The organism is Marinobacter sp. MDS2, assembly GCF_030718085.1.
GTDB lineage: Bacteria > Pseudomonadota > Gammaproteobacteria > Pseudomonadales > Oleiphilaceae > Marinobacter.
Genome location: NZ_JAVAJF010000001.1, coordinates 453,263 through 683,948 on the forward strand (window position 1 = coordinate 453,263; position 230,686 = coordinate 683,948).

Below are 230,686 nucleotides of genomic sequence, written 5' to 3' on the forward strand. Positions count from 1 at the left end.
CGGTGCCCTGCATCTTTCCTTCCAGGCTGTACCCCGCTATGTGTGGCGTCGCCAGCCACACTTTATCGACCAATTCGGAATCAATGGCTGGCTCGTTCTCCCAAACATCCAGTACAACAACCGGTGCATCGGGCAGCTCAAGCCTGCGCATCAAAGCCGCACCGTCAACAACCTCACCACGGCCAGCATTAATGAGTAGCTGATCAGAGTTCAATTCTGAAAGCTGTTGATCAGATACCATATGGTGAGTCGGGTATTCGCCGGTGCGGGTCAACGGGGTGTGGAAGGTCACCACATCGCAGGCCAGTGCTTCTGACAAGTTCACAAAGTTATCGGCGTTCTCCGGTTCGGCATCTTGCCGGGGCGGGTCACACAGCTTCACGTCGAAATCGAGACGCTCTAACATTCTGGCCAGCTCGCTTCCGACGTTTCCCGCCCCGACAATCCCCACACTCAGAGTCGACCAATCACACAGATCCCGCTGATCAGCAAACAGCGAAATCACCGCCAGAACATACTCGGCGACACTTCTCGCATTGCACCCCGGAGCAGCCGAAAATCCGATGCCTTGTTCCGTAAGCCATTCAACGTCCACGTGATCAGTACCGATCGTTGCGGTACCTACAAACCGCACGCGGGTGCCTTCCAGCAGCTCCCGGTCCACCCGGGTAACCGAGCGAACCAGCAAAATATCCGCGTCTTGTACTTCGCTCCGCGTCAGCCCCCGGCCCTTTACCCGGCGGATCTCGCCAATATCTCCGAAAAACGACTCCAATAACGGAATGTTCTCATCAGCAACGATCAACATGCATCAACTCCTTTTAGCGCCAATCAATTGCGACGGGGGCGCTGCGGGCCACGCCCTCCGGCATTGCGCCCGCCACCAGGGCGATTACCTTGAGGCCGTCGTCCGCCTCGCTTACGGGTAATTGGAGGATTTTCCATCGCAACCAGAAGATCCTCTTCAGGCACCGCAGTTTTCAGTTTCTGGCTAATATAGGTTTCGATCGATGGCAACGCGTAGGAATCGTCTTCTCCGGCGAAACTGATGGAAACACCGGTCTGCCCGGCACGGCCCGTCCGGCCGATGCGGTGCACGTAATCTTCCGCGTTTTCCGGCAAGTTATAGTTGAACACATGGGTCACGCCGTTTACGTGAATACCCCGGCCAGCCACATCGGTTGCAACCAACACCTGAATCTCACCCTTCTTGAACTGATCCAGCGTTTTCAGACGTTTGTTCTGGGCAATCTCGCCCGACATCAGCGACACTTTCACGCCCTGATTCTTAAGATCCTCTTCCAGATCCCGACATTGATCACGGCGGTTGGCAAAGACAATGGCCTTTTCCACTTCCGGGCGCTTGAGATAGTTCACCAACACCGGAAGTTTGTCTTCATCGGAAATCAGGTAAACGGTCTGCTCAACCCGCTCGGCGGTTTTTTGCTCAGGCTCGATTTCGACAAATTCGGCGTTTTGGGTCCACATAGAAGCCAGATTCAGCACGTCCTGATTGAAGGTGGCGCTGAACAGTAACGTTTGACGCTCTTCTTTAGGCGTGCACTTACGGATAATGCGCTTAACATCCGGAATGAACCCCATATCCAGCATCCGATCGGCTTCGTCCAGAATCAGGATATCCAGCTGGTCCAGGAACACATCCTGAGAGCCCAGGAAATCGATCAGGCGGCCCGGTGTCGCAACCAGGATATCCACCACTTCATTTTGCAATTGCTCACGCTGCTTGTCGTAGTTCATGCCGCCCACGACGGTGACGACATTGTGGCCGGTGTACTGGCACAGATGCTCGGCGTCTTTGGCAATTTGCATCGCCAATTCACGGGTCGGCGCCAACGCCAGAACCCGTGGTTCAGAAGCAAAACGGTCCGTTTCTTTTACCGGCGTCTCCAGCAGCGTCTGAATGGCCGTGATCAGAAACGCGGCCGTTTTTCCGGTGCCGGTTTGCGCCTGGCCAATCAGATCTTCACAGGCCAATGTCCATGGCAATGTTTCCGCCTGTATTGGAGTGCAGTATTCGAAGCCGATTTTGCTGATGGCATCGAGCAGTTTCTGATCCAGGTTTAAATCACTGAAGCGCAATTTGCTGGTGTCTTTTGTATCAATCGTCATAAAATTTCAGAAGTCCTTGTTTGATCGTATTCCACGCCCGCAGGTGCGATGCGAACCCGGTCCAGGTTCCAGCTCTCGACAAAACGGGCTGAAGTCTTGTAGAAATCTCGGAGTGTTTCGAAGAAAGCTTGCGCCCGCTCAGGTAAACCGTGCTCGAGATAGTGGCTCGCCTGTCTAAGCACATTGGCGCGAAAGGCCTGCTCGTTAGCAGCCCCGTCACCAGCCAGATTATCCACGCTGATGTGGAAGCGTGAGCCAGCGGCCAGAGATAACAGCCATTCCACCGCCTGAGGTTTTATTTCAACGCTCTCGAACGCTTGCTGTTGCTCGGGTGTTCGCCCATCGGGGCAATACCAGTAACCGTAATCGTGTAACGTACGGCGGTGCTCACCGGCCAGGCACCAGTGCGCAATTTCGTGCAGGGCGCTGGCAAAAAAACCATGGGCAAAAACCACCCTGGCGAGCCCATAGGGTTCGCTGGCTGGCAGGTATTCTGGTTCGTCACTGCCCTTGACCAATATGGTCCGGTGTTTCTCCCGGAACAGGTCATTAAACAGCATGATAAGATCGTCTGGATTGTGATTCATTGGTTCGCTATTGTGCGACTTTAAAGCAGCCAATGCCAGCGGGAACTTCTGACAGTCCACTCGGTCAATGCCCCCGACGCAACCTCTACACGCACTGACGACACAGGATATTCAAATAGCCATGACAGGGTCCCCACGATTTTGGCACCTTATGCAACTCAAGGTGCTGACTGCTGTTGCCGCTTTCGCACTATTAAGTCTGTTTGTTAGCCCTGTAGCCCACGCTGCGGGAAGCTCGTTCTTTAACACCTCAAACAGCGACTTTCTGCCGGTAGAGCAAGCACTTCCATTTAATTTCACCTCTGACGCGGGCGACCTAGTGTTGTCGTGGGACATCGCCCCGGAACACTATTTATACAGAAGCCGCATCCAGGTGACCCCGCTAACCACCGGGGTGGACGTGGGTGCACCACAATTTTCATCGCCGGGCACACTCACGAATGACGAATTCTTCGGTGAGATGACCGTTTTCTTCGAGCCCGTCGAAGTTCGCTATCCGATAACCTTGCCGGATGGCGTGACCGAAGCGAATCTGCAGGTGTCGTTCCAAGGCTGCGCTGAGGCCGGCTTATGTTACCCACCTCAAACCCACGAGGTTCTTTATTACCCGGGCTCCGGAAACTCTCCAGCTTCCGCCACCACTCCGTCATCCACTATCTCTGTAGCGCCAGACGCAACGGCAGACACCAGTAGCGCCAGTGGGCTCGCAGGATTCCTGTCCAGCCAATCCATCTGGATGATCGCGGGTCTGTTTTTCCTGCTTGGTTTAGGGCTGACCTTTACCCCTTGCGTACTCCCGATGGTGCCCATCATCTCCAGCATGGTGTCCGGCCAGAACACCCGCACCACAGCACACGCACTTTTGTTGTCCGGCAGCTACGTTCTCGGCATGGCGATCACCTATGCGGCTGCGGGGGTTATCACCGGGCTACTGGGCGCCAGCTTTAATCTTCAGGCGCAACTTCAGTCCCCTTGGGTACTTGGGGTTTTTGCTACGTTGTTTGTCCTGTTCGCACTTTCCATGTTCGACCTGTTCGAGATTCAGCTGCCGCGCTTCATCCGGGAACCGCTCAACGATGCCAGCCAGCGGCTGACCGGCGGCCGAGTGCTGGGGATTTTCGGGATCGGCGCGCTCTCTGCCTTGGTGGTTTCACCGTGTGTCTCCGCACCGCTAGCGGGAAGCTTGCTGTACATTTCCACCACTCAGGACGCCGTTATCGGGGGAGTCGCCCTGCTGTCGCTCGGGCTGGGTATGGGAGTGCCTCTGATTCTGGTCGCCGTTGGTGGTCGCAAACTGCTACCCAGCTCCGGCCGCTGGATGACGACCGTGAAACACTTTTACGGCGTGATGTTGCTGGCAGTTGCAATCTGGCTGGTCGAACGACTGATTCCTGCGTGGACAGGCTTAACCTTATGGGGCCTGCTAATCACCGTTACCGCGGTTCAACTGGGCGCATTTGATGCAGCAAAACCGGGGTGGGGACGAACCCGCAAGGGCATCGGCTTAGTGATGTTTGCCTACGGTTTGGCGCTATTGGCCGGCGCTGTCAGTGGCGCCACAGACCCTCTTCGCCCGCTGGCGCCTTTCACGGAAACAGCCGGGGCTTACCAGGGCATAGCACAAGCCCATGCCAACTTTGAACGCATAGAAGACCCCGAACAGATTCGTTCTTTGATGGCCCAGGCCAGCGCGTCCGGCCAGCCCGTGATGCTGGATTTCTACGCCGACTGGTGCATCTCATGCAAAGTGATGGAGCGCAACGTGTTCAATCAGCCTGACGTGATTCAGGCGTTACAGCATTTTACCTTGCTGCAAATCGACATGACGGACAATACACCCGCCCAACAAGCATTTCTTGACGAACTCGGCCTGTTCGGGCCACCGTCCATTCTGTTCTTCAACAGCTCAGGGCAAGAATTCCCCCAAGCGCGAATTCTGGGTGAAATGGACAAGCAGGAATTCCTCACCCACCTGAACAAGCTACCCTCTGCTACGCAAGGTTAGTCGCCACTACCTGATCAGGCGTCGCAACGCTTGATCAGGTAAACAAACTCCCCGCCCTGCTCGCCATGTTCAAGCAACTCGTGGCCCAAAAACTGGCAAAAGCGCGGGATATCCCGAGTGGTCGAGGGATCGGTTGCAATCACTTTCAATACCTGACCTACCTCAACATCGGTGATGCGCGTGTGCAACATCATCACCGGTTCCGGGCAAAACAAGCCACGTGTATCCAATTCCGCGTGAAAATTCTGGTCCACCAAGGGTGACATCCTCTGGTTCTCGTGATTTTAAGAATTCGGTGCTAAATTATTGTTTATAGCAACGAAAAAACGGGAGACTTACATGATTCGGGTTTTGATTGAACGCCACATTGCCGAGACGCTTGAAGCCGCTTACGAAGATCGTGCCCGAAAGGTGCTCCAACATGCGGTCAGTGCTCCCGGCTTTATCTCAGGCGAAACTCTGGTCGACAGCAAGGACCCTAACCACCGCATTACTCTGGCCAACTGGCGCTCCGAGCTTGACTGGGATCGCTGGTACAGCTCTGAAGAACGCAAAGATCTGATGTCGGAGTTGGTGCCCATGATGGATCAGGATGAGCACATCACCGTCTTGTACCAAAGCCCCATGCCTTGAGAACTCTATTCGAGCCGCTCAATAAAGCAAGTGATCTCTTCGCGATCATGATACAGGTGGCGGGCCTTGAACGTGCAGTTGAGGCCCGCATCCTCTAATCCGCGAATGATAATATCCCGGCAGACAAGCCATTCCTCGTAACGTTTTTTCATCGGCAGCTTGAGGTTGAACACAGTGTAACGGCAAAGCCTGTTTCCCACCCAATCGACCGCCAGCCGGGCCGTGCGCTGAGGTTTGTCGATGATGTCACAGACCATCCAGTCTACGGCACGCTTCGGTTGCCAGCTGTAACCGTCGGCCACCACGTGCTCAACGTGCCCGCTAGCCATCAACTCAGGGTTCATCGGGCCGTTATCAACTGCCGACACCAGCATCCCCTGCTGAACCAACTGCCAGGTCCAACCGCCCGGAGCGGCTCCGAGATCAACCGCCTTTTTGCCACCCCCGAGATAATCCAGCCAGCGCGCCTTCGGCAGAAACACCTTCCAGGCTTCTTCCAGTTTTAAAGCGGAACGGCTCGGCGCCGAGGCCGGCAAGCGCAATCGAAGGATACCGTCAGGGAAAGGCGAACGATTGTCTTCCAAACTGAATCCGACAACAGCCGTTTCAAAATCACCGAGCAGCACTTCGAGCCGAGCTTTCGCCGGCGCTTTCGCATCGGCCATTAACAGGCCCGCCTCGCGCAGCCCCCGTGACAAGGGCGCAACCCATTTGCGCGCAAAGTTGCCCAGGTCCCTATCGTCGTTATTCTCGGGCAAGCGCACTTCTACGCGCGCACAATCCTCACCCGACCATTCGTATTCCCTCAGAAAATGAACGATCGCCCCGACCCGATCCGTGACCGGCAGCTCACACTCGCCTATCAGGGCGAACCAGTCGCGGGTGAACACCAGCCCGTGCAAGGGGAGCCGGGCCATCAGATCCCGGGCGGTTTCGCTGCCTGCAATCGTAAAACGGACCTGTCCGGAATTCCGTTCGGGCTGGAAGTAACCAAAAATACCCTTCTCTGCGGCTTGATCCATCAGCTCCTGACCGGCTTCCGCCTCAAAACCGGGCCGGCATATCAACATAATCTGCTGCATTAATTACCTATGTACTCGTTTTACGCCGGATTTCTGACGCACCGACAGGGGCGAAATTCAACCTGATTAACACCAATGCGTCACGACTCTCGCTATAATTGCGCTTCATTTTAAACAGATAATGCCTACGATGCTCGGCACACGGTTCTGGAGTTTCACTACTCTCCTCGTTCTGGCGAATCTATTCGTGGTCTCAAACGTCCTCGCTCAGACCCAATGCCCAACATTGGCGGTGAACGATGAGCACGCCCGTCAATCGATCAATCATTATCTCTGCTATGCGGTTACGAACCCCGGCGAGCCCGCACATTCTGCGTTGTCTCCCCAGCAGCTTCCCAAGTCCCTTGAATGGCGCTCTTCGGCAGGTAACGATCTGGTTTTTAGCCATACCAAAGCAACCTACTGGATAAAACTCAGGCTAAACAATCCCAGCGACACGCAAGGCCTTTGGTATCTCAAGCTGAACTACCCGCCACTCGACGAGATAACTTTCTGGCAAAAGCCGGACACGCAAAGCCTGACAAATGCGCCTCGCCCCGTGAAAACCGGGGATCACCTCCCTTTCAAAAGCCGCGGCATTGATTACCGGTATTACCTGCTCCCCATCACACTGGCAGAGAACCAATCAGTAACCGTCTATATTCGAGTTCACAGCAGCGGTGCTCTCAATGTGCCATTGAGCCTGGCAACGCCCGCAGAAGCCATTGAACAAAGTAACCATCTCACATTAATCCACGGCCTGTTTTACGGAGCCCTGGTCATACTCGCGGTATTCAACCTGCTTTTGTATGCCAGCTCCGGCACCCGCTATTACTTCCTCAATGCTTTCTACACAGCGTCTATGGCGATGTTCCTGTTCGCCATGGGCGGGTTTGCGAATCAATATTTCTGGCCCGACAACTTCCGCCTGGCCAACGTGTCAATCCCTTTTCTGCTCGCGGTCATTGCGCTGGCCATGATTCTGTTTGGCTGGTCGTTCCTGGAAGTCCCTCGACGCACACTGTCCGGCAAAATATTGCATGTGCTGGCATGGTGTGCGACAGGCCTGCTTGCTCTGACCCTGGTCATGCCTTACACGCACTCCATACAAATCAACACACTTTTCGTGTTAGCCGTCGTCGTGCTTCTGTCGGTAATTGCAACCATTCGCTGGCGCGGCGGTTACCAGCCTGCATTCTGGTACCTGGCCGCATGGATGGTGATGGTTGCCGGCACCCTTGTATATGCAGCAGCTGCATTCGGCTATATGGGGGATTATCAGGCAAGAGAAGTGATGATGCAGGCCGTGGTCGGTGCTCAAGTCGTGCTTTTGAACTACGCGCTGGTGCAACGCTGGCGCCTATTGAACGAAAAGTTACTCGGTATCGAACATCAGGCCCGCAATGAACTCGAAGTGAAAGTTCACGAGCGGACCTCCCAGTTACGCACCGCTATGCATCGGCTGGAACAAGCGAATCGCAAGCTTGAAGCGCTGAGCCTGAACGATGCGCTCACTGGCTTACATAATAGAAGGCACATGGACAACTTGCTGCCCGAACTGTGCCTTGAGGCGCAGAGGACTGGCAAGCCATTGACCCTGGCCTTGCTTGATGCTGACCACTTCAAACGCATCAACGACACTTGGGGGCACGACTTCGGCGACGTCTGCTTGCGTATGATGGCCGGAATACTGACCGATCACGTGAAGCGCCCCCGTGACGTCGCGGTACGGTTCGGTGGAGAAGAGTTTGCGCTTCTGCTGCCTGATACAGACATCGAGGGTGCTGCCCGCCTGTGTAACGACATTCTCGAAACCATCCGCACTACGAGCGTTGCCGCGCCCGATGGTGAGCGCGTTTCCCTCACCATGAGCGCCGGGCTCGCGGAGCTGACCATCGACACAAACGCTCAGGAACTTTTTCAGAGCGCCGATGAAGCACTCTATGCGTCGAAGCACCGGGGCCGGGACACCCTCACTTGCGCGGACAGTACGCCTCACATCATCGCGTGATCCGCCAAAAACTGGCGGGTCAGCTGAGCCGCTTCGCGAATCAGATCAGACTGGTCAGACGGATGCTTAATCAAGGTAGCAAAATCGTGGTTGCCGCCATCGAGCCAGCAAAGCCGTGTTATACCTTCTATAACGCCCCGGGCACTTAGCTCTTCTGGCTTACCGAAAGGATCTCTTGTCCCCTGCAACACCAGAAGCGGACAAGTCACGCCGGGCAGATGGTCAATACGCCAGCGGTCAAGCTTTCCCCGTGGATGAAAGGGGTAACCAAAACAAACCACGGCATCGACATTGTCTTCGCTGGCGACCAGGGAGGCCATCCGCCCGCCCATCGATTTGCCGCCAATGGCCACCCGACAACCTGCACCCACCTCGGTACGCACCTGCCGAATCTGTTCCCGAAACGCCTCCAGCAACACGGGCGCTCTGTCAGGAGGCCTTTTCTTTCCGTCTTCCCGACGTTTTTGCATGTAAGGGAACTCAAACCGGACACACGCGATTCCCTGCTGCTCCAGCGCTTCGGCCAACTGCTCCATAAAAGGCGAGTCGGCGGGCGCGCCTGCTCCATGAGCAAGAATCAAGACGGTTTGCACGCCCTGCGGATAGCTTTTACTGGTAAATCTGACCACAACATTCACCTTCATGTTATCTGGCGGTATCATTAGCGCCTTGAGAAAAACCTGCAAGACCCTTTTAAGAAACAGGAATCTACGCCAACCCACTGGCAACGCTGCCGATTATGGCAAATTTGACGAATGTCAGTAGTTGACTTGAGTCATTGCAAAGGGGTCATGGTTTCTCCATACTTGCGACCGCATAATTTCCCCATCCTGAACCCATTGGTAAGGCTATGAGCACAGTAAACGCAAACCTGACATACAACTACACGGTGGTGAGACAGTTCGCCATCATGACTGTAGTGTGGGGTATCGTTGGCATGTCTCTGGGTGTGTTGATTGCAGCACAGCTGGTTTGGCCAACTCTCAACCTCGATCTACCCTTCACGCATTTCGGCCGTCTGAGGCCGCTGCACACCAACGCCGTTATTTTCGGTTTTGGTGGTAGTGCCCTGTTCGCAACATCGTACTACGTTGTTCAGCGAACATGTCAGGCACGTTTGATTTCTGATGGCCTCGCCGCGTTTACCTTCTGGGGCTGGCAAGCCATTCTGATTGCAGCCGTCATCACCTTGCCGATGGGGCTGACATCTACCAAAGAGTACGCTGAACTCGAATGGCCGATCGACATCGCCATAACCATTGTTTGGGTGACTTACGCACTGGTATTTTTTGGTACCATCACTAAGCGCAGCACGCCTCACATCTACGTAGCCAACTGGTTCTACGGCGGCTTCATCCTGACCGTTGCCATGCTGCACATTTTCAATAACATGGCGCTACCTGCAACAGCGTTCAAATCCTACTCTGCCTATGCTGGCGTCACAGACGCGATGATGCAGTGGTGGTACGGCCACAACGCCGTAGGTTTCTACCTGACCGCCGGCTTCCTCGGAATGATGTACTACTTCGTTCCCAAGCAGGCTGATCGTCCTGTCTACTCATACCGTCTATCCATCGTTCACTTCTGGGCGCTGATCGCTACCTACGTTTGGGCCGGTGGCCACCACCTGCACTACTCTGCACTCCCGGACTGGGCTCAGACTGCCGGCATGGTTATGTCCCTGATTCTTCTGGCACCTTCCTGGGGCGGTATGATCAACGGCATGATGACTCTGTCAGGCGCATGGCACAAATTGCGTACTGATCCAATTCTGCGTTTCCTGGTGGTTTCTCTGTCCTTCTACGGTATGTCTACCTTTGAAGGCCCAATGATGGCTATCAAGACCGTAAACGCTTTGTCACACAACACCGACTGGACCATCGGCCACGTACACTCCGGCGCGCTCGGTTGGGTTGCCATGATCAGTATTGGTTCAATCTACCACCTGATCCCGAAACTCTGGGGCGTTAAGGCAATGTACAGCACCGCGCTGATCAACGTTCACTTCTGGCTGGCCACTGTCGGTACCGTACTGTACATCGCCGCTATGTGGGTTAACGGCATCATGCAAGGCCTGATGTGGCGCGCGGTTAACGAAGACGGCACGCTGACATACAGCTTTGTAGAGGCTCTGGAAGCCTCTTACCCGGGCTACCTGGTTCGCTTCATCGGCGGCGCCACCTTCCTGACCGGTATGCTGATCATGGCGTACAACGTTTACATGACCGTGCGTCAGAAAGAAGCGGTTGCTGAAAGCAATGCAGCAACTCAGGCGGCCTAAGGGGAGATTGATCAGATGAATCACGAAACTATCGAGAAAAACCTTGGCCTGATGATTGTGCTGATTATTCTCACAATCAGCGGTGGCTTCCTGGCTGAAGTTGTTCCCCTGTTCTTCCACAAAGAAGTGAACCAGCCGATTGAAGGCCTTGAGCCTCTGTCTGCGCTGGAACTGGAAGGCCGGGACATCTACATCCGCGAAGGCTGCCACGTGTGCCATACCCAGCAGATCCGTCCTTTCCGTGCGGAAACCGAGCGCTATGGCCACTACTCCGTTGCGGGCGAATTCGTATACGATCGTCCGTTCCTGTGGGGCTCCAAGCGCACAGGGCCTGATCTGGCCCGTGTTGGCGGCCGTTACTCAGATGCCTGGCAGCGCCAGCATTTGTTTGACCCACGTAGCGTGGTGCCCGAGTCCAACATGCCGGCGTTTCCATGGCTGTTCGAGAACCGTGCAGACCACGGTTCTATCGAGGCTCGCATGAGAACCTTGCAGACGCTTGGCGTTCCCTATACCGACGAGCAAATTGCCAACGCCGCCGATGAGCTGAAAGGCAAATTTGAAATCGAAGCATTGGTCGCGTACCTGCAGCAGTTAGGCACCGTGCTTTCAGAGAAACGGTGATCCCATGGATATCAATGAGTTACGCGGAATTCACTCTCTATTGGTAATGGCAGCGTTCTTCGGCATCATCTGGTGGGCGTACAGCGCCCACCGCAAGAAAGCCAATGAAGAGGCGGCACATCTGCCCTTCGATGATGACGAAGTGGATCAGCGTACGCTCGAACAGGAAAAAACGGAGAAAAAACAATGAGTACCTTTTGGAGCGTCTGGGTCATCGTGATCGTGCTCGGTACCATATTCGGCTGTGCTTGGCTGCTGTTGGCCACCCGCAAAGGGCAGACAAACGACACCGAAACCGAAAACACCACTGGCCACTCGTACGATGGCATCGAAGAATATGACAACCCGCTACCCAAGTGGTGGTTCTATCTGTACCTGGGCACCTGTGTATTCGCGCTGGGTTACCTGGCCCTTTACCCGGGTCTGGGCAACTATGAAGGCCTGTTGGGGTGGACATCCACCAACCAATGGGAAGCGGAAGTACAGGAAGCTGAAGAAAAGTATGGCCCGATCTACGCGCAGTTTGGCGAAACAGCCATTCCTGAGCTCGCCCAAAACGAAGACGCCATGAAAATCGGTCAGCGCCTGTTTGCGAACAACTGCTCCGTATGTCATGGCACTGCAGCTCGCGGCCAGGTTGGCTTCCCTAACCTGACCGATGATGACTGGTTGTGGGGCGGTGAACCCGAGCAAATTCTGCACTCGATTGCGAATGGTCGCCAGGGCAACATGACCCCCAAGGGCGTGATGCCTAATATGACCAATGAACAGGTTGACCAGGTGGTTAACTACGTTCTGAGCTTCAGTGGTCGTGAACAGGATGCCGAAGCAGCCGAAGCTGGCGCCGCTGTGTTCGCACAAGCTTGTACCGCCTGTCACGGTGCTGACGGCACCGGCATGCAGGCAGTAGGCGCACCCAACCTCACTGACAACATTTGGCTCTACGGCTCTACCTACGAGTGGATCAAAGAGACAGTTGTCAACGGTCGCCAGAACCAGATGCCTGCACAAAAAGGCCGTCTGACTGATGACCAGATTCATATCTTGGCAGCTTACGTCTACAGCTTGTCGAATTGAATCAAGCCCGGCCGGGGGTGACTAATCCCCGGCTTGGTCTTTTCAACCCTGTATCTGCCCTGCGGGTACAGGCTTGAAAAGATCCGCAGACCCTCCGAGGCCCGCTCCCAGCACGTTTATTTACCGGGAGGTATCCATGAGCAAGCAGATTCCTGTAAAGCAGGTCGATCCCACCCCTTCCGACAATAATAAAAACCCCGGAACCTACGACCTTTACGAAAGTCGAGAAAAGATCTACGTCAAAGAAGTCAAAGGACTGTTCCAGAGAATCCGGAATGTCAGCCTTGTCGCCCTCATGGGCATGTACTTTGTTTTTGCCTGGTTGACGCTGGACGGTCAACCGCTGATTCATTTCGATCTCCCGGCCCGGGAATTCCACCTCTACGGAACCACCTTCTATCCTAAAGATTTCTTTTTGCTGTCCGCCATGCTGATCATCTCGGCATTTGGTCTGTTTTTCATAACCACCCTGTTCGGCCGTGTTTGGTGCGGTTATACCTGCCCACAAACCGTATGGACCTTTATCTTCATGTGGATTGAGGAGAAGGTCGAAGGTAACCGAAACAAGCGGATCAAGCTCGACAAGAGCCCGAACTCTGCCGAGAAGATCACCAAGAAAACAATCAAGCATGCGCTTTGGCTTGTCGTTGCACTGGCGACCGGCATCACGTTTATTGGTTACTTCTACCCCATCCGCGAGCTGATCGTGGATATGTTCACGCTACAAGCGAACGGCTGGGCGTATTTCTGGGTCGGTTTTTTCACTGTCGCAACTTACCTGAACGCAGGCTGGATGCGTGAGCAGGTGTGCCTGTATATGTGCCCTTACGCGCGATTCCAATCGGTCATGTTCGATGAGAACACCCGGATTGTATCTTACGATCCGAATCGCGGTGAGCCTCGAGGCAAACGTAAGAAAGGCGTAGATCCCGAGGAAGTAGGCCTGGGTGACTGCATCGACTGCGAGCAGTGTGTGCAGGTTTGCCCTACCGGCATCGATATCCGGGACGGCCTGCAATACGAATGTATTGGCTGCGCTCTGTGCATCGATGCTTGCGACGAGATCATGGAGAAAATGGATTATCCGAAAGGCCTGATCCGCTACACCACGGAAAACGAACTCGAAGGAAAAACCTCGAAACTGCTTCGCCCCCGCACCTTTGGCTACGGCCTTTTGTTGGCCGTCATGATTGGCGCGGTTGGGTACATTATCGCCACTCGCGTACCCGCTAAACTTGAGGTCATCCGGGATCGCGGCGCTCTCTTTAAATTTAATGGCGAAGGTCGTGTCGAAAACTCGTTCACGTTGAAACTACAGAATATGACAGAGATCCCACAAACGTTTGAGCTGTCGGTCGATGGCATGGAAGGGATCCGTATTCTCACCCAGACCAGCGTAAAGATTAAAAGCGGTGAAAACCTGTCGCTGCCCACCGTTGTTGATGTGGTTCCGGAATCGATTGAGCAAACCAACAACACCATCAGCTTCCGGGCAGAGTCGAAAACCGACCCATCGCTGCAACTTGAAACTGAAAGCCGATTTGTGGGTCCAAGACCGCGTTAATAACGGGCGCACTGCACTAAACCTTATTTGAGACGACCGAAATTATGACTGACAATACCCCCGTAGCCCCATGGTACCGCCAGCCCTGGTTCTGGTTTCTGACCATTTTCCCGCTCGCGTCTATCACGTTTGGGCTCACCATGCTCGTGGTGTCCGTGAATCTGGACACCGCCATGGTCACGGACGATTACTCGAAAGAAGGGCGTGGCATCAATATGGCCATCGCCCGGGATCAGAAAGCGTCTGAAATGCAGGTATCTGGGAAATTGCAGCTGGCTAACCGCAAGGCCACGCTTACCCTAGACACAAAAGATGGCCCCGCAGATTTTCCGTATCTCGTCCTAAATCTTTACCACCCTACCCTTGAAGATAAGGACCGGGTGATTCAGTTCAACCGTTTGGCTGACGGAGAATATTCCGGACGCGTACTGGAAGATCTCGACGGCCGCTGGTATTTCGACTTGCAAGGCCCCGACAACGATTGGCGGGTCAAAGGGGAACTCTGGTTACCCGCCGAGCACCCTATCACCATTCAAGCAAAGGCTAACGTTCAAGAGTGACCCCCACCAGTTGCTTCCATTGTGGCGAGCTTGCCGAGGGTAATCCGGCGATTACCCTGAAACTTGACGATCAAGAGCGGCATTTTTGTTGCCAGGGCTGCAAAGCGGTGTGCCAGACCATCCACCAGGAGGGCCTGACAAACTTCTACGACATCCGCACCGAACCTGCCAGCACCCCGAGAGAGCTTAGCGAATCCGAACTTCTGCGCCTGCGTGAGCTGGACCACCCGCTGGTGCAGCAATCGTTTGTTGCCCCGGTGACAGCCGGGCAGGAAGCACAGCTCCTGATCGGAGAAATCACCTGCGCTGCGTGTATCTGGCTGCTCGAAAATCACATGAAGCACCAAACCGGCGTTCAGAGCTTTACGGTGAACCACACCACTCAGCGAGCCAGACTGGTCTGGTCGCCCGAGCAAGCTCATTTAAGCGACCTGCTTATCGCCATCTATGAACTGGGTTACACCGCCCGGCCTTACCAAGCAGACGCGGCCGAACAAGCCCTTAAAGCTGAAAACCGTTCCATGCTGATTCGGCTCGCGGTCGCCGGTATCGCCACCATGCAAAGCATGATGCTGGCATTCCCACTGTATTTCGAGATTGTCAGCGAGCTTTCACCTGAATTTATCAATATGTTCAGATGGTTCGGCTTTCTCGTGGCAACACCGGTTGTGTTCTACAGTGCCCGGCCGTTCTTCCGGAATGCCCGACGAGATCTCGCCTCACGACACCTGACCATGGATGTACCGGTCGCCATCGCCATTGGCCTCGCCTACGCCGCAAGTGCCTGGGTAACGGTATTCGGTGGTCAGGAAGTCTACTTTGAGTCGGTGTGCATGTTCGCGTTTTTCTTGCTGCTGGGCCGCTACATCGAAGTGCAGGCGCGCTATCGGGCCGGCCTAAGTGGTAACGCGCTGGCCGGCTTCCAGCCGGCGGTCGCCGCACTCGTCACTAACGGCGAAGCGGAGATTGTTCCTGCCCACCAAATTCAGCCTGACGATGTCATTCGGGTTCGGCCCGGGGAAACACTACCGGCTGACGGAGTCATCCTTTCCGGCCAGTCCACAATCAACGAAGCAGCACTGACCGGTGAATATTTGCCTGAAACGCGTTCCGTCGGTGAAGCGGTTCACGCCGGGACAGTCAACGGAGAAAACCCGCTGGACATCCGAGTCACCCGTGCGGGCGCTCAGACACGCCTGTCTGGCATTCTCCGGGTGTTGGACAGGGTTCAATCCGAAAAGCCACCTGTTGCCAGAATGGCCGACCGCATTGCCGGCAAGTTTGTCGGCCGGGTACTCATACTTGCTCCGGTAGTCTGGGTTGGATGGTGGCTAGCCGGCGCGGACAATGCTTTTGATATAACCCTGTCCGTCTTGGTTGCCACCTGCCCCTGTGCACTGTCACTGGCAACACCTACCGCCATTACCTCAGCCACGGTCCGGTTGCGAAAACTCGGTTTTCTGCCGACGCGCGGCCACACACTGGAATCGATGAACGCGATCGATACGGTCGTATTCGATAAAACCGGCACCCTCACCCGTGGCGAACTCACTCTCACCGACCATGCCGTGTTCGGTCCGGTTGATGAAGCCACCTGCCTTAGAATTGCCGCGGGTCTGGAAAAGCAGTCCGAACACCCAATCGCCAAAGTCTTTCACAACATGCCCTCGGTTCCGGTGACCAACGTCACCAACCACCTGGGCGGAGGCTTGTCCGGAGAATTCGATGGCGACGCGGTGTTTATCGGCCATAAAGCCTTTGTCGCCAGTCACACCAGCGCGCCCGAACCCCAAACTGTCAGTGCCAGTGGCATGGAAATTTGGCTGGCAACCTCCACACATTGGCTGGCAAGCTTCCAGTTGGACGACCAAATCCGAGACGATGCAGCCAAGGCAATCGATACATTGCAAAGCATGGGCATCCAAACCATCCTCCTGAGCGGCGATCGGTCCGGTCATGTCCAGCATGTCGCATCGGAACTCGGGATTTCACGCGCCATCGGTGAAGCCTCGCCAGAACAAAAACTGGACGTGTTGGACAAACTCAATCAGGAAGGCCACCGTGTTATGATGGTGGGTGATGGTTTGAATGACCTGCCTTCAATGGCCGGCGCCGGCATTTCAGTCGCGATGGGCACCGCCGCCGATCTGACACAACTAAAAGCCGATGCGGTTTTGTTGAACGGTCAGCTGTATCAACTCGTTGAGGCCATTCATACTAGCCAGAAAACCCGCCATATCATTCGCCAAAACATGATCTGGGCGTTCGGCTACAACGTGTCTGCTCTGCCCCTGGCTGCTGCGGGCCTTGTGCCACCATGGCTTGCCGCGATTGGCATGTCCCTCAGTTCACTGATCGTTGTCCTCAATGCTCTGCGCCTGAGCAGAGCCCGACGCGAGACATAGGAGTTCACAATGAACATTGTCATGCTTCTGATTCCCCTGATGTTGATGCTGGTAGCGCTCGGTATCTTTCTCTTTTCCTGGGCGGTCAAAAGCGGCCAGTATGATGATCTGGATGGGCCCGCACACAGGATCCTGCACGACGACGACAAAGACATGATCCCCACAGAAGCCCGGCCTTCAGAATCGCCCTCGAAAGGCCGTCAAGGCAAAAGCGATTCGAATAAAACAACCGGGCGGTCTGACTAACCACATTCATGCAACCAGAACTCTACCTTAGCTATTCGAGCGCATTTGCCATTGGACTGCTCGGCAGCACCCATTGTCTGGGCATGTGCGGAGGCATAAGCGCCTCGCTTTCAATGGCGCTGCCTGTGGGCCGTGGTTTCCGGTTTCGCCAGACATTGCTTCTCTTGGCTTTCAACTTTGGCCGAATCGGTAGCTATTCCCTGATTGCGGCTGGCATCGCTTTGCTCAGCACCCAGGCTGCAGGCCAATGGGCTTGGGCCGGACTTCTGCTTATGACATTGGCGGGCGTACTGCTGATATTTATGGGGCTATCAATGGGGCAATGGTGGCAGGGTATCCGCTATATCGAACGGGCAGGCGCACCCGTATGGCGAACCTTATCACCGCTCACCAAACGATTCCTTCCGGTCAATAATGCCGGGCAAGCATTGGCGCTGGGCTCTTTGTGGGGCTGGCTGCCCTGCGGATTAGTGTACAGCACGCTTGGCTGGGCCGCTCTGCAGCCTACTGTACCCAGTGCGGCGTTAACCATGTTCTTTTTCGGTTTGGGAACCCTGCCCTCAATGCTGGCAACCGGATACGCAGCGCAATGGATCCGCGGCATCAAGAGCCATCAAGGCGTGCGCAAGATCAGCGGCATCCTGCTGATACTGTTTGGATTATGGACATTGCCTATCCAGGCCTTATCGAATCTCTAACGACTAGAGATTCAAGACATCGAGGCGACCAAAATCTTCCTCGGGCTCAGCATTCTGCACCACTGCCTGGCGCTTACCCCCCAGACGTTTACCTTCTTTGAAGTCATACAGGTTCGGGTCGGCCAGATGAGAGGGCTCAACATTACACATCGCGCGGAACATGGTTTCCAGCCGGCCGGGATGCTGCTTATCCCAAGTCTGGAACATATCCTTGATAACCTGCCGCTGCAGATTTTCCTGAGAGCCGCACAGATTACAGGGGATAATAGGATATCCGCGAAGTTCCGCGTACCGGGCAATGTCTTTTTCCCGGCTAAACGCCAGCGGCCTGATCACGGTATTGCGGCCATCATCGCTATGAAGAACCGGCGGCATAGACTTTAACTTGCCGCCGTAGAACATATTCAGAAACAGGGTTTCCAGCATATCGTCCCGGTGGTGACCAAGGGCAATTTTGGTCACCCCATGCTCTTCGGCAAAGTTATAAAGAATTCCTCGGCGCAAGCGCGAACACAAACCGCAAGTGGTCTTCCCTTCAGGGACTTTTTCCTTAACAATGCTGTAGGTGTCTTTCTCAATGATGTGGTACTCGACCCCGAGCGCATCCAGATAGGACGGGAGCACGTCTTCAGGAAAACCTGGCTGCTTTTGGTCGAGGTTAACGGCAATGATCTCGAAGCGTACCGGTGCGCTCTTTTGAAGATTGAGCAGTATATCCAGCATCGCGTAAGAGTCTTTGCCGCCAGACAAGCAACACATGACCTTGTCGCCCGCCTCAATCATCGAGTACTCAGCAATGGCCTGCCCGACCTCTCGGCGCAAGCGCTTCTGGAGTTTGTTCTGCTCCACCTTGAGGAGGCGCTCCTGCTCAGAAACGGGTTGGGATTCAGATTTGACAGACATTGCTTCAGACATCGGTTATCCGCTCACGAGGTAAGTGAGCCCGGAATTATACGCACCACAAACATTCAGGGACAGGACAGCAACATGGATATGTTGAATTTGAAGCCGGAAACTACGGGTAAACGCGCACTCAACCGGCAGCGAAACCGTCGAGCTATTCTGGATGCGGCCAGAGACTGTTTTCAGGAGCACGGATACGACAACAGCTCCATTCGCGATATCGTGCGCAGAACCGACCTGGCCGCCGGAACCTTCTACAATTACTTTTCTAGCAAACAGGATATTTTTGCCGCGTTGCTGACCGATTTTCTCACCTCGCTCAACGACGATATGAGCACCCGCAGAAATTCAGCGACCTCCACCAGAGAGCTGATTTATTCCACTTACCATGCACTTTATTGCGCAACGGCAAAAGATCCGGCGATTTACGAGCTGGCCCATCAAAACCAGCGGGCGCTACGAAACCTGTTTGGCTCTGACATACTCGGCCTGACACTCCTGTCACTGGAACAAGATGTTCGTACCGCAATGGAGCGAGGACTTCTGCCGAAAACCGACCCGGACTATCTGTGCGCTACTTTTTTCGGCGTTGCTTATGATATGAGCCTGCTGGTAGCCCGCAAGGCACGAACCTGTCCTGATAGCGTTCATGACGAAGCGGAACGTGCCGCCAGGTTTTCAACCGACCTGTTTCTCGGTGGGCTGCCAGCGTTGGGGCCCCTTCCAAGCCAAGGCTGACTGGCCTAACATGCACGCATGACAACCGACCAAAAGACCCGCCCGACCAACAGCAACGCCAGCCACGAATTGAACTGGTTAACGCAACAGGTTGAACACCTTTTGCTGGCCGTTGAACACGAGTTGAGAGTGGCAGGCCCATCCGGTCTCAGTGAACTGGCCCTGATCAAAGCGCTTCAAAGCGACTGCTGGCAGTTAATCGGCCCCGTAGATTTTGCGCGCCCCGAGCAACTTTACCCCGTTCACTTTTTACTGTTTCACACGCTATATCGCCTCAGCGACGAACTATTATCCAGCGGGGAAACTATTCAGCTGTCCCCCATGTGCATTCGTCTGTTTCCGGTACATTCAGAGACTGGCACATCCCTTCCGGGGCCAAAAGATGCGCTCAGGGAGTTTTACCTCGATCTGAAGCAATACTACCTGTCTAACACCGATATCAGTGACATGATGGATCGCTTTTGGGCAGGTACAATACAGCACAAACCCGATAGCGAATCCGCTACCGCCGCGGCTGAATTACTCGGATTTGAGTCAGTTCCGGCAACGTTCGACACCGTAAAACGCCGATTCAGAAAGCTGGTGATGCAATTACACCCTGACCGCGGCGGCAGCACGGAAGAAGTGCAGCACCTGAACGAAGCTATCGCGGTTCTCAAAGCACACTATGCATAACGTACAGCCCAGCGTCCATTGGAACACCATGCTCATGATCAATTTCAGAAAACTGATATTCCTACCCGCTCTGTCCTTGATGATGGCCCTTTCATACACAGCTAGCGCCGACTTAGTGGTTCTTCAGTATCACCACGTTGACGACAGCACGCCACCGGCCACCAGCACATCACGGTCGCTGTTCAAAGCTCAGTTACAGATGATTACCGATTTGGGGCTGGACGTCGTTCCATTGGAAACAGCTACGCGTCAGACGCTCTCGGGTGACGCCCCGGCAACAAATCAAATCGCTATTACGTTTGATGATGCCTATGAATCGGTTTACAGCGTTGCCGCCCCTATCCTGGACAAACAGAAGACGCCCTACACCATCTTCGTAAACACCAATTCGGTGGGCGCTAAGGGCTATATGGGTTGGGCGGAGTTAAAAGAACTGAGCGGCAAAGAATGGGTCACGATTGCCAACCATAGCGCGGATCATGCTCACCTGGCGCGAAAACCCGGTGAACCGGAAGCAGCCTGGCATACTCGAACCAACCGCAGTCTGGACCTTGCTCAAACTGCGTTAGAAAAGCACCTGGGAACCGCTGAGCCCCTATTCGCCTACCCCTACGGGGAATACGACGAAGCACTCGAACAGAAGGTGAATGACAGAGGTTGGCTAGGATTTGGCCAGCAATCGGGTTCCATAGGGCGCTATTCACACAACACACGCCTTCCCCGTTTCCCGATGGCCAATGCCTACGGGCAACTCAGCAGCCTTAAAGACAAACTGCTTAGCAAAGCCTTTCCGATGGATGCCAGCAGCCTGCCGGATGGCGTTATATCCAACAACCCACCGTCATTGACCCTGAAGCTGGAAGCCCCGCTGTCGGCTTCCCGTCTTACCTGTTTTGCATCAGGTCTTGGTCGAATCGATTTCAGCGTCACCGGTGACACGGTCACCGTACAGGCGCCAAAAGCACTGGATGCTCGCCGCTTTCGTTACAACTGCACCCACCCGGCAGGTGACGGTAGCTATTACTGGTTATCACAGCAGTGGCTGAATCTGGACGCGCCTGAAGACTAATCTGCACTCAGGGCTCAAACGTTGCGATCCCAAGCTCACCGGTGTCGGCATGCGCAATGGCTTTTGGCCCTGCATCGGTGGTGATAACAGTCTGCCCTTCCGAATCCCGGGATCGGGTATAGAGCACCAGCCACCGCTCACCCTGGCCGGGTAGAGCGGGCACCCAAGCTTCAAGATACCCCCGGCGGTGCCAGTTCTCAGGGGTGTAGTCCATCACCAAATCCGTAACGACTCTGACGACCCTGAAATCCCGATCAAGAAACGCCAGGCTCGGCACAAAAACGCCGTGGTGATCATAAGCACGTAGCCGCATCACGAACCCGGACTTTGCTGCAGACAATGGCAGGGCAATGAGCTGGTACGGGGATTCACCGGAATTGAAGAGATGGCGGGGAGTGTCGGAATCCATCTGCACGCCAAACTCGCTCCCCTCTACCCAGGTTTGATAATCCTTGTTTGCAAGTTCCGCACAGCAATACTCAACAAAATCGTCAAACTCACTGGCCGGCTGTTGCTCGATGCCTAATACCGCGAAAGCGTTCGGGTCGTAACCTTCGACGGGGTCGATTTCGCCAACAGATTGCGATGGCAGGTGGACAGAGGCAGGGGTCAGATTAACCGGGCTGGCGTGCCCCTTTTGCCGGCCATTGAAATCGGGCGTGTAATAGCTGACCCGCACATTGCCTTGGGCATCAAGCCAGGTGAAATAGGGCTGCCTCTGGCCATCACGAACAAAACCTTTGTCCGCCAGCGCATCACCATCGGGATAATTTTCGGCGGTGTAATCGGCGTCATTTGGAGGCGTATTGGCCAAAAACGGATCTTGGGTTTGGTCACCCCCGGTGTCGTTGTCTTGAGCTCTCTCTACAGACGCATCCGATTCAGGAATTCGGGTATAACGAACCCGGCCCTGCTCGTCCACCCAGGTAAAATAACCTTCGCGTTCCGCCACGCTTGAGCTGCCGCCGCCCAACTGGCAGCCCGCCATAAGAGTGGCAGTAAGACACAAAATCGATAAGCCTTTAACGGGGGCCAGTTTCATTGGCAAACTCCGCAGCCAAATCAGAACTTGGTTCTGAAACTTAATCCGGCCATAACTACCCGCAACGAGGTTTTGATATCCAGGCCAGCGTAAGGGTTGTAAATAATGTTGGTGATATTGTCACAGTTTACGTTACAACTGGAATCCGCCGGAATCGTTTCTATCGACTGCAGATAAGACAAGTTCATGTCGATTTCGGTGTCTTTATCCCAGCGATACCCCATGCCGATGCTGTATAGGTTCGCACCACCGAAGGGAGCCATAATTGAGCGTTGGTCATCCGGAATCACAGAATCCCGAATTTCCACGCCTGCTCGCAGATCCAATCGAGACGATGCATGGAATTCCATCCCGAATGCCCAGTTCCATTGACTTTTAAAGCCAAGTGGTAGCTTCAACGTGTTGGGTGTCGCGTTGTCAGGCGATAGAATTCTCGCCGCATTCAGAAATTCAAGATCCCGGTCGAACCGTAAATTAAAAGCATCCCACTGGGCGAAGTCGGTCCAGCCAATATCAGCATTCAAGGTTAACTTGGGATGAACATCCACGCTGATCCCGGTTTGAAAATGCTGCGGATACACAAGGTCCATCGACACGTTACCGGCCTCGCGAGGCGCACCGGACGGCAGGCTTAGGATGGCGGAGGTGATCGCCCCCAGGACCGAACCATTCAAGCCTTGCCAGAACCCCGCCCAGTCATCGGTGTACTGAATCTCGAACTGGCCTTTCAGATTCATATCTGCTTCGGACGTGTAGCTTGCGCCCCAACGGAACCAGTCGGTGGGCTCCCACATGACGCCAAGAGCATAGGTCGGCGAAATGCTTTCCTGCATGTTCAGGCTCAAGGCACCAATATCATCAAACGGCCCTATATTACCGCCACACAGCGCCAGCCATGGCTGCAGCGGTTCGTCGCCGCTTTCGCAATTGAAGGCGTCCTGAAGCACTTCGGCCACACCCAACAACATGTTTGGGGCACGCATATACTGATCAGCGGCTAAACCAAAGTGGGACAGGTGAATACCAGCACCTACAGACCACTCGTCATTAATTTCGTAACCCACAGTTGGCGATAAATAGGTGGTGCGTTGAAGCGCCGTTGCTTGTGGCTGGTATCGTCCGGGATCGTCTTTGTCCCGGTAAAAACCCGCGGCCATCGGCATAAAGAACGCGTTAGCAAACGTCAGCTTCGACCCCGGTGAGTTGATACTGATCCCGGCTGATGGCGCAACCGCAGGCCCCGGCGGCAGTCGAAGAACGCCGTACCCCGGTACGTAAAGGGCCACATTATTGGTGTGACTGTGGCTGTTGGCGACTGGGTCGCGCTGCTTTCCAGTTAAAGGATCGGTTTCCAACCCTTTAATACCGAAAATCTCGTACTGTTCATCAGCAATGAAATCCGCATCAATATCCAGGTAGATGCTGAGGATATTCACTTCCAGCTGGCGGTCGTCCAATTTCGTCAGACCGGCCGGGTTGTAGTGAATCGACATGATCCCCGGAGGATCCGCCGTCACGGCGTTGCCAAGTGCCAGCGCCTTCGGATGGATCGTCAGGTTCTGCGTCATCTGCGCCTGCGCACCACACGAAAGACCAGCCGCTATCAGCGTCGCCAGAACATGCTGTTTGTAGCTAGGTTGTCCCATGAAATTCATCCCCTTCCCTTTGAATATCTACAGCATCAATCACTCTTTGAGGCCGGAGAAATTAATGGGCAGGGATACACCCAGGGAGAAGTCCGGAGCGTCTTCGGTCAAGCCAATACCCAGGCTGGTGTTCACGATCGTCATGTCGCTGACTCGGGTACCGAGCGACATACTGAGGAACCCGGTCATCTGGTCTTGTGCTGCGGCTTGATCGCCGTTCGAGAAAGTCAGAATCGTTTCATCGCTGTAGCTGACCTGGGCCGACACACTCAAGGAAATGTCATAGGACAACGAATAGGCAAAACCGGCCGACCCGGAAAGCCCGAAGCCGGGTTCAACTTCAACCAGCAGACGGCCACCCCGGACTTGCTCCAAATCATCAGCAGTGATGTTGTAAGTCGCACTCAGAGAGCCGAACACAACCACCGGGTCCAACACCTTGGACATACTCAGGCCACCGCCAACCGAGTAATAACCGCTGCCCGTAGACAACTGTTCCTTGATGTCAATTTCGTAGGGGCTGACGCCGGTTTTGGTGCTTAATGTGCCAAAAAAGGTGGTCGACATTTTTCCTGGCACATACGCAAACGGTTGCCAGCGGCCGGTGAAGGAAATGTCCCCCATGTCGTATACGTTCAATTCGTCTTCCGTGTCGTACTTGACCACCAGCGGAAGCCGGGCTCCAACCGTCAAATTGTCCAAGAGCCCATAGTCGTAGGAAAACGAATTAGTGAAACTGTGTGTGGCCGAGGGCACCACATCCAGATTACGCACAGACCCGTTGGTAATCGCGAGATCCAGACGCTGATCGCCGGTATACGAGTAATCAAAGGAGTAGTTCAGGGAATGGGTACCCTTCTTCTGCAACGAGTAATTTTTCTCCGCCGCCTGGAACACCTCCTCCAACTGACGGCTGGAATCCTCATCACCGTCCTGACGCGACAGCGCTTCCCGTGCCTGATCCACACTTCCGTCTTGTGCCAGCGCCATACCCGGAAGCAGACCCGCCGTGGAAACAAGGAAAAAGCCTCGCACTAACCAACGATTCATCCTGACTCCCTACTCTTATTGATTTTATTCCTGTCCCGGGGGTTAACCCGAAAATTAGTTACGACGGTAGTGAAGTTGTTTGCGTGTGTTCTCCACACTGCCGTCGGGATTATTTTTTTGACGTTCCAACAGGTTCTGCAGCCGACGCTCCGTGGCCTCATGAAATGCCGGAATTTCATGCTGCGCGAGCAGCGTCATGGTCTGGTCATCCACGAACCGGAGGTCTTCCTCTTTCAGCTCCAGGTTGTCCAGTGGCTTGTCACTTCCCGGGAAAACGATGAACAACACGTTGTCGTCCCACTTTTCTTCGAACTGAGCCAAGGTAAACGAGATGTTGCCCACGGCCGGGTCCGCGAGATATACCCGGCCATCGCGAATGGTTCGAAGAACAACAAAGTGTTTGAAGCCTGCGTGCTGGATGGGAACGATGGCAGGGTGATCAAGTTCCATCAGGTCATCGATGCCGGCGCGAAAACCACCTGACGGGTAACCAAGCGCGGTCACCAGTTTTTTCATATCCAGCATGGAGAATGCGCGGCGCTCGACAATGCGCTCGCTTTCGCCGTAGTGAAGCAGCCCTTCCATCACCTGGCGCTCTGACAGTGTTCGCCCCAGATAATTGTTCAATACGGTGGTGAGCGCTGCGCTGCCGCAACTGTAGTCGTAGGCTTGCCGCACTATGTTTCGGAAGGTTTGTTCCACCAATGGTTCAACGCGAACATCGGTGCGATGCTCAACGGGGCTGGCGTCCACTTTGTGCTCGAGCACAATGGTACCCCGATCAAACGGTTCTACTTCGGTAGCTTCCTGCACCATTGCGAACGTCATGATAGACCCGGCCAACACCAGCAGCATTATGGAAAGTCCCTGTTTTTATTAGATATGCAACTTAGTGGTTACATCATGTAACGGTACGATACCGAAATCGGAAAAGGCTTAAAGATAACTGTGCCTCAAATCTATCGCTGCAGCGCAGGCCAGCCCGGGGGGAGTGAGAACTGGTTCAAGAGCCGTTGATTCAATTCGATTCCATTGTCGACTAAGAGCTAAACGACTCACGCACGAAGGTAAGGGATAATACGTACTGTCATACCAGCGTCATCAGACGCCGGCGACGATAAGAAAAACATCCTCTAAAGAAGATACCTTACAAAATGGAGTTGTACTTGATGAACACGGATCTACTCAAAAAAGCCTCTAGCCTTAACGAAACACTGATCAACCAGTTTGGCAAAGCCGCCGAAATGCAAATGGAAGCTCTACGCCGTTATACAGACGTTGCCATGGATCAGGCACAACAAGCAGCCGAAGTACGTAATCTGGATGACTTGAAAACATTGACCGCCCACCAAGCGGAAACGCTCAAATCACTGAACGACCAACTCACCAACGACTGGAAAGCCTGGCAGAATTATTTCAGTGAGACCCGCGAGCGCGTTCAGCGCGTTTTCGAGACAGAAACAAGCGAGCCGTCAACCGAAACAAAAACATCCGCAAAGACATCTAGCGGCAACAAAACCGCGGCCTGATTCCGTCTAATACAGTTGAATGCCGGAATGGTGTTGTTCATTCCGGCTGTTTTTATCAAGCGAAAGGAGGCTCCAATGCTTGGTATGGATTTTTTCGGTAAGACGGCAAGCCAGTTTTTAAAATCATTCGATCCGCGAATTCGTGACAGCCAGCAGCAACTAGAAACGTTACTGGGTGACGCTGGATTGCTGGACTACGCCAAACTATCTACCCTGTCCGAAATGTCAGATGCGTATCGCGCAATGGCTGAGGACATTCTGCTCCACCCTCTTCGACTCGCCAGTGCCGAGATGGATCTTGCGAAAAAACATCTTGGACTTGCCCGTTATACGTTCAGTCGTGTCCGAGGCAAACAGGAAGATCCTGTCATCGAACCCGACCCGGACGATCGACGCTTTCTGGCCGAGGACTGGCACAAACATCTGCCCTTCGATGTGATACAACAAGCCTACCTGATCAATTCAAAAGCCTTTCTGGACTGGGTAGAGAACATTGAAGGACTGCCGGCGCCCAGCCGGGATCAACTGATGTTTTATGCCCGACAACTAACCAGCGCCCTCTCTCCGGCAAACTACCCGATCAGCAACCCCGAAGTGTTGCGTATTACGTGGGAACGGAAAGGCATGAATCTGGTCGATGGTGCCCGCAATCTGCTAGAGGACATCCGTCAAAATCCGGCATTGTTCAACGTGGGGATGACCGATCGCACGGCGTTCGAGATAGGCAAAAACCTGGCAGCAACGCCGGGAAAAGTAGTCTATCAAAATGAACTCATGCAGCTGATTCAGTACACCCCAAGCACAGAAACCGTTGCAAAGCGCCCGATCCTCATCGTTCCGCCATGGATCAACAAATTCTATATTCTCGATATGTCCGAGCAGAATTCTTTTATTCGCTGGCTCGTCGGTCAAGGGCAAACCGTGTTTGTTATTTCGTGGCGAAACCCGGGGCCGGAGCATAAAAACCTGGGATGGGACGACTATGTAGAATCAGGCCCGTTAGCTGCCGTTGAGGCAGTAAAGCAGGCCACCGGCGAGGACAAACTGAACGCGATCGGCTACTGCATCGGAGGCACGCTCCTGGGCACCACCATGGCTGTTCTGGCGAAAAAGAAGCTCAAACCGATTGTCAGCACCACCTACCTGACAACTCTGATGGACTTCTCCGATCCGGGCGGCATAGGTGTGTTCATCAGCGACCACTCCCTGCGCGGTATCGAGCGTGCCATGGAGAAGAAAGGCTACCTTGACGGCCGGGCCATCGCTTTCACCTTCAACTTGCTGCGCGAGAATGACCTGTTCTGGTCTTACTGGACCAACAACTACCTGAAGGGCATAAAGCCGAAAGCGTTCGACTTGCTGTATTGGAACCAGGATGGCACCAATCTGCCCTACCGCATGCACAGCTACTACCTGCGTGAAATGTATCTGCACAACCGCCTGGTCGAACCTGACGCAATGACCATTTGCGGTGAAAAAATCAATCTCGGCGAAATCAAGGTTCCCTCGTTCTTCCTGTCGGCACGCCAGGACCATATCGCCAAATGGAAAGGCACCTACGAAGGTGCGAAAGTCTACGGAGGCGATGTCCGTTTTGTGGTTTCAGGCTCCGGCCATATCGCAGGGGTTATCAATCCGCCCTACAAAGAGAAGTACGGCTACTGGACCAATAACGCTCTGCCGGATAACCCCGATGACTGGTTTGACACCGCCGAAGCTCACAAAGGCTCGTGGTGGCCACACTGGCGCGAGTGGGTTAAGAAATACGAAGGTACTCAGGTGCCCGCCCGTATACCCGGAGACGGGGAATTAAAGACCATCGAAGACGCTCCCGGTAGCTACGTCAAAGTCAAAGCAGGAGATGTGGTCTAACCGAGAATCTCGGCGACTCGTTCCTGCAGCCGCGGCAGCACCTCGTCCTCAAACCAGGGATTCCTTCGAAACCATAAATTGTTTCGGGGGCTGGGATGAGGGGTTGGTAGCAGCCGCGGCCAATACTCCTCCCACGCTTTCACGTTTTCAGTAACCGAACGCCGGCTCTCTGGCAAGTGCCAGGCATGCGCGTACTGACCAATCACCAATGTCAATTCAACCTTCTTCAGCCGCGCCAGCAATGCGTCACGCCAGGTATCTGCACATTCCGGGATGGGTGGCAAATCCCCGGCTTTCCCCGAACCGGGAAAGCAAAAGCCCATAGGAAGAATAGCAATTCGACTCGCATCGTAAAACGTCTGCCTGTCTATCCCCATCCAGCGCCGAAGCCTGTCTCCGCTAGGATCATTAAACGGTATACCGGTTTCGTGGACCTTTCTGCCCGGTGCCTGCCCCACTATTAAAATACGGGATGACTCAGAAAGCTGAACGACCGGCCTGGGCTCATGGGGAAGTTTTTCACGGCACAGAGTGCACGCTCTGACCCGCCGTACCAAGTGCTCAAAACTGAGGCTAGCGAGCTCGTGATTTTTCGATGCCACAATCAGTCCTCCAGAGCTGTCCCCATAAAATTTTCTACCCCTTTTCTTCCTGTGCCCAAAACACGCTGGCGCCCTGCTCCGGATGACTCACCCCCTGCCGCATCCAGCCAAACAGTTCACGACCGTAGTCTTGATGTTGTCGGGTAAGATCCCTGCTGGCCGCTTCCCTGGCCTTCAAAGTGGCATCGTCCAATAACACGGACAACTGACCGTTAACGGCATCCAAACGGATCACATCACCGTTTCGAATTTTAGCCAAGGGCCCACCTTCCAGAGCTTCGGGATAAACGTGGATGGCCGCCGGCACCTTGCCAGAAGCCCCCGACATACGGCCATCCGTCACCAGTCCAACCTGAAAACCGCGATCCTGGAGAACGCCCAGGTAAGGCGTCAACTTGTGAAGCTCCGGCATACCATTAGCCCGGGGCCCTTGAAAACGCACTACCACAATGCAGTCCCGATCAAGATCGCCGGCCTCAAAAGCCGCCTTCAGGTCGTTCTGATCCTCGAACACAACCGCCGGCGCCTCCACCTTGTGATGCTCCGCTGCAACCGCCGACACTTTGATAATGCCCCGGCCAAGATTCCCCTCGAGGACTTTCAGCCCCCCGTCCGGAGCAAACGGCTGCTCGGCAGAGCTGAGCACGTCTGGCTTCAAACTCTTGCTAACCGCCGGCTGCCATCGCAACCCTTGTTCGCTCATTTCCGGCATCCGCGCATACTGGGCCAACCCCGGCCCCATGACAGTGTTGACGTCTTCGTGAAGAAGCCCTGCACTCAATAACTCCTGAATCAGGTAAGGCGTGCCACCCGCCTCATGGAAGGCATTGATATCTTCCTGGCCGTTCGGGTAAATACGAGTCATAGAGGGAACGGTGGAGGAAAGCTCGGCGTAGTCGTTCCAATCGATCAGAACACCAGCCGCTCGGGCTATCGCGACCCAATGGATGGAGTGATTAGTAGAACCACCAGTAACCAGCAAGGCCACCAGAGCGTTCACTAATGCCTTTTCATCCACCATATCGGCCAACCCCAACTTACCGCCCTGAGGTTGAGACAAACGGATCACCTGCTCCGTGGCTGCGCGGGTTAAAGCATCTCGCAACGGCGTGTTCGGATGAACAAAAGCTGCACCGGGCAAGTGCAGGCCCATCACCTCCACCAATAGCTGGTTGCTGTTCGCGGTTCCGTAGAACGTGCAGGTGCCCGGGCTATGGTAAGACTGGCTCTCGGCTTCAAGCAGTTCGTCCTGCCCTATTTTCCCTTCCGCGAACAACTGCCGAACCCGCTGTTTCTCTTTATTTGGCAACCCAGAGGGCATCGGCCCCGCCGGTATCAAGACGGCAGGCAGATGGCCAAAGCTCAATGCACCAATAAGCAGGCCTGGCACAATTTTGTCACATATACCCAGTAAGGTGATGGCATCGAACATGTTGTGGCTTAAAGCCACAGCCGTACTCATGGCAATGGTGTCACGGGAAAACAGGCTCAGATCCATACCGGGTTGCCCTTGGGTAACACCGTCACACATCGCAGGTGTGCCACCGGCAAACTGGGCCACAGACCCCATGCCATGAGCCGCTTCGCGAATAACTTCCGGGAAACGATGATAAGGTTGATGCGCAGAAAGCATATCGTTGTACGCCGAGACGATCGCCACATTGGCTCGGTTCATCAGTTTGAGCTGGTCCTTGTCGCCCGGCTGGCACGCCGCAAAGCCGTGAGCCAGATTACTGCACGACAAAGTTCCTCGTTGTGGCCCCTGCTCCCGGAGCGCCCGCATTCTGGCCAAATACGCCTGCCGCGTTGCCCGGCTTCGCTCGATAATCCGGTCAGTAACCCTGGAAACAACAGGCTGCATGGCATGACTCCCAAATTGATAAACACACGACGTAAGTGTACTTCCTTAAAGACTCGCGTTCCGATTCAATTAACCATACTCAATACACTCCCTGTTTTCGACACATCAAAAGGACAAGCCTTATGCTCCGGCGCACAAAAATCGTAGCCACCCTTGGCCCCGCCACCGACAGCAAAGAAGCGCTGGCTGGCATTATTGCGGCCGGCGTGGACGTTACTCGCCTGAACTTTTCTCACGGCAGCGCGCAGGAACACATCGAGCGGGCCAAGCATGTCCGGGAAACCGCAGCCGCACAAGGACGCTTCGTTGCTTTGCTGGCTGATCTGCAGGGCCCGAAGCTGAGAATTGCCCGGTTCAGCAACAACAAAGTGACTCTCACACCGGGCCAAACGTTTGTTCTTGATGCCGCCATGGACAAAGATGCCGGCACCGAAGCCTCCGTCGGTATTGATTACGAAGAGCTGATCAACGACGTCACCCCCGGCGACATTCTGGTTCTGGACGATGGCCGCATCGAAATGGAAGTCACGGCCGTAAATGACCACAGCATCACCTCGACTGTACTGATCGGCGGCCCGCTATCCAACAACAAAGGCCTGAACAAGCGTGGCGGTGGGCTTTCTGCTGACGCGCTCACCGAAAAAGACAAACAGGACATCGTTACCGCCGCAAATCTGGGAGCCGACTACGTTGCGGTTTCTTTCGTTCGCACGGCCGAAGATATGCACGTCGCCCGCCGATTGCTGAAGGAAGCGGGCTCTGATGCTGGATTGGTCGCGAAAATCGAACGGGCAGAGCTGGCTCACGACACGGAAGCACTGGATGCGGTGATCAAAGCTTCGGATGCCGTGATGGTGGCTCGGGGCGATTTGGCCGTCGAGATCGGTGATGCGGAATTGGTCGCCGTTCAGAAGCACATCATTGCCCGAGCCCGGGTACTCGACCGGGTGGTTATCACCGCCACCCAGATGATGGAATCCATGATCACCAATCCGATGCCAACCCGGGCCGAAGTCTCTGACGTGGCCAACGCGGTTATGGACTACACCGATGCGGTGATGTTGTCGGCAGAAACAGCGGTCGGAGACTACCCGACCGAGGCCGTCGAAGCCATGGTGCGCATCTGTAAAGGTGCCGAACGTCACCCCTCGATGCGCCAGTCAAAACACCGTATCAATGAAAGTATGGAAGCCGTTGACGAAGCCATTGCGCTCTCCGCGATGTACGCGGCGAACCACCTGCAAGGCGTAACGGCTATTATCTGCCTGACAGAAACCGGCTCGACACCTCGGCTGATGTCGCGCATCAAATCGGCCTTGCCTATCTTCGCGTTCTCCCGCCATCATTCGACTCAGCATAAAGTCGCCCTGTACCGGGGGGTTCAAACGGTACCGTTCGATTCCGCCAATCACGAAAAAGAGCAGGTCAAGAATCTGGCACTGGAAGAACTGGTCAAGCGCGAATACGTCAAACAGGGCGACCTGGTGGTTATCACCAATGGCGATTTCGTGAATGCTCAAGGCGGCACCAACACCATGAAAATCGTTCAGGTAGGTACCGACATCGGCTAACCCGCCTGTCAGGATTGCTTTCTGGCATCCACAAGACTGGTGCGCGCGATATCGGAAATCGCCGCCCAGTCTTTCGCCGCGACTTTATCGGCCGGTGTTAACCAACTACCGCCGACCGCAGCGACATTCTCCAACTCCAGATAGTCTGCCGCCGTGTCCCGCCGAATGCCTCCCGTCGGGCAAAACTTTACCCCCGGGAACGGCCCCGCCAGTGCTTTCAGAGCCGCTACACCACCAGACACTTCAGCGGGGAAGAATTTGAAATGCCGGTAGCCGTGAATGTGGCCCATCATCAGCTCTGAAGCTGTCGAAATACCCGGCAGCAAAGGTGCTTCAGACGTTACCCCGAATTCCAGCACTGCTTCGGTAACGCCGGGCGTGATCACAAACTGGGCTCCGGCCAGCTCTACCTCGCGATATTGGCCAATACTGGTTACCGAACCGGCACCTACCAACGCATCCGGCAGCGCTTTACGAACCTCGCGAATTGCAGCCACCCCGCACTCGGTACGCAGAGTAATTTCGAGAACACCAAGTCCTCCTTCATACAGCGCCTTGCACAAAGGCACTGCATCCGACAAACGATGGATGGTGATCACCGGTATGATCGGTGACTGGGTCAGTACCCTCTCAATTTCCAGCTTATGTTCGTTCGAGAGTTGTGGCATCACGGGCTCCAGTAAACATGTAATCCGGCTTGCAGGAAAGCCCGAATCGGCATGGCTGACCAATCGGCCGGAGCTTCCGCGGCTCGAGCCAACGTGGCAATTTTATCTTGTCCTTTCAGGTGTAGCACTTTAAAACGAGCTTGCATCAGCACCGGCAAGGTCAGAGTGACTCGCCGGTGAGCCTGTGACAGTGGTGTCATCACCATGACCCGCTGCTGCCCACGCCGGTCCATGGCCCGGTTTAACTCGGGTGCATCAGGAAACAGCGAGGCCGTATGCCCGTCATTGCCCATGCCGAGCACCAGCACATCCACCGGATCGGTTAGTTCTGCTGCTGCGGCCTCAAGCTTCGGCAACGCCTCAACCGCTTCTTCGTCGGAATAGCGAAACAACACAAACCGGGCTTGAGCCGCTTCCGCTTGCAGCAGCTCTTTTTTCACCAAGGCGGCATTGCTGGCCGCGTCAGTTTCTGGCACCCAGCGTTCGTCGGCCAAAGCGATCAGAACCCTACCCCACTCCAACGTTTTTTTCCGCAAGGCCCGAAAAAAAGGCAGCGGCGTTGAGCCTCCGGAAACCACCAGCGTTGCCGCCGGAGCCTCAGCAAGGCGAAGACGCAGACATTCCGCGACATGGTCCGCGAGAGTTTCGGCAAGAGTCTCTGGTGACTGAGCCGAATGTACATTAACGCCCTCTGGCAATTGCAATTCAGGCATCTTCATACCAACTCCTGCCATCTCTGGTGATCAGCGCAATGGATGCAACCGGTCCCCAGGTGCCCGCGGCATAGCGTTTGGGTGGCTCGCCCAGATTCCGCCAGTTCTGAATAATATGGTCCACCCAACGCCACGCATGCTCAACTTCATCGCGCCGCACAAAGAGATACTGGCTGCCTCGCATTACTTCCCACAACAAACGTTCATAAGCATCCGGGATGCGTTCGGCACCAAAGGTTTCCGAAAACGTCAGCTCAAGCGGCCCCTGCCTCAACCGCATCCCCTTGTCTAAACCATGGTCTTTGGTGAGAATTTTCAAAGCCATGCCTTCGTCCGGTTGGAGCCGAATGATCAGTTTGTTATTGGCCAGATGCTTCTGGTCAGGGTCAAAAATGTAATGGGGAGCCGGTTTGAAGTGAATAATGATCTGGGCCATTTTCTCGGGCATGCGTTTGCCGGTTCGGATGTAAAACGGCACGCCCGACCAACGCCAATTGTCGATCTCCACTTTTAGGGCTACGAACGTTTCCGTCAGGCTGGACTTGTCGGCGCCCTCTTCTTCCAGATAACCCGGCACCACCTTGCCATGACTGGCACCGGCGGCATACTGGCCACGCACCACGTATTGCTCCATCATCTCGGGGGATATACGTTTGAGTGCTTTCAGAATTTTCACCTTTTCGTCGCGAATACTGTCGGCCGACAAATCCGCAGGCGGGTCCATCGCAATCAAACACAGCAACTGCAGCAAATGGTTCTGGATCATATCCCGAACCTGTCCCGCTTTATCAAAATAACCCCAGCGCCCGTCGATGCCCGTGCTCTCAGCCACGGTAATCTCAACGTGGGAAATATGGTTCTGATCCCACTGGGACGCAAACAGGTTGTTGGCAAATCGCAGGGCAATCAGGTTCTGGACCGTTTCTTTACCCAAATAGTGATCGATGCGGAAAAGCTGGCTCTCGTCATACACCTCTGCCAATGCGTCATTGATTACCTTGGATGACGCCAGATCGTGCCCGATCGGTTTTTCCACCACGACCCGAGTACGTTCCGTGCAACAACTCTGGTCTTTCAGATTCCGTGCGATCACACCATACATAGCCGGAGGCGTCGCCATGTAAACAATCAGCTGATTGTCAGCGTTACGCCAGCTGTTCAACTCGGCAAACGCTGCAGCGTCGGAAAAGTCGAGCCGCTGGTAGTCCACCCTCCCGGCAAAACGCTGCGCCAATTCCTGATCGAATTCCTCATCGACAAGCGCACCTCTGAGATTCGAGACCAACTCTGTTCTCACCGCGTCAATGCTTAAGTCGCGCCGGGCAATGGCCAGAATACGGCTGTTTGCCGCTAGCAAGCCGGCCCGTTCCAATTGATAGAGGGCGGGGAACAGCTTTTTGCGGGCCAGATTCCCCATGGCTCCGAAAAGCATGAGATCGCAAGAGACTGGCAATGGCTCAGACATTCAACTCCCCATCCTGGTGGCAGGTTCTTGTCGTAACTTTAACTAAATAATGACATTGCCGATCAAGGAATCCAAGGAACTGCGCGACCCATGACGTTTTTACTACTCAGATTTTCTTTCAAGGCAGGTATAATGACGACTCAACCATCATTTTGCGTACAGGCAGGGAGCATTCCGTATGGCAGTCAGTGCGGTCCGTAGAGAAGAGAATTTACTGGAAGAAATCCAGAACCGCCTGGAAACTCTCAACAAATCCGAGCGCAAGGTAGCCGGTGCCATTCTCCGTGACCCTAGCGCTGCAACCCGATACAGCATTGCGGCTTTGGCTCGGGCGGCTGACGTCAGTGAACCCACGGTTAACCGCTTTTGCCGCGGCTTTTCGGCCACTGGCTTCCCTGACTTCAAGATTCGACTGGCACAGAGCATCGCCACAGGTACCCCCTACGTGGGCGAGAATATCAAGCCCGACGACACGGCCGCTGAATATGCGGACAAGATCATGCTCAGTACCATCGCCAGCCTCGACAAAGCCCGACAAGCGCTGGACCCGGAGTCTATAGCCACGGTGGTGGATTACCTGATCCAGGCGAAACAGATCATCTTTTTCGGTATGGGTGGCTCCGCCTCGGTTGCCATGGACGCCCAGCATAAATTTTTCCGATTTAACACACCGGTGTCCGCCTACGAAGACGCTTTGATGCAGAGAATGGTCGCAGCGGGCGCTGGCGTCGGAGATACCATCGTCGTTATCTCTTACACCGGTCGCACCCGAGAATCCGTGGAGTCGGCCGAACTGGCTAGGGGCAATGGTGCCACGGTGATCGGAATCACCAATCCGGATTCGCCTCTGGCTGAGGTGTGCACCACCGTTCTCGGGGTTACGTCCCCGGAAGATACGGAAGTTTATATGCCCATGTCTTCCCGCATCATCCACCTGACGGTGATTGACATACTGGCTACCGGCGTCACTTTAAAACGGGGCCCTGATTTCCTCAACCACCTCAAAAAAGTGAAAGAGAGCCTTAAAGCCACGCGCTTCCCTCTTAATCCCAAGGCATAAAAAAAGGGTGCCGAAGCACCCTTTCTATTTGGAGCAGCGGATCAATTACGCTCCACCTCCGCGGTTTCTCTCAAAAATTGCTGATAAACAGCGTATTCACGTTGACCTTGAAGTTGGGTCAGGAACTGCTGAACCTGCTGGAACTCAGCGTTCTCACGATCCACTTCCCCTTCGTTAACCGCCTCAAGCACAACAATATGAGCTTCCGCCAAACCAACAACAGCGTCTACTGTCGATTCCTCGCCACTTGGGCGCGGCATGGTGAAGGCTTTTCTCAGTACCAGCTGGCTTAGATTATCGGCCGCACCGCGCTCTTGAGCTTCAAACTGCTTCCAGTCACCTTGCTCGACGCTGTCGCCGGATTCAATGTCTGCCACCAACTCGTTCGCCTTCGCTTGCAGAGCCTCTCTCGCGGCCATGACTTCAAGCGTTGCCTTGATGTCATCGCGAACATCCGCCAACTCAAGCTGACGGGCTTCATGATGAGTTTTGACTCGTGCCACAATAGAGACATTGTCGCCCACGTCGATCAGCTCGGTGTTGTAGCCATCTTCCAGCACATCCGCAGAGAACAACTGGCGCACCAGCCCGGCATGATCAAACGGTGCGGCACCGCCATCACGGGTAACACCCTGCACTTCCCGTAATTCCAGCCCCAATTCGTTGGCCGGCCCCGCCAGGTCATCAGCCGCATAGGCAGCGTCTGCCAAATCGGCACGCACTTCAACGTAACGCTCTTCCGCTTTGGCGCGAGCCAACTCGTTGCGCAGCTGCGCTTCCAGCTCTTCGAACGCCGGTACGTCAGAACGACGAACGTCGTCCAGGCGAATCAGGTGGATACCAAAGCTGGTTTCTACCGGTTCAGAGATTTCGCCCTCTTCCATTGCAAACAACGCTTCTTCAAAGGCTTCGTCGTAAACACCACGGCCAGCGTATCCCAAGTCACCACCATCACGGCCTGACACGGTATCAACCGAGAACTCCTTGGCAAGCTCGGCGAAGGACTCACCGGCATCCAGTCGGGACTGAATCGTCGAAACGGTTTCTTCCGCTTCGGCACCCGCCTCGATCAGGATATGGGCCGCTTTGCGTTCCTCTCGGGCGAACTGCTCGGCCCGTGATTCATACTCAGCCCGCACCTCGTCTTCGCTCACCTCAACCGCTTCCGCCAAGGTGGCCTGAGACAGCGTCAGGTAAACCGCATCCACCTTTTCCGGCTCCTGGAACTGAGCCTTGTTCTCTTCGTAATAAGTGGCAATCTCGTCATCAGTCACCACAACCTGGTCAGCCACTTGATCTTTCGACAACGAAAGCACACGGAAATCCCGCGTCTGATTCTGTATCGCCAGCAACTGGGCGGCACTTTCTGGTGTCGCCAGTGCGGTTTGAGCGATCGCAGCCCGTATCTGGTTGGTTACGTAGCTCTTGTGCATGCTGGCGCGGAATTCGGCAACGCCCATGCCCAGATTGCGAACGGTCGCCGCGAACCTTTCGGGACTGTACTTGCCATCTACCTGGAACTGGGGCATTTGCGTAATCAGGGCATCAATATCCGCATCCGACAGCTCAAGCCCTTGGCTTTGCGCATCCTGAGTCAGCACGGCCTCTTGAATAAGGGCTTCCAGCACATCGGTACGCAATTGGTCTTCGTCCACCAGAGAAGGGTCTGGATTTTCCATCTGCATCAGGCGCTGCTGGGTTTCCAGCTGAACGGTGCGGAGAAACTCCCGTTCGGTGATGTCGGTTCCGTTCACCGTAGCCACTTCGGGCTCACCGGTAAAACCGCCAATAATGGCATCCATTCCCCAGATGGAAAGGGAAACAATCAAAAGGCCAACGATGACTTTGGCGATGGTACTCTGGGCGTTATCCCGAATATCTTGAAGCATGTTAGTTCTGAATCCCTGTTCAAGGTCGTGCTGGTGATTATTGTGTGAGCTGTAGCCCCGGCTGCCTTTAACGTAAAAAGGCGCACCCTGATCGGAATGCGCCTTGAATTCTTATGGCAACTCCCGCCAGCGGAGGAAGCTGCCAGAGAAAGAGCTATTACTTAACAGCGTCTTTCAGGGCCTTGCCTGCTTTGAATCCAGGCACTTTAGAGGCCGGAATCTTGATCTCAGCGCCAGTCTGCGGGTTACGGCCAGTACGAGCGGCACGCTCTTTCACAGAGAAGGTACCGAAGCCGATCAGAGTAACCTGATCGTCGTTCTTCAGAGCACCAGTGATGGTGTTCGTCATAGCATCCAGCGCACGGCCAGCTGCAGCTTTGGAAATATCTGCGGATTCTGCAATTGCATCAATCAGTTCGGACTTGTTCACACTAAACCCCTTCGATGTCAGGTTGAAGATGTTATAGGTTGGTTTGTATTTTCGCGGACGCTCACGACTATCGCATAAGCGGTCGGAGAATTCCATTCTTCACTATTATTATTCCTTGCGGCGATTAACCGATGTTTGGAATAGGCACATACTGCGCGGGAGCCCTTGGTATTGGCTGCTTCACGGCGAAACAGTTATACCAATGGGCTCTCCGGCATGTCAACAACTCATCCGGTGTTTAATGTGTATTTATGCGCTCTACAGCATCATTGGAGTCGTCATTTCCTTTAGACGAAGCCGCTTTGTCGTCATCCTTTTCCGCTCGTGGTTCGGGTGGATAAGCCAGCGCAATGTCGAGCACTTCATCAATCCACTTAACCGGTTTAATCTCGAGAGATTCCTTTATATTCTCCGGTATCTCTTTGAGATCACGAACATTTTCGTCAGGAATCAACACCGTTTTTATACCGCCGCGATGAGCCGCCAGAAGCTTCTCTTTCAGCCCGCCAATCGGCAGCACACGACCTCGCAGAGTGATCTCACCCGTCATCGCAACGTCCGCACGGACGGGGATTTTAGTCAGTGAAGAAACGAGAGCTGTGCACATCCCGATACCCGCACTCGGACCGTCTTTTGGCGTTGCACCTTCCGGAACGTGCACGTGTAAGTCGTGCTTTTCATGGAAATCGTCGGCTACACCAAGCCCGGTTGCCCGGCTTCTGACCACTGTCAAAGCCGTTTGAATCGACTCTTGCATGACATCACCCAGAGAACCGGTCTTCACAACCCGACCCTTACCCGGCGTTAACGCACACTCAATCGTCAGCAATTCGCCGCCAACCTGTGTCCAGGCCAAGCCCGTCACCTGACCAATCTGATTATTCTCTTCAGCAAGACCGTACTTGAACTTTTTAACGCCCGAATAGTCTTCCAGCATCTCCGGCGTAATCGTTACTGACGCCTTGTCGCTGCTCTCTACGTGTTCACGCACAACCTTACGGCAGATTTTGGCGATTTCACGCTCCAACCCACGCACACCTGCTTCCCGGGTGTAATAGCGAATCAGATCCCGCAAGGTTTCTTCCGGTATTTGCAATTCGTTCTTGCGCAGGCCGTTTGCAACAATTTGCTTGGGCAACAGATATCTAAGCGCGATGTTGACCTTCTCATCCTCGGTATACCCCGGGATCCGAATGATTTCCATTCGGTCCAGTAAAGCGGGAGGTATATCCATAGAGTTCGACGTGCACACGAACATCACATCGGAGAGGTCGTAATCCACCTCGAGGTAATGGTCGTTAAAGGTGTGGTTCTGCTCCGGATCCAGTACCTCCAACAGAGCGGAAGCAGGATCACCGCGGTGGTCCATACCCATCTTGTCGATTTCATCGAACAGGAACAGCGGGTTTTTAACGCCAACCTTCGACAATTTCTGCAGCAACTTGCCCGGCAACGCCCCGATATAGGTTTTACGGTGACCGCGAATTTCAGCTTCGTCGCGAACGCCGCCCAACGCCATACGGGTGTATTTGCGGTTGGTGGCCTTGGCAATTGATTGACCAAGAGAAGTCTTACCCACCCCGGGAGGCCCAACCAGGCAAAGCACTGGCCCCTTCACCTTCTTCACGCGGCTCTGAACCGCCAAATACTCGAGAATCCGCTTTTTGACCTCGTCCAGACCGTAATGATCCTTGTCCAGTATTTCACGCGCCTTTTCGAGATCGTGGCGTACCCGGCTACGTTTTTTCCAGGGTACCGCCAGCATCCAGTCGATGTAACCGCGCACAACCGTTGCTTCGGCAGACATGGGCGACATCATCTTCAATTTATTGAGCTCGGCTTCGGTCTTCTTGCGGGCTTCTTCGGGCAGTCCGGCTTCTTCCAGTTTTTGCTCTAGCTCCTCGAAGTCGTTGTTCCCCTCACCGAGCTGGCCCATCTCTTTCTGGATAGCCTTCATTTGCTCGTTCAGGTAATACTCACGCTGGCTACGCTCCATCTGCTTTTTGACGCGGCCACGGATACGTTTTTCAACTTCGATCAAATCCGTTTCGCTATCGAGCTTACCCAGCAGCAGATCCACCCGCTTGCGCACATCCAGTGCTTCAAGAAGCTCCTGCTTTTCCGGAATTTGCATATCAAGATGGGCCGCCATGGTATCCACCAAGCGATCGATCTCGTTAATGCCGGTAAGGGAATTAGAGACTTCCGACGGAACCTTTTTGGAGAGTTTTACATACTTTTCAAACTCTTCCTGAAGGGTTTTGATCAATACGCCCTGCTCACGCTCTGGCAACTGATCTTCGTCCATCAACACGGCGCCGGCAGTGAGATAGTCACCTTCTTCAATACCGGAAATACTGGCACGGGCATTACCTTCTACCAGTACCTTTACGGTGCCGTCTGGCAACCTCAGCATCTGCAACACGGTAGCCAAAGTACCCATATCAAACACATCGGCGGCGCCTGGCTCGTCTGTGGCTGCATCTTTCTGCGCAACCAGCAAAATCTCTTTGCTACCCTCCATCGCGGCTTCGAGTGCCTGAATGGACTTCTCGCGTCCTACAAACAGTGGCACCACCATGTGCGGAAACACCACCACATCGCGAAGCGGAAGCAGCGGGTATTCTTGCACGGTTTCTTCGGATATAAGGGTCATAGAGAATCCTCTGAAAACATTTTATTCAGCATACCACCCATCATTGGGGCGCAGACTAAAATTGCAATCTTTTTACGGGGCAAAATTCTTGGCGGGTACTTTATCAGCAGCCATGAAAAAGGGGCGTTGAACGCCCCTTTTTCAGGTAACCGATCTCTCGTTAGCCGAGACGATCAGTCTTCTGATGCTGCCTTTGCATGATCGCTGTTCGCGTAGATCTTGAACGGCTCTGATTCACCGTTGATCACACTCTCATCGACCACCACTTTGGACACATCGGTTTCAGACGGAATCTGATACATGGTATCCAGCAAGGTCGCTTCCATGATGGAACGCAGGCCTCGGGCACCGGTTTTCCGGGACATAGCCTGGCGAGCGACTGCACGTAGCGCATCTTCACGGAAGTCCAGCTCAACGCCCTCAAGATCAAACAGCTTCTGATACTGCTTGGTCAGGGCGTTCTTCGGCTCGGTCAGAATCTGCACCAGCGCATCTTCGTCCAGCTCGGTCAGCGTTGCCACAACCGGCAAACGACCTACAAACTCGGGAATCAGGCCGAACTTGACCAGATCTTCGGTCTCTACATCCTGAATGATATCGCCAGCACTCTTGCTGTCATCCTGACTCTTTACCGTTGCCGAGAAACCGATAGAGCTCCGCTCTGAACGCTCCTGGATGACCTTTTCCAATCCGGCAAAAGCACCCCCACAGATGAACAGAATGTTTCCGGTGTCCACCTGCAGAAACTCCTGCTGAGGATGCTTTCGGCCACCCTGAGGAGGCACAGAAGCAACCGTACCTTCGATCAGTTTCAGCAGAGCCTGCTGCACGCCCTCACCCGATACATCGCGAGTGATCGACGGATTGTCCGACTTGCGCGAAATCTTGTCGATTTCATCGATATAGACAATACCGCGCTGGGCCTTCTCTACATCGTAGTCGCACTTTTGCAACAGTTTCTGAATGATGTTCTCAACATCCTCACCCACGTAACCGGCTTCAGTCAGCGTGGTTGCGTCCGCAATAGTGAAAGGCACGTTCAACGTGCGAGCCAAAGTTTCAGCCAACAAGGTTTTACCGCTACCGGTCGGACCAATCAGCAGAATGTTACTTTTACCCAGCTCAACATCGCTCTTGCCTTCACCGTAGCGCAAGCGCTTGTAGTGGTTGTAGACGGCAACAGCCAGCACAATCTTGGCGCGATCCTGGCCGATCACATACTCATTGAGAGTGTCACGAATTTCTGCCGGAACCGGAAGGCGATCACTCGCTTCTTCCTGGGCATTCTCCTGAATCTCTTCACGAATAATGTCGTTGCACAGATCAACGCACTCGTCGCAGATGAAAACCGAGGGCCCTGCGATGAGCTTACGGACTTCATGCTGGCTCTTTCCGCAAAACGAGCAGTACAGCAACTTGCCGTTATCGTCGCCTCTGCCGTTTCTTTCATCTGCCATTTAAATACCTCTGTTCTTCGTTGGCCTGCCCAAACGTTTTATACGCAGGCCAAGTGTGATGCGATGACTTTCAGTATTAGTTATTCGGTACGCGCTTATCAAGTACTGTATCGATTAGCCCGTACTCTTTCGCCTGGTCAGGATCCATAAAGTTGTCACGATCAGTATCGCGAGCGATGGTTTCGAGATCCTGCCCGGTGTGATGCGCCAGAATTGTATTCAGGGTATTACGGATCTTCAGAATCTCACGGGTGTGGATTTCAATGTCCGTAGCCTGGCCCTGATAACCACCGAGTGGCTGGTGAATCATAACGCGGGAATTAGGTAGGCATGCACGCTTGCCTTCAGCACCGCCGGCGAGGAGGAATGCACCCATACTGGCTGCCTGGCCAATACACAAGGTAGCCACATCCGGCTTGATAAACTGCATGGTGTCGTAGATCGACATACCCGCAGTGACCGAACCACCCGGGCTGTTGATGTACAGGTGAATATCCTTATCCGGGTTTTCGGACTCCAGGAACAACAACTGAGCAACGACCAGGTTAGCCATGTGGTCTTCAACCTGACCGACAAGAAAAATTACCCGCTCTTTCAGAAGGCGCGAATAAATGTCGAAGGACCGCTCTCCACGTGCCGTCTGCTCGATTACCATCGGCACCAGACCGGCGCTCGTTATCATTGTTGGGCCATCAAACGGTTTTTGCGTCATGTGTGCCTGAACTCCTTAAAGACATTGGGCATGGACTCCTGCTGCAGGATGTCCGGAATATAAAGCCTGGAAACCCCTATACTTTGCCAGCAGTGAGCCCAGATGAAAACAGCCGGATACACCGGCTGTTTCCAGAAAGCGACTCAGGGCTATGCCCGAGCTATCAACGCTGGGCTTGGCCAGCCTTGACGGCTTCCTCGTACTTCATCTTCTTTTCTTTCACTTTGGCCTGACCCAGAACCAGATCAACAACCGCTTCCTCAAGAACCACAGACTCAACCTGAGTCTTCTGCTCCTGGCTGCTGTTGAAGTGGGCTACCACTTCTTCCGGCTGCTCGTAAGTAGACGCGATTTCCTGAATCTTTTCATCTACTTTCGCGGCATCGGCCTTCAGGTCGTTGGCCTTAACCACTTCCTGGAACAACAAACCGGTCTTAACGCGACGCTGAGCCTGCTCTTCGAAGATTTCCTTCGGCAGCTGCTGGAAGTCTACCTGGCCACCGAAGCGTTGAACGGCTTCTTGACGCAGACGATCGATTTCCTGATCAACCAAAGAGGACGGAACGTCCAGCTCGGTTGTTTCCAGCAGACCTTCAACAACGTCATTCTTGACCTTGTTAGACACTGCCTGCTTCAGCTCGCGCTCCATGTTCTTCTTAACTTCTTCACGGAATCCGGCTTCGTCTTCCGCTTCGATACCAAACTTCTGGAAGAATTCGGCGTTCAGCTCTGGCAACTGAGGCTCTTCTACTTTATGAACCTTGATTGCAAAGGTAGCCGGCTTACCCGCCAGATCTTCGTTGTGGTAATCCTCGGGGAAGGTAACTTCGATATCGAACTCTTCGCCAGTCTTACCACCAACGATCGCCTTCTCGAAACCCGGAATCATCTGACCAGAACCCAGAGTCAGACGATGACCCTCAGCCGCGCCGCCTTCAAACTCTTCACCGTCGATGGTGCCTTTGAAGTCGATGGTCACAACATCCTTGTTCTTGGACTTGCGCTTAACTTCCTTCATAGGCGCCTGCTGACGACGCAGGTTATCGATCATGGTATCGATATCTTTGTCGGTTACTTCGGCGGCTGGCTTTTCAACTTTAATCTTGCTCAGGTCACCCAGTTCGATTTCTGGCAGCACTTCGAACACAGCCACGAACTCGAGGTCTTTACCCTCTTCCATGGTCTTTGGCTCAAACTGGGGCCAGCCCGCTGGATTGATATCCTGCTCCTGCAGCGCCTTGATGTAGTTGTCGCGCATAACTTCGCCAACGATTTCTTGACGAATGCTGTCACCGAAACGACGCTTAACCACGCTCATGGGCACCTTGCCTGGGCGAAAGCCGTTCAAGCGAACAGTGCGAGCGGTTTCCTGTAGGCGTTTCTGAACCGCCTGATCAATTTCCTGGGCGGGCACACCAATCGTCATGCGACGTTCGATGTTAGAGGTCGTTTCAACAGACACTTGCATGGAAGATCCTCGAATTACAGATTCTGTATGTGAATGAAAATTAAAACAAAATCCCGTTAAGAGCGAAACTCTCTAGCGGGACGCAAAATTAAAAGCCGGTAGTTTATCACGGTTTACCCTGCCGAGAGAATCACTGCACCAAACGGAATGACGGTTTAAGAGCATGATCACAGCATGGAAACGTAAAATATGAGGATAAAAACAGGAAAATAAAGAAGGATGGTGCGAGAGGAGAGACTTGAACTCTCACAGGTTGCCCCGCTGGAACCTAAATCCAGTGCGTCTACCAATTCCGCCACTCTCGCATGCCCGATTAAAATCTGAGGACTTCAGAAAACCGGAAACGACCAAACAGAGAAAAGTGGGGTGGACGAAGGGGTTCGAACCCTCGACCGCAGGAGTCACAATCCTGAGCTCTACCAACTGAGCTACGTCCACCACATTAAAAAAGTGCCCTATGGCACTTTGATCTGTCTAGCCTCAACTTTGCTGGTTTGACGAGCCCGGTGCAGACCGAACTTAGAGCCTAATGGCGCGCCCGGCAGGACTCGAACCTGCGACCATCCGCTTAGAAGGCGGATGCTCTATCCAGCTGAGCTACGGGCGCTTGACCTTTCGCCCACCTGAATATTCAGAAAAATGGTCGGGGTAGAGAGATTCGAACTCCCGACATCCTGCTCCCAAAGCAGGCGCGCTACCAGACTGCGCTATACCCCGATAAGACTGAACAACAAGTGCTTCAGCAAAGTTGGCGCGCATATTACCTTCGAGTTTCGCATCCGTCAACAAAGAATTTGAAAATCATTCAGATAATTACGAAATCGCCTTCTCACAGCTCTCCAGAGAGATGCATTTCCGCCCTCTACTTACATTGGCGAGAATGCTGAACCATGAGACAATGCCTCACCTTCGTTATTAGACCATTATTCATGCCCAACCTACAAGACGGAAACATGAGCGCCACACTGATTAAAGGAAAAGAAATTGCCGCACAGGTTCGACAGCAGGTTGCTGTCGGCGTCGAAGCCCGCAAACAGAAGGGGCTCAGAGCCCCCGGATTGGCGGTTATTTTGGTCGGCAGCGACCCCGCCTCACAGGTTTATGTGGGCAACAAACGCAAAGCCTGCGAGCAGGCAGGCATCATGTCATTGTCTTACGACCTGCCGGAAGACACATCGCAAGACGCACTGGAGGCGTTGGTAGACGAACTGAACGAGAACCCGGCCATCGACGGCATTCTTGTTCAACTCCCCCTGCCCTCGCACCTGGACGCAGATCCGATTCTGGTAAAGATCCGCCCGGATAAAGACGTAGACGGCTTCCACCCTTTTAATATCGGCCGCCTGATGCAACGCAAGCCCACTCTGCGCCCTTGCACACCGGCAGGCGTCATTACCCTGCTCGACTCCATTAACACCCCTTACAAAGGCCAGCACGCGGTTATTGTGGGTGCATCCAACATCGTTGGACGACCAATGAGCATGGAACTCCTGCTCAAAGGCGCAACGGCGACCGTCTGTCACCGCTTTACAGACAACCTGGAAAAGTTTGTCAGCGAAGCCGACATCTTGATTGCGGCGGTAGGCAAACCGGGCATCATCAAAGGGGAATGGGTAAAACCGGGCGCAACGGTTATTGATGTTGGCATCAACCGGATGGAAAACGGCTCTTTGTGCGGCGACGTAGACTTCGAGGCAGCCTCAGAACGGGCCGCCTACATCACCCCCGTTCCCGGCGGCGTAGGCCCCATGACAATCGCCAAGCTACTGGAGAACACCCTGTACGCCGCCGACGTACTACACGCTGACTAACACCGACCTAAACAACCGCAAAAAAACAAGCAGCCACAAAAAACCCCGCATCAGCGGGGTTTTTCATTTCTACAGCCTGATTACTGGCTGGCTTTCGCCTTCAGACGGTAAGCGTGCAGAAGCGGCTCGGTATAGCCATTCGGCTGCTCACGCCCCTTCAGCACCAGATCCATTGCAGCCTGGAAGGCAATGCCGTCGAAGCCAGGCGCCATGTTGCGGTAGGATGGATCGTTGGCGTTCTGGCGGTCAACAACAGCGGCCATACGCTTCATGGTTTCCAGAATCTGCTCTTCCGTGCAGATACCATGGTACAACCAGTTGGTCAGCAACTGAGAGGAGATACGCAGAGTCGCGCGGTCTTCCATCAGGCCTACGTCATTGATGTCGGGCACTTTGGAGCAACCAACACCACTGTCGATCCAGCGAACAACGTAACCCAGGATACCCTGCGCGTTGTTGTCCAGTTCCTGCTGAATGTCTTCAGCGGTCAGCGAAGACGGATCTTCCATAACCGGTACGGTCAGAATGTCTTCGAGGGCTGCGCGCTGACGGCTAGCCAACTCTTTCTGAACATCAAACACATTGACCTGATGGTAATGGGTCGCGTGCAGAGTGGCGGCAGTCGGAGACGGAACCCACGCAGTATTCGCACCAGACTTCGGATGACCGATCTTCTGCTCCAGCATGCCAGCCATCAGATCCGGCATAGCCCACATACCCTTACCGATCTGTGCAACACCGGAAAGGCCCGCTTCAAGACCGATATCAACGTTCCACTGCTCGTAGGCGTTAATCCAGGCAGCCTGCTTCATCTGACCTTTGCGGATGAACGGACCCAACTCCATGGAGGTGTGCATTTCATCACCGGTACGATCCAGGAAGCCTGTGTTAATGAATACCGTGCGCTCTTTAGCTGCGTGGATACAGGCCTTCAGGTTAACGGTGGTGCGACGCTCTTCGTCCATAATACCCACCTTCAAAGTGAAGCGCGGCAGACCCAGAGCATCTTCTACACGACCAAAGAATTCGTTGGTGAACGCAACCTCTTCAGGACCGTGCATCTTCGGCTTAACAATGTACACAGAACCTTTGGTGCTGTTCTGGAACTTGCCAGTACCCTTCAGATCGTGAATCGCGATCAAGGAAGTGACAAAACCGTCCATCAGACCTTCAGGCACTTCACTACCGTCATTCAGCAGAATGGCCGGGTTAGTCATCAAGTGACCCACGTTACGCACAAACATCATGCTGCGACCCTTCAGGGTCAAGTCGCTGCCATCGGCTGCGGTATAGGCACGGTCCGGGTTCATGCGACGAGTAACCTGCTTACCGCCCTTTTCGAACGATTCTTCCAGATCGCCCTTCATCAGACCCAGCCAGTTTTTGTAGGCAACAACTTTGTCTTCTGCATCAACCGCGGCAACAGAATCTTCACAGTCCATGATGGTGGTCAGCGCTGACTCCATCAGAACATCTTTCACGTGTGCACCGTCGTCTTTTCCGATCGGATGAGTTGCATCGATCTGGATTTCAAAGTGCATGCCGTTCTTGACCAGCAGCAGGCCGGTCGGCTCATCAGCCGCTCCGGTGTAACCCGCAAAACCCGACTCGTCTTTCAGGCCAGTTACGTCACCGTTTTGCAGCTTAACTGCCAGCTTGCCGCCATCAACATAGTATTTGGCCGCATCTTTGTGGCTGCCCGCTGCCAGAGGCGCAGAGCTGTCCAGCAGGTTACGAGCCCACTCGATGACTTTGGCACCACGTACCGGGTTGTAGCCACGACCTTTCTCAGCGCCATCTTCTTCTGACAGTGCATCGGTGCCGTAAAGCGCATCGTACAAACTACCCCAGCGTGCGTTAGCGGCGTTCAGGGCGAAACGTGCATTCATTACCGGCACAACCAGCTGTGGGCCAGCCATGGTGGCAATTTCCGGATCTACGTTCGAGGTAGAGATTTTGAATTCTTCCGGCTCATCCACCAGATAACCGATTTCCTTCAGGAATGACTTGTACTCAGCCATATCCAGCTTCTGGCCTTTGTGGTCACGGTTCCAGGTGTCGAGCTTTTCCTGAATGGCATCACGCTTGGCGAGCAATTCACGGTTGCGCGGTGCCAGCTCGTTCACAATCTTGTCGAACTCGGCCCAGAATTTGTCGGCATCAATACCGGTGCCCGGGATGGCTTCGTTGTTCACGAAGTCATACAGATTCTTTGCGACCTGAATGCCGCCAACTTGAACGCGTTCTGTCATCGTTACCTGCCTCAATGGGTTGTATTTCCCGACTCCCCGATTGCTTTGAGCTCTCAGGGGCATGAATATTTGAGCGCCGTATTGTACGTGAAATTCCCTACAAGGTCATTCCCGAAAATCACAATACGGCTTTTGTCGAAACTCCAGGCATCAAGCCCGTCGCCAAGTTGTTCCCTCGCGACTGTCATCCAGAACGATCCCCTTCTCGAGCAACTCATCCCGAATCCGATCGCTTTCTGCGAAATCCTTGGCTTTGCGGGCCGCAGCACGAGCCTCGATCATGGCCTCGATCTCTTCCCCGCTCAATTCACTACCGGTATCGGCCTGGAAGAAAGCTTCCGGATCTTGCTGCAACAGCCCAAGCACCCCACCCAAACGCACCAGAACAGCGGCACTGTGCGCCGCCCTTTCATCATTGCCATCACGGCGGTGCTGGTTGATGTCATTCGCCACAGCATGCAACACCGCAATAGCACCTGCGGTGTTGAAATCATCATCCATCACGTCCTTGAACCGGCGATCATGCTCGGTTTCCTCAACCTCATCGCCCGGCGCTGGCGTGATGCCGCGCAAGGCATGATAAAGCTTGGTCAGTGTGCGACTGGCTTCGGCCAGACTGTCAGCCGAATAATCCACCTGACTACGGTAATGGCTGGACACCAGAAAATAGCGAACGACCTCTGCCGGATAGGTTTCCAGAATCTCGCGAATGGTAAAAAAGTTGCCCAACGACTTGGACATCTTTTCTTTATTGACCCGGATGGCTCCGGCGTGCATCCAGGTATGAACGAATTTGTGGCCCGTGGCGCATTCAGACTGGGCGATTTCGTTTTCATGGTGCGGAAACAGGAGATCTGGCCCGCCACCATGAATATCAAAGGTATCGCCCAGGCATTTGGTGGACATGGCAGAACACTCAATGTGCCAGCCGGGACGACCGTCGCCCCACGGCGAAGGCCAGCTCACTTCACCTGCCTTTGCCGCTTTCCACAACGCGAAGTCCGCCGGGCTGCGCTTGGCTTCCTGGACACCGACTCGAGCTCCAGCCACCAAATCCTCAAGCTTTTTCTTGCTCAGCTTGCCGTAATCCGGGAAAGACTCTACCGAGAAATACACATCGCCGTTGTCGGCTGCGTAGGCGTGACCGCCATCGATCAGTGTTTCGATCATGGAAATGATTTCGCTGATAAACGCCGTTGCCCGCGGCTCTTCGTTCGGAGATTGAACCCCCAAGCGCGCCTCGTCTTCGTGCATTGCGTCAATCATGCGCTCGGTCAGAGCGGTGTACACCTCACCATTTTCATCGGCACGACGCAGAATCTTGTCGTCGATGTCCGTGACATTGCGAACGTAATGCACATCATAGCCGCGGTGACGCAGGTAGCGACTGATCACGTCGAACGCCACCAACACACGACCGTGCCCAAGATGGCAGTAATCGTAAACGGTCATGCCGCACACATACATGCGCACCTTACCCGGCTCGATCGGCTTGAACTCTTCCTTTTGTTGCGTGAGCGTGTTGTAGATACGCATTATTTACCTCCCTTGCCCCAGGAATCCCGCAAGGTCACGGTGCGGTTGAACACAGGCTTCCCAACACTTGCGGTCAGCTCCTGATCGCAGAAAAAGTAGCCTTCCCGCTCAAACTGATAAGGCAAGTCTCTACGCGGTGAAGCCAGACTCTTCTCAACTCGCGCCCCCTCGAGCACCACCAGAGAATCCGGATTGATGTGATCCATCATGTCGCCGTCTTTATCGCTGTCTGGCGCTTCATGATTGAACAACCGGTCGTATTGATTAATACGCACTTCAACGCTGTCCGCAGCCGACACCCAGTGAATAACACCGTTCGGTTTGTAGCCTTCAGGGTTCACACCCAGCGTCTTCGGATCGTATTCGCACTTGAGCTCGACGATTTCACCGCTGTCATCGCGAATCACTTCTTTGCACGTCATTACGTAACCACCGCGCAGGCGAACCGCCTGATCCGGGGCCAAACGCTTCCATTTACGCGGCGGCTCAAGTGCAAAGTCTTCACGATCAATGTACAGAACCTGACTCCAGGTAACGTCACGCTCACCCATGTCCGGGTTCTGCGGGTGAACCGGCAGTGACAGTGTTTCAGTCTGGCTTTCGGGGTAGTTGGTCAGAGTTACCTTGATCGGGCGCATCACGCACATGGCTCGTGGCGCACGAGTGTTCAAATCTTCGCGGATCGCATGTTCCAGCATGCCGACATCCACCGTTCCACCCGCTTTGTTGACACCGATCATGTCGCAGAAGGTGCGGATGGACTCCGGGGTAAACCCACGGCGACGCATGCCAGAAATCGTCGGCATACGAGGGTCATCCCAGCCATCAACCACATTATCGTCAACCAACCGCTTAAGCTTACGCTTACTGGTGACGGTGTAGTTCAGGTTGAGACGGGCAAATTCAATCTGCCGTGGATGACAAGGAATGGTGATGTTGTCCAGCACCCAGTCGTACAGCGGGCGGTGATCTTCGAACTCCAGGGTACACAGGGAATGCGTAATACCTTCAAGTGCGTCCGAAATCGGGTGCGTGAAGTCATACATCGGGTAGATGCACCACTTGTCGCCCGTCTGATGGTGGTCCGCATAGCGAATGCGGTACAGAATCGGATCACGCAAGTTGATATTCGGTGACGCCATATCGATCTTGGCGCGCAACACCAGCTCGCCGTTCTGGAACTTGCCATCACGCATATCGCGGAACAGCTGCAGGCTTTCTTCAGCCGGGCGATCACGGTAAGGGCTATTCTTACCCGGCTCTTTCAAAGAGCCACGGTATTCAGCCATTTCGTCGGCCGTCAGCGCACAGACATAGGCTTTGCCCTTTTCGATCAGCTCTTCAGCAAACGCATAAAGCTGATCAAAGTAATCTGAGGCGTAACGCACTTCATCCGCCCACTCAAAGCCGAGCCATTCCACATCACGCTTGATGGCGTTGATGTATTCCAGGCTTTCCTTCTCCGGGTTGGTATCATCGAAGCGGAGGTTGCATTCGCCTTCAAACGTCTCAGCAATGCCGAAGTTCAGGCAGATAGATTTGGCATGACCAACATGCAGATAACCATTGGGCTCAGGCGGAAACCGGGTAACGACTTTGCCCGTGTGCTCGCCCTTGGCGACGGCATCTTCGATCAGGCTCTGAATAAAGTTGTGGGCTTTCTTCGACTCGGCGCTCATACAATCTCTGTCAACAGGGAATGAATTGTGGGAGCTATTCAGAGGCTCCGTTAAACCGCCTATTATACTCACAATTCCTTGCAGTACTCATGCACAGGACGAAACTCTTCAGTACAATGCTTACTTTGAACCTTTACACACCCATTACAGGAAGCCCTAATGATTCTGCTGCAAACCAATCTCGGTGATATCAAACTGGAACTCGACTACGAAAACGCCCCGGAAACCGCCAAGAATTTCGAACAGTATGTTCGCGACGGTTTCTACGACGGCCTCATTTTTCACCGGGTGATCAGCAACTTTATGGTTCAAGGCGGCGGCTTCGAACCTGGCATGAAACCGCGCCAGACCCGTGATCCTATCCAGAATGAAGCAGACAACGGCCTGAGCAACATGATCGGCACCGTCGCCATGGCGCGCACCATGGATCCACATTCAGCAACGGCCCAGTTCTTCATCAACGTTGAGAACAACGGCTTCCTGGACCACACTGGCAAGAATGCGGAAGGCTGGGGCTACTGTGTATTTGGCAAAGTAGCTGAAGGCATGGAAACCGTGAACAAGATCCGCGCCACTCGCACTACCATGCGTTCCGGCCATCAAGACGTGCCGGCTGAAGACATTGTGATTATCAAGGCTGAGGTCGTGGAGGCCGCGTGAGCACACTGTTCATCTCGGATTTACACCTTGAAGAATCGCGCCCGGACATTACGGGCGCTTTTCTAGGCTTCCTGCAAAATGAGGCCATGGGCGTTGAACGCCTTTACATTCTGGGCGATTTTTTCGAAGCCTGGATTGGGGACGACGAACGCACCCCGCTGCAAGAACAGGTTGCAGCTGCACTGCGAGAAGTCCGCGATTCGGGCACGGCCATCTACCTGATGCACGGAAACCGGGACTTTCTGATTGGCGAGGACTTTTGCGCAAGAGCAGGCGCTACCCTGTTGGATGACCCGACCGTGATTGACCTCTATGGCACCCCCGCCCTGCTGATGCACGGCGACAGCCTGTGCGTTGACGACGTGGAGTACCAGAAATTCCGCGCCAACATGCGCAACCCCAAAACCGTGGCAATGCTGTTGGCACGGCCACTGAAAGACCGCCAACTGATGGCTCGCCAACTGCGGGAAATCTCCATGGCGAAGAATCAGGGCAAGGCCGAATCGATCATGGATGTGAACCTCGACGAAGTGGTGAAGGAGTTCGAGCGCCACGATGTTCAACTGATGATTCACGGCCACACACACCGCCCGGCCGTCCACGAACTCGAAGCGAACAACAGCCCTGCCCGCCGCATCGTGTTGGGCGATTGGGACGAAAACGTTTGGTGGCTGGTCGCCCAGCCCGGCAAACCGCTCGAGCTCAAGAAGACCCCGCTGGATAGCGCGTAACCCTTCCCCTTTGTGAGCAGAACTATGAGAAAGCCCACGTTACACCGGACGATGTCGATAAAACGGTTAATGGGGTTACTCATGTTCTGTCTTGCAGTCGGGACCGCATCCGCGCAGACCTCACCCGAACAAGATACACCAGCGCCGGAAGAAGCCCTGCCCGCCGTCCAGCCCGAGCTACAGCAAAGCCTGAACACGCCACCCCAAACCGAACTTCCGGATTCCGTTAATGCGGACATCCGTGAACAAATTCAGACGCTGCGAAAATCGCTCAATCAACGGCGTGCCGCTCTGACCGAAAGCCGGGAACGTCTGGACTACGCCGAGTCTATCCTGTCCCGTTTAGAAGGCGAGTACCAAAGTTTTGAACTGCGACTGGAAAACGCCGGCCTGAACCTGACCGCCGATTATGCCGAACTCCTAAAACAACGACTCGAAAGACTTCAGGAACAAAGCGTTGCCAGCGATTTCATAACAGGCATTGAAGACAAACTGGCCACAGCGCGGGAAGAGCAACTCCGGCTGGAAGAGTTTGAAGCCATCACAGACCCGGGCGAAGACGCCCGAAGCCAACTGCGCAGCCTTCGCTCCAAGCTGTTACGGGAATTGCACAAAGCCGTCACCGAGCACATCAACGTGCTCAACGAATACTTTAATACGGTGACCGCCCTTCAAGACCAGGTAGAAAAATACCAAACTCTGTTGCAGCAGCGGCTGTTCTGGCTCCCAAGCGCCAAGGTTATCAGCACCGACACCGCCGAACAGCTGATTGAATCGACCCGCTGGCTGATGTCACAACTTCGTTTTGACGAACTCAGAACCGCAATTTCCCGATCCGCCAAAGAGCGAGGCGGGCGCATTGCGATGATTGCTTCCCTGTTCTTGATCCTGCTGATCAAACGCAGAACGATCAAAGCCAACCTTCATGCCAATCAGCAGTACATCGGCCACGTTGGCATGGACCGCACCGCGTTTACCTTACTTGCTCTGGTAAACAGTGTTTTACTGGCTCTGCCCGGCGTTTTGATATTGTCGCTCTCTTCTCTGCTGTTGATGGAAGGCAACGCTTTTTTTGAAGCACTCTCAAAAGGCTTTACTGCGGCCGCCTTCATCATGTTTTTACTGGCGCTGATTCGCAATGTGGCTTTACCGGACGGGTTGGGCGAAAAGCACTTCCACTGGAACCCGGGTTCGTTGCGCGCGATCCGGCGGGAACTGCTTCTGCTCATGGCTTGCGTCATACCGGTCACGATCATCATGACGGCCATCAGCGAAACCCCGGACGGTGCCAAATTCGATGACAGCCTTGGTCGCTTGCTGTTCATCTTTGTTTCCGGCGCGCTCGCGGTCTTTGCCCAACGGATCATGTCGGCTGTTCGGGACGAGAAACCGCGCCACCGCCTTTTCATCTTTTTGCACGTGTTCGCGGTAGCGTCCCCCGTTTTGCTCGCCCTCGCGTCCACGATTGGCTACCACTACACAGCACTGCAGCTCGAACGTAACCTGTTCATTTCCATTTGCTGGCTGGCCTTCGCGTCACTGCTGTATTTCACCGGCCTGAGAGCGCTTTCCGTACGTGAACGCCGCCTCACCCTCAAACGGCTGATCGAACAGCGGGCAGTAGAACGCAAACAGGCAGAAGCCAGAGAAGCGTCTGACACCTCCGGTGAAGGTGCGCTTATCACCCCGGAAATGCCGGAAATGAATCTCAAAGACATCAGCGAGCAAAGCTCCTCCTTGCTGCGGATTCTGGTTTCCGCGATCGCAATCGCCGGCCTGCTACTTCTGTGGACCGATGTGATTCCCGCTTTACAACTGTTCGATGATATTACCTTATGGACCATCGCAACCGACCTTGAAGGCGGAGATCCCCTGCCGATAACACTGGGGGATGCCCTGCTGTCCTTACTGGTAGCGGCTGGAACCGTCATGGCGGTCAAAAACCTGCCCGGCACGCTGGAGGTGACCCTGCTGAGCCGAATGAACCTGCAGCCCGGCTCGGGCTATGCCATCACGACCATTACCACCTACCTTCTTGTGTTCTTCGGAGTGGTGGTCTGCCTGGGGGTCATCGGTGTGCAATGGTCGAAGCTGCAATGGTTGATCGCTGCACTGGGTGTGGGGCTGGGCTTCGGCTTACAGGAAATCGTGGCTAATTTTGTATCCGGCATCATTCTGTTATTTGAACGCCCGATACGCGTGGGCGATACCGTAACCATTGGCGGCATCACAGGCAAAGTTTCGCGCATCCGCATACGCGCCACCACGCTGGTTGACTGGGACCGCAAAGAACAAATCGTTCCGAATAAAACCTTCGTTACACAAGACCTGACCAACTGGACCTTGTCTGATGCCACCATTCGACTCAAAATTTTTGTGGGCGTTGCCTACGGCTCCGACGTGGACGAGGTGCAAAAACTGCTTTCCGACGTTGCCCTGAACAACGATCGAGTGATGGAAGACCCGGCCCCGGCTGTCTTCTGTGTCGGGCTTGGTGAAAGCAGCATCGACTTTGAGGTGTGGGTGTTTGTCAAAGACCTGCCCGATATGATGCCGCTCTACCACGAACTGTATTCGGCCATTACGCGCACGCTGACCGACGCAGGCGTGACGATTCCCTTCCCGCAAAGGGACATCCGCATTCACTCGCTGTCGGAAACCTCACCGGGAACACAATCCGAGCCGCCCTCGCAAGATGCCCCCTCGTGAACCGAATCGCGATCTTCGACCGGTTCGTTGTAGGTTCGCAAACGCTTGAGCCAACCCGGCAGCCAGCGTTCCCGCTCAATGGGGTTAGCGGCATTGCGGGCGCGTTGCGTTAAAACCTCCGCGGCAGCCTCACGAAATGCCACCAATGGCCGCGCGGGCGCTTCCGGCATCTTGAGCAAAACCTGCAGCAACCCCCAACCTTGGCCCTGATACCGTTCGGTTTGCGATACCCCCTCACCTTTGAAGTTCACGTAATCCATCACCGCGTAAACGCCTCCCGGGGTCTGCATGAGGCCCTCCAGCTTTTTGCGAACGGCCTGCTTTTGTTCATCCGGCGCAGCGGTTACCACCTTTTCCAGAGAAACCCGCGCTCGCTGCTGAATAAACCGAACCTGCAGGCCGCGAGTGTCGTACAGGAAGGCCCGAAGAGCCTGAACACGATCAGATTGCGCGGCCGCTTCGTAAAACGTGCGTCTGTCGGGCCAGGGTGCGCCTTTGGCATCACCGACCCAAGCGGGAATATCCGCGCCTTCCTGTTGCATAAAGTCGAGCAATGCAGGAAAGCTCTCGGTAAACCGGCCGCTCACGCCGTCGGGATACCAGATAAAATGCCCAATACCTAGCGAGGGAAAGGCTTCCCCCTTATTCCAGTGCACCAGGCATTCACGCCGCCCCGCGCATTCGTTTTTAAATATCCGCTCCCCCACCCACGCCAGTTCTTCGGGGCTTAACCCTAACTGCCGCCGCTGGTCTACCGTCGCAGCGGCTGCCGGACATGCCAGCACAAGCACGGCTACCGCAGTAGCTACCGCCCAAAACAACGAACGCACTTTTCGATCGATTACGATATGGACACTTTGTTTGGACACACAAGCTCCTGACAAAAAATTTCTTTTAAAAACAGCTCCATACAAACCAGCATAACGAACAACGAACGGATATCCCTTAGTCCGGAACGGTTGAAGCATTCGAACGGCTGCCCATACTGTACCTTTGACCACTCAAAACAGACATTACGTATGATCAAACCCCAGCAGCTAACCGGCCATGCCCTCACGCGTACTTTCCTGCTGTCCTTCGGCTGGCTTTTGTTGGTTAGGGGCTTGTTGGTTTTACAAAGTGGCGTAATTCCCAGTATGCCGGGCATGCTCGGGGGCGACATTGCCGGCGCAATTCTGCTGACACTTATTCTGCTCGGAAGCCGGGGCGTATTGCGCGGGTTGGTAATTACAGCGCTGGGCTGTGCCCTTTACGTTGCCGGCATGCATCTGACTGCCCATGGCACTCTGTTTCAATTGGCGTTTGCCGGCAAAGGCATGGACAGCACATTCATCGCAGGGAGCCTGCTGAATGTGTACTTGATCACCCTGCCCGTTTACCTCGCGTTGGCGTGGCTCTTACATCATTTACACCGGCGCTGGGTTCCCCTTTTCCGGCCTAAAGCCCTGCCGTTTACCGGCGCTGCAGCGGCGACGTTGATCATCTACTCCCTGTCATTTCCCAGTTTGACCACCCCGGCTAACAACTTGGTGGTCAGCACTTTGGCCCAAATTCCGGGCGCACTGATCAATCCAGTTGGCACGGCGATTGGCAACAACGAGGTAGAGGTCAGCTCCAGCCTGGAAAACCGGACCCATTTTTTTCACCAGCAAGTCAGTGGCCGTAATATCTCACCACCGCCCAACGTCCTCGTGATCATGATCGAGGGCATGTCCGGCGGCTACCTGCCGTCGGTTAGCCGCTTTCACGAGCTTTCACCCGTGGTCTCGTTGCCCAATCTGGAGCAGACCTTCAACGATTTCGGCTTCCGCATCTACAAGAATGTTCTTAGCATGGAACGGCAGACAGACCGAGGAACCTTTACGCTTACCTGCGGCCGTTACCCGGACTTAAGAAGAGCTTCGGAAAAAGTACGTTTGGTGGCCGGCAAACACGCGGCCCCGGACTGCCTCCCTGAAAAGCTGAAAGCCAAAGGCTATCACACGGCCTATTGGCAGGCCGCGCCGATCGAATATATGAACAAAGACGAGTTTATGCCTCAGGCCGGCTACATGGACGTTACCGGCGCTGAAGTGTTTGCCGGCCCGAACGAAGCCGAGGGTTGGGGGCCACCCGACCCGGTTTTCTTCGACGATATCGCCGCCAGACTGCGTTCGCTGAACCGCCAGCACCAGCCTTGGTTTGTAACTACGCTGAACGTAGGCACACACCACCCTTTCAACATCGGCGAAAAGACAGAGAAACGGCTCGCCTCGGAAAAAGCCGAGGACGATAACGAAACCATTCTGCCGATCCCTTCCCCGCAAGCCGCGCGCATCAACGCCATGAAAGTGATGGCCGAAACCCTCGACAGCTTTTTACGACAGCTTGAGCAGGAGGGCATTTTAGAAAACACCCTGGTGATCGTCACGTCCGACGAAGCCGGCGGATTTATTCGCGAAGACCACGAAACTCTTCCGCTGAACAGCAACGTTGGTATGTTAGCGGTGAAGCCGGCGGCGCACGACAGCCTGTCATACTACGCCCCGGAAAATGCGCTAATTTCACAGCTGGACATCGGCATTTCCATCCTGGATGCCAGCGGCCATGGATCAACGGCGGGGGGAATGATCGGCACCAGCTTGCTAGCCATGAACTCCAACCCAACTCGCGATCTTCTGTTGGCAGATACGTATACCGGCATGAAATACTTCTTGCGGAATGAAGGAAAGTTATTGGCCTGCACAGAATTAATGACCCGCTGTCAGACCTGGTCATTCGACCCGAAGCGAATTTTCGGCACCTTAGCCGAAACCGACGAAGAACCCTTTCTTACGTTAGAAGAACGGCTGGCACTGGTAGAAAACGCAAACCGGTTGACCGCCATCGACAACTGACATGCTCAAGCTTACCTCTCGAACCCTGGCACTCTTACGCCAGCACAGCCGCCCACTTCTTGCCTTGCACCTGACCATCACCGGGGTATCGGTTGCGCTACTGCCCTCGCTGGTGGCGGCCGCTTTGGCAGCCATTCGCCCACTCACCGGCGAAGCCGCTATTACCACGGCGGGGTTGATCCGGTTTTTAACCTCGACGGGCGGGATTACCTGGGCAGGTTTCACGATGTTTATTACGGTCGCCATTATCGTTTACCAGCAGGCAGGGATCGCGCTGGTCGTTGCCCAGAATGACCAGCACCCCATGAAAAGTATCGCCCGTGCTTTGTTCGGTGTGGTGCGCCGAATTACTGGCCTGACAACCCTGGCCTTACTACTGACCCTCGCCCATTTTCTGACAGCGTTGCCGTTTCTCGCAGCCATTATCGGCGCCTCGAAACTTTTACTTCATCACTACGCCCCCTATCTACTCAATCTTGAGCGCCCACCGGTACTCTGGTGGTATGGCGCTTTCTGTCTTGCCATGGTGGCGGGACTTGTCGCCTGCAACGGTACCTTGATTGTGCGCGGGAGCCTGGCCACCCCCCGGCTCATGCTTACCGGCGCCAAGCCTGTGGATGCTCTGCGTTCCAGTTACCACCTCACCCGAAAGCGCTCGAGAGATGCCGCAACAACGCTGGCATTGGGCGCAGCCCTTACGGTTGCCATACCGCCATTCATCACGCTGATCTTCAATGCGCTTGCAACTGGCATATTCCAGGTTCTGCCAGACAACAAAGTCTATCTGTTCCCCGCTGTTATCACGCTCGTAGGGAGCTATGTGTTAATTGGGCTGGCCGTCACCTTTCTGGCCACTTCCGCTTTCGGCACTCTGGTCATGGCCTACTACGAAGAACGTTCAGGCTACCCACTTATAAGACCAGCACCTTCGGCCCCTAAACACGCTGCGGTCCTGATACGCCGGGCCTGGGTTTTGGAAGCAATTGTGGTGGCTGTGGTATTGGCACAAAGTTATCCGATCATCAGATCGCTCAACCAAAGCAACGAGGTCGGGATTACCGCGCACCGAGGCAATGCCTCTCTTGCCCCGGAAAATACCGTCAGCGCCATTCAGCAAGCAATTAATGATGGCTCGGATTATATCGAGATCGACGTTCAACTGACGGCCGACGGTGTACCGGTACTTTGGCACGACACCGATATGCAACGCATCTTTGGCTTACCAGAACGAATAAACGACCTGCCGTTCAAGCAACTGCGCACGCTGGATGCCGGATCCTGGTTTGATGCAATCTTTGCGGACGAACGAATCGCCACTCTGGCCGAAGCCATTGAAGCAACCCGAGGCAAGGCAAACCTCTTGGTTGATCTTAAACCGAACCGAAATGAAGACGCGTTAGTCAATGCGGTCGTGAAGGTGTTGCAAGAGAATGATGCAGTTGAAGGCACAGTGATTGCGGCCGCCGACTGGCCTATTCTGGAGCGGGCGAAAACGCTGGAACCAAATCTCAGAACAGCCCTGCTCGCCCAGTTCGTGATCGGTCCTCTGTGGCAGGATCGCTACGACATTCTGGGCATCCGCTCCAACCGCGCCAGCCCCGCCATGGTGGCCCGGGCGCACGAAGCAGGCAACGAGCTGTTCGTATGGACCGTTAACTCGCCGGAGGCAATGGCACGTTTTATCGATATGGGCGTCGATAACATCATTACCGATCGCCCGGACGTGCTTTCTCAACTTCTCGAAAAACAGTCCGAGATGACCGATGGTGAGCGGCTGGCGAACCGGTTACGCAACTGGTTGCGGTAACACGCCAGATGGGTCCACGTCAGCCGTGCTCCTGAAGCCATTGGGATATTTGCTTCTGATACCGCAACGCTGAGCGTTTCTGCGTATCGGTGGTGGTGGCTACCAAACTGTAGCGACCAGAATCATCATGTTCAATTTCGAACCGTCGAATTGCACCAAACGGGCGCTTGTCGGAGCCATAAATACAGATCACATGATATTCCATGGCCTTAAGCTCAACCTCGGGCTCTGTCAGTTGCCCGTCTTTAATGGGCGCGCCGGCTAAGCGCCCTGCTCGTTCCAGCATGTCGCTGAAGGAACACAACTGCATACAAGACCCGGATGCCAGCGGCCCCTGGTGAGTCCGAGTGTTTAGATCAACCGAATCGCGCTCTGCCGAAGCGTGCCCACAGTCCGTTGCCGGTACAAAAAACTCTCCGTCGGTTGTCTCAACGCGCACCATCACGAAATACACGTAAACCGACTCACTGCTCATGTTGCACACTAAGCAAGGTGAATCGACTCCTTCGTCACCGACCGCCCGGTTAATCAGAATACGCGCCCGCGTTTGGCGAGCATAACTGCTGTATAGAAGCTGCGCGTAGAAAATCCATATCATCATCGTACCGATACTGGTGACCGGCGAGATCCATTGCGCATTCGCGCCAAACCACTCCGTGACGCCCATTTTCTATCGACCTCCCTCCTATCCATGCAGATAACCCGTGAGTATAGACATTAGACAACCGGAGCCGATCGCGATGAACAGATGGTAAGAGTACAAACCATTCACTCGGCCAAAACGAAAAAGCCTCCCCGGCGCCGGGGAGGCTTTACGTTAACAAACACACTACACAGGCGACGACTACTGCTCTACAAACGCCCGCTCAATAACATAGTGCCCCATGTCACCGCCACGCGCTTCCTTGAAGCCCTTGTTATCCAGAATCGCGCAGGTGTCTTTCAACATGCTGGGGCTGCCACAGATCATGAACCGGTCCTGCTCAATATCAAAGTCCGGCAAACCCAAATCACGGGTGATCTTCCCGCTTTCCATGGCATCCGTCAGACGGCCTTGGTTACGGAATGTCTCGCGGGTCACCGTGGGGTAATACAACAGCTTGCCCTGAACCATCTCACCGAAGTATTCGTTGTCCGGCAAGCCTTCAATCTCACTCTGGTACGCCAACTCCGAGACATAACGCACCCCGTGGGTCAGAATCACGCGGTCATACGCCTCATAGACTTCCGGATCCTTGATGATGCTCATGAACGGCGCCAACCCAGTGCCAGTGCTGATCAGCCAAAGGTTACGGCCCGGCAGCAGATTATCCAGTATCAACGTACCGGTCGGCTTGCGGCTGACGAGAATCTCGTCACCCACATTGATTTTCTGCAAGCGCGAAGTCAGCGGGCCATCGGGCACTTTAATAGAGAAGAACTCCAGCTCTTCTTCATAGTTGGCGCTGGCGATGCTGTAGGCGCGCATCAAAGGCTTGCCTTCTGATTCCAGTCCGATCATGACGAAGTGGCCGTTCTTGAAACGGAATCCCGGGTCCCGACTGGTCTTGAAGCTGAATAAGGTATCGTTCCAGTGATGAACACTGGTCACCGTTTCTTTCATCAACTTACTCATGGTGCCCTCGCAAGCTAGCAATGGTTAATAATTTAAGATGTGCCCAGTGTAAGCTTTTTCTTGAAATCGACAAAATGGGATGCTCTCATAATGCTATTCGATTTTTTGAATAAACAGCTTCAACTCTGGTAGCCAAACCATGAAATACAGCTTTCGCCAATTAGAAGTTTTTCTCGCTGCGGCCCATTTCCAGAACATCACCCGGGCAGCAGAGTCACTGTCCATGTCCCAATCTGCCGCCAGCAGTGCGCTAAAAGAACTTGAAAGCCAATTCGACATCCGGCTCTTTGATCGGGTTGGCAAACGCCTGCAGTTGAACGAACTGGGCCGACTGTACCGGCCGAAAGCCGAGGCGTTACTCGCCCAGGCCACCGAATTGGAGCAAGCATTCAGCAAGCACTCCGAAATAGGCGCCCTTAAAGTGGGTGCAACCCTGACGATAGGAAACTATCTCGCCGTTGGCGTGATGGCTCAATACATGAACACCCCTACCCGACCGAAAGTCTCACTAGAAGTCGCCAACACAAGCACCATTGCGCGTCGGGTTAAGGACTTTGAACTGGACATCGGTTTAATTGAAGGGGAACTTCAGGCCTCTGAACTTGAGGTTATCCCGTGGCGTGAAGACGAACTCATCGCCTTCTGCGCCCCGAATCACCCTCTGGCTCACAAAAAGCAGCTGACCGATGATGATTTACGGCAAGCGACCTGGATCATGCGAGAGCAAGGCTCTGGCACCCGCCAAAGCTTCGAGAGGGGCATGCAGGGCCTGTTGCCCGATCTGAACGTGTTGCTCGAGCTGGAACACACCGAAGCGATCAAGCGCGCGGTCGAGGCCAACCTGGGGATCGGTTGTTTGTCATGGGTGGTGCTGGCCGACGCATTCAAGCGCGGCAGCCTGGTGCCGCTTGCGATGCCCAAGCATCGCTCATTTAACCGGCAGTTTTATTTCATTTTGCACAAGCAAAAATACCGCAGCGCCGGTATTGCGCAGTGGATGGAGCTGTGCAAACAGCTTTAAGAGCCGCCCGAACCTCATCTTCACCGCGAAATTCGGGGGTTCCGGTTCAGGCCGTAACAGGCCCGCTATGGAAACGGAATTCCGAATCCGCTTCTTCAATCAGCGCCTGCTCTACGGCCATGAATTCTGCGACTCGTTCCTCCACCGGGCCGCCATTGGCCTGAACCGCCAGCTTCAGATAATCCTGATAGTGCCGCGCCTCGGATTTCAATAACCCGGTGTAGAATTCGGCTAATTTTTCATCAAGATGCGGTGCCAAAGCTGCAAAACGTTCACAGGAACGCGCCTCAATAATGGCGCCCACGATCAACACATCCACCAAACGGCCCGGATCGTCCTTACGCACCAGATCTCGCATGCCTCCTGCATACCGTGAAGGTGTCAGGTGGGTATAAGTCACACCCCGCTTTTTCATAATCGCCAACACCTGCTCGAAATGCCGAAGCTCTTCCCGGGCCAAACGCGACATTTTGTTCAGCAACTCGGTGTTTTCAACGTACCGGTACATCAAGCTGAGCGCGGTAGATGCCGCCTTTTTCTCACAGTGTGCGTGATCAATCAGCAGCAAATCCTGGTTCGCCAACGCATTCTCAAGCCACTGCTGCGGCGTGCGGCACGGTAGAAAATCGTATATTTCCTTCAGAGCATCTGTCATATCATTGAATCTGGTCTGGTTTCAAAAGCCACGGAGTATACCGCAGCTAACAGACAGCTCCGACCTCTGTCCAACTTAACTTTATACGTGCTTTCCTATAGAATGCAGCGCCGGATCAAGGTGTCTCTGAATAGAATCTGAATGCCCCGCCGGCCAATTTAGGCGTTATTCAGAGGCTCCTTCGGCCTTTTCGCCAATAAACTCCCGCCCGGCAGCATGCCACCGGCGAGGAACATTCCAACTGATGAGGGTCCATATCGTGTTAGAAGCTTATCGTGAACACGTTGCAGAACGTGCAGCTCTGGGTATCCCACCAAAGCCGCTGAACCCCGAACAGACTGCTGCTCTGGTAGATCTGCTGAAAAACCCACCCGCCGGTGAAGAAGCAACTCTGGTTGATCTTCTGGAAAACCGCGTACCACCAGGAGTAGACGAAGCTGCTTACGTTAAAGCCGCGTTCCTGACCGCGATTGTTAAAGGTGAAGCGGCTTCTCCGCTGATCGATAACAAGAAGGCCGTTCAGCTGCTGGGTATGATGCAAGGTGGTTACAACATCGAAACCTTGGTTGACCTGCTGGACAACGAAGAACTGGCCGAGCTGGCTGGTGAAGAACTGAAGCACACGCTGCTGATGTTCGACGCGTTTAACGACGTGAAAGAAAAAATGGACGCAGGCAACGCTGTTGCCAAGTCTGTTGTTGAGTCTTGGGCCAACGCTGAGTGGTTCACCAACAAAGACAAGGTTCCTGAAAGCACCAAGATGGTGGTTTTCAAGGTTACTGGCGAAACCAACACCGACGACCTGTCTCCTGCTCCCGATGCATGGTCCCGCCCGGATATCCCGCTGCACGCTCGCGCTGCCTATAAAATGGAACGCGACGGCCTGAATCCGGAAGAGCCAGGCGTTACTGGCCCGATGAGCCAGATCGACGAAATCAAATCCAAAGGCCTGCCCGTTGCTTTTGTGGGTGACGTAGTAGGTACTGGTTCATCTCGTAAGTCTGCCACTAACTCTGTTCTGTGGTTCTTCGGTGACGACATTCCGGGCGTTCCTAACAAGCGCGCTGGCGGTGTATGTATCGGTAACAAAGTTGCCCCGATCTTCTTCAACACCATGGAAGATGCCGGCGCTTTGGTATTCGAAGCCCCCGTTGACAACATGAACATGGGCGACGTAATCGAAATCCGCCCATACGAAGGCAAGATCCTGAACGAAGCCGGTGATGTTATCTCCGAGTTCGAGTTCAAATCTGACGTGATTCTGGACGAAGTTCAGGCCGGCGGCCGTATCCCTCTGATCATCGGTCGTGGCTTGACTGCCAAGGCTCGCACCGCACTGGGCATGGGCCCGACCGATCTGTTCCGTCTGCCGGAAGATCCGGAAGCGGGTGACAAAGGCTTTACTCTGGCCCAGAAGATGGTTGGTAAAGCATGTGGACTGGAAGAAGGCCAAGGCGTTCGTCCAGGCACCTACTGCGAGCCGCACATGACCACTGTTGGTTCTCAGGACACCACTGGTCCGATGACCCGTGACGAACTGAAAGATCTGGCCTGCTTGGGCTTCCAGGCTGACCTGGTTATGCAGTCGTTCTGTCACACCGCCGCTTACCCGAAGCCGGTTGACGTTGAAATGCAGCACACCATGCCGGACTTCATCCGCAACCGTGGCGGTGTTTCCCTGCGTCCGGGCGACGGCATCATCCACTCCTGGCTGAACCGTATGCTGCTGCCAGACACCGTTGGTACTGGTGGTGACTCCCACACCCGCTTCCCGATGGGCATTTCCTTCCCGGCCGGTTCTGGTCTGGTTGCGTTTGCTGCGGCAACCGGTGTTATGCCTCTGGACATGCCAGAATCCGTTCTGGTTCGCTTCAAAGGCAAAATGCAGCCGGGTATCACCCTGCGCGATCTGGTACACGCGATCCCGCTGTACGGCATCAAGCAAGGCATGCTGACTGTTGAGAAAAAAGGCAAGATCAACGAATTCTCTGGTCGTATTCTGGAAATCGAAGGTCTTGAGCACCTGACTGTTGAGCAGGCGTTCGAACTGTCTGACGCCTCCGCTGAACGCTCTGCTGCCGGTTGTACCATCAACCTGTCTGAAGAATCTGTTGCCGAGTACCTGCGTTCCAACATCACCATGCTGCGCTGGATGATCGCTGAAGGTTACGGCGACCCACGTACCCTGGAGCGTCGTGCCCAGCAGATGGAAGCCTGGTTGGCTGATCCGAAGCTGATGCGTGCAGACAAAGACGCTGAGTACTCTCACGTCGTTGAAATCGACCTGGCGGACATCAAAGAGCCGATCGTGTGCTGCCCGAACGACCCTGACGATGCCAAGTTCCTGTCCGAAGTGGCTGGCGACAAGGTAGACGAAGTGTTCATCGGTTCCTGCATGACCAACATCGGTCACTTCCGTGCCGCTGGTAAGCTGCTTGATCAGCACAAAGGTTCCCTGAACACGCGTCTGTGGATGTCTCCGCCGACCAAGATGGATCAGGCTCAGCTGATGGAAGAAGGTTACTTCAACATCTACGGCACTGCCGGTGTGCGCACCGAAATGCCGGGTTGTTCACTGTGTATGGGTAACCAGGCTCGTGTGGCTGCGAAGTCCACCGTTCTGTCTACCTCTACCCGTAACTTCCCGAACCGTCTGGGCGATGGTGCCAACGTGTACCTGACCTCTGCGGAGCTGGCTTCTGTTGGCGCGATCCTTGGCAAGCTTCCGACTCCTCAGGAGTACATGGAGTACGCTAAAGATCTGGACAGCATGTCAGCTGAGATCTACAAGTATCTCAACTTTGACCAGATGGAGAACTACACCAAGAAGGCGTCTGAAGCGACTGTCGCTTAAGCACCAACCTTTTCGGTTTAGCTCCAATGAAACGCCAGCCTTCGGGCTGGCGTTTTTTTGTGCCTGCACAAATGCCTACTGATTTATCAATGTCCCGACACCGCCATGGGGTAGCTTTTCTTTCGGGAAAAATAACTCGCTTCGCTCAGACATCTTTTTCCCTGCAGAAAAGCTACCCCACACCGGCGCCTCACTCCGCGCTGTTAGATTGTCTGGTCCATAAAAAAAGGGCTCCCTCAGGAGCCCTTTCGCACAACCGTTTAGTAACCCTTGCGATTACCGCTCGATGTGCTGGTATTCACCGGCATCTGCTGTCACAGAGCTCACCACGACAATGGCAATGAGCGCGGCAACGAAGCCAGGAATGATCTCGTAAACGCCCGGACCACCCATGAAGCTGCCATTCCAGCCCAGAGAGATCCATACCATAACAGTCACAGCACCCACTACCATGCCTGCAATGGCACCAGCACCGTTGGTGCGGGACCACATCAGAGACAGCAGGATCAGCGGACCAAAGGCGGCACCAAAGCCTGCCCAAGCGTTACTGACCAGCCCCAGAACCTGAGAGTCAGGGTCAGAAGCGATAACCGCAGCCACCAGGCCGACAGCCACAACACAGGCACGGCCTACGTTCACACACTCACGATCTGTGGCTTCTTTGCGCAGGAACAAGCGGTAGAAGTCTTCAGTCAATGAAGAAGACGACACCAGCAACTGACTGGAGATGGTACTCATAACCGCCGCCAGCAGCGCCGCATACAAGAAGCCAGTAATCAGCGGGTGGAACAGCATGTCAGACAGAATGATGAAAATGGTTTCCGGGTCGGCAATGTCCAGGCCGTTACGAACCGCGTAAGCGCGACCGAACACACCCAGAGAAATCGCACCGATCAGGGAAATACCCATCCAACCCATACCAATGTTACGGGCAGTCGGTACATCTTTCAGGGAGCGGATCGCCATGAAACGCACGATGATGTGCGGCTGACCGAAGTAACCCAAGCCCCAAGTAACCGCTGACAACCAGCCAATGAAGGTCAGGCCTTCGGTCCAGGACAACAAGGTTGGATCTACTTCGTTAAGAGTCTGTGAAGCCTGGGCGTAGCCGCCACCGCCTTCACCGAACAGCACGACAGCCGGCATGATAACCAGCGCCAGCATCATGATGCAGCCCTGGACGAAGTCGGTCATGCTCACCGCCAGGAAGCCACCTACCACGGTATAAGCCAGTACCACACCCAAGGTGATCACAATACCGACAGAGTAATCACTCAAACCGCCGAAGTTGAAGATACCGGCAAAGGCGCTTTCAAACAGCTTACCACCAGCAACCAGACCAGAAGCGGTGTATACCGCGAAGAACACCACGATAACAATCGCAGATACGGTCCTGAGCGACAGAGCTTTTGTCGGGAAACGATTGGCCAGGAAAGACGGGATAGTGATGGCGTTGCCATAATGAACGGTTTGTTCACGGAGGCGAGGCGCTACCAGTACCCAGTTGAAAAACGCACCCACGAACAAGCCGATGCCGATCCAGGCAGACGCCAAACCAGACACGTACAACGCGCCCGGCAGCCCCAACAGCAGCCAACCACTCATATCAGACGCACCGGCCGACAAGGCCGCTACTTTCGGGCTAAGCGCTCGCCCACCCAGCATGTAGTCTTCAGACGAAGACGTCGATGTGCGCATTGCATAAATGCCGATGGCAATCATGAGCGCAAAGTAAGCAAAAAGACTGATCCAAACACCAATAGCCATAAGGCTCCTCCGGTTTAATGAGTCGGACTAGATCCGCTCTCTGAGCACAGCCCTGGCGCTATAGCCAGCTTACTGCGCCGTTATTCTTGTTTAGCCGAATTCCATCCTCGTTGGAGCGAAGCGTTCCTCGCACGGATACTCCCTCAATATAGTTAAACTTCAGTATTTTGCGACTGAAATCAACAACAAGTCGGCAATACGGGACTTCAGGCGACACAAGTTAGTATTACTACCCACTCACGGCTTACGAAATCCTACGATTCTTTTACAAAATTCTCCGGTACTGGCCATTCGTGCCGGAATTATGCGACATGTTCGCCGATTTGGAGTCTGGAGGGCGTTGTTCCTTTGTATTTGCGCAACGCATTGGTGAGTGCACTTTGAGATGAGAAGCCGGTTCGGTAGCTGATTTCAGAGACCGACAACTGGCGACTGGCGAGCAAACGTGCAGCCTGCTCTAGACGTGTCTGTAACAAAAACTGATGCGGCGTGATCCCCGCCACTTCCCTGAAAATTTCGTGGAACCGGCTAACACTCAAGCAGGCTTGGCCTGCCAGCTCCTGAACGGTAATTTTCCGGTGCAGGTTATCCAGAATGAAGCGGCGGGTCGCTTCTGGGCTGACACTGTTGCGCGCAGGTTTGACTGGCGCTCCATCAACCACGCGATCCGCCATGCTATACAGAATGCTCGCAGCCAGATGCCGATGCAACGGCACGTTGTCCGGCGCCCGGTCAAATTCACCCGCCGCAAATTGCACCAACCCCTGCAAACGGTGATCCATCTGAACCGTGCAGGGTTTATCGAACATTCTGGCCAGCAATTCGTATTCTCTATGAGCCGTAGACTCAAGCGCAGGGCTCTGGGGATCAAGATTGATCACCAAAACATGGTTTAGCTGATCCCCGCAGTAATCGTGCTCAATCTCTGTAGGCACCAAACACGCTTTCCAGGTATCGAGATACGCCCCTAGCCCATCGACACACAACTCGGCTGCGCCACGAACACCGACAACCACCTGGTGGTGCTCATGGTGATGTTGCTGAGCGTTCGCGGGGAGTTTTACGATCCTGGCATCCAGCATTGCCCTACCCTACTGCTTGAGGCGATTTGGCTAGCGCTGCCAGCAATGCCCCCACACTTGCCGAAACCTGCTCCAGCGGCAACGCGGCATTGACGATGTGGTACTGAGCCGGAGCAGCCGTAGCGCGCTCCAGGTAGGTGTCCCGAATGCGTTGGAAAAACTCGACGTCTTCCCGTTCGAAGCGGTCCAGCTCACCCCGGTGTTTGGCTCGCGCCATACCGGTTTCAACCGGTGCATCCAGTAAAATCACGTGGTCAGGGCGCAGATCTCCCTGAACCAGAGTCTCAAGCACAGAAATGCGCTCCTTAGAAACACCGCGGCCACCGCCCTGGTAGGCGAAAGTGGCGTCAGTAAAACGGTCACACAGCACCCATTTTCCGGCGTCGAGTGCTGGCAGGATATGGGTGTGCAGATGCTGGGCCCGAGCCGCAAACATCAAAAGCAATTCGGTCATTTCGTGCACCGACTCATCCCGGGGCGCCAGCAAAAGTTCCCGGATATTCTCTGCCATCGGCGTGCCGCCGGGTTCGCGAGTCACGATGAATTCAATACCCAAGGACTCCAGAGTCTCTGCAGCATTTTTCATCTGGGTAGACTTACCCACCCCCTCAGTGCCTTCAAACGTAATAAAACGGCCTCGAGCTGCCATTACTTGTCTCCGCCGTTGTTAGTTTTCGCATCCGGAACCGGATAAGACCGATACCCTTCTTTACGATTCAACTGAAAAGCCCTGACTGCCTTCTGGTGCTCCGCCAGGGTCTTTGAGAATTTGTGGCTGCCGTCACCCCGGGCAACAAAATACAACGCATCTCCGTCATCCGGGTGCAGCGCTGCATGAATCGCATCACGCCCCGGCAGTGCAATCGGGGTAGGCGGCAGGCCATCAATACGGTAGGTGTTGTAAGGTGTGTGCGTGCGCAAATCACGCCGACGAATTCGGCCATCGTACTTATCACCCATACCATAGATTACGGTTGGATCGGTCTGCAGACGCATTCCCTTCTCTAATCGGCGAACAAAAACGCCTGCAACCTGCTCACGCTCATAAGGAGCGCCAGTCTCTCGCTCTACGATGGAGGCCATGATCAGGGCCTCGTAAGGTGTGTCGTAGGGAAGGTTTTTCGCTCGCTCTGCCCATTCTTGCTCCAGCAAGCTAGCCATACGATTGTAGGCACGTTTCAGGATATCCAGATCCGTTTCGCTACCGCTGAACATGTAGGTATCCGGAAAAAACCAGCCCTCAGGATGCTGGCCTTCTGCCCCAACGGCTTTCATGATCTTCTGGTCAGACCAGTCGGTTGTCACTTTCTTGAGCTTCTCGGACTTCGCCAGCGCCGTCCGAAGATCGGCAAACGTCCATCCTTCGATAAACTGCACCGCCCACAGCTTGACCTTGCCTTCAACCATCGAATCAACAATCTCCAGCGGTGTCATTCCGGGAGTCAGCTCATAATCGCCGGCCTTGATGCGGGTAAGCTCTGGATTTAGACGGCCATACAACCGTAACCACAGAGAGTCAGAAATCAGCTCTTGCCGGGCAAGATCATGTACGAGGCCATTGAACGAGGTGCCATGCTCAACACTGAACAAGACAGGCTCTTCGAGCGTTACGGGCTTTTTAAGTGTTTCCAGGCCCTGCCATACCCACAGCCCTACCGCTGCTGCAGCCATCACACCCAGAGCAAAAACCGAAACTATTAACTTCCTGAACACGCGCGCTAATCCGTTGTTGGAGTGGAGCCGCAGATTGTCGCAAGCCGGCCGGTAACAGGCAAATCCTGTTCGGCCAATGTCCGCACAGAGACAACGCCCAGCACACTATTGGTTAAATAGACACCCCGACAGCTTGATGCGAGCAGATCCTCCAACATGATAGGCGCCTCGTGAACCACCTCGCCGCTCGCGCGAAGTCGTTCCAGCGCAAATCTGCGCATCACCCCCATCACTGCCAAAGAATCAGGCGGCGGCGTGCGCCAACCGTCATCGGTTTCGATAAAGAGATTGGTGCGGGTGCCCTCAACGATATGGCCTGCAGCGTTCGCCATCAGAACTTCGAACACACCGTCTTGCAGTTCAGAGGCGGCCATCACCTGTTCGATTCGGTTCAACGATTTAATACCGGAAAACAGCGGATTGACCGTGAGAGGCACGCGAGAGAAATCAGCCACCACGCCAGTCACCGGCGCTAATGGCGGCATAGCTGCATGAGAGATCAGAAGGTTGGGCTGCAACTCTGGAGTCGGGCGATAGCCCCGGCCTCCGGAACCCCGGGTGAGCGTCAATTTGAGCACCCAGTTATTGCCGCGATAAAAATCGGCGTAACGCTCTAGAGCTTGTTGGAGCGCTCGCTCAAGCTCTGCCCGATTAACGGGTATTCGCAGACGCTCGGCATCCCGGGTCATCCTGTCGAGGTGAAAGGCCTGCAGGTATGCTCCACGATCATCAACCCGAAGGGTTTCAAACAGCCCGTCTCCATAGGCCAAACCGCGATCACCGGGCGGAAAAGCACCGTCTTCCGCCCAATATAGCGTTACCACGGCGAGCTCAGCCCTCGAATCGGCTAAAAATCAGCGTACCGTTGGTGCCGCCGAAACCGAACGAATTGGACAACGCCACCTTAACGTCTGCCTTTCGGCTATTGTGCGGCACAAAATCCAGATCGCACCCGTCATCCGGATTATCCAGATTAATGGTGGGCGGCAGAATGCCATCCCGAACCGCCAGGACCGAGAATATCGCTTCCACGGCACCCGCTGCACCCAGCAAATGCCCGGTCATGGATTTGGTACTGCTGATGGCCAGCTTCTGGGCGTGGTCACCAAACACCGATTTAACGGCCGCCACTTCGGCAACGTCTCCGGCCTGGGTAGACGTGCCGTGAGCGTTAATATAATCCACCTGATCCACCGACAAACCGGCGTCCCGAACCGCATTAGCCATTGAACGCGCCGCGCCTTCACCATCTTCAGGGGGCGAAGTGATGTGGTGCGCATCATCGCTCATGCCGAACCCGACCACTTCGCCGTAAATAGTTGCCCCGCGAGCTTGCGCATGTTCCAGCGCCTCCAGAACCATCACGCCTGCGCCGTCGCTCAACACAAAGCCATCACGCTCTTTGTCCCAAGGGCGACTGGCCTTCTCTGGCTCATCGTTGCGCGTTGACAATGCCCGAGCCGACGAGAACGCTGCAACCGCCGAGCGCGTCGTCGCCATTTCAGAGCCACCCGCCAGCATGACATCGGCATCACCATAAGCGATGGTTCTGGCCGCGTAACCAATGTTGTGGGTCCCGGTGGTACAGGCAGTCACAATGGCGATGTTCGGGCCTTTGTAGCCAAAACGGATGGCCGCGTTACCGGAAATCATATTAATGACCGAAGCCGGCACAAAAAACGGAGAAACCTTGCGAGGCCCGGACTTCTCCATCTGTATAATATTCTTTTCGATATACTCCAGACCGCCAATACCGGAACCGATCGCAATCCCGACACGATCACGGTCTAGCTTTTCGAATTGCTCCAACCCGCTGTCATCCACCGCCTGCTGAGCGGCGATCAAACCATAATGGATAAAGGCATCGAGTTTTCTCGCTTCCTTGCCGGACAACCAGGGTTCCACATCGAGATTTTTGACGGCACCACCAATGCGTGTGTTGTAATCGGTTGCGTCAAAGCGATCAATCGCCCCGATACCGCTCTGCCCTGCGCACACGGCATCCCATGAGGACGCAACATCGTTCCCCACCGGTGAAAGCATCCCCATGCCCGTGATAACAACCCGTCGTTTGCTCATATCCTCATTCACCTGATTGTTCTTTAAAAATATCCATCAACCTTGCTGATGTTCAGCCAATAAAAAAGCCGTCCTTCAATTTACAAAAAAGGACGGCTTTCGCCTGGCAATCTGATCAGCAGAGTATCAGGTGTGCGCGACGATGTAGTCGATCGCGTTCTGAACCGTGCCCAGCTTCTCGGCTTCTTCGTCAGGAATTTCGGTTTCGAATTCCTCTTCAAGGGCCATAACCAGCTCAACAGTGTCCAGTGAGTCAGCGCCAAGATCCTCTACAAAAGAAGATGTGTTCTGAACTTCGGACTCTTTAACGCCCAACTGTTCACATACGATCTTCTTAACGCGCTCTTCAACTGTACTCATAATGTCCTCACTTTAGTGTCAACCAAGCAACTCAATGATTGCCAGTTTAGTTTAAACCCTACCTGCAGACAAGCAGGGGGATCAGTTAAACATGTTGTGCGACAAGGGGTTGCACTACCGCCCAATGCAGGGCTTACCCCATATACATGCCGCCATTCACATGAATCGTTTCTCCGGTAACGTAAGCAGCACCTTCAGATGCCAGGAAAGCCACAACAGAAGCAATTTCTTCCGGCTCGCCCAAACGCCCTGCCGGTATAATCTCCAGCATAGCGTTACGCTGCTTTTCGTCCAGTTTTTTAGTCATATCGGTATCAATAAAGCCCGGTGCCACGCAATTCGCAGTAATACCCCGGTTTGACATCTCTTTTGCCAAGCTGCGAGTAAAGCCTTCTACCCCCGCCTTGGCGGCACAGTAGTTGCCTTGCCCCGGATTACCCATGCTCGCAACCACCGAACTCACATTAATCACACGGCCCCAACGGGCCTTCGCCATGCCTCTCAGCACGGCCTTGCTGGTACGGTAGACGCTGGACAAATTGGTTTCCAGAACCGATGACCAGTCATCATCCTTCAAACGCATCAACAAGTTATCACGGGTAATACCCGCGTTATTGACCAAAATCAGAGGTGCGCCAGATTTCTCTGCAATCTGCTTCAATCCGGCATCAATGCTTTCCGGGTCGGCTACATCCATCACAAGCCCGTAGCCGTTATACCCGGCCGCTTTCAGCCCTTCAGAAATAGAGTCAGCGCCTTCGGCACTCGTTGCGGTACCAATCACTTCGGCACCCAAGCGCGCCAATTCGTGAGCAATGGCCTTACCAATGCCCCGGGTTGCCCCTGTAACCAGCGCTACCTTGCCTTCCAACGACATAACCTACTCCGTCTATCAGGATTGACCGAGTGCTTCTATTGCACCCGCCATAGAATCAGGATCTTCAATACCGTGCACCGGCAAACCACGCTCAATGCGTTTAACCAGTCCGGCTAAAACTTTGCCAGAACCACACTCAACAGCCACTCCGACACCTTCGCTGGCCAGCGTCCGGATGGAATCCGTCCACAGTACCGGCGAGTAAAGCTGCTTCAACAAGTTCGACTTAAGCGTGTCCGCGTCTGTTGCGACGCCCGCATGGACATTCTGCACAACCGGGATGACAGCATCGTTAAAGCGCACATCGTCCAGTGCATCCGCCAACTCTTCGGCGGCACCTTTCATCAGCGCGCAGTGAGAGGGCACGCTGACAGGCAGCGGCATGGCCTTGCGGGCACCTCGTGCCTTGCACGCCTCAATAGCTCGCTCTACAGCCGCCAAGGAACCGGCAATAACAACCTGGCCCGGTGCGTTGAAATTCACGGCCGCAACCACATCACCCTGGGCAGACTCTTCGCAAGCGGCAATCACTTCGGCATCATCCAGCCCAAGTATCGCGGCCATCTTGCCTTCGCCTGCTGGCACAGCCTCTTGCATCAACTCGCCACGCAACTGCACAAGCTTGACAGCTTCAACGAAATCGAGACTTTCAGCAGCCACCAGCGCGCTGTATTCGCCCAAGCTGTGGCCCGCCACAAAATTCGGCTGCGGCCCGCCAGACACCAACCACTGGCGCCACAAAGCCACACTTGCCGTCAACAGGACGGGCTGCGTCACCATGGTTTGATTGAGTTCGTCAGCCGGACCGTGCTGACACACGTGCCAGAGGTCATAGCCAAGTACATTAGAAGCATCACTAAAGGTTTCAGCGATCATCGGCCATGCTTCAGCAGCACCTGATAACATGCCGACCGACTGAGAACCTTGTCCGGGAAAAATAAACGCTGATTTCATAGGAGCGATCTTATCGTTATTGGGGATTGGTGGAGATTAGCCAATAGTACAAGCCAGGCCAATTATCCGCGATAAAGTAAGTTAATGTGGGCCGACTTTAGTCTCAAACGACTTAAAACAACAAGTCATCAAGCCGCTCATTAATTCTGCGGGGAACTTCGTGAGTCACTTCACACACGGCTTGGCGTATCGCTGCAAGCATCGCTCGCTCGTTGGCGTTACCGTGACTCTTTATAACGACACCCTGAAGCCCCAGGAGGCTGGCGCCGTTATGCCGGGACGGGTCCATCAGCTGCAACAAACGGCCCATTACCGGCCGTGCCAACAAACCAACGATGCGCCCATACACAGAGCGGGTGAAAGCCTGCTCGAGCAACTCAATCAGTAACCCGGCTACACCCTCGCCTGTCTTGAGCGCGATGTTGCCAACGAATCCATCACAGACTACAACATCAGCGACGTTCCGGAACAGGTCGCTGCCCTCGACATACCCTATATAGTTCAAAGTTTCGGACTGGGCGAGCATGTGTGACGCAAGCCGAACCTGTTCATTACCCTTGATCTCTTCCTCACCCACATTGAGCAAGGCAACGCGAGGCTCGGCGATCTCGGAAACAGCAGACGCCATCAATGAACCCATCAACGCATATTGATAGAGATTTTCAGCACTGGAATCGACATTGGCACCGAGATCCAGAACCAGACAACGACCACGAAGAGAGGGAATAAGCTTAGCGATAGCTGGCCGCTCGATGCCGGGATACATCCGGATCAAGGACCGCCCGAAAGCCATCAGCGCACCGGTGTTGCCGGCACTGACACAGCCTTGGGCCTCGCCATCACGAACCAGGCCAAGGGCGATGGCCATGGAAGAATTGCGTTTATGACGCAACGCATGGGACGGGCGCTCATTCATGCGCACCACATCGGCTGCTTCGACGATGCGGATTCGGGGATGCCCCCCATGCAACAAGGCCTCGAGCTCGCTCCGGATACCTACCAGAACAAGACTCAAGGCCTCATTTTCACGCACTGCATCTAGCGCAGCATGGACGACTACCTCGGCACCACGATCACCGCTCATGGCATCGACGGCAATGGTGATTGGATTACTCACCGCTCGTCCATACGACACAGGTCAGAAGATATCGCGTCGAGTATTACTCGTCGCGCGCTTCAATAACCTGCTTGCCGCGGTAGAAACCATCCGGAGACACGTGGTGGCGACGATGAACTTCGCCAGTTGTTGCATCAGTGGACAGCGCGGAAGTTGGCAGCGCGTCGTGTGAACGGCGCATGCCGCGCTTGGAACGGGTCTTGCGACTCTTCTGTACAGCCATGGTTAAACTCCTGACCTATTTATGAAAACGTTAATGCTTAGTCGTCTTGAAACCCGCCAGCACGCTGAACGGATTATCATCTCTTTTCTTCGCCTCGGGCTCGACAGGAGCGTTTGACGGCTCCAGTGCCTCAAGGTCTTCTTTCGCCGGACACTCGTCCCTTTCATGAAGCGGGAACGGAGGCAACACCAGAAGAAGTTCATCTTCTACCATCGCCCACAGGTCCGCCGTGAAATCCTCACAAAGGAACGGCTCCAACGTTTTTGGTAACCGTTGAGCCTGCTCATCACTGCTGACCAGGCCCAAATCAAAGCTCGACGTCAACGTGACCTGCATGTCGTTCATGCAACGCTGACACACCAGAGTGACCGGAGCAGATAACTCTCCCGATACAACCCTCCGGCGCTCGCCATCCTGATAGAAGGACAGCTTTGCGTGGCATTCGCGGCCTTCTTGCGAGCCACCTACCGCTTCTCCAAAACGAGCAAGACCCTCGAGCGGTATTACCCCCTCAAGTGTCGCTTTTTGTTCCGCCAACCGTATGGGATCAACAGATTTTGGAAGTTCGGCGTTCGGCGCTTTAGTCATAGGCGCGCAATTTTAGGGAGGAGACCGCCTGCTGTCAAAGACTTAATCGCTTTTATGGCAAGCCTTCCCGTTTAAGTAGGGGTATTCTACGATAATCCCGCCAATTCTCTCAACGAACACGCAGCGGTCAGACCACCATGAAACGAACTATTTTACTCGCCTCATCATCACCTTACCGGAAACAACTGCTGGAACGACTAAGCCTGCCTTTTGCATGCGCCAGCCCCGACATTGACGAAAGCCCCGAACCAAACGAGCCCGCTGAGGCGCTCGCCATACGCCTGGCCGCTCAAAAGGCACAAGCTCTGGCAGAGAAGCACCCGGGCACACTCATTATAGGCTCGGACCAGGTCGCCACCCTGCCCGATGGTCGCTTACTGAACAAACCGGGGTCCCACGAACAAGCGTTAACACAGCTGACTCGCAGCAGCGGTCAGTGCGTACGGTTTCTCACCGGCCTGGCGGTACTGGACACCGAAACCGGCGACCTGAAAACCCACTGCGAGCCTTTCACGGTGCACTTCCGAAACCTCTCGCCGGCAGAGATCACCGGCTATCTGCTCAAAGAGAAGCCCTACGACTGCGCCGGCAGCTTTAAAATGGAAGGGCTAGGCATCACCCTCTTCAGCCGCCTTGAAGGCCGAGACCCGAACAGCCTGATTGGTTTGCCGCTCATCGCCCTCACCGACATACTGCACGGCTTCGGCATAAACCCTCTGCTGGAAAGCTAACCCGCATCCCAGTCACGGATTAGCGCAATTCCAGGCGAGACTCCAGCAAATGCGCAGCCACGCCTTCGCCAAAGGACACCCCTAACTGTTCAACGAACTGCTGAAACGGCGAAGGCCCCCGACTGTAGTCCACCAACTCTTCGGCACCCACCACTTCGCGAGCCACCCAGGACGCACTGCCCAAACCATCGATCAAGCCAAGCTCCAACGCCTGCTCCCCGCTCCATACCAGACCACTGAACAAGCGCTCATCGTTAACCAGCCGGTCACCACGCCCTTCCTTTACAGCAGAAATAAACTGCTCGTGCGTGTTCTCCAGTACGCCCTGCCAGAACTCCACATCTTCTTCACGCTCTGGCGTAAACGGGTCAAGAAACGCCTTATTTTCACCGGCAGTGTACAAGCGACGCTCCACACCCAGCTTTTCCATCAACGTATTGAACCCGAAGCCACCGGCCACAACTCCGATAGAACCCACAAGACTGGCACGGTTAGCGTAAATTTCATCAGCCGCGGCCGCGATGTAATACGCTCCAGAGGCACCCACGTCCGCAATCACGGCATACACCTTCTTCTCGGGGTACTCCTCGCGCAAACGCCTGATCTCGTCATACACATAACCGGACTGCACCGGACTTCCGCCCGGACTGTTTATCCGCAACACAACCGCCTTCGAAGTTTCTGCTTCGAAGGCCGCACGCAGCGAGCCCACCAAATTATCAGCACTCGCCAACTCATCCGCGGCGATGGGGCCATTCAGCTCGACTAAAGCAGTATGTTGCTCGGGAACCACCCCCATACCTTCACTGATCGGGGACCGAATCATCGCCACCAACGCAAACAAATAAATAAACGTAAGCAGCTTGAAAAAGACCCCCCAACGGCGGCGACGCTTTTGCTCCGCCTGGAGTGACATCACCAGCTTCTCAATCAATTTCCAGTCGCGGTTCGACTCAGGCGGCATTGCCGGCTTCTTAGCGCCAAAAAAACCGCCTTTACCCGATTCCGAATCACTCATTCGCCATCCCTTAATTCACAAACACTTAACGAGCACACTTTAAAGCCCAAGAACCCGGCGGAGTTCGCCGACCGATCTCACCACCGCGTGGGGCTGGCAATCCTGCAGCACCTCTCTGGAATGCGCTCCCCACTCAACACCAATAGCGGGCATACCAATTCGACGCGCCATATCCAGGTCGTAGTGCGTATCGCCAATCATCACCGCGTCTTCTGGCTGAAAACCGTAAAACTCCAGAATTTCTTCAAGCATCAGCGGGTCCGGCTTCGAGCGGGTTTCATCGGCACACCGAGAGGTATCAAAATGATGCCCCAGACCACTGGTTGTCAGCGCCTGAGCAAGCCCCCTCCGACTCTTTCCGGTTGCCACCGAGCACCCCCGGCCAGAGGTACGAATATCGGCAACCACCTCTGCCATGCCATCAAACACATTCTGTGGGGTCGTCACTTTTTTGAAGAAGTAACCCGAGTAGCCTTCGCGAATACGCACTATCTCTTCATCGCTTACTCCCGGATACAGCTTCCGAAGCGCCTCGATCATACCCAGCCCGACAATATCTCGATAGGCCTCAAGCTCCAGGTTCGGATAGCCAAGCTCCATAGCAGCCTGCTGCAGGCTTTCGGCAATATGATCAACAGAATCGATCAGCGTCCCGTCCCAATCAAATATCACTGCTTTTACGTTCATCTTTACGAACCCTTACCGCGTCGTGTCAGTTGATCAATAAGATTCCCGAACGCCTTATCATACGGAGCCTCCAGAAACATGGACTCTTCCGTACCGGGCAACCGGAATTCCAACGAACGAGCATGAAGCATCAAACGCTCACCACCTACCCTCCTGAACGCCTTGAGGCTTGCATCATCCATATACTTGTCGTCACCGGCAATCGGATGCCCGCCCCAGGCACTGTGCACCCGGATCTGGTGAGTTCTGCCGGTCACCGGCGAAGCTTCGACCAAGCTGTAGCCATCGAAGTCTGCCAACTTCTTATACAAGGTGAGCGACTCTTTACCCTCGGAGCTCACCTTCACCCTGCGCTCCCCGTTTGGCATCTCGTAGCGTAACAATGGCTCGGCAACACGGGTGAGCTTTTTCGGCCAGGAACCAATAACGAGTGCGTGATACCGCTTGCGCATTCGCTTGTGACGCAATTCGTCCTGCAAAAAACGAAGTGCCGAACGTTTTTTCGCAACCATGACCAGCCCGGAAGTATCGCGATCCAGCCGATGCACCAACTCGAGAAACTTTGCCTGAGGGCGAGATGATCGCAACACCTCAATCAGCCCGAAGCTCAAGCCACTTCCGCCATGCACAGCAATACCTGCAGGCTTGTTCACCACCAGCATTTCGGTATTCTCGAACACCACTGCAGCTTCCACCACATTCTGTACGCGATCACCGGGCTTAGGTTGCTCGGGCTTGGCCTGCTGCACAATAGGCGGAATACGAACCACATCCCCTGCTTTCACACGAGTGTCTGGCTTTACACGCCCTTTATTCACCCGGACTTCACCCTTACGCACGATGCGGTACACAATACTTTTGGGCACGCCCCGGAGCCGAGCCAGCAGGAAATTGTCAACCCGCTGCCCTGCCATATCAGCATCAACCTCAACAAATTGAACGCCTTTTTGCACCTGACCGGCAGACTGCGCCGCCGAGCCAGACTGGTCATTGCGACCTTCTGCCGGACGCTGCTGCGGGCGTGCCTTACGGGGTTGTTTCCGGGGAGCCGGTTTTTGAGACATGAAATACCTTATTCCGGCTTGCGCCGGGCGCTTGGATACAGGATTGTACAGCTTCGGGTTTACTGTTATATTCCGACGTGCTCTGCCGTTTGTCTACGGCCTGAAGAATTTTGTTCAGAAGCCGGAGCGGCAGCAGTATACCGACACTGATTAATAGATTGAACGCCGAACACCCAATCATTACCGGGCCCGGCGTGAGACAAACTCCCGACCTACAGGGCAGACCATAGAGTGGCTGTTACCTCCTCGGGAGACGAAATAACCGACCGGGAAACCGTCGGACGGAAACATCACGAAGAATCACTGCCACGCAAAACCGGGCCGTCAGCTTACCAACACGACGTGAGACCTAGGAGTTTGTGTGAACCTGAAAACGGATATTATGCGTCAACAGACACTCACCCTATTCGATCTTTCCCTGCCGTCAGGCAGACGAAGAATCAGCGGTGGTCTCAGACATACAGGGTCAAAACCCGAAAAGGTATGACTCGTCTGGCCGCCGGCTTGCCCTGCTAATTCAGGGCCCGCGGCACGCACATCCCGATTCGCTGATGCGAACGTCTCCGGTTTCCTGTCTTAACAAACGACAGGAACTCACTTTTCCCATGAAAAGAATGCTGATCAATGCAACTCATCCTGAAGAGTTGCGCGTAGCACTGGTAGACGGCCAACGACTGTTTGATCTGGACATCGAATCCAGCACTCGCGAACAGAAAAAAGCCAACATTTACAAAGGCAGAATCACTCGCGTAGAACCCAGCCTGGAAGCGGCTTTCATCGATTTTGGCGCCGACCGCCACGGTTTCCTGCCTCTGAAAGAAATCTCCAAAGAATACTTCAAGAAATCCCCCAGCCAGATCGAAGGCAAGATCAATATTAAAGATGTGCTTTCTGAAGGCCAGGAAGTCATCGTTCAGGTTGATAAAGAAGAACGCGGTAACAAAGGCGCGGCACTGACCACCTTTATCTCTCTGGCTGGCCGCTATCTGGTGCTGATGCCAAACAACCCTCGTGCGGGTGGCATCTCTCGCCGCATCGAAGGCGAGGACCGTGCCCAACTGAAAGAGGCAATGAACGGCGTACAAGTACCCAAATCCATGGGCATCATTGTTCGTACCGCCGGTATCGGCCGCACTACAGAAGAACTTCAGTGGGACCTCGATTATCTTGTCCAGTTCTGGGAAGCCATCACCCAGGCCGCCGATGAACGTAAAGCACCGTTCCTGATCCACCAGGAAAGCAACCTGATCATCCGCGCCGTTCGCGACTACCTCCGTCAGGACATCGGCGAAGTATTGATTGATTCGGAAAGCGTCTACGAAGACGTACTGAGCTTCGTTCGTGCGGTGATGCCTACGTTCGAAAACAAGATCAAACTGTACAAAGACGAGATTCCTTTGTTCAGCCGTTACCAGATCGAAGGTCAGATCGAGACCGCCTTCCAGCGCGAAGTAAAACTTCCGTCTGGCGGCTCCATTGTTATCGATCCAACCGAAGCGCTGGTGTCTATCGACATCAACTCGTCTCGTGCCACCAAAGGTCACGATATCGAAGAAACTGCCCTGCAAACCAACCTCGAAGCGGCAGAAGAAATCGCCCGCCAGCTTCGCTTACGCGACATGGGCGGCCTGATCGTCATCGACTTCATCGACATGACACCGGCCAAGCACCAACGCGAAGTTGAGCACAAGATGCGTGAAGCGCTGGAAATCGACCGCGCCCGCGTTCAAGTCGGCAAGATTTCCCGCTTCGGTTTGCTGGAAATGTCCCGCCAGCGCCTGCGTCCGTCACTCGGTGAAACCCGCAGCGAGGTTTGCCCCCGCTGCGAAGGCCAAGGCACCATTCGAGGCATCGAATCGCTGGCACTGAGCATCATGCGCCTGATCTACGAAGAATCGTCCAAGGAAAAGACCGCAGAAGTTCGTGCCATCGTGCCGGTTTCTGTCGCGACCTTCCTGTTGAACGAAAAACGCAAGCAGCTGGCCGACATCGAAGCAGGCCAAGGCGTATCCATCGTCGTCGCCCCGGTTCCCAACATGGAAACCCCGCACTTCGAAATCATTCGTATGCGCCAGGACGAAACAGCACCTGAGCACATTTCCAGCCATCAGGTGGCTCATGAATACAACGAGCGCGAAGAAGAATCCGCTGTTGAAGTAACCAGCACCGAAAAACCCGTGCGCGAAAAAGCGGCCGTAAAAGCCATTCGCCCGGCCCCGGCCCCGGTCGCTAAAGCGGCCGCCAAAGCCGAAACCGTGGATTCTGACGAAGGCTCTTTCCGCAAGCTGTGCAAGAAAATCGCCAGCTTCTTCAGCGGCGAAGCTGACACCGCTTCTGCCAGCAACCAAACCACCAAGAGCGCCGGCAGCAATCGCCGCCCACAGGCTCGTCCTGATCGCCAGGATCGTCGTAAGTCACGGGTAGCTCGCGATGACCAGCGCGGTGGCAACCGAACCGGTAACGAGCGCCGCCAGAACAACCGCAACCGTCCGAACCGCAATGACGACCAGAACCGCGGTGCGCAAAGTCGTCAGAATCAGCAAGACAAGCCTGCCGACAACAAGGGCAACGACAACCGCAGAGACGGCCGCAAAGAAGGCCAGAACCGCGGTCAGGGCCGAAACCGTCCGCAGCGCGACGCGAAAGACCAGAAAGATCTGAAGGACCAAAAGGACAACCAGCCAAATCAGAAAGGTCCAGCTAACGACAAATCCGGCGATGACAAGCGCCGCAAGCCGCGTCGCCAACGCAATCGTGACGGATCTCCTGCAGAAGCACCGGTCTCTACACCAGCCGCGCGCAAAGCGGAGCGTAGCGACAAGCACCAGAAAGATACGCAGCCCGAAAAAGCCGTTGAAGAAAAAACGTCTTCAGCATCGAAAGCTGCAGTAGAAACAGAGTCAAAAGCGAAAGACGCCAACACTCAGCCGCAGGCCAAACAGCCGGTAGAGCAAAACACGAAAGCTGAAGAGAGCAAGCCTGCTGCTGCGGAACCGAAAGCCGAAACCGCTAAGCCCGCTACCAAAGAGCAGGATGCTGCACCCAAGGCAAAAGAAGAGGCTAAACCGGCGTCCACAGATGAAGCGGTCAAGGCTGAATCTGAGAGCAAAGCAGAGGCCAAGGCAGACGAGAACAAGCCAGAGAAACGTAAGCCTGCCCCTCGCCAGCGCAAGCCACAGGCATCGAAAGAAGCCAAAACCGAGCAAACCAGCGAAGCGCCCAAGGCAAGCGAGCCTGTAGCCGACAGCAAAGACAAAGCGGCCAGCAAGCCGGTAGAAGCCCCGAAAGCCGAGGCAAAACCTGCGGCCGAGGCGACCGCCAGCGAAGCTAAACCGGACGCACCTAAGGCGGAAGCCCCGAAAGCTGAGAAAGCTGAGAAAGCTGAGAAAGCTGAGAAAGCTGAGAAAGCTGAGAAGCCAGCAGAAACCAGCGAGAAGCCAAAGGCAACTGTAAAGGCCGACCCGAAGCCTGAGGCGAAAGCTGAAGCCGAGCCCAAGGCTGAGCCGGCCAAAGCTGAAGCACCCAGCGCCATCGATGTGCCGGTTACACCAGGTCGCGCTTACAACGATCCCAGAGAAGTCCGCAAGCGCCAGCGTGCGGCCGAAGCAGCCAAAAAGGCCGAGGATAATTGATTATGCTGACCAATTCCGACATTGAAGCACTGGAAGACATCCTCTTTGCCGAGCCGTGGGGCGACGAAGCCCTGGACTTCTTCGGCCTGCACGGAGCCGTCTGCGCCAGCGTGATCGGGCCGGTCAACCTGCAGGTGGAAGATATCTTCCGCCTGGCCACAGGTTCCGATACCCTGCCCGACGGCAAGGTGCCCGAGGTCTTCGCCCGATGCGTTAGCAGTCTTACCCGGGATATGACCCAGTCTCTGGACATGGGCCACGCACTGGAGCTGCCAGAGCCAGAAGATGGCGACCCGATGAACGCACTGGAAAACTGGTGCGCAGGCTTTGTCGAAACCTTCCTCGAAAACGAAGACAAGTGGATGGAAGAAGCCGCTGAAGAGGAAGTGGCCGATCTGATGGTGCCAATCCTGACACTGTCCGGGCTGTTTGAAGATGAAGACTTCCAGCGCGCTCGCGAAGATGAGCAGGTTGCAGGCAGGATGGCAGAAGCCATTCCGGACTCACTGACCGACTTGTACCTGTTGTTCCACTCGCCGGAGTAAGCTACCCGCGAACAGGTTCACGAAAATGATGCCAGACGGGCTCCAGCCCCTCTGGCATTTTTGTTATTCGGCCCAGCTCGCACCAACCCGCTCCCGGGAAATGAAAATCGCTGCCCTGGGAAGCCAGCAAGCCTTCTCGCCTCGCAAGCTCGGCAACGAAACCCAAATCACCGCTGGATTGACCGGCAATTGAAACCTCAATCGCTCGCCCACCGGCCTTACCAAAATCGTGCACCAACTCCCGTAACCGGGTCGCTGACAGCTTGTATTTGCGCGGATGCGCCAGAACCGCAATACCACCCGCCTCGTGAATCCATTGCAGCACCTCATGCAGTTCCGGCCAGCAGGCCTTCACATCACCCGGTTTGCCCGCGCCCAGATGGCGTTTAAACGCATGGGCCACCTTCGGAACCACTTCAGCATCCACCAACGCCTGCGCGAAATGCGGGCGCCCCGGCACATCCCCGCCGGCCAAGGCCGTCGCCTTTTCCAACAGGGAATCCACTTTCAAGCGGGAAAGCTTATCCGCAATAATTCGGGCTCGCTGCCAGCGGTTGTCATTCTGAATCGACAGCGCGTTCAGGAAAGCCGGACTATGTTCGTCAAAATCGAGGCCAACCACATGAATGGTGTAGGTTCTCCATACACACGATAACTCCACACCGTTGATCAACCTCAGCCCACCCGCAATGGCCGCCTCTCGGGCCTCAGCCAGCCCGGCAATCGTATCGTGGTCCGTCAGAGCAAGATGACTCACCCCTTTTTCGATGGCGCGAGCCACCAACTCGGCCGGCGCTAGAGCGCCATCCGAGGCGGTGCTATGACAATGCAGATCAATGCATGGTTTTGGGTCTTGAGGTATAGTCACATCCAATCCTGCTAATAATGAGGCTAACAGTGTATCAGCCTTGCGCTGCACGCCCTAACACTGGCCCACCGACATTGGAGCACTCTATGTACTACGCAATCATGAGCGAAGACGTCCCCAACAGCCTGGCTCTTCGAAAACAGGCTCGCCCGGCTCACCTTGCCCGGCTGAAAGCCTTGAAAGCGGACGGCCGTTTACTGGTGGCGGGCCCTCACCCTGCGATTGATACCGAAGATCCGGGCGACTCCGGCTTTACCGGCAGCCTGGTCATTGCCGAATTCGACTCTCTGGAATCCGCACAAGCCTGGGCCGATGCCGACCCGTACATTGAGGCTGGCGTTTACCAATCGGTCACCGTAAAACCGTACAAGGTGGTGCTGCCTTAACCCCGCCAAGCCAGCTCACCACAGGCGGCAGATCACAGTATGAGCGGATTGTAACGCGGGACTGCTTGAATACAGGTCAAGCTGTGACAAAATTGTTGCCTTATATAATCTAACTATCGTCAAACTCAGGGAATGCAACCAGTGACACCGCTTCGCCTTGCTCTAAGCTTTCTTATTATCTTCAGTTCCATTTCCGTAGCTCAGGCGCGAACCGTATGGGTTGACGACCAACTCTATCTACCCGTTCGATCAGGTGCCGGTACGCAGTTTCGAATTATCGAGAATGCGGTGCCAACCGGAACAGCACTTGAACTGATCGAAACTCAAGAAGGCTATTCGAAAGTTCGCACACCCAAGGGCACCGTTGGCTGGGTTTCTTCTCAGTACATCAGTAAAACCCCTGTCGCCAAAGACCTGCTTGCCCGCGCCAACCGGGAACTGGAACAAGCCAAACAAGACGTTGCCAGCCTCCGCGAACAGCTCACGGCCGTTACTCAAGAGCGTGACACGCTACAAAACGCCGAAAACAATCTGTCCAGCCAGACAAAAAATCTGCAAGATGAACTCACAAAGATCAAAAGCATTGCCGCCGACTCGATCAACCTGGAACGTCGCAGCCGCGAACTGCGGGAAGAAAACCAGAAACTTCGGAACGATCTTGAAATACTGACTGCCGAAAACGAGAGATTGGAAGCAGGCCGGGAATCCGACTTCATGCTCCTGGGAGCAGGATTGGTGTTCGGCGGCGTGCTACTGGCTTTGATCATTCCAATGCTCAAGCCAACCCGGAAAACCGATAACTGGGCCTAAGCATGAAAGACTATTCGGAAAAGCGCGATTTTTACCGGATGCAGGTCAACAGCACCATCCAGATCACCGACAACAGCGGTGAAACCTTTACTGGAATCTGCCAAGACCTCAGCGCTGCGGGCATGCAGTTACAAGTAGATCGCCCTTTTCCGGTTGGCGCGGAGCTGAAAACCGTGATGGAAGCCGCCGGGGATCAATTTCCGCCGCTGGAAACCGTCGGGGAGGTTTTGCGCTGCGCTCCCGACGACACCGGGTACATATTGGGCATCAACATCCTCGAAGTCCGATAGACTTCCCATCAAAAAAAACGGCGACCCGATGGGTCGCCGTTTTTGTTTCCGCCGGGAAAACTCGGGCTTACACCAGAGGCTTCTCCGATACGATGATGCCGTTGTTATCGGCATAGACGTACTGGCCCGGGCGGAAAGTCACGCCGTGAAAGGTCACCGGAATATTCAGATCACCAATGTTGCGCTTTTCTGTTTTGCGAGGCACCGTACCCAGCGCCTGAACGCCCAGTTTGGTCTGGCCAATCTCGTCCACATCACGAATGCAGCCGTAGATAATCAATCCAGCCCAGCCGTTTTCCGCGGCTTTCTCGGCCAGCATGTCGCCCAGCAAGGCATTACGCTTGGATGCGCCGCCGTCAACAACCATCACACGGCCATTGCCCGGCAGACCTACCTGCTCTTTAACCACTGAATTGTCTTCAAAACACTTTACGGTGACGATTTCACCACCGAACTGGCGGATGCCACCGTAGTTATTGAAGCCAGGCTCAACCACCTGCACTTCCGGAAACTCATCGCACAGATCCGGAGTAATAATATTGCTCACGCTTTCGTTCTCCTTTCCCGTTTTCAGTTCAGTCGATCTTTTCGTCAGCCAGGAAGAACCAGGTATCCAGAACGGAATCCGGGTTCAAAGAGACCGTGTCGATACCTTCATCCATCAGCCACTTGGCAAGATCCGGATGATCCGACGGTCCCTGACCACAAATACCAATGTACTTACCCGCCTTGCGGCAAGCCTGAATGGCATTGGACAACAGCGCTTTAACCGCATCGTTACGCTCGTCAAACAGGTGCGCAATGATGCCGGAATCCCGATCCAGCCCCAGAGTCAGCTGCGTCAAATCGTTCGAGCCGATAGAGAAGCCGTCAAAGTGCTCCAGGAACTGCTCAGCCAGAATAGCGTTCGCAGGCAACTCGCACATCATGATCAGGCGAAGGCCATTCTCACCACGCTTCAGGCCGTTCTCAGCCAGCAGCTGAACCACTTGCTCGGCCTCACCAACGGTGCGCACAAACGGAACCATCACTTCGACGTTGGTCAGTCCCATCTCATCACGCACTTTCTTGAGTGCACGACATTCCAGTTCGAAACAATCACGGAAGGTTTCAGAGATGTAGCGAGACGCGCCGCGGAAGCCCAGCATCGGGTTTTCTTCGTCTGGCTCGTACAGGGTGCCGCCGATCAGGTTGGCGTACTCATTCGATTTGAAGTCCGACAAGCGAACAATCACCTTCTTCGGCGCAAACGCGGCCGCCAGCGTAGAAATACCTTCAACGAGCTTGTCGACGTAGAAATCCACCGGCGAGCTGTAACCGGAAATACGCTTGTCTACGGTTTGCTTGATGTCACCCGGCAGGCCGTCGTAATTCAGCAGCGCCTTCGGATGCACACCGATCATGCGGTTGATAATGAATTCCAGACGTGCCAAGCCAACGCCTTCGCTAGGCAGAGACTGGAAATCAAACGCACGATCCGGGTTGCCCACGTTCATCATGATCTTGAACGGAATGTTGGGCATGGAATCCACGGTGTTTTCACGCAGCTCGAAATCCAGGGCTCCGTCGTAGATAAATCCGGTGTCGCCTTCCGCGCAAGACACGGTAACGTTCTGGCCGTCTTTCAGCTCTTCGGTGGCGTCGCCGCAACCTACAACCGCCGGAATACCCAGTTCGCGAGCAATGATCGCGGCGTGGCAAGTACGGCCACCACGATCTGTGACGATGGCAGACGCACGCTTCATCACAGGTTCCCAATCCGGGTCTGTCATGTCGGTCACCAGAACATCGCCGGGCTGAACCCGATCCATTTCGTTAATGCTGGTGATGATTTTGACCGGGCCGCTGCCGATCTTATGGCCAATACTGCGACCTTCGATCAGAACCTTGCCGGTTTCTTTCAGCAAGTAACGCTCCATCACGTTGGCGGATGCGCGGCTCTTAACGGTTTCCGGACGGGCCTGAACAATGTAAATCTTGCCGTCGTCACCGTCTTTTGCCCATTCGATATCCATCGGGCGCTGGTAGTGCTTTTCAATAATCATAGCCTGCTTGGCCAATTCTTCTACTTCCGCATCGGTGATGGAGAAACGGGTACGCTCTTCCATATCCACCTTCACGGTTTCAACAAACTTACCTTCACCCGGCTCGGTGTGATAAACCATCTTAATGGCTTTGCTGCCCAGATTACGACGCAGCACCGCAGGGCGATTGGCGGCCAGTGTGGGCTTGTGGACATAAAACTCGTCAGGGTTTACGGCGCCCTGCACCACGGTTTCACCCAAGCCGTAGGAAGAAGTGATGAATACAACGTCGCGGAAACCAGATTCGGTATCCAGCGTGAACATCACGCCACTGGAGGCGGTTTCACTGCGCACCATTTTCTGAATGCCGGCAGACAGTGCAACCAGCTTGTGATCAAAACCGTGGTGAACCCGGTACGAAATGGCGCGGTCGTTGAACAAAGAGGCGAACACTTCTTTAACAGAGGTGCGTACCTGCTCAAGGCCAACCACGTTCAGGAAAGTTTCCTGCTGGCCTGCAAACGAAGCGTCCGGCAAATCTTCAGCGGTTGCGGAGGAACGCACGGCCACAGCCATGGCATCGTTTCCGGCGCGAAGATTTTCGTAGGCTTCTTTCAGAGCGTTTTCAAGCGGCTCGGGGAAATCGGTATCAATAACCCATTGACGAATCTGTGAGCCAACCCGGGCCAACTCATTTACGTCGTTTACATCCAGCGCATCCAGAGCCTGATCGATACGATCTTTCAGCCCGTCTGTCGCCAGAAACTCTCGGTATGCATGTGCTGTAGTGGCAAAACCGCCTGGAACGGTAACACCTGCATTGGCCAGATTACTGATCATTTCACCGAGGGACGCGTTTTTACCCCCTACACGGTCAACATCGGACATTCCTAGGTGGTCAAACCAGATAATGTAATCTTCCAAAGCGTGGTCTCCCTTGTATCTTGAGTGGCGCGGAGTCTCGAAACTGGCGAGTATAATACTGTAAGCTGCGGAAATTACCTAGAGAACCGCCTTAAAACCTGAGTGGATGAAACCATGAAAAGAACTGCTTTTTTTATCTCGGACGGCACCGGCCTGACCGCGGAAGCACTGGGACACGCGCTCTTGGCCCAGTTTGAAAAGATTGAATTCGAACGCATTACCGTGCCGTATATCGACGATGAAGAAAAGGCACGGGAAATGGTTAAACGCATCAACACCGCCGCTGAAATCGATGGCGAGCGACCTCTGGTGTTCGACACCATCGTCAACACTGCTATTCGGGAGATCGTCAGCGACGCCAAAGGTTTCATGGTTGATATTTTTGGCACCTTCCTGAACCCACTGGAACGCGAGCTGAATTCATCGTCCTCTTATTCGGTCGGTAAATCTCACGCCATCAACAACGTCAGCAGCTATGAGCGTCGGATTCACGCGGTTAATTTTGCGTTGGATAACGACGACGGCGCCAGAACACGGCACTACGATGAAGCCGATTTGATCCTGATTGGCGCATCCCGCAGTGGTAAAACCCCTACTTGCCTGTATCTGGCCCTGCAATACGGCATCAAAGCGGCAAACTACCCGATCACCGAAGAAGACCTGGACGATCAGAAAATGCCAAGCGCTTTGCGATCTCACAAACAAAAACTGTTTGGCCTGACCATTCAGCCGGAACGCCTGGCCACCATCCGCAACGAACGCCGGCCTAATTCCCGCTATTCCTCCATGCAGCAATGCATGCACGAAGTGGAGGAAATCGAGCTGATGTACAAACGGGAGCGCATTCCCTATCTGAACACCACGGCCTACTCGGTTGAAGAAATCTCCACAAGGATCATGGTGTCAACCGGGCTCAAGCGTCATCGGTAAACCGCCCAACAAAAAAGGGTGGGCGACGCTCGTCCCCCACCCTCTCTTTACTTCGCACTTCAGATTTACAGCTCCTGAATACTCAGGCCCAGCTGTTCCGCCACGCCTCGATTATCCGGGCTGGTGATGACCGCCACACTGGCATCTTCCGGCTTCAGCCAGGTATCGGCTACCCGGCGCATTTCATCCAGCGTTACGTTCAACACCCGCTCGCGGAACCGGGCGCGCTGCTCGGGGGTACGACCAAACAGATTGTTGTGGAACGCATGTCGCGCCGCTCCAGCCGGAGAGTGCGGGCGATCCAGCTGACCAATCACGCCCAAAATGGCCTCTTCCAAGGCCTGATGCTCGTGGGTTTCCGTACACAGCCAGTTCAGCGCCGCGTCGAAATCATCCAGGGTTTCCGCAAAACGCGGGTCACGGTACGAGAAGAAGCGGAACACGCCGTTCACGCTGTCCTGCCCTGCACCACCGCCGTAAGCACCGCCTTTTTCGCGAATCGCCCGATGCAGGTATCCGTTTCGCAGGAACCCGCCCACTACCGTCAAGGCGGCGGCATCCGGGTGATCAACCGCCACCGTCGCATAGGCTTTTGCACAGAAGTTCACCTGGGTCGAGGTCAGCCAGGCTTCTTTGGTTTTGTAGCTCACCGGTTTCATAGACCAGTCGCCCTCAACCTGAGCATTCCCGCCCTGCCAGCAGGTTTTCACGCTGTCCAGCATGGGTGCCAGCTGCGCCTCTTCACCGATCAGCAGGAATTGGCGCCCCTGCTTGCGAATCTTTTCGTGCAGAGCTGCAAGACTGTCACAGAACTGCGCCAACGCGGATTCGTCATTCAACGACTTATCGAGCTCTTTGGTGCCTCGAATACCCGCAAGACCGCCCAACCGGAAACTCAACCAGGAACCCGAGCTCAAACCCTGAGCCGCCGCCCCCATAGCCAGGCCGTGGCCACTTCCAGTGACAGCCTGTTCCCGGCGCGCACGCACCTGAGCAATGATCTCCCGAACGCGTTCTTTCTCGTCAAACCGCGCACCGCTGTATACATCTTTGAGCAGCTGAGTCAGCTCGCCACTGTTGCGGGCCAGTGCCTTACCGCTAAAAATCAGATAGCCGGACATGGCCTGTACATCGTCAATCTGGCCCTTGGCGAGGAACGAGGCGCCAATGCCCCCGGATTCCGCTGAAATACGATCCTGCATTTGCAGATAATCCAGCTCCCCACAACCGACTTCCGAAATCAGCGTCGTGTAGTAAGGCAACAGCAACAGCTCTTCTTCACTCAACGCCGGCACAGGCAACACAATTTGCTGGTAAACCAACCCGTTGGTGCCGCGGGCATACAGAGTGGCTCCGGTTTCGGGATCGTACTTGCCTTCCGGCTCCGGCATCTGCAGGGGCACATCAGACAAGCCCACCTTGGGCAAAATTGAATCATCGTCTTTTCGAAGCTGCCGCTCTTCCAACGCCTTGGCACGCTCCACAATCAGCTTCACTTCATCGTCGGTGAGGCTGGCCTTGCGCTTAGCCAGCGATTCTCTCAACGCAATCTGATGGGCACCTTCCAGCTTTTCGTCCGGACGCAGGGTCAAAGTAACCCGGTGCGGATTTTCCAAAAGCTTGCGGCGTATCAGGCTTGGCACATATTCGGGATCTTTGATTTTTTCACGCAGTGTTGCCAGTACCGGCTCAAGGTCGAGCAATTCAACCGGATCGCCACCGTGAACCATCGGCGAAATGGCCTGCATGATCAGCTGCAATCCGTAAGGGAAGCCATCGCCGGCAATTTCCCGCTGGTGCAATTCCAGCTGGTGGAGAATGGCTTCGAGCCGTTCCGGGCTTACGCCTTCGTCAACCACCTTGGCCAAGGTCTGCTCGACCAGAGCCTCCAGATCGTCGCGGCGGCCCGGCTCACTGCCCTCGATACCGCAGACGAAGGTCATCTCACGATTAGAATCCTCAAGCCCGCACATGGGCGACGGTGCATGACCGATGTCTGTGGTTTCAAGCGCCCGCATCATTGGTGAGGCACTGTTCTCAAACAGCACAGACGCCAGCAACTGAGCTTCAAGGTTCTCCTGCAGATCGAAGCTGTGCCCAAGCAGCCACCCCATGACAATGTGGGTTTTAGCCTCAGTGTCTTCGCCCTCGCTGACCGCATAGCCCTGCTCGACCCGCATCGGCGAGAACATGCGCTTTTCGTCGTGTACCGGAAGTTTGACTTCCTGGCGCTCAAAACGCTTCAGTGCCAGCTCTTCAAACTTTTCATGATGCTCATGGGCCGGAATATTCCCGTAAGTCGCAAAAATCGCGTTGCTCGGATGGTAGTGATGACGATAAAACTTCACCAGATCGTCGTAGCTCAGGTCCACAATATGGTCGGGTTCACCGCCACTGTTGTAGTGATAGGTTGTAGTCTGGAAAAGATGACTGGACAGGTTCTGCCACAGCTGTGAAGTGGGCGCACTCATCGCCCCCTTCATCTCGTTGTAAACCACGCCCCGGTAGACCAGCTCGCTGCTTGGATCATCCGGTTTTTCAAACTCCAAACGATGCCCTTCCTGCGCAAAATCAAGCGGATCAAGCTTGGAGAAAAACACCGAGTCCAGATACACCGTCAACAGGTTATCGAAATCTTTCCGGTTCATGCTGGCAAACGGATAGGCCGTCCAGTCACTGCTGGTGAATGCGTTCATGAACGTGTTCAAGGAACGGCGAATCATCATGAAGAACGGATCGCGCACAGGAAAACGCTCACTGCCACACAAGGCAGTGTGTTCCAGAACGTGGGCTACCCCGGTGGAATCCATCGGGAACGTGCGAAGGGCTACAAAAAACACGTTTTCATCGTTATCCGCCGCCAGATGCAAATGACGCGCACCGGTTTTTTTGTGGCGATACTCCTCAATATCCAGATTGAGGGTGCTAATCCGGTGACTACGAAGTTTCTCGAAAGCCGGATGGATTGCGTTGTCTGTCACTGCAGCCATTAAAACGATCCTATGCATTGAACAATTGGAGAATTACAGGGTAACACGTACTATCGGATATGATGCATCGAACAAACCCAACTAGGTAGCCTGCCGATCCATGACAGACGAAACCAAAAAAACAAAAGCCATTGAAGCCCCCGAAGTAGCCGCCTGGTGGGCCGAACGCCGCCAATATCTGGAGCGCATTCGCAAAGTTCCCGAGATCCGCCATAAGTTTTGGCGCGAAGTCGGTGTCTACCTTCTCAGGCGCTTGCTCTGGTCTTACGGTTTCTTCCCGGTGTTTATCGCGTTCTGGCTCCCCTTCGTCATGGCCAGTTTCAACCCTGTGGTGCTGGCCACAGACATGATCCCGGTCTTGCAAAGCTTTATCGACTCCAACCCGGAGGAACAAGCCACGACCATCAGCACAATGATGATCGCCTGGTTCTCGATTGGCACCTTTTTCCTGGTCTTCGATTTCGTGTTGACACCGTTCCGCTCGCCCTACCAATATGAAGCGGATGTATACATGAAGTCCTGGGAGCAGCTCAATCATGACCAGCTTCCTGACAAAATGTGATTTGGCCTGCATTCTGACTAACTTCAGACACTTTCTGTTACATAAGATTGCGGACAGTGGTTAAGATGAATCCATAACAAAAGCATCCAGGAAGTTGGGATAAGAGGTTTTACCATGGTCGATTTCAGGCCGTTGATGTTCATCAATGCACTTGCCTTGATGTTACTGGTGACAGCAGGCTTTGCATCCGTTCAGCACGTCCCGGTACTGAAAAGTAGCGGAGAGCCATCCAGTGCCATGCAACAACAAACGTTGGCCTCCCTGCCAGCGCCAGCTGCAGCTCCCAAAGAACGTGCAGCGCAGCCTCTCTCCTCCGCTGCGCTACCCGAAGAAACAAACGATGCTATTTATGCGGAGCAGCCTACCTCCGTTACTCCATCCTCCGAACACAGCATCACCGCCGAGGCGTTTGAAGTTGAGCCAATTCCGGATGACCTCCAAACGGTGGCATTCGCAGAACCTTTTACACCACCTCCCATAAAACCGGAGCCCGCAACAACCGGCAAACTGGTGCTTCGCTCTAACGTTGTGGGTGATCAGGTCAGGATCAATGGCAAGAACTACGGGGCCACCCGGCTTGATCTGGAGCTGGAGCCCGGCCGTTACGAGATCATCATTGAAAAGCCGGGGTTTAAGCCGTGGCAGAACGCCATTGCCCTTAAAGCTGGCCAGGACCTCACCTTGGTAGGCCAGCTCGAACAGTACACCACCGTTAATTACTCGAATGGCCGCTGGATCGGCGGTGTTAAAACCGGAGACGGAAGCTGGGTAGACGAATCTGGTCTACGCTATGAGGGGCACTTCGTTAATGGCCTGTTCGATGGCACAGGCACAGCCTGGTACCCGGACGGCAGCCGGTATGACGGCGACTGGGTAAAAGGCCAACAACACGGTGAAGGCCAGTGGCGCGGCGCTGATAACGCTCAATACACCGGCCGCTTTGAACGCAACGAGTTTCACGGTCAGGGCACGCTGACCAAAGCCAATGGCGACATACTTACGGGCAACTGGATGCAAGGCAAAATGCAGGGGCTGGGCTCTCTCACCACCGCAGACGGCCTCTTATACGTCGGCAACTTCCGCAACGGCGAGTTCCATGGCGAAGGCACCCTGACCTACCCGGATGGCCGCTCCTACGAAGGCCAGTTCTCGAACGGCACCTTCCACGGCAAGGGCTCGGAAATCTTTGCAGACGGCAAGAAGTACGATGGCCAATATATGGACGGCAAATTTCATGGCGCAGGACTGCTACGTAATCCTAACGGCAGCTCGATTGAAGCGACGTTCCGCCTCGGCGAACCCTATGGAAAGGTGCGCCTGACGACAGCGGCCGGCGAAGTCTTCACCGCCCGCACAACCGAGCCCGGCGTGTGCTATCGGGACAAAAGCTATAGGGCAACGCAATGCCCGCAACTGGAAGGCTGGTAATAACACCCCGGTCGCGACACCAACGAGTTTGCAGTAACAGGTTGAGGTAGTGAGATGGCAATCAAAAATGCTTTGCTGGTTGACGATTCCAAGGTTGCCAGGTTCGCCCTGAGCAAAATTCTTGAGAATCGGGACATGGAAGTGAACATGGCAAGCTCTGCCGAAGAAGCTCTGGAATTTCTGAGCAAAAATCCAGCACCGGATGTGATCTTCATGGATCACCTGATGCCGGGCATGAGTGGTGTTGAAGCCGCAAAGGCGATCAAAAACAACCCCGACACCGCCGGCATTCCCATCATCATGTGCACCTCGAAGAAGTCGTCTTCGTTCTCGGATGAAGCGAAAAATTTCGGCATATACAGCATTCTCACCAAGCCCCCTCAAAGCGAAGGGCTGACCATTATGCTGGAGCAGTTGGCGACAGACGTTGAGCGCGGAACACTGCCAATGCCCGAAAACCTGTCATCGCCTGCATCGGACGAAGAAGCCGCCATCACTCTGCCCACCCAAAGCAGTTCGGAAAGTACCAGTGCTGCAGGTGCGAACGAAGTGCCCTTGACCGCCGAACTGATTGAACAGATTTCCCGCTCGGCCGTGAAGACCAACATCAACAATCGTTTGCACGAACTGCTCAAAGACTTGTTCGACGAGCAATACATTCATGTAAAACGTGCGCTCGAAGACAACGAGAAAAAGCAGGAAGCCCAAATTAAAGAACACCTGAAAACACTGACCGAACTGGTAGACGAGCGCACCCGCAACCTGCGCGATGAGGTGGCCGCGGAAATCAACATGAACCTGAGTCGCGAGCTGGCGATCTCGCGCAAAGAAATGGCGAAAAACTCCGGGTTCACAGCCGAGCACATGGCCGAGCTGAAAGACCACATCACCAGCGTACAAACGATCGACACAGAATTCTGGCAGACGCTTCAGTCTGAGGCCGTGCAACAAGCCCACGAAATCTCCCGTGAGACCGCCGAGGATATTGCCCAGCGCACCATCGATCTTTACGTCGCTCAACAAAAAGCCGCCCACTCCCGCATCTACACCTTGGGGCTGGCCGTGAGCTTAGGCATTTTCAGTGTCGGCATTGCCTGGCTGTCAGGCTTGTTCGGCTAACATCTGCTTTATATCTTGCCAGCGTGCGGGAGTGTCGACATCCAGCGCCACTCCCGCAATCTTCACACGGCACGCATCGACCTGATTCAATACACGCCCTGCCCCCGCATCACCTTGCAACCTGAGCACTTCAGGCCAAAGCCGCCGCGGAATCCAGGCCGGCACCCCCACTCGCGAACCGTAATCCGCTGCCCACACTTGATCAGGCATTTGCCGTGCGCCATCACGAAGAGCGACAAGACCGCGCTGATCCAGCAAGGGCTGATCCCCGACCAGTACATACACACCCCGGGCCGAAGGCCCCAACGTATTGATTCCTGCGGCCAGAGAAGCAGACAGCCCCTGCTGCCAGCCAGAACAATACACCCAGCGTGTAGCGGATTGCCCGCACCGATAACGGATCAGAGGGTACCTTGCTCCGACAACCACCGAAACGCAACGTGACAGCAGCCTGGCTTGCCCGATGGCATGCCCCAGCAATGTGCCCTGCCCGGGAATGTTCAAGGTTTGTTTGGCCCGGCCCATACGAGCACTGCGGCCCGCTGCCAGCACCAATGCCGGAAACTGCTGATCGAGCGGTGAGCGGTTCGTGGCTATGATGCAGCCTCCTGTTAGACGTTCTCATTTGCAAACTGCTGAAGAGAACGATTTTTGCTAGAATCACGCCACCATGCAACCAATATAGTCAGGCCATTCATGAACCATCTTTTCGTCGACAACCTCACCGTGATTGATTTCGCCTATCTGGACCCGACCCGGGGCTTAGTAGGCGAAAGCTGGATTGCCGACGTGGTCCTCGGCGGCGAGCTCGACGACCAAGGCATGGTCTTTGACTTCAGCAACGTCAAACGCACCATCAAGCGTGTTATCGACGAGCGGGTGGACCACCGGCTGGTGATCCCGAGAGGCTACGAAGGGCTGCACTGGGACGAAGACCAGCCCAACACCTTCCGCTGGGATCTGACGAACGGCGGTCATATATCCCACACCTCACCGGACGAAGCCGTTGTCTGGCTGTCTTCCGAACGCGTGGAGAAGCCTGCCGTCGCAGCCTTACTGGAAAAAGAACTGAAGGCCGTGCTGCCTGGTAACGTCACCACCGTTGAGATCAACCTGCGGGAAGACATCATCGAAGGCCCTTACTACCACTATGTGCATGGCCTGAAGAAGCATCTTGGCAACTGCCAGCGCATTGCACACGGGCACCGCTCCCCTATCCGCATTGACCGTAACGGACAGCGAGACACCGAGCTGGAGAAACGGTGGGCGAAACTGTGGGAAGACATCTACGTAGGCACGGAAGAAGACGTTACCCGCCGCTTTGTGGGCGACGACGGACAGCACTACATCAGCTTCGACTACGAAGCCAATCAGGGGGAGTTTGCCCTGACCCTGCCGGAGAGCCGTGTTTACATGCTGGAAACCGACACCACGGTAGAGCTGATTGCGGCTCACATGGCAGACGTACTGAAAGCAGAGTTTCCGGAAGACGAGATTCGCGTGAAGGCTTACGAGGGGGTTGGCAAGGGGGCTATCGCGGTTCGGTGAGGATTTGCTTGGGAGTATGAGGGGTCAGACCCGTGGGGTCTGACCCCGGACCTACTTTCTTTCAGGCACAAAAAAACCGCCCGAAGGCGGTTTTTTTGATGGCTTCCCGGTGGACTAAACCGTGAAGCCGTATTGGCGTCCCCTAGGGGGTTCGAACCCCTGTTGCCGCCGTGAAAGGGCGGAGTCCTAGGCCACTAGACGAAGGGGACTAGAAATTGGTGGAGCCAGGCGGGATCGAACCGCCGACCTCAACACTGCCAGTGTTGCGCTCTCCCAGCTGAGCTATGGCCCCTCAACGGATGCGTATATTAAGGATCCGCCCCTAGGCCGTCAACACCCAAATCCTCTTTTTTTAAAGTTTTTTCGACTTCCCTGTCGACATCGATCAATTAACAAACAAACCGCTCATCAAACGTCCAAAGCGGCGTATTCTTTCTCTACTTTCTTGGTTTCTTTCTTGGAGAAACCACCCAAAACATCCAACGCACTACGCAAACGAGAACGCGTCATGTCCGGGCCAAGCAGTGCCATCGAGTCCATAACCGACCAGGAATTCGGTGTTCCGGCAATCGCGACGAAGATCGAGAACATGAAATCGCCCATCTTCAAATCCATCGCCTTCGCCAGTGCTTTAATATCGGCGAAGATCGTGTCTTTGCTCCAATGACGCTGAGCTTCCAGCCTCCACAGCGTAAACTGAAGCACACGCTTCACCTGTGCCTGCTCCAGCTTCTTGTGCTCGAAGTCTTCCGGCTTCAAATTCAACATACCGCTGAACATGAACTGCGCCATAGGGGCAACATCCGAAAACACCTCTGCCCGGCCCTTAATGTGAGGCACAAGCGCCTTAAGCGCATCTTCGTTGAACCACCAATCGCGCAGGCGAGCCATAAACTGCTCGTCACTCAGGTCGTCACGAACCCACTGGCCGTTCAACCAACGCAGCTTCTCTACATCAAACACCGGGCCACCCAGGGACACACGCTGGATATCGAAGTTTTCAATCATCTCGTCCAGAGAAAACTTCTCACGCTCATCCGGCATCGACCAACCCATTCGGCCCAGGTAGTTGGTCACTGCTTCCGGCATGAAACCCATGCGCTCATAGAAATTGATGCTGGTCGGGTTTTTACGCTTCGACAGTTTGCTCTTGTCCGGGTTACGCAACAGCGGCAAGTGGCACAGCTCCGGCATATCCCAGCCGAAATATTCATACAGCAACTTATGCTTGGGCGCAGAGTTGATCCACTCTTCGCCCCGAAGTACGTGGGTGATTTCCATCAGGTGGTCATCCACCACGTTGGCCAGGTGGTAGGTTGGCATGCCGTCCGACTTCAACAGAATCTGACAATCCACCTGAGCCCAATCAATCTCAATGGTGCCACGGAGCATGTCCTGAATTTCGCACACACCTTCATCAGGCACCTTCATGCGAATCACATAGGATTCGCCCGCATCCAAACGACGCTTCACTTCTTCCTGCGATAATTCCAGATCACCTTTGATACCCGGGTTCTGGCCGTTCGCTTTACGCTCTTCCCGAATCGCATCCAACTCTTCCGGTGTACGGAAACAATAAAAAGCATGACCTGCAGTAACCAGGTCTTCGGCATACTGGGCGTACATGTGCTTACGCTCAGACTGGCGATACGGGCCGTGCGGGCCGCCCACATCGGGACCTTCGTCCCAGTTCAGCCCCAGCCAGCGCAACGCCTTGAGAATGTCCTGTTCAGATTCAGCCGTACTACGCACCTGATCGGTATCTTCAATCCGCAGAATAAACTGGCCACCGTGCTGGCGCGCAAAGCACAAATTAAACAAGGCCACGTAGGCGGTACCAACGTGAGGGTCACCCGTGGGCGACGGAGCAATTCGAGTACGTACTGTCATGAAACCATCCTGAAAATAAGTGGCCGATAAATAAGTTAGGCATTATAACGGGCCTGCCCCGGTTTCGCATGATTCGGTTTTACGAACCGCCTCAACAGGTGTTATATTATAACGTATCAAACATATTGCAGGACCCCACCATGAACTTCACCAAAACCACCCTTGCTCTGGGCTTGGCCGCCCTGGTTTCCGCCACGCCGGCATTCGCCACCAACATTGTTGCATCCATCAAGCCGATTGAACTCATTGTGAAAGCGGTTGCCGGTGACAACATGAATGTCTCCACCATCGTGCCGCCGGGGTCCAGCCCGCACAATTACAGCATGAAACCGTCACAACGCCGGGCACTGGAGCAGGCCGATGCAATTTTTTGGGTAGGACCAGACATGGAGACCTTCCTCAGCCGCCTGCTTGGCGGAAAGGAGTTCGCAGGCAAGGTCGTTGCATTCACGGAACCGTCCGAAGGTGAGCCGGACATGCATCACGACCACCACGACCACCACGACCACCACCATCATCACGGCCACGATCACGGCGACGGTGAAGACCCGCATCTGTGGGTAGATCCGGGTATGGCACTGCAGATGGCCAAAGCCGTCCATGCCAAGCTCAGCACCCTAGACGGCATTAACACCTCTGAGCTAGACGCCAATCTGGAACGGTTCGAGCAAAGCCTGCACACAACAGAGCAGCGCATCAAAGCAAGCTTCAACCAACTTGAGGGCACCAGCCTGTTCGCCTACCACAACGCATTCGAACGGTTTGCCGAACACTACGAACTCGATCTGGCCGGTGTACTCACCCTCAATCCCGAATTGTCACCCGGGGCCCGCCACATCGCCGAGGTGCAAAAGAAGCTGCGCGCTGCCAATCAGCCCTGCTTGCTCACGGAACCTCAGTTCAACCGCCAATGGTGGCGATCCATCACCGAAGGACTGACCGTGACCGTCAGCACCTGGGACCCACTGGCCACTGATATCAACTCCACAGCCAACGGCTACCTCGAGTTCCAGCAATCCATTGCCAACGCCGTGCTCGAATGCTTACCACAGTAAGCTGAGCATCAGCGGGATAGACACCATCGCCAGAAGGGTCTGCCCGCTGATAATCCCGGCCATCAAGGGCGCGTCACCACCCAATTGGCGCGCCAGAATATAGGCAGACGTGGCAGTCGGAAGAGTCGCCAGCAGCACCGCCACTTGCACCAGTAACCCGTTCAGCCCCAGCATCCAGGCCAAACCAACCGCCATCATCGGAAACGCAAGCAGCTTCAGCGCAGACGACACCAAGAAGGGCGCAGACGCACCGCGCAACGCACTCAGCTGCAAACCGGCGCCCACCGTCATCAGGCCCATAGGCAAGGCCAAATTACTTAACGGCTCCAGCGTACCCGCCAGCAGTGGATGAAAACCAATCTCGAAGAAGCTCCACAACACTCCCAACACCGAACCCACTATCAGTGGATTGGTAACAATTGCGCGCAAGACCTGCTTCAAACTCACCTTGTCTTGGCCGGCCACCAGAGAAAACATCAGAATGCATAGCAAGTTCAGCATCGGCACCATAATGGCAACCGCGATGGCGGTCAGCGATAAACCGTCGTCGCCCAGCAGCATCCCGCCAGCGGCCAACCCCACGTAAGAGTTGAAACGAATCGCCCCCTGGTAGACCGAAGAAAACACCGGCCCACTCCAACGCCAGAACAACTGAACAACCACCAGCGCCAACGTCATAGCCGCCAACATCGAGATGATCAGCAACGCGGTATCGGCATAGGCCGATACCGGAAGCCGCGCCTGCCCCAACTTGAACACCAACATGGCCGGGAACAGAATGTAGTAGGTGAAGCGTTCTGCCTGCGGCCAGAAATCACCACCGGGGAAATTAATCCGCCTGAGAACATGCCCCAACATGATCAAAACAAACACCGGCACCAGCGCCTGAACGACTACCTGCATGCTATAGACCTTATAACCGTTGCCATTTTGCTCCCCTGGAGTTAGATTCAGGGTATTGCTTTCCAAAACGGCGTAATGTGAACAACGTGAACACCCCGATTTACGGCATTCATACACCAAATATCGCACTGCGGTCTTCTTTCGAGAACACCGGCAGGGCTGTTATACGCCTCTGATTCCGCTGAATCCACTCTTCCCCTCTTCCGGATTCAGCGCTTAAACCACACTTATTGTTTAGAATTTTTTCAGGAGATTCCTATGGCTGAATTACCTTCAATCGTAGTTGCAGAAGAAGATTACAACCGCTTGAGCACCTTGCTTGAACGCGTAGCAGGAAAGTCCGATGTGGCTGATGGCCTTGAGGATGAGCTCAGCCGTGCTGACCTCAAGCCGCTGAGCGAAATGCCGGAAGGCGTAGTGACCATGAACTCGATCATCCGGTTTGTGGACGAAGACGCCAACAAAGAACACGAAATGATGCTGGTGTACCCACACGAAGTGGGCGACAGCGCTCACAAAGTGTCCATTTTGGCCCCCGCTGGGGCGGCCATGCTGGGCCTAAGCATTGGCGACAGCATCGAGTGGCCCATGGCTGGCCGCAAGCCAATCCACCTGAAAGTGGTCAGCGTTACTCGAAACGCCTAATCAAAAAAGCCGCGCGAGGCTAAACCCCTGCGCGGCCTTTTTACGCCCTGCTTCAGTCTTCGATGAACACCAGGCTCTCTTCGGAATCTGCCGCTTCCAAACGCCCCAACGGCTGAAGCTCCAATCCTTGCTCTCGGGCTGCCGCTTCAAACGCTTCGCGACGATTTTCCGCCACGCTCACCATCAATCCACCACTGGTTTGCGGATCACAGAACAGCAATTTATCCGCCTCGGTCATACCTGAAATGGCGTTACCGAAAGCCGCCGCATTGCGGTGCGTGCCACCGGGAATGCAGTCTGCATCAATATAGGGCTGCAAATTAGGCAAGGTGGGGATGGCCTTACGGCTAACGGTGGCTTTCACGCCGCTGCCACGACAAATCTCCAGCAAGTGCCCCGCCAGGCCAAAGCCGGTGACATCGGTCATCGCACTCACACCTTCGATCTGGGAGAACACCTCACCCACTTTATTCAGAGTCGACATATTCTCGACCGCAACCGCCAAATCGTCCGGCGACACTTTACCCTTCTTCGAAGCGCTGGTGAGAATGCCCACGCCCAGAGGTTTGGTGAGATACAGAAGATCCCCCGCCTTGGCTGTGTCGTTGCGAATAATACGGTCAACATTCACCGTACCGGTAACGGCCAAACCGAAAATCGGTTCCGGCGAATCAATGCTGTGTCCACCCGCAAGCGCAATGCCCGCTTCAGCGCACACCGCACGGCCGCCATCGATCACCTTGGCGGCAATCTCTGGTGCCAGCTCGTTCACCGGCCAACCCAGAATCGCAATCGCCATCACCGGCTTTCCGCCCATGGCATACACATCGCTGATTGCGTTTGCCGCAGCAATTCGACCGAAATCGAACGGATCATCCACCACCGGCATAAAGAAGTCTGTGGTACTGATAACGCCCACACCGTTGCCGATATCGGCGACCGCTGCATCATCACGACTATCGTTGCCTACCAGCAATTTCGGGTCATGAAAATCCGGCATGTCCGTGTGAAGAATTCGATCAAGAACGTCTGGAGCAATCTTGCAGCCACAGCCCGCACCATGGCTGAACTCGGTCAATTTGATAGACAAGGTTTCTTCCTTCTATACGTTACGGAGTGAGCTTGGGTTTTTGCTAGTATACCCAGAACCAACAAATTTACAGATCAGCACACTTTGCAGCCACCACACAGGAACGTCAATGAGTAATCCAGCCAGCAAGCCAGATCACCAGGGCCCCGCCACCCGCATCATCCACAACCAGCGCCATAAAGACACCTTTGGCAGCCCCTACTCCCCCATTTACAACACCACCACATACCGGTTCGAGAACACCGCTGCCTTGCTCGACATGATCGAAGGTCGCAGCGAAGGCTATCTCTACACTCGCTGGGGCACCAACCCCAGCATTCAGGAGCTGGAACAAGGACTGGCAGGCTTGGAACAGGCTGAAGCTGCACTCGCGTTTGCCTCTGGTATGGCGGCAATTTCCGCGACCTTACTCACTCACGGCCGCAATGGCATAGTTTGCGTAGGCGACCTTTACGGCGGCACTCAAGCGTTTCTGGTCGATCAATGCCAAGCCTTGGGCATTCCAGTGACCTTCCTGTTTCGGGAAGAACAGAACCAGCTGGCAGACCACCTGGAACAACCCGGCAAACTGGTGTACTTCGAAACACCGGCAAACCCCAACATGGCAATGCTGGACATTAACGCCATCGCGGAAACCGCCCACAAACACGACGCCCTGGTTGCCGTAGACAACACCTTCGCCAGCCCCATCAACCAGAAGCCGCTGGGTCTAGGTGCCGACCTGGTGTTGCACAGCGCCAGCAAATATCTGGGCGGCCATAGTGACATCACCGCCGGTGCACTGATGACGTCGGCAGCACTTGCCAAACCCGTCGCCACTTGGCGCAAGAACCTGGGCCAACTCATCGCTCCGGAAACCGCTGCCCTGCTGTCACGGAGCCTTCGCACACTGCCGGTCAGAATCCGCCAGCACAATGAGAACGCGATGCAGGTGGCCCAAGCGATGGAAACTCATCCGAAAGTCACCAAAGTACACTACCCGGGACTGCCGTCCTTTGAAGGCCACGAGCTGGCCTGCAAGCAGATGACCGGCTTCGGCGGCATGCTCAGTATTGAAGTGGAAGGTGGCCAAGAGGCGGCAGCAAGGGTGGCCGACAGCCTCAAAGTGTTTCTTCTCGCCACCAGCCTTGGCGGCGTTGAAAGCCTCGTTAGCCAACCCAGCGCCACCAGCCATCACGGCATCAGCCGCGAAGAGCGCCTCAAGCGCGGAATCGGCGATGGCATGTTGCGCCTGTCGGTAGGCCTGGAGGATGCGACCGACCTGATCGATGACCTGACACAAGCTCTGGGCTGAACAATTTGGTGCGGCTTTCGTTCAATAAAGCGGGAGCCGCACAGCACTCACTGTCACTGCCAAAACGCCTGCTATACTTTTTGTAGCGCCTGGCTGGCCGGCCAAGCTCGAAGGGCACCTACCTTTTCGAGGTACCCGCCCCCTTTGAACGAGTGAAGCTGTCATGCTCACCACCAATTACTTTTACGCCTGCCTACTGGCAGCGTTATTAATTAACCCCGCCGACTCTAACGCCGAACTGCCAGATCGTGTCCAAATTGCCGCGATTTATGATGAGCCCACCACAGCCGCAGGCGCAGCCATACTCAAGCGAGCCTATCAACGGCTAGGCGTAGATGCCTCAGTACTCATCACGCCCTCACGCAGAGCCTTGATGATGGCCGACACAGGGTTATTAGACGGCGACCTTTTCCGGATAGGCCGCGTTGCGCAGCTGTTTCCGAATCTGATTCGCGTAGAGCACGTGCTATTTCGTGGCACCTTACGAGCGGTTGTTCGCAAAGACGAAACACACGTTCTAGCCCTCCCCCCACCGCAATCAATGACGGTTGCAATCAGACGAGGCATCATTATTTCCGAATTAACGGCACGGAACATGGGCGTAACACCCGTGTATGCCAACAGCAATAGTCAGGCACTTAGCCTGCTTCAATCCAAACGGGTAGACGCTGCATTTTTTACTGTGATTTCCCAATTCAACCCAATCGCTCCGCAAGATCTGACCGGCTTGAATGTTGTCGAGAAGCCACTGGCTGCTTTTGATCTTTATCACTACCTAAACCGGCGACATTGGGAGCTGGCCAACGCACTGCCTGACGTTCTCAGGCAGATGGAGCAAGAGGGTGTTATTGAGAAGGTGCTGGAAAGTTTTAGAGAGCGGCAGGGGGAGTGGGAAACAGATTAGGTTAGAGCCAATCTTAACTGCAATGGAGAAAGTCCGACCTTACTCCAGTCATCTCGATTACCAACGACTTGACTATCAATCCAGACAGCTACCTCAGTAGTATCGATAATGCAGTCTCGTTCGGCGCATTCTCTCAACGAAGGCCTCCCCAACTATTCAAGGCTACCGGTTGAGGGATACTAGTGCACTCGCCCGTTTTCAGGCCTGCTTGCATCTACGGCAAGGGTCATCGGATGGGTTTATTAAAAGGTCATTTGTTATATCCTTATCGCTAAGACAATATGTCAGTGTCTTCGACAAGCTGTAGTAATGGAGAAGTTATCATGCCCCGGGCAAATCATTGGAGCGACAAGGAAATTGCACTAACCGTTGCCGACTACATGAAGATGCTAACGCTTGAACTTGCAGGCCAGCGGTACAATAAGAGCTCTCACCGAAGGGAGTTACTTAAAAAACTAAACGGACGAAGTGATACCGCTGTTGAGCTCAAACATCAGAATATCAGCGCAGTTCTTCGTGACCTGAACTGTTTCTGGATACCAGGCTACAAACCTCGCGGCCATTACCAGCAAGCTTTAGCGGTATATGTTGAAGACTGGATTAATTCACACTCTGATTTCGACCACGCTTCCCAAGCTGCTGTCCAGCAGCCAGCCTTTGTTCCGAGCGGCGTTGAGTTTTCTAATCTTTTGGTTCAGGCACCCGAACCCGCGCTAAAGGTTCAAGAGCCACGCCCCACCTACACTCCTAATCGTGTTGCCTCAAAAAGAGATTACCTTGCCCAAGAAGCCCGAAATTCTGCACTGGGCTACGCAGGAGAGCTGCTGGCGATGGAATACGAAGAATATCGACTAAGATCCGCGGGGCAAAAGACGCTAGCTGACCGCATTGAGCATGTTGCAAAATCTCAAGGGGACGGGCTTGGGTACGATATCCTGTCATTTGAAACATCTGGAGAGGAAAGATTCATTGAGGTGAAGACGACCGCTTTCGCTAAAGAAACCCCTTTTTATGCTTCCCGAAACGAAGTCTCATTCTCGGAGGATTTTAGTGATCAGTTTCACCTCTATCGGCTATTTGAGTTTCGAAAATCACCCAAGCTGTTTTCTTTAAAGGGAACCATTAGCGACCACTGCCACATGGATCCAGTAAACTATCTCTGTAAGCTATTCTGACTCAACAAGCCTCCCCAACCAAGCCGCCCCACGCACCCCACTAGAATCGCCGTGCACTGCCCGTACAACGGGCGTGTCGCATTCGCTACCAAACACATAGCTCGGTAGCCTTAGTGGCAGCTCTTGGTAGATTTTCCCGGTATTACTCATGCCGCCGCCCAGCACGATGATGTCGGGGTCTAGCACGTTGATGACAGCCGCCAAGCCGCGGGCCAGGTGATCAAGGTATCGATTGAGTGTTTCAGACGCTGCTTTATCGCCGTTGCTGGCGCTCTCGGTGATGGTTTTTGCAGGTAGGTTCTGGCCGTGCAGGAATTGGTGGGTCAGTGATAACCCGGTGCCAGACAGGAAGGTTTCGTTACAGCCGCGGCGGCCGCAGAAGCAGGGGCGTTGGTCCAGTTCGGTTTGTGGGGTCCAGGCTAAAGGGTTGTGGCCCCACTCACCCGCTACTCCGTTAGGGCCGGTGAGTATTCGGCCGTTCACGCTGACACCGGCACCGCAGCCGGTGCCCAGTATGGCAGCGAATACCACGTTGTGGTTTTTGCCGGCTCCGTCTGTCGATTCGGAAAGCGCCAGGCAGTTGGCATCGTTGGTGACGGTTACCGGCCGTTCCAACAGGCGGCTCAAGTCGTCTTTCATCGGCTGACCGTTAAGCCAGGTGGAGTTGCCGTTTTTTACCTTGCCCGTGATACCGGAAATGCTTCCGGGTATGCCAATACCCACAGGCAAACCGCTCACGCCGACCTTTGATTCGGCTGCCAGCACCAGCGAGTGAATGGCTTCAAGGGTGGCGCGGTAATCCCGGGCTGGCGTTGGCACGCGCTGGCGAAAGTGTTCCTTGCTTTGCCGGTCCATCAGGATGACTTCGGTTTTGGTGCCACCCAAGTCGATACCAATCAGCCACTCGCTGTGCATGACACTCCCCTTCCAAACCTGATGTTCCGAAAAGGAGAGTCTATTTCTTTACCCACTGCCCCTCAATCAAAACAAATTGGCCACCGGGGGTCTTTTCTATCGCTTTCTTGCCGGCAACGGTTTCCACTTGGGTAACCGGGATCGCGTGTTTTTCGGCAATACGGGTGTATTCATTGCGACGGGCCTGGTTAATGGCCTCCACCACCTCTCGGGCATCGCCTGTAGCTCGAACAACGTCCAGATAACCGGTTGGGGTTTCACCCACCAGGCCTTGCTGCTTTACCGATTCCAGCTTGTCTTTGGCCTCACTCAAACTCATAGCGAACGCTGGCATAGCCAGAACCATGGCCAGCACAACGGCGCTCAGTTGTGTCAGTTGTTTCATCGTTAACCCCCTTTGTTCAGCTCTTGAGATTGCCTGTTTGGTTTCAGAACAGGCCTTTGTCGCTGAACAGTTCATCCACGTCTTTATCCACTTTTACGTAGATTTCGTGCTGAATCTTTACGTTCAGGTTTACGGTAATCGGCTCTTTGGGTGCGGCCATTTGCACCGTTGGCGTGCAGGCGATTAACCCTATGGGCACTATCACTACCCACAGAGAGGTGATCGCAAGCGGCCGGCGCAGCCGCGTTACATTGATCATGGTTCTGCCTCCTGTTCGGTTTGCTTCACTCGCTCCCGAACGCGCTCCGTTACGGCTTCATTGACCCTGCCACTCAATTGCAGGCTGGTTAACAGGGCGGGGATATCTTCTTCAAGATTGAGGTTGAGCACGATGGGCTGCTCCCGTCGATCGCTCGCCTTTTGACCTTCCAGCCTTAGGTGCAGAAGCAATCTCCCCTTAGTATCGTAGTCTATCGTGCTGTTGAGCTTCTTGTAGTGAAAGTTTTGCAAAGCTTCCACCACCGGTTCCATCCCCTGGCTGCTGCCCAGTATCGCTTTCAGGCGCTCTGCGGGTAGGCGTATTATGCCTCCCGGAGGCTCGGCAGCCATTCGACCCTCAGCCACTTCAACACCTGCACTGCCAATTGAAACCGGTATGTGCCCGGTAAGATGGCCCGTGCCGGAAAGCCCTTCCGTTGGGTACAGTTGCAGCAGTTTGGCCAGTGAAACGTCATAGGCATCAATGGGTAACTGCCACGGGTCGGATGATAAATCGATGCTGCGGGGCGCCACCCTCAAGCGGCCACCCAAAAACTCGGCGTTTGCCTGCTGGATGTTAAGCACTCCCTCGAACAGTTCGCCCAGTGGCGCTCGATAGTCGGCAAGAAACCGGAGTGGCCCAATGCCGATACCGGTGTTGATTTTGGCGATGGTGAGTTCGCTGGTGCTGGCGGTCAGTGTGTTGTCTTCCAAGCTAATGCGAAGCTGCCCATTCATGTCGGTAACCGCACTGGTGCTAACCAGCCCATTAACACGCTCAAACTCAAAGCGACTTTCTAAAGCCAATGGGGCGTCCGGCTCAATGCGCATTGTCGCAACGGCGCGGACTTCTCCGCTGGACACTTCCAATAATTCTGGCCAATCCGCCAGCGTTGCGGCCATTACCGTTTGGATATTCTCCCCGCTCAGGCGCAGTGTGGCTCGGCCTGCCTGGAATTCCCCGGTTACGTTTCTTATAACCACATCCGCAACAAGGCCGGAGTCTGCGCGCACTTGGCCTTCAAGGCTCAGGTCGGCCAAAGTGCCATTTGCCCTACCCTCAAACTGCCACCCCTGCGGCTTGAGTAGCGGGTGTTGGAGCTCCGCTACACGAATGCTGACATGCCCTGCAACTGAGCTTCGTTCCGCCAATGAACCGGTACCAGAGAAGTTTACCGCAAGGGAAACGCCAGCCAGGTCGGCGCGACCCCCTGTCATTTGCCAATCGCCCGATCGGGTATCCGGCAAATCCAGGCCGACCGTCCCCTGTTCTAGAACAAACGACCAGTCGAAGGCTTCAGCGGGCAGAGGTAACAATATGGCTGCAACCAAAACAACGGGGCAAAGCCAGCGAACCCATAGTGTGGAGGAGAATGCGCCACACACGCTGGACCTCCGCGACGGCATTTACGCTTCCGGTAATTGATGAGGCAACTTGAGTAGTTCGGCCAATGGCACCGGTCGGGAGAAATAGAAGCCTTGCAGAAGGTCGCAGCGCCGCTGAACAAGGTCATCTCGTTGCTCAGGGGTTTCAATACCTTCTGCCACCACTTCCAAACCAAGGTGGTGGGCCATGGTGATGATGCCTTCCACAATCGCCGCACTCTCTCGTCCGCCAGCGATGTCTCGGATAAAGCTCCGATCTATCTTTACTTTATTAATCGGCAACTGGCGTAAATAACTCAGGCTTGAAAAGCCCGTTCCAAAGTCGTCGATGGCGACTTTTACGCCCAGGTTCCGAATTTTCTGAAGCAGTTCAATGGCTTTTTCCGTGCCAGCCATCATCAAGCCTTCGGTCACTTCCAGCTCCAGGCTCTCCGGGTCAAGGCCGCTTTCTTCAATGGCCTGACTTACTTCATCAAAAAAACCATTTCGGCGGAAATGCACCGGCGAGATATTGACCGCCACCGTGAGTGGCTCATCACGGCCCGCATTGATGGTGTGCAGATCCTTACAGGCTTGTCGCAACACCCATCGGTCCAGATCAATAATCTGGCCCGTGCTCTCTGCCAGTGGAATAAAGTCACCCGGTGGCACCATGCCACGCTCTGGATGCCGCCAACGCACCAGTGCTTCCAGGGCCGTCATCTTTCCTGTGCGGGCATCTACCAGAGGCTGGTAGTAAAGCACCAGTTGGTTGTGCACTACCGCGTCTAACAATTCGCGCCTGAGTGCAATGTGCTCTCGTATTGACGAATTCGCATCGCCGGCATACCACTCCCAAGTATTCCGGCCTTGGGCTTTGGCTTCCCGGACCGCCATGTGAGCGTGCTGAATCAATGTTCCGTCATCGCGCGACTTGGCCCGCCCCAACGCTACGCCGATGCTGGCACTGATATGAAGAACATGGTCATCGATAACAAACGGGCGGGCGAGTAGGCTGAGCAACGCTTCAACGACCGGCAGGGTGTGTTCGACTCGCCCCCGGTCAGTCAACAACACCCCGAATTCATCCCCGGCAAACCGGGCAATAAAATCTCCGGGTTCGAGACCATCGGCCAGCCGGTTCGCTACCGCCTGCAGCAAATGGTCCCCCACCGTGTGCCCGAGGCCATCGTTGATAGAGGCAAAACCGTCCAAATTGATCAGCAGAACGGCCACTCGCCCTTTCGACAAACGATAATCCTCAGCCAAACGGGCTTCGAAACCGGCTCGATTGGACAGGCCAGTGAGAAGGTCGTGGGTACGCTGAAAGTGCAATTTCAGTTCGCTTTCTCTTTCACGCGTTATGTCTTTCCCGATTCCGTACACACCGACAACTTCCTCGTCCACCACGATCGGCAGGTTTGTTACCTCAAGGAGATACTCGTCACCACCGGCGTGATAGGCGACGACTTCGTAATGCTGTGGTATTCCGTTGCAGGCCAGCTTGAACGCCTGCCCGGCAACCTCATGATGTTCCTCTTTTACAAAGGTTTCGTAGTGCAGGCCAATAATGTTCTCCTCAGCAAACCCCGCGATATGCTCACAGCCTCGGTTTGCCGCCACAAAGCAGCCGTTCAGGTCGAGCTCGAAAACAGCATCCGGGTGGTACGTGAAGAGGGATTGATAGCGTTGGCGCTGAATGCGAAGTGCACGCTGGTCCTGCTGTCGCGCCAGAGCAAAAGCAAGCAGCCCGGCAGCGCGCGTGATCAATACAAGTTGGTCATCATCGGGCGAACCGGGCTTGGGGTGGTATGTGGCGAAGGTGCCTAAAAGCTCGTCGTCGGTCATCATCACTGGTACGGACCAGCAAGATTTCAAATTTTCTTTCAGTGCGGCTTCCCGATAGGCGTCCCAGTTAGGATCATCGGCAATGCTATGGGTAACAACAACGTCCCGCAGGAACGCTGCTCTGCCGCAAGTGCCTACTTCAGGCCCGATTTTTTTGCGCTGCATAGCCAACTTATAAGCGTCAGAGAGCCCGTCTCCGGCCACCAGCGTCAGAGTATCATCGGATGAGTCATACAACATGAACGTCACCACGGCGCTCGGCATTTGCCGTGCCACCATACGGGTAACCTCCGCCAATATATCCATGAAGGGCTCATGGTTGGCGATCATGTCTTGAACTTTTTGTTGATCCGCCAATTCGGCAAGGATGCGATTCATTCTTATCCCTTAAGGAGAAGCATTACTACTTGAGACTACCTTTGATCCTGGGAGATTACCAGCTATGTAGCCGCCACCCCAGACCGCGAAAAGTCTAAGTACATCATCGCCCGAACTGACCCTAACTTACGGCGATACTTGGATAACCCCCTCCTTATCGATATAGAACAGTTAACGGTAATTAGCCAGTTCGGCCCCCGGCCAGCTGCCCGAATTGAGAACTTTCGTCAGTTGCATTTCCTTTTCGTATCGCTTGATCTTTTGAGCACTTAAGTCACGTCCACCAGCACAATTTCACTGTCTTCAGAGGCTTTAACCGTTAGCAGCACTTCGTCGCGAATGGCAACGCCGTCACCGGCATTGGCCACAACGCCATTCACCTCGATCTGGCCAGTCGCGGGGACCAGATAGACCTTTCGGCCCGAAGCCACGTTATATTCAGTGCTTTGGCCAGCCTCCAGGGTTGCAGCAACCATTCGGGCGTCTGTACGGATCGGCAAAGCGTCCTTGTCTTCCGGCAAACCGCTGGCGAGCGTAACGAAAGAACCACTACGGTCACCCTTTGGAAACGGCTTCGCGCCCCATGCAGGTGGCAAACCGGTTTCGTTCGGCACGATCCAGATCTGAAAGATCTCAGTCGTTTCGTCTTCTTCATTCATTTCACTGTGCGCAATACCGGTACCGGCACTCATCACCTGCACATCGCCCGCTTCTGTTCGGCCACGGTTCCCGAGGCTATCTTGGTGCGTGATTGCGCCTTTGCGGACATAGGTGATGATTTCCATGTCGCGGTGCGGATGGCGCGGGAAGCCTGAATGAGGAGCGATGGTATCGTCATTCCACACTCGCAGATTACCCCAGTTCATACGGTTCGGGTCGTAGTACTCGGCAAACGAAAAGTGGTGACGAGTGTCGAGCCAACCGTGGTGCGCGCTGCCCAGTTCTTTATAGGGTCTAAGCTCAATCATTGCAGTACCTCCTCTTGACTCGCTTCAACTGCGTTGTTCGATGAGACCACTATATTTACTGCGCTCCACTTAAGAAAACGGAACGTTTTGACCGTAATATTCGATAAAATTGAACCATCCTCGCGCACGCTACAACTAAGGGCATCCCCTCAATCACTCGGGCCGATTTCCTGATAGAATTGGCGCCTCAAATGGGCAAACCTGAGCAATGAATGATCAACCAAACATCTCCCGATAACACTGGGCTTGAGCCATCCCGACGCTTTTCCATTGCACCAATGATGGATTGGACCACGCCTCACTTCCGCTATTTAGCGCGCATTCTCAGCCGCCGCGCCCTGCTCTATACGGAAATGGTGACGACCGGCGCTCTGATTCATGGCGATACCCGGCGTTTTCTTCGGCACGACCCATCCGAGTATCCACTGGCTCTGCAGCTAGGCGGCAGCAATCCCGGTGAACTGGCTCAGTGTGCAAAGCTCGCTCAGGAGTTTGGTTTTAGCGAAGTCAATCTGAACGTAGGCTGCCCGAGCGACCGGGTTCAGAACAACATGATCGGTGCTTGCCTGATGGGGCACCCGGATAAAGTGGCCGAAGGTGTGGCCGCGATGAAAGAGGCCACCGACCTACCGGTGACCGTTAAGCACCGGATTGGTATTAATGGCCGGGATTCCTGGGAAGAGCTGTGCGAGTTTATCGCGAAGGTTTCAGCCGCCGGCTGCAACACGTTCATTGCGCACGCCCGAATTGCGATTCTGGAAGGGCTCAGCCCGAAGGAAAACCGCGACATACCACCGTTGAAGTATGACTGGGTGTACCGTTTGAAAGAAACGTACCCTGAGCTGGAGATCATCATCAACGGTGGCATCAAAACCATCGAAGAATGCCACGATCACCTTCGCCATACCGACGGCGTTATGCTGGGCCGAGAGGCTTACCACAACCCGTGGCTGCTGACCGAAGTAGACCCTGAATTCTTCGGCGAGGAAGCGCCGGTCACCAGCCGCCATGAGGCTCTTCGGGCAATGTTCCCGTTTATTCAGAAAGAGCTCGACCGGGGCGTTTACCTCACCCACATTACCCGCCACATTATGGGTTTGTTTCTTGGCATGCCAGGCGGCAGGCAGTTCCGTCGCCACCTGAGCGAAAACGCCAACAAGCCTGGTTCCGGACTGGAAGTGGTGGAGCAGGCACTGGCGAAAGTGCGAGAGCCAGAAGCGGTTTTGGAAAACTAGCGGCCACAGCCATTAGTTGTCTTGTTCCTGTTGTATGCTGCCGTTATTGTAGAGGTTAAGAAGGTGTTCCGGAGCTGAACACCTCGATAACAACTATCAATCTGGACGACAACACGAATGACCAACAAGTTAGACCAACTGAAAACCATGACAACGGTGGTTGCAGACACCGGTGACCTGGACGCCATTGCCCAATGGCGACCCCAAGACGCAACCACCAACCCGTCCTTGCTTCTTAAAGCAGCGGCGTCAGATGCGTATCGCCCCATGCTGGATAAAGCCATTACGATGGCTCATCGTCAGGGAGGCTCATCTGCCGAGCAGCTGACACTGGCAACCGATATGCTGGCAGTACTGGCGGGCAAAGAAATTCTCGACCTTATTCCGGGCGTGGTATCCACCGAAGTTGATGCGCGTCTGTCCTTTGATACCGCCGCTACGCTCAAGCGTGCCCGCAGAATCATTGAGCTCTACGATCAGCAAGGGGTCGATACCAGCCGCGTTCTGATCAAGATCGCCTCAACCTGGGAAGGCATTCTGGCGGCCGAGCAACTTGAAAAAGAGGGCATTCGCTGCAACCTGACATTGTTGTTCTCGTTTGTGCAGGCGGTTGCCTGTGCTCAAGCCGGCGCTCACCTTATTTCACCGTTTGTCGGCCGTATTCTGGACTGGCATCTCGCCAATTCTGGCCGCGATAGCTACCCGGCGGCAGAAGATCCCGGCGTACAATCCGTTACCCGGATCTACAATTACTACAAAACCCACGGTTTCAACACAGTGGTCATGGGAGCAAGCTTCCGAAATACCGGAGAAATTGAAATGCTGGCCGGTTGCGACCGCCTGACCATCAGCCCTGCTCTGCTGCAAGAGCTTCAGGATGACAACGGGCCGCTGACCCAAAAGCTCAAAGCCGAAACCGCCACGAGCAACGACATCATTGGTCCGGTTGACGAAAAACTGTTCCGTTGGGAATCCAACGAAGACGCCATGGCAACCGAGAAGCTGGCCGATGGTATTCGCCGGTTCTCAGCCGACCAGATTGAATTGGAAAACCAGGTTCGCCAGCAGGCCAACGTTGCGTAGATTGCAGCGAGCGCCTTCAGCGGCAGTGATCGCCCGTTAAGTCGAGGATTTCATCATGTTAGCCATTCTTCACCCGAATACCGAACTGAATAGCGAAGCTTACCGCCAGACCATGCACTATCTGGAAAACCTGCCCGGAGTGAGCCTGCGGGTTCACGAGGTTCAGGGTGTAAGTCAGCGGCTAACTGAAATCTATCTGCTGGGCGATACCAAGCCGCTGGACAAAGAAGAAATCGAGGCCTTGCCGGCGGTTGAGCGGGCCATACGGATTTCTGAAGATTACCGTATTCTGGGGCGCCATAAAGACGACAACCGCCAAAGCGGGTTCCACTACAACGGTGTCGATTTTAACCAGAACAACCTGAACGTGTTTGCCGGTTTGTGTGCCGTCGATGTCCCCGAGCATGTCGAAATCATGATGAAGGCCTTGGAAGAGAACGGGCAGGTGTGCACGCGCATGGGTGCCTACAAGCCGCGGACCAACCCCTACTCGTTTCAGGGGCATGGCCAGGGTTGCCTGCCCTGGGTGTTCGAAAAAGCCGGCAAACATGGCATCAAAGTGGTGGCGATGGAGATCACCCATGAAAGCCACATTGAAGAGATTGATACCTGTCTTGAAAAACTGGGCCGGCCAACCGGGGTGATGCTGCAGGTGGGTACGCGCAACACCCAGAACTTTGAACTGCTGAAAGCGATTGGCCGCCAGAGCACCTATCCGGTGTTGCTGAAACGGGGCTTCGGGATCACCCTGAATGAATCTCTGAATGCTGCGGAATATCTGGCCAGCGAGGGCAACGCCAACGTGATTTTCTGCCTGCGTGGAATGAAAACCGAAGCCGGCCAGCCACACCGCAACATGGTCGATTTTGCCCACGTTCCGGCGGTGAAACGGCTAACACGGATGCCGGTGTGCGTTGACCCGTCTCATTCTGTCGGCACCCGGCAGCAGTCTCCGGACGGCATTCTCGATGTGATGCACGCCACCGCACAGGGCGTCATCGCCGGCGCCAACATGGTGCTGGTAGACTTCCACCCGAAACCCGAAAAAGCCCTGGTGGATGGCCCTCAGGCGCTTCTGATGAACGAACTACCGGCTTATCTGGAAGACATTCAGCTTTGCCACGACACCTGGAAGAAACGCCAGGCTATCTACAAACGATTAAAGGATATCGCTACAGAATGATCATTTATGGTCACCGCGGGGCCAAAGGCGAGGCCCCTGAAAACACGCTTCCCGGGTTTCTTCATGCTTATCGACTAGGCGTACGGCACTTCGAGCTTGATCTGGCGTTATCAAAAGACGGCATACCGGTGTTGGTACACGACCTCACCGTTGACCGCACAACCGGCCAGAAAGGCGGCATCAGCAAATACACAGCGAACGAACTGAACCAGATGGATGCCCGGCGCAACACCAGTTCGTGGCCACACCCAACCGGCATCCCGGCGCTCGAAACCTTGCTGGACCAACTGTCCGATCTGGAACACCTTCAGCTGGAGGTCAAGAAAGACAATCGGTACCGGCTCAATATCCTCTGCAACCGGTTGACCGAAATCATTCAACGACGAAACTTGTACCAAACAGCGGCCATCACCTCGACCGACCCTTGGTTTCTGCGAGAAATCCGCCGGCGTGACAAGAACATCCGCATAGGGCTCGTGGCTGAACGGAAATTTCCCAAGCCGTTAAAAGTCGCCAGCTCGCTCGGCTGCGAATACTTTTGTGTGAATTGGCGAATTCTTAGCAAAGGAATGGTCGATATTGCGCACAAACGGAATATGCACGTCTCCGCCTGGACGGTGAACCGCATCCACGACATGCTGACTCTAGAAGAAATGGGCGTGGACAGCATCATCACAGACTTCCCGACCAGCACGCGAATGTACTTCGATAATCGTGCAAAATCACTCGTGACTTTGCCTGCCCAAGAAACCGGGCAGCCAGATTTGTAACTGACTGCCCGATGAACGTCCTGAATCAGAAGATTCGGTTCAGGCCGTTCAGTGCAGCTACCCGATAGGCTTCCGCCATGGTTGGGTAGTTAAAGGTAGTGTTAATGAAGTAGTTCAGGGAGTTCGCTTCCCCTTCCTGGTTCATAATGGCCTGGCCGATGTGGACGATTTCCGCCGCCTGGTCTCCAAAGCAGTGAATGCCCAGAATTTCCCGGGTTTCTCTGTGGAACAGCAGCTTCAGCATCCCGACCGCTTCACCGGTGATCTGAGCACGCGCCAGATCCTTGAAAAACGCCTGCCCCACATCGTACGGCACTTTCGCTTCTGTCAGCTCGCGCTCGGTCTTACCCACTGAGCTGATTTCCGGAATGGTGTAAATGCCGGTCGGCACATCGTCCACAAAACGGAAGTACTCATCCTGCACCACGTCAGAAGACGCAGAACGCCCCTGATCATAAGCAGCACTCGCGAGGCTTGGCCAGCCAATGACATCACCCACCGCATAGATGTGCTCTACTTCCGTGCGGTAATGGTCGTCTACCGACAATTGACCACGACTATTCGGCTCAAGACCCACTTTATCGAGCCCCAGATTATCGGTATTGCCACTTCGGCCGTTACACCACAGGAACGCGTCGGCGCGGATTTTTTTGCCAGACTGAAGGGTGACTACCACGCCGTGATCATCACCTTTGACAGTCTCGTACTGTTCATTGTGACGCACCAGCACACCGTTGTTTCTCAGGTGATAGCTGAGGGCATCTGATATCTCGTCATCCAAAAACGACAGCAAACGGCTGCCCGGGTTGATCAGATCAACCTTCACCCCCAAGCCCGCAAAAATCGACGCATACTCGGAACCGATGACGCCAGCGCCATAGATGATTAACGTGCGCGGCGTATGGGACAGATTCAGAATGGAATCGGAGTTGTAGATCCGATGGTGACGGAAGTCCACATCGGGTGGCAGATACGGGCGCGAACCGGTGGCCACAATGGCCTGCTTGAAATGGATCGTCTCGACCGATTTGTGACCGCGAATTTCCAAGCGGTTCTTGTCCAGAAACGCCGCGCGGCCGTTCAGCAAATCAACCCGGTTACGTGAGTAAAACTGGGTGCGCAATTTCACCTGCTTCCCAATAACCTTCTGGGCGCTTTGCAGAACCCGCGGGAACGAGAACCAACGAGGCTCACCAATGTCCCGGAACATCTGGTTCGTGTTGAAGGTGATAATCTGCTTAACAGAATGACGCAGTGCCTTGGAAGGAATGGTGCCCCAGTGAGTACAGTTACCCCCTACGGTGGCTTTATCCTCGATGATCGCAACCCGCTTATTGTGCTTGGCCGCATTCATTGCCGCCCCTTCACCAGAGGGGCCGGCACCAATAACAACAACGTCGTAATGATGTTCTGCCATGCGCGCAGTATCTCCTTATCTACGTCTTGTGAGCGTAGCTTTAATTATTGAGTGTGTGATCGCTTGCCGTTATTTATCGATTTTGCTGGCGTCGTAGGCCAAATCTTCTGCGCTCACCGGCGTTGCTGATTCAGAACGGCTCTCTTCGCACTTTTGGGTGTTGCCACCACAAATATCGCACGAGGAGCTGATGCCAAGCGCACCAATACCACCGCAAGTACCACTAATCGGCTTACGCCCGAAAATAACGCCGACGGACATACCCACCATCAGCAAAACCACAATTGCCAAAACTAACAAAAAGGTACTCATACCCTGCCCCCCTTACTGGACAACGTAAGCGGAAAACGCCGGCGTGCTGTGCACGTCAAATCCAGCTTCACCCCTTACAATAAAATACGCCGGGATATTCTCACGGGTCGCCAGGCTCATCGCCCGCTCAAACCCCATCACATTGAACGCTGTTGCCAATGCATCGGCTGTCATACAGTCATCCGAGATAACGGTTACGGATGCTAACCGATGATCGATCGGCCTACCGGTATCTGGGTCAATTGTATGTGAATATCGCTTCCCTTCCGATTCGTAATAGTTACGATAGTCACCGGAGGTTGCCATGGATTTCTGATCCAGCGCCACCACCACATTCACCTGTCGAGCCTGCTCGGAAGGCGTCTCTACCGCCAGTCGCCAAATATCACCTTCCGGTTTGCGGCCTCGGGTACGCACCTCGCCTCCTATCTCAACAAGGTAGGCCTGCACGCCTTGGCTGTCGAGGTATCGGGCCACCACGTCCACCCCATAGCCCTTGGCAATACCAGACAAGTCGATGTACTGGGGTTTGCTGGCGCGGATAGCTAACACTTCTGCATCAAGCTCCAGGAACTCCCAGCCGGTCACGCCTAGCATCCGTTGCAGCTCCTCATCGGAGGGCGTGTGTTCAGGCCTGGCCTCCGGGCCAAACCCCCAGAGATTAACCACCGGCCCGATGGTGGCATCGAAGGCGCCGTCAGTCTGAGCTGAGATTTCCTGAGCGCGCTGAATCACTTCGAAAAGCGGAGCCGAGAGTACAGTCCACTCCATCTGGTCCGTTTGATGGTTCAACCGGGACAGTTCGGAGTCCTGCTTCCAGGTGGACATCGCGTTATCGACCTGCTCCAACTCGCTTTGAATGCCCTGTGCCAGCAGTTTGAGCTTGGCATTATCGTCCGGCAATACGACGTTGATGTGATAGCTGGTTCCAAAGATCCCACCAGAGATCTCCCAGACTTTTTCTTCTTCCTGAAACGAGCAACCCGCCAGGGCGGCCACCGCCAGCGTCATAATGACGCTGGCCATAACCACCCTGACGGGTCCAAACATGCGGGATGTCATTTGAGCTAATTAACCTCCAAAGTCATCCAGCATGATGTTTTCGTCTTCGACACCAAGATCTTTCAGCATCTTGATGACAGACGCGTTCATGATTGGGGGTCCACACATGTAGAACTCACAGTCTTCAGGGGCCGGATGGTCCTTCAGATAGTTGTCGTACAACACGTTGTGGATGAAGCCAGTCGGGCCTTCCCAATTATCGGTTGGCAGCGCATCAGACAACGCCACGTGCCACTCGAAGTTTTCGTTTTCTTCGGCCAGGCCGTCGAAATCTTCAACGTAGAACATTTCGCGAACACTACGTGCACCGTACCAGAAGCTGATCTTACGCTTCGACTTCAGGCGCTTGAGCTGGTCAAAGATGTGCGAACGCATCGGTGCCATACCCGCACCGCCGCCAACGAATACCATTTCAGCATCCGTCTTCTTGGCGAAGAACTCACCGAACGGCCCCATCACGGTAACCTTGTCACCCGGCTTCAGGTTGAACACATAGCTCGACATGATGCCTGGTGGGTGGTCACTGCCCGGAGGTGGCGTTGCAATACGGATATTGAACTTCAGAAGACCCTTTTCTTCCGGGTAGTTCGCCATGGAATAGGCCCGGATGGTTTCTTCTTTGTTGATCGCCTTGTAGCGCCAGATATCGTGCTTGTCCCAATCTTCGTGGAACTCTTCCTCGATCGCGAAATCCTTGAAGTCGATTTCGTAAGGAGGGCATTCCAGCTGCACATAACCACCAGCGCGGAAGTCGACTTCCTCGCCTTCAGGAAGCTTCAGCACCAGTTCTTTGATGAAAGTGGCCACGTTGTGGTTAGAAATGACTTCGCATTCCCACTTCTTAACACCAAAGAATTCTTCCGGCACTTCGATCTTCATGTCCTGCTTCACAGGAACCTGACACGACAAGCGCCAGCCTTCTTTCTCTTCACGGTTAGTGAAGTGTGTCTTTTCAGTCGGCAGCATCGCACCGCCGCCGTCCAGAACTTTACACTTACACTGGGCGCAGGTACCGCCACCGCCACAAGCAGAAGACAGGAAAATCCCGCTGTTGGCCAAGGTGCCCAGAAGTTTTCCACCGGCTTCCGTTTTCACGGTGTGGTCCGGGTCGTCATTGATTTCGATGGTCACATCACCGGTGCTTACCAGTTTGGATCTTGCCGCGAGGATGACCGCAACAAGCGCCAGAACGATAACGGTGAACATGACCACGCCGAGTATTATTTCTGTATACATGGTCTCGCCTTTTCGTTAAACCGAATCACCGGGTGAATTACAGGGAAATCCCTGAAAAGGACATGAAGCCAAGGGACATCAAACCAACAGTAATGAAGGTAATCCCCAAGCCACGCAGGCCTTCCGGAACATCGCTGTACTTGAGCTTCTCACGGATACCAGCCAGAGCAATGATCGCCAAAGCCCAGCCAACACCAGCACCAAAGCCGTAAACCACACTTTCACTGAAGGTGTAATCACGCTCGACCATGAACAGCGCCGCACCCATGATGGCGCAGTTAACTGTGATCAGTGGCAGGAACACACCCAGCGCGGAGTAAAGTGCCGGAATGTATTTATCCAGAATCATTTCCATGATCTGAACAATGGCAGCAATAACACCAATGTAAGTGATCAGGCCCAGGAAGCTCAGGTCAACCTCAGGCAGGCCGGCCCACGCCAGCGCACCTTCACGCAGAATGTTGTTGTAGATGAGGTTGTTCACCGGAACGGTCAACGTCAACACAACAATTACCGCGATACCCAGACCGGTAGCAGCTTCAACTTTCTTGGAGATGGCCAGAAACGTACACATACCCAAGAAGAACGCGAGCGCCATGTTCTCAATGAAAATTGCCTTGAGAAGCAGGCTGATATAATGCTCCATCAGAACGCCTCCTTATGGGTGTGGCGGGACATCTTGTAATCGGGCTCTTCAACCTGCTCCGGCATCCAGGTACGCAGACCCCAAATCGCCAGACCAATGATGAAAAACGCACTCGGTGGCAACAGCAGTAAGCCGTTGGTGATGTACCAGCCGCCTTCGTTTACCGGAGTCAGCAGAGTGACGCCGAACAAAGAACCGGCGCCCAGCAGCTCACGGAAGAAAGCAACGAACAACAGCATGACCGAGTAGCCAAGACCGTTACCGATGCCGTCTACGAAGCTCAACCAGGGGCCATTCTTCATGGCGAAACCTTCGGCGCGGCCCATAACGATACAGTTGGTAATGATCAGACCGACGAAAACCGACAACTGCTTACTGATTTCGTAGGCGTAGGCTTTGAGGATCTGGTCTACCACGATTACCAGAGAGGCAATGATGGTCATCTGCACGATGATCCGGATACTTCCCGGAATCTGGGTCCGTACCAGCGATACCGCCAGGTTTGAAAACGCGGTAACTGCGATAACCGACAAGCACATAACGATGGTAACGCTCATGCTCGTGGTTACTGCGAGCGCTGAACAAATACCAAGGATCTGCAGCCCGATCGGGTTGTTACTGAATATCGGTTCGAAAAGAACCTGTTTGGCGTTTGCTTCAGCCATGATCAGACCTCCCCTTCACGAAGTTTCTTGAGGAACGGCGCGTAGCCACGGTCGCCCATCCAGTAGTTGACCAGTTGCTCAACACCGCGGCTGGTCAGAGTGGCGCCAGAGAGAGCATCAATCTTGTGCTCTTTGTTCTTGGCGTCAGCACCAACACCGCCTTTGACCAGCTGGATCTGGGGCTCGGTCGGGTCGTCGCTGTACAGCTCCTTGCCCACCCACTGCTGCTTCCAGCGCGGATTGTCTACTTCACCACCAAGACCCGGGGTTTCCGCATGAGCGTAGAATCCGAGCCCTTCGATGGTGTTCAGGTCACCTTCAAGAGACACGAAACCGTACAAGGTAGACCACAAGCCGTAACCGTGAACCGGCAGCACTACACGAACCAGGTCTCCGTTTTCGCTCAAGGTATATACCTTGGCGATGTTCGGGCGGCGCTTGATGCCGGCCTTGTCTTCGGAGGATGGGATGTTGGTGCTCAGCTCCGGGTCAGAAGCCGCTTTGTACATGTCGTACTTCATAGGATCTTCTACACCAACGGCAGAAGGCTCTACGAAATCACCGGTTTCAAGATCAACCAGGCGAACGTCGAACAGCTCAAAGCGTTCCTCGATCTGATCAGCGCTTGCACCGGTTTCCAGCATGCCTGCAGCAGCCAGAATGTTGGACTTGATGTCCAGGTTCTGGTTTTTGATCTGAGCCGGACGGAGCGATACTGCTGCCGTGGATACCACAACAGAGAAAACGATACTCAGTACCAGTGCAACGATAATGGTTCTGGAGACAGTTTCTTTAGCTTTAGCCACGAGCAAGCCTCCGTTTGATGTTAGCTTGAACCACGTAATGATCCATCAACGGAGCAAACAGGTTAGCAAACAGGATCGCCAACATGATGCCTTCCGGGAATGCGGGGTTAACCACACGGATCAGAACGGTCATTACACCCACCAGGATACCGAAGCACCAGCGGCCGGTGTTGGTCATAGACGCTGAAACAGGATCTGTTGCCATGAACATCATACCGAAGGCAAAGCCACCCATAACCAGGTGCCAGTGCGGCGGTACAGCAAACATGTTGTTGGTTTCAGAACCGATCAGGTTCAGCAGCAAGGACATTGCGATCATGCCGATCAGCACGCCACCAACAATGCGGTAGCTCGCGATGCGCATAGCAATCAGCGCCAAGCCACCAATCAGAACAGCAATGGTGGAGGTTTCACCCATGGAGCCTTGAATGGTACCCATGAACGCGTTCATCCAGCCGATCTGCTGGTTCAGCGCTTCCATACCTTCGCTGGCAGCCACACTCAGGGCCGTTGCGCCACTGAACCCATCAACAGCGGTCCAAACCGTGTCGCCGGAGATCTGGGCCGGGTACGCAAAGTACAGGAACGCACGACCGGTCAGCGCAGGGTTCAGGAAGTTCTTGCCGGTACCGCCAAAGACTTCTTTACCGATCACAACACCGAAGGTGATACCCAAGGCTACCTGCCACAAAGGGATGGACGGCGGGCAGATCAGGGCAAAGAGAATGGACGTTACGAAGAAGCCTTCGTTTACTTCGTGACGACGCACGGTTGCAAACAGCACTTCCCAGAAACCACCCACAATGAAGGTCACTGCGTATACCGGAATGAAGTAAGCCATGCCGTATACGAAGTTGTCCCACAGGCCAGCTCCTGCGCCTGTAACAGCGAGAGCCTGAATAAATGCGGTACGCAGGCCACCGTCGCCCACCAGGGCGTCCGGGTTCGCGGCCAGGAAGTTATTGGCCTGGTAGCCAATGTTCCACATACCGAAGAACATCGCCGGGAAGGCACACAACCACACGGTGATCATGATGCGCTTGAGATCAACGCCATCACGCACGTGGGAAGTGGTCTTGGTTACCGATCCGGGCGTGTAGAAAATAGTATCAGCGGCTTCGTAGAGTGCATACCAGCGCTCCCACTTGCCACCTTTTTCAAAGTGATGCTCGATACCATCGAGATACTGTCTGATAGACATCGTGTTAGCCCTCGATCTCGATTCGGGTCAGGTTCTCACGGAGAATCGGACCGTATTCATATTTACCCGGGCACACAAAGGTGCACAGTGAGAGATCTTCTTCGTCCAGCTCCAGAGCGCCCAGTTTCTGAGCCACTTCAGTATCACCAACAATCAGTGCACGTAGCAGCTGGGTTGGCAGGATATCCAGTGGCATCACTTGCTCATAGGCACCGACAGGAACCATCGCCCGCTCACTACCATTGGTGGTCGTAGTGAAATCGAAGCGCTTGCCACCCATCAGTTTGGACAAGTAGATGTTCAGTACCGAGAACTTGTTGGCGCCAGGCGTCAACCAGCCCATGAAGTGGCGCTTGTAGCCCTCTTCCAGAACCGACACCTGATTGGCAAACCGGCCCAGGTAGGCACAGGGGCCGTCACCGCGACGCCCACCAAAGACAGAGCCGGAGATCGCACGGATCTCGCAATCGGTTGCGACTTCACCGTCCAGAAGCTCAGGCAAGCTGGCACCCAAGCGGGTACGAACGAGACGAGGCTTCAGCGCCTTCGGGCCGCCAATAGCCACAATGCGCTCAACCGGCACTTCACCGGTTTCGAACAGTTGGGCGATATCGATCACGTCTTGGTAATTGATCGTCCAGACGGTCTTGTTGGCAGAAACCGGATCCAGATGATGGATATGGGTGCCCACATTGCCGGCAGGATGCACACCATCAAACTGATGTACTTCGATGTTGTCGGCTTTGGGTACAGACACGTTCGTGCCTGGCTTGCCGGTTACAAACACCTTGCCGTTAGTGAGACGGGAGATAATGGTCAGCCCTTTCTCGAAAGCCTGACTGTTCTCACCGATGATCACCGCAGGGTCCGCCGCTAGCGGATTGGTGTCCATCACTGACACAAAAATGGAGTTCGGAGCAGAGTCGATAGCCGGAACTTTGCTGTACGGACGTGTGCGGAACGCTGTCCACAAACCGGATTCAACAAGGTTGTCGACTACTTGCTGGCGTTCCAGGCCGGCGAGATCCGAGTCGTTGTAGCGGGCATAGGTTTCGGCCTCGTCACCATCGATTTCGATGACAACAGACTGAAATACCCGACGCTCACCGCGATTAACTTCTTTCACCACACCGGCAGCCGGTGAAGTGTAACGAACGCCTTCGGTCTTCTTATCCGTGAACAGCAGCGTACCGCGCTTAACACGGTCCCCTTCTTTCACAGCCATAGTCGGCTTCATGCCGTGATAGTCAAAGCCAATAAGCGCCACGTGGCGAATCGGCTTGCCATCGGTAATGGTCTGTTCGGGAGCGCCGCTGATGGGAAGATCCAGGCCTTTTTTGATCTTGATCATTAGCCTCATCCAGTCATCAGAAACTATTCTGTGGATTCTTAAACGTCCAACTCCTGCGCAACGTACCGTGGAGCCAGACACACCCAAAATCGCGCCAATTATAGAGATTAAGGAAACCTATTTCCACCGGTAACCAAAATGCTTTTGGTGCCAAAACAAACGAAAAAGCCCCGGCAACTCTCGCTGCCGGGGCTTTCGTTTCCGTCTCGATCGAGTTCACCTACGACATTAGTCGCGTGCGCGCTTCGGGAAGATCGGATAATCAACGCCAGCCATCTGGTTAACACAGCGGATAACCTGAGCGCTGTAGCCGAATTCGTTGTCGTACCATACGTACAGAATCAGGCGCTTGCCGTTTGCAATGGTCGCTTGAGCATCTACGACACCCGCGTGGCGGGAACCAACGAAGTCGGTAGAAACCACCTCTGGCGAGTTCACAAAGTCGATCTGCTTTTGCAGCTCAGAATGCAGAGCCATTTCACGCAAATACTCGTTCGCCTTTTCCACGTCTACGTCAGACTTCAGGTTCAGGTTCAGAATCGCCATGGAAACGTTCGGAGTCGGAACACGGATCGCATTACCGCTCAGCTTGCCCTTCAATTCAGGCAGCGCCTTGGCAACAGCTTTAGCGGCACCGGTTTCTGTGATAACCATGTTCAATGCAGCACTGCGGCCACGACGGCTACCCTTGTGGTAGTTATCGATCAGGTTCTGGTCGTTGGTGTAAGAGTGAACGGTTTCAACGTGACCGTCTTCAATGCCGAACTCGTCGTTAATCGCCTTCAACACCGGCGTGATGGCGTTTGTGGTACAAGACGCGGCAGACAGGATCTTATCGTCTTCGGTGATCCAGTCGTTGTTGATGCCGTAAACGATGTTCTTGATATCACCTTTACCCGGCGCAGTCAGGATAACCCGGCTAACACCCTTTGACTTCAGGTGCAGACCAAGGCCGGCTTCGTCACGCCAGATACCCGTGTTATCGACAACGATGGCGTTATCGATACCGTATTCGGTGTAGTCCACCTGATCCGGGCCACCAGAGTAGATAACCTTGATGAAGTTGCCGTTAGCGATCAGAGCAGAGTTTTCTTCGTCAACGGTAATGGAGCCATTGAACGGCCCGTGCACTGAGTCACGACGCAGCAAGCTTGCGCGCTTCTCGAGATCGTTCTCGGCACCGCCCTGACGCACCACAATTGCGCGCAGACGCAGGTTGTTACCACCACCCGCTTTTTCGATCAGGATACGAGCCAGCAGACGGCCGATGCGGCCGAAACCGTAAAGAACCACATCTTTGGTATCACCGTTTGCGTCTTGCTCGGATTGCGCTTCGTACTGACCCACAATCGAACCAATCTCACGCTTCAGAAACTCAACGAGGTCACCGCCCTCTTCCTTGAACTTGACCGCAAGCTTACCGATATCAACGTGAGCACGGCCCAGATTCAGTTTATCCATCTCTTGCAGGATTGGCATGGTGTCGTGCACAGACAACTCACTGTCTTCAACCTGACGCACAAACCGGTGAGCCCGCAGGATGTCGATCACCGACTGATTGATGATCGAACGACCGTAAATAGAAGTAACTACATTGTTTTTACGGTAAAGACGGCCGATCAGCGGAATCATGGCTTCCGCGGTGGACTCTCGTTCAGTCCAGTTGGACAGATGCTGGTTGATCTTGTCGTGACTCACGGTTGGAACCTCGTTTAGCACTGGGGAGTAATTTTGAGGCGCACATTATCCAACTTAACGAGCCTCACGGCAAATGGCTTTGTGTATCCCGTTTGCAAGCAGCAACCATGACACTGTAATCCCTGAGCGATAGAATGTTGCGCTTCCGGTTCCCAGACGCTTCAATTCAGGAGATGGCCAAGCCCATGGCTCAAGGTTCAACCAACACCGTAGCGAACACCACGCTGATTGCACCCGCAGCTCCGGCACAGGCAGCAGACCACCGAAAATGGGGGCAACTGCAGGGTTGCAGTCAAGCTCTCGCCATCTGTGAAAGTGCGCGGAGCCACAAAGGCCTGACTTTAGTCGTGACCCGAAGTACCGACGAGGCCCTCCGGCTTGAGCAAGCGGTTCGGTTTTTTCTTAGCCTGCCACCCGAAGAGGACGGCGCAACCCTCTCTGACGACGGGCTGGAACTGTTATCGCTGCCTGATTGGGAAACCCTGCCCTACGACCTTTTTTCACCCCATCAGGACATCACCTCGCGGCGCATTCGCACCCTGCACCGCCTGCCCTCAACTGACCACGGCATCTTGATTGTTCCGGCACGTACCTTGATGCACCGGCTGGCACCGCCCAGCTATCTGCAAGGCAACACCCTGCTTCTGAAAACCGGTCAGACTCTGAACATCGATAACTGGCGCATGCAGCTGGAAGCTGCTGGCTACCACCACGCGGAAAACGTATACGAACACGGCGAATACGCGGTTCGGGGCGCCATTCTCGACATTTACCCAATGGGCTCCAACCTGCCCTACCGGATTGATCTGTTCGACGATGAAATCGAAACTCTGAGAACTTTCGATCCCGAAACACAGCGTTCCATCGATCGCATCGAGCAGATCGAACTGCTACCCGCTCACGAATTCCCGTGGCACAAAGAAGCTCGATCAGGATTTCGCAGCCGCTGGTTTGAGCATTTCCCTCACTCGGACAAAGACTCACCGGTTTACCAGGATGTGAGCAACGGCATTACGCCACCTGGTATCGAATACTATTTACCACTGTTCTTTGAGCAAACCGCGACACTCTTTGATTATCTGCCCGCGTCCACCCTGGTATTTACAGAAGATGGCTTGAACGATGCCGTCCAGGCATTCGACAGCGAAACCCGCGCACGCCATGAAGACCGCCGACACGATCGCCTGCGCCCGATCTTGCCGCCCTCCGAGCTTTTTCTGCTGCAAGAAGAGGTATTCAGACAATTAAAACGTTATCCCCGTGTGACCTGTAGCACGGAACCGACCGCCGGCGCCGGGTCCGCTAATTGCGCGGCCGATGCCCTGCCCGACATTGCAATGGACGGCCGTGCCGCCGATCCGGCCGGGCGACTCAAACGTTTTCTCAACGACTTCCCCGGTCGCGTACTCATCTGCGCCGAATCCTCAGGACGCCGGGAAGCACTGATCGAAAACCTCGAGAGCCAAAAGCTAAAGCTGAGCACCGTGGCCAATTGGCAGGAGTTTCTCGACAAAAACGATGCCGACCTGGCGATCACTATCGCGCCCATGGAACAAGGCATGGTGTTGCCGGAGCAGAATCTGGCCCTGATCACTGAAACCGCGCTTTTCGGAGAACGCGTTCTGCAACGCCGACGCCGTGAAAAACCAACCGAGGTGGATGATGCTGGTTACCGCGATCTTTCCGAGCTCCGAATCGGATCGCCGGTGGTTCACATTGACCATGGCGTGGGCCGCTACAAAGGGCTCGAAACCATCAGCGCCGGCGGCGAATCCAATGAATTCCTGACGCTGGAATACGCAGGCGGCTCAAAATTGTATGTTCCGGTATCCAGCCTGCACCTGATTTCGCGCTACGCAGGCGCTGACGAAGAACACGCCCCCCTGCACAAACTTGGCACCGAACGCTGGAGCAACGCCAAACAAAAAGCACTGGAAAAGATCCGGGACACCGCAGCCGAGTTGCTGGATGTGTACGCTCGCCGCGAGGCCAGAAAAGGCTTCCAGTTCGAAGATCCGAAGGAAGCCTATCGCGCCTTTGCCGCGGGGTTCCCGTTTGAAGAAACCCCCGACCAGCAAGTCGCGATTCAGGCCGTCTTTGAAGACATGACCAGCGAGCAGCCGATGGACCGGCTGGTGTGCGGCGATGTCGGCTTTGGCAAGACCGAAGTGGCCATGCGCGCGGCGTTTCTGGCCACCTGGTCCGGCAAGCAAGTCGCGGTCCTGGTGCCAACAACGCTGCTGGCCCAGCAGCACTACGAATCATTCCGGGACCGCTTCTCGGACACGCCGGTTTCCATCGAACTGCTGAGCCGCTTTAGAAGTAGCACCCAAACCAGCAAAGCCATGTCTGCAATAGAAGAAGGCAAAGCGGATATCGTGATCGGCACCCATAAGCTGCTTCAGGGTGACGTGAAGTTCAAAAATCTGGGCCTGGTCATTATTGATGAAGAACACCGGTTTGGCGTTCAGCAAAAAGAAAAGTTGAAGGCACTACGTGCTGAAGTTGACATGCTTAACCTCACCGCCACGCCAATTCCAAGAACGCTGAACATGGCCATGGGGCACCTGCGTGATCTGTCGATTATCGCCACGCCGCCCGCGCGCCGCCTGTCGGTAAAAACCTTCGTGCGTCAACGGGACGAAGCCATGGTGAAAGAAGCCATTCTTCGGGAAATCCTTCGTGGCGGTCAGGTCTATTTCCTGCACAACGACGTTTCCACCATCGAGAAAACAGCCGAAGATCTTCGCCGGCTCATCCCGGAAGCCCGAGTGGGCGTGGGCCACGGCCAAATGCGGGAGCGCCAGCTGGAACAGGTAATGTCGGATTTCTACCACAAGCGTTTCAACGTTCTGGTGTGCACCACCATCGTTGAAACCGGCATCGACGTACCCAGCGCCAACACCATCATTATTGAACGGGCGGATAAATTCGGCCTCGCCCAGCTGCACCAACTGCGTGGTCGGGTTGGCCGCTCGCACCACCAGGCGTACGCCTACCTGCTGACACCACCGCCCAAGAGCATCTCCGCCGACGCCAAGAAACGACTGGACGCCATTTCAGAAGCCCAGGATCTGGGTGCCGGGTTCATGCTGGCCACTCACGACCTCGAAATTCGAGGCGCGGGCGAATTGCTGGGTGAAGAACAAAGCGGTCAGATCGAAAGCATCGGCTTCACGCTCTACATGCAGTTGTTGGACGAAGCTGTGAAAGCCATTCGCGAAGGCCGCACTCCCAATGCGGAACTGCCCCTGAGCCATGGCACGGAAATGAACCTGCGCATTCCGGCGATTATTCCGGAAGACTACCTGCCCGACGTTCACAATCGCTTGATGCTGTATAAGCGCATTGCCAGCGTAAAAGATGAAGGCGAATTAAAAGAACTTCAGGTAGAAATGATTGATCGCTTCGGATTATTACCGGAGCCCGCCAAAAACCTCGTGCGCCAAACCCAGCTTCGATTGATGGCGGAGGCCCTGGGCATTGATAAAGTGGATGCTGGCAAGGAATGGGTGCGGCTGGAGTTTGGTGCCACCACACCGGTTGATCCTCTGATTCTGGTTAAAAAAGTGCAATCCGCACCCGATGCTTTCCGGCTGGAAGGGGCCAACAGCTTCCGCTTCCGGCTGAATGATGACTCAACCAATGGTAAACTCGACGCCATCTCGGCCATGCTCACCGAGCTTGGCCCTCAAGAAACAAAAGCCAAGGCTTCTTGAACCAACCTGATTCAGCCGGAGTGAGACACTTGCAAGCCACGAAACGCTTTTCTAAACCCTTTATGACAGGCGCCGTCCTGGCTCTTGCATTCACGCTCCTGCCAACAGCGGTTGTTCAGGCTCAGGAATCTCGCAAAGACTTCTACCGAGCGGAGGTCGTGATCCTCCAACGGCTGGTTGACCCAAACGCGGTGGAAGAACAGATGGCGGGCAAGAAAATCGAGCCATCACGTGATGTCGCGAAATCGCTCTGGGTCGAAGACGCCAGCGGGCGCCGCATCTCAGACCTGAAACTTGCCCCACGAAACGAATTACACCTGGGCCGCGCAGCCAGCCGCCTGGAGAACAGCGGCAATTACCGGGTCCTGGCCGCCGCGGGCTGGTACCAGAGCTTTCCGCCCAACTACGACGGCTCCCCCATGAGAGTTGCCATCGGAGATTGGCTGACCGGAGCCCAGCAGAAAGCCGTGGAAGGACACATTGAAATCGACCGGCAGCGTTACCTGCACGTTGGCGTTCACCTGAATCACTGGAAAGAGGGCTCTGCACCGGTGGCCAATGCCCCCGCTGCTGAAACAGCCAGCACTGACGAAGCCTCAGAGCCCGAGGCCACAGGATCAATCGCTGATATGACTACGGACACACAGCAGGCCAGAGTCGAGCCCGTCGCGGCCGAGCTGGTCACCTGGATCAAAGAAACCCGGCGCATGCGGAGTGAGGAAATCCATTTCATAGATTCACCCACTATCGGGGTTCTGGTGTTCTTCAGGAAACTTTAGGCAAACGTTCCAACTCGCCCAAGCTGGCCATTGAGCGCTCCAGAATACGCTTGACGCCCGTCATGCCTTGCTCGATGGCCGCTTCAATCTCATCCATTGTAATGATGTGGTCAGACTTTCCTGCCGCCCAATTCACCACCAAGCCCAAACACACATAACGCATACCCAGTTCTGCGGCCAGAACGGCCTCTGGCATACCCGTCATGCCCACTAGATCACAACCGTCTTGCTCAAGACGACGGATTTCTGCAGCGGTTTCAAGCCTTGGGCCCTGGGTAGCTCCATAAACTCCGAAATCGGAAAATTCGAGTTCCAACGCGTCGGCCGACTCTATTAGAAGTGCCCGCCCGTCCTGATCGTAAGGGTGGGTAAAGTCGATATGGGTTACGTGTTCAAGCTCGTCTTCAAAAAAAGTACTGGCGCGCCCCCAGGTGTAATCAATCAACTGATGGGGAATCACAACGTGGGCCGGGCCCATGGCTGAATGAATCCCACCCACGGCATTGACACCCACAACGGTTCGAACCCCCGCATCGTAAAGCGCTTGCAGATTGGCCCGATAGTTCACCCGGTGCGGCGGTATACGGTGCGGATTGCCATGCCTGGCCAAAAAGACCACGGGCTGTTCGCCCAGCACACCTTTAACAAGTACGTCGGAGGGCTCCCCCCAACGGTTACTGTCCGCCTCTTTGCCAAGTATCTGAAGCTCACTCAGCTGAGTCAGCCCCGTTCCGCCGATAATTCCTACCGGACGATTAGTCGCCATCAGCATCACCTCCGTCGCTTGAATTCGAATCGTCATCGCGGGCATGGGCCTCGCCCTGATTTTCTCTGTAATCCGATTTTTTGCGAGCGGCCTGGTCGTCGCGCTTATCGTCTTTCTCTTTTGCATCCGGATTGCTGACAGACACGCCATCCGGCAAATGCAGGGTTCTTGTCGGGAAGGCAACTTCCGCGTCGTGGCCTTCAATAATATCGCTGATCTTCAGCAGTACATCTTCCTTGATACCGTGATAGCGAACCCAGTCGGTAGTTTTGGTGAAGGTGTAAATCATGATGTCGAGCGTGGAATCATTGAACGCCAGGAAATTCACGATCAAGGTCTGATTGGAATCAATCTCGTCGTGGTTCTTCAACATATCCCGGATTTCATCAACAATCGTTTTCATTGATTGCACATCGGCATAACGAATCCCGATGGTTTCGGATATCCTGCGATTGGTCATACGCGAGGGGTTCTCTACCGCGATCACGGTAAACGTCGCATTGGGTACGTACAGCGGGCGCTTATCAAAGGTACGAATGGTGGTTAAACGCCAACCGATGTGTTCCACCGTCCCTTCAATATTCCGATCAGGAGATCGAATCCAGTCCCCCACCTTGAACGGGCGATCCAGGTGAATAATGAAACCGCCGAAAAAGTTCGCCAGCAAATCCTTGGCGGCAAAGCCAACGGCAATACCACCCACACCACCAAACGCCAGCACACCTGAAATACTAAAACCCAGAGTCTGCAGTGCCGTTAGCACTGCAGTAATAATAATGACCGCGCGAAGCAATTTACTGATGGCATTCACCGTCGTGAAGTCCATGGGCTTGCGCATTTTGACCGGAGAAACCAGAACTTTCTCAACCTGCTTGACCAGACCGAACAAGGCCCAGACGATCACCCACATGAAACCGATCTTCAGCACGGTTTCGTTGGCCGTGAACACTTCGGCGTCAGAGAAATGATGGGCAATTTCTGCCGCCCAATACACCCCTTGCAACCAGATAAACGCCACCAGGGGGCGGCGACAGGCGTGGAGAACCGCATCATCCCAGAGGTTCTTGGTATGACTGAATTTGGTCTCGAGGTATAGAACCACACGGCTAACGATGAAGGCCAAAACGGCCGTAGTAAACACCACCGCAAAAATCAGGATGCCCGCACGCCAACCTTCGGTAAGCATACCGAAGTGTTCAATCCAGTCGTTTACTATGCGCAAGATATTTCCGATCATCCTGTCCCTCTGGGCTCGTCAACTCACTCAATATTCACGTACATACCAACCGGCGCACGCTCGAATAATTCTAACAAATCCCGGTTACGCATCCGCACGCAGCCATGAGACATAGGTACCCCCATCGGCTCCGTATCGGGTGTCCCATGAATGTATATGAAACGGCGAAAGGTATCGACACCCGGCCCGCGATTGCGCTGCCATTCCAGTCCACACAGCCAAAGTATACGAGTCAGGATCCAGTCACGATCGGGATAGGCCGCCGCAAGCTCCGGCGTGTATACCTCGCCTGTGGGCCGTCGGCCGCGAAACACCGCATTCAAAGGCTGACCTTCACCAATGCGCGCTCGCACATAGTGCCTGCCCCTGGGCGTACAACCACTGCCGTCCTGTTCCCCCGCCCCGTTTAAGGCGGTGGAAACCGGGTAACTGGCCAACAGGGAACCGTCATCAGCCAGTACACGAAGCGACTGATCAGCGAGAGAAATATGGATATGCGCCCGTTGGGGCCATGGGGTATTCAAAACGTAAGCTCCCTCGGGCGAAAACCAGAGGGAAGCCTACCTGAGGGCGGGGAGTTCAGGCAACCGTAGTGCCCGCAAGCGAAGGCGGCACTTGCAGTTTATCAGGGGCCTTCATGCCTTCGGCCAGGAACGGCACCAAACGAGCGGCAATTTCCTGAACCGAAGCCTGCACGCCCAGCTTGTTGTCGAGAATATCGATCAGGGCATCACTACTGGACATGGTGAACGCGGTCGCCCCTAACATGAACTGTATGCGCCAATAACGATCTACAGCCGATAACTCGGGAGTGGCCTCCTTCAGCAATCGCATGAAACGACTGAATGGCTGCCCGTATTCCTGCTCCAGAAACTTGCGCAAGTGCCCTTGGGATTGGGTGTAGGCAAGGCCCAGCAAACGCATGAAAATCGAGATGCCCTTTTCATTGCGCTGGGGCATACGGATGGCGCTTTCGGTCAGCACCCACAGTGTCTGGTTCAAAGTTGGCGGATTACCCTGGCACTTCTGCTCCAAATCATCGAACGCGGCTTCCAGTGTCGATGAAAAGGGGGTCAAGAAGCGCGCAAACACCGCATGGATCAGCGCGTTCTTTGAGCCAAAATGGTAATTGACCGCAGCCAGATTTACGTTAGCCTTACTGGTAATCATACGAAGCGAAGTTTCTGCAAAACCACGCTCCGCGAACAGCTCTTCAGCTGCATCGAGAATGCGATCTACGGTATCTGACTGTGCCATTTTATTATCAGAGCCTCTAACAAACGTCTGTTTGAAACATACGTTTGAGAGCTAATAATGTCAAGCTCGAGCCTCTGGCACCGCAGCGGCCTCTTGCCACCCCCGATCTATCGCCGCCTGGTTGCCATCGAAAAACGCTTGTTGGATTTTGTTGTACGCTCTTTCCGCTTCCAGCATAAAGATCAAGTAGAGCCTGATATGTTCCCGCTTGCTGAGGTATCGGGGAAGAACCCGCTGCTCCGATAGCCGGATCATGTCGCTGAAGCGGCCATGGCGCAAGGTTGCGTTGTACCGGGCCATTCTCGCACATTGCCAAACCAGCCCGTCGGCTCCTTCAAGATGGGCAACGTGCTTACGTGCATCGCTCAACATACGCTGGCGGCGCAGGATCAAATCCAGATAAGACGGCTTGTTGGTGTAGATGCGCCGAATAAACGGCACGCCTAAAAGAAGGATGAACACACACACCCCGAAGCCGCCCCCTGCAACCCAGGCCGGCACCATGCCTGTCAGCCCGCTGAGAAAAACCGAGGCGGCGACTATGGCAGATAACAACCACAAATCGCGGCTCCGCCGAGCCTGTGCCACGGAGTAGTTATCAGGCCACTCGGACATCGACAGTAACTCGAAATCCATCAAGAGTACTCGGTCACATTGTCGCAACATCAACCTGAGATCTTTCAGTTCAGATTGCGCCTGGCGGGCCTCGTCGTCCTGCAAGCCGGGCTCGTCTTCAGCGCCTGCACTGGTCTCGGCGGACGGGCCGTCACCGTCTGCCTCCGTGCTTTCCGCTTGCTCTGCATCCACGGCTTCGCTGCGTTCCTGCTGAGACGTTTCCACAGGATCAGCAGGCCTGCCTGCGCGAAGCTGAGCGGGCGGTGAATCCACACCCGCAGTCATGGTTGTTGTGGCATTTTCCGCCATGAGGCTCCCACTGTTCTATGCGTTGGTTAGATTGGTTATCGGCCACAAGAGCGACAACTTGAGCAGCGCCCTATCCCGCGCCACTTCTTGGCAACCGTCAGCGCCACCGGTATGCTTTCCCCATTCATCGCACTTCAGGAGACGGTTTATGTTTACCGGTATCGTTCAGGGCATTGCCAAAGTAGTCGAAATCCATACAGCACCGGGCCTGAACACCCTCGTTATCGAGCTTCCTGAAGACAAAGTTGAAGGGGTAACCATTGGCGCGTCCGTTGCCATTAACGGCACGTGTATGACGGTAACCCGGCAGGAAGGCCAGCAGCTCTATTTCGATGCGATGCAAGAAACTCTGCGGCTAACGACCCTCGGGGCACTTAATATCGGAGACGAGGTGAACTTCGAGCGGGCGGCACGGATTGGCGATGAAATTGGCGGGCACTTGTTGAGCGGGCATGTCCACACCACCGCTCAACTCGCAGACATCATCCGCACCGAAAACAACGTCACCCTATGGTTCGAAGTGCCAGAAAACTGGATGAAGTACATTTTTCCGAAAGGCTTTATTGCGATCAACGGCGCCAGCCTGACCATAGGCGAAGTCGAAGCCAACCGCTTCAACGTCCACTTAATTCCTGAAACGCTCCGTGCGACAACGTTCGGCACCATTGAGCAGGGTCAAGTGGTGAATATTGAGGTGGATAGCCAGACACAAACCATCGTCGATACCCTGGCGCGCATGGGTTACGACCGCCCTGCTACGGCGGTTTAATCCCGGCCGCTACAGCGCAGCTTCAAACACCACAAAACGCGGGCTTGCTGCCCGCTGCTCTACGGTTCGGAAATAACGTTTCAGCGTGCGGTGATAACCCAGGTGCCGATTACCGACCATTAAAACCCGCCCATCGGCCGCAAGATGTTCTGCAGCCTCTTCAAATAGCCTTAAGGCAATGTGATCACCCACCACGCCCCCCTCGTGAAAAGGCGGGTTCAGCAAAATCAGCTGATACTTGCCGCTGTCCTTCGGCACACCGTCGGTGTGGTGCAATTGCGCTCGTTCCGAATAGCCACAATGGTTCAGGTTATGCCGCACACTGGCAACCGCCTGACTGGAGACATCGCTAAATTCAAGGGAAATATCGGCCCGGCAAGCCAGTGCGGTGAGCCCCAGAACGCCGTTACCGCACGCAAGATCAAGCACCCGGGCTTCGGGCTTGAGTGCCTGTACCGCCGGCCCGACCAATGGCAACAGCTCGCGGGTACCAATATCCAGGCGCTCCCGTGAAAACACCGCAGGCATGGCTTCTACTCGGGCCGGCACACCGGGTTGCTGATATCCTTTCCAGATGGCAGGCCAGCCCTCCAGACGCTCGCTGCCACGACGACAAACCACAACCCGGGCCTTTTTCCTGGCCGGTAGTACCGCCTCGGTAGTCACCGCTGCTGAAAACACATCCACACTGCGTTCTGGCAGGTGCTTAATCATACCGCCCGCCAGCAAAAGGCCGTTTTCTGACAATTGACCATTCAACCAACGCAGCAACCACGCCAAATACTCTGCCTGTCTGGGGATCCGCATTACAACGAGATCAAACGGCCCTTCTGGCGCATTGAGCCAACTGGTCGGATCGGATGCGGAGGGCACGTTCGAATTCCGGCGTGCATTATCCCTTAGCGCTTGGTTCAATGCAGCGCTATCAGAAACTGAAACCGGCTCATAATCCGCCAAGCCGAGAGTCAAGGCACCAAAGGCATCGTCAATCACAAGAACACGATGGTCCGGGCTCACCCGCTTCAGCGCTTCGTCTAAAAGCAGCTCGTCGGCAGCATCCCATGCCCTCAAGCGAGAGGCCTCACTACCGGGCCGTTTCAACGCCAGACACCGGTCGGCAATTTCAAGCACTTCACTGGTCATGTCAGGGATCCGATCACTTAATTCTGATAAATACCGTTTTTAGGCTGTTTACTCTAGAAAAAACACCTAAATTAGCCTTGTTCACGCCGAAAACCCCTTTCGGTCAGACGTTCGGCGCCCTGCCGATTGACCGATCGTTTTCTGCACATGCTTTTTTACCCCTCCCCAGGGGTTTTTTTATGCCTGAAATTCAGCGTGGCATGCGTTGGAAGGCGCGATACACCGTAAATCGCTTATCTTGTGCAAGAGTTTGCACGGGCCCGATGAACTGCTGCATCAACGATTCATAGGGCAAGAAGCTGTTCGCCACCAAACGTAGCTCACCACCCGGCACTAAATGCCGCGCCACTTGCCGAATAAACTGTTCGGTCATGGAGGTGTCGGTTTTCACCCCGGAATGAAACGGCGGGTTCGTCACGACAGCCTGCCAGCGGCCCTTCAAGCCTGCCAGCCCATCTTCTGCGAATATCTCGCCAGACGCTCCCGCCTTCTCGTATGTGGCTCTGGCGCAGGCTACCGCTTGTGCTTGTACATCCACTCCATCAACCACACCCGGCTCACCCCCCGCAGCACGTCGATGGCCCTGCAGCCAACTACCAATAACGCCGGCACCACAAGCAAAATCCAGCACTTTTTCGCCTGACAATGGCTTCTCTGCAAGGTTTTCAAGCAGTAGCCGCGTGCCTCCATCCAGCTCCCCTTCGCTGAAGACACCCGGCAAACCGGCTACAGACACTTCAACGCCGGCGCAGTTGATCGGTGTCCATTCCAGATAGTCTTCCAAAACAAACGCGTCATTGGGCTGACTATTGGTTCCACTCCAAACCTGACAGTGCCGGGCACTGTCTATTTTCATACCGTCTGGAACCGCTTGAAGAAATTGCTTGGAACCGCCGGCGATGCCCTCTTTTTTCTCACCAATCAGCACAAGGTTTGCATCCTGACGCCCAAGAAATTGCGCCATTGCTAACCGCAGCGTGAGCTCGGCACGGGCTTTGGGCAAAAACACAATCACCGTGTCAAATGCACCGGCGGACAGCCCCTCGGTGTCATAACCAAAACACTGTTGCCATTTTGTGTGGGGTGCCATCGATTTGTAGACACCCGCGTGCTCTGTCATCGCCAGCCCTGCGGAGGGGCACTGCAGCAACAGGCCGGGGTCAGAAAGCCCCAATATGGCCAGGCGACCGTCCAATAACTGGGCATTTCGGAGGAGAACTTCGTGGGTATTCGGTAATGAAGACATGGCAAGCCGGCCTGAAGGTGATGCTGAAAGGCACGTATGCTAACCGGAAAAAAGCCCTGAGTCTGCCTTCAAAGCATCATCAGGGCCTTAACCACACGTCTAATGCCGGCTCTTACTCGCCAGGCTGCTGGTGCAGGGTGCTTTGCGCCAGATCCAGCAACTCACGCAGCGCCACCGAGAACATGGCGTATTCAGGCTCCCTCACGCCCTTCAGCTCCGCCAGCATGGTGTTCCAGCGGTCGATCATATTCTGGTTTTTCTCTTCCCATGCCTGCACACACTCGGGCACTTTCTCAGCCTTGCCGGCGAGCTGGAGCACCCCGGTGGTCAATGCCCGTTGCTGCCAGTCGAGGTCTTCCCGGAAGCTTTCCCGCGCCAGAGCTTGCCAGTGCGAGTTCGGCGTAAGAGCCGCAATCGCGTCGGCGAACCAATTCAAATCGAGCCGGTCACCCAGATCGTAATACAGGTTCGCGACCGTTTTGAGCGGCATTTTTGTCGTCTCTTTGGCTTCGATAACACCCAGTGACGAATACAAATGGCCTGTTCCGGAGAGCACCGATGCCAGATCTTTCGGAATCCCCGCCGCGATCAGTTCTGCATTGCGTTTTTCCCAATCTGCCTTGGCTTGTTCACCGAGGTATTCCGGCAGATTCGAGGTGATGGCCCACACGCTATCCGCAAATCGCTCCATGTGGCTCTGAATGTTAAGCTCCGCCCGGCGATTACGCAGCAACCAGCGAACCGAACGGCGCATCAGGCGCATCAGATCCTGCATCAGCTCCAACTGGAGCTTCGCCGATACGTGATAGTCCAAGGCTTCGATTCTGTCCCACCAGTTGTCAATACGGAACACATCCCGGGCAATAATCCACGCCAATGCAATGGTCGCCGCATCTGCGCCGGTCGATTGCTGCAAACGCTCAACAAAGGTAATTCCCATGTGGTTTACCATGTCGTTGGCAATCTGTGTGGCAATGATTTCCCGCCGCAACTGGTGCTCACCCAGCTCTGTCTTGAATTTACTGGTGAGCCCTTTCGGGAAGACCTTGTACATTTCCCCCTCAAGTAGCGGATTATCCGGCAAGCTGCTGTCTATCAGGGTTTGTTTAAGATCGCCCTTCACGTAGGAGATCAGCACCGACAATTCAGGCCGGGTCAAACCTTTGGAGATGAGTTTCCGCTCTGACAACGCCTCGTCGTCCGGCAAGAACTCCAGACTCCGGTTGAGTTTGTCCTCGTTTTCGAACGAGTTCATCAGCCGACGGTATTCTTCCAGTCGAATGAAGGTATCTTCGTTGGCAATGCTGATCGCCTGAGTCTGTCGATAGTTATTTTTCAGGACCAGAGCAGACACATCATCGGTCATGTCTTCCAACATGATATTGCGTTGTTTTTGGGTCAGATCACCCATGGCCACGGCGCGGTTGAGCAAGATCTTCATATTGACCTCGTGGTCGGAGCAATCCACACCACCGGAGTTATCAATGAAGTCGGTGTTCAAACGGCCACCTTTGAGGGCGTAATCAATCCGGCCAAGCTGGGTGAAACCGAGGTTCCCGCCTTCACCGACCACTTTGCAGCGCAGCTCTGCGCCATTAACCCGGACACCGTCGTTGGCCTTGTCGCCAACATCGGCGTGAGTTTCTGACGCGCCTTTCACGTAGGTGCCAATGCCACCCACCCAAAGCAGGTCCACTTCGGCCTTCAAAATGTGGCCAATCAACATATTTGGCGGAACACTGTCTGCCTTGATGCCCAGCAGTTTCTTGATCTCGGGCGTCAGGGAGATGGATTTCGCCGAACGACTGAATACGCCACCGCCCTTGGAAATCAACTTCGAGTCGAAATCTGTCCACGCCGAACGCGGCATCTCAAACAGCCGCTTGCGCTCTTTATACGTTTTTTCGGCATCCGGATTCGGGTCTATGAAAATGTGCATGTGGTTGAATGCGGCCACCAACCGGGCTTTCTCGGAGCACAGCAACCCGTTACCAAACACATCGCCGCCCATGTCGCCGATGCCGATAGCGGTGAACTCATCTTCTGCAGGGTTAATGCCCATTTCCCGGAAGTGTCGTTCCACCGAGACCCAGGCACCGCGAGCGGTAATGCCCATCTTCTTGTGGTCATAACCGTTACTGCCGCCCGAAGCGAAGGCATCGCCCATCCAGAAGCCGTATTCCGCCGCCAGACCGTTGGCAATGTCCGAGAAAGTCGCCGTTCCCTTGTCTGCGGCCACAACCAGGTAGTGGTCGTCTTCATCATGCCGAACTACCTGTTCAGGGGGCTGAATTCCGGCATCTGCCAGATTATCCGTAATATCCAGCAAGCCGCGGATAAAGGTTTTATATGCCTCGATGCCTTCGGCCTGGAAAGCTTCGCGATCAGACGGCGAAGGCAACTGTTTGGCCACGAAGCCGCCTTTGGCGCCAACCGGTACAATCACCGCGTTCTTCACCTGCTGTGCTTTTACCAGCCCGAGAACTTCGGTGCGGTAGTCCTCGTAACGGTCAGACCAACGCAAACCGCCTCGGGCAACCTTGCCGCCTCGCAAGTGCACCCCTTCAACCCTTGGCGAATACACAAAGATCTCGAACATGGGGAGCGGCAAGGGCACATCCGGGATTCGAGTCGGATCGAATTTCAAACTGATGTACGGCTTCGGCTTTCCTTCTGCGTCCGGTTGGAAATAGTTGGTGCGCAGGGTTGCTTGCATCAACTCAAGATAAAGCCTCAGAACCCGGTCTTCACTCAGGTTGTCGACGTTGTCCAAACCGGCGTGGAATTCGATTTCCAGCTTCTGCTGCGCCGCCTCGCACTTTGCAGCACTCTTATAGCGATCCGGGTTGAATCGAACATCAAAGTATTCCAGCAAGGTGTTGGTCAGACCAACATGGTTCACCAAGGTGTTGGAGATGAACGTCTGACTGTTCGAGAAACGAATCTGGCGCATGTAACGGGCGTATGTACGCAACAAGGCAATTTCTCGCCACCCCATATAGGAGGTCAGCATCATGCGGTTGAACGCATCGTTTTCTGCCTCACCATGCCAGACCCGCCGGAACAGCTCTTCGAAAATCGGACGGATACGGTGGATATCCAGTGTCTCGCCGGTATACGCCTGCAAGGTGAAATCATGAATCCACACCGTCTGGCCTGAACGTTCAGTCACCTCAAACGGGTGCTCACCGATAACACGGAAACCCAGATTGTCGAAAATGGGCATCACATCGGATAACGGCAAAGGTTCATCCGGGTAGAAAAGTTTAAAGTGCAGATTGCTTTCAGATTCTTCCAGCGCCCGGTAGAAGCTCATCGCAAGATCTTTCTCGCGAACGGCTGCGACAATGTGCTCCAGATCCACGGCGGCTCGCCTGGGCGAGAACATGGCGACATAGCTGGCCGGAAAACCGCTCGCCCACAACCGGTACAATTCGTTGCCGGACTCCTCTCCGTAGGCCTCGGTCAGTGCCACGTCGAGTCCGTCACGCCACGACTGGGCAAGATCAATCACCTGATCGCGAATCTCGGCTATCGGCAGATCACGGTTTTCAACCTGAGGCACCCGGATGGTGAACTGCACCCGAGCCAGCGGAGACTCGGAAAAGTGGGTCACGAATTCGATGTCGTGGGCATCCAACCGGTCCATCAACACCTGCTCCACTTTCATGCGCAGCTCGGTGTTGTAGATATCCCGCGGGAAGAAAGCCAGGCACGTCACGAACTGCCCATACACGTCTTCACGCATGAACAACTCAATACGACGGCGCTCCTGTATATACAGGATGCTTTTCGCCACTTTCAGCAGCTCATCCGTTTCAATCTGGAACAATTCATCGCGCGGGTACAGCGTCAGAATCTGCACCAGCTCTTTCCCGGCATAATCGCTCGGCATGAAGCCGGAGCCGTCCATGACCGCATCGAATTTACGGCGCAACAGGGGAATTTCATCCGGGCGTTCGTTGTAGACACGGGAGGTATACAAGCCAAGAAAGCGGCGTTCGCCCACCACTTCGCCTTTGCTGTTGAATTTTTTGACGGCAATGTAGTCGGGGTAAGCCGGGCGGTGCACGCGGGAACGCTGGGCCGACTTGGCAAATATAAAGATGTCGTCGGCGCGGGTCATCGCGTCGCGGGTTCGCTGAGGCAACTCGTTCAGCCTTACCTTTTCGGAGCGTTCGTTATTAACGCGGAATATCCCCAGCTCCGAATTGGCAACACGCTGCACCACCATGCCTTTTTTGTCTTTGACGAAATCGTATTCGTCGTAACCCAGAAAGGTGAAATGGTCATCCGCCAGCCAGCTCATAAACGCTTTGGCTTCTTTCTTGTCTTCGGCACTGATGCCCGCCATGGTGCCGTCCAACTCTTTAATAATACCGGCAACCTTGTCTTGCACGATCGGGAAATCTTCTACGGCTATGCGGACTTCGTGCAACACGCTTTGCAGGCTTTGTTCCAGACTGGCGAGATCTTTCGGCGACGTGTGCCGGTCAATTTCCAACACGATAAACGCTTCATAATCGGCGGACGCAGACTTCTTGGCACCGTGAATTTTTTTGAGTTTGCCGGACTTCTCACGTTCGATCTGAAGCACCGAATGCTGGATCGAATGGGTGCCGATTTCATGCTGATTGACCGCCATACGTAGCGAGTCGATCAGGAACGGAATATTCGGATGCAAGATGAAAATGACGGTGTGCGTAGACTGCCATCCGTCACTCTCGAGGTCCGGGTTGAATACCGACACCGGGGTTTCATCGGCTGTACGCTTTTGCAAAAACTGCCAGGCGGCCAAAACGGCACCGTAGGTATCGGAAAATCGTCGGCTTACCAGTTCTTCCAGGGGGATGTGGGCATAATGCAACCGGGCGAACTCGGCAATTTTCTTCGCTTCGCTCTTTGCAATCTTTTGTGCAAAGGCTTCTGACAACTGATCAAAAAACTGCTCTTTGCTGGCGATTGTCAGCGCGTTCATATCCGACCTCAAATGATTTTGTGTGAAAGAAACGTAATCCGCTTATCGTCACATAAGCATAGTCAAACCCTTGATTTTTGCTGGCCCGCCCTCAAAACTTCGGCAACTACTTAGACGCTGTTTTTACGGTGCCAACGGACCTTCAAAACCAAGAGCAGTAAACCTCATGTCGTTACAGCAAACATTCGGTGCCCTAAGAGCACAACTGGCAAAACGCATCATCGGCCAGGACAAGCTGGTAGACCGCCTATTGATTGCCCTTCTGGCCGATGGCCACTTACTGGTCGAAGGTGCACCCGGGCTGGCCAAAACCACTGCTGTAAAAGCCCTGGCCGACCACATCGAAGGCGACTTCCACCGGATTCAGTTCACACCTGACCTGTTACCTTCAGACGTTACCGGCAGTGAAATCTACCGGGCCGAAACCGGCCTGTTTGAATTCCAGCGCGGGCCTATATTCCACAATCTGGTGTTGGCCGACGAAATCAACCGCGCGCCGGCAAAGGTTCAATCTGCGCTTTTGGAAGCCATGGGCGAGCGCCAGATCAGTGTCGGCATGCAGACCTTTCCGCTGCCAAAACTGTTTATGGTCATGGCCACCCAGAACCCGATTGAGCAAGAAGGTACCTATCCGCTGCCCGAAGCCCAGCTCGACCGTTTTCTTATGCATGTGGTGATTGATTATCCAAGTGCCGAAGCTGAAAGGGAGATTCTGCACCTCGCCCGCAGCGACTACCGTCAGGGAATTCCGAACGTAGACATTCGTCTAACAGAAGACCAGGTGATGGAAGCCCGTCAGGAAATCTCTAGCATTTACATGGCGGAACCGGTTGAGCAGTATCTGCTGGCGTTGATTCTGGCGACGCGTGACGCCGCCGCTCTCGACCCGGAATTGGCTCGCTGGACCGCCTTTGGAGCCAGTCCACGGGGCACCATAGCCCTGGATCGCTGTGCTCGCGCGCTGGCCTGGCTGGACGGCCGGGACTACGTCACACCGGATGATATTCGCACCATGGCGTTTGACGTGCTTCGTCACCGGATTCTGCTGACCTTCGAGGCTGAAGCCGAGGGCATGACCGCCGATGCCGTACTTCAAAGGCTGATCGACCGGGTTCCGGTCACTGCCTGACGTGTTTGCAAACCCCGCTTCGGCGACAAGAGAAAGACCCATGGGCAACACAGCAGTCACCCACGCCACCTTGCAAGACCTGGTTCGGTTACAGGCCGATGCCAGGGCTTTGAAACTGCCCTCGGCCCGGCAAGTGCGAGGCCGTCAGGCTGGCTTGAGACAATCGCGTCAGCGCGGCCGGGGCATGACATTTGCCGAGGTTCGGCAATATCAGCCCGGCGACGACATTCGCAGCATTGACTGGCGCGTGACTGCACGCCGGCAATCGCCACACACCAAACTGTTCGAGGAAGAACGCGAACGCCCGGTTCTGTTGCTTGCTGATCTGGGGCCCACACTGTTCTTCGCCAGCACCGGCGCATACAAACAAGCCCGCTGCGCACAACTGACCGCGTTGCTGGCCTGGCTAGCCCTTATGGCCGGCGATCAGGTGGGCGGCCTGGTCTTTAATCATGAGCAGCTTGAAGTCTTGCGGCCGGCTCGGCGCAAGAAATCACTGTTGCGGCTGCTGGACACAGTTGCCAAACAGCAACATCTACCGGAAACGCCTCCGGGCCTTTCAATTCCGGAAGGCCCGGATCTGAACAAAGCATTGGCCGAAGCACGCCGGGTGGCTCATACCGGCAGCCGCATTTTCATCATCAGCGATTTCATGAGCCTCTCGCCTGACACCACCACCCTGTTAGGCGCGCTCGCAAGGCACAATAGCGTGACCGCCCTGAGGGTAATGGATCCGCTGGAAAAGCAACTGCCCCGTAGCGGTCGGTTCGCAGTCGCCGGTCCGGAAGGCCCTGTCTGGTTTGATGCATCCAATCCAAGTTTCAAGCGGGCCTGGAACGCCAAAATTTCCAGCCACGAACATCAGCTGGCAGAGTGTTTTCGAACCTCTGGCGTACAAGCTTCCACCATTATGACTCAGGACAACCCGGCGGAAGCCCTAAGGCTTCATCTCGGCCCCGGAGGACGGATCTGATGAACCCGCAAGACCCGCTCGCCCAACTGAGAGATATTCATTTACCTGAAACCGGCGGCTGGTGGCCTCCGGCCCCCGGATGGTGGCTGCTTGTGGTTTTGTGCGTGATCGCGCTGGTTGCCTTGGTATGGGTCTGGAAACGGTATCGCATACGCACGCGGTGGAAGCGTGAAGCCAAAGCCGAACTGAAAATGTTGATCCGGCGCGCTACTAACGAACCAAGCTGGTACGGCGAACTCAACCGGCTGCTCAAGCGTGTTGCGCGCAAAACCCACACCAACCGCCACCCGGAAGCCATGACGGGTGCCCAATGGGTGGATTTTCTGTTGGAAACCCTGCCCAAAGACCGCATTGCTTCGCGGCCGACGGCGGAAGCACTGGTTGCGGCTACATGGCAGCGGAAACCGGCACTGGCACCCCATGACGCGCTGGATTTTGCCTCGCTATGGCTGGAGGCCCAGTTATGATCAGCCTGGCTTACCCGTGGGCACTATTGCTCGCTCTGCTACCACTGTTGCTTATCGCAAGAAAACCCAAAAGCGAGCTGGTAGACGCGCCGGTGATCCCTGTGGGTCATTGGCTATCCGATATGCCGGGAGTAAGCACACAGGGTAAGCCCAATCCATGGTGGCGAAAACTGCTGGTCCTGGCAGCCTGGCTTTGTCTGGTGATTGCGCTCGCACGACCGCAACATGTGGGCGAGCAGGTTCAAATGCCGATCACAGGCCGCGACCTGATGCTGGTGGTCGACATTTCACCCAGTATGGAAGAGCAGGACATGGTGCTGCATGGGCGCAGCATTAATCGGCTTAAAGCGGTAAAGCGGGTGCTGAACGACTTTATCGATCAGCGGGAGGGCGACAGGCTGGGCCTGATTCTTTTCGGCACAGAACCCTACGTTCAGGCCCCACTGACCTTCGACCGGGAAACAGTCCGAACGCTCCTGCTTGAATCCGGACTGGGCATGGCTGGCCGCGCTACGGCCATCGGCGATGCGGTCGGCCTTGCGGTGAAACGGCTACGTGACCGGCCCCAGGAACAGCGTGTTGCCATCATGCTGACCGATGGCGCCAATACCGCCGGCGAAATCAGTCCGGACAAAGCCACAGACATCGCAGCGGCAGCTGGCGTGAGGCTTTACACCATTGGTATCGGTGCTGACTCGGTGATTCAGCGCGGATTGCTGGGCACCCGCCGGGTGAACCCTTCGCGGGATCTGGATGAGGAGTTGCTTACCCACATGGCCAAAAAAACCGGGGGCCGGTACTTCCGTGCGCGAAGTTTGCCGGAGCTCGAGATGATTTATGACAGCATCAATCATCTGGAGCCGATTGAACAGGAAGGCCAGTTTTTCCGGCCAGTGACCGAGCTATACGTCTGGCCGGCTGGCGTTGCCATCGCTATCTGGCTCACGCTGATGGTCGTGCGCCTCGCCCAATCCCGCTCTCGCTTTACGCCGGAAACGGAGGCTGACCATGGCTGATTTCCATTTTATACGGCCGCTATGGCTTGGACTGATCTTCGCCATTCCGCTGCTGTACATCCTCCAGAACCGTCTGAAACACGGCGATGCGGGCTGGAGCCGCTATATTTCTCCGGCCCTTCTCAAACCCTTGATTCAGCGGCGCCGCCGCGCATCTGACCGGACCACCGTGTCACCATTTTGGCCCCTCAGCCTGGCGGTAATTATTCTGGCCACCGCGCTGGCTGGCCCGAGTTGGAGGCAAGCACCCACGCCACTCAAACAACCACAGGACAGCCTGGTTATTGCGCTGGATTTGTCCCTGTCCATGCTGGCCACGGATGTGAACCCGGACCGGTTAACCCTGGCCAAACGCAAGATCCGGGATATTCTTGCACAGCGTCAGGGCGGTCTCACCGCACTGCTGGTGTATGCCGGGGATGCCCATGTGGTCACGCCCCTGACCGAAGACCATCGCACCATTGAAGCCATGCTCAGCGTGCTGGAGCCTACGATCATGCCGGCACAGGGCAACCGTGCCGACCTTGCCGTCAAAGAAGCAATTAACCTGCTGGGCAATGGCGCACCCGGGCGCGGACGCATTCTTCTGATTGCCGATGATGTATCCGGGAGCTATCGAGACGGCATTCACGAACAACTCAGCGCCACGCCATACGCTCTCAGTAGCCTGATCGTGGGTACCGAGGAAGGCGGCCCGATCCCCCTGCCCCGCCATGGTTTTATTCGGGACGGCAACGATATTGTGATTACCAGAGCTGATCCCGGTGCTCTCGCAGATCTGGCCCGTCAATCTGGCGGAAAAAGCCATGAAATGACGCTGGACGACAGCGACATTCGCGCATTGAACGTCGAACCCGAGGCAACTGATGGGTGGCAGACAAACGAGGATGGCCTCACCATCAACCGCTGGCAAGATGACGGTTACTGGCTGTTGTGGTTGGCGCTTCCTTTATTGCTGATCGGCTGGCGCCGTGGTGCTTTTGCCGTGCTTGCATTTGCCATGGTACCCCTCACGATGGCGCCAAGGCCCGCCATGGCATTGGACTGGGCTGGTCTCTGGCAACGGGAAGACCAGCGTGGGCCTGAGCTGATCGAACAAAACCCGAGCCAAGCGGCAGAAATCTTGGAGCAGCCTATCTGGCGAGGCTCAGCTCTGTATCGGGCCGGCAAGTATGACGAAGCCATCGACGCGTTCTCCAATTCTGCCGAGACTACCAGCCACTATAATCGCGGCAATGCCCTGGCCCGGGCCGGCAAACTTGAAGAAGCGCTTAAAGCCTACGACCGGGTATTGGAAGAACAGCCTGAACATGCCGACGCACACTTCAATCGTGATCTGGTGAAGAAACTGCTGGAACAGCAACAGAAGCAGAACCAGAACGGCGACAACGATCAGAATCAAAACCAGAGTTCCAAACAGGACAATTCCGACAGCCAGAACAGCGACTCCCAACAAGGCGACAAGCAACAGTCCGGGGACGACAGCGAGCGTCAGGACGGTGAGCAACAAGACCGACAGTCATCGGAGAAACAGAATCAGGACGGTCAGCAATCACAAGATCAGCAACAGCAGGAACCGGAACAGACGGAAGAGCAACAAAGTGGTAGTGCACAGCCATCAAAACAAGACCCGGAGCAAGGGCCTGAGGCCGAGGCACCCGCACCTGTGACCGAACAACCCCTGAGCCAGGGGCAAGAACAGATGCTACGTCGGGTCCCCGACAACCCCGGGGGATTGCTGCAACGCAAGTTCCTGCAACAGTATCAACAACGCCAGACCCAACGCGACGAGGGCGATACACCATGGTAAAGAACCTTCTGCCTTCCCTCTTGTGCCTCCTGCTACTGTTCTCCGGCGCGCTATCGGCGAATGAACTGACGGCCGAGCCAGACCGGGATCAGCTCTATGAGGGAGAAGTGCTGACCCTGACCGTTAAAGGGTCAATGAACATCGAGCTCAATCTGAGCAATCTGTTCAACTTTGATTTGTCGCAGTTACCGTCACCGAACATCGAGCAGGTGGAACCGGATTTTGAAATCCTCGCACGCAATCAACGCTACAGCGTGCAAACAGTCAATGGCGACATGATGGGTGAAATCACCTGGACCTATCAATTGGCACCCAAACGTACCGGGACTCTGACGATCCCGGCTCTCAAATTCCAGGAAGCGACCTCCAACCCTGTCACCATCGAAGTCGTGTCGGGCACGCCCCCCGACCATCCGGCCGCAAACCGTGACAGCTTTGTCGAGCTCTCTGCCGACAAAGCCGACGTTTATGTACAGGAGCAGTTGGTACTGACTGTGCAGCTGTATTTCTCGGGCAATCTGGTACGAGGTGAGCTTTCTGACCCCCAGCACCCGGATGCGATCATTGAAAGCCTGGGCAAACAGCGGGAGTTCACAACCCGCCGCGACGGTAAACGATACCGGGTGGTGGAGCGGCGTTACGCAATTTTCCCACAGACCCCCGGTGAGTTGAAACTGCCTGCCATCCGGTTCGAAGGTCAGGTCAGAGAAGCCAACGGCGCGCTCCGGTTTTTACGGGATAGCCAGCAGCTCTATCCCGTGCAGGTAAAACCCGTGCCTGCGGATTATCCCGCCGACCAAGCCTGGTTGCCGGCGGACAATCTCGCGCTGGCAGAAGACGGCTTGCCCAACAGCGGCGTGTTGAAGGCGGGCAGCAACCTGACCCGAAACATTGTGCTGCAGGCCTCCGGCCTTCCTTCCGAGGCACTACCACCGCTCTCGGTGAGCTATCCGGGTGCTCTGAGGCATTACCCGGAGCAACCTCGACGACATACGGAACCCACGTCAGAAGGTCTTGAATCAAGCTTGCAGCTGGAAGCAGCACTGGTGCCGGTAAACTCAGGAGACGTTGTGATTCCTGAAATTAGAGTGCCGTGGTGGAACACTAAAACCGATCAACTGGAAGAAGCTGTCTTGCCTGCCCGCAGCTACCGAATTGAAGGTGGCACTGCAACAATCGAAGCAACCAACGATGAATCTGCCCAGACCGAGCCAACAGCGGGCCAGCCACCTGAAACCATCGCCGATTCCGGAGCGGACAGACTCTCACCCTGGCTCTGGACCACCCTGTTGCTGGCGTGTTTGTGGCTGATCACCTTGGTGCTTTGGTGGCGCTCCCGAAGAAAACAGCACCCCGCCAATGGTAACAATCCGGTCGCTGGTGATAGCAACGAAAAGCAGCGTTTTATTCAGCTAACAACGGCGATTCAAAACGGTGCCCCTGAAACCTCGGTGCTTTTGGTGCGCTGGGCTCGGGAACGATTCCCGGAGAAGGACTTCAATGACACCGCCGATGTCATTCGCCATAGCAACAGCCGTGATCTTCAAGGCGCGCTCCGGGATTTCCAGGCCAGCCTGTATTCGGCGAAAACGCCTGATTCGGCAGATTCTGATAAGACCGTGAGAGACAAACTGGCGAAAGCGGTGATGCAGTTAAGGCACGGGGACGCTAGAAAGGAAAATCACAACGGGCTGGCTCCGCTCTACCCGGCCGAATTGTCTAGCTAGCCGGCCGGGCAGTAAGGAGCGCAAATCAGTTGGTCAGTTGTTGGTTGATGATCAGTTCCACCGGCTGGCCAGCGGCATCCGGTGGTACAACGCTTGCTGTCACTTGGCCCTGCCAGTCGCCGGGCTGCGCACTGATAGAACCGCTGCGCGTCAGGCGCGCGACCACAACCACTTCGTCGACAGCCGAGATTGTCGCCTCGGGCGACATCGCGTAGCTGTCATCCAAACGAACCTCTGCCGGCAAGGCACCCGCCGTTAAGCGCGTCACTGCCACTGGCGCCCCACCCGTTGCTCCCGCCGGGCGAGCGAAAATAAACAGAGTGGTGTCCGCAGGCACCTGTTCTTTGAAAGCGGCGTCAATGGAAACGCGAAGGTCAACACCGGCGGATGCCGCTGCGACATCCTCTGCTACCTGAGCCGGCGGTGTTTCACCCAAACGGCCATAGGCTTCTGCGATGCCGCCGCGAATCGATGCAATTTGCGGGTGGTTGGGCGCAGCCTCCGTAATGGTTTCCCAATATTCAATCGCCTGGCGGTAGTTCTGCTGGCTAAAGGCGTGGATGCCCAATAAACCCAGCGAATTCACTTCACTCGCATCCAGCGCCAAGGCCCGGTCAATAGCGTCTCGAACCGCCTGAGTCATTTGCCCTTCAGTTTTGAAAAACAAGGCTTGTGCCGACAAACCATAAGCGACAGCACTCGAGGCCGGGTCGTCCGAGACCTGTTCTGCCAAACGCCGGTAGGCCGCGGCTGCTTCGTCGTATCGCTCAACCCGCATGTAGGTCTGGGCGAGCATGGCCCAGCCATCGATGCTATCGGGGTCCTGTTCCAGTCGTTCCCGCAACTGGTCGGCGAGCTCCGACATCCGAGCCACCTGATCCGCACCGGACGCGTTCATCTCCTGCATGGTGAGGTACTGCTCCACCTGGCCCATGGAGCCCCACTCCTGGTAGGCGAAAAACGCTCCGGCAGGCAGTAGCAAGATAGCCAGAAAAGCAACCGCCATGGCACTTCGGCGCCCCGGAATACGCTTCTCGGGCCGGGCATTTTCCGGCACATCATCCAGCATCGAACCGGCCAGTTCGTCTTTCAGTTGCTCGTAGCTTTGCTGATCCAGAATGCCGGCCTCACGCTCCACTTCGAGCTCTCTGAGCCGCGATTTATAAGCCAGCAGGTTTTGATTTCTCAGATCGGTTTCAATTCTTGATTTCGGCCGATGGAAAAGCACCGGATACATCACGAAAGCCATCGCGAACAAAACCAGCACCGCTGCGGCAATCCAAAAGGTTTCTTGAGTCATGATGAAGTCAACGTCACAGTTAGAAATGTGTTGCGAAGATCAGTCTCGGGGCGACTGATCCTTGTCGGCCAGCATTTTTTTGACGCGGGCCAGTTCCTCAGTGCTCAGGGCCGAGCCATCCTGCTCGCGCCTACCGGACCGCACCGCAACGCCGATAACAATCAGCACGCCGCCAATCACAGCGATGGCCGGAAACGCCCACAGCAAAATCGTACGTCTGTCCACAGGCGGTTTGTACTGAACAAACTCGCCGAAACGCCCCACTAAATCACCAACGATTTCATCGTTGGTGGCGCCGTTCTTCATTAGCCGGTAAACCTGATCCCGCATGTCCTTTGAGATCGGAGCGTTGGAGTCGGCGATGTTCTGGTTCTGGCATTTCGGGCAACGTAACTCGGCAATCAGGTTCTGATAACGCTGCTCCTCAGCCCGGGTCTCAAAGTCGTACACCTCTCTGACTTCAGCCTGTGCGCCGAAAGCACACAGGATCAATAGCAGTAACGCACCCTGAACATGTCGCATCAGCTATTCCCCTTTGCCTTCTGAATAACCGGCTGCAAAACCTCTTCCCAGACGCGCTGATTCACCACCCCTACGTGGCGGTACTGCACAATGCCATCAGCATCGATAACAAACGTTTCCGGCGCGCCGTATACGCCGAGATCAAAGCCCAGCGACCCTTTGGGATCGAAGATAATTTCATCGTAGGGATTACCCAAGCGCCCTAGAAAGCTGAAGGCAGTTTCGCGCTGATCTTTATAGTTCAGACCAACAATGCGAATGCCTTTTTCCTGCGACAACCACATCAGGTATTCGTGCTCGTCCCAACAGGAGGGGCACCACTCTGCCCAGACGTTCAGCAAGGCTACTTCGCCCTTCAGAATCGACTCGTCAAGCAACTGGGTTGGGTTATTCAGACTTTCCAGACTAAACGCCGGTACCGGCTTACCAATCCGAGCCGACTCCAGTTTGGTGGGGTCTTTGCCGATGCCTGCGGCCAGGAAAATGCCAAGACTGATCGCGATAACCAACGGTAAAAACAACAGAAGACGCTTCATGACGTTGCTCCTGTAGCCTGAGTGCTACCTACTTTGGGGCTACTATCAGCGACTTTAACCTGATTTTTCGCCCGGATGCGGTAGCGCTTATCCGAGATCGCAAGGAAACCACCGATGGCCATCACCAACGCCCCCAACCAAAGCCAGCGAATCAAAGGTTTGTATTGCAGGCGAATGGCCCAGGCATCATCGGAAATCCGTTCACCGACGGCCACGAAGATGTCCCGGAACAACCCGCCGTCAATGTCGGCTTCGGTCATCACGCTCATTCCAACCGAATAGTTGCGTTTCTCCGGGTGCAGCTCTGATATCTTCTTGCCATCCAGCAATACATCGAAGCTGCCGTATTGAGCAGTAAAGTTCGCACCGCGACGGTTGCCAATCGCTGTAAACACAATTTCGTAATCGCCCACCATGGCCGAGTCACCGGGCACCATGCGGACATCGCGCTCGATGCCGTAGTTGGATACCACGGTTGCACCCGCCATCACCATAGCAACACCCAGGTGACCCAGTACCATGCCCCAATAGCTGCGGGACTGGCGCTTAAGACCATGCAAACGCCCCTGTCGGGAGGCCGATTTGTCCCACAGATCCCAAAGCGTTGCCACCGCCACCCAGATCGCCGTGAATACGCCCGCGAAGGCCCAGGGTTTGAAGCCTCCGTAAACCAAGATCACCGCGACACTTGCGGTCAAGCTCAGGGCCAGCGGCCAGAGCAGTTTGCGGCCAAGCCAGCCGCCATCGGTTTTCTTCCAGCGTGAGAACACACCAGCGCCCAACAACAGCCCTGCCGCGACAGCTAACGGGCTAAAGGTGGTGTTGAAGAACGGCTCACCAATGGACAGCTTACCCATGTCCAGATAATCCAGAATCAGCGGGTAAAGCGTACCGATCGCGACCAGCAGCGTTGCTGTCACCAGAAGTACGTTGTTCAACAACAAGAAGATTTCCCGGGACATTGAACCGTAGCGGGAACGAACGTGAACCACCGGCGCACGGAAGGCATACAGCGCCAAACTACCGATTACGGTAATGCCCAACAGTGCGAGCAGGAAAGTGCCACGCTCCGGGTCAGACGCAAAGGCATGCACGGACGTCAGCACACCGGAGCGAACCAGAAAGGTACCGAGTAGACTTAGCGCAAAGGTTACGATGGCCAAAAGCACGGTCCAGCTTTTGAACACGCCCCGCTTTTCAGTTACCGCCAACGAGTGCATTAGAGCAGTGCCCGACAACCAGGGCAGCAACGATGCGTTTTCAACTGGGTCCCAGAACCACCAGCCGCCCCAGCCAAGTTCGTAGTAGGCCCACCAGCTGCCTAACGCAATACCGATAGTCAGGAACGACCAGGCTACGGTGGTCCAAGGCCGGGACCAACGGGCCCAAGCAGCATCCAATCGTCCATTAATCAGGGCGGCCAACGCAAACGCAAAGGCAACGGAGAACCCGACATAGCCCATGTAAAGCATAGGTGGGTGCACGATCAAACCGATGTCTTGCAACAGAGGGTTCAGGTCCTGGCCATCCGCCGGAATGTTTGGCAACAAACGATCGAAGGGATTGGAGGTCAGGATAATGAACAGGAAGAAGCCCACGCAGACCATGCCCATCACAGACAGAACCTGCGACACCATGGTTGAGGGTAGCCTGCGGCTAAACACCGCCACGGCCAGAGTCCAGCCGGTCAACATTAGAATCCACAGCAACAACGAGCCTTCGTGCCCGCCCCATACGGCGCTGAACTTATAGAACCAAGGCAACAGGCTGTTGCTGTTGTTGGCGACGTACGCGACGGAAAAATCGTCCACCATAAAAGCATGAGTCAGGATGGCAAAGGCCAGCCCGGTAAACACAAACATGCCCGACGCCAAAGGTCGGGCAAAGGCCTGCAGGCTGTCACGCCCGGTTAACGCGCCCGCCAACGGCACACCAGACAGAAGTAACGCCAGCAGTAGCGCGAGTATCAGTGAAACTTGCCCGAGTTCCGGATACATCAGGACTCTCCAACATCAACAATAAATGGCGGCTCAGTAAGCCGGGGATTCTGCAGCTTTATCTGCGTATGGCGATTTGTGCTGACCTTTCGATGACTTTTCCAACGCATCGGCCACTTCCGGTGGCATGTAATTTTCATCGTGCTTGGCCAGTACCTGATCCGCCACAAACAAGCCCTCGTTGTTCAATCGCCCCATGGCGACTACGCCCTGGCCTTCGGCGAAGAGATCCGGGAGGATGCCAACATACTCAACCGGTACCGAATCCGTGAAATTTGTCACCCGGAACCGGACAGCGAGGCTTTCGGTATCACGAACGACGCTACCTTCCTCAACCATACCGCCAGCCCGAATCCGCACATCAACCGGTGCATTACCTGCCGCGATTTCAGTGGGGTCGTAAAACAGGTTGATGTTCTGACGCAATGCGTAGGTGGTCAGACCAACCGCAACTGCCAAGCCAGCAACAAGGAAAATTAATATGGTCAGTCTTTTCTTACGAATCGGATGCATGGGTTACCTAATGATCAATCCTGAGAGATTTCAACACGAGTAAACGTGGCTGCCGCTTTCGGCGTGGCCTGCCCTTTCGCGGCCTGCTGCTCATAGCTGCGTTTACACATGTGATACGTCGCTTGATGGCGTTTCGCCGACCAAAATATCGTGCCCGCAACCAGAACAACGAACACGGCATAACAGGTCCAAACGTAGGGACCATGGCCTTCCATGGCGAGAAATGCTGAAAATGATTCAAATGCCATTGTTTACTTCCTTCCCGCCAAAACGTGTTCTCTCACCCACCGTGTGCGGCGCTCCCGAACCAGAATTTCGGTTTTCATTCTCAAACACGCCAACCATCCGAACAGCAGATAAAGCCCCAGCACCGACAGCAATAGCGGCACCCACATCTCCATCGCCATGGACGGCTTTTCGGTCAATTTGAAGGTGGCGGGCTGGTGCAATGTGTTCCACCAATCCACCGAATACTTGATGATCGGAATATTCACCACCCCGACCAGAACCAAAACGGCCACCGCACGCGCCGCCGACTTCTCATCATTTATGGAGCGATCCAGAGCGATGGTGCCTCCATACAGGAACAACAAAATCAGCATGGAAGTGAGGCGCGCATCCCAAACCCACCAGGTGCCCCACGTCGGCTTCCCCCAAACCGCGCCGGTGAAGAGCGCCAAAAAGGTAAACATCAAGCCAACCGGCGCAACGGATTTCACAAACACGTCAGCCAGCTTCATCCGCCAAACCAAGGTCACCACCGCCGCCGAGGCCATCATGATGTAGATGGATTGCGCCAGGAATGCCGACGGTACGTGAATAAAAATGATCCGGTAGCTGTTGCCCTGCAGATAATCTTTCGGGGCAAACGCCAACCCCCAGACTAACCCCGCAACCAGAAGGGTCAGCCCCCCCGCCAGCAGCCACGGCATAAAGCGGTTTGCAATTCCAAAGAACCACTTCGGAGAGCCCAGCTTATGAAAGAATTGCCACATCAGTTAGTTACCGTCTTACTGTTCACTGTTCGTTTCTGCCCGGCTGACACATACTCAGCTATTGGACAGGCTGATTCGCAATGCTGCAGCCGAGGCAAAGGGCGCCAACGTCAGCGCCAGCACTAAAAACGCCCCCATCAATGCCAGATAACCGGACACCTGTGCGCCCTCTGCAGCCGCAGCTACTGTTCCTGTACCGAAGATGAGCACGGGAATGTACAGCGGAATAATCAGCAGTGACAAGAGCACACCGGCCGATCGCAGGCCCAAAGTTAACGCTGCGCCAATGGAGCCGATCAAACTCAATACCGGAGTGCCAATCAGCAGCGTTAGACATAAAGTGGCCACGGAGTTCCCGTCGAGGTGCAACATTAGCCCTAAAACCGGTGTTAACAGCACCAAAGGCAGTCCGGTCAGCAGCCAGTGGGCCATGGTCTTGGCCAGTACCAGCAGAAACAGTGGCTGCGGCTGCAACATCAGCTGTTCCAGAGTGCCGTCGTCAAAATCGTGCCGAAACAAGTGATCCAGCGATAAAAGAACCGACAACAGCGCCGCTACCCACAGGATACCGGCTCCGGACTGTTTCAGGAATGCCACTTCCGGGCTGACCCCAAGGGGGAACAGAGTTACTACCATGGTAAAAAACAGGAGCGGATTTAACAGGTCTTGCCTTTGGCGAAATGCAACGCGGACATCTCGCAAAAAGACCGACACCATGGCCTGAGATACGCCCACTGAGCTGTCTACCTTTTTTAGTCTGATTGGCGCATTAGCGTTCATCACGCTGCTCCCAAGGTAATACGGCCCATACCGGGCAAATCGAGATCATGATGGGTCGTGACAATAACTGCTCCACCCTCTCGGGCTCGCTGTAACAGCAGGTTCTCAATCGCTTCAACCCCACCGGCATCAATGGCGGTAAATACTTCATCGAGGATCCATAGTGGCTCGTCGGCAATCAGTAAACGCGCCAACGCCACCCGGCGCTGCTGCCCTGCCGACAAGTTGCGACAGGGCACGTGTTCGAAACCGGCAAGGCCTGTCCCGGCCAGCGCTTGCTTCAACGCATCATCGTCGAGCGGTCTTCGCCCTGCCATTAATGCCCGCAAGTTTTCCAACGGTGTCAGCAGGTGTTTGATGCCCGGGCGATGCCCCAAATACATCATATTGCGCAGATAGGATTCCCGGTTCTGACTTATAGACTTGCCACACCAGCTCAGATCTCCCGCCCAGGCATCGTTCAAACCCGCTAATATTCTGAGTAAGGTTGTTTTACCGGAACCATTAGGACCCTCGACACGGGTAATCGTACCGGGCAGTATGGAAAATGACAGGTTCTGGAACAGAAGGCGCTCGTCGCGCTCACACTCAAGACCAACGGCCTGTAGTAACGGCTCGGGCATCTGGGTTCCGTTTTAAAGCGAAGGATGCGCGTGTGGCATCGGGTGTATGGATGAAGACCAAACAACAATCCATTTAAATTCCGGGCGTTCTTAGTCAACGTGGCGCATTATAACGAAAGCGATCACAGATTACTCTTGCCCGATATCAAAACAATGCCAATGAAACTGAACGCCGGGCAAACGCCCGCCCCCCCGACAAACAAACTCTCAGGTGGCGGCCAGACCAATACTGGCTTGCCCTCCGTCGGTATCGACCGCACCCAGTCGGCCCAACAGCAACTGGCACAATTGAAACTGGGCAACCGGGAGTCCACGCTCGCCAAGGTGGCGGAAGTCTTGCAGCGCAAGGGCGGGGGTAGCGAGCTCATTTTAGAGGTGAAAGGCCGCTCCCTCGCGGTTGCGGCCGGTGACCAACCACCGGATTTAAAAGCAGGCGACTTGATTAAAATCATGCGCGCCGGAAACGAACTTCGGCTCATGGGCAAGCTAGCGGCCAGTGAAGAAGCCGGCATCGCAAAAGCACTGGCGCAACGCCTGCCCTGGCAACAAAACCTGCAAAGCGGATTGGCTCAACTGCTAAGCAGCATGAATACGGGGCTAAAAGGCTCCCTTCAACCGGGCCAGTTACCTTCAAGCAATGCTACTCAACCACTTCCCGCGGCAGCCAAACAGGCCCTGGAAGGGCTTCTCGCTAATATGGCAAAAGCTGACGCCCTTCATCCGGGCGCGGGCAAAGCAGAGGGTAGCGCAGCTCAAGTAAAACAGTGGCTGACTGAAAGTGGCGCCTTCGCCGAATCCCGCTTGTTACAGACCGGCGGCCATCAAACGGCACCCACCGATTTTAAGCTGGCCCTAGCCAGAATCATAACAGCACTGCTCGCCAGCCAAGGGCAATCGCCGGAGGCCTTCAACCGTCTGACACCGCTGGCAAGCCAAGATTTGATGAATGCACCACTCCAATTTCCTAAGCTGGCCACCGCCAACGCATCTCAAAGCAGCAGCGAACCTGCAAGCGTCGCTCAAACATTGCGCATGCTGGCTGGAATGCTGAACCGCATCACTGTTAACCAACTCCACAGTCAAACTCTGACCGCAAGAGCCGGGGCGGAACCCGGCGCCCCCACAAGTACCTTGCTGCTAGAAATTCCCTGGCTAACCCCGCATCAAGAACCACGGACGGCGCAACTCCGGATGGAGCAATACAAGCAGGAAAAAAATTCCAAACAGCATCCGGATCGAGCGGCTGTAAGCGAATGGCGTCTGAACCTTGCCATGGATCTGGACCACGCGGGCCCCCTGCATTTCGAAGTGGCGTATCGACACCCCAGTGTCAGTGCGCATATATGGGCAACGAAGCAATCAACTCTTCGACAGGTAAACGAGGAGCTTCCGCTGCTACGCCAAAGTTTGGCAGATCTTGGCCTTGAAGTGGCGGATTTGGAATGTCGAAGAGGCAGCCCTCAGCAGGCCGAAACCCGACTGGAACATCGACTGGTGGATACCAAGGCATGAGTCAGGACAAACCCTCTCAAACCCACGATGATCACACCGCTCCCGCTGCCGTCGCTTTGAAATACGATGGAAAACGCGCCCCGATTATCTCAGCAACGGGCACATGGGAACTGGCCGAGGAAATTATCCGCATCGCTCAGGAAAACGATGTTCCTCTTTATGAAAATGCCGAGCTGGCAGGAATATTAGCGCGCTTGTCTCTGAATGAAGAAATCCCGGAAGAACTCTATCGAGTCATTGCCGAGATTTTGGCGTTTGCGTTTCACATTCGGGGCAAAACGCCAGACGACGCTCACCCCGATGGCAGCACGCCGCCTGAAGAGCCGGAAGATTAAGCGGCCTGACGCTTTTTAAGCGCCGACACAAGCTCCGCTTCTGGACGAGAGATACCGCAAGTGTTCATCAGGTCATCTATATCTGCTCCCAGATCAACCAACCGCGCGGCTTCGTCGTAGGAGATTCGGAGAGGGTCGTTCTGGCGCATTTCATCCATGGCGTTGCGCAATTCGAACAACTGGCGCTCGCAGGCGACCAAACGCTGACCCACGCCCATACTGCCACTGGTGGTGGCATGCAGTTCTCGCCCAAGGGTATCGCACCGGTTCTTGAGGGATGCCTGAAGCGCCTGAATTTTGCGGCCGTGGAGAATGCCCTGCACAAGAACCAGAACAATCGCCACAGCGGTCAGGCACCAAGGAAGCCAGGAAGGAATGTTAAAGCTCATAGTGGACGTCTCCGTTATTGGTTACCACGGTAGACGTCCATCAGAAACGCTGTTGGCTTGGCCGTTTACAGCGCTGCGATTTCAGCCCACTCGTGGTCTGTCAGCATCTTTTCAAATTCGACGAGAATGATCAGCTCGCCATTCTTGTTGCACACACCCTGGATGAACTTGGCACTTTCCTCGTTCCCCACGTTGGGCGCTGTTTCAATTTCGCTGGCCTTCAGGTAAATCACCTCGGCCACGGAATCCACCAGCACCCCCATCACCTGATTCTCGGACTCCATCACCACAATGCGCGTCGCTTCGGTGACATCGGCGTCCATCAGTCCGAACCGGCGACGGGTATCGATCACCGTCACAACGTTGCCACGAAGGTTGATGATGCCAAGCACATAATCCGGAGCTCCCGGCACCGGCGCTATTTCTGTGTACCGGAGCACTTCCTGGATTTGCATCACGTTTATGCCGTAGGTCTCATCATCCAGGCGAAAGGTCACGTACTGGAGTACCTGATCTTCCTGGGCCTGATTGTGCTGTCCGCTCGGGGCTGCCATAACTCGTTCTCCTGCTCGGCTGCCCTGCGGGCAACCTGATCGTCAAAAAATCATCATCAGCGCCCAATACTATAGTTATGGGCATAATCCGTGCCAGCATTGCACGGTTTCATTCGGTAACCGAGATTTAACTCAAATCCAGGCGCTGCTCCCGCTCTGCGCGTACCAGTAGCTCAGACATCGCCCTCACATCAATCAACGCACACATATGATCAATGACCGTACCGGCCAACCAAGGCCGTTGGCTTCTGGCTGTACGCCACCGCACCTGCTCGGGGTCGAGCGTGAAGGATTGACCAACGCTGTCGCACGCCAAGCCCCAAGGGCTGTCATCCAGACGAATAATAAAGCGATAGTTGTCCCGGGCGTTGTCAGGCACTCGGCCAGCCATGATCCACTGAGCGCTGTCCACCACTCGCAGGTTATAGTCGTTGCCCGGACGAATGCCCATATACCAGTCAGGACTGCCCGGCAGCGAACGAATTTCCTCTTCAATTTTATGTATAGCACCCAGCAACACCAGGGGCACAGCCAACTGAAGCCCGGCCACTGTAAAAATCAGACACTCGAACGGTTTCTCCGACCAATCGGGTCTGGCCGCTGGCTCATTAGAGTGCGGTACCGTCTCTTCAACAACAGGCGGTTCGACTGGAACCGGCTCAGGCTCTACCGTTTGTGGATCCGGGACCACCCGCTCTTCTTGCTCTGCGGTTTCCGTCGCCGTATGCAACAACTCGTCAAGATAACTGGCAATAGCTGCGTCTGAAGCCGTCAGCTGTGTCATTTTTTTGTCAGCCATGGTGCCGACCTTTCACCGCGGCCGTTTGGGCCAGCAGGTCATCAAGTAAATGGCCATAGGCTCTCACACCGTGAGTGTTGGCATCGAGGACGGACGGAAACACGCCCTTCTCACTGGCATCACGAAACTTGGTATCGACTGGCACCGCAAAACGCCAGAGGTTTTCAGGGTAGGTTTTGCGCAACAGGTTAAGGCTTTTTACCGATGCCTGTGTTCTCCGGTCATACATGGTCGGCACAATGGTGTAAGGCAACTCGTTTTTCTGCGAGCGCATGACCATCTGCAAGGTGTGCAGCATGCGTTCAAGCCCTTTGATCGCCAAAAATTCCGTTTGCACCGGGATAACCAGGTGCTGCGCTGCCGCCAAGGCATTCACCATCAACACCCCCAGTGAGGGCGTGTTGTCTAGTAGCACGTAGTCAAAGTCGTCCCACAGTTGCGCTAAAGCCCGCGACATAATCAAGCCCATGCCGCCAACGCCCACCATTTTTCGCTCAAGCGTCGCCAAGGCTGTGCTCGCCGGCAATAAGAACACACCGGGATGACTGGTATCGGCGATCAACTGTGCCGGCAAACCTTCCGGCACGCTGCCTTGATGCTGAAACAGATCAAAGACACTGTGGGCAATGGTGTCCGGGTCGTAGCCAAACCAGGCGGTGAGCGAACCGTGGGGGTCCAGGTCAACCACAAGCACACGCTTGCCTCGCTGAGCCAATAATCCGCTCAGTGAAACAACAGAGGTGGTTTTTCCCACACCACCCTTTTGATTGGCTACTGCCCAAATACGCACACGTGTTACTCCAGCTATAAGCCCGAACGTTCAATCACGGCTCAATAATAATATCGGCGGCAGCGCAGGCAACTTGAAGAATGAATGTTCTGCAAGCGGCAATCGTTTGCCGTTTAGGATTATAAGAATGAGTTAATACAGAAAGTGTGCCAGATCGGCTATACGCATGAACAACCTTTTTGCGCTACCGGACCACGCCGCGGATGCTCGAGTCTTTTGAAATTAACAAGATAACCCGACGGTTCCGGCGTCGCCCTTCCTCTGTGTCGTTTCGAGCCACCGGCTGATGTTCACCATAACCAATCGCCGCCAGTCGTTCAGGCTCAATGCCCTGCATCACCAACATTCGTGAAACCGCCGAGGCCCTCGCCGTGGAAAGCTCCCAGTTGGACGGGTAGCGCCCCGTTCGGATAGGCCGATTATCGGTAAAGCCTTCAACCTTCACCGCATTGCTCCGGTTACGAAGCACCTTGGCTACCTTTTCAATAACAGCAAACGAATCATAGTGGGGCTCCGCATCCCCGCTATTGAACAGCATGCTGTTTGGCAAGCTCAGCTCTATCCAGTGATCGCTGGTTTCCAGGCTGACCACGCCCTGATTAATCAAATCGTCAAATTCCATAGCCAGCTGATCGGCCATGGCCCGCAGAGCTTCAACCTTGCCTTGTTCACTGACGTCAGGATTACCGGGCGCATCGGTGACAACCGGTGGAATAACGTTCTCGTGTTGCTGCTCGGGCACTGCCGCCACATGCTCCCCTACCTCAATCGGCTTAATCGATCGTTGAGGCGCGTTAAATACGCCGGTAAAGGTTTCAGACAAGACTTTGTATTTACCTTCGTTAACGGAAGATACCGAGTACATCACAACAAAAAAGGCGAACAACAAGGTGATGAAATCGGCATAGGAGATCAACCAACGCTCTTTATTATTTGTCTCTTCTTGCTGGTATCTTCGGCGACGCATAGGTAACCCGACTCCTGATCACTGCGGGTTAGAGGAAGCCCCGGAGGCGCAGTTCAATGGTTTTGGGATTCTCGCCTTCGGCAATCGCAATGATGCCATCGATCATCATGTCTTCGTAGCGAGTGCGCTCTCTCACAATGCCGCGGAGTTTGTGGGCAATAGGGAAAAACAGAAGGTTAGCCAGTGCCACGCCGTAGATGGTGGCGACAAAAGCCGTAGCGATGCCACTCCCGAGTGACTGAGGGTCTTCCAGATTGGTCATCACCTGTATCAGACCCATAACGGCCCCGATAATCCCAATGGTCGGCGAGTAACCGCCCATTGCTTCGTAAACTTTGGCCGACTCCGTATCCCGCTCTTCCCGGCATTCCAGATCGACTTCCAGCGTGTTGCGAATGGTTGCAGGTTCGGCGCCATCGACCAATAACTGCAGTCCTTTCCGGGCGAACTTCTCAGGCTCTCGTTCTGCCAGCCCCTCCAACCCCAACAAACCTTGTTTGCGGGCCTTCACACTCCAGTCAACCACCTTGCCTATGCCATCTTCCAGAGAAATATACGGTGGCACAAATACCCAGTGCACCTGGACAAAGGCTCGTTTAAGGGTTGGCCAGGATGTCTGCAAAATGGTGGCTGCCAGGGTGCCGCCTATAACAATCAGCGCTGCGGGTGTATTAAAGAGCGAACTGACCGCACCGCCTTCCAGCAAGTTGCCGCCCAAAATGGCAACAAAGGCAAGAATGATCCCAAGCAGGCTCAAGATATCCATTAGCTTACGCCTTCAATCAGTCGCAAACCAACGTCGTTAAGGGGCAACACTTCATCAGACAGCCCGGCGGTTGCGACGGCCATAGGCATGCCATAGATCACCGACGTTTCCTCATCCTGCGACCAGACCACGGCCCCGCCTTGTTTCATCATACGGCAACCTTCGCGGCCATCGGCGCCCATGCCGGTCAGGATAATCCCCAAGGTTTTACCCGGGAAACTACGGGCCAGTGAGCCAAAGGTCACATCGACACAAGGCCTGTAATTCAACCGTTCGTCACCGGGCAAAATCCTCACCCGGCCCCTACCGCCACGATTTTCAATCATCATCTGCTTACCGCCAGGAGCAAGCAACGCCAGGCCCGGCTGCAGCAGATCCCCGTCTTCCGCCTGACGAACTTCAATTTCACACAGTTTGTTTAAACGTTCTGCGAAGGCAGGGGTAAAGCTCGCAGGCATGTGCTGCACCAGAACGATGGGCGCGGGAAAACTGGCCGGTAATACGCTGAGGACTTTCTGCAGAGCAACCGGCCCGCCGGTTGACGTGCCAATACCCACCACACTGTACTGGCGTGCTGGCGCTTTACTGACGCTGCGCCGGGCCGAGCTTGCCCCTGCGGTTTCATGTCGTTTGGGCTGGGGTGTAGTCCGTACCGCCGCTCGTTCAGCCTGGGGCGCAATGGCCTTGCGTTGCACTGGGGCTGCGATCGCGGGCTTCCGTGGTGTAATCGCCGCGCGAGCTCGCGGCTGGCTTTTGGCAATATCCAGCACACGGTTAATCAACACGTTTTGCAGCTGGCTGGTGTCCCGGGCAATTTCTTCAAAATTCTTAGGCAGGAAGTCTACGGCACCGGCTTCCAGTGCATCGAGTGTGACCCGGGCACCTTCATAGGTAAGCGAGGAAAACATCAAAACCGGTGTTGCCTGTTTGGCCATGATCTCACGCACCGCTGAAATGCCGTCCATCACCGGCATTTCATAGTCCATGGTGATCACGTCGGGCTTTAATTTCTGAGCAAGCTCAACGCCCTCCCGACCATTGGTTGCGGCCCCAACTACGGTGATCTGGCCCGAAGCCGTCAGGATTTCCGTCAATCTTTTACGAAAGAAACCTGAATCATCCACGACCAGAACAGAAACTGTCATGCCTTTCTCCTAAACGCCCGGAATCACCCGTAGTGCTGAAGTAAACTGGGCACATCAATAATCAAGGCAATGCGACCATCACCCGTAATGGTTGCTCCCGCCATACCCGGCGTACCCTGAAGCGCACGCCCCAAGGGTTTGATAACCACTTCTTCCTGGCCAACCAACTGGTCAACCACGAAACCAACTTGTTTGGTGCCCATCGCCACGATCACCACATGGGCATTGGCCACTTCTTTCTGGGCCTCAGCGCCGTGAACAAGCCATCGTTTGATGTGGAACAGCGGGAACACTTTGTCCCGAACCACAATGCATTCGCGCCCATCGACCATATTGGTTTTGGTCAGATCAAGATGGAAAATTTCCACCACGTTTACCAACGGCAGCGCGAAGGATTGCTCGCCCAGCATAATCATCAGCGTCGGCATGATGGCCAACGTGAGCGGCACCTTGATAATGATCTTGGTGCCTTTGCCAAGCTCGGACTCGATCGAGATCTGGCCATTGAGCTGTGCTATCCGGTTTTTGACCACGTCCATGCCGACGCCACGGCCGGACACATCCGAAATCTGCTCTTTGGTGGAGAAGCCGGCAGCAAAAATCAGGTTAAAACATTCGTTGTCGGTCAACCTGTCCGCAGCGTCCTGGTCATACAGTCCCTTTTCGACCGCTTTTCTGCGCAGCACATCAGGATCCATACCGCCGCCATCATCGGCAATTGAAAGAAGGATGTGGTCACCTTCTTGTTGCGCCGACAAGGTGACGGTTCCGGCTCGGGATTTGCCAGCATCTTCCCGCGCATCCGGCCCCTCGATGCCATGATCAACCGAGTTACGGACCAGATGCACCAATGGATCAGCAAGCGCTTCCACCAGATTTTTATCCAGGTCCGTCTCCTCGCCATGCATGACAAGATTGACCTCTTTCTTCAGGTTGCGGGCAAGATCCCGCACCACCCGAGGGAAACGGCCGAATACTTTTTTAATGGGCTGCATGCGGGTTTGCATGACGGCAGCCTGCAGATCGGTGGTCACCACATCCAGATTGGCAACCGCCTTATGCATGTGTTCGTCTTCACTTTCCGAGCCCAAACGCTGCAACCGGTTTCGGACCAGCACCAATTCGCCCACCATATTCATGATGTCATCCAGGCGTTTGGTGTCTACCCGAACGGTGGTTTCGCCCACCGGAGCGCTTTCTCTGGCGGGCGCAGCAGGTTTGCCTGCCGGTGCAGGTGCGGGAGCAGGCTCTGCTCTGGCTGCGGTTTCAGGAGCACGCTCTGGCTGAGCGCTGATTTCCGATTGCTGGCTCTCGCCGTGCTTCGGCTGCCCTCCGGGGCCGCCGCCTTTGCCATGAAGCTCGTCCAACAGCCGCTCAAATTCGTCATCAGTGATCAGGTCTGAACTCTCGCCGCCCGCAGGTTGAGCGCCGGTTTCTTTTTCAGGGGGTTCCGTTTGGGCCACATCCGGTGCGGCAAATTTGCCTTTGCCGTGAAGCTGGTCCAGTAATGCTTCAAACTCATCATCGGTGATTTCGTCACCGTTGCCACCCGTTTCCGCTGCTGTTTCAGCCTCCTGCTCTGACGTTTCAGGTTGCGCTGGCGCACCGGCCTTCTCGTCTGCAAGCGCATCCAGCAACCGCTCGAATTCTTCGTCGGTAATATCGCCTTGGTCTTCATGCTCGGATGTCGCATTCGGGGTAGAGGGATCAACAGCGGGAGGTGCGTCTGATTCGGGGATCGCCAAAGCATCCAGGGCCGCAATCAAACTGGCCGGCGCAGGCGTCAGCTCTTCGCGATTGCGCACTTCTTCAAACATGGCATTGACGTTGTCGAGGGCTTGAAGGACAACGTCCATTAACTCGGGAGTCACCCTGCGTTTATGGTTACGCAAGATGTCGAACACGTTTTCTGCGGAATGGCAGCAGTTCACCAACGCTTCAAGCTGGAGAAACCCGGCTCCGCCCTTCACCGTATGAAAGCCGCGAAATATGGCGTTCAGCAGATCGCTGTCGTCTGGATGCTGTTCCAGATCAACCAACTGCTCCGACAGCTTTTCGAGAATCTCGCCGGCTTCTATCAAGAAGTCCTGCAGAATCTCTTCATCGGCATCAAACGCCATGAGTCATCCTCTTTGTCTTTCAGAAACCGAGACTGGACAATAAGTCGTCAACGCCGTCCTGCCCCGAAACAACATCGTCTCGCTCGGCGGCCTTGATTTGTGGACCTACTCCCTTTTCGGCCGATTCTTCTTTTTCTTCAATTTGATGGACTGTGCCGGTCAACTGATCGACATGACTGGCCATGACGACCAAGCCCAACAGATTCTCCTCTACCTCTTTAACAAGCGCGGTAACCTTCTGAATCACCTGGCCGGTGAGGTCCTGGAAATCCTGGGCCAGAAGAATCTCCGAGAGGTTTTTGTACAGGTTGTCCGAATCGTTGCTCAAGGTTCCGAAAAATGCATCGATTCTTGCGTACAGCTCCCGGAACTCCGCAGGCTCAATCTCCCGGCGACGCAAGCGCTGCCACTCATCGCGAAGACTCAAGGCTTCATCACGGATGGCATGCGCCACAGGCATGCTTTCCTCAACCAGATCCATGGTGCGGTTAGCGGCCTGACCGGTCATTTGGACCACGTAGGCCAACCGATCCGAGGCATCAGACATTTTCGAAAGCGCTTCTTTCTGCTCCGCATTGCGGGGATCGATCTGAAAATTCCGGATGGCCTCATGGAGGCTTCGGGTCAAACGCCCCACTTCCTGATACAGGCTCTGATCACGAACTTCGCTGAGTTCGTTAATGATCGTCATCGCGCGTGCGAAGTCGCCACTGTTGACACTTTCAACAAGTTGCGAGGTCTGCTCTTGCAGCTTTTCCGTGACCTCTGGGTCGAGACCCCGTTGGGTGTGTTTGCTGTCACTCATGCGAGCTACCCGACCTTTGGTTACTGAATACGTTCAAAAATCTTTTCGATTTTTTCTTTAAGCACAGCAGCGGTAAACGGCTTAACAACGTAACCATTCACCCCGGCCTGGGCCGCGGCCACAATTTGGTCCCGTTTGGCTTCCGCCGTGACCATCAGTACCGGCAGGTTCTTTAGATTTTCATCCGCACGCACAGCTTTTAGAAGATCAAAGCCGGACATGCCGGGCATATTCCAGTCTGTCACCAGAAAATCATAATGCCCATTCTTGAGCATCGGCAGCGCGGTGTTGCCATCATCGGCTTCCTCGGTGTTGGTAAAGCCAAGGTCACGCAACAGGTTCTTGATAATTCGGCGCATTGTGGAGAAATCATCCACAATGAGTATTTTCATGTTCTTGTCCAAAGGGACCTCCAGTAAATAACACCCGGATGTAGGTCAGCCTGCTGATATCCGGCAGGCTGTTCAAAATTCGTTTCAGGACACGGGCCAGTTAATCGCCACTGTGTTCTCGCCAATCCGACAACCGGCCTCGAAGACGCAATGCCGCCTGACTGTGAATCTGGCTGACTCGGCTTTCACTGACCCCAAGCACCGCCCCGATTTCCTTAAGATTCAGTTCTTCCTGGTAATACAAACTCAAAACTAACTTTTCTTTCTCTGGAAGGGCCTCAATCGCTTCGGCCAAACTGCGCTGAAAAGCACCTGCCGAGATGCCATCCAACGGATTATCGCTGACCTCTTGCTCTTCTATCGGCAGCTCACCGGATTCATTGAGCTCATCCAGGCTAAATAACCGGCCACTGTTGGCATCCGAAAGCGACGAATGGTATTCCGACAACTCAATACCAAGCTCTTCCGCCACCTCGGCATCCTGCGCCTCTCGGCCGGTCCGGTCTTCAACGGTTTTGATTGCGGCGGAGATCCGGCGGGCATTGCGGTGCACGGAACGAGGCACCCAGTCACCCTTTCGGATTTCGTCAACCATCGCGCCCCGAATACGGATGCCTGCATAGGTTTCAAACGTTGCGCCCTTGCCCGTGGAATAACGCTGGGCAGCTTCAAGCAAACCGATCATTCCAGCCTGCATCAGGTCTTCAAGCTGAACAGATGCCGGCAAACGGGCCATCAAATGAAGGGCTATTTTTTTAACCAGCGGCGCGTGAACTTCGATCAAATTCGAAGCGTTGGAGGCGCCTGCCTGATGGTACATTCCCAGATTCTTCGTCAATGTCATGTATCCGGCTTTTATTGGACTGGATTCAGATCAGACTTCGACGAGCCGCTCCACGAAAAATTCAAGATGACCTCGCGGAGAAGATGGCAGCGGCCAACTATCCACTTTGTCTGCCAATGCTCGTACTGCAATCGACGCTTTTGCTCGGGGATAAGCTTCCAGAACAGCGCGCTGGCGTTGAACGGCTTTCTTGACCGCTTCGTCGTAAGGCACGATGCCCACGTATTGTAACGCGACATCCAGAAAACGCTCGGTAACTCGCGTCAATTTTTCGAACAAGTGCTTACCTTCTTCTTCGCTCCGCACCTGGTTGGCGAGCACGCGAAAGCGATCCGTTCCGTAGTCACGGTTCATCAATTTAATAAGTGCATACACATCGGTTATCGAGGTCGGCTCGTCGCACACCACCAGCAACAACTCTTGCGCGGCACGAAGGAAGCTCACAACAGATTCAGAAATACCGGCAGCCGTGTCTACAATCAACACGTCAATCTGATCGCCCAGTTCACTGAACGCATTGATCAGGCCAGCATGTTCCATCGGGCTGAGCTGTGTCATTCGTTGGGTACCGGAGGATGCGGGTACAATTTTGATACCGCCGGGACCATCCACAAGCACGTCTTTCAGGTCACACTCACCGTTAAGAACATCGTGCAAATTCTTGTTGGCCGTCACGCCCAGCAGTACATCCAGATTACCCAACCCCAAGTCGGCATCAAGCACCACAACACGACGGCCTTTTTCTGCCAACGCTATCGCAAGATTGACCGACACATTGCTCTTCCCGACACCGCCTTTACCGCCGGATACCGCAATAACCTGAACCGGATGTGGTTTGCTCATACTGTTTATTGTCTCTTACTGCGTCGTTAACGGGCTCTATGCCGGTGGCTGTTGTGTCATGACTACGCCAAGGCGCCTTCAGCAGCGGCCTGCGAATGCTGCATCGCTTTCAGGCGCTCAACGCCCATACGAACCAACGGAGCGGCCTCTGCCCGATGCAGGTCTTCCGGTATTTTCTGACCATCGGTATACCATACCACCGGAAGGCCGGTTTCCATCACAAACCCCAGAGATTCGCCCAAGGTCAGCGCTTCGTCAATCTTGGTCACGATGCAGCCGGCAAGATTCGACATCTTATAGCAATGCCAAACGGATTTCATGATACGTGGCTGGCTGGTCGCAGACACCACCAAATGAGTACGAATATTGTGATCGCTGCGCACCAGCTCTGCCAGCTGCTCCTGATAACCCCGATCAGCACTGGTCAGTCCGGCGGTATCGATCAGCACAAGGTGACGGTCGGAAAGCTCGTCGAGGATGTCATCCAGGGAGTGGCTTTCATCAACCACCCGAACCGGTACGTTCAGAATGCGTCCGAACACAAACAGCTGCTCGTGCGCAGCAACCCGATAACGGTCTGTGGTAACCAGCGCCAAACTGTCAGCCCCGTGCTCCAATACGTACCGGGCGGCCAATTTACCGATCGTTGTTGTTTTTCCGGATCCGGTCGGGCCAACCAGAGCGTAAACACCGCCTGCTTCCAACCAATCTTCCCTGCCGGTTCGAATGCCGGTGGCGACCATTTTCAAGGACGTTTTCCAGCCCTCTTCCAACCGCCCGTTTCGATGTTGCCGGGAAACGGACGCCGCCAACTCAGCTCCCAAGCCGAATTCTTGCAAACGTTCGCTCAATAATTGTTGCACCGGGTTCTTCGCGCCGGCCCCGGTTACCGTTCTCGTGTCGGCAGCAGGTGCGGCTTGTGCGCCCATCAGCTCTCGCAGAGAACTTATTTCAGCCTTCATTGCAGCCAGCTCGTCAGAATATCCCTGCGGATCATGCGAGCCTGCGGTGTCAGATCTTTGACTCTCCAACCAGCCTGCAGACACATCCGGCTCTACGTCCGAATCATCGTTCAGTGATACTTGCGCATAGCGGGCGCCCGCTGTTGCTCGCTTTTCGCGAACCTCTTGAATCCGATTGCGCGTCCGGCTCAATTCATCTTCCAGACGACGATGCTGGTCGGCCTGCATTTCCGCCAAACGGGAACCGTTGGTCGCTTCCGCCGCTTTTTCGCCCAGGCTTTGACGAGCCATGTTTTCGTCATAATCCAGGGCCGTCACAATTTCGACGCCCCCATCCACCCGGCGATTGGACAAAATAACGGCATCAGGCCCCATCTCGTGACTGACCTGCTTAAGGGCCTCGGCCATGGATTGCGCAAAAAACCGTTTAACTTTCATAACTTCTATCCTCTATCGCCAAGCTGAACTCAGCTGACCGCGTTACGCTAGCCACCGTTACTGGCCGACCGACGCAACGATCGTGATCTGTTTGTTATCCGGTATCTCTTGGTACGAGAGCACGTGCAACCGCTCTACTCCATAACTGGCGAACTTCGCCAAGCCCGGCCGCAATGGCCCGGATACCAGCAGGATGGCGGGCTTGCCCAACATTTCCTGGCGCTGCACGCTGTCTTGCAGTGAGCGTTGCAGTTTTTCCACCATGTTCGGCTCCAGCACCATGCCAATATCATCCTGTCCGCCGGATTGTTGACTCTGCTGAACAGACTTAAGCAACATCTGTTCCAAGTCAGGATCCAAAGTAATCACCGGAATTTCTGTATCGTTGCCACAAATGCTTTGCACAATCATTCGGCGCAACGACTGACGAGCCAGCGTGGTAAGCAGTTTCGGATCCTGACTCTTAGGATGCACGTTAACGATGGCCTCGGCGATTGAACGCATGTCACGAACCGGCACTTCTTCTTTAAGCAGGTTCTGGAGCACCTTGAGCAGAATGCTGATGGAGATGGTGGCCGGCACCAGCTCTTCCGCCAGCTTGGGAGAGATCTTTTCCAGTTGATCCAGCCACTTTTGCGCTTCGTCGTGACCAATCAATTCATGGGCGTGTTTCTGCAGTATCTGATTCAAATGGGTCGCAACCACAGTGCTGGCATCAACAACGGTATAACCCAGAGTCTGGGCTTGATCTTTCTGGTCCGGCTCAATCCAGATGGCATCCAAACCAAACGCGGGATCTTTCCCGGCAATACCCTCAACCTTCCCGAACACCTGCCCCGGGTCAATGGCCAGTTCCCGCTCCGGGTGAATCTCCGCTTCAGCAATGGTCACACCCATCAGGGTGATGCGATACACGTTCGGCATCAGATCCAGGTTATCCCGAATGTGGACTGACGGCATCAGGAACCCCATATCCTGCGACAGCTTCTTCCGCACCCCCTTTATCCGACTCAACAACTGACCGCCCTGCGACTTGTCCACCAAAGGAATCAGTCGGTAGCCCACCTCCAGCCCGACAATGTCAACCGTGGCAACATCGTCCCAGCCTAATTCTCTGGTTTCCCCGGGTGGCGGCAGAGCCTGCCCGTCACCGCCGCGATCCGGAATGACTTCCCCGCCCGGACGCGGCACAGCACCGGGTACGCCACCTCGCCCGGCAAACACGCTTTCCTCCTCAACCGTCTGGCTTTGTTTTTTCCAAACAAACCACGCAGCCGTCGCAGCCAAAGAACCCAGACCAAGGAAAGCCACATGAGGCATTCCCGGAATCAGGCCCAGCAAAATCAAAATACCCGCCGCAATACCAAGGGCCTTGGGCGCACTGAACATCTGCTGGAGAATCTGCCCACCCATGTCCTGGCTGGACGTTACTCGAGTCACCATGATGGCGGCAGCAGTTGACAGCAGCAGCGAAGGAATCTGAGCGACCAGACCGTCACCTATGGTCAACAGCGCGTATCGCTCCATCGCGAGCGTAAAGTCCAGACCGTGCTGAACCATACCTATGGCCACACCACCAATGATGTTAATGGCCAGAATCAGCAAACCGGCTACCGCGTCGCCTTTTACGAACTTGGACGCACCGTCCATGGAACCGTAGAAATCCGCCTCCTGGGCAATCTCTGAACGCCGGGCCTTGGCCTCTTCCTGGTTCACCAGACCGGCGTTAAGATCAGCATCGATGGCCATTTGTTTACCGGGCATGGCATCCAGGGTAAAACGGGCACTGACTTCGGATACCCGACCGGCCCCCTTGGTTACCACCAAAAAGTTGATAATCATCAGAATCGCAAACACCACCAGACCAACGGCATAGTTGCCGCCAATCAACACCTCACCGAACGATTCGATCACCTTACCTGCAGCATCACCGCCTTCGTGGCCATTGAGCAGAACAATCCGGGTAGAGGCCACATTCAATCCAAGACGCAACAGCGTGGCCACCAACAACACGGTAGGGAAAGCCGCGAACTCCATTGGCCGAAGCGCATACACACACACCAACAGAATCACGATCGACAACGTAATGTTGAAGGTGAAAAAAACGTCGAGCAAAAAAGCAGGCATGGGCAGGATCATCATGCCCAGCAAACCCATCAGCATCAGCGGGACACCGAGACTACCTCGCGTCAGAGTTTTGACGTTATTCAGAACAAACGCTCTGTCCATACTGCCTGCATCTCCGGATCACTGTACTTTCGGGCTGTTCGGGGTAACGACTGGGTCAAAAACCGGACACAAACCCCGCGCATGAATACCGCTTCGCAAGATCTGTACCATCCCCTATAAATTTTATGTTTTCTGGCCAACAGATCGCCTGACGTGAGCGCCTGGATACGGTATCCTTTCGCCGTTTGACTGATCAAAAACCAAGCCAGAAAATCCGAACCCACAGGTGACCCCGATGCCTATCCACGAAGTGAAGCACCCACTGATCCAACACAAGCTCGGCCTTATGCGCCGCTCAGACATCAGCACCAAAAATTTTCGTGAACTGGCTCAAGAAGTTGGCGCGCTACTGACCTACGAAGCGACAAAAGATTTCACCCTTCAGGAAGAAACAATCGAAGGCTGGGCCGGCCCCGTCGCGGTGGAACAAATACACGGCAAGAAAATCACCATTGTCCCCATCTTACGAGCAGGCCTTGGCATGCTGGATGGCGTACTTAGCCTGATCCCGGTAGCCCGGGTCAGCGTGGTCGGCCAGATCCGCAACGAAGACACCCTCGAAGCGGAAACCTATCTGGAAAAACTGGTGGGTGAGCTGGACCAGCGCACCGCACTGATCATCGACCCGATGCTGGCTACCGGTGGCTCGATGATTTCCACCATCGACCTGCTCAAGCAAGCCGGCAGCACCGAAATCCGGGCACTGGTTTTGGTTGCTGCACCGGAAGGCGTTGAGAAAGTCCTGGAGAAACACCCGGACGTTTCCATCTACACCGCCTCTGTTGACGACTGCCTGAACGAAAAAGGCTACATCCTGCCGGGCCTCGGCGATGCGGGAGACAAGATCTTCGGCACCAAGCAGAAGGATGTTTAAGAATGCAGGACATCACGACTGACTCAACCTGGAAACAGGCCATAGCCGGCTCGCAAATGCTACTGGTCGCCTTTGGCGCCCTGGTACTGATGCCACTGATCACCGGGCTTGACCCCAACGTCGCACTGTTTACCGCGGGCATCGGTACCCTGATCTTTCACATCGTCACCGGTGGCCAGATCCCCATCTTCCTGGCATCGTCCTTCGCGTTCATTGCTCCAATCATGGCCGCCAAAAGCCAGTTCGGCCTGCAAGAAACCCTGGGCGGCCTGATGGCAGCGGGCATCCTTTACATCATCCTCTCCGGCGTCATCCGCCTGCGTGGAACCGGGTTCGTCACCCGCCTGCTCCCGCCCGTCGTGATTGCACCAGTCATCATGACCATCGGTTTGGGCCTGGCACCGGTTGCTGTGCACATGGCCTCGGGCCGCACCGGTGATGGCGGCACCCAACTCGTGCCCGAAGACACCGCACTCGTGATCGCAATGATCTCATTGCTGGTGACCATCATCATGACCGTCTGGGCCAAAGGCATCTTCCGCCTGATCCCGATCATGATCGGCATTATCGTGGGCTACATCCTGTCAGCCTTCGCCGGCATCGTAGACACCACCGCCATCCAGCAAGCCGCCTGGTTCGCCGTCCCGAACTTCGTCGCCCCGGCCTTCAGCTGGAGCGCTATCCTGTTCATGATCCCGGTTGCCATTGCCCCGGCCATCGAACACATCGGCGACGTACTGGCCATCGGTAACGTTACCCGCAAAAACTACCTCGAAAAACCCGGCCTGCACCGCACCCTGCTCGGCGACGGCCTGGCCACCAGCGCCGCCTCCATGCTGGGCGGACCACCCAACACCACCTACTCTGAAGTCACCGGCGCAGTCATGCTGACCCGCAACTTCAACCCGAAAGTCATGTGGTGGGCCGCCGGCACTGCCATCGTACTGGCCTTCGTCGGCAAATTCGGCGCTGCCCTGCAAACCATCCCGGTTCCCGTCATGGGCGGCATCCTGTGCCTGCTGTTCGGCTCCATCGCTGTGGTCGGCCTGAACACCCTGATCCGCCACCAAGTTGACCTGTCCCAGTCCCGTAACCTCGTTATCGTGGGCGTGACACTGGTCTTCGGTATCGGAAACATGGTGCTGGGAACACTGGAAGGCATTGCCCTGTGCGCAGTGGTCGCGATTGTCTTGAATCTGGTCCTGCCCGGCGAGAAAGAAGCCTGGGGTGCGCGGATACAGGAAGGCAGCGCAGAGTAAGCGATCCCTCCCATATCTGATTCAATGGGTGTGAGAGGGCTTTCCAAAAATTTCGAAGGCCATGGATGGCCGGAGAGAAGCGCACAGGGATGTGCTTGTAGCGGTTTTTGGAAAGCCCTCTTGCACCCATTGTGCACCAGCACTTTCAGGCTACCTTTAGCAGCCTCTCCCAAACCAAATCAAAGATCGCGCCGCATCTCCGGCGGAATAGGAAAGTCCGGCATCCCAGGCTTAGGCCCATGCCCCTTCCGGAACTGCCGCAACTGGAACACATACGCCAACACCTGAGCGATCGCCATATACAACCCGTCAGGAATCTCCTCACCAATATCCGAATTATGATAAACCGCCCGAGTCAACGGCGGCGTACGCAACACCTCCACCTTATACTCCCGAGCCACCTCCATAATCTTGAACGCCACCTCATCGGCACCCTTCGCCACCACCACCGGCGCCCCCATCGCATTTTGATCGTACTTTAGCGCCACCGCATAATGCGTCGGGTTCGTAATCACCACATCCGCCGTCGGAACATCCTGCATCATCCGGCGCTGCGCCATCTCCCGCTGCAGCTGACGAATCTTACCCTTAACCTCCGGCTTGCCCTCGGAATCCTTGTACTCGTCCTTCACCTCTTGCTTCGTCATCCGAAGCTTCTTCTGATGGTCATAAATCTGAAACGGCACATCAATCATCGCAATAATGATCGTGGCGCAAGACAACACCAGAAAACTCCAGCCCAAGGTCCACAGCACATGCTCCATCGCCGGCACCACCGGCTCCTCCGCAATGCTCAACAAATCGTCCGTGCGAAGGTTCAGGATCAAGATCGCAATCGCCAGCACCAGGCCCACCTTGGCAATGGCCTTCACCAACTCAATCAGCGAACGCATAGAAAACATCCGCCCCAAACCCTTAATCGGATCCATCCGATTAGCTTTCGGTGCAATGGCTTTGGCACTGAACAACAAACCGCCAATACCAATCGAGCCGGCAATTGCCGCAATCAGCAAAAGAATCAGAATGGGAGACAATGCATAAGCGGCCTCTTTGGCCGAAACAATCAGCTGCACACTCATATGACGGGTATCAAAAATCGATGCACGCTCAATCACAAACGCGTCGCGCATGATGCCTTCGAACGTAATCGCCAGAGAGGTGCCAAACATCAGCAAGCCACCCGCTCCGGCAAGCAACACCGCCATGGTCGCCAGCTCTTTCGAGCGGGCCGCCTGACCATCCTCCTTGGCCTTCTCGAGCCTTCGGGGGGTAGGTTCTTCGGTTTTCTCCTGACTGTTGTCGTTCTCTTCAGCCATGACTAACGCCCCTGCAATTGACGCATGAAATCGAACGTCTCGCGGGTGTACTGATCAAAGTGTGGCAGAAAATTCCCGTGCAACACCCAGATGGCGAACAAGCCAAAAATCAGACCAATCGGGAAGCCCAGCGCAAAAATGTTCATCTGCGGGGCGGCCCGCGTCATCACACCAAACGAAATATTCACAATCAGCACCGCCGTTACCGCGGGCAGCGCCAACAACATAGCCGACGCGAACATCCAGCTGATCCGATGCGCCAACGCCCACACCCCGCTTTGGCCTAAACCGTCCAAACCAATCGGCATGGTATGAAAGCTTTCGATGAAAATCTCGAAAGCCACCAGATGGCCGTTCATTAACAAAAACAAAAGGGTTATGGTAATCGTATAGATCTGTGCCAGTACCGGCACATTCACGCCGTTGGCCGGATCCACCATCGAGGCAAAGCCCAAGCCCATCTGCATGGCAATCATCTGTCCGGCAATGACAAATAATTGCCACAAAGCGGTCAACGCAAAACCCAGACCTACGCCGATGAGGATTTGCTGAAGTGTGATCACCACCGCATCGGCACTCAGAGCTTCAACCTTGGGCACTTCAGGAATCATCGGAACGATCAGAATGGTCATGAGCAAAGCCAGCCCCAAACGCACTCTCGCCGGCACCAACTGAGTTCCGAAAACAGGAATAACCATCAGGAAACTGGCAACGCGGAACAGCGGCCAAAGGTGCTGCCCTACCCACTGTCCGAGCAGGTCTGAACTGAACTCCGCCGGAAACATCCGCTAGCCGATCAGGTAAGGAATACTGGAAATGAGCCCGCGGGCATGGTCCAGCAAAGTGGTCAGCATCCAGGGCCCCGCCGCAATAATCACGATCAGGGTAACCAGCAACCGGGGCAGAAAGCTCAACGTTTGCTCGTTGATCTGGGTGGCGGCCTGAAAGGTACTGACGACCAAGCCAATCACCAAACCGGGGCCAATGATGACGCCGGCGAACAGTACAATCATCCAGAGTGCTTCGCGGACAATATCAATCGCGGTTTCAGGCGTCATGTCGAGCCTCCTATATGCCGTAACTGGCGGCAAGGGTACCCATAATCAGCGCCCAGCCGTCCACCAGCACGAAGAGCATGATCTTGAAGGGCAACGATATAATGATAGGCGAAAGCATCATCATACCCATAGCCATCAAAACACTGGCGACCACCATGTCGAGAATCAAAAACGGTATAAACAGAATAAACCCTATCTGAAAGGCCGTTTTCAGTTCACTGGTGACGAACGCTGGCATCAAAACCCAGAACGACACATCTTCCGGGGTTTCGTATTCAACATCCGCCAGCCGCATAAACAGCGCCAAATCCGATTCCCGGGTTTGTTCCAGCATGAATTTCCGGAACGGCTCACTGGCCAGCTCCACCGCTTCCAAAGAGGTAACCTCTTCCTGAAGGTAGGGCTGCAATCCCGCTCTATTGGCCTCTTCCAGAACCGGTTTCATGATAAAAATACTGAGAAAGAGCGCCAGCCCCAATAAAATCTGGTTCGAGGGGGTGGCCTGCAGCCCCAACGCTTGCCTCAAGATCGCAAACACCACGATGATGCGCGTGAACGATGTCATCATCATCAGCATCGCCGGCAAAAAGGTCAGCGCTGTCATCAGCGCCAGTATCTGCAGAGTTACCGAATACTCTTGAGCACCATCTTCACCGGGCTGCATGGAAAACGCAGGAATACCCGGCAAATCTGCCGAGGCTACAGCCGGCAAAAACAGGCCAGCAACAAGGACAAACCAAGGCAGGCAAGATCGAATAGCAGCATTCACCATAGCGTTACTCTTTAGGCTCGGGAGCTGTCCAGGATTTCCCGATCAAGCTCTGAAGCTTACGGGCAAAATCACTGGTGCCGGTGTTACTGGCATCCACTACCGGCTCATCGAACACCTGTAGCGTGCGAATGCTGCCAGGAGTGATACCCAACAGAATCTGTTGGCCACCGACTTCTACCAGAGCAATTCGCTCGCGGGTGCCAATGGCGAGAACGGAGACCACGCGAATCGCATTGTTGTTCATGCCCGCCATACCGGTCATGCGACGGATCAACCAGGCGCAACCGTATATCACAGCGATAACCGCCACCAACCCGAGCCCCAGGCTAACGATCATGCCAACCGTGTCTGGCGTATTGCGGGCAGCGTCTTTAGCCGGCTCAGCTACCTGTTCGGCAAGGGCCGGCATACTGAGCAGGCTTGGCGTCAACCAACGTAACCAATAACGCACGTTATTTCTGCAACCGTTTGATGCGCTCACCCGGACTGATCACATCGGTCAGCCGGATACCGAACTTTTCATTCACCATAACCACTTCGCCATGCGCTATCAGCGTGCCGTTCACCAGAACGTCCAACGGCTCACCGGCCAAACGATCCAGTTCAATGACAGAGCCCTGATTCAGCTGTAACAGGTTTCGGATAGGAATTTGGGTGTTGCCCACTTCCATTGAGATGGTGACAGGGATATCCAGAATAACGTCCATATCGGGCGAGCCTGCGCCGCCAGAGGAACCACTGTCTTCCGAAAACTCTTCCATCGGGGCGGCGCGCACCTGCTGTTCCGCAGCATCTTCCGCTTTTCCACGCTCGGATTCGGCCATCGCCTCGGCCCAGGCATCCTCGGTAGACGCCTCGGTGTTCGCATCGCCGGATTCACCCATTGCCGCTTCCCACTCGGCTGCCAGCTTTTCGTCTTCCGTGAGCTCTTTATCGTCTTTTTTGTCGTCGTCAGCCATTGCGTCCCACCTTCAGTTGTTTCTTCACCTTGGGCAATGCCGCCCTTTCATGAATCCTTAGCGCCAGTTTGCCGTCACGGGTGCCCATTGTTGCTTTGTACACCGGAACGCCGTTGGCCGTTACCGTGAGATGATCAGCAATCTCGACAGGAATAACATCGCCCGCTTTCAGCTTGGCAATATCCCGCAGAGAGATCCTGCGCTGACAAACCGTGGTATTGATCGGCACGCTGATGTCTTTGATATCTTCCTGTAAGGCGTTGACCCAGCGTTCATCCACATCATCAATATCGCTCTGAACCCCGGCATCCAGCACCTCGCGGATCGGCTCAATCATGGCGTAAGGCATCGCGAGATGAAGTTCGCCTCCGCCGCCGTCCAATTCAATATGAAAGGTGCTGACAACCACCACTTCACTCGGGCTGACAATATTGGCCATCGCGGGGTTAACTTCTGAACTCAGGTAGTCGAAGTCGATATTCAGAACGGCTTGCCAGGCTTCTTTCATATCCTTGAAAACCTGATCCAGTACCATTTGCACGATCCGGTTTTCAGTCGGCGTGAATTCGCGCCCTTCAATTTTTGCGTGACGCCCCTCACCTCCAAAAAAGTTATCCACCAGCTTGAACACCAGCTTGGCGTCTAACACAAACAAGGAGGTACCACGAAGTGGGCGTACTTTGCAGAGGTTCAGACTGGTCGGCACGTAGAGCGTATGAACGTACTCACCGAACTTCATGATCTGGACACCGCCCGTCGATACATCCGCATTGCGGCGCAACAAGTTAAACAGACTGATCCGGGTGTAGCGGGCAAAACGCTCGTTGATCATTTCGAGCGTTGGCATGCGGCCACGGACGATACGATCCTGACTGGCAAGGTCGTAGTTTTTTACGCCAGTGTCATCGCTTTCATCATAGGTATCAATGTCGCCGTCATCCACACCGTGGAGGAGCGCATCGATTTCTTCCTGTGATAGTAAATCCTGCATATCTGGTCCTGCCCTGACAGTGGCCTACTGCACTACAAAGTTCCGGAACAATACCCCAGCAATCGCTGGTTCACCCTCTTGTTCCAGCATTTTGTTGACTGCTTCCAGCATTTTCCGAGACAGCGCACGCCGGCCTTCAGGCGTCTGCAACTCAGCAAATTCAGTGCTACCCAACAGCATGTTCAACTGATTCAGAATCAACGGCATGTGCTTTTCAGCGCCTTCCAGAGCTGCAGAATCCTTTGCCTCGAACGACAAGTAAATCTGGGCGTAACGCTGACGCCCTTGAGCCTGCACGGTGGTTCTTAAAGGCTTTTGAATATCGCTGTAGATGCTGGCCTGAAACTCGGGCGCAGCCGGTTCAGACGCGCTTTCGTCCGTCACGCTGGCCGCATCGTCTTTCAGGAACCAGAGCGTGCCGGCAACCGACAGACCAATAGCCAGCAGCGTAATCACCACCACCGTGAGAATAAGCTTCAATTTGCCCTTTTTTTCGGGCACTGGTGCAGTATTGTTTTCTGCCATGATGTCCGCTTTGTCAGATTATCGTCACTCTGAGGAGTTCAGAGTGCGTTTACCAAGATCAATGCAAGGGGCGGGCCAAACATACCACTCCCCCTATTTAAACCAGCAGTTTAGCGCCGCAGAGGGGGATGGGCAAAAACGTTTTGAAGAGATGGGCACTCAGTCTCGGACCTCAGGTCTTCAGGCAAAGATATCGACCTCACCTTTCCAGGCCAGGTCGAGATGGCCAGATACCACGTCCGGATCCTCTAGCTCAGCCGCCATCAGCCCATCCGCCCCGTGACGGGAACCGCTACCCTGCCCGGAGCTTTCGCCCTGCGCATCGGTTTGTCCCCCCGGTTGATCCGAGACATCGAATTCACTCAAAGCAACGCCCTGCTCCGCCAGCATGTCACGCAATCGGTTCGAATGAAGCTCCAACTGTTCACGAACCACCGGGTTCGCCGCGTGCACTGTCACCGCCGCCTGATCATTCTGAACTCTCACCTTCACCTCCATGGGCCCCATATCGGGCGGAGTGAGATGTATTTCAGCCACTTGCAGGTTTTTAGCGGTAAGCCAGCTTAACTTGCCCATCACCTTATCACCCCATTCGGCCTGCCCAACCGACACATCGACTGTGGTGGAATATCCCCGCAACGGTAGGTTCGCGTCTCCCGCCAGTTTTCCCTGCATAGCCTGTTGTGCTGCGCTATCCAGCCCGCCCTGAAACCGGGGCGAAGAGAGCAAACTGGCCGGATCAACCGGTCTTGCGGTTTCGGTAGTCACATTAGCCGCCAGCAAATCCGAAAACTGATTGTTTGCAGTCAATCCAACCGTGTTTGCACCTTGGCCATTAAGTCCGCTGGCCAGAAGCGGCTTTCCAGGCATACTGCCGTTCAACAGTGCAATGTTGACGGTGCCCTCCGGGGACGGCCCGGAGCTACTGGCGGGCATCAACGATTGAAGATTGGCGAAGGTAAGCGGTGCGGGGGAGTCGGTCAGATCCTGAAGCTCACCCGGTAGGAGGGCATTTTGGGTTTCGTCTGTGGTTAGTGCACCAACCTGTTCTTTTTCGGCAACCGGTTTGCCGGCCGCATCAGACCCCGGCTTGTTGTTGGGGGCTCGCTCTTTAGCAGAAGTTTCTTGAGCGCGTGGATCATCCTGAACGTTATTCGAGGATTCTTTTCGGTCGGCGCGTTTTTGCTCCAAACGACGTTTCTCAAGGCGCTCTTGCTCGGCCCTCGAAATCTTGTCGAAAGGGCTGGCTTCATTTTCTGAACGGCGGCTGTTTGAGGCAGCCTTCGGCCCGGCAGTATCTTGCTGTGTTCCGGAGGATGGCAACTGGGATAGTATTGTCTGCTGCATGGCAACCTCTTGCCGCTTTATGTCTCAGGGACGCCCCTAATGGGCAACACCCTGTGACGAAGCAAAAGCGATGCCAAACTGATAAGAGCTGGCTTTAATGGCTGAAATGCGCCAACTCCCGTGCGACTTCTTCAAATTCCTGCTCGATCGCGACCAGGATGGGTTCAGCGCCTTCCAGACGCCCTTCTTGGCCCAGCACCTCCAACTCGAAACACAGGTTGCCAAGTTTCGGAACACCGATGTTGGTACAGCTACCTTTGAGACTGTGGGCCGCTTTTCTGAGATGCTCTGGATCGCCGGCGGCAATCGCTTCTTTCAGACCGGAAATCCGTGTACGCGAATCAGCCAGGTACGTTTCGATGAGCACGTCAAACTCGCCTTCCATCACATCCTGCAGCTCCGCCAAGGCCTCTTCATCCAAACGGGGTATGTCACTCATTGTGTATCCTCGCGGTTGCGTTCCGATCATTCCTCACTGGCTCACAGAGCCTTGCATCGGGAACTCCCAATCATAAACGATTTCAACGCAATTACCCGAACCGCAGACGCTGACCTCTTTGGCCAAACGTTTCAAAATCCCCATCCCTCGACCATGATACTCCTTGCCAGCCTTCATACGGGCATTCGCATTGCCCTCACTCGTTTCAAACCCCTGACCACTGTCTTCGCACCGAACCCTCAACCGGCCCGCTCCGGCCCTGGGCTCGTGATCCAGGGTAAACCGTATATAGTGCCCCTGCGTATCAGAGAGACGGCGCGTTCGCTCCTCATAGTAAAGGCTAAAACCTTCCGCGGATTTTTTCCATTCCGAGGAGAGTTTTAGAACACCGTGTTCCAAAGCGTTGCTGTAAAGCTCTGACAACAGCGTGAACACCTCGCCACTTCGTCGCCGCAACCCCGGCACTTCCGTACAAATATGTAAAAGTAGCGGCAGTGGATTGAAATCCGCCAGCGCTTGATCGCGAAGTTCGTAGACGCAGTGCCAACTGCCCGGACCAGTCAATGCCGACTCCGGGGCCGATTCCGCCACATCCGCAACGGCGCCCCGGGCAACCACCTCCAAACAACAGAGGGTAATATCGTCGGCTGGATCAGGATGCCCGGTGAACGCCTGCAATCGGGCCATCAACGCCTCAAACGGGTGGTCATCACACCCGAGTTCCGCTAGCACTTGGCGGACAGCGTCCTCGCCAAGATTCTCCCCCTGGGCATCACAAGATTCGGGGAAGCCGTCCGTCATCAGAACCACTTGATCTTCGGGCGCAGCCTTGAGCTGCTCCATCGTGGCATCGAATCGCTCCGGAGGCTGAACACCCAATGGCAAATGCCGTGAGTGAACGGCGATAAGCTCGCCATTTTTCCGTACCAGCCAGCCATCCGGCAACCCACCGTTCCAAACACGTATCGTCCCGCGGTTCCCGTCTGTCTCGACCAGAGCGCCACAGCAGAACATGCCCACGGGCAATATATTGCACAGTTTCTTGTTTATTTCGGTGAGCAGATCTACCGCCCCAAACCCCTTTGCCGCCATGCCATAAAACACTTCGGCTATGGGCATCGCACCAATTGCAGCGGGCAAACCATGACCGGTGAAATCCCCCAAAAAAATCAGCGTACCGCCACCGGGGCGCTCGGCGGCAAACAAGACGTCGCCGTTAAAAACAGATAAAGGAGAGGCGTGATAACGAATATTGGAAGCGTCCAGACAGCCGGTGTGCGCAACGTTGTCGAATACCCGCCGCGCCATGCGCTGTTCTGCCAGCATCTGTTCGTTCTGCCGTCGAATCTGATCGCGCTGTTGCACTACCGAATGCTGCAGCGCCAACACCCGGCTGTACGCCTTGAGTTTGGCTTCCAGGATGACGCGGCTGTACGGTTTCAGTAAAAAGTCATCGCCCCCGGCTTCCAGGCAGCGCGCTTGTTCGCGCTCGCTGGACAATGAGGTAATGAAAATCACGGGCACAAAGCGTCTGCCCGACAGCTCTTTGATTCGCCGGGCAGCGTCCATACCGCTCATGGTGGGCATCAACGCATCCATGAACACAAGGTCAGGCTCGGTCTTGACGAAAACCGCAACCGCCTCAAGCCCGTCAGAGGCTTCGTGCACCTGATGCCCCAAGCGGCGCAGCAGCGTGGCAAGTATCATCCGGTCGCCGTCGCTGTCTTCCGCGATCAAAAGGTTCACGATGAAGCCTCAGCGTATACTGAAAAGCTGTTCGAAGTTGGAGATGGTAAGGATACGCCGCACATCGGCATTGCAGTTTTCGATCACCACACTGGCAACATCACCGCCGGCATGATCTCTTAATAACAGCAACATCCCGAGCGCGGAGCTATCAAGATAGGTCGTGTGAGTCAGATCAACCACGTATTCTTTCGCCGGCGCATCACTGTGCTCATACGCATCACGAAACGCTTGATGAGTGCTGAAATCAAACCGGCCCCGCACCTGAATCACCAGCACCTGACCGTCATCACTTCGCCGCGTACTTACCGACATACGCTGTCCTCTATGAGCTTTGGCATAACGATCATCGCTGCTCCTTATTCTGCCTCGGTTATATCAGACTAAGGATAGACAAGATTAGTGGAAATGCACTGACTGGTGCGGGCACAAAACGCAGACTCTGATGGATTCAGCGCTGACGCCGGGCAAAAGCGCTGCCCGCGGCTTCATCCGCCAGCTTTTGCTCTTTTGCATCCTGAGCCTGATGCTCTTGCAGGCGGCAAGTCTCAATATAGCGTTCCATACCGCGCTTTCGTTCCCACGCTTGCAGCCATTCCAGCCGCCGCGCCTCAAATACCTGCTCTGCTTGCTGGAGTTGTCGCTGCTGCTGGGCAATAACCTGATCGAGCTGGCCAATAAAGGCCTGCCACGCTTGCAAACGCGCGACTTCGACAACACCTTGCTGGCTCGCCCGAATCTGGTCCCGGTACTCTTGTTGGTAGCGTTCGAGACTCTCGACTTGTTCTTTGTGTGCTTCTACCTGCTTACGCGCTTCCCCCAGGCGACCGAGAGCTTCACTCTCTTTGCGCTCTTCCAGAGCCAGCACAACCGCCAACCGCTTGGACCTCAGCATCAGCTATTGCTCCGGTCAGCCGCCCCGGGTGCCGGGCTCCTGACCCGGTCCGGCGAGCGCCGTTCGGGCACAACAGCCAATAGCTGCTCAATACTTTCAGCCAGAGGCGCGCTTTCGTTCAGCTCCTGCTGAAGGAACTGGCGCATGTTGGCAATGTGCTGGATGGCAAAGTCGGTTTCCGGATCAGAGCCTTTTACGTAGGCGCCCACACTGATGAGATCGCGGGCTTGCTGGTATCGGGAATAAACCTGCTTGAACCGCTGGGCGCGGGAAAAATGGTCGGGCTGAGTGACTTGCGGCATCACCCGACTGATTGAAGCTTCAACATCGATCGCCGGATAATGCCCTTCTTCCGCCAACCGGCGGGACAACACAATGTGGCCATCGAGTATCGCTCTGGCCGCATCGGCAATCGGGTCTTGCTGGTCATCGCCCTCGGTAAGCACGGTATAGAACGCCGTGATTGATCCACCGCCCGGGCGGCCATTGCCGGTGCGCTCAACCAATTGGGGCAATTTGGCAAACACCGAGGGCGGGTACCCTTTGGTCGCCGGCGGCTCACCCACGGCCAATGCGATTTCTCGCTGGGCCTGAGCATATCGGGTTAATGAGTCCATCAGGAGCAACACCCGCTTGCCCTGATCGCGATAATACTCGGCGATCCGGGTGGTCAACATGGCGGCGCGCAAGCGCATCAACGGCGAGTCGTCAGCGGGTGAGGCCACCACAACCGAGCGCGCCAAACCTTCCTCACCCAGGATGTCTTCAATGAATTCTTTGACCTCCCGGCCCCGTTCACCGATCAGGCCAACAATGGTGATATCGGCGTTCGTAAACCGGGTCATCATGCCCAGCAACATACTTTTACCAACACCACTACCGGCAAACAGCCCCAGTCGCTGGCCCTGGCCGACGGTCAAAAGTGAATTAATGGCACGAATACCTACGTCCATTGATTCGCGCACAGGCGCCCGGTGGAGCGGGTTAATGATGTCACCACTCAGAGGAACACGGGCTTCAGCCTGAAGCGGGCCTTTTCCGTCTAACGGTTCGCCGGCACCGTTCAATACCCGGCCGAGCATCTGGGGGCCAACCGGTACCCGGCTCGCGGAAGAAAGGGGAATGACTCTGGCTCCGGGCTTCAAACCTTCAATGGCAGCCAGGGGCATAAGATAGACTTTGTCTTCCTCGAACCCCACCACCTCGGCCTCAACACGTCCAGCGCCGTCACCCTCAATAACGCAGCGATCACCAACCACCATCGGGCAACCTACACACTCGAGCGTCAGCCCCACCATACGGGTCAGGCGCCCTGACAGTTCAGGCTCGGGCTCCTGCGCAATAGCCGCCTGAAGCTGCTCCAGACGCTCAGCCAGTCGGGAGGTCATCACCGTCATCCTGCTGGTCGTGGCCCGGTTCTGCCTCGGAGGACTCCTTCGCATCGCTTAGCAGATCCCGGTGAAAATCGGTTACTTCGCCCAACGAAGCTCCGGTTTGATTCGATTCGGACTCGTCTTCGCCGGCCAGTTGCTCTTCCAGCATATTCTGCACGGCTCGCTGAAAGCGCTTTTCGACGGTGTAATCGACCAGACTATTACGCGTTTCCACCCGGCAACCGCCCGGCATCAGGCTGTCATCCTGAATAATGGAAGGCTTGGCTTCCATGCGTTCAGCCACTTCACTGACCGGCTCAAAATCGTCCGGGTGGATGAACACACGCACGTTGTCTGCCGCTGGCGGTAGCGACTTGAGCGCCTTGCGAACAACGTCGCGAATCTGGGAGGTGTCGATACTGAGTTCTCGAAAAACCACCGCTCTGGCCAATACCGTGGTCAGGTTCACCAGTGCCGATTCCAATTCTTCCTCATGGCGCGCGATGGGAGCCAGTAACTCACCCAGCACCTGATCCAGGCGCGCCATCTGGGACGCGTTTTCTTGTTGAACGGCTTCTGCCGCTTGCTGTCGGCCCTGCTCCCGGCCTTCGGCTTCGCCGGCCGTCATACCCTCTTGATGGCCTTCAGTACGCCCTTGCGCGAAGCCTTCCTGGTAGCCCGCTTCGCGGCCTTCCTGATAACCGTCCTCACGGGCCGCTTCCCGAATGTCTTGCAGGTTAGCCGCCGTTAGCGGTTTAACCTCTTCCTCACGGGCAACCTGATTGCCTTGCTCGTCCAGCAATGGCAGTTCCCACCGCTCCCAGGCGGTCAGGTTTTCTTTCGGGATAAGTTTGTCGTCCTGATCGGAATTTTTCATCACATCATTTCTTCACCGGCACCGCCCAGCGATATCTCGCCGGCTTCTGCCATTCTGCGCGCCACAGTGATGATGTCTTTTTGCGCCGCCTCGACCTCGCTGACCTTAACCGGGCCTTTCGCTTCCAGGTCATCCTGCAGCAATTCGGCTGCCCGCTTGGACATATTGGCAAAGATCTTGTCTTTCACACCGTCATCGGCGCCCTTGAGTGCAACCACCAACACCTCGGATGAGACTTCTCTCAGCAGGGCTTGAATGCCCCGGTCATCCACGTCTTTGAGATTATCGAACACGAACATCAGGTCTTCGATGGTGGTGGCCAGATCCGGATCCATATCTTTAATGGAATCCAGCAAGCTTCCCTCGATCGAACGATCCATAAAGTTCATGATATCAGCGGCGCGTTTCACACCGCCGATGCGACTGGCCTGGCCGGCAGAACCACCGGAGAACTGTTTCTCAAGGATGCTATTGAGCTCTTGCAGCGCCTGCGGCTGAATGGTTTCCAGCGACGCAACCCGCATTACGACATCAAGGCGGACTTTTGGATCAAGAGTTGCCAGTATTTCGGCGGACTGGTCCGGATCAAGGTAGGAAATGACAATGGCCTGAATTTGCGGGTGCTCGTAACGGATAATATCGCCGACTGCCCGAGGCTCCATCCACTTCAGGGTATCTAAACCGGTGGTATTACCACCCACCAGAATACGGTCAATCAAACTGGCGGCTTTGTCATCGCCGAGCGCCTGAGTCAGCATGGCACGGATGTACTCGTCATTGCCGACCCCCAGCCCCGTTTGCACGCCGACGGCATCAACAAACTGATTCAGGACGAAAGACACTTCGTCCTTGGTGACGTCCTGCATCTGGGCCATCGCCACGCCCACGCGCTGAACTTCTTTCGGGCCCATGTGTTTCAGCACCTCCGCCGCATCGCTTTCACCCAGCGACATCAGCAGAATCGCCGCCTGCTCGACGCGCGAGATTTTACGTTGCGGGGCTTGCCCCTGTCCGGCATTTTGATCAGTCATCAACGTTCACCCACTGGCGCATGACCTGTGCAACCCGACTCGGATCTTCTGCAATCAGGCCTTTGAGTGCATTCAACTGCCTATCATAACTGTCTGTCGCGCCCGGCAACAGCAGATCGTCCTGCGAAGACATGGCATTCTGCAGCGCCTTATCGCCTTCCAGGCCGTCTAACGAACCGTAACCATCACCGTCTGAGCCGAGCCCGCGATCACGCTGGCCGCCGCCGGACAATGCCTTCAATGTCGGGCGCAACAAGCCGAGCACCAGAATCAGAATAACCAGACCAGCCAGAACCTGCTTCATCAAATCCCAGAACCAGGGTTGTTCCCAGAAGCCCGGCTGTTCGAAGGTAACCGTTTCCTCTGGCGCAAACGGGGTATTCATGACGGTCACACTATCGCCCCGCTCTGCGGAGTAACCGACCGCATCACGCACCAGCATAGCCAATCGCTGCAGCTCGGCTTCCGGCCAAGGCTCATAGGTCACGTCACCGGTTTGCGGGTCTACAACCTTCATATCATCAACCGCCAACGCGACGGTGACCCGCTTCACGGCACCCAGTTCCTGACGGGTGTAGCTTACGGTCCGGTCGATTTCGTAGTTTCGTGTCGCTTCTTTACGCACATTCACAGGCGGCGCAATCGGGTTGCCGTCTTCATCGACCGCAGCAGCGGCCACTTCCGGCACGGTCGCTTCGCCAGGCGGCTGGTTCGAAAGTGCACCCGGCACACCGGACATCAGATTGCCTGCGCCACGCTGTTCCGTCAGTTCACGCTCACTTCGAATAGCCTGTTGCTCGGGGTTATAAAGTTCTTCCGCCCGTTCGACTGCAGAGAAATCCAGATCAGCAGAAACCTCTGCGCGATACCGGCCATCTCCGACAATGGGCGAGATCAACGACGCCACACGGCGAGACAGTCGCTCTTCAACACGGCTGGTGTATTCGTACTGATCTTTCATTCGATCCGTGTCGGCCTTGAGATTGGATTCCTCCCCGGTCAGCAAATTACCGTTCTGATCCACCACAGTCACCTGGTCACGATTCATCATCGGGATGCTGCCAGCCACCAGATTGACGATGGCGCGGATCTGCTCCTGCTCGGGGCGGCGACCGGCAAACACTTCCAGAAAGATGGAAGCACTGGGCTCTCGGGCATCGCGAATAAACACAGAACGCTCAGGAATGGCCAAGTGAACCCGGGCATTGCGAACCCCGCGCATGCTGGCGATGGTTCGGGCCAGTTCGCCCTCGAGGCCACGGCGGTAGCTGATGGTTTCCATAAATTGGGACGTGCCCAGGCCACGCTCTTGGTCGAGCAGTTCGTAGCCGATGGTTTTCCGATCGGTGACCCCTTCCGCCGCCAGCTTCAGCCGCGCGTCATAAACCTGTTCGGACGGCACCAGCAGCGCGCCAGTGCGCGTATCCATTTTGTAGTCAATCCCGCTGCTATCCAGAATACTGGTGACATCCTGCGGGTTATAGGCCGACAGATCCCCCACCACCGGCTGGTAGTTGGGCTCCTGGGCCCAGAGCACCACGGCAACCCCCAGCGCCACGCTGGCGGCCAATCCAACCATCAATCCAACCTGCCGCAGCAGGTTCAGGCGATTGAACCCAAGCAGCATGTCGCTGCGGGTTTCAGATGCACCGGAATCCTGGGATGCCGGCAGATCGGAGGCGTTGGTTTCTGCGGGTAGGCTTGCCATGCTATTGCTCCGTTATCAGATCGGCATATTCATGATGTCTTCATAAGCCCTGACGACCCTGTTTCGCACTTGGGTCAGAGCTTCGAAAGACACCGTCGATTTCTGGGCGGCAATCATCACCCGGGTAATATCGACGTTGGGATCGCCCATCTCGTAGGCGGTACGAAGTTCGCTGGCCTGCTTCTGTACGTCGTTCACACCATTCACTGCTTTACCCAGCATATCGTTAAAGCTGGGTACTTCTTTGGTTTCCTGAACCGGCCGCGGGCCATCCACCCGACCACGCACAGACTGATCCTGATCGATACGCTGATTCTGCATCATTTGGGATCGCAGATTCCGAATTTCGGACAGAACGTTGTTTATGTCGGCTCGCTGGACCATTTTACTCTCCCGGCTACCCCTGCGGGGCATCAGTTATTCGCTCGATACCGAACTGAAAGCAAACCGCAGGCCAAAACAGCTTTTCTTATAACTTTCAGAAGATTACGACTGGAAAGTAAAGAGTACGAAAAGCGCTTGACGGTTTTTTGACTGCTGCGGACACGCGCACCGCAGGACAAACAAAAAAACGGCACCCAGCACGGGTGCCCGAAGGAGTTAACACGAAGGAAGGGAAAGCGCGGTTACGCCAAGGCAAGCTCAGCATCAACATCAATACCGGCATCGCGCATCTGTGCCAGTTTGTAACGCAGCGTCCGCGGGCTGATACCCAACTGGTCTGCAGCCCGGTTTCGGCGACCACCCTCGCTTTTAAGGGCCTGAATAATCATACGGAACTCCTGCTGCCGCAGATCACTGCCAAGAGAACCGCCCGGCTCTGACGCCTGACCAACATCTGCAGCCGCTTCATCGGAAAGAGCGCACAGCTCAGCGACAGGCTCAGGCACATCTTGATGAATGGCAGCCTGCGGCATATCAACAGCCCCGGTTATTGCCATTTCAAGACAAAGGTCACCCGCATGGATCACATTACCCTGATGCAGTACCAGCGCGCGCTGGACTGCATTGTCCAGCTCCCGCACATTCCCCGGCCAGCTGTATGTGGTCATGGCCTTACGGGCATCTTCGGCAAAACTGATACCCGTCAGTTTCATCTTTCGGCTATGTTTTTTCAAAATCGACTTCGCCAGCGGCATAATGTCGAGCGGTCGCTCACGCAACGGCTGCCAGCGCATCGGGAAGACCGTCAAACGGTAGTACAAATCTTCACGGAACTTGCCTTCGCGGACATAATCCCCCAGATCGCGGTTGGTGGTCGCCAGCACCCGCACATCCAATGGAATGGTCTTGCGGCCACCCACGCGCTCCACTTCCCGCTCCTGTAAAACACGCAGTAATTTAGACTGGAGCCCAAGTTCCATTTCCGAAATTTCGTCGAGCAAAATGGTGCCACCGTTCGCCTGCTCGAATTTGCCCGGAGACGTTGCCACCGCACCGGTAAAGGCGCCTTTTTCATGCCCGAACAGGATCGCTTCGAGCATATTCTCCGGAATCGCAGCGCAGTTAATGGCCACAAATGGCTTGTCTGCCCGGGGCGACTGCTCATGAATAAAACGCGCCAGCACCTCTTTACCGGTGCCGCTTTCACCCGAAATCATGACTGTTGAATCACTGGCAGCCACTTTCGTGGCAAGCTGGAACATACGTTTACTGACCGGATCCTCAGCGATCGGCAGGTCGCCGGAGGCTTGACGCACCCCACCCACAACCTTGCTGACCGCCTCAACCAGCACCTGTGGTTCAAACGGCTTCACGAGGTAATCGATCGCACCCGACTGCATGGCGGAAACCGCATGGCTTATCTGCCCGTATGCGGTAATCAGCATCATCGGCAACCCCGGGTACAGGCGCTGCACCTCTGCCAGCAGCTGATGACCGGACATCCCCGGCATATTCACATCGCTGATCACCATATCCACCGGAGTACGTGCCAGGCTCGCAAGAGCCTCTTCGGCATTGGCAGCCTCACACACCCGATACCGGGCCAGCTCCAGTGTTGTCACCAACGCTTCCCTGAGATCACGGTCATCTTCAACGATGAGAATGTGAGCCTTTGCCATGATTGATGCCTCCAACTTGTCTTTAAACCCGACCCGCCAAGGTTGGCAGCTGTATGATTGCAACCGCCCCACTCTGACCAGCAGACTGAATCGAAAACTCACCCCGGTGAGCCTTAACCACCGCCTGAACCACCGCCAGGCCCAAGCCCGTACCGTGGGACTTGGTGGTGTAGAACGCTTCCATCATTTTGTGCGCCTGGCCCGGCTCAAAGCCCGGCCCATTATCCTGCACGCTGATATCCAAGCCGTGCAGGGAGTTTGCAAGACACAACGTGACTTCGGTAGCGCCGGCTTCAAGACTGTTATTCATCAAATTGGTGCAGGCACCTACCAAAGCATCTCGATTGCACATCAAGCTGCATGCGCCGCTCACCTCATTGACCACCGACACGGAAATTCCCGCGTCCGGCTTCAAACCGTCTACAGCGGCCTCCAAAGCGCCCGCCAAGGTTTCCACCGGCAACTCTTCCGCCAGCCGGGTTTCACCTCTCGCAAAAATCAGCATATCCCGGACCTGGTGCTCGAGGTGACTGAGCCGCGACATCAGTCTGGAAGCACAACGCTGGCGCATATCTTCATCAAGATCCGGTTGCCCGAGGTGGCCACCGTAAAGAATCGCTGCCGACAGCGGCGTCCGAATCTGGTGCGCCAACGAAGCCACCATCTTCCCCATCGCAGACAAACGCTGGGCGTGAGCCAATTGGGACTGCAACTGGCGTGTTTCGGTCAGATCGGTGAGCAGAATGAGCTGGCCGGGCTGATTTTCCATGGTCCGAATCTCGATACTGACCCGACGACCATCTTTCAAAGACACCTCGTGACCATCATCACTGCGAGGAGAAAAACACCGGCTGATCACATCAACCCAGCGCTCACCGTCAAGAGGCTCGCCCAATAGCGCCAGTGCGGCCGGATTGCACTGACTGACTACGCCCCGCTCATCCAAAACCACAACACCGGCTGGCAACGCTTTCAACAGGGTAGAAAGGCGATCAGCCAGCTGCTCTTTTTCTTCCAGCTCTTGCTGGCGCTGTTGCGACTCCTGAGTGAGCTCCCCGGACAATTGATTCACGCGGGACTCGAGTGTTCGATAGGAATCCGTGATCTGCCGCGACATCTGGTTAAACAATTCCAACGCCGACCCCACCGCCTCTTTGTCCTGCTGAGGAAACAACGATGTGACTTTATCGTTCGCATCAGCCGCCGCATTCGGCGCTGTTTCAGCCCGAGCTGATTCGACGAGAAACTGTACCTGGCTCATAACTTCCCCCTGAGACCGACCTCGCGGCCAGAACACCCGGATGTATCAATTAGAGTCAGTTAAGCTAATAGCGTGCCAGATCCAATTTTTTCTTATATTTCAATAAGAAAGGAAATTCAAGAAAGGAGAAGTGACGGATTTACGTCGTTGTGCGGAGCGGGCAGCGCCAAAGGTTTCAATCCTTTGACACTGCACCGGGGGGGGGGCAGGTGTCAGGATTCTGCGGCGTCATCCCGCAAGCCATACTTGCGGACCTTTTCAACCAGTGTTGTGCGGCGAATACGCAACTTCTCTGCAGCCCTGGCCACAACACCCGAAGCTTCATCCAATGCCTGTTGTATAAGCTGACGCTCCAGACTGGACAAATAATCCTTGAGGTCGATGCCGTTTACGGGAAGCAGCGCCGGGGAGTCAAGCCCCACAAGCCCCGGAATGGCGGAGGGCATTCCGGTGTCCTCTACGGGGCGATTCTCGTCGTAGTCATCCACGTAGCGGAACTTCTTCGGCAATTCCTGCACGCCGATCACGCCATAGGGGTGCATAATCGCAAGCCGCTCTACCAGGTTCGCCAACTCTCTGACATTACCCGGCCAATCATGCCGGCAAAGGCTCATGATTGCCGCCGAATTCATCCGAAGCGAGCCGCGTTTTTCTTTTTCCATTCGGGAAATCAGTTCGTTGATCAACAGCGGGAGATCTTCAACCCGATCCCTCAATGCGGGCATTTCAATCGGAAACACATTGAGGCGATAGTACAAGTCTTCCCGGAAGTCGCCCGACTCAATCATCTCTTCCAGATTTTTATGGGTTGCGGCGATGATTCGAACATCTGCGGTTTGCGTTCGGTTACTGCCAACCCGCTCAAACGTACGCTCCTGCAGAACCCGTAAAATCTTGACCTGCATATTGAGCGGCATGTCACCGATCTCATCCAGAAACAGCGTGCCGCCTTCGGCAAGTTCGAAACGGCCCACGCGAGAGGTGATCGCCCCGGTAAAGGCCCCCTTTTCATGACCGAAAAGCTCGCTTTCCAACAGTTCTGCGGGGATCGCGCCACAGTTGACCGGCACAAACGGCTTATCCCGGCGCGAAGAGTGATAATGCAAGTTACGGGCAACCACCTCTTTGCCGGTACCGGATTCCCCTGTGATCAGTACGCTGACCTCTTTGTCTGCCACTTGCTCCATCAACTGGCGAACTTGCTGCACACGCCGGCTGGTACCCACCAGACTCCGGAACAACTGCACGCCGCGTTGCATTCCCCGATCGGGAGCCCGGCTAAACTGATCACGGTAGATCTGAGCCCGATAGAGCGAATCAACGAACTTGGTATAGTTGAGCGGCCACTCCATATGCGCGATCAGTCGAGACGCGTGGTCTTCCGGCACTTGTGTTGCATCGAGATCGCCCACCAAAAGGATGGGCAGCCCCGGTGAAGCCTCACAAACCGATGCAATAACCGTCTTGGTGCTGTGATCTTCACCGTGAACAACCACCACCGATACCTGATCTATCTGGTCGGTCTCGCTGCTTTGCAAAAGCGCCAACGCCTCGTCACCGGCGACCACCTGCTCTTCACCCACAAATTCCAGAATAGTGATCAGATCACGCTGTCTGGCTTCGTCGTTGCTGAGCACCAGCACTTTATTATTTTGAGGCATTCACGAAGATCTCTATCGAAGGATTTGAGCCGTATTTAAGACTGTCTTCGGCCCGGAGTCAATTTTATGACACTTCAGCCGATTGATGGAGGAAGGCGCCCAGAAATCACTTTGAGCGGTTACTGGAAACGTTGGCGTAAGTCGCTGCTGCATTGCGATTTTGATTCACCCCCTGCAGCGACTGGCGAGCCTCGTCCCGAGCCTTGGCAGCCCCCTGCCCCGCGACTTCAACAAACCGGTTGAGCGCCTCTAAACGCTCTTTAACTTCCGAGGGCGACACGGCTCCTTGCTCCATTGCCTCCATTAAAGGAGCGACAACGGGTTTCACCTGTTGATTGAGAGCGATCAACGCCTCCCAATCTTCAGCCACTAACGCCGCTTCGAGTTGTTCGTGCAATGAATCGAGATCCGCAAGGAGCACATCAGGATTAGTCACCACAGGGCCACCTATTTAAGATTGATGCAAAAAAAGATCTGGCGAAACCAGCAAGGCAGCCGCTCCCCGGCCGGGTCGCGGCTTGAGGTAGCAACTTAACGGCGAGCGGCCCGACGGGCAGCGGAAGCCGTAAATTCGTTTCGACGATACCCGGGCGAGAAATCGTAAGCCGGGTAGCCGTCATCCAGACCGTCAATGTAATAACGCTGAGCTTTCAGATCGTACGTCATTTCCATAGTAGTCCAGAACACAGGCTGACTGTAATAGCTGATGTTATGTGCTTCGGAAACCCGCCACAATTCGCCTTTGTCGTCGTACTCTTCCGACGCCAGAATCTGCCAACTGTCCTCATCGATGTAGAATACGCGGCGAGCGTAGATATGCTGGATACCGGTCCGGCGCTTCGCTTCTACCACCCAAACCCGGTGCAGCTCATAGCGGGCCAGCTGCTGGTTAATATGATTTGCGCGGATAACGTCTTTCGGACGAACATCGCTATCGTGCAACTTATAGGCGTTATACGGCACCAAAAGTTCACGTTTTCCCTTGAGTTCCCAGTCGTATTGATTCGGGGCCCCGTTATACATGTCCTTCTGATCCACTGATCGCAACGACGAGGAATTCGGCAGATCCGTTTCGTAGGCCAGGTTGGGCGAACGACGCAGACGGCGGGAGCCGGAGTCATACCGCCACGCCAAGCGAGGTGAGCGCACCTGATCGAGGGTCTCGTGCACAAGGGTAATCGTGCCGGCCAAGGTACTGGGCGCCAAAGTGTCTGTTTTCAGGAAGAATATCTTGTTGTCGATGTCGGCCAGATCCGCCCCGGGGCGGCTGTACGCGAAATAATAATCGTACTGGTTAACCACCGGGTTGAATGACCCGTCGCGCTGAGGTGTGGCTGCGCCACTTCGGAACGATACTTCTTCTCCCCGGTACCGGAGAATGTGATTCCAGATCACCTCCAAACCGTTTTTCGGGATCGGGAAAGGGCTGGTCATGATGGTCTTTCGAACACCGTTGCCGTTATCCAACAGCTCGGCACTCAAGGCGTTCTCGTAGGATTTTTGATAGACCTCTTCGGGAAAGGCAGCCGTCCGGCGTGTTTTATAGACCGGCATAAAGAAGTTGGGACCATACTGTTCGAGCATCTGGATGTGGCCATCCGTCAACTTGTCCCGATACAGTTCCAGATTGTCCCGGGTAACAACGAACAGAGGTTCGTCTTCGGGAAACGGATTAACTTCAACCTCTCCCTCTTCCCAATTCGCTGGAGGCGTTGCCAAACCTCCCTGCCAAGCAGGGATAGTGCCGGCATCGTTGGCTGCCCTAACCGCGCCGACCGGTGTTAATTCGCTCTTTAACCGCTTAGCTTCCTCAGGAGCCACCTTGGCCCACGCGGCACCGGACATACTCAACGCAGCAATGGTGAACGCTGCCAACAATCGGTTTCGCATTCCTTATTCTCCAACAATGATCTTTTGAGCATCCACACGCTGCTCCAAGTGGCCCTTTTTGCCAAATTCAAACGATCGTTTCAAGGAAATCTTTGTAGTTTCTTGTGTCTACGCACAAACCACAGAGGGAAAGAATTGTCTGCTTAAAAATGATACACTGGGCGGCTAATTTATCTGGATCGGCTTAATCCTGAACGGGTCAACTATGGCGTCTCAATGGTATTCACTGACTTCCCAGAAACTGAATCTGGCCAAGACTTTACTCTCACAGCTAAACCAAACCATTGACCAGGCTCAAGTTAACCCCCAAAGCACCATGCTGAACGAAGCAATAATTCAGGGCACGGTCGAACTGCTGCTTCGAGCAAGACGTACCTTGCTGGTGATGATTGCACAGCATCATCAGCAAAAAGACTCAGAGCCGCTGCCTCTCGAAGAGCTTAGGACCAGAATCCCCTACGAAACCCAGGATCTCGCGGATCTGGAAATACTTCAAAGCACGCCGTCCAGCTGGTGGAACCATCTTTCGCACCTTGAAAAAGCGTTAAAGCAGCCGCCCACGCCGAAAAAGACCGTATCTGCCGACAACATCATTGCGGTTTCAGCAGAGGATGTAGCGGATCGCTCGGCCAAGAGCCTGAATGACACCCTGACAGCCATGACCGAATTTGCCCGAGCCGTAGAGAACAGACATAACGAGTGGTAATTACCTTTTCCAAGCCACTAAGCACGAATCACGAATAAATCGCACCAAGCAAAGGCCTAAAGAATGTCACCATCGTTTTTTGAAATTGTTGAACTGCCGAACGGCGACTACGCTTTACGGCGCGTTGATGACGATGCCGCGCCGCTGGTCCGCATTTCCTTCTCTCCCGAAGCGAAAGAAATGATGGCTGACCGCGACATGAGCATCGCAAAAGCCATGATAGCCGCAGGCATTGAAGCAACCGGAACCATTTCTGAAGAAGTTGACTGGGGCGACGAGGAAGGCGACTTTGGCGACGCTCAACCTCACTATACGATCCACTAACAGACTCACTATCTCTGGCGCAGCACCACTCCGTGGCTATTCCCTTTCGCGGATGCCTTTTGAAGCGATTCAAAGGCAGAGCGCGCCAGTTTGTTGGTCCACAACACCACGGCATGGCAGGTGCCCGCGCCCAGCGCTAACTCCGCCAGTTGTTGAGCCGGAATTTCGGGCGTAGACCGCAGCACCAGAATCTCTCCGGTTACAATGCCATGCATATTCTGCCACTTGCCTACCAATGACTGAGGTGGGTCTATCCAGGCCAGCCAACGCTTTTCCTGGTTCAACTGAGTCAACATGGGCAGCAGTAGCTGGAAATTCTCAACCTGACCTTCCGGCAGAATGATCTCGGTAACATTACCACCAAAACCCGCCTGCCCGGATCCCGATTTGGAACGACGAGACTCAGGTCTGTGGTAATGGGATGAAGCGGCCTGTGCAGAGACCACAGCCGCGGGTTGAAACGCCATAGTATTATTGAAGCTCAACTGTTCCATCACTCACCTACCTGCGTTGTTCACATGTCGATTTTTCAGCTATCAGTGCAGCTCTGAGCGCCGGATGACACCAACACCCAGACCTTCTATAAAGAGCTCTTGCTCTGCCAGATCTACTTCGATGGGGCTAAACTCTTCGTTTTCGGCAATCAACCAAACCTTATTGCCTTCCTTACGGAACCGCTTAACGGTGACTTCATCACCCACACGAGCGATAACGATCTGGCCATTCTGGACATCTTGAGTCCGGTGGACGGCCAGCAAGTCGCCATCCAGAATGCCGATGTCCTTCATGCTCATGCCCCGCACACGTAGCAGATAATCCGCCTTAGGTGAGAAGAAACTAGGCTGAAGCGCACAATGATCTTCGACATGTTCTTGGGCAAGAATCGGGCTACCCGCAGCAACCTGACCAATCACCGGCAACCCCAAATCCGGCTCGGCTTCTGGCAGCCGTATACCGCGACTGGCCCCGGGCACCATTTCAATCGCGCCCTTACGCGCCAGAGCCCGCAAGTGCTCTTCAGCCGCATTTGCCGAACGAAAGCCCAGTTCCGCAGCAATCTCTGCACGAGTTGGCGGATAGCCAGTCTCATCAAGATAGCGCCGGATAATATCCAGTACTTGGGACTGCCTGGCGGTTAGTTTCATGTTGGGACACTCCAGATAATGATGACTGGTTTTTTATACAGTGATTTGACTATATACAGTGTTTTATCCAGTGTAAAGTCTGAAACCGATCATTTATGGCCAGTAACGTGAAACGACATACCCCTGTGTTATGGTTACGCTCAAAGTCTTTAAAGGAACCACGACATACTATGAGCTCTTCTAAACTCAGCAATATGCCCGTCAGCACCCAAACAACGGATGGAAACGAACGCAAGGTTGGTGTGGAAATCGAACTGTCCGGGCTTAGTTACGATGCACTTATAGATCATGCCAGTCGGCTGTTAGGGGGTAAGCCGGAACTCCAGTCCCGTTACGTCACAAGCATCAAAACTGAAGATGGTGACTATACGATCGAGCTGGATTCGGATCCGATCAAAGACCTCAACCTTGCCGATGAGGGCCTGCCCACCTCCATAAGGGAGTTGGCTTCTCACGCGATGGATGCGATCGATTTCGCCGCTGAAAAAATTGTGCCTCTGGAAATCGTTGGCCCACCTTTGCCGCTGTCCAAACTCCATATCATGGAAACGCTTGTGGACGAGCTCCGTGACCTAGGCGCACTGGGTAGCCGGGAAGCGATCTATTTCGCCTTCGGCCTGCAACTAAACCCGGAGCTGCCAGACTTGGAGCCCGGCACAATTGTGCGTTATCTACAGGCATTTGCAGCACTGTACGATTGGCTGAAATCACGGCATCAGATCGATATCAGCCGTAAGTTCACCACCTACATCGAACCCTGGAGCGCCAAATACGCTGAAATACTGATGCAGGATAGCTATGCACCAGACCTCAAAGGTTTGATGAAGGACTATCTCGACAGCAATCCGACCCGTAACCGTGCTCTGGATTTACTGCCTTTGTTCGCTCACCTCGATGCGGACTATCTGGCCGAATATGTGCAAGACCCCCGCATAAAGAGCCGCCCGACGCTGCATTACCGGCTTCCTGACTGCGACATAGACAACCCAGACTGGCATTTTTCCAGTGTATGGAACGATTGGGTGGTGCTCGAGAAATTAGCCAACAACGCACAGGATCTGGCGGCACTCAGAAGAAAATACCGGGAAGCTCAAGAATTGAGTTTTCATAATCTGACCCATTCCTGGGCTGACACCACTCAGCAATGGCTCCAAGAACACGGTTATGTCTAACAAGGAAACCGAAACCGATATTCCGGGGCTAACGATTGGTATCAGCGGCCCCGCCCGGAGAAGCCTGGCACAGCGGCTAATCAGCCTCGGTTTGCGCCTGTCGGGCGCACGCACCCACTACATCCGCCCCGGATCTCGCATTAACGTTGCGTTGCTGGACGGGCTGGTGCTCTCGGGCGGTACTCATGTGCACCCTGACCGATACGGTCAACAGCCCCAGGTAACGGCTAAATACGATCCCCAACGGGATGACACCGACTATCGGTTACTCGAACAGGCAGAGGCGATTGGTATCCCTGTACTCGGTATTTGTCGCGGCGCACAGTTCATCAACATTTTCCACGGGGGGTCGCTGTGCCAGAACGTCACCCCCCTTCGGGTGAATACCCGGCACCGCCCGTTGTTGCTGCCACTGCAAACCGTCAGCCTGGTAGCAGGCAGTCGGTTAGCGGACTTGATGCCCAGCTGGAGAATCGGCGCCAATCGAATTCACAGCCAAGCGATCAAGCGCCTCGGTCGGGGGCTCAGAGTCACTGCAGTGGATAATGATTTGTTTGTTCAGGCAATCGAGAGCACCGGCAAGCAATGGCTGATGGGCGTGCAGTGGCACCCTGAATATCTGCTCTACCACGCCGGTCACCGACGTATTTTTGGTCGTTTTGTTCAGGCCGCGTGCGCACGCAAACTCCAACGCCTTGAAAACGAGAGCGCACAATGGAATAACGAGGCACCCCGCGTTATTGAGCGGGCCGATCGCCGTCAAAAATCCCGGGTATAGAAGATATCCAATGAGGCGGCCAGCCCACTGGCCGCCTCCAGATAGAAATACCGCCCCAGATCGTAACGCAACGCTACCGTGGTGATCGGCTCAAAAATTCCCACACCGTAACGAATACTCAGATCATCGGTTATATAACCACTTGCGACAACAGACGCCGTCTCCCCTGACCCTTCAGCTTCCAGCATCAGGTTTTTGATACCCAGCTCGTCGCCGATGCTTTGCGTCAGCTCATTGGTCTGCGTCAGGCCCAGCGAAATAGCTGCCGCGCTCATCTGCCCTTCATCGCCACGTCCCTGGGGCGGCCGCCCCAGGATGACGTAAGACAAGGCTTCGCTTTGTGGCATAGACGGTTCGGAAAACACTTCGGTTTCCGGCTCGCTGATAGGCCCACTGAGCCTGATGCCGGCCACGACGGCATCCACCTCTCGCACCGCTTCAATATCCAGATACGGCTCGGTCAGCGCGCCTACAAATACAACTCGCGCCCTGCGCAGATTGAGATCCTGACCGTATGCTTCGTACCGGCCATTCACCAATCTCAGAGCGCCGCGGGTGTCCATATCGTTGCCAATTCGCAGTGTCCCTTTCAGCTCCCCGGTCAAGCCAAAAGCGTCCAGCGTCACTTCGTCTTCGCCTACCACCACAACCACATCCATGAGCATGTTACGGATTACGGGCTCTTCGGCTTCCACACCAACAATCACTTCATCGCTTGATACGGAGACCGCCGATTCCGGCAGAGCCTGGACTTCAATTCGCCCACGAGGCACTTCAACGCGCCCGGAGACAGACAACTCGCCAGTCTGCAAACGGATATCAATGTCCGGGGCCACTTCCACCGAGGCATAAGGCTCAAAATGCACCGGCAGCCGTTCTCCTTTGACATTCAAATTCAGCTCAGGCTCGCCGCGCCAGTCCAAGCGGCCAGAGAGCTGCCCTTCACTGCGGTCATTGCTCTGCCAGCGCCCGCTGATGTCCGCGTTATACCCGGCAAATTCAAGGGCCAGCACCACCTTTTCCATCGGCAGCGGCAAATCCGGATCCTGAAAGCGGCCGTCGGTGAGCGCCAGCTCACCGGTAACAGCCGGCTTCAGCAACGGTCCTTCCAATGAGCCTTCGCCATTGACCTGACCGGCCACTTCATCGATTCCGGAAAACGCCGAGACAAAAGCAAGATCGAGATCTTTCAGGGAAAAAGTTCCCTCAACTGGCCGGTCATCGGCGACCGGATCAACCTTCAGCTGTGTCGCGAACTGGCCGAGTTCCGGGCCTTTCAAAGCCACTGACAACTCCGCCAACTCAGGTTTGAGCATCGCGTTTAATGTCAGCTCTTGATGACTCAGCTTTTCCCAATCATCCAGAACCAAAAACTCGAAAGTACCTTCTCCGGCGTCAACCGAAACCCGGCCGTCAGGGCCGGCTTCCGTCATGGCAACCTCGATATCGGCATTGAGCAGCGCAGTCCAACGGAAGGTGTCCGGCAGTAAGGGCTCTAGGGCCAACGTTGGAAACTGGCTAATCCGGTACGCAATGACAGGGTTCGGCCACAGCTGTTGGTCCTCTGCGCAGACGGAGCTGTCCTGCCAGCGCCAGCAGTGCTGACCAAGCTTTAGCTCGCCTTGCTTGGTGTAAGCAAGCTCGGTGCGTTGGTCCAATGCCCACAAATGCCCGGGCTCCGGCACATTGATTTCGCCTCGGGTTATCGCGCCAGTCCAACTTTCAAAATTTTCGCCCAACCCACCGGTCAGCTTCATCAGCAACGACATGTCCGGGTGTTTCGCTTCCAGCGACAGCGCATGATCACCTCGCGTGCCTCGGGCGGCAACGTTCACTTCATCCAGGGACTGACCCGCCGCTTTAATCTCCCGCGCGGTCGCGCTTGCGTTTAAAACCTCACCGGCCCCCAGACTGGCCTGAACCTCTAGTTGGCCAACTTGCACATCGTCGCGCCATGCCAGTGTTTCAGCTTTAAGCCGGATCTGACCCTGAGGATCTTGCAAAGAGCCCTGTGCGCTGAGTTCGCCAGACAGGTCGCCCTGCAGGCCGGGAACAATCAGTTCAGGTTTTGGCAACTCTACGGATAACTCCGCCCCGATCTCACTACCATATTGGCCGCTACCACTGACTTTATTGTCACCAACGGATACCAATAAATCCTTCAGCATCCAGTCGGAACCGTCACTGCTCAATTGGCCTTTGGCGGTTGCTGGCTGCTGCTGCCATTCACCGGTAAGATCCCAGTCCGCCGACATCATCGGCAACCCGCTTTCCTGCAACTGCCCCCGGCTGTGTACCTGGCCATTCAAGTCTGCCTCCAGAATGGGTAGCCAGTACCCCGGATTGAAGGCGTTTAACTCAAGCGCTGCCTGCCAAGACAGTGGCCCGGAGAATCCCAAACCAACCTGTCCTGTCATTGATCCAGCCCCCGTTGTCATTTCCAACCGGTTGACGTTTAACGCTTTGGAATCCCCCTCCAAACTAGCGATCAAATCCGCCGCGCCTTGAGGGCCTTTAACGCTTGCCTCAAGATCTGCCTGATAATTTTCTCCGCGATAGCTGGCCTGTCCTTGCAAGGTTTCCAAAACCACGGGAGGTGCGGCAACATCGGGCAACAATCCAAACCAGGGAAAGGCATCCAGGCTAATATCAGCGTTGGCCTGCAAGTCCTCTTTCCAGGAAACGTTTCCCGAGGCATTGAAGGTGCCAGGCTCTTGACGGTCTGTAACAGCAGGACCGGAAAGCGAAAGGTGCAGATCCGAAGCAGCCTCGGTGGTCACTAATCCGTCGAGGCCTATCTGAATGTCACCGGTCGTGCCGGGAAGCACCGCCCGCGCGTTGGTCTGGAAGCCATTCGCTAGAGAGCCTCCCAAACTTAACGCGAGATCTTTCAGCATTAAGGTGGGCGGCAGTGCGTTATGGGCGATAAAGGCCTTCGAGGTCAATTCGAGCTGTGCTGGCAAACGCTCGTCGAGTGGTTTGGCAGAGCCTTGCAACCGGGCATCGAGATACCCCGCGCTTTGGCCATCGACTCTAAGCTCGCGAACGCTACCGGTGAGATTCAGATCAACCAACCACTTATCACCCGATGGCGGCGGCAAATCCACCTTCACGTTCAGATCCAGCGGCCAATCTCTTCGCATCTCAGCCCAACCGCTGGCGTTCACACGCAGATCACCGAGCACATAGGAGGCCTGATCAATGTTCAGGCTGGCCCCTGAACCACTCGTTTTGAACGCAACCCTGTCCCAGATGCGGCCTCCGTTGACCGTTAGCTCACCCAAAGCCACGTCTTTGACTTCCACCGCCAACGGCAGGTTGATGTCAGGCAAGGTTATTCCGCCACCGGATTGTTCTTCTGTGTCTGACGGTTGCACCGTAATCTCGATACGGCTGGCTTTTAAGGTATCCAGACACACGGTCAGCTGGAACAGACAGGTTGGGGACCAGTCCACTTCCGGTGACTTAACCGTTACCCCGACGCCATAGCCTTGCCACTCCAGGCGCTCTGCCTGCCACTGCCCCAGCAACGAACCGTAAGCGGCTTCCGTTTGCAAACCCGGAATCTTCTCCAGTGTCCATGCGGTGCCTTTGTCGGTGTTGAGGGCAAGCAGAACCAGGCCAAAGGCAATCAACGGCAACAGTATGATGACCGCAATGCCAGCCAATAACCAAAACCACCAGCGACGCCGGGTGGGTTCTTTGGCCTGTTGGTTCTTCTGATGATCAGTCGTCTCAGATTGCTCACTCACAATTCCGGCCCCATCGAAAAGTGGACCCGCCAGCCGCCACCGAAAGACTCATTCAACCCTTCCGCAACATCAAGGCGCAAAGGCCCGACCGGACTGACCCAGCGGATCCCTACACCCACCCCTGTCGCTAACGGATCAAACACATCATCCACCGCGTTGCCTTCATCGATGAAGGCGGCAAGGCGCCAGTTCTTTATGAATTCATACTGGTACTCTGCACTTCCGACAATAAGATAGCGGCCACCCACCACATCACCGTCACTGTTTTTCGGTGACAACGATTCATAAGCGTAGCCACGAACCGTTTGGTCGCCGCCGGCGAAGAAACGAAGAGACGGCGGCACGTCATCAAAATTATTCGTCGCCACCCCGCCAAAATTAAACCGAGCCAAAAAACGGTGCTTGTCCGCCAGGGTATAAAGGCCCCGGGCCAGAAAGTTCACATGCAGAATATCCGCATCCGACAGCGCCGCCCGGTGCGCACCCGTCACATCGACCTGCAGGCGGTAACCTTGAGACGGATCCAAAGGGGAATTGGAGTGCAACTTCGAATAACCGACGCTGGGCAGCAACAAACTGGAGGTGTCCTGTGTTTCTTCGCCGATGGTGTAGCGCTCACCTTCCCATCGTAACCCCAGAATCTGCATCCATCCGGTATCGAGCTGGTGGCGCCACTGTTGCCCCAGGGTCAAACGCTCGGAGGCCACGTTTTCGATTTCCTCACGCTGATAACCGGTACTCAATCGAATGGAGTCTGTCATCGGTGGATCCAGCGGCAGTTCATACCAACCCGAAATGCTCTGACGCAATTCCGACACCTCGGTGTCGAGCCCCCGACGATGCCCCATGGGATTTATATAGTGCTCTCGCCAGGTGCCACGAAACCTGGGCCCCACGTCGGTTGAGAAGCCTACACCCGCTGCAAGTGAACGTGGGTCTCGAGGCGTGAGATCGATGTTGATAGGAATAACCCGGTCTTCTGCATCGCTTGGCGAGGCATCCAGGTCCACTCCTGAAAAATAACCACTGTTGGAGAGGTCGCCGCTCAACTTGGCAACCTTGGCAGCATGAAACGGCTCACCGGGCTCAAAGGTCACAAACTGCTCCAGAAGCCGTTGTTCGAAGCCGTGCCCTTCCAGAAATGTGACCTCCCCAAGCCGGTAACGCTCGCCAGACTCGAAACTCAGATTGATGTCGGCAATTTTTTCCGCCGGATCAACCCTCAACTCGCGCTTCTCATACTCGCCATCAAAGTAGCCCAGGCGCCGGGCCCTGTTGCTTATGCTGCTTCGAAGGTTGTCGTATTCTCCGTGGTTCAACACATCACCGACCCGCGGCTTTTCAGGCAGTCCATCAACAAACTCGGAATCCTTCGACCCCGGCCCGTGAATGTCCACGTTCCGCTGACGGACGCGCACCGGGGTACCGGGATCGACAGTGAGAATCAGCTCCGCCAGCCCCACATCGCCGTCATTCACCTCCCAGGTGATTTTCGGGTTGTAGTACCCCAATGCACGGAGGGCTTCTTTGGCCTGACCTACTGCCGTAGGAGCATATCGGCGCAGGCCATCTGCGGTGCGCCCTTCAACCTCGCCCAAAAAAATGCGTGCGTTGTCTTCAAGAGCATCGTGATCGCCCTTCACCTGCACTTCAACCTGATTAGCCAGCACCAGCGATGGAAGACAGAGCAGGAGCAACGCTATAGCCTTGAAAGCCGTCTCTTTTACTAAGAAAGGTGGCAGCATACGGTGTACCGGCATCCAAACCAGATTGTTTTATGAAACGTGGAGTTAGACCTCGGAGTTTACCGGTCCCCCAACTCACGTGCCATGCCTGCAACACCAAATAAAGCGAGAATTCATAAGAAGTTGGACTTGAGCTGAACCCGCAAGAAAGTCGTCCCTGTTAAGCAAATAGGCTACCCTGTCATAGACTTATGACTGGTTCCCGCTTCACCCACAGGTACCGAGAATGCTCAGGATCAACCGTGAAAACCTGAAATCCAGCCATCAGATGATCTGGTTCCTTATAGACTTTGCAATGCTGGGGCTGCTGATCGTCAACCTGGCGTTCATTATCTGGGATTCCATCTATAACTTTGTTGCTGTGCAGAACCTGCTAAAAGACTATCTGCCCGCCGCGCAGTCTGCCTATCACCCCATTCACGAACGCTTTATCTTTTACGACATGATCTTCGTGTGGATCTTCCTGAGCGAGTTCGTTGTCCGGTGGGGGTATTCTGTGAAGGCGAAGGTCTATGACCGCTGGTATTTCTACCCGTTCATCCATTGGTACGATCTGGTTGGCTGTATCCCCATCGGAAGTTTCCGTTTTCTGCGGGTATTGCGGGTTATTTCTATCGTATACCGCCTTCACCAGTACAAAATCATCGACTTCACCAACACCCGCATCTACACCTTCCTTGCGTTTTATTTCGACGCGTTTATGGAAGAGCTTTCAGACCGGATCGTGATCAAGGTGTTGACTGGCGTTCAGCACGAGATTCAACAAGGTTCTCCGCTGTTCGACCGAATCCAGAACGATATTCTATACCCCAGAAAAGCCATGCTCGCAGACTGGTTGTCTGACCGAGTTGCCCATGCCGCGGAGCAAGGTTATATGCCCAATCGAGGCGCGTTGCGAGCCTATCTGGAAGATCGGGTTGACCACGCTTTAAAGCAAAACCTGGAACTGTCCCGGCTCAAATACCTGCCGGTCGTCGGGCCGACCATTCAGGACACACTGGAAAATGCGGTGGGAGACATCGTCGCCAATGTCATACACCAGATACTTGAAGATCTTGCATCGTCGTCAAATCACGCGTTTATCGAGGACATCGTCAACGCCCTACTCCCCGACCCGGATGCAACGGCCGAAGAAGACAGCGATCAAGAGGCTTTGATTTCGTTGATTAATGAAATAATCGACGCGATAAAGGGGCAGGTTCGAGTGAAGCATTGGCGGAAGAACCTGCCGTAACAGCAGGTTCAAACCGATTCAGTAAAAGCGGGATTATACCGCCATCTCCGGCACATGATCCGGAACAATCAGAGGCCCACCGGTCTTTTCGGCAATCTCTTCAACAGAAACCCCCGGTGCCCGCTCTTTCAAAATGAAGGTACCGTTCTCGATTTCCAGATACGCCAAATCGGTCAGCACTCGTTTAATGCAGCCGGCCCCAGTCAAAGGCAGAGTGCACTTGCTTAGCAGCTTGGATTCACCCGTTTTCGAGGCGTGAGTCATGGTAACGATGATGTTGTCTGCACCGGCCACCAAATCCATCGCACCGCCCATTCCTTTGACCAGCTTCCCCGGAACCATCCAAGACGCGATGTTGCCCTGCACATCCACCTCAAACGCACCCAGTACCGTCAAATCAATGTGCCCACCGCGAATCATTGCAAACGATTCTGCCGAATCAACAATTGATGCTCCCACACGCGCCGTGACGGTTTGCTTGCCGGCATTGATCATGTCGGCGTCGATTTCTTCTTCCGTTGGAAACGCGCCCATCCCAAGCAGCCCGTTCTCCGACTGCAGCATTACCGATATATCGTCGGGCACATAATTGGCCACCAAGGTAGGGATACCAATTCCTAAATTGACATAAAAACCATCTTTCAGTTCGCTGGCGACGCGCTTTGCCATCTGCTCTCGTGATAAAGCCATGTGATTCTCCCCGGTTTTAATGAGTTGTTGTCCGTTATCAGGCCCTGATGGTGCGCTGCTCGATACGCTTCTCAAAAGTGCCGCAAATCAGGCGATCGACATAGATACCTGGCGTATGGATCTCTGCCGGATCCAGCGTTCCTGCTTCTACAATTTCTTCCACCTCAACCACGGTGATCTTTCCTGCTGTGGCCATCAGTGGGTTGAAGTTTTTGGCGGTATGTCGATAAATCACGTTGCCATAGGTATCGGCTTTCCAGCCTTTCACAATGGCAATATCACCGGTGATTGCCTGCTCCAAAACGTAGTTACGGCCATCGAACTCACGCACTTCTTTACCTTCCGCCACTTGCGTGCCATACCCCGTTGCGGTGAAAAAAGCAGGGATGCCTGCACCACCCGCACGCACACGCTCTGCGAGATTTCCTTGGGGGGTCAACTCAACCTCTAATTCGCCGTTCAACAGCTGCTGTTCGAACAACTTGTTCTCACCTACATAGGACGCAATCATGCGGCTGATCTGGCGGTCTTCCAGCAACAAGCCCAAACCGAAACCGTCCACACCACAGTTATTGGATACCACGGTCAGGTCCCGATTGCCTCGGCGCTTGATCTCAGCGATCAGGTTTTCCGGGATACCGCACAAACCAAAGCCACCGGCCAGAATAGTCATACCATCGGCCAAGCCTTCCAAAGCCTCCTCGTAAGAAGACACGCGCTTATCGAATCCAGCCATTTGTACCTCGTCGTTTCTTGTTAATGAGCACTCATTATTACGAACGACTTTTATTTGTTTAATCGAATTTTTCGGAGCAATTATTTCGAAAAACAAAACAATCGTGCGCTAGAATGTTACTCATACTCATCACAACGCCGAGTCCCATGAACGTAAAACAACTCAGATCATTTCTTGCCGTTGCCGAAACCCTCAGTTTCGTTATCGCCAGCGAAAGACTGCACACATCCCAATCGGCGTTGAGCATGGCCATTAAGGGTCTTGAGGATAGTTTGGGCGGGAAGGTGTTCGTAAGAACCACTCGGTCGGTGCAGTTAACACCGGAGGGAGAGTCACTACTACCGCTGGCAAGGAAGTTACTTGCAGACTGGGATTCCGTTCATCACGAACTGCAACAACGCTTTTCTCTTGGCATTGGCAAGGTCAGTGTTGCGGCTATGCCTTCGTTTGCCATCAACGTACTGCCAAGAGCCCTGAAGCAATTTCGGGCTTTGCATCCGAACATTTCAGTGCAAGTGCACGATGTTATTAATGAGGATGTCATCGATATGGTTCAGATCGGTGAAGTAGAACTGGGAATCGGCTTCAAGCCCTACCCGGCATCGCTGGCCTTCGAACCTTTGTTTAACGACCAGTTCGTGGCGATTGTTCCGCCCGAAACCGTAGCTGACAGCGAAGACTGCGTGGAGTGGGATGCTCTTTTAGAGCACCCATTTATATCGCTGCAAAAACCCTCAGCCGTGCATGCCTACCTTGAAGATAGCTTGCGAGATAGCAATCGGGTTCTGAAAACCGAACTGGAAGCCCATCAACTTTCGACCGTGGGCAAGATGGTCGCCACCGGCCTGGGGGTTAGCGTTGTACCCGCACTCTGCACCCCGCAGATGGAAGCTTTGGGGGCGAAGGTTTTGAAATTGAAAGACGCTCGTATTGAGCAACCGGTAGGGCTTATCTGGCATCGGGAGCGTGAGCGGTCGGCAGCCACTCGTGCGCTCTACGAAGTACTCAAGACAGCCCGGGCCGATCGGTCAGGATAAACGATGCTTAGCAAATCATCGTGCATCGAGGCCGAACGTCCGTGCCACCTGGCGTGATAGCATCAAGGGCTTGTTACTTATGGATTACAGCCCAGAACAGAGAGCCCTTAGCAATGCGATATACTCATTGCTAACATCGTAATCGGAGAAGCACCTTGAGGCTCGTTTGTATTTCGGACACCCACAGCCTGCACGGAAAAATACCGGACATACCGGCCGGCGACGTCCTGATTCATGCCGGCGACTGCCTTGGTGCCGGCACGTTGCAAAATGTGGAAGATCTTAATAGCTGGCTCGGCACCCTGCCCCACTTGCACAAAATCGTGATTGCCGGCAATCATGATTGGTCCTTCCAGGAAACACCAGAAATAGCCAAAGAAGCGCTCACTAACGCAACATACCTAGAGGATAGCGGCGTTGTAATCGACGGGGTTAGATTTTGGGGATCGCCTTGGACTCCCACATTCCTAGACTGGGCATTCATGCTGGATCGCGGGCAGGCCTTACACGATCGGTGGATACAGATTCCCGACGACACCGACATACTCATTACGCACGGCCCACCAAAAGGTATCGGGGATGAGGCCTCCTTGGGATTTCAGTGCCAAAATGTAGGGTGCGTAGACTTACTGCACCGCATTCAACAGTTGCAGTTGAAAGCGCATATTTTTGGCCACATTCATGAAGGCTATGGAGAGTACATTCTGGGTAAAACCCAGCTGATTAATGCCAGCACATGCACCGTTCGGTACGAACCAACGAACCCACCGATTGTTCTGGATATCTGAAAGTGAGGATGCGCCTGAATTGTCTGCCTGCTGATACGCCGGTGCTTGCTGCGGGCTTTGCCGATATTCCTGGGCGGCCGAACCTGGAAGCATTTCGGTACAATGAGGCCGCGGACATTTGAGGTAAAAATAATGACCAATAGAACAAAGTACGTCCTAAAAGATCTCCTAAAGCAATGCGACCCAAATGCTCCCATGCCACAGGCAGTGCGAGACTGGGATAACATAAAGCCTGTTGGGCGTGAGAAATATGAGGACGTATCGTTACGAAACGAATCTAGCGAATGGTCAATCACTCGGCCAAAGAGTGATTAGGTGAAACCATGAGTATGGCAGCAGGGACACTCACAGCACTGGCTATAGGCATTACCGGCGGAGCACTCTTGACCACATGGTGCCTATGGTCCCGGCACCAAGAAATAAAAGAAATGCGAAACGATAACCATCAAAGGAATGACGATAAGTGACGAACAGATGTACCTTGGTCGTTGTCGCTACAATCAGCCGACGTGAACCAGCTATCTAGCCAGTCCTTTCACACTGCGATTAACGGCCTCAAGAGCTTCCTCGGAAGGGTTTTGAAGCAGGTAATCCCTGATAGAGAGCGGCCGAAATTCAGTGAACAGATCCGTGGCGCGCTGAAACCATTCAAATGCCATCTGTTTGTTTTGCGCAGGAGTAATCTCTACCAATCCCTTATAAATGCCGAGGAATAGGTCTAGCTTCTTCACAGCGGCCTCTGGCATTTCCCTCTCTTCAGAAAGCCATGCTCGACTTTCTTGCTCATCTTTTGCCCCAGCAAGAACCGCTACGTCCAGAGGTGTCAGCCCTAGCTCTCCTTGGTGCTCGAGCATCCAGCGCAGTGCCGCGACGCCATGACTATTTCCGATCGTTTTCGGAAAGCTAAACTCCTCATCGCGAGGCACCGCCAACTCATCAGCATGAGCGGCATATGCGTCGAGGCCGTCCAACAACATCTTTTCAGAGAAGCGTTTTAAAGTCATTCCCTCCCCCAAAGAATCAACCGATACCTATATAAACTTTAGCAGGCGATTAATACATACAGCCATCAAAAACAGCTCAGATGACCGGCAATCTTCCTATTCCCCTGCAGACAGCACCGTTCACGGTCCTACTAGGCAGATTCGGGGCCCGTATTTCGGTAGGCTCCAATTCACATATTCAACGCCGGTAATTCCCCGTCACCGCTGCGGAAAAACCTAATCCTTTACACTGCCCTCTTCCGCAGTGACCAAGCCGCACCTGCCAACCTAGACTAAAGTCCAATATAAACACATGGGGCACCAATGATCTTATTTGGTATACCAAATAATTAAAAGGAAATACCATGGATCTCATGCAACAGTTTGTTGGTGAGCATTTCGTCCGTCAGGATTCGCTGGTACCTCACCTTGAGGGCACCGAGCTTTCCATCACCACTTGGTCCGCACGCTTCCTTGAGCAGCCTGTCGTCCTTGTGCAGTCTGAAGAGACTCCCAACAAAGGCGCCCTCGGCACTGTGGAGATTGACCTGATCTGTTCCGCTTTCGCCTACGCCGCTGAAAAGGGCTTGCCGGTGGTTCTCTACCTGAACTCTTCCGGGGCACGGCTCAACGAGGGAGATGGGATCCAGGCCTCGTTCCGTAAGCTTTTGAATGCTGCCCTTGCCTTCCGCTCCGAAGGACACCGCATTGTAGTGTTAATGGGTAAGAACGTTTTTGGTGGCGCCAGCTTGCTGGCGATGAGCGGACACACGCGCATTTATAGCGAAGCCACCCGCGTTTCCATGACGGGCCCCCGTGTAATGGAGGGGCAGCCAGAAAACCAGTCTCACGACATCCGCTCGATCATTGCTGCAGAAAACCGTGCTCGAAACGATGCTTTCGGCGTGTGGGCTGAGAGCTCGGATGACGTTAAGACACAGCTACATCAGGCGCTTTCACACGAGGACTCCGCCCATGGCGGCGCAGAACTGGTGAAAGCGTCGGAGCTGCCCTTTGAATCCTCTCGAGTAAAGGAGGATCCATCCGGCATTAACTGCACTGGTACTCAGCCGCCCCAAATCAACGACTTGCTGGCACTCATCTTGGCGATAGCCAAATGGGACCACTCGGATGAGTTAGCGCTTACCTGTGAGTGGTCATGCCACAGCCTCAATGCCGCTGACGAAAACGCATACCAAAGCTACTGGCTCTTTGCGGTGTCTGAAACCATTTACCGCAAACAAAAGTATGGCTGCCAGGTCACCTGTCACTTTGCCAAAGATGTCTCGGGGGGGCTCTACATAGCGCTCGCTGCCTCGGCAACAGAGGTCACGGCGGCCCCGGGTGTAGGTGTACAGGCTTTACCGTATGGAATCGTGGACCAAATCGTCACATCGGCAACGGCCGAGGAAAAAGAAATTGAGCTCATTGAGCTGGAAATAATTGATCGAATCGAAGGACCTCAATAATGAACAAGAACTTCTTTAACAGAATTCTGGAATCCGCCATTCAAGCCGGTGCAAAGCCTTTCCTAGTGGGCCCGTCCGGGGAGGAGTATTCCTACAACGACCTACTGGAAATCACCGCAAAGTTTGCCGAAATCCTTCGACAGCTTGGAGTACAGCCGGGTGACCGGGTTGCCGCCCAGATCCATAAAAGCCCACAAGGATTCTTCCTGTACCTAGCCACGTTAAGGGCCGGGGCCATCTTTGTACCTTTGAATACCGCCTACAAAGCCCGGGAAATCGAGTATTTCCTGAGTGACAGCAAGCCTGCGGTATTTTTCTGCTCCGAGGTCAGCGACAAGGAGAACCAGGAAGCGATTGAGGCCCATGTTAAGTTTGGCTCAGCACTCTTTGACGAGGCTGGCCATTGCGCTCTGTTGTCCGCCGAGGTGGCTTGTGAGCCTAATGCAGCGGCAGCGGAGCGAGCCGGTTCTGATGTCGCCATCATTATTTACACCTCGGGAACAACCGGCCAGCCCAAGGGCGCGATGCTCACCCACGACAACCTCGCATCGAACGGTCAGTCATTGACAGAAGGCTGGAAGTTTACGTCCTCCGACGTACTGCTTCATGCTCTGCCCATATTCCACGCCCATGGTTTGTTTATCTCGACCCATTGCGTACTTCTCTCGCAGAGCAAAGTGATCTTTCTAGAGAAGTTCGATGCCAGAGTGGTGCTGGAAAAGCTGCCTGAAAGTACCGTGATGATGGGTGTTCCCACCTTCTATACGCGCCTGTTAGCGGACCCCGACTTTAATAAAGATGTAACCCACTCTGTTCGCCTGTTCATCTCCGGCTCTGCACCACTGCTTGAGGAATCCAGCCAGCAATTCCTGGAGCGGACCGGCCACGTGATCCTCGAGCGCTATGGCATGACCGAATCCGCCATCATCACCAGCAACCCTTACGACAAAGAGCGCAAAATTGGCTCAGTTGGCTTGCCGATCGAAGGCGTTGAAGTCCGAGTGACGGCTGAGGATGGATCCGCCGCCAAGATTGGCGAAGTGGGCGGCATTGAGATCAAAGGCCCGGCGGTGATGAAGGGTTACTGGAACAAGCCCGAAAAAACCGCCGAAGAGTTCACCGGTGATGGCTGGTTTAAAACCGGTGACCTGGGACGGCTGGACGACGAGGGTTACCTCTTCATTGTCGGCCGCGGTAAGGATCTAGTCATCTCAGGTGGGTACAACGTGTACCCCAAGGAAGTGGAATTGGTTATCGACACCGCGCCGGGTGTGAAAGAATCGGCCGTTATCGGCGTCTCCCATCCAGACTTTGGCGAAGCCGTTGTCGCCGTGGTTGTGTTGGATGCCCCTTCGGAGCAAATCTCTGAAAACGTCATTAGCCTCTGCAAAGAAAATCTTGCCAGTTACAAGGTGCCAAAAGCTGTGAAGGTAGTTGAAGAGTTGCCTCGCAACGCCATGGGCAAAGTTGTTAAGGCCCAGCTGAGGACGGACAACGCCAAACTCTTTAAGTGATGCCTCCGTCAACACGCGAACAATAATGAGGTTTTTATGATTATAAGAACAATAGATAAAGTAGTAGGCAGGGTTGGTGACTTAAGTTTCCATCTCTCCCTGCTGGTGACGGTCTTCCTTGTCGTGGCGATCATCTGGGAAGTGGTCAACCGTTTTTTGTTCGGTACCTCTTCTGTCTGGGTGTCAGAGGTTTCCGGCTACCTCGTAGCATCTATCCTGTTCCTTGCCGCTGGAAGGGTCTACCGAGAGGGTGGCCATGTGAGCATGTCGATTTTTATCGACATGCTCACCGGCGCACCTAAATTTGCCTTGCTGGCACTGATTGATGTTTTGGTCCTAGGCTTAGCACTGGTGGTCGGCTACGCCACGTACGACATGGCACTGCTGTCGTACCAGCTCAATTGGCGGTCATCTACCACGCTGGCAATGCCTCTGTTTATTCCCCAAATGTTCATGCCAATTGGCGCTGCCGTCCTGGCCCTCGAAGCTATCAGGCTACTCGTTCGTAACATCTGCGGCGTTTGCCGAACAATGCAAGGAGCACAGGCATGATGGTCTTGATTGTTATCGCATCCCTGCTGATCATGCTCGCACTGGGCACGCCAGTCGCATTCTCATTAGGAATCTCGGCCCTGCTGGGCATCGTTTATATCGGCGGCTTTAGTGCTTCGTTTGCAGTGTCTGACATCATCTGGGGGACCGTCTCCGAGTTCGTTCTGGTTGCGATTCCCTTGTTTGTGTTAATGAGTGAGATCATCAACAGCTCGGGCGTCGGCAAGGATCTTTTCCGGAGTGTGGATAAGTGGTTTGGCTGGTTGCCAGGTGGGCTGGCCATCAGCACCATCGTTGCCGGGGCAATCTTTGGCGCCGTCAGCGGAACCGCCGTCGGTGTTGCGGCAGTGATCGGTAGCGTAGCTATTCCCGAAATGATGAAGCGCAACTACAGCAACGAGATGTCTTCGGGCACCGTAGCTGCGTCAAGTGGCTTGGGCATGATCATCCCTCCGAGCTTGCCGTTGATCATGTACGGTGTTGTGACCGAAACATCGATTGCCGACCTGTTCTCGGGTGCCCTGATACCCGGAATCGTCATCGTAGTAATGATGAGCGCGTACGTTGCATTTATCTCACTGAAAGAACGTAAAAAACCAGGTTTCGTGCGTATCGATTCGACCGCAGGCGAGCGTAAGGACCTGGGCTTTGGCAAATCGTTGGCCCTTGCTGGTCCGGTTATCTTCCTCATCGTCGTGGTAATTGGCAGCATCTATAACGGCATAGCCACCCCCACAGAGGCGGCCGCTATCGGTGTGTTCGGGGCCCTCGTGATTTCAGCGATGAAGGGCTCTCTGTCCTTTAAAAATCTCTCAGAAGCGCTGATCAAATCTACCAAGACCAACTGCATGCTGCTGGCTATCCTCGCCTTCGCCATGGTCTTCAGCTATGCCCTCAGCAATGCGCAGGTACCCCAGCAAGTTGCGGAAATGGTGATCTCGGCGGAGCTCAACAAGTGGACTTTCTTCATCATCGTGATGGTGATGCTGTTCTTCTTGGGCATGCTGCTCGATGCCATCTCTCTAGTGATCATTGCCGTGCCGATTATCTTTCCGGCGATGCTTGCCTACGGCTTTGACCCCATTTGGCTGGGTGTCGTGATCATGGTGAACATGTGCTTTGCCGTGATAACGCCGCCAGTCGGTCTATGTCTTTACGTTGTACGTGATAGTGTTGCCGGGCTCACCTTATCGCAGGTTGTTCGAGGCACCATCCCGTTCATCGTTCTGTACGCTGCAGCGATCGTCGTTCTATCGATGTTCCCGTCGCTGACAGCCCTTTATTAAGTGAACAATCTACAAAAACAATGAGGATTAACTAATGTCTCTAGGTAAATTTTTCTCACTCGTGCTGCTGGCGTCAGCCATATCTGTCTCGGCTAACGCGAAAGAAGTTATTCGACTAGGCCACTATTTCCCGACAGAAGACTTCCGCGGAAAAACGGCCCAGTACTTTGCGGATTCCCTGGATTCCAAGACTTTTGATGTGAAGGTCTTTCCTTCGGAGTCCCTTGTTAAAGGCCGAGACGGATTTATGGCCACCGCCAGAGGCACGGTGGATGTCTACAGCCTATTTGGCGGCTACGCAGTAGGCAGTGTGGATCTCATGCGGATCTTCACCATCCCGTTCCCGCCGAAGTCGATGAGCGATGCCAAGCTTCTGGAGTTTGCCAACGACCCGCGTGTGCTCGAAACCCTGGGAACGCAGTTTGAAAGATCACAGGTCAAACTGCTGGGCTTCATCAATTCCTCTGGCGATACTACTGTGTTCATGTCCGACCATGTTAAGGGCCTTGAAGGCTTTTCTGGCAAACGGATTCGGGGTGTGGGCGGATACACAGATCCTGCCCTACAGGACCTGGATGCCTCTGTCGTCTTTATGAGTGCGGCTGAGCAGTTCCTGCAACTACAAACCGGCGGCGTTGATGGCGTAATCACCACCAACTCTTCCTATGCTAACCTGGGTTTGTCTGAAGTTGCCCCGGCACGGCTGGACCGCTCCATTGTCCGTACGCCCTACGCTCTGGTGATGAACCTGCGCAAATGGAATCGTTTGGATGAGTCTGAACGCCAGGCAATTCGGGAAGCTGTTCAAAAGACCATCAAGTGGTCTGCAGACAACTTTGCGGAAGAATCTAAGCGCCTCGCTGACCTAGTTGAAGAGCAGTCCACGTCTGTGATCGAGCTTGAGGGTGAAGACGAACAACGTGTTAACGCACTGTCGACAAAATACCTGAGCGAGTTTTCCAAATCCTACGGTAAAGATGCGGACCTGTTGGTAAAGGTCTTTAAAGAATACAATAAGTAACCACCACTCTCGATGCCCCTTGGTCTTTTGCCCAAGGGGCATTTTTTCGCTAATGGAGAAGGGAGCTTTCTTTGGACAGGGATCAAATACAAAAAATCTTGGAAGAGCGGCTTCTGGATCGTTTCTATGTTTCCGGTGACCGGCTGAACGAACGAAGCCTGGCAGCGGAGTTTGGAGTGTCGCGAACCCCGATTAGGGAGGTTTTGGCACGCCTGCAGAGCGATGGGTTGGTCGAATACCGAGAACGAAGAGGGGTGTTCGTGAAAAAGGTTAACCTCAGCTATGTGCTGTCCCTTTTGGAGCTTCTTGCTGTATTAGAGTCATCCTGCGCAAGGCTGGCTGCACGCTCTGGCAGTGTTGAAGACAAACACAAACTCCTAGCTTTAGCAAAACTCACTATCGAGGGTGCCGAAACAGGTGTGGAGAAATACTCAGAATCAAACAAGCAGTTTCACGAATTGATGTACCACATGACGGGTAACGATGAATTAGTGAACACGGTATTCAATGCACGAAGAAAAGTAGCCCCATATCGTCGACAGATTCACCGAGTTGCCGGGATGACCTCCGAATCTGCGCATGAACACGTCTCGATTGCGGAGGCGATCATGCAAAGGAATGAAAAACTAGCGGCAGATTTGATGTTCCATCATCTGGACATGAGCCGCAGTGAATTCACGCCTTTTATTGCCTCGTTAGGCAAGGTTTTTTCTTGAATTTGGATCCCAGTGTTTTCGTTTTCTTGCCTGATCGGCCTTTCGATCCAGTCTAACCATTCTGCGTATTTGACGGAGGTTGTTTGTAATCCCCCCAATTCCTAATCGGCTATTTGAGTAGATAACGGAAAATCCTGTTCTAACGCCCTTCATTTCTCGCGAGAATTACTCAGCGGCAAACGATTAAAGCTGAGCCTCTAGATAAATCATCGTAACGAAAGTGCCATTTAGAGTCGTTAGCATCCCATGAAAGATACCCTATACGCTGATTTGAGAGTTCCTATGGACAACAAACGACGAAAATTTTTGCAAATGCTTTTGGTAAGTGGCTCGGCGGTAGCATTGAGCGCGTGCGGAGGAAGCGCGGAAGGCACGGGTTCCGCGCTCAAAACACCACCCCCATCAGGACAGGACACACCTCCCTCCCCCGGCTCGGGCGCAACGCCTCCGGAGGCTCTAGCTATGGAACTCCCTCTTACAGCCGGACCTCTCATGGGCATTGGTCCGCTTGAGAACAGCGGAGTAGATGACATAATGATTCCCGCTGACTTTGAGATTCGGCGCGTTGCCATATCCGGCCTCTTAGCCTCCACAGTCCTTCCCCTATCTTCTCCCGGTCAGGTCAACTACCTGTGGCATACCTTCCCAGATGGCGGTGCCGTATTTGATTTGGATGACGGCGGCTGGATCTATGTAAGCAACAGCGAAACCACATTAACCGGTGGTGTTGGCGCACTGAAGTTTGACCGAAATGGCCAGCTCACCGATAGCTACCCCATTCTCAAGAACACTCGACGGAACTGTGCCGGTGGACCAAGTCCTTGGCAAACTTGGCTGTCCTGTGAGGAGGTTAGTGATGGCCGGGTTTATGAATGCGACCCTCTGGGCACCCCCGGTACCGCTAGAGAACTTCCGGCTCTCGGAATCTTCAACCACGAAGCTGTCGCGGTAGATCTAAAAACAAAGACGCTCTATCTCACCGAAGACGCAGGAGACGGACGACTTTATCGCTTCCGGTCCAGCGGCATGGCGGTCTCAATTAACGGCAAGCCGGGATTGGACATGCAAAACGGCACTTTGGAAGCCTTGGAAATCGAAGGTTTTGAAGCGGGTGGCTATCAGGAAGACCTCACCGAAGCCCGCAAGGTCCACAGGGTTCGATGGGTCCCCATTCATTCTCCTGACCGCCCCCAAAGTGAGGTTCGCTCTGAAATCCAAAAGACGACTGGTGTAGGGGCTCCAGGAACTGTATTCAAAGGCGGCGAAGGCATCTGGATTCAGGAGCTCACGAAAGATAAGCAGCCTCGTGTGACTGGAGCTTCTCACCCTCTTCGTGCGGTCGTATATTTTGCGTGCAAAGGCGATAACCGAGTTTACGCACTCGACATCGATAACGAGCTAATTGAAGTTGTATTCGACAACGAACAACTTATGGCTCCGGACGTCCCATTTGATGATGTCGACAACATCACCATCTCGCCCATGGGAGATGTCATCGTTTCAGAAGATGGTGATGCGATGCGCCTGATGGTGATGAACCCAAACGGGCCATCCAAAATCTTGTTACAAGTACCCGGCGGCGGCAGTGAACTAACCGGTCCAGCATTTACTCGTAATGGCCAGTTCCTCTACTTCAGCTCTCAAAGAGGCAGCGCCATCGGTCCTGGACTTCTAGGGCTCGGCATAACCTATGAGGTGAAAGTTCCTAGTCGCTTCTTGAAGCGGCTAGTGAAGGCCTGATTAACGCCCTATTTATCGTCGATGACCCGTCCTGAATAAGATTTACACCTTCCTACTTGAGTTTACGGAGGGTGTAAATCTTATTCAGGACGGGTCAATCACGAAAAGGCCGGCAAAGATTCCAAAGGTTGCGCCAGCCAGAACTTCGATGAACCTGAGCCCAAGCAACATTCCGATGTCACCTCCCCCGAGAGAAAGTGCCTGTCCAATGAGAGCCGTTACTGCCGCCATTCCGGCAGCGTAGTTAACAGGTATAAAGTAGAAGGACAGAAAAGTCAGGGCCATAATTGTGGCCCACTCCAACCAGGGAATGGGTGGCAAAATACTGCTTAAAACAATTGCCAGAGCGAATCCCACAACGACGCCAATAACGTTTTGCACGCCCTTGCTTAACAATCGTCCCGAGTTTTCTGTTCCAAAAAACATGAACATGGCTACCAACACCGCCCATGGCCATCTTTCCGGTGAAATAAGAAATCCAGCCAGGGCTGCCGGCATTACCGCTGCCGTCACCTGTATCGCCCGCCGATGAGAAGAATGCATCCTTTTTTCCGAGAAACTGGCCGCATTTTCCGCCACGTCAACTCTCCGAAACTCAGCAACATCCTTCTGCTCAGCTTCCCGGGTAACCCAATCGGCTCTCGTGACTTCTGTTTTTTCAGTGAGGATCCGGGAGATTTCTGCTTCGCTTGCCGGCGCGCCGAGAAGTTCTATTTCAAAAGCGGTTCGCTGATCGAGTAACGCGGTCCGGCTGGAATCATCCAGTTTTGGATGCGTTGCTAATGACTGAATAACCGGCACCAGCTGCAACCCGAAAGCGTTAATGCCATGGCCGCCACCCAGCATGACCGTCATTCCGCTGAGCGGCATCAGCAGCATGCCCGCGACCAGGTTAGCTGGTGGCCTTTACTTGCCCGAGCCACCCATTCTCTGTTCTCCGTCTGATAATGCTAAATCAGGCGATGCTCTCGACAATGCCGCCCTCTACCCTCAGCGCCGAGCCGGTCGTGGCGCTGGCCTGGGGCGATGCGGCATAGACACACAGACTTGCCACCTCTTCAGGATCCGCGAATCGTTTGATAAGAGAGGAGGGGCGGTTTTCATCGCTTTTTCCGTCTCTATGTGAATTCTTTAAGGTATCCGAGGATCGAATGCGGCGCTAATCAACCGAAACGATAGGCTGAAAGCTGGCTCTTGAGCACCTGCTCCGAATAAACTTTTTGCCCCACACTCTCGCCGGCGGCACCCGCGGCCACCATAAGAGGGATCAGATGTTCTTCATGGCCTTGGGGGTGACAGTCATAGGCATAGGGTGCAGCTGACCAATTGGCCAAATTGGCCCACCGCTCACCGGGCTCAGCTTCCACAGCCGTGCTCAGCCAGTTGTCGAAAACCTCTGATCGTGGTGTGAACGCTGCGTTGCCATAACCGCGCATGTTATGAAAGCTCATACCACTGCCCACGATTAAAACGCCCTCCCGCCTCAGAGAGGCCAAAGCCCTTCCCGCCGCAAGGTGCGCCTCCGGGTCCAGATCCGCGCGCAGGGAAAGTTGGACAACCGGGATGTCTGCCTTGGGAAATATCAATTTCAACGGTATGAACATGCCGTGATCAAAGCCCCTTTCATGGTCTGCCCCGGCATCGAAACCAGCCTCTGTAAGAAGCCTCAACACGTGATCAGCCAAGTTGGGTGATCCGGGCGCCGGATACGTCAGTTCATAGGTATGCGCTGGAAATCCATAATAATCAAAGATCAGCTCCGGCTTCGTACTCCCGGTTACCCGAAAGTCTGACTCCAGCCAGTGCGCGGATATTAATAAAACCGCTCGCGGCTGGCGTGGTAGCGATACAGAAAGGTTTGCAAGGAAGTCTGCCATTCCATCCCATGCTTCGGGCGGGTTCCAGTCCATAAAGAAACAGGGGCCTGCTCCGTGAGGTATGAACCAGACCGGCTGTTCGATCTGGAGTGTGTCGAAGTCGGCCATAATCTTGTCACTCCCGTTAGTTCTTCTCGTGGGTATCGTGGATACTAAATTTATACTCACACTCTGAGCAGTAGAACCCTTAGAAAAGAACAACAGTTCCAACCAAGAGTTATTAAGGAACAAACCTTCTTGTCCCTGCAACCGCGCATTAACGATGGCATTCAAACTTTGACCTGTAACATCTCCTTGCATGTATTCATGCTTTTCATATTTTTCATTCGGATCCCGGTTACCTGGGGTTGGCTGGGACGGCCCGTGTGATTGCATGGCATCCGAAACCAATCACCACTCCCCAGAAGGCGGAGGACAATCCGAACAGCGATAGTCCGGAAGCGGTCACGATAAATGTGATCAGTGACGCCTCCCGCTGGCCCGCGTCTTCCAACGCCGCAAACAGGTTATTGGCGATGGCCCCCAGCAGGGCCAGGCCGGCCAATACCGCTACAAAGGCTGCAGGCAATGAGGTGAAGAGCGCCACGATCGTGCCGGCAAACAGACCACCCACCAGATAGAACACGCCATTGAATACTCCTGCTATGTAACGTTTCGAGGGATCCTCCTGAGCATCCTTGCCGGTGCAGATCGCAGCGGTAATGGCGGCAACTACCGTCGTGATTCCGCCGAACAATGCCATCGGCAGCGAGATGAGACTGGACACAGCGATAACCGGTTTGGCCTTCACCCTGTACCCGGCCCCCTGCAGAATTGCCATGCCTGGCAGAAACTGCCCCGTCAGGCTGACCAGTACCAAAGGTATAGCCAGGCTCAGGGTGGAACCGAGGTTCCATTCCGGGGTGATGAGCTGGGGGACAGCCATGCTCAACCGAACACCGGCCAGAGATGCATCCTCAAGCACCACCGCCAGTACTACCCCGACAATCAGAAGCAGGACCAGCGTGTATTTCGGCACCAGCCGGCGAAACACCACGTAGGCCAACAGCATGCCGATCGCCAGTGCCGGTGTGGATTCGATAGCCGTAAAGGCACCGACCCCGAACTGGAACAGGATTCCGGCCATCATCCCGGCGGCCACACCTTTTGGAATGGCCCTTACAAACGCATCGAACGTGCCCGAAACACCGATGACAAAGATAATCACGGCGGCGGTGATATAGGCACCTACTGCCTCGTTTAATGACAACTCCGGGAACAGGGTTACCAGAAGCGCCGTTCCGGGAGCGGACCAGGCAGTCACAATCGGTGCCTTGAGCCACAGCGACAGCAGGATTCCGGAAACGGCCGCGCCCATTGAAATAGCCCAGACCCAGGAGGTCATCATCTGGGTTGAAATATCCGCCGCCGCGCCGGCCTGGAAAAAGATGGCCAACGGCCCGGCGTACGAAACCAGCACCGCCAGGAAACCGGCCGCAACGGCGGATAACGACATGTCTCGGAAAAGCTGCGGCATGCTCAATTCCTTCTCATCTGATCTTCGGGAACGGAAAAAAGCCCCGGTCACTCACGCGCCGGGGCAAACGAGGGGTTCGACTGACAGTCTCCCTCAGGGGTGCATCAACGCTCCACAATTAATTAGTCGGGGCCAGTGCCGTTTCCGCCTCCGACTGAACAGGCTTCTCACCGAACCGCCGGCCCACCAGCGCAATGGCGACGGTGGCAATCGCGCCCGGAATTGCCAGCGCCAGGAAATTCACATGGTGCGGCAGGGCAAGAGCCAGCAGGGTGCCACCGAGCATGGGGCCGACGATGGCGCCGTTGCGACCGATTCCCGAAGCCCAGCCCAACCCGGTAGACCGTATGCTGGTTGGGTAGTACTGGGCCACGTAGGCGTACAACAGGATCTGCGATCCAATGGTCGTGGCGCCGGCGATTCCCATCAGGGTGTAGAGAACCCACATCGGGTTTTCATAGCCCAGGGTGATCAGAGAGCCCGACCCCAGGATGAAAAAGCTCACCATGACAGATCGCAGTGAAAAACGGTCGGCCAACCATCCACCGCCAACCGCGCCGACAATGGCCCCGATGTTCAGCACCATCAAGAACATCAGGCTGGAATCGAGCGGATAACCGGCCGCCGACATCAGTTTCGGCAACCAGGAGCCAAGTGCGTACACCATCAACAAGCAGTTAAAGAAGGCCACCCAGAACATCAGCGTGCTCATGGCACGGCCACCCCGGAACAGTTCCAGCACCGGCGCCTTGCTTTCTGTGGTCGGCGGAACAACGAGGACGTCCTGCTCGTTAATAGCTTTGAAAGGCGCCACCTGGCAAAGAATGTTCCGCGCCTCGCCCTCGCGCTTCTGGGCCATGAGGAATGCCACCGACTCAGGCAGGTATTTGATCATCAGGGGCAGAAGCAACATCGGCACAATGGCAAGATAGAACATGATCTCCCAGCCGAAATTGGGCACGATCCAGATACCCAGGCCTGCCGAAATCATGCCGCCCACGGCGTAGCCGCTGAACATGAGAGCCACGAGCGTGCTGCGTTTACGAGCGGGCGAATACTCGCTCATCAGCGACACCACGTTGGGCATTACACCCCCTATTCCAAGGCCGGCAATAAACCGAAGGATGCCGAACTGCCAGGCGTTGGTGGCAAAGCCGTTGATAACTGTGGTCAGACTGAACAGGACCACACACATCAGGATGACTTTCTTCCGGCCCCACTTGTCGGAGAGCATGCCAAAGCCCATGGCACCAAACATCATGCCGAACAAGGCACTGCTACCCAGCAAACCTGCCACATACGGATTGAGGTTCCACTGGTCCATTAGCAGCGGCAGAACCACGCCATAAATCACTAGGTCGTAGCCGTCAAAGATAATGATCAGGGTGCACCAGAAGAGCACCTTCCAGTGAAATTTGTTGAATGTCGCGTTATCAATAACGCCGTTGACGTCGATGTTTCTCATTGGTCTGTTTCTCCGAATACTATTGTTTTTGTCGGGAGTTCCTATCAATCTTTTTGCGTTAACCGCAGTCGCCGCCGGCCACGGGCAGGATGGTTCCGGTGATGTAATTGGCCGCATCGGAAGCCAGGAACAAAATCGGTTCCGCCTGCTCATCAAGGGTGCCGTAGCGGCGCATGAAGCTGGTGGCGTTGGTCTGGTCGATCAGGGTCTGGTACCAGGCCTGTTCCCGCTCGCCCTGTGCCTCGGTGTTGCGCGGCGTCAGCCGGGGAGGTGCCTCGGTGCCGCCTGGGGCCGTGGCGTTCACCCGGATGCCATGCTCGGCGTACTCGAAAGCCAGGTTTACAGTCATGGCGTTAACGCCGCCCTTGGCGGCGCCGTAGGGCACCCGCATCAGGCCACGGGTCGCCACCGATGAGACGTTCACAATGGCACCACCCTTCTGTTCCACCATGTAAGGCAGCACAGCGCGGCAGCACCACAGGGTCGGGAACAACGAGCGCTGGATTTCCTTCTGGATCTGTTCCGGCTGGTACTGCTCGAACGGCTGGGCCCAGATGGTGCCGCCCACATTGTTAACCAGGATGTCGATGCGGCCATACTGCCCATGGGCCTTGGCCATCACCATTTCCGCACCTTCCCAGGTTTCCAGGTTGGCCTGCACGGCCAGGGCTTCAGAGCCCTGATCGCGCAGCTCGGCGGCAACGCCCTGCACGTAGTCCGCGATGTCCACCAGGACCAGGCGGGCACCTTCGGCGGCGGCCAGTTCGGCCACTCGCCGGCCAATGCCCTGTGCCGCACCGGTGACCACCATCACCTTGCCTGTGAAACGCGGGGTCATGCCACTTTCTCCTCAGCCGCGGATACGCTCGGGGTGAACTTCTCGTAGTGGAAGGAGTTGGGCTCAATGCCCTGCTCCCGGAAGTAACCCAGTACCGCGTCAACCATCGGAGGCGGCCCGCACAGATACACGTCTACATCACCCTCGTTGATCGGTGCATCTTCCATGTGGTTGGTGACATAGCCCTTGCGGGGATGCGAACTTTCGTCGCTGGCCACTACCGTCTTGAAACTGAAGTTTTCAATTTCTTCGGCAAATTTTTCGAGGGCTTTCAGCCCCACCAGGTCATCGTCGTTGGTCACGCCGTAGATCATGTGAGTGGGCTGCTCGCAGCCTTTTTCCTTAAGGCTTTCGAGCATGGCCAGGAACGGAGCCAGGCCGGTACCACCGGCCAGCATCAGAACAGGGCGCTGGACCGGGCGCAGGTAGAACACACCCATGGGGCCGGTCAGGGTCACCTTGTCGCCAGTCTTGGCCTTGCCCACCAGCCAAGAGCTCATCAGGCCACCGGGCACGTTGCGGATCAGGAAGCTCAACTCGCGGCTGCCCGGGCGGGAGCTGAACGAGTAAGCACGGGTTTCCTCGGTGCCGGGCACCTGGATGTTTACGTACTGGCCCGGCAGGAAGCCGATATCGGCGTCTGCGGTAACCTTGAGTTCGATGGCGGTGGGGGAAATCAGGTTGACTTCACCCACGGTGCCGGTAACGGCCTCGTTACCGGCCTTGCTGCACAGGGATGCGGCCGCCGGAACCTCAACCACACAATCGCTGGAGGGCACCATCTGGCAGGTCAGCACCATGCCCTGTTCGGCTTCCTCGTCAGACAGCGCTTCGTCGATGTACTCGTCACCCATGTCAAACTCACCCTGGTGGCAGGATCCCTTACAGGTTCCGCAGACACCGTCGGAGCAATCCATGGGCAGGTTGATCTGGGCCCGGTAGGCGGCGTCGAGAACGGTTTCACCTTCATTGCAAGTGATGACCCGGGTAACGCCGTCTTCAAAATTAAGCGCGATGTTGTAACTCATGATGATGCTCTCCCCATCAATTACAGGTGATAGATATCAATCACCTGATTGATGTAATCGTTGCTAAGAACCACCTTCTTCTCGGTGATCAGCGGCTGCTCGCCACTGCAGTCCAGGGTGTAGAAAGACACGCCGAAGAAGGACTGGGTCTTGTGGTAACGGTGGCTGTTGGTCTGCCAGTTGAAACGCAGTTTTACGGTGTCGCCGTCCCGCTC

211 protein-coding genes and 6 tRNA genes (2 of these 217 cut by a window edge) are annotated in these 230,686 nt (G+C 54.9%); 74 read left to right on the top strand and 143 right to left on the bottom strand.

From position 1 onward, the window contains the following. The 3 genes in view from pdxB to Q9245_RS02195 are tightly spaced (at most 23 nt apart) and all read right to left on the bottom strand, a layout consistent with a single transcriptional unit that may run on beyond the window. Positions 1-808: the 5' portion of a 4-phosphoerythronate dehydrogenase PdxB gene (pdxB, locus tag Q9245_RS02185; protein ID WP_305895630.1), read on the bottom strand. 347 nt of this gene lie to the left of the window's left edge; only the first 808 of its 1,155 coding nucleotides appear in the window; the start codon lies at positions 806-808; its stop codon lies beyond the left edge, outside the window. 23 nt (positions 809-831) lie between these two features. Next, on the bottom strand, positions 832-2,130 hold the full coding sequence (locus Q9245_RS02190) for a DEAD/DEAH box helicase (protein WP_305895631.1): 1,299 nt from the start codon (positions 2,128-2,130) through the stop codon (positions 832-834). Further along, positions 2,127-2,717: an elongation factor P hydroxylase gene (locus Q9245_RS02195; protein ID WP_305895632.1), complete on the bottom strand. Its 591-nt coding sequence runs from the start codon at positions 2,715-2,717 to the stop codon at positions 2,127-2,129. The genes Q9245_RS02190 and Q9245_RS02195 overlap by 4 nt, the downstream gene beginning before the upstream one ends. Positions 2,718-2,838: 121 nt before the next feature. On the opposite strand from Q9245_RS02195, the gene dsbD reads away from it, so the two are divergent. Continuing rightward, positions 2,839-4,722 (top strand): protein-disulfide reductase DsbD, encoded by a 1,884-nt coding sequence (dsbD, locus tag Q9245_RS02200; RefSeq protein WP_305895633.1) that lies wholly within the window; start codon positions 2,839-2,841, stop codon positions 4,720-4,722. Between the two features lie 14 nt (positions 4,723-4,736). On the opposite strand, the gene tusA is transcribed toward dsbD, so the two are convergent. Next, positions 4,737-4,988, bottom strand: coding sequence for a sulfurtransferase TusA (gene tusA / locus Q9245_RS02205; RefSeq protein ID WP_371824777.1), 252 nt, complete (start codon positions 4,986-4,988; stop codon positions 4,737-4,739). 73 nt (positions 4,989-5,061) lie between these two features. Between tusA and Q9245_RS02210 the strand changes: the two genes are divergently transcribed. Next, positions 5,062-5,355, top strand: coding sequence for an antibiotic biosynthesis monooxygenase (locus Q9245_RS02210; RefSeq protein WP_305895635.1), 294 nt, complete (start codon positions 5,062-5,064; stop codon positions 5,353-5,355). Between the two features lie 5 nt (positions 5,356-5,360). On the opposite strand, the gene rlmM is transcribed toward Q9245_RS02210, so the two are convergent. Next, positions 5,361-6,437, bottom strand: coding sequence for a 23S rRNA (cytidine(2498)-2'-O)-methyltransferase RlmM (gene rlmM, locus Q9245_RS02215; RefSeq protein ID WP_305895636.1), 1,077 nt, complete (start codon positions 6,435-6,437; stop codon positions 5,361-5,363). 187 nt (positions 6,438-6,624) lie between these two features. Here rlmM and Q9245_RS02220 point away from each other — a divergent pair, with 187 nt between their 5' ends. Continuing rightward, complete coding sequence (locus Q9245_RS02220) at positions 6,625-8,427, top strand: diguanylate cyclase (RefSeq protein WP_305895637.1); 1,803 nt, start codon at positions 6,625-6,627, stop codon at positions 8,425-8,427. Here Q9245_RS02220 and Q9245_RS02225 read toward each other — a convergent pair. After that, positions 8,412-9,056, bottom strand: coding sequence for an alpha/beta family hydrolase (locus tag Q9245_RS02225; protein ID WP_305895638.1), 645 nt, complete (start codon positions 9,054-9,056; stop codon positions 8,412-8,414). The two genes, Q9245_RS02220 and Q9245_RS02225, sit on opposite strands and share 16 nt — an antisense overlap. Positions 9,057-9,277: 221 nt before the next feature. On the opposite strand from Q9245_RS02225, the gene ccoN reads away from it, so the two are divergent. From ccoN to Q9245_RS02270, 9 genes are all read left to right on the top strand, one after another. Further along, positions 9,278-10,708 carry a cytochrome-c oxidase, cbb3-type subunit I gene (ccoN, locus tag Q9245_RS02230; protein WP_305895639.1) on the top strand — a complete coding sequence of 477 codons (1,431 nt, stop codon included), beginning with the start codon at positions 9,278-9,280 and terminating at the stop codon, positions 10,706-10,708. Positions 10,709-10,723: 15 nt separating this feature from the next. Beyond that, the gene (gene ccoO, locus Q9245_RS02235; protein WP_305895640.1) at positions 10,724-11,332 is read left to right on the top strand and encodes a cytochrome-c oxidase, cbb3-type subunit II; all 609 of its coding nucleotides are present in this window, start codon (positions 10,724-10,726) and stop codon (positions 11,330-11,332) included. Between the two features lie 4 nt (positions 11,333-11,336). Then, positions 11,337-11,522, top strand: a complete 186-nt coding sequence (locus Q9245_RS02240; protein ID WP_305895641.1) for a cbb3-type cytochrome c oxidase subunit 3 — start codon at positions 11,337-11,339, stop codon at positions 11,520-11,522. Then, complete coding sequence (ccoP, locus tag Q9245_RS02245; protein WP_305895642.1) at positions 11,519-12,409, top strand: cytochrome-c oxidase, cbb3-type subunit III; 891 nt, start codon at positions 11,519-11,521, stop codon at positions 12,407-12,409. The genes Q9245_RS02240 and ccoP overlap by 4 nt, the downstream gene beginning before the upstream one ends. A 136-nt stretch (positions 12,410-12,545) precedes the next feature. Next, positions 12,546-13,973, top strand: coding sequence for a cytochrome c oxidase accessory protein CcoG (gene ccoG, locus Q9245_RS02250; RefSeq protein ID WP_305895643.1), 1,428 nt, complete (start codon positions 12,546-12,548; stop codon positions 13,971-13,973). Between the two features lie 44 nt (positions 13,974-14,017). After that, complete coding sequence (locus Q9245_RS02255; RefSeq protein ID WP_305895644.1) at positions 14,018-14,533, top strand: FixH family protein; 516 nt, start codon at positions 14,018-14,020, stop codon at positions 14,531-14,533. Continuing rightward, positions 14,530-16,938: a heavy metal translocating P-type ATPase gene (locus tag Q9245_RS02260; RefSeq protein ID WP_305895645.1), complete on the top strand. Its 2,409-nt coding sequence runs from the start codon at positions 14,530-14,532 to the stop codon at positions 16,936-16,938. Before Q9245_RS02255 ends, Q9245_RS02260 begins: the two co-directional genes overlap by 4 nt. Before the next feature lie 9 nt (positions 16,939-16,947). Beyond that, positions 16,948-17,184, top strand: coding sequence for a cbb3-type cytochrome oxidase assembly protein CcoS (ccoS, locus tag Q9245_RS02265; protein ID WP_305895646.1), 237 nt, complete (start codon positions 16,948-16,950; stop codon positions 17,182-17,184). 8 nt (positions 17,185-17,192) lie between these two features. Next, positions 17,193-17,882, top strand: coding sequence for a sulfite exporter TauE/SafE family protein (locus Q9245_RS02270; RefSeq protein WP_305895647.1), 690 nt, complete (start codon positions 17,193-17,195; stop codon positions 17,880-17,882). A gap of 3 nt (positions 17,883-17,885) precedes the next feature. On the opposite strand, the gene ttcA is transcribed toward Q9245_RS02270, so the two are convergent. Further along, positions 17,886-18,797, bottom strand: coding sequence for a tRNA 2-thiocytidine(32) synthetase TtcA (ttcA, locus tag Q9245_RS02275; RefSeq protein WP_371824778.1), 912 nt, complete (start codon positions 18,795-18,797; stop codon positions 17,886-17,888). Positions 18,798-18,869: 72 nt separating this feature from the next. On the opposite strand from ttcA, the gene Q9245_RS02280 reads away from it, so the two are divergent. The 3 genes from Q9245_RS02280 to Q9245_RS02290 are packed head-to-tail and all read left to right on the top strand — an operon-like array spanning position 18,870 to position 21,267. Next, complete coding sequence (locus Q9245_RS02280; protein WP_305895648.1) at positions 18,870-19,523, top strand: TetR/AcrR family transcriptional regulator; 654 nt, start codon at positions 18,870-18,872, stop codon at positions 19,521-19,523. 18 nt (positions 19,524-19,541) lie between these two features. Then, a complete protein-coding gene (locus Q9245_RS02285; RefSeq protein WP_305895649.1) occupies positions 19,542-20,198 on the top strand; it encodes a DNA-J related domain-containing protein in 657 nt (218 codons plus the stop codon). Positions 20,199-20,232: 34 nt separating this feature from the next. Further along, a complete protein-coding gene (locus tag Q9245_RS02290; RefSeq protein WP_305897153.1) occupies positions 20,233-21,267 on the top strand; it encodes a polysaccharide deacetylase family protein in 1,035 nt (344 codons plus the stop codon). A 7-nt stretch (positions 21,268-21,274) separates the two neighbouring features. Here the strand turns inward: Q9245_RS02290 and Q9245_RS02295 are convergent, their stop codons facing one another. The 4 genes from Q9245_RS02295 to Q9245_RS02310 are packed head-to-tail and all read right to left on the bottom strand — an operon-like array spanning position 21,275 to position 25,860. Then, positions 21,275-22,309, bottom strand: a complete 1,035-nt coding sequence (locus Q9245_RS02295) for a MalM family protein (protein WP_305895650.1) — start codon at positions 22,307-22,309, stop codon at positions 21,275-21,277. A 20-nt stretch (positions 22,310-22,329) separates the two neighbouring features. Next, entirely contained in the window at positions 22,330-23,955 is a 1,626-nt protein-coding gene (locus Q9245_RS02300) for an OmpP1/FadL family transporter (protein WP_305895651.1), read from the bottom strand. Between the two features lie 39 nt (positions 23,956-23,994). Then, a complete protein-coding gene (locus Q9245_RS02305) occupies positions 23,995-25,005 on the bottom strand; it encodes a transporter (RefSeq protein WP_305895652.1) in 1,011 nt (336 codons plus the stop codon). Between the two features lie 54 nt (positions 25,006-25,059). Beyond that, positions 25,060-25,860 (bottom strand): C39 family peptidase, encoded by an 801-nt coding sequence (locus Q9245_RS02310; protein ID WP_199006832.1) that lies wholly within the window; start codon positions 25,858-25,860, stop codon positions 25,060-25,062. Positions 25,861-26,174: 314 nt separating this feature from the next. On the opposite strand from Q9245_RS02310, the gene Q9245_RS02315 reads away from it, so the two are divergent. Further along, a complete protein-coding gene (locus tag Q9245_RS02315; protein ID WP_305895653.1) occupies positions 26,175-26,534 on the top strand; it encodes a phasin family protein in 360 nt (119 codons plus the stop codon). A 75-nt stretch (positions 26,535-26,609) separates the two neighbouring features. Next, positions 26,610-28,406 carry an alpha/beta hydrolase gene (locus Q9245_RS02320; protein WP_305895654.1) on the top strand — a complete coding sequence of 599 codons (1,797 nt, stop codon included), beginning with the start codon at positions 26,610-26,612 and terminating at the stop codon, positions 28,404-28,406. Here Q9245_RS02320 and Q9245_RS02325 read toward each other — a convergent pair. Both Q9245_RS02325 and edd read right to left on the bottom strand, forming a co-directional pair. Further along, positions 28,403-29,008 carry a uracil-DNA glycosylase family protein gene (locus tag Q9245_RS02325; protein WP_305895655.1) on the bottom strand — a complete coding sequence of 202 codons (606 nt, stop codon included), beginning with the start codon at positions 29,006-29,008 and terminating at the stop codon, positions 28,403-28,405. The genes Q9245_RS02320 and Q9245_RS02325 overlap by 4 nt on opposite strands. Before the next feature lie 34 nt (positions 29,009-29,042). After that, on the bottom strand, positions 29,043-30,869 hold the full coding sequence (gene edd / locus Q9245_RS02330) for a phosphogluconate dehydratase (protein ID WP_305895656.1): 1,827 nt from the start codon (positions 30,867-30,869) through the stop codon (positions 29,043-29,045). Between the two features lie 122 nt (positions 30,870-30,991). On the opposite strand from edd, the gene pyk reads away from it, so the two are divergent. After that, on the top strand, positions 30,992-32,440 hold the full coding sequence (gene pyk, locus Q9245_RS02335; protein ID WP_305895657.1) for a pyruvate kinase: 1,449 nt from the start codon (positions 30,992-30,994) through the stop codon (positions 32,438-32,440). Between the two features lie 8 nt (positions 32,441-32,448). Here the strand turns inward: pyk and Q9245_RS02340 are convergent, their stop codons facing one another. Genes Q9245_RS02340 through zwf form a run of 3 tightly spaced genes read right to left on the bottom strand, consistent with a single transcriptional unit; the run spans position 32,449 to position 35,286 of the window. Then, positions 32,449-33,108: a bifunctional 4-hydroxy-2-oxoglutarate aldolase/2-dehydro-3-deoxy-phosphogluconate aldolase gene (locus Q9245_RS02340; protein WP_305895658.1), complete on the bottom strand. Its 660-nt coding sequence runs from the start codon at positions 33,106-33,108 to the stop codon at positions 32,449-32,451. Beyond that, positions 33,108-33,821, bottom strand: coding sequence for a 6-phosphogluconolactonase (gene pgl, locus Q9245_RS02345; RefSeq protein WP_305895659.1), 714 nt, complete (start codon positions 33,819-33,821; stop codon positions 33,108-33,110). Before pgl ends, Q9245_RS02340 begins: the two co-directional genes overlap by 1 nt. After that, entirely contained in the window at positions 33,814-35,286 is a 1,473-nt protein-coding gene (zwf, locus tag Q9245_RS02350) for a glucose-6-phosphate dehydrogenase (RefSeq protein ID WP_305895660.1), read from the bottom strand. Before zwf ends, pgl begins: the two co-directional genes overlap by 8 nt. 178 nt (positions 35,287-35,464) lie before the next feature. Here zwf and hexR point away from each other — a divergent pair, with 178 nt between their 5' ends. Beyond that, positions 35,465-36,346, top strand: coding sequence for a transcriptional regulator HexR (hexR, locus tag Q9245_RS02355; RefSeq protein ID WP_305895661.1), 882 nt, complete (start codon positions 35,465-35,467; stop codon positions 36,344-36,346). 41 nt (positions 36,347-36,387) lie between these two features. Here the strand turns inward: hexR and Q9245_RS02360 are convergent, their stop codons facing one another. The 10 genes from Q9245_RS02360 to Q9245_RS02405 all read right to left on the bottom strand — a co-directional run bounded on the left by Q9245_RS02360 (position 36,388) and on the right by Q9245_RS02405 (position 45,675). Continuing rightward, positions 36,388-38,235, bottom strand: a complete 1,848-nt coding sequence (locus Q9245_RS02360; protein ID WP_305895662.1) for a SurA N-terminal domain-containing protein — start codon at positions 38,233-38,235, stop codon at positions 36,388-36,390. A gap of 157 nt (positions 38,236-38,392) precedes the next feature. Further along, entirely contained in the window at positions 38,393-38,665 is a 273-nt protein-coding gene (locus Q9245_RS02365) for an HU family DNA-binding protein (RefSeq protein ID WP_114333466.1), read from the bottom strand. Positions 38,666-38,903: 238 nt separating this feature from the next. Next, the gene (gene lon / locus Q9245_RS02370) at positions 38,904-41,321 is read right to left on the bottom strand and encodes an endopeptidase La (protein WP_305895663.1); all 2,418 of its coding nucleotides are present in this window, start codon (positions 41,319-41,321) and stop codon (positions 38,904-38,906) included. A 173-nt stretch (positions 41,322-41,494) separates the two neighbouring features. Then, positions 41,495-42,778 carry an ATP-dependent Clp protease ATP-binding subunit ClpX gene (gene clpX / locus Q9245_RS02375; protein WP_199006820.1) on the bottom strand — a complete coding sequence of 428 codons (1,284 nt, stop codon included), beginning with the start codon at positions 42,776-42,778 and terminating at the stop codon, positions 41,495-41,497. Between the two features lie 76 nt (positions 42,779-42,854). Beyond that, the gene (gene clpP, locus Q9245_RS02380) at positions 42,855-43,490 is read right to left on the bottom strand and encodes an ATP-dependent Clp endopeptidase proteolytic subunit ClpP (RefSeq protein WP_133005865.1); all 636 of its coding nucleotides are present in this window, start codon (positions 43,488-43,490) and stop codon (positions 42,855-42,857) included. 163 nt (positions 43,491-43,653) lie between these two features. Continuing rightward, positions 43,654-44,958, bottom strand: coding sequence for a trigger factor (tig, locus tag Q9245_RS02385; RefSeq protein ID WP_305895664.1), 1,305 nt, complete (start codon positions 44,956-44,958; stop codon positions 43,654-43,656). A 220-nt stretch (positions 44,959-45,178) separates the two neighbouring features. After that, a tRNA-Leu gene (locus Q9245_RS02390) sits at positions 45,179-45,263 on the bottom strand. A gap of 57 nt (positions 45,264-45,320) precedes the next feature. Next, a tRNA-His gene (locus Q9245_RS02395) sits at positions 45,321-45,396 on the bottom strand. A 92-nt stretch (positions 45,397-45,488) separates the two neighbouring features. Beyond that, positions 45,489-45,565, bottom strand: a tRNA-Arg gene (locus Q9245_RS02400). 33 nt (positions 45,566-45,598) lie between these two features. Continuing rightward, positions 45,599-45,675, bottom strand: a tRNA-Pro gene (locus Q9245_RS02405). 236 nt (positions 45,676-45,911) lie between these two features. On the opposite strand from Q9245_RS02405, the gene folD reads away from it, so the two are divergent. After that, entirely contained in the window at positions 45,912-46,769 is an 858-nt protein-coding gene (folD, locus tag Q9245_RS02410) for a bifunctional methylenetetrahydrofolate dehydrogenase/methenyltetrahydrofolate cyclohydrolase FolD (RefSeq protein ID WP_305895665.1), read from the top strand. A gap of 80 nt (positions 46,770-46,849) precedes the next feature. On the opposite strand, the gene Q9245_RS02415 is transcribed toward folD, so the two are convergent. The 3 genes from Q9245_RS02415 to Q9245_RS02425 form a co-directional block, all read right to left on the bottom strand. Next, positions 46,850-49,021, bottom strand: coding sequence for a malate synthase G (locus tag Q9245_RS02415; RefSeq protein ID WP_305895666.1), 2,172 nt, complete (start codon positions 49,019-49,021; stop codon positions 46,850-46,852). A gap of 150 nt (positions 49,022-49,171) precedes the next feature. Next, positions 49,172-50,557, bottom strand: coding sequence for a cysteine--tRNA ligase (gene cysS, locus Q9245_RS02420; protein ID WP_305895667.1), 1,386 nt, complete (start codon positions 50,555-50,557; stop codon positions 49,172-49,174). Then, positions 50,557-52,236, bottom strand: a complete 1,680-nt coding sequence (locus Q9245_RS02425) for a glutamine--tRNA ligase/YqeY domain fusion protein (protein WP_305895668.1) — start codon at positions 52,234-52,236, stop codon at positions 50,557-50,559. The genes cysS and Q9245_RS02425 overlap by 1 nt, the downstream gene beginning before the upstream one ends. 159 nt (positions 52,237-52,395) lie before the next feature. On the opposite strand from Q9245_RS02425, the gene Q9245_RS02430 reads away from it, so the two are divergent. From Q9245_RS02430 to Q9245_RS02440, 3 genes are all read left to right on the top strand, one after another. Further along, a complete protein-coding gene (locus Q9245_RS02430; RefSeq protein ID WP_114333457.1) occupies positions 52,396-52,896 on the top strand; it encodes a peptidylprolyl isomerase in 501 nt (166 codons plus the stop codon). After that, entirely contained in the window at positions 52,893-53,627 is a 735-nt protein-coding gene (gene lpxH / locus Q9245_RS02435; RefSeq protein WP_305895669.1) for a UDP-2,3-diacylglucosamine diphosphatase, read from the top strand. The genes Q9245_RS02430 and lpxH overlap by 4 nt, the downstream gene beginning before the upstream one ends. 81 nt (positions 53,628-53,708) lie before the next feature. Beyond that, complete coding sequence (locus tag Q9245_RS02440; RefSeq protein WP_305895670.1) at positions 53,709-56,336, top strand: mechanosensitive ion channel domain-containing protein; 2,628 nt, start codon at positions 53,709-53,711, stop codon at positions 56,334-56,336. On the opposite strand, the gene Q9245_RS02445 is transcribed toward Q9245_RS02440, so the two are convergent. After that, complete coding sequence (locus Q9245_RS02445; protein WP_305895671.1) at positions 56,270-57,205, bottom strand: hypothetical protein; 936 nt, start codon at positions 57,203-57,205, stop codon at positions 56,270-56,272. The two genes, Q9245_RS02440 and Q9245_RS02445, sit on opposite strands and share 67 nt — an antisense overlap. A gap of 150 nt (positions 57,206-57,355) precedes the next feature. Here Q9245_RS02445 and Q9245_RS02450 point away from each other — a divergent pair, with 150 nt between their 5' ends. Further along, positions 57,356-59,212, top strand: coding sequence for an LTA synthase family protein (locus Q9245_RS02450; protein ID WP_305895672.1), 1,857 nt, complete (start codon positions 57,356-57,358; stop codon positions 59,210-59,212). 877 nt (positions 59,213-60,089) lie between these two features. Next, complete coding sequence (locus Q9245_RS15940; RefSeq protein WP_371824779.1) at positions 60,090-61,019, top strand: glycerophosphodiester phosphodiesterase; 930 nt, start codon at positions 60,090-60,092, stop codon at positions 61,017-61,019. A gap of 19 nt (positions 61,020-61,038) precedes the next feature. On the opposite strand, the gene Q9245_RS02460 is transcribed toward Q9245_RS15940, so the two are convergent. Together Q9245_RS02460 and Q9245_RS02465 are read right to left on the bottom strand one after the other, a co-directional pair. Next, complete coding sequence (locus Q9245_RS02460) at positions 61,039-61,686, bottom strand: hypothetical protein (protein WP_305895674.1); 648 nt, start codon at positions 61,684-61,686, stop codon at positions 61,039-61,041. A gap of 177 nt (positions 61,687-61,863) precedes the next feature. Further along, complete coding sequence (locus Q9245_RS02465) at positions 61,864-62,634, bottom strand: ferredoxin--NADP reductase (protein ID WP_199006807.1); 771 nt, start codon at positions 62,632-62,634, stop codon at positions 61,864-61,866. Between the two features lie 139 nt (positions 62,635-62,773). On the opposite strand from Q9245_RS02465, the gene Q9245_RS02470 reads away from it, so the two are divergent. Continuing rightward, the gene (locus tag Q9245_RS02470) at positions 62,774-63,655 is read left to right on the top strand and encodes a LysR family transcriptional regulator (protein WP_305895675.1); all 882 of its coding nucleotides are present in this window, start codon (positions 62,774-62,776) and stop codon (positions 63,653-63,655) included. A 46-nt stretch (positions 63,656-63,701) separates the two neighbouring features. Here Q9245_RS02470 and Q9245_RS02475 read toward each other — a convergent pair whose 3' ends face one another. Next, positions 63,702-64,310, bottom strand: coding sequence for a tRNA-(ms[2]io[6]A)-hydroxylase (locus Q9245_RS02475; RefSeq protein WP_305895676.1), 609 nt, complete (start codon positions 64,308-64,310; stop codon positions 63,702-63,704). A gap of 259 nt (positions 64,311-64,569) precedes the next feature. Between Q9245_RS02475 and Q9245_RS02480 the strand changes: the two genes are divergently transcribed. Continuing rightward, entirely contained in the window at positions 64,570-67,164 is a 2,595-nt protein-coding gene (locus Q9245_RS02480; protein WP_305897154.1) for a bifunctional aconitate hydratase 2/2-methylisocitrate dehydratase, read from the top strand. Between the two features lie 276 nt (positions 67,165-67,440). Here the strand turns inward: Q9245_RS02480 and putP are convergent, their stop codons facing one another. The 12 genes from putP to Q9245_RS02540 all read right to left on the bottom strand — a co-directional run bounded on the left by putP (position 67,441) and on the right by Q9245_RS02540 (position 77,924). Further along, on the bottom strand, positions 67,441-68,931 hold the full coding sequence (gene putP, locus Q9245_RS02485) for a sodium/proline symporter PutP (protein WP_305895677.1): 1,491 nt from the start codon (positions 68,929-68,931) through the stop codon (positions 67,441-67,443). Between the two features lie 302 nt (positions 68,932-69,233). Next, complete coding sequence (locus Q9245_RS02490) at positions 69,234-70,013, bottom strand: AraC family transcriptional regulator (protein WP_305895678.1); 780 nt, start codon at positions 70,011-70,013, stop codon at positions 69,234-69,236. Between the two features lie 4 nt (positions 70,014-70,017). After that, positions 70,018-70,662: a dTMP kinase gene (tmk, locus tag Q9245_RS02495; protein WP_305895679.1), complete on the bottom strand. Its 645-nt coding sequence runs from the start codon at positions 70,660-70,662 to the stop codon at positions 70,018-70,020. Continuing rightward, the gene (gene mltG / locus Q9245_RS02500; protein ID WP_305895680.1) at positions 70,662-71,726 is read right to left on the bottom strand and encodes an endolytic transglycosylase MltG; all 1,065 of its coding nucleotides are present in this window, start codon (positions 71,724-71,726) and stop codon (positions 70,662-70,664) included. Before mltG ends, tmk begins: the two co-directional genes overlap by 1 nt. A gap of 5 nt (positions 71,727-71,731) precedes the next feature. Then, complete coding sequence (locus Q9245_RS02505; RefSeq protein ID WP_305895681.1) at positions 71,732-72,550, bottom strand: aminotransferase class IV; 819 nt, start codon at positions 72,548-72,550, stop codon at positions 71,732-71,734. 7 nt (positions 72,551-72,557) lie between these two features. Further along, positions 72,558-73,805 carry a beta-ketoacyl-ACP synthase II gene (fabF, locus tag Q9245_RS02510; protein WP_305895682.1) on the bottom strand — a complete coding sequence of 416 codons (1,248 nt, stop codon included), beginning with the start codon at positions 73,803-73,805 and terminating at the stop codon, positions 72,558-72,560. 126 nt (positions 73,806-73,931) lie between these two features. Then, on the bottom strand, positions 73,932-74,165 hold the full coding sequence (acpP, locus tag Q9245_RS02515) for an acyl carrier protein (RefSeq protein ID WP_114333443.1): 234 nt from the start codon (positions 74,163-74,165) through the stop codon (positions 73,932-73,934). 133 nt (positions 74,166-74,298) lie between these two features. Beyond that, entirely contained in the window at positions 74,299-75,042 is a 744-nt protein-coding gene (gene fabG / locus Q9245_RS02520) for a 3-oxoacyl-ACP reductase FabG (protein WP_305895683.1), read from the bottom strand. Positions 75,043-75,057: 15 nt separating this feature from the next. Then, on the bottom strand, positions 75,058-75,996 hold the full coding sequence (fabD, locus tag Q9245_RS02525; RefSeq protein WP_305895684.1) for an ACP S-malonyltransferase: 939 nt from the start codon (positions 75,994-75,996) through the stop codon (positions 75,058-75,060). A gap of 112 nt (positions 75,997-76,108) precedes the next feature. After that, positions 76,109-77,113, bottom strand: coding sequence for a phosphate acyltransferase PlsX (gene plsX, locus Q9245_RS02530; protein ID WP_305895685.1), 1,005 nt, complete (start codon positions 77,111-77,113; stop codon positions 76,109-76,111). Positions 77,114-77,156: 43 nt separating this feature from the next. Continuing rightward, positions 77,157-77,336 (bottom strand): 50S ribosomal protein L32, encoded by a 180-nt coding sequence (gene rpmF, locus Q9245_RS02535; RefSeq protein WP_305895686.1) that lies wholly within the window; start codon positions 77,334-77,336, stop codon positions 77,157-77,159. Positions 77,337-77,366: 30 nt separating this feature from the next. After that, positions 77,367-77,924: a YceD family protein gene (locus Q9245_RS02540; protein WP_305895687.1), complete on the bottom strand. Its 558-nt coding sequence runs from the start codon at positions 77,922-77,924 to the stop codon at positions 77,367-77,369. Between the two features lie 137 nt (positions 77,925-78,061). On the opposite strand from Q9245_RS02540, the gene Q9245_RS02545 reads away from it, so the two are divergent. After that, the gene (locus tag Q9245_RS02545) at positions 78,062-78,655 is read left to right on the top strand and encodes a nucleoside triphosphate pyrophosphatase (protein WP_305895688.1); all 594 of its coding nucleotides are present in this window, start codon (positions 78,062-78,064) and stop codon (positions 78,653-78,655) included. A 19-nt stretch (positions 78,656-78,674) separates the two neighbouring features. Here Q9245_RS02545 and Q9245_RS02550 read toward each other — a convergent pair whose 3' ends face one another. From Q9245_RS02550 to rluC, 3 genes are read right to left on the bottom strand one after another with little or no spacing between them, the layout of a single operon-like run. After that, positions 78,675-79,673: a S49 family peptidase gene (locus tag Q9245_RS02550; RefSeq protein ID WP_371824780.1), complete on the bottom strand. Its 999-nt coding sequence runs from the start codon at positions 79,671-79,673 to the stop codon at positions 78,675-78,677. 39 nt (positions 79,674-79,712) lie between these two features. After that, positions 79,713-80,360 carry an HAD family hydrolase gene (locus Q9245_RS02555; protein ID WP_305895689.1) on the bottom strand — a complete coding sequence of 216 codons (648 nt, stop codon included), beginning with the start codon at positions 80,358-80,360 and terminating at the stop codon, positions 79,713-79,715. Positions 80,361-80,362: 2 nt separating this feature from the next. Then, on the bottom strand, positions 80,363-81,424 hold the full coding sequence (gene rluC / locus Q9245_RS02560; RefSeq protein WP_305895690.1) for a 23S rRNA pseudouridine(955/2504/2580) synthase RluC: 1,062 nt from the start codon (positions 81,422-81,424) through the stop codon (positions 80,363-80,365). Positions 81,425-82,029: 605 nt separating this feature from the next. Between rluC and rne the strand changes: the two genes are divergently transcribed. Together rne and Q9245_RS02570 are read left to right on the top strand one after the other, a co-directional pair. Next, entirely contained in the window at positions 82,030-85,056 is a 3,027-nt protein-coding gene (gene rne / locus Q9245_RS02565; protein ID WP_305895691.1) for a ribonuclease E, read from the top strand. A gap of 2 nt (positions 85,057-85,058) precedes the next feature. Then, positions 85,059-85,601 carry a YecA family protein gene (locus Q9245_RS02570; RefSeq protein ID WP_305895692.1) on the top strand — a complete coding sequence of 181 codons (543 nt, stop codon included), beginning with the start codon at positions 85,059-85,061 and terminating at the stop codon, positions 85,599-85,601. 1 nt (position 85,602) lies between these two features. On the opposite strand, the gene Q9245_RS02575 is transcribed toward Q9245_RS02570, so the two are convergent. Continuing rightward, entirely contained in the window at positions 85,603-86,469 is an 867-nt protein-coding gene (locus tag Q9245_RS02575; protein WP_305895693.1) for a PHP domain-containing protein, read from the bottom strand. Positions 86,470-86,555: 86 nt separating this feature from the next. On the opposite strand from Q9245_RS02575, the gene Q9245_RS02580 reads away from it, so the two are divergent. The 3 genes from Q9245_RS02580 (at position 86,556) to Q9245_RS02590 (ending at position 87,955) form a co-directional block, all read left to right on the top strand. Beyond that, positions 86,556-86,855, top strand: a complete 300-nt coding sequence (locus Q9245_RS02580) for a YciI family protein (RefSeq protein WP_305895694.1) — start codon at positions 86,556-86,558, stop codon at positions 86,853-86,855. Between the two features lie 141 nt (positions 86,856-86,996). After that, the gene (locus tag Q9245_RS02585) at positions 86,997-87,665 is read left to right on the top strand and encodes a TIGR04211 family SH3 domain-containing protein (RefSeq protein WP_305895695.1); all 669 of its coding nucleotides are present in this window, start codon (positions 86,997-86,999) and stop codon (positions 87,663-87,665) included. Between the two features lie 2 nt (positions 87,666-87,667). After that, entirely contained in the window at positions 87,668-87,955 is a 288-nt protein-coding gene (locus Q9245_RS02590; RefSeq protein WP_305895696.1) for a PilZ domain-containing protein, read from the top strand. A gap of 67 nt (positions 87,956-88,022) precedes the next feature. Here the strand turns inward: Q9245_RS02590 and rraA are convergent, their stop codons facing one another. Continuing rightward, a complete protein-coding gene (gene rraA / locus Q9245_RS02595) occupies positions 88,023-88,502 on the bottom strand; it encodes a ribonuclease E activity regulator RraA (RefSeq protein WP_305895697.1) in 480 nt (159 codons plus the stop codon). Positions 88,503-88,530: 28 nt separating this feature from the next. Then, a complete protein-coding gene (gene ppsA, locus Q9245_RS02600) occupies positions 88,531-90,903 on the bottom strand; it encodes a phosphoenolpyruvate synthase (protein WP_305895698.1) in 2,373 nt (790 codons plus the stop codon). A gap of 114 nt (positions 90,904-91,017) precedes the next feature. Between ppsA and Q9245_RS02605 the strand changes: the two genes are divergently transcribed. Next, complete coding sequence (locus Q9245_RS02605; RefSeq protein WP_305895699.1) at positions 91,018-91,833, top strand: pyruvate, water dikinase regulatory protein; 816 nt, start codon at positions 91,018-91,020, stop codon at positions 91,831-91,833. Between the two features lie 65 nt (positions 91,834-91,898). Here the strand turns inward: Q9245_RS02605 and Q9245_RS02610 are convergent, their stop codons facing one another. Next, a complete protein-coding gene (locus Q9245_RS02610; RefSeq protein WP_305895700.1) occupies positions 91,899-94,823 on the bottom strand; it encodes an insulinase family protein in 2,925 nt (974 codons plus the stop codon). Positions 94,824-94,923: 100 nt separating this feature from the next. Here Q9245_RS02610 and Q9245_RS02615 point away from each other — a divergent pair, with 100 nt between their 5' ends. The 3 genes from Q9245_RS02615 (at position 94,924) to Q9245_RS02625 (ending at position 97,932) form a co-directional block, all read left to right on the top strand. After that, a complete protein-coding gene (locus tag Q9245_RS02615; RefSeq protein ID WP_305895701.1) occupies positions 94,924-95,385 on the top strand; it encodes a hypothetical protein in 462 nt (153 codons plus the stop codon). Positions 95,386-95,499: 114 nt separating this feature from the next. Next, positions 95,500-96,813: a PEGA domain-containing protein gene (locus Q9245_RS02620; RefSeq protein WP_305895702.1), complete on the top strand. Its 1,314-nt coding sequence runs from the start codon at positions 95,500-95,502 to the stop codon at positions 96,811-96,813. Positions 96,814-96,867: 54 nt separating this feature from the next. Continuing rightward, the gene (locus tag Q9245_RS02625) at positions 96,868-97,932 is read left to right on the top strand and encodes a response regulator (RefSeq protein WP_305895703.1); all 1,065 of its coding nucleotides are present in this window, start codon (positions 96,868-96,870) and stop codon (positions 97,930-97,932) included. On the opposite strand, the gene Q9245_RS02630 is transcribed toward Q9245_RS02625, so the two are convergent. Next, the gene (locus Q9245_RS02630) at positions 97,915-98,484 is read right to left on the bottom strand and encodes a nucleotidyltransferase family protein (protein WP_305897156.1); all 570 of its coding nucleotides are present in this window, start codon (positions 98,482-98,484) and stop codon (positions 97,915-97,917) included. The genes Q9245_RS02625 and Q9245_RS02630 overlap by 18 nt on opposite strands. 144 nt (positions 98,485-98,628) lie before the next feature. On the opposite strand from Q9245_RS02630, the gene Q9245_RS02635 reads away from it, so the two are divergent. Then, a complete protein-coding gene (locus Q9245_RS02635; RefSeq protein WP_305895704.1) occupies positions 98,629-99,480 on the top strand; it encodes a 6-carboxytetrahydropterin synthase in 852 nt (283 codons plus the stop codon). A 133-nt stretch (positions 99,481-99,613) separates the two neighbouring features. Here the strand turns inward: Q9245_RS02635 and Q9245_RS02640 are convergent. The 3 genes from Q9245_RS02640 to gltX form a co-directional block, all read right to left on the bottom strand. Continuing rightward, positions 99,614-99,689, bottom strand: a tRNA-Glu gene (locus Q9245_RS02640). Positions 99,690-99,696: 7 nt separating this feature from the next. Next, a tRNA-Ala gene (locus Q9245_RS02645) sits at positions 99,697-99,772 on the bottom strand. Positions 99,773-99,888: 116 nt separating this feature from the next. Then, positions 99,889-101,370 carry a glutamate--tRNA ligase gene (gene gltX, locus Q9245_RS02650; RefSeq protein WP_305895705.1) on the bottom strand — a complete coding sequence of 494 codons (1,482 nt, stop codon included), beginning with the start codon at positions 101,368-101,370 and terminating at the stop codon, positions 99,889-99,891. A 140-nt stretch (positions 101,371-101,510) separates the two neighbouring features. On the opposite strand from gltX, the gene Q9245_RS02655 reads away from it, so the two are divergent. Further along, a complete protein-coding gene (locus Q9245_RS02655) occupies positions 101,511-102,425 on the top strand; it encodes a zinc ABC transporter substrate-binding protein (RefSeq protein WP_305895706.1) in 915 nt (304 codons plus the stop codon). Here the strand turns inward: Q9245_RS02655 and Q9245_RS02660 are convergent. Then, positions 102,414-103,328: an AEC family transporter gene (locus Q9245_RS02660; protein WP_323754560.1), complete on the bottom strand. Its 915-nt coding sequence runs from the start codon at positions 103,326-103,328 to the stop codon at positions 102,414-102,416. The genes Q9245_RS02655 and Q9245_RS02660 overlap by 12 nt on opposite strands. A gap of 258 nt (positions 103,329-103,586) precedes the next feature. Here Q9245_RS02660 and rnk point away from each other — a divergent pair, with 258 nt between their 5' ends. Then, positions 103,587-103,973: a nucleoside diphosphate kinase regulator gene (gene rnk / locus Q9245_RS02665; RefSeq protein ID WP_305895707.1), complete on the top strand. Its 387-nt coding sequence runs from the start codon at positions 103,587-103,589 to the stop codon at positions 103,971-103,973. Between the two features lie 52 nt (positions 103,974-104,025). On the opposite strand, the gene selD is transcribed toward rnk, so the two are convergent. Beyond that, complete coding sequence (gene selD / locus Q9245_RS02670) at positions 104,026-105,063, bottom strand: selenide, water dikinase SelD (protein ID WP_305895708.1); 1,038 nt, start codon at positions 105,061-105,063, stop codon at positions 104,026-104,028. A 109-nt stretch (positions 105,064-105,172) separates the two neighbouring features. Between selD and Q9245_RS02675 the strand changes: the two genes are divergently transcribed. From Q9245_RS02675 to Q9245_RS02685, 3 genes are all read left to right on the top strand, one after another. Then, positions 105,173-106,357 (top strand): PLP-dependent aspartate aminotransferase family protein, encoded by a 1,185-nt coding sequence (locus tag Q9245_RS02675; protein WP_305895709.1) that lies wholly within the window; start codon positions 105,173-105,175, stop codon positions 106,355-106,357. Between the two features lie 163 nt (positions 106,358-106,520). After that, positions 106,521-107,261 carry an ABC transporter substrate-binding protein gene (locus Q9245_RS02680; protein ID WP_305895710.1) on the top strand — a complete coding sequence of 247 codons (741 nt, stop codon included), beginning with the start codon at positions 106,521-106,523 and terminating at the stop codon, positions 107,259-107,261. A gap of 323 nt (positions 107,262-107,584) precedes the next feature. Beyond that, positions 107,585-108,436, top strand: coding sequence for a DUF3883 domain-containing protein (locus Q9245_RS02685; RefSeq protein WP_305895711.1), 852 nt, complete (start codon positions 107,585-107,587; stop codon positions 108,434-108,436). Here the strand turns inward: Q9245_RS02685 and Q9245_RS02690 are convergent. From Q9245_RS02690 to Q9245_RS02715, 6 genes are all read right to left on the bottom strand, one after another. After that, positions 108,428-109,351, bottom strand: a complete 924-nt coding sequence (locus tag Q9245_RS02690; protein ID WP_305895712.1) for an ROK family protein — start codon at positions 109,349-109,351, stop codon at positions 108,428-108,430. The two genes, Q9245_RS02685 and Q9245_RS02690, sit on opposite strands and share 9 nt — an antisense overlap. A gap of 40 nt (positions 109,352-109,391) precedes the next feature. After that, a complete protein-coding gene (locus Q9245_RS02695; protein ID WP_305895713.1) occupies positions 109,392-109,736 on the bottom strand; it encodes a YdbL family protein in 345 nt (114 codons plus the stop codon). A gap of 43 nt (positions 109,737-109,779) precedes the next feature. Beyond that, positions 109,780-109,995, bottom strand: coding sequence for a YnbE family lipoprotein (locus tag Q9245_RS02700; RefSeq protein WP_305895714.1), 216 nt, complete (start codon positions 109,993-109,995; stop codon positions 109,780-109,782). Further along, positions 109,992-111,401, bottom strand: a complete 1,410-nt coding sequence (locus tag Q9245_RS02705) for a YdbH domain-containing protein (protein WP_305895715.1) — start codon at positions 111,399-111,401, stop codon at positions 109,992-109,994. Before Q9245_RS02705 ends, Q9245_RS02700 begins: the two co-directional genes overlap by 4 nt. Next, positions 111,402-113,585, bottom strand: coding sequence for an EAL domain-containing protein (locus Q9245_RS02710; protein ID WP_305895716.1), 2,184 nt, complete (start codon positions 113,583-113,585; stop codon positions 111,402-111,404). 269 nt (positions 113,586-113,854) lie between these two features. After that, positions 113,855-114,553 carry a pirin family protein gene (locus Q9245_RS02715; protein ID WP_305895717.1) on the bottom strand — a complete coding sequence of 233 codons (699 nt, stop codon included), beginning with the start codon at positions 114,551-114,553 and terminating at the stop codon, positions 113,855-113,857. 212 nt (positions 114,554-114,765) lie between these two features. On the opposite strand from Q9245_RS02715, the gene dusA reads away from it, so the two are divergent. The 4 genes from dusA (at position 114,766) to Q9245_RS02735 (ending at position 118,824) form a co-directional block, all read left to right on the top strand. Continuing rightward, the gene (dusA, locus tag Q9245_RS02720) at positions 114,766-115,788 is read left to right on the top strand and encodes a tRNA dihydrouridine(20/20a) synthase DusA (RefSeq protein ID WP_305895718.1); all 1,023 of its coding nucleotides are present in this window, start codon (positions 114,766-114,768) and stop codon (positions 115,786-115,788) included. A gap of 117 nt (positions 115,789-115,905) precedes the next feature. Continuing rightward, complete coding sequence (tal, locus tag Q9245_RS02725; protein ID WP_305895719.1) at positions 115,906-116,871, top strand: transaldolase; 966 nt, start codon at positions 115,906-115,908, stop codon at positions 116,869-116,871. A 55-nt stretch (positions 116,872-116,926) separates the two neighbouring features. Continuing rightward, positions 116,927-118,054, top strand: a complete 1,128-nt coding sequence (locus Q9245_RS02730) for a 3-deoxy-7-phosphoheptulonate synthase (protein WP_305895720.1) — start codon at positions 116,927-116,929, stop codon at positions 118,052-118,054. After that, a complete protein-coding gene (locus tag Q9245_RS02735) occupies positions 118,051-118,824 on the top strand; it encodes a glycerophosphodiester phosphodiesterase (RefSeq protein ID WP_305895721.1) in 774 nt (257 codons plus the stop codon). The genes Q9245_RS02730 and Q9245_RS02735 overlap by 4 nt, the downstream gene beginning before the upstream one ends. Before the next feature lie 25 nt (positions 118,825-118,849). Here Q9245_RS02735 and sthA read toward each other — a convergent pair whose 3' ends face one another. From sthA to Q9245_RS02785, 10 genes are all read right to left on the bottom strand, one after another. Then, positions 118,850-120,241, bottom strand: coding sequence for a Si-specific NAD(P)(+) transhydrogenase (sthA, locus tag Q9245_RS02740; RefSeq protein ID WP_305895722.1), 1,392 nt, complete (start codon positions 120,239-120,241; stop codon positions 118,850-118,852). Positions 120,242-120,310: 69 nt separating this feature from the next. Then, positions 120,311-120,553 carry a (Na+)-NQR maturation NqrM gene (nqrM, locus tag Q9245_RS02745; RefSeq protein ID WP_305895723.1) on the bottom strand — a complete coding sequence of 81 codons (243 nt, stop codon included), beginning with the start codon at positions 120,551-120,553 and terminating at the stop codon, positions 120,311-120,313. A gap of 12 nt (positions 120,554-120,565) precedes the next feature. Beyond that, entirely contained in the window at positions 120,566-121,615 is a 1,050-nt protein-coding gene (locus tag Q9245_RS02750) for an FAD:protein FMN transferase (RefSeq protein WP_305895724.1), read from the bottom strand. 9 nt (positions 121,616-121,624) lie between these two features. Beyond that, complete coding sequence (gene nqrF / locus Q9245_RS02755) at positions 121,625-122,851, bottom strand: NADH:ubiquinone reductase (Na(+)-transporting) subunit F (RefSeq protein ID WP_305895725.1); 1,227 nt, start codon at positions 122,849-122,851, stop codon at positions 121,625-121,627. A 37-nt stretch (positions 122,852-122,888) separates the two neighbouring features. After that, entirely contained in the window at positions 122,889-123,497 is a 609-nt protein-coding gene (nqrE, locus tag Q9245_RS02760; RefSeq protein ID WP_199006749.1) for an NADH:ubiquinone reductase (Na(+)-transporting) subunit E, read from the bottom strand. Then, entirely contained in the window at positions 123,497-124,162 is a 666-nt protein-coding gene (locus Q9245_RS02765) for an NADH:ubiquinone reductase (Na(+)-transporting) subunit D (RefSeq protein ID WP_305895726.1), read from the bottom strand. Before Q9245_RS02765 ends, nqrE begins: the two co-directional genes overlap by 1 nt. Before the next feature lie 2 nt (positions 124,163-124,164). After that, complete coding sequence (locus tag Q9245_RS02770) at positions 124,165-124,968, bottom strand: Na(+)-translocating NADH-quinone reductase subunit C (protein WP_305895727.1); 804 nt, start codon at positions 124,966-124,968, stop codon at positions 124,165-124,167. After that, a complete protein-coding gene (locus Q9245_RS02775) occupies positions 124,961-126,169 on the bottom strand; it encodes an NADH:ubiquinone reductase (Na(+)-transporting) subunit B (protein WP_305895728.1) in 1,209 nt (402 codons plus the stop codon). The genes Q9245_RS02770 and Q9245_RS02775 overlap by 8 nt, the downstream gene beginning before the upstream one ends. Before the next feature lie 4 nt (positions 126,170-126,173). Next, complete coding sequence (locus tag Q9245_RS02780; protein WP_305895729.1) at positions 126,174-127,520, bottom strand: Na(+)-translocating NADH-quinone reductase subunit A; 1,347 nt, start codon at positions 127,518-127,520, stop codon at positions 126,174-126,176. Positions 127,521-127,748: 228 nt separating this feature from the next. Next, positions 127,749-129,218, bottom strand: coding sequence for a glyceraldehyde-3-phosphate dehydrogenase (locus Q9245_RS02785; RefSeq protein WP_305895730.1), 1,470 nt, complete (start codon positions 129,216-129,218; stop codon positions 127,749-127,751). Positions 129,219-129,403: 185 nt separating this feature from the next. Between Q9245_RS02785 and mfd the strand changes: the two genes are divergently transcribed. Next, positions 129,404-132,937 carry a transcription-repair coupling factor gene (gene mfd / locus Q9245_RS02790; protein WP_305895731.1) on the top strand — a complete coding sequence of 1,178 codons (3,534 nt, stop codon included), beginning with the start codon at positions 129,404-129,406 and terminating at the stop codon, positions 132,935-132,937. A gap of 29 nt (positions 132,938-132,966) precedes the next feature. Next, positions 132,967-133,716: a CsiV family protein gene (locus Q9245_RS02795; RefSeq protein WP_305895732.1), complete on the top strand. Its 750-nt coding sequence runs from the start codon at positions 132,967-132,969 to the stop codon at positions 133,714-133,716. Here Q9245_RS02795 and Q9245_RS02800 read toward each other — a convergent pair. From Q9245_RS02800 to Q9245_RS02820, 5 genes are all read right to left on the bottom strand, one after another. After that, positions 133,703-134,482 carry an S-methyl-5'-thioinosine phosphorylase gene (locus Q9245_RS02800; RefSeq protein ID WP_305895733.1) on the bottom strand — a complete coding sequence of 260 codons (780 nt, stop codon included), beginning with the start codon at positions 134,480-134,482 and terminating at the stop codon, positions 133,703-133,705. The genes Q9245_RS02795 and Q9245_RS02800 overlap by 14 nt on opposite strands. Next, positions 134,472-135,719, bottom strand: coding sequence for a mechanosensitive ion channel family protein (locus Q9245_RS02805; protein ID WP_305895734.1), 1,248 nt, complete (start codon positions 135,717-135,719; stop codon positions 134,472-134,474). Before Q9245_RS02805 ends, Q9245_RS02800 begins: the two co-directional genes overlap by 11 nt. A 23-nt stretch (positions 135,720-135,742) precedes the next feature. Then, a complete protein-coding gene (locus Q9245_RS02810; protein ID WP_371824801.1) occupies positions 135,743-136,207 on the bottom strand; it encodes a L,D-transpeptidase family protein in 465 nt (154 codons plus the stop codon). 91 nt (positions 136,208-136,298) lie between these two features. Then, on the bottom strand, positions 136,299-136,976 hold the full coding sequence (locus Q9245_RS02815; RefSeq protein ID WP_305895736.1) for a TetR/AcrR family transcriptional regulator: 678 nt from the start codon (positions 136,974-136,976) through the stop codon (positions 136,299-136,301). Between the two features lie 60 nt (positions 136,977-137,036). Next, on the bottom strand, positions 137,037-137,900 hold the full coding sequence (locus tag Q9245_RS02820; protein WP_305895737.1) for a hypothetical protein: 864 nt from the start codon (positions 137,898-137,900) through the stop codon (positions 137,037-137,039). 148 nt (positions 137,901-138,048) lie between these two features. On the opposite strand from Q9245_RS02820, the gene Q9245_RS02825 reads away from it, so the two are divergent. After that, complete coding sequence (locus tag Q9245_RS02825; RefSeq protein WP_305895738.1) at positions 138,049-138,669, top strand: riboflavin synthase subunit alpha; 621 nt, start codon at positions 138,049-138,051, stop codon at positions 138,667-138,669. A gap of 9 nt (positions 138,670-138,678) precedes the next feature. Here the strand turns inward: Q9245_RS02825 and Q9245_RS02830 are convergent, their stop codons facing one another. From Q9245_RS02830 to Q9245_RS02840, 3 genes are all read right to left on the bottom strand, one after another. Beyond that, positions 138,679-139,812: a class I SAM-dependent methyltransferase gene (locus Q9245_RS02830; RefSeq protein ID WP_305895739.1), complete on the bottom strand. Its 1,134-nt coding sequence runs from the start codon at positions 139,810-139,812 to the stop codon at positions 138,679-138,681. Between the two features lie 190 nt (positions 139,813-140,002). Beyond that, on the bottom strand, positions 140,003-141,058 hold the full coding sequence (locus tag Q9245_RS02835) for a class I SAM-dependent methyltransferase (protein ID WP_305895740.1): 1,056 nt from the start codon (positions 141,056-141,058) through the stop codon (positions 140,003-140,005). A gap of 112 nt (positions 141,059-141,170) precedes the next feature. Continuing rightward, entirely contained in the window at positions 141,171-146,036 is a 4,866-nt protein-coding gene (locus Q9245_RS02840) for an NAD-glutamate dehydrogenase (RefSeq protein WP_305895741.1), read from the bottom strand. Positions 146,037-146,202: 166 nt separating this feature from the next. On the opposite strand from Q9245_RS02840, the gene Q9245_RS02845 reads away from it, so the two are divergent. From Q9245_RS02845 to Q9245_RS02870, 6 genes are read left to right on the top strand one after another with little or no spacing between them, the layout of a single operon-like run. After that, entirely contained in the window at positions 146,203-147,165 is a 963-nt protein-coding gene (locus tag Q9245_RS02845) for a MoxR family ATPase (RefSeq protein ID WP_305895742.1), read from the top strand. 40 nt (positions 147,166-147,205) lie between these two features. Continuing rightward, the gene (locus Q9245_RS02850; RefSeq protein ID WP_305895743.1) at positions 147,206-148,138 is read left to right on the top strand and encodes a DUF58 domain-containing protein; all 933 of its coding nucleotides are present in this window, start codon (positions 147,206-147,208) and stop codon (positions 148,136-148,138) included. Beyond that, positions 148,138-148,605 carry a DUF4381 domain-containing protein gene (locus tag Q9245_RS02855; protein WP_305895744.1) on the top strand — a complete coding sequence of 156 codons (468 nt, stop codon included), beginning with the start codon at positions 148,138-148,140 and terminating at the stop codon, positions 148,603-148,605. The genes Q9245_RS02850 and Q9245_RS02855 overlap by 1 nt, the downstream gene beginning before the upstream one ends. Continuing rightward, positions 148,602-149,621, top strand: coding sequence for a VWA domain-containing protein (locus tag Q9245_RS02860; protein WP_305895745.1), 1,020 nt, complete (start codon positions 148,602-148,604; stop codon positions 149,619-149,621). The genes Q9245_RS02855 and Q9245_RS02860 overlap by 4 nt, the downstream gene beginning before the upstream one ends. Then, entirely contained in the window at positions 149,614-151,431 is a 1,818-nt protein-coding gene (locus tag Q9245_RS02865; protein ID WP_305895746.1) for a VWA domain-containing protein, read from the top strand. The genes Q9245_RS02860 and Q9245_RS02865 overlap by 8 nt, the downstream gene beginning before the upstream one ends. Beyond that, positions 151,425-153,158, top strand: a complete 1,734-nt coding sequence (locus Q9245_RS02870) for a BatD family protein (protein ID WP_305895747.1) — start codon at positions 151,425-151,427, stop codon at positions 153,156-153,158. The genes Q9245_RS02865 and Q9245_RS02870 overlap by 7 nt, the downstream gene beginning before the upstream one ends. A gap of 25 nt (positions 153,159-153,183) precedes the next feature. Here the strand turns inward: Q9245_RS02870 and ccmI are convergent, their stop codons facing one another. From ccmI to ccmA, 9 genes are read right to left on the bottom strand one after another with little or no spacing between them, the layout of a single operon-like run. After that, on the bottom strand, positions 153,184-154,458 hold the full coding sequence (ccmI, locus tag Q9245_RS02875; RefSeq protein WP_305895748.1) for a c-type cytochrome biogenesis protein CcmI: 1,275 nt from the start codon (positions 154,456-154,458) through the stop codon (positions 153,184-153,186). Between the two features lie 39 nt (positions 154,459-154,497). Further along, the gene (locus tag Q9245_RS02880) at positions 154,498-154,980 is read right to left on the bottom strand and encodes a cytochrome c-type biogenesis protein (protein ID WP_305895749.1); all 483 of its coding nucleotides are present in this window, start codon (positions 154,978-154,980) and stop codon (positions 154,498-154,500) included. Continuing rightward, positions 154,980-155,516: a DsbE family thiol:disulfide interchange protein gene (locus Q9245_RS02885; RefSeq protein WP_305895750.1), complete on the bottom strand. Its 537-nt coding sequence runs from the start codon at positions 155,514-155,516 to the stop codon at positions 154,980-154,982. Before Q9245_RS02885 ends, Q9245_RS02880 begins: the two co-directional genes overlap by 1 nt. Next, a complete protein-coding gene (locus tag Q9245_RS02890) occupies positions 155,513-157,513 on the bottom strand; it encodes a heme lyase CcmF/NrfE family subunit (RefSeq protein WP_305895751.1) in 2,001 nt (666 codons plus the stop codon). Before Q9245_RS02890 ends, Q9245_RS02885 begins: the two co-directional genes overlap by 4 nt. Before the next feature lie 33 nt (positions 157,514-157,546). Then, complete coding sequence (gene ccmE / locus Q9245_RS02895) at positions 157,547-158,026, bottom strand: cytochrome c maturation protein CcmE (protein WP_305895752.1); 480 nt, start codon at positions 158,024-158,026, stop codon at positions 157,547-157,549. A gap of 14 nt (positions 158,027-158,040) precedes the next feature. After that, entirely contained in the window at positions 158,041-158,274 is a 234-nt protein-coding gene (gene ccmD, locus Q9245_RS02900; RefSeq protein WP_305895753.1) for a heme exporter protein CcmD, read from the bottom strand. 3 nt (positions 158,275-158,277) lie between these two features. Next, positions 158,278-159,021, bottom strand: coding sequence for a heme ABC transporter permease CcmC (gene ccmC, locus Q9245_RS02905; RefSeq protein WP_305895754.1), 744 nt, complete (start codon positions 159,019-159,021; stop codon positions 158,278-158,280). Between the two features lie 54 nt (positions 159,022-159,075). Further along, entirely contained in the window at positions 159,076-159,801 is a 726-nt protein-coding gene (ccmB, locus tag Q9245_RS02910) for a heme exporter protein CcmB (protein ID WP_305895755.1), read from the bottom strand. Beyond that, positions 159,801-160,424, bottom strand: a complete 624-nt coding sequence (gene ccmA / locus Q9245_RS02915; RefSeq protein ID WP_305895756.1) for a cytochrome c biogenesis heme-transporting ATPase CcmA — start codon at positions 160,422-160,424, stop codon at positions 159,801-159,803. Before ccmA ends, ccmB begins: the two co-directional genes overlap by 1 nt. A gap of 153 nt (positions 160,425-160,577) precedes the next feature. Between ccmA and Q9245_RS02920 the strand changes: the two genes are divergently transcribed. Together Q9245_RS02920 and Q9245_RS02925 are read left to right on the top strand one after the other, a co-directional pair. After that, positions 160,578-161,936 (top strand): flagellar hook-length control protein FliK, encoded by a 1,359-nt coding sequence (locus Q9245_RS02920; RefSeq protein ID WP_305895757.1) that lies wholly within the window; start codon positions 160,578-160,580, stop codon positions 161,934-161,936. Next, positions 161,933-162,271, top strand: coding sequence for an EscU/YscU/HrcU family type III secretion system export apparatus switch protein (locus Q9245_RS02925; RefSeq protein WP_305895758.1), 339 nt, complete (start codon positions 161,933-161,935; stop codon positions 162,269-162,271). The genes Q9245_RS02920 and Q9245_RS02925 overlap by 4 nt, the downstream gene beginning before the upstream one ends. Here the strand turns inward: Q9245_RS02925 and Q9245_RS02930 are convergent. The 14 genes from Q9245_RS02930 to flhA all read right to left on the bottom strand — a co-directional run bounded on the left by Q9245_RS02930 (position 162,268) and on the right by flhA (position 176,314). Further along, complete coding sequence (locus Q9245_RS02930) at positions 162,268-162,660, bottom strand: DUF2802 domain-containing protein (protein ID WP_305895759.1); 393 nt, start codon at positions 162,658-162,660, stop codon at positions 162,268-162,270. The two genes, Q9245_RS02925 and Q9245_RS02930, sit on opposite strands and share 4 nt — an antisense overlap. A gap of 65 nt (positions 162,661-162,725) precedes the next feature. Beyond that, positions 162,726-163,214, bottom strand: coding sequence for a chemotaxis protein CheW (locus Q9245_RS02935; protein WP_199006718.1), 489 nt, complete (start codon positions 163,212-163,214; stop codon positions 162,726-162,728). A 127-nt stretch (positions 163,215-163,341) separates the two neighbouring features. After that, the gene (locus Q9245_RS02940; RefSeq protein ID WP_305895760.1) at positions 163,342-164,013 is read right to left on the bottom strand and encodes a chemotaxis protein CheW; all 672 of its coding nucleotides are present in this window, start codon (positions 164,011-164,013) and stop codon (positions 163,342-163,344) included. Then, complete coding sequence (locus tag Q9245_RS02945; protein ID WP_305895761.1) at positions 164,006-164,803, bottom strand: ParA family protein; 798 nt, start codon at positions 164,801-164,803, stop codon at positions 164,006-164,008. Before Q9245_RS02945 ends, Q9245_RS02940 begins: the two co-directional genes overlap by 8 nt. Before the next feature lie 184 nt (positions 164,804-164,987). Further along, positions 164,988-165,770, bottom strand: coding sequence for a flagellar motor protein MotD (motD, locus tag Q9245_RS02950; RefSeq protein WP_305895762.1), 783 nt, complete (start codon positions 165,768-165,770; stop codon positions 164,988-164,990). A 28-nt stretch (positions 165,771-165,798) separates the two neighbouring features. After that, positions 165,799-166,536: a flagellar motor protein gene (locus Q9245_RS02955; RefSeq protein WP_305895763.1), complete on the bottom strand. Its 738-nt coding sequence runs from the start codon at positions 166,534-166,536 to the stop codon at positions 165,799-165,801. After that, entirely contained in the window at positions 166,536-167,681 is a 1,146-nt protein-coding gene (locus Q9245_RS02960) for a chemotaxis response regulator protein-glutamate methylesterase (protein ID WP_305895764.1), read from the bottom strand. The genes Q9245_RS02955 and Q9245_RS02960 overlap by 1 nt, the downstream gene beginning before the upstream one ends. Positions 167,682-167,704: 23 nt before the next feature. Next, positions 167,705-169,801 carry a chemotaxis protein CheA gene (locus Q9245_RS02965; protein ID WP_305895765.1) on the bottom strand — a complete coding sequence of 699 codons (2,097 nt, stop codon included), beginning with the start codon at positions 169,799-169,801 and terminating at the stop codon, positions 167,705-167,707. A 19-nt stretch (positions 169,802-169,820) separates the two neighbouring features. Continuing rightward, entirely contained in the window at positions 169,821-170,606 is a 786-nt protein-coding gene (locus Q9245_RS02970) for a protein phosphatase CheZ (RefSeq protein ID WP_305895766.1), read from the bottom strand. A gap of 20 nt (positions 170,607-170,626) precedes the next feature. Next, the gene (gene cheY / locus Q9245_RS02975) at positions 170,627-171,010 is read right to left on the bottom strand and encodes a chemotaxis response regulator CheY (RefSeq protein ID WP_305895767.1); all 384 of its coding nucleotides are present in this window, start codon (positions 171,008-171,010) and stop codon (positions 170,627-170,629) included. Between the two features lie 88 nt (positions 171,011-171,098). Next, a complete protein-coding gene (locus Q9245_RS02980) occupies positions 171,099-171,842 on the bottom strand; it encodes an RNA polymerase sigma factor FliA (protein ID WP_305895768.1) in 744 nt (247 codons plus the stop codon). 30 nt (positions 171,843-171,872) lie between these two features. Continuing rightward, entirely contained in the window at positions 171,873-172,685 is an 813-nt protein-coding gene (locus tag Q9245_RS02985) for a MinD/ParA family protein (protein WP_305895769.1), read from the bottom strand. Between the two features lie 62 nt (positions 172,686-172,747). Next, on the bottom strand, positions 172,748-174,085 hold the full coding sequence (gene flhF, locus Q9245_RS02990) for a flagellar biosynthesis protein FlhF (protein ID WP_305895770.1): 1,338 nt from the start codon (positions 174,083-174,085) through the stop codon (positions 172,748-172,750). A gap of 57 nt (positions 174,086-174,142) precedes the next feature. Next, complete coding sequence (flhA, locus tag Q9245_RS02995; protein WP_305895771.1) at positions 174,143-176,314, bottom strand: flagellar biosynthesis protein FlhA; 2,172 nt, start codon at positions 176,312-176,314, stop codon at positions 174,143-174,145. 235 nt (positions 176,315-176,549) lie between these two features. On the opposite strand from flhA, the gene upp reads away from it, so the two are divergent. Then, complete coding sequence (upp, locus tag Q9245_RS03000) at positions 176,550-177,188, top strand: uracil phosphoribosyltransferase (protein ID WP_305895772.1); 639 nt, start codon at positions 176,550-176,552, stop codon at positions 177,186-177,188. 2 nt (positions 177,189-177,190) lie between these two features. Then, positions 177,191-178,447, top strand: coding sequence for a uracil-xanthine permease family protein (locus tag Q9245_RS03005; RefSeq protein WP_305895773.1), 1,257 nt, complete (start codon positions 177,191-177,193; stop codon positions 178,445-178,447). 179 nt (positions 178,448-178,626) lie between these two features. Here the strand turns inward: Q9245_RS03005 and flhB are convergent, their stop codons facing one another. The 23 genes from flhB to Q9245_RS03120 all read right to left on the bottom strand — a co-directional run bounded on the left by flhB (position 178,627) and on the right by Q9245_RS03120 (position 200,359). Continuing rightward, complete coding sequence (gene flhB, locus Q9245_RS03010; RefSeq protein WP_305895774.1) at positions 178,627-179,763, bottom strand: flagellar biosynthesis protein FlhB; 1,137 nt, start codon at positions 179,761-179,763, stop codon at positions 178,627-178,629. Between the two features lie 2 nt (positions 179,764-179,765). Continuing rightward, positions 179,766-180,548, bottom strand: a complete 783-nt coding sequence (fliR, locus tag Q9245_RS03015) for a flagellar biosynthetic protein FliR (protein WP_305895775.1) — start codon at positions 180,546-180,548, stop codon at positions 179,766-179,768. Positions 180,549-180,551: 3 nt separating this feature from the next. Continuing rightward, a complete protein-coding gene (fliQ, locus tag Q9245_RS03020) occupies positions 180,552-180,821 on the bottom strand; it encodes a flagellar biosynthesis protein FliQ (protein WP_114333343.1) in 270 nt (89 codons plus the stop codon). A 10-nt stretch (positions 180,822-180,831) separates the two neighbouring features. Further along, the gene (gene fliP / locus Q9245_RS03025) at positions 180,832-181,590 is read right to left on the bottom strand and encodes a flagellar type III secretion system pore protein FliP (protein WP_371824802.1); all 759 of its coding nucleotides are present in this window, start codon (positions 181,588-181,590) and stop codon (positions 180,832-180,834) included. Positions 181,591-181,597: 7 nt separating this feature from the next. Continuing rightward, a complete protein-coding gene (gene fliO / locus Q9245_RS03030; RefSeq protein WP_305897158.1) occupies positions 181,598-182,002 on the bottom strand; it encodes a flagellar biosynthetic protein FliO in 405 nt (134 codons plus the stop codon). Positions 182,003-182,045: 43 nt separating this feature from the next. Then, on the bottom strand, positions 182,046-182,552 hold the full coding sequence (gene fliN / locus Q9245_RS03035) for a flagellar motor switch protein FliN (RefSeq protein ID WP_305895777.1): 507 nt from the start codon (positions 182,550-182,552) through the stop codon (positions 182,046-182,048). Continuing rightward, positions 182,545-183,543: a flagellar motor switch protein FliM gene (gene fliM / locus Q9245_RS03040; protein ID WP_305895778.1), complete on the bottom strand. Its 999-nt coding sequence runs from the start codon at positions 183,541-183,543 to the stop codon at positions 182,545-182,547. Before fliM ends, fliN begins: the two co-directional genes overlap by 8 nt. Positions 183,544-183,567: 24 nt before the next feature. Then, positions 183,568-184,068, bottom strand: coding sequence for a flagellar basal body-associated FliL family protein (locus tag Q9245_RS03045; protein ID WP_305895779.1), 501 nt, complete (start codon positions 184,066-184,068; stop codon positions 183,568-183,570). A gap of 180 nt (positions 184,069-184,248) precedes the next feature. Further along, a complete protein-coding gene (locus tag Q9245_RS03050) occupies positions 184,249-185,415 on the bottom strand; it encodes a flagellar hook-length control protein FliK (protein ID WP_305895780.1) in 1,167 nt (388 codons plus the stop codon). Between the two features lie 94 nt (positions 185,416-185,509). Continuing rightward, entirely contained in the window at positions 185,510-185,854 is a 345-nt protein-coding gene (locus Q9245_RS03055) for an Hpt domain-containing protein (protein WP_305895781.1), read from the bottom strand. A gap of 33 nt (positions 185,855-185,887) precedes the next feature. Next, on the bottom strand, positions 185,888-187,600 hold the full coding sequence (locus Q9245_RS03060; protein WP_305895782.1) for a SpoIIE family protein phosphatase: 1,713 nt from the start codon (positions 187,598-187,600) through the stop codon (positions 185,888-185,890). 9 nt (positions 187,601-187,609) lie between these two features. Beyond that, positions 187,610-187,915, bottom strand: a complete 306-nt coding sequence (locus Q9245_RS03065; protein WP_305895783.1) for an STAS domain-containing protein — start codon at positions 187,913-187,915, stop codon at positions 187,610-187,612. 136 nt (positions 187,916-188,051) lie between these two features. After that, positions 188,052-188,495: a flagellar export protein FliJ gene (gene fliJ, locus Q9245_RS03070; RefSeq protein WP_305895784.1), complete on the bottom strand. Its 444-nt coding sequence runs from the start codon at positions 188,493-188,495 to the stop codon at positions 188,052-188,054. Further along, positions 188,495-189,892 (bottom strand): flagellar protein export ATPase FliI, encoded by a 1,398-nt coding sequence (gene fliI, locus Q9245_RS03075; protein WP_305895785.1) that lies wholly within the window; start codon positions 189,890-189,892, stop codon positions 188,495-188,497. The genes fliJ and fliI overlap by 1 nt, the downstream gene beginning before the upstream one ends. After that, positions 189,864-190,745 (bottom strand): flagellar assembly protein FliH, encoded by an 882-nt coding sequence (locus tag Q9245_RS03080; RefSeq protein WP_305895786.1) that lies wholly within the window; start codon positions 190,743-190,745, stop codon positions 189,864-189,866. Before Q9245_RS03080 ends, fliI begins: the two co-directional genes overlap by 29 nt. Then, a complete protein-coding gene (gene fliG / locus Q9245_RS03085) occupies positions 190,745-191,776 on the bottom strand; it encodes a flagellar motor switch protein FliG (RefSeq protein ID WP_305895787.1) in 1,032 nt (343 codons plus the stop codon). Before fliG ends, Q9245_RS03080 begins: the two co-directional genes overlap by 1 nt. Then, positions 191,769-193,484, bottom strand: coding sequence for a flagellar basal-body MS-ring/collar protein FliF (fliF, locus tag Q9245_RS03090; protein ID WP_305895788.1), 1,716 nt, complete (start codon positions 193,482-193,484; stop codon positions 191,769-191,771). The genes fliG and fliF overlap by 8 nt, the downstream gene beginning before the upstream one ends. 15 nt (positions 193,485-193,499) lie before the next feature. Continuing rightward, positions 193,500-193,868, bottom strand: coding sequence for a flagellar hook-basal body complex protein FliE (fliE, locus tag Q9245_RS03095; protein WP_247064741.1), 369 nt, complete (start codon positions 193,866-193,868; stop codon positions 193,500-193,502). A 242-nt stretch (positions 193,869-194,110) separates the two neighbouring features. After that, positions 194,111-195,547 (bottom strand): sigma-54 dependent transcriptional regulator, encoded by a 1,437-nt coding sequence (locus Q9245_RS03100; RefSeq protein ID WP_305895789.1) that lies wholly within the window; start codon positions 195,545-195,547, stop codon positions 194,111-194,113. Positions 195,548-195,569: 22 nt separating this feature from the next. After that, on the bottom strand, positions 195,570-196,808 hold the full coding sequence (locus Q9245_RS03105) for a PAS domain-containing sensor histidine kinase (RefSeq protein WP_305895790.1): 1,239 nt from the start codon (positions 196,806-196,808) through the stop codon (positions 195,570-195,572). Between the two features lie 212 nt (positions 196,809-197,020). Next, positions 197,021-198,469, bottom strand: a complete 1,449-nt coding sequence (locus Q9245_RS03110) for a sigma-54 dependent transcriptional regulator (protein ID WP_305895791.1) — start codon at positions 198,467-198,469, stop codon at positions 197,021-197,023. A 106-nt stretch (positions 198,470-198,575) separates the two neighbouring features. Beyond that, positions 198,576-198,905 carry an SOS cell division inhibitor gene (locus Q9245_RS03115; RefSeq protein ID WP_305895792.1) on the bottom strand — a complete coding sequence of 110 codons (330 nt, stop codon included), beginning with the start codon at positions 198,903-198,905 and terminating at the stop codon, positions 198,576-198,578. Between the two features lie 95 nt (positions 198,906-199,000). After that, a complete protein-coding gene (locus Q9245_RS03120) occupies positions 199,001-200,359 on the bottom strand; it encodes a DUF1329 domain-containing protein (RefSeq protein WP_305895793.1) in 1,359 nt (452 codons plus the stop codon). 205 nt (positions 200,360-200,564) lie between these two features. Here Q9245_RS03120 and Q9245_RS03125 point away from each other — a divergent pair, with 205 nt between their 5' ends. Next, a complete protein-coding gene (locus Q9245_RS03125; protein WP_305895794.1) occupies positions 200,565-201,065 on the top strand; it encodes a DUF6586 family protein in 501 nt (166 codons plus the stop codon). A gap of 63 nt (positions 201,066-201,128) precedes the next feature. Continuing rightward, a complete protein-coding gene (locus Q9245_RS03130) occupies positions 201,129-201,389 on the top strand; it encodes a hypothetical protein (RefSeq protein ID WP_305895795.1) in 261 nt (86 codons plus the stop codon). An 8-nt stretch (positions 201,390-201,397) separates the two neighbouring features. Here Q9245_RS03130 and Q9245_RS03135 read toward each other — a convergent pair whose 3' ends face one another. Further along, a complete protein-coding gene (locus Q9245_RS03135) occupies positions 201,398-201,883 on the bottom strand; it encodes a cell division inhibitor SulA (RefSeq protein WP_305895796.1) in 486 nt (161 codons plus the stop codon). Positions 201,884-201,925: 42 nt separating this feature from the next. Further along, positions 201,926-202,534, bottom strand: a complete 609-nt coding sequence (gene lexA, locus Q9245_RS03140; RefSeq protein WP_199006668.1) for a transcriptional repressor LexA — start codon at positions 202,532-202,534, stop codon at positions 201,926-201,928. Between the two features lie 170 nt (positions 202,535-202,704). Between lexA and Q9245_RS03145 the strand changes: the two genes are divergently transcribed. Continuing rightward, the gene (locus Q9245_RS03145; RefSeq protein ID WP_305895797.1) at positions 202,705-203,706 is read left to right on the top strand and encodes an amidoligase family protein; all 1,002 of its coding nucleotides are present in this window, start codon (positions 202,705-202,707) and stop codon (positions 203,704-203,706) included. Then, positions 203,699-204,484 carry a gamma-glutamyl-gamma-aminobutyrate hydrolase family protein gene (locus Q9245_RS03150; RefSeq protein ID WP_305895798.1) on the top strand — a complete coding sequence of 262 codons (786 nt, stop codon included), beginning with the start codon at positions 203,699-203,701 and terminating at the stop codon, positions 204,482-204,484. The genes Q9245_RS03145 and Q9245_RS03150 overlap by 8 nt, the downstream gene beginning before the upstream one ends. Here the strand turns inward: Q9245_RS03150 and Q9245_RS03155 are convergent. Beyond that, positions 204,466-208,236: a translocation/assembly module TamB domain-containing protein gene (locus Q9245_RS03155; RefSeq protein ID WP_305895799.1), complete on the bottom strand. Its 3,771-nt coding sequence runs from the start codon at positions 208,234-208,236 to the stop codon at positions 204,466-204,468. The genes Q9245_RS03150 and Q9245_RS03155 overlap by 19 nt on opposite strands. Next, a complete protein-coding gene (locus Q9245_RS03160) occupies positions 208,233-209,981 on the bottom strand; it encodes an autotransporter assembly complex family protein (protein ID WP_305895800.1) in 1,749 nt (582 codons plus the stop codon). The genes Q9245_RS03155 and Q9245_RS03160 overlap by 4 nt, the downstream gene beginning before the upstream one ends. A 226-nt stretch (positions 209,982-210,207) precedes the next feature. Here Q9245_RS03160 and Q9245_RS03165 point away from each other — a divergent pair, with 226 nt between their 5' ends. Then, positions 210,208-211,215, top strand: coding sequence for a hypothetical protein (locus Q9245_RS03165; protein WP_305895801.1), 1,008 nt, complete (start codon positions 210,208-210,210; stop codon positions 211,213-211,215). A 33-nt stretch (positions 211,216-211,248) separates the two neighbouring features. Here Q9245_RS03165 and Q9245_RS03170 read toward each other — a convergent pair whose 3' ends face one another. Together Q9245_RS03170 and Q9245_RS03175 are read right to left on the bottom strand one after the other, a co-directional pair. Continuing rightward, positions 211,249-211,905 carry a CoA transferase subunit B gene (locus Q9245_RS03170; protein ID WP_305895802.1) on the bottom strand — a complete coding sequence of 219 codons (657 nt, stop codon included), beginning with the start codon at positions 211,903-211,905 and terminating at the stop codon, positions 211,249-211,251. Between the two features lie 37 nt (positions 211,906-211,942). Continuing rightward, positions 211,943-212,641, bottom strand: coding sequence for a CoA transferase subunit A (locus tag Q9245_RS03175; protein WP_199006663.1), 699 nt, complete (start codon positions 212,639-212,641; stop codon positions 211,943-211,945). A gap of 146 nt (positions 212,642-212,787) precedes the next feature. Between Q9245_RS03175 and Q9245_RS03180 the strand changes: the two genes are divergently transcribed. Both Q9245_RS03180 and Q9245_RS03185 read left to right on the top strand, forming a co-directional pair. Then, on the top strand, positions 212,788-213,678 hold the full coding sequence (locus Q9245_RS03180; RefSeq protein WP_305895803.1) for a LysR family transcriptional regulator: 891 nt from the start codon (positions 212,788-212,790) through the stop codon (positions 213,676-213,678). Positions 213,679-213,833: 155 nt separating this feature from the next. Next, positions 213,834-214,466, top strand: a complete 633-nt coding sequence (locus Q9245_RS03185) for a metallophosphatase domain-containing protein (protein WP_305895804.1) — start codon at positions 213,834-213,836, stop codon at positions 214,464-214,466. Positions 214,467-214,984: 518 nt separating this feature from the next. On the opposite strand, the gene Q9245_RS03190 is transcribed toward Q9245_RS03185, so the two are convergent. Then, positions 214,985-215,470: a hypothetical protein gene (locus Q9245_RS03190; protein WP_305895805.1), complete on the bottom strand. Its 486-nt coding sequence runs from the start codon at positions 215,468-215,470 to the stop codon at positions 214,985-214,987. Positions 215,471-215,814: 344 nt separating this feature from the next. Here Q9245_RS03190 and Q9245_RS03195 point away from each other — a divergent pair, with 344 nt between their 5' ends. The 7 genes from Q9245_RS03195 to Q9245_RS03225 all read left to right on the top strand — a co-directional run bounded on the left by Q9245_RS03195 (position 215,815) and on the right by Q9245_RS03225 (position 223,747). Then, positions 215,815-216,918, top strand: coding sequence for a hypothetical protein (locus tag Q9245_RS03195; RefSeq protein ID WP_305895806.1), 1,104 nt, complete (start codon positions 215,815-215,817; stop codon positions 216,916-216,918). Then, positions 216,918-218,432, top strand: a complete 1,515-nt coding sequence (locus Q9245_RS03200) for an AMP-binding protein (RefSeq protein ID WP_305895807.1) — start codon at positions 216,918-216,920, stop codon at positions 218,430-218,432. Before Q9245_RS03195 ends, Q9245_RS03200 begins: the two co-directional genes overlap by 1 nt. Before the next feature lie 36 nt (positions 218,433-218,468). Further along, positions 218,469-218,984, top strand: coding sequence for a TRAP transporter small permease subunit (locus tag Q9245_RS03205; protein WP_114333303.1), 516 nt, complete (start codon positions 218,469-218,471; stop codon positions 218,982-218,984). After that, complete coding sequence (locus Q9245_RS03210; protein WP_305895808.1) at positions 218,981-220,270, top strand: TRAP transporter large permease; 1,290 nt, start codon at positions 218,981-218,983, stop codon at positions 220,268-220,270. Before Q9245_RS03205 ends, Q9245_RS03210 begins: the two co-directional genes overlap by 4 nt. Positions 220,271-220,304: 34 nt before the next feature. Further along, on the top strand, positions 220,305-221,291 hold the full coding sequence (locus tag Q9245_RS03215) for a TRAP transporter substrate-binding protein (RefSeq protein WP_305895809.1): 987 nt from the start codon (positions 220,305-220,307) through the stop codon (positions 221,289-221,291). A 71-nt stretch (positions 221,292-221,362) separates the two neighbouring features. Beyond that, positions 221,363-222,007 (top strand): GntR family transcriptional regulator, encoded by a 645-nt coding sequence (locus Q9245_RS03220; RefSeq protein ID WP_305895810.1) that lies wholly within the window; start codon positions 221,363-221,365, stop codon positions 222,005-222,007. A gap of 462 nt (positions 222,008-222,469) precedes the next feature. After that, complete coding sequence (locus Q9245_RS03225; protein ID WP_305895811.1) at positions 222,470-223,747, top strand: alkaline phosphatase PhoX; 1,278 nt, start codon at positions 222,470-222,472, stop codon at positions 223,745-223,747. Positions 223,748-223,831: 84 nt separating this feature from the next. Here the strand turns inward: Q9245_RS03225 and Q9245_RS03230 are convergent, their stop codons facing one another. From Q9245_RS03230 to benB, 8 genes are all read right to left on the bottom strand, one after another. Beyond that, positions 223,832-224,626 (bottom strand): FUSC family protein, encoded by a 795-nt coding sequence (locus Q9245_RS03230; protein ID WP_305895812.1) that lies wholly within the window; start codon positions 224,624-224,626, stop codon positions 223,832-223,834. Between the two features lie 76 nt (positions 224,627-224,702). Continuing rightward, positions 224,703-224,900, bottom strand: coding sequence for an SDR family oxidoreductase (locus Q9245_RS03235; protein WP_371824803.1), 198 nt, complete (start codon positions 224,898-224,900; stop codon positions 224,703-224,705). A gap of 10 nt (positions 224,901-224,910) precedes the next feature. Continuing rightward, positions 224,911-225,732 (bottom strand): class III extradiol ring-cleavage dioxygenase, encoded by an 822-nt coding sequence (locus Q9245_RS03240; protein ID WP_305897159.1) that lies wholly within the window; start codon positions 225,730-225,732, stop codon positions 224,911-224,913. A 229-nt stretch (positions 225,733-225,961) separates the two neighbouring features. Continuing rightward, positions 225,962-227,140, bottom strand: a complete 1,179-nt coding sequence (locus Q9245_RS03245) for a benzoate/H(+) symporter BenE family transporter (RefSeq protein ID WP_305895813.1) — start codon at positions 227,138-227,140, stop codon at positions 225,962-225,964. 118 nt (positions 227,141-227,258) lie between these two features. After that, complete coding sequence (locus Q9245_RS03250; protein WP_305895814.1) at positions 227,259-228,605, bottom strand: MFS transporter; 1,347 nt, start codon at positions 228,603-228,605, stop codon at positions 227,259-227,261. 58 nt (positions 228,606-228,663) lie between these two features. Beyond that, complete coding sequence (gene benD, locus Q9245_RS03255) at positions 228,664-229,443, bottom strand: benzoate diol dehydrogenase BenD (RefSeq protein ID WP_305895815.1); 780 nt, start codon at positions 229,441-229,443, stop codon at positions 228,664-228,666. Continuing rightward, positions 229,440-230,471, bottom strand: coding sequence for a benzoate 1,2-dioxygenase electron transfer component BenC (benC, locus tag Q9245_RS03260; protein ID WP_305895816.1), 1,032 nt, complete (start codon positions 230,469-230,471; stop codon positions 229,440-229,442). The genes benD and benC overlap by 4 nt, the downstream gene beginning before the upstream one ends. Positions 230,472-230,491: 20 nt before the next feature. After that, on the bottom strand, positions 230,492-230,686 hold the 3' end of the coding sequence (gene benB, locus Q9245_RS03265) for a benzoate 1,2-dioxygenase small subunit (RefSeq protein ID WP_305895817.1). It continues 297 nt past the right edge of the window; 195 of the gene's 492 nt are visible here — the last part of the coding sequence; its start codon lies beyond the right edge, outside the window; the stop codon is at positions 230,492-230,494.

What these genes read in the sequence shown, in the direction of transcription:
- Q9245_RS03160 (WP_305895800.1), bottom strand. Translation starts at nt 209,981, where the DNA reads ATGCTGCCACCTTTCTTAGTAAAAGAGACGGCTTTCAAGGCTATAGCG.
- Q9245_RS02870 (WP_305895747.1), top strand. Translation starts at nt 151,425, where the DNA reads ATGGTAAAGAACCTTCTGCCTTCCCTCTTGTGCCTCCTGCTACTGTTC.
- Q9245_RS02890 (WP_305895751.1), bottom strand. Translation starts at nt 157,513, where the DNA reads ATGTATCCGGAACTCGGGCAAGTTTCACTGATACTCGCGCTACTGCTG.
- Q9245_RS02880 (WP_305895749.1), bottom strand. Translation starts at nt 154,980, where the DNA reads ATGCGACATGTTCAGGGTGCGTTACTGCTATTGATCCTGTGTGCTTTC.
- mfd (WP_305895731.1), top strand. Translation starts at nt 129,404, where the DNA reads ATGGCTCAAGGTTCAACCAACACCGTAGCGAACACCACGCTGATTGCA.
- Q9245_RS02710 (WP_305895716.1), bottom strand. Translation starts at nt 113,585, where the DNA reads ATGAATCGCATCCTTGCCGAATTGGCGGATCAACAAAAAGTTCAAGAC.
- Q9245_RS03200 (WP_305895807.1), top strand. Translation starts at nt 216,918, where the DNA reads ATGAACAAGAACTTCTTTAACAGAATTCTGGAATCCGCCATTCAAGCC.
- ccoN (WP_305895639.1), top strand. Translation starts at nt 9,278, where the DNA reads ATGAGCACAGTAAACGCAAACCTGACATACAACTACACGGTGGTGAGA.
- rpmF (WP_305895686.1), bottom strand. Translation starts at nt 77,336, where the DNA reads ATGGCTGTACAGAAGAGTCGCAAGACCCGTTCCAAGCGCGGCATGCGC.
- Q9245_RS03225 (WP_305895811.1), top strand. Translation starts at nt 222,470, where the DNA reads ATGGAACTCCCTCTTACAGCCGGACCTCTCATGGGCATTGGTCCGCTT.
- Q9245_RS02845 (WP_305895742.1), top strand. Translation starts at nt 146,203, where the DNA reads ATGTCGTTACAGCAAACATTCGGTGCCCTAAGAGCACAACTGGCAAAA.
- rne (WP_305895691.1), top strand. Translation starts at nt 82,030, where the DNA reads ATGAAAAGAATGCTGATCAATGCAACTCATCCTGAAGAGTTGCGCGTA.
- Q9245_RS02210 (WP_305895635.1), top strand. Translation starts at nt 5,062, where the DNA reads ATGATTCGGGTTTTGATTGAACGCCACATTGCCGAGACGCTTGAAGCC.
- folD (WP_305895665.1), top strand. Translation starts at nt 45,912, where the DNA reads ATGAGCGCCACACTGATTAAAGGAAAAGAAATTGCCGCACAGGTTCGA.
- ccmA (WP_305895756.1), bottom strand. Translation starts at nt 160,424, where the DNA reads ATGCCCGAGCCGTTACTACAGGCCGTTGGTCTTGAGTGTGAGCGCGAC.
- Q9245_RS02550 (WP_371824780.1), bottom strand. Translation starts at nt 79,673, where the DNA reads ATGAGTGATTCGGAATCGGGTAAAGGCGGTTTTTTTGGCGCTAAGAAG.
- Q9245_RS02840 (WP_305895741.1), bottom strand. Translation starts at nt 146,036, where the DNA reads ATGAACGCGCTGACAATCGCCAGCAAAGAGCAGTTTTTTGATCAGTTG.
- Q9245_RS02605 (WP_305895699.1), top strand. Translation starts at nt 91,018, where the DNA reads ATGAAAAGAACTGCTTTTTTTATCTCGGACGGCACCGGCCTGACCGCG.
- Q9245_RS02490 (WP_305895678.1), bottom strand. Translation starts at nt 70,013, where the DNA reads ATGCTGGATGCCAGGATCGTAAAACTCCCCGCGAACGCTCAGCAACAT.
- fliI (WP_305895785.1), bottom strand. Translation starts at nt 189,892, where the DNA reads ATGACGGTGATGACCTCCCGACTGGCTGAGCGTCTGGAGCAGCTTCAG.
- fabD (WP_305895684.1), bottom strand. Translation starts at nt 75,996, where the DNA reads ATGAAATCAGCGTTTATTTTTCCCGGACAAGGTTCTCAGTCGGTCGGC.
- Q9245_RS02885 (WP_305895750.1), bottom strand. Translation starts at nt 155,516, where the DNA reads ATGAAGCGTCTTCTGTTGTTTTTACCGTTGGTTATCGCGATCAGTCTT.
- Q9245_RS02610 (WP_305895700.1), bottom strand. Translation starts at nt 94,823, where the DNA reads ATGGCTGCAGTGACAGACAACGCAATCCATCCGGCTTTCGAGAAACTT.
- benD (WP_305895815.1), bottom strand. Translation starts at nt 229,443, where the DNA reads ATGACCCCGCGTTTCACAGGCAAGGTGATGGTGGTCACCGGTGCGGCA.
- ccoO (WP_305895640.1), top strand. Translation starts at nt 10,724, where the DNA reads ATGAATCACGAAACTATCGAGAAAAACCTTGGCCTGATGATTGTGCTG.
- Q9245_RS03250 (WP_305895814.1), bottom strand. Translation starts at nt 228,605, where the DNA reads ATGAGAAACATCGACGTCAACGGCGTTATTGATAACGCGACATTCAAC.
- Q9245_RS02190 (WP_305895631.1), bottom strand. Translation starts at nt 2,130, where the DNA reads ATGACGATTGATACAAAAGACACCAGCAAATTGCGCTTCAGTGATTTA.
- Q9245_RS03165 (WP_305895801.1), top strand. Translation starts at nt 210,208, where the DNA reads ATGCTCAGGATCAACCGTGAAAACCTGAAATCCAGCCATCAGATGATC.
- clpP (WP_133005865.1), bottom strand. Translation starts at nt 43,490, where the DNA reads ATGACGCAAAAACCGTTTGATGGCCCAACAATGATAACGAGCGCCGGT.
- cysS (WP_305895667.1), bottom strand. Translation starts at nt 50,557, where the DNA reads ATGCGTATCTACAACACGCTCACGCAACAAAAGGAAGAGTTCAAGCCG.
- flhA (WP_305895771.1), bottom strand. Translation starts at nt 176,314, where the DNA reads ATGGACAGAGCGTTTGTTCTGAATAACGTCAAAACTCTGACGCGAGGT.
- Q9245_RS03125 (WP_305895794.1), top strand. Translation starts at nt 200,565, where the DNA reads ATGGCGTCTCAATGGTATTCACTGACTTCCCAGAAACTGAATCTGGCC.
- Q9245_RS02320 (WP_305895654.1), top strand. Translation starts at nt 26,610, where the DNA reads ATGCTTGGTATGGATTTTTTCGGTAAGACGGCAAGCCAGTTTTTAAAA.
- Q9245_RS02800 (WP_305895733.1), bottom strand. Translation starts at nt 134,482, where the DNA reads ATGGCGACTAATCGTCCGGTAGGAATTATCGGCGGAACGGGGCTGACT.
- upp (WP_305895772.1), top strand. Translation starts at nt 176,550, where the DNA reads ATGCCTATCCACGAAGTGAAGCACCCACTGATCCAACACAAGCTCGGC.
- Q9245_RS02580 (WP_305895694.1), top strand. Translation starts at nt 86,556, where the DNA reads ATGTACTACGCAATCATGAGCGAAGACGTCCCCAACAGCCTGGCTCTT.
- Q9245_RS03145 (WP_305895797.1), top strand. Translation starts at nt 202,705, where the DNA reads ATGAGCTCTTCTAAACTCAGCAATATGCCCGTCAGCACCCAAACAACG.
- zwf (WP_305895660.1), bottom strand. Translation starts at nt 35,286, where the DNA reads ATGTCTGAGCCATTGCCAGTCTCTTGCGATCTCATGCTTTTCGGAGCC.
- Q9245_RS02775 (WP_305895728.1), bottom strand. Translation starts at nt 126,169, where the DNA reads ATGTCTATCAGACAGTATCTCGATGGTATCGAGCATCACTTTGAAAAA.
- nqrE (WP_199006749.1), bottom strand. Translation starts at nt 123,497, where the DNA reads ATGGAGCATTATATCAGCCTGCTTCTCAAGGCAATTTTCATTGAGAAC.
- Q9245_RS03110 (WP_305895791.1), bottom strand. Translation starts at nt 198,469, where the DNA reads ATGCCTCAAAATAATAAAGTGCTGGTGCTCAGCAACGACGAAGCCAGA.
- Q9245_RS03005 (WP_305895773.1), top strand. Translation starts at nt 177,191, where the DNA reads ATGCAGGACATCACGACTGACTCAACCTGGAAACAGGCCATAGCCGGC.
- Q9245_RS02540 (WP_305895687.1), bottom strand. Translation starts at nt 77,924, where the DNA reads ATGACTAAAGCGCCGAACGCCGAACTTCCAAAATCTGTTGATCCCATA.
- Q9245_RS02805 (WP_305895734.1), bottom strand. Translation starts at nt 135,719, where the DNA reads ATGATCGGAAATATCTTGCGCATAGTAAACGACTGGATTGAACACTTC.
- Q9245_RS03205 (WP_114333303.1), top strand. Translation starts at nt 218,469, where the DNA reads ATGATTATAAGAACAATAGATAAAGTAGTAGGCAGGGTTGGTGACTTA.
- gltX (WP_305895705.1), bottom strand. Translation starts at nt 101,370, where the DNA reads ATGACAGTACGTACTCGAATTGCTCCGTCGCCCACGGGTGACCCTCAC.
- benC (WP_305895816.1), bottom strand. Translation starts at nt 230,471, where the DNA reads ATGAGTTACAACATCGCGCTTAATTTTGAAGACGGCGTTACCCGGGTC.
- fliE (WP_247064741.1), bottom strand. Translation starts at nt 193,868, where the DNA reads ATGGTCCAGCGAGCCGACATAAACAACGTTCTGTCCGAAATTCGGAAT.
- Q9245_RS03105 (WP_305895790.1), bottom strand. Translation starts at nt 196,808, where the DNA reads ATGAGCCAGGTACAGTTTCTCGTCGAATCAGCTCGGGCTGAAACAGCG.
- Q9245_RS02970 (WP_305895766.1), bottom strand. Translation starts at nt 170,606, where the DNA reads ATGAGTGACAGCAAACACACCCAACGGGGTCTCGACCCAGAGGTCACG.
- Q9245_RS02830 (WP_305895739.1), bottom strand. Translation starts at nt 139,812, where the DNA reads ATGACCAGTGAAGTGCTTGAAATTGCCGACCGGTGTCTGGCGTTGAAA.
- dusA (WP_305895718.1), top strand. Translation starts at nt 114,766, where the DNA reads ATGATCAACCAAACATCTCCCGATAACACTGGGCTTGAGCCATCCCGA.
- Q9245_RS03240 (WP_305897159.1), bottom strand. Translation starts at nt 225,732, where the DNA reads ATGGCCGACTTCGACACACTCCAGATCGAACAGCCGGTCTGGTTCATA.
- Q9245_RS02590 (WP_305895696.1), top strand. Translation starts at nt 87,668, where the DNA reads ATGAAAGACTATTCGGAAAAGCGCGATTTTTACCGGATGCAGGTCAAC.
- acpP (WP_114333443.1), bottom strand. Translation starts at nt 74,165, where the DNA reads ATGAGTACAGTTGAAGAGCGCGTTAAGAAGATCGTATGTGAACAGTTG.
- Q9245_RS15940 (WP_371824779.1), top strand. Translation starts at nt 60,090, where the DNA reads ATGGCCTACTACGAAGAACGTTCAGGCTACCCACTTATAAGACCAGCA.
- Q9245_RS02475 (WP_305895676.1), bottom strand. Translation starts at nt 64,310, where the DNA reads ATGACAGATGCTCTGAAGGAAATATACGATTTTCTACCGTGCCGCACG.
- Q9245_RS03150 (WP_305895798.1), top strand. Translation starts at nt 203,699, where the DNA reads ATGTCTAACAAGGAAACCGAAACCGATATTCCGGGGCTAACGATTGGT.
- fliQ (WP_114333343.1), bottom strand. Translation starts at nt 180,821, where the DNA reads ATGACGCCTGAAACCGCGATTGATATTGTCCGCGAAGCACTCTGGATG.
- Q9245_RS02295 (WP_305895650.1), bottom strand. Translation starts at nt 22,309, where the DNA reads ATGAAACTGGCCCCCGTTAAAGGCTTATCGATTTTGTGTCTTACTGCC.
- Q9245_RS02815 (WP_305895736.1), bottom strand. Translation starts at nt 136,976, where the DNA reads ATGGCACAGTCAGATACCGTAGATCGCATTCTCGATGCAGCTGAAGAG.
- Q9245_RS02470 (WP_305895675.1), top strand. Translation starts at nt 62,774, where the DNA reads ATGAAATACAGCTTTCGCCAATTAGAAGTTTTTCTCGCTGCGGCCCAT.
- lexA (WP_199006668.1), bottom strand. Translation starts at nt 202,534, where the DNA reads ATGAAACTAACCGCCAGGCAGTCCCAAGTACTGGATATTATCCGGCGC.
- edd (WP_305895656.1), bottom strand. Translation starts at nt 30,869, where the DNA reads ATGCAGCCTGTTGTTTCCAGGGTTACTGACCGGATTATCGAGCGAAGC.
- Q9245_RS02750 (WP_305895724.1), bottom strand. Translation starts at nt 121,615, where the DNA reads ATGACATCCCGCATGTTTGGACCCGTCAGGGTGGTTATGGCCAGCGTC.
- Q9245_RS02925 (WP_305895758.1), top strand. Translation starts at nt 161,933, where the DNA reads ATGAGTCAGGACAAACCCTCTCAAACCCACGATGATCACACCGCTCCC.
- rnk (WP_305895707.1), top strand. Translation starts at nt 103,587, where the DNA reads ATGGCTGAATTACCTTCAATCGTAGTTGCAGAAGAAGATTACAACCGC.
- fliM (WP_305895778.1), bottom strand. Translation starts at nt 183,543, where the DNA reads ATGCAGGATTTACTATCACAGGAAGAAATCGATGCGCTCCTCCACGGT.
- ccmB (WP_305895755.1), bottom strand. Translation starts at nt 159,801, where the DNA reads ATGAACGCTAATGCGCCAATCAGACTAAAAAAGGTAGACAGCTCAGTG.
- fabF (WP_305895682.1), bottom strand. Translation starts at nt 73,805, where the DNA reads ATGAGCAAACGACGGGTTGTTATCACGGGCATGGGGATGCTTTCACCG.
- Q9245_RS02715 (WP_305895717.1), bottom strand. Translation starts at nt 114,553, where the DNA reads ATGATTGAGCTTAGACCCTATAAAGAACTGGGCAGCGCGCACCACGGT.
- Q9245_RS02280 (WP_305895648.1), top strand. Translation starts at nt 18,870, where the DNA reads ATGGATATGTTGAATTTGAAGCCGGAAACTACGGGTAAACGCGCACTC.
- nqrM (WP_305895723.1), bottom strand. Translation starts at nt 120,553, where the DNA reads ATGAGTACCTTTTTGTTAGTTTTGGCAATTGTGGTTTTGCTGATGGTG.
- Q9245_RS03170 (WP_305895802.1), bottom strand. Translation starts at nt 211,905, where the DNA reads ATGGCTTTATCACGAGAGCAGATGGCAAAGCGCGTCGCCAGCGAACTG.
- Q9245_RS02855 (WP_305895744.1), top strand. Translation starts at nt 148,138, where the DNA reads ATGAACCCGCAAGACCCGCTCGCCCAACTGAGAGATATTCATTTACCT.
- Q9245_RS03175 (WP_199006663.1), bottom strand. Translation starts at nt 212,641, where the DNA reads ATGGCTGGATTCGATAAGCGCGTGTCTTCTTACGAGGAGGCTTTGGAA.
- ccmD (WP_305895753.1), bottom strand. Translation starts at nt 158,274, where the DNA reads ATGGCATTTGAATCATTTTCAGCATTTCTCGCCATGGAAGGCCATGGT.
- Q9245_RS03045 (WP_305895779.1), bottom strand. Translation starts at nt 184,068, where the DNA reads ATGGCAGAAAACAATACTGCACCAGTGCCCGAAAAAAAGGGCAAATTG.
- Q9245_RS03180 (WP_305895803.1), top strand. Translation starts at nt 212,788, where the DNA reads ATGAACGTAAAACAACTCAGATCATTTCTTGCCGTTGCCGAAACCCTC.
- Q9245_RS02300 (WP_305895651.1), bottom strand. Translation starts at nt 23,955, where the DNA reads ATGGGACAACCTAGCTACAAACAGCATGTTCTGGCGACGCTGATAGCG.
- Q9245_RS02450 (WP_305895672.1), top strand. Translation starts at nt 57,356, where the DNA reads ATGATCAAACCCCAGCAGCTAACCGGCCATGCCCTCACGCGTACTTTC.
- tusA (WP_371824777.1), bottom strand. Translation starts at nt 4,988, where the DNA reads ATGTCACCCTTGGTGGACCAGAATTTTCACGCGGAATTGGATACACGT.
- Q9245_RS02680 (WP_305895710.1), top strand. Translation starts at nt 106,521, where the DNA reads ATGCTCACCACCAATTACTTTTACGCCTGCCTACTGGCAGCGTTATTA.
- fabG (WP_305895683.1), bottom strand. Translation starts at nt 75,042, where the DNA reads ATGTCGTTGGAAGGCAAGGTAGCGCTGGTTACAGGGGCAACCCGGGGC.
- fliG (WP_305895787.1), bottom strand. Translation starts at nt 191,776, where the DNA reads ATGACTGATCAAAATGCCGGACAGGGGCAAGCCCCGCAACGTAAAATC.
- pgl (WP_305895659.1), bottom strand. Translation starts at nt 33,821, where the DNA reads ATGCCTGAATTGCAATTGCCAGAGGGCGTTAATGTACATTCGGCTCAG.
- tal (WP_305895719.1), top strand. Translation starts at nt 115,906, where the DNA reads ATGACCAACAAGTTAGACCAACTGAAAACCATGACAACGGTGGTTGCA.
- pyk (WP_305895657.1), top strand. Translation starts at nt 30,992, where the DNA reads ATGCTCCGGCGCACAAAAATCGTAGCCACCCTTGGCCCCGCCACCGAC.
- Q9245_RS02820 (WP_305895737.1), bottom strand. Translation starts at nt 137,900, where the DNA reads ATGGCGGAAAATGCCACAACAACCATGACTGCGGGTGTGGATTCACCG.
- Q9245_RS02980 (WP_305895768.1), bottom strand. Translation starts at nt 171,842, where the DNA reads ATGACATTGACGAAGAATCTGGGAATGTACCATCAGGCAGGCGCCTCC.
- Q9245_RS02305 (WP_305895652.1), bottom strand. Translation starts at nt 25,005, where the DNA reads ATGAATCGTTGGTTAGTGCGAGGCTTTTTCCTTGTTTCCACGGCGGGT.
- Q9245_RS03210 (WP_305895808.1), top strand. Translation starts at nt 218,981, where the DNA reads ATGATGGTCTTGATTGTTATCGCATCCCTGCTGATCATGCTCGCACTG.
- Q9245_RS03080 (WP_305895786.1), bottom strand. Translation starts at nt 190,745, where the DNA reads ATGAAAAATTCCGATCAGGACGACAAACTTATCCCGAAAGAAAACCTG.
- Q9245_RS03065 (WP_305895783.1), bottom strand. Translation starts at nt 187,915, where the DNA reads ATGTCGGTAAGTACGCGGCGAAGTGATGACGGTCAGGTGCTGGTGATT.
- Q9245_RS02655 (WP_305895706.1), top strand. Translation starts at nt 101,511, where the DNA reads ATGAACTTCACCAAAACCACCCTTGCTCTGGGCTTGGCCGCCCTGGTT.
- Q9245_RS03055 (WP_305895781.1), bottom strand. Translation starts at nt 185,854, where the DNA reads ATGAGTGACATACCCCGTTTGGATGAAGAGGCCTTGGCGGAGCTGCAG.
- rluC (WP_305895690.1), bottom strand. Translation starts at nt 81,424, where the DNA reads ATGTCTCAAAAACCGGCTCCCCGGAAACAACCCCGTAAGGCACGCCCG.
- Q9245_RS03190 (WP_305895805.1), bottom strand. Translation starts at nt 215,470, where the DNA reads ATGACTTTAAAACGCTTCTCTGAAAAGATGTTGTTGGACGGCCTCGAC.
- rlmM (WP_305895636.1), bottom strand. Translation starts at nt 6,437, where the DNA reads ATGCAGCAGATTATGTTGATATGCCGGCCCGGTTTTGAGGCGGAAGCC.
- Q9245_RS02690 (WP_305895712.1), bottom strand. Translation starts at nt 109,351, where the DNA reads ATGCACAGCGAGTGGCTGATTGGTATCGACTTGGGTGGCACCAAAACC.
- tmk (WP_305895679.1), bottom strand. Translation starts at nt 70,662, where the DNA reads ATGGCAGCTCGAGGCCGTTTTATTACGTTTGAAGGCACTGAGGGGGTG.
- Q9245_RS02780 (WP_305895729.1), bottom strand. Translation starts at nt 127,520, where the DNA reads ATGATCAAGATCAAAAAAGGCCTGGATCTTCCCATCAGCGGCGCTCCC.
- Q9245_RS02555 (WP_305895689.1), bottom strand. Translation starts at nt 80,360, where the DNA reads ATGAACGTAAAAGCAGTGATATTTGATTGGGACGGGACGCTGATCGAT.
- Q9245_RS02340 (WP_305895658.1), bottom strand. Translation starts at nt 33,108, where the DNA reads ATGCCACAACTCTCGAACGAACATAAGCTGGAAATTGAGAGGGTACTG.
- fliN (WP_305895777.1), bottom strand. Translation starts at nt 182,552, where the DNA reads ATGGCTGACGACGACAAAAAAGACGATAAAGAGCTCACGGAAGACGAA.
- Q9245_RS03135 (WP_305895796.1), bottom strand. Translation starts at nt 201,883, where the DNA reads ATGGAACAGTTGAGCTTCAATAATACTATGGCGTTTCAACCCGCGGCT.
- motD (WP_305895762.1), bottom strand. Translation starts at nt 165,770, where the DNA reads ATGCGTCGCCGAAGATACCAGCAAGAAGAGACAAATAATAAAGAGCGT.
- Q9245_RS02625 (WP_305895703.1), top strand. Translation starts at nt 96,868, where the DNA reads ATGGCAATCAAAAATGCTTTGCTGGTTGACGATTCCAAGGTTGCCAGG.
- ccmE (WP_305895752.1), bottom strand. Translation starts at nt 158,026, where the DNA reads ATGCATCCGATTCGTAAGAAAAGACTGACCATATTAATTTTCCTTGTT.
- ccoS (WP_305895646.1), top strand. Translation starts at nt 16,948, where the DNA reads ATGAACATTGTCATGCTTCTGATTCCCCTGATGTTGATGCTGGTAGCG.
- Q9245_RS03245 (WP_305895813.1), bottom strand. Translation starts at nt 227,140, where the DNA reads ATGCCGCAGCTTTTCCGAGACATGTCGTTATCCGCCGTTGCGGCCGGT.
- Q9245_RS02660 (WP_323754560.1), bottom strand. Translation starts at nt 103,328, where the DNA reads ATGCAGGTAGTCGTTCAGGCGCTGGTGCCGGTGTTTGTTTTGATCATG.
- Q9245_RS02310 (WP_199006832.1), bottom strand. Translation starts at nt 25,860, where the DNA reads ATGCTGCTGGTGTTGGCCGGGTCTATCATGACGTTCGCAATGGTGCAG.
- Q9245_RS02460 (WP_305895674.1), bottom strand. Translation starts at nt 61,686, where the DNA reads ATGGGCGTCACGGAGTGGTTTGGCGCGAATGCGCAATGGATCTCGCCG.
- Q9245_RS02735 (WP_305895721.1), top strand. Translation starts at nt 118,051, where the DNA reads ATGATCATTTATGGTCACCGCGGGGCCAAAGGCGAGGCCCCTGAAAAC.
- Q9245_RS02290 (WP_305897153.1), top strand. Translation starts at nt 20,233, where the DNA reads ATGATCAATTTCAGAAAACTGATATTCCTACCCGCTCTGTCCTTGATG.
- Q9245_RS02315 (WP_305895653.1), top strand. Translation starts at nt 26,175, where the DNA reads ATGAACACGGATCTACTCAAAAAAGCCTCTAGCCTTAACGAAACACTG.
- Q9245_RS02850 (WP_305895743.1), top strand. Translation starts at nt 147,206, where the DNA reads ATGGGCAACACAGCAGTCACCCACGCCACCTTGCAAGACCTGGTTCGG.
- Q9245_RS03100 (WP_305895789.1), bottom strand. Translation starts at nt 195,547, where the DNA reads ATGGCAAAGGCTCACATTCTCATCGTTGAAGATGACCGTGATCTCAGG.
- Q9245_RS03230 (WP_305895812.1), bottom strand. Translation starts at nt 224,626, where the DNA reads ATGCTGCTGATGCCGCTCAGCGGAATGACGGTCATGCTGGGTGGCGGC.
- Q9245_RS02705 (WP_305895715.1), bottom strand. Translation starts at nt 111,401, where the DNA reads ATGCCGTCGCGGAGGTCCAGCGTGTGTGGCGCATTCTCCTCCACACTA.
- Q9245_RS02425 (WP_305895668.1), bottom strand. Translation starts at nt 52,236, where the DNA reads ATGAGCGCCGAGTCGAAGAAAGCCCACAACTTTATTCAGAGCCTGATC.
- Q9245_RS03050 (WP_305895780.1), bottom strand. Translation starts at nt 185,415, where the DNA reads ATGCAGCAGACAATACTATCCCAGTTGCCATCCTCCGGAACACAGCAA.
- Q9245_RS02865 (WP_305895746.1), top strand. Translation starts at nt 149,614, where the DNA reads ATGGCTGATTTCCATTTTATACGGCCGCTATGGCTTGGACTGATCTTC.
- Q9245_RS03215 (WP_305895809.1), top strand. Translation starts at nt 220,305, where the DNA reads ATGTCTCTAGGTAAATTTTTCTCACTCGTGCTGCTGGCGTCAGCCATA.
- Q9245_RS02965 (WP_305895765.1), bottom strand. Translation starts at nt 169,801, where the DNA reads ATGGCGTTTGATGCCGATGAAGAGATTCTGCAGGACTTCTTGATAGAA.
- Q9245_RS02240 (WP_305895641.1), top strand. Translation starts at nt 11,337, where the DNA reads ATGGATATCAATGAGTTACGCGGAATTCACTCTCTATTGGTAATGGCA.
- Q9245_RS02860 (WP_305895745.1), top strand. Translation starts at nt 148,602, where the DNA reads ATGATCAGCCTGGCTTACCCGTGGGCACTATTGCTCGCTCTGCTACCA.
- Q9245_RS02615 (WP_305895701.1), top strand. Translation starts at nt 94,924, where the DNA reads ATGACAGACGAAACCAAAAAAACAAAAGCCATTGAAGCCCCCGAAGTA.
- flhB (WP_305895774.1), bottom strand. Translation starts at nt 179,763, where the DNA reads ATGGCTGAAGAGAACGACAACAGTCAGGAGAAAACCGAAGAACCTACC.
- Q9245_RS03195 (WP_305895806.1), top strand. Translation starts at nt 215,815, where the DNA reads ATGGATCTCATGCAACAGTTTGTTGGTGAGCATTTCGTCCGTCAGGAT.
- fliJ (WP_305895784.1), bottom strand. Translation starts at nt 188,495, where the DNA reads ATGCTGAGGTCCAAGCGGTTGGCGGTTGTGCTGGCTCTGGAAGAGCGC.
- ccmC (WP_305895754.1), bottom strand. Translation starts at nt 159,021, where the DNA reads ATGTGGCAATTCTTTCATAAGCTGGGCTCTCCGAAGTGGTTCTTTGGA.
- sthA (WP_305895722.1), bottom strand. Translation starts at nt 120,241, where the DNA reads ATGGCAGAACATCATTACGACGTTGTTGTTATTGGTGCCGGCCCCTCT.
- Q9245_RS02430 (WP_114333457.1), top strand. Translation starts at nt 52,396, where the DNA reads ATGATTCTGCTGCAAACCAATCTCGGTGATATCAAACTGGAACTCGAC.
- Q9245_RS02270 (WP_305895647.1), top strand. Translation starts at nt 17,193, where the DNA reads ATGCAACCAGAACTCTACCTTAGCTATTCGAGCGCATTTGCCATTGGA.
- Q9245_RS02195 (WP_305895632.1), bottom strand. Translation starts at nt 2,717, where the DNA reads ATGAATCACAATCCAGACGATCTTATCATGCTGTTTAATGACCTGTTC.
- Q9245_RS02935 (WP_199006718.1), bottom strand. Translation starts at nt 163,214, where the DNA reads ATGGCAGCCCCGAGCGGACAGCACAATCAGGCCCAGGAAGATCAGGTA.
- Q9245_RS02955 (WP_305895763.1), bottom strand. Translation starts at nt 166,536, where the DNA reads ATGGATATCTTGAGCCTGCTTGGGATCATTCTTGCCTTTGTTGCCATT.
- Q9245_RS02255 (WP_305895644.1), top strand. Translation starts at nt 14,018, where the DNA reads ATGACTGACAATACCCCCGTAGCCCCATGGTACCGCCAGCCCTGGTTC.
- Q9245_RS02960 (WP_305895764.1), bottom strand. Translation starts at nt 167,681, where the DNA reads ATGACAGTTTCTGTTCTGGTCGTGGATGATTCAGGTTTCTTTCGTAAA.
- putP (WP_305895677.1), bottom strand. Translation starts at nt 68,931, where the DNA reads ATGGCTATTGGTGTTTGGATCAGTCTTTTTGCTTACTTTGCGCTCATG.
- nqrF (WP_305895725.1), bottom strand. Translation starts at nt 122,851, where the DNA reads ATGTATACAGAAATAATACTCGGCGTGGTCATGTTCACCGTTATCGTT.
- Q9245_RS02465 (WP_199006807.1), bottom strand. Translation starts at nt 62,634, where the DNA reads ATGAGTAAGTTGATGAAAGAAACGGTGACCAGTGTTCATCACTGGAAC.
- ttcA (WP_371824778.1), bottom strand. Translation starts at nt 18,797, where the DNA reads ATGTCTGAAGCAATGTCTGTCAAATCTGAATCCCAACCCGTTTCTGAG.
- flhF (WP_305895770.1), bottom strand. Translation starts at nt 174,085, where the DNA reads ATGAAAGTTAAACGGTTTTTTGCGCAATCCATGGCCGAGGCCCTTAAG.
- Q9245_RS02620 (WP_305895702.1), top strand. Translation starts at nt 95,500, where the DNA reads ATGGTCGATTTCAGGCCGTTGATGTTCATCAATGCACTTGCCTTGATG.
- Q9245_RS02570 (WP_305895692.1), top strand. Translation starts at nt 85,059, where the DNA reads ATGCTGACCAATTCCGACATTGAAGCACTGGAAGACATCCTCTTTGCC.
- Q9245_RS02285 (WP_305895649.1), top strand. Translation starts at nt 19,542, where the DNA reads ATGACAACCGACCAAAAGACCCGCCCGACCAACAGCAACGCCAGCCAC.
- Q9245_RS02730 (WP_305895720.1), top strand. Translation starts at nt 116,927, where the DNA reads ATGTTAGCCATTCTTCACCCGAATACCGAACTGAATAGCGAAGCTTAC.
- Q9245_RS03120 (WP_305895793.1), bottom strand. Translation starts at nt 200,359, where the DNA reads ATGCGAAACCGATTGTTGGCAGCGTTCACCATTGCTGCGTTGAGTATG.
- tig (WP_305895664.1), bottom strand. Translation starts at nt 44,958, where the DNA reads ATGCAAGTGTCTGTTGAAACGACCTCTAACATCGAACGTCGCATGACG.
- Q9245_RS02440 (WP_305895670.1), top strand. Translation starts at nt 53,709, where the DNA reads ATGTTCTGTCTTGCAGTCGGGACCGCATCCGCGCAGACCTCACCCGAA.
- Q9245_RS02940 (WP_305895760.1), bottom strand. Translation starts at nt 164,013, where the DNA reads ATGGCTGACAAAAAAATGACACAGCTGACGGCTTCAGACGCAGCTATT.
- Q9245_RS02930 (WP_305895759.1), bottom strand. Translation starts at nt 162,660, where the DNA reads ATGAGCTTTAACATTCCTTCCTGGCTTCCTTGGTGCCTGACCGCTGTG.
- Q9245_RS02415 (WP_305895666.1), bottom strand. Translation starts at nt 49,021, where the DNA reads ATGACAGAACGCGTTCAAGTTGGCGGCATTCAGGTCGCAAAGAATCTG.
- lon (WP_305895663.1), bottom strand. Translation starts at nt 41,321, where the DNA reads ATGACCCTTATATCCGAAGAAACCGTGCAAGAATACCCGCTGCTTCCG.
- ccoP (WP_305895642.1), top strand. Translation starts at nt 11,519, where the DNA reads ATGAGTACCTTTTGGAGCGTCTGGGTCATCGTGATCGTGCTCGGTACC.
- hexR (WP_305895661.1), top strand. Translation starts at nt 35,465, where the DNA reads ATGGCAGTCAGTGCGGTCCGTAGAGAAGAGAATTTACTGGAAGAAATC.
- Q9245_RS03130 (WP_305895795.1), top strand. Translation starts at nt 201,129, where the DNA reads ATGTCACCATCGTTTTTTGAAATTGTTGAACTGCCGAACGGCGACTAC.
- Q9245_RS02920 (WP_305895757.1), top strand. Translation starts at nt 160,578, where the DNA reads ATGCCAATGAAACTGAACGCCGGGCAAACGCCCGCCCCCCCGACAAAC.
- fliF (WP_305895788.1), bottom strand. Translation starts at nt 193,484, where the DNA reads ATGGCAAGCCTACCCGCAGAAACCAACGCCTCCGATCTGCCGGCATCC.
- Q9245_RS02765 (WP_305895726.1), bottom strand. Translation starts at nt 124,162, where the DNA reads ATGGCTGAAGCAAACGCCAAACAGGTTCTTTTCGAACCGATATTCAGT.
- Q9245_RS02675 (WP_305895709.1), top strand. Translation starts at nt 105,173, where the DNA reads ATGAGTAATCCAGCCAGCAAGCCAGATCACCAGGGCCCCGCCACCCGC.
- Q9245_RS02985 (WP_305895769.1), bottom strand. Translation starts at nt 172,685, where the DNA reads ATGAGCAAACCACATCCGGTTCAGGTTATTGCGGTATCCGGCGGTAAA.
- clpX (WP_199006820.1), bottom strand. Translation starts at nt 42,778, where the DNA reads ATGGCAGATGAAAGAAACGGCAGAGGCGACGATAACGGCAAGTTGCTG.
- dsbD (WP_305895633.1), top strand. Translation starts at nt 2,839, where the DNA reads ATGACAGGGTCCCCACGATTTTGGCACCTTATGCAACTCAAGGTGCTG.
- Q9245_RS02700 (WP_305895714.1), bottom strand. Translation starts at nt 109,995, where the DNA reads ATGATCAATGTAACGCGGCTGCGCCGGCCGCTTGCGATCACCTCTCTG.
- fliO (WP_305897158.1), bottom strand. Translation starts at nt 182,002, where the DNA reads ATGCCGGCCCTTGCCGAACAGGTAGCTGAGCCGGCTAAAGACGCTGCC.
- Q9245_RS02685 (WP_305895711.1), top strand. Translation starts at nt 107,585, where the DNA reads ATGCCCCGGGCAAATCATTGGAGCGACAAGGAAATTGCACTAACCGTT.
- Q9245_RS02695 (WP_305895713.1), bottom strand. Translation starts at nt 109,736, where the DNA reads ATGAAACAACTGACACAACTGAGCGCCGTTGTGCTGGCCATGGTTCTG.
- ccoG (WP_305895643.1), top strand. Translation starts at nt 12,546, where the DNA reads ATGAGCAAGCAGATTCCTGTAAAGCAGGTCGATCCCACCCCTTCCGAC.
- Q9245_RS02635 (WP_305895704.1), top strand. Translation starts at nt 98,629, where the DNA reads ATGAACCATCTTTTCGTCGACAACCTCACCGTGATTGATTTCGCCTAT.
- Q9245_RS02825 (WP_305895738.1), top strand. Translation starts at nt 138,049, where the DNA reads ATGTTTACCGGTATCGTTCAGGGCATTGCCAAAGTAGTCGAAATCCAT.
- Q9245_RS02545 (WP_305895688.1), top strand. Translation starts at nt 78,062, where the DNA reads ATGAAACGAACTATTTTACTCGCCTCATCATCACCTTACCGGAAACAA.
- Q9245_RS02835 (WP_305895740.1), bottom strand. Translation starts at nt 141,058, where the DNA reads ATGTCTTCATTACCGAATACCCACGAAGTTCTCCTCCGAAATGCCCAG.
- ccmI (WP_305895748.1), bottom strand. Translation starts at nt 154,458, where the DNA reads ATGACTCAAGAAACCTTTTGGATTGCCGCAGCGGTGCTGGTTTTGTTC.
- Q9245_RS02360 (WP_305895662.1), bottom strand. Translation starts at nt 38,235, where the DNA reads ATGCTTCAAGATATTCGGGATAACGCCCAGAGTACCATCGCCAAAGTC.
- fliR (WP_305895775.1), bottom strand. Translation starts at nt 180,548, where the DNA reads ATGTTTCCGGCGGAGTTCAGTTCAGACCTGCTCGGACAGTGGGTAGGG.